General features: G+C 64.6%; 194 protein-coding genes, 9 tRNA genes and 1 other RNA gene (2 of these 204 cut by a window edge). 85 read left to right on the top strand and 119 right to left on the bottom strand.

The window, feature by feature from the left end:
* Positions 1 to 280: the end of a PQQ-dependent sugar dehydrogenase gene (locus tag IHE46_RS06050; RefSeq protein ID WP_225562812.1), read on the top strand. Its footprint begins 977 nt before the window's first position; the window shows 280 of its 1,257 coding nt (coding positions 978-1,257); its start codon lies beyond the left edge, outside the window; its stop codon occupies positions 278 to 280.
* Positions 281 to 1,094: 814 nt separating this feature from the next.
* Here the strand turns inward: IHE46_RS06050 and IHE46_RS06045 are convergent.
* Positions 1,095 to 2,558 carry a helix-turn-helix transcriptional regulator gene (locus tag IHE46_RS06045; protein WP_192163691.1) on the bottom strand — a complete coding sequence of 488 codons (1,464 nt, stop codon included), beginning with the start codon at positions 2,556 to 2,558 and terminating at the stop codon, positions 1,095 to 1,097.
* Between the two features lie 411 nt (positions 2,559 to 2,969).
* Between IHE46_RS06045 and IHE46_RS06040 the strand changes: the two genes are divergently transcribed.
* The 4 genes from IHE46_RS06040 to IHE46_RS06025 all read left to right on the top strand — a co-directional run bounded on the left by IHE46_RS06040 (position 2,970) and on the right by IHE46_RS06025 (position 5,331).
* The gene (locus IHE46_RS06040) at positions 2,970 to 3,317 is read left to right on the top strand and encodes a BON domain-containing protein (protein WP_192163690.1); all 348 of its coding nucleotides are present in this window, start codon (positions 2,970 to 2,972) and stop codon (positions 3,315 to 3,317) included.
* A 69-nt stretch (positions 3,318 to 3,386) separates the two neighbouring features.
* Positions 3,387 to 3,596, top strand: a complete 210-nt coding sequence (locus tag IHE46_RS06035) for a CsbD family protein (protein ID WP_192163689.1) — start codon at positions 3,387 to 3,389, stop codon at positions 3,594 to 3,596.
* Positions 3,597 to 3,786: 190 nt separating this feature from the next.
* Positions 3,787 to 3,948 (top strand): DUF1328 domain-containing protein, encoded by a 162-nt coding sequence (locus IHE46_RS06030; protein ID WP_192163688.1) that lies wholly within the window; start codon positions 3,787 to 3,789, stop codon positions 3,946 to 3,948.
* A 306-nt stretch (positions 3,949 to 4,254) separates the two neighbouring features.
* A complete protein-coding gene (locus tag IHE46_RS06025; protein ID WP_192163687.1) occupies positions 4,255 to 5,331 on the top strand; it encodes an oxidoreductase in 1,077 nt (358 codons plus the stop codon).
* Between the two features lie 188 nt (positions 5,332 to 5,519).
* On the opposite strand, the gene IHE46_RS06020 is transcribed toward IHE46_RS06025, so the two are convergent.
* Positions 5,520 to 7,358, bottom strand: a complete 1,839-nt coding sequence (locus IHE46_RS06020) for an AI-2E family transporter (RefSeq protein ID WP_255430874.1) — start codon at positions 7,356 to 7,358, stop codon at positions 5,520 to 5,522.
* Between IHE46_RS06020 and IHE46_RS06015 the strand changes: the two genes are divergently transcribed.
* Positions 7,357 to 7,746 carry a hypothetical protein gene (locus IHE46_RS06015; protein WP_192163785.1) on the top strand — a complete coding sequence of 130 codons (390 nt, stop codon included), beginning with the start codon at positions 7,357 to 7,359 and terminating at the stop codon, positions 7,744 to 7,746. The two genes, IHE46_RS06020 and IHE46_RS06015, sit on opposite strands and share 2 nt — an antisense overlap.
* 84 nt (positions 7,747 to 7,830) lie before the next feature.
* Here IHE46_RS06015 and IHE46_RS06010 read toward each other — a convergent pair whose 3' ends face one another.
* The 6 genes from IHE46_RS06010 to IHE46_RS05985 all read right to left on the bottom strand — a co-directional run bounded on the left by IHE46_RS06010 (position 7,831) and on the right by IHE46_RS05985 (position 16,498).
* Positions 7,831 to 8,544 (bottom strand): lipocalin-like domain-containing protein, encoded by a 714-nt coding sequence (locus IHE46_RS06010; protein WP_192163686.1) that lies wholly within the window; start codon positions 8,542 to 8,544, stop codon positions 7,831 to 7,833.
* A gap of 233 nt (positions 8,545 to 8,777) precedes the next feature.
* Positions 8,778 to 10,535 carry a DUF885 domain-containing protein gene (locus IHE46_RS06005; protein ID WP_225562811.1) on the bottom strand — a complete coding sequence of 586 codons (1,758 nt, stop codon included), beginning with the start codon at positions 10,533 to 10,535 and terminating at the stop codon, positions 8,778 to 8,780.
* Positions 10,536 to 10,613: 78 nt separating this feature from the next.
* A complete protein-coding gene (locus tag IHE46_RS06000; RefSeq protein WP_192163684.1) occupies positions 10,614 to 13,727 on the bottom strand; it encodes an efflux RND transporter permease subunit in 3,114 nt (1,037 codons plus the stop codon).
* Positions 13,728 to 13,737: 10 nt separating this feature from the next.
* Positions 13,738 to 14,868 carry an efflux RND transporter periplasmic adaptor subunit gene (locus IHE46_RS05995; RefSeq protein ID WP_225562810.1) on the bottom strand — a complete coding sequence of 377 codons (1,131 nt, stop codon included), beginning with the start codon at positions 14,866 to 14,868 and terminating at the stop codon, positions 13,738 to 13,740.
* A 271-nt stretch (positions 14,869 to 15,139) separates the two neighbouring features.
* Positions 15,140 to 15,916 (bottom strand): class I SAM-dependent methyltransferase, encoded by a 777-nt coding sequence (locus tag IHE46_RS05990; protein WP_192163683.1) that lies wholly within the window; start codon positions 15,914 to 15,916, stop codon positions 15,140 to 15,142.
* A 48-nt stretch (positions 15,917 to 15,964) separates the two neighbouring features.
* Positions 15,965 to 16,498, bottom strand: a complete 534-nt coding sequence (locus tag IHE46_RS05985; RefSeq protein WP_192163682.1) for a lipocalin-like domain-containing protein — start codon at positions 16,496 to 16,498, stop codon at positions 15,965 to 15,967.
* 153 nt (positions 16,499 to 16,651) lie between these two features.
* Here IHE46_RS05985 and IHE46_RS05980 point away from each other — a divergent pair, with 153 nt between their 5' ends.
* Positions 16,652 to 17,506: a LysR substrate-binding domain-containing protein gene (locus IHE46_RS05980; RefSeq protein WP_192163681.1), complete on the top strand. Its 855-nt coding sequence runs from the start codon at positions 16,652 to 16,654 to the stop codon at positions 17,504 to 17,506.
* 102 nt (positions 17,507 to 17,608) lie between these two features.
* Here the strand turns inward: IHE46_RS05980 and IHE46_RS05975 are convergent, their stop codons facing one another.
* The 4 genes from IHE46_RS05975 to IHE46_RS05960 all read right to left on the bottom strand — a co-directional run bounded on the left by IHE46_RS05975 (position 17,609) and on the right by IHE46_RS05960 (position 22,231).
* Complete coding sequence (locus IHE46_RS05975) at positions 17,609 to 18,565, bottom strand: spore coat U domain-containing protein (RefSeq protein ID WP_192163680.1); 957 nt, start codon at positions 18,563 to 18,565, stop codon at positions 17,609 to 17,611.
* Positions 18,562 to 20,883 carry a fimbria/pilus outer membrane usher protein gene (locus IHE46_RS05970; protein WP_225562809.1) on the bottom strand — a complete coding sequence of 774 codons (2,322 nt, stop codon included), beginning with the start codon at positions 20,881 to 20,883 and terminating at the stop codon, positions 18,562 to 18,564. Before IHE46_RS05970 ends, IHE46_RS05975 begins: the two co-directional genes overlap by 4 nt.
* 88 nt (positions 20,884 to 20,971) lie before the next feature.
* Positions 20,972 to 21,661 carry a molecular chaperone gene (locus IHE46_RS05965; RefSeq protein WP_225562855.1) on the bottom strand — a complete coding sequence of 230 codons (690 nt, stop codon included), beginning with the start codon at positions 21,659 to 21,661 and terminating at the stop codon, positions 20,972 to 20,974.
* A 45-nt stretch (positions 21,662 to 21,706) separates the two neighbouring features.
* Positions 21,707 to 22,231 carry a spore coat U domain-containing protein gene (locus IHE46_RS05960; RefSeq protein WP_192163678.1) on the bottom strand — a complete coding sequence of 175 codons (525 nt, stop codon included), beginning with the start codon at positions 22,229 to 22,231 and terminating at the stop codon, positions 21,707 to 21,709.
* A gap of 752 nt (positions 22,232 to 22,983) precedes the next feature.
* Between IHE46_RS05960 and IHE46_RS05955 the strand changes: the two genes are divergently transcribed.
* The 3 genes from IHE46_RS05955 to IHE46_RS05945 are packed head-to-tail and all read left to right on the top strand — an operon-like array spanning position 22,984 to position 28,711.
* Positions 22,984 to 24,426: an efflux transporter outer membrane subunit gene (locus tag IHE46_RS05955; protein WP_192163775.1), complete on the top strand. Its 1,443-nt coding sequence runs from the start codon at positions 22,984 to 22,986 to the stop codon at positions 24,424 to 24,426.
* A gap of 2 nt (positions 24,427 to 24,428) precedes the next feature.
* A complete protein-coding gene (locus IHE46_RS05950) occupies positions 24,429 to 25,592 on the top strand; it encodes an efflux RND transporter periplasmic adaptor subunit (RefSeq protein WP_192163677.1) in 1,164 nt (387 codons plus the stop codon).
* Positions 25,589 to 28,711: a CusA/CzcA family heavy metal efflux RND transporter gene (locus tag IHE46_RS05945; protein ID WP_225562808.1), complete on the top strand. Its 3,123-nt coding sequence runs from the start codon at positions 25,589 to 25,591 to the stop codon at positions 28,709 to 28,711. Before IHE46_RS05950 ends, IHE46_RS05945 begins: the two co-directional genes overlap by 4 nt.
* A gap of 281 nt (positions 28,712 to 28,992) precedes the next feature.
* On the opposite strand, the gene IHE46_RS05940 is transcribed toward IHE46_RS05945, so the two are convergent.
* Positions 28,993 to 32,007 carry a TonB-dependent receptor gene (locus IHE46_RS05940; protein ID WP_192163676.1) on the bottom strand — a complete coding sequence of 1,005 codons (3,015 nt, stop codon included), beginning with the start codon at positions 32,005 to 32,007 and terminating at the stop codon, positions 28,993 to 28,995.
* 625 nt (positions 32,008 to 32,632) lie between these two features.
* A complete protein-coding gene (locus tag IHE46_RS05935) occupies positions 32,633 to 33,553 on the bottom strand; it encodes a LysR family transcriptional regulator (protein WP_192163675.1) in 921 nt (306 codons plus the stop codon).
* Positions 33,554 to 33,648: 95 nt separating this feature from the next.
* Here IHE46_RS05935 and IHE46_RS05930 point away from each other — a divergent pair, with 95 nt between their 5' ends.
* The gene (locus IHE46_RS05930; RefSeq protein WP_192163674.1) at positions 33,649 to 34,908 is read left to right on the top strand and encodes a hypothetical protein; all 1,260 of its coding nucleotides are present in this window, start codon (positions 33,649 to 33,651) and stop codon (positions 34,906 to 34,908) included.
* A gap of 168 nt (positions 34,909 to 35,076) precedes the next feature.
* On the opposite strand, the gene zipA is transcribed toward IHE46_RS05930, so the two are convergent.
* The 4 genes from zipA to IHE46_RS05910 all read right to left on the bottom strand — a co-directional run bounded on the left by zipA (position 35,077) and on the right by IHE46_RS05910 (position 40,360).
* Positions 35,077 to 36,087 (bottom strand): cell division protein ZipA, encoded by a 1,011-nt coding sequence (zipA, locus tag IHE46_RS05925; RefSeq protein WP_192163673.1) that lies wholly within the window; start codon positions 36,085 to 36,087, stop codon positions 35,077 to 35,079.
* An 87-nt stretch (positions 36,088 to 36,174) separates the two neighbouring features.
* Complete coding sequence (gene smc, locus IHE46_RS05920) at positions 36,175 to 39,684, bottom strand: chromosome segregation protein SMC (protein WP_192163672.1); 3,510 nt, start codon at positions 39,682 to 39,684, stop codon at positions 36,175 to 36,177.
* Between the two features lie 128 nt (positions 39,685 to 39,812).
* Positions 39,813 to 40,064, bottom strand: coding sequence for a BolA family protein (locus tag IHE46_RS05915; RefSeq protein ID WP_192163671.1), 252 nt, complete (start codon positions 40,062 to 40,064; stop codon positions 39,813 to 39,815).
* Positions 40,061 to 40,360 carry a YciI family protein gene (locus IHE46_RS05910; protein WP_192163670.1) on the bottom strand — a complete coding sequence of 100 codons (300 nt, stop codon included), beginning with the start codon at positions 40,358 to 40,360 and terminating at the stop codon, positions 40,061 to 40,063. Before IHE46_RS05910 ends, IHE46_RS05915 begins: the two co-directional genes overlap by 4 nt.
* Positions 40,361 to 40,598: 238 nt before the next feature.
* Here IHE46_RS05910 and IHE46_RS05905 point away from each other — a divergent pair, with 238 nt between their 5' ends.
* Positions 40,599 to 41,186 carry a cysteine dioxygenase family protein gene (locus IHE46_RS05905; RefSeq protein ID WP_192163669.1) on the top strand — a complete coding sequence of 196 codons (588 nt, stop codon included), beginning with the start codon at positions 40,599 to 40,601 and terminating at the stop codon, positions 41,184 to 41,186.
* A 31-nt stretch (positions 41,187 to 41,217) separates the two neighbouring features.
* Positions 41,218 to 42,621, top strand: coding sequence for an FAD/NAD(P)-binding protein (locus tag IHE46_RS05900; RefSeq protein ID WP_192163668.1), 1,404 nt, complete (start codon positions 41,218 to 41,220; stop codon positions 42,619 to 42,621).
* Positions 42,622 to 42,830: 209 nt separating this feature from the next.
* Here the strand turns inward: IHE46_RS05900 and IHE46_RS05895 are convergent, their stop codons facing one another.
* Entirely contained in the window at positions 42,831 to 45,482 is a 2,652-nt protein-coding gene (locus IHE46_RS05895; RefSeq protein WP_343229994.1) for a M1 family aminopeptidase, read from the bottom strand.
* Positions 45,483 to 46,134: 652 nt separating this feature from the next.
* Here IHE46_RS05895 and IHE46_RS05890 point away from each other — a divergent pair.
* Genes IHE46_RS05890 through IHE46_RS05880 form a run of 3 tightly spaced genes read left to right on the top strand, consistent with a single transcriptional unit; the run spans position 46,135 to position 48,488 of the window.
* The gene (locus tag IHE46_RS05890) at positions 46,135 to 46,560 is read left to right on the top strand and encodes a hypothetical protein (RefSeq protein WP_192163666.1); all 426 of its coding nucleotides are present in this window, start codon (positions 46,135 to 46,137) and stop codon (positions 46,558 to 46,560) included.
* A complete protein-coding gene (locus IHE46_RS05885) occupies positions 46,550 to 46,888 on the top strand; it encodes a hypothetical protein (protein ID WP_192163665.1) in 339 nt (112 codons plus the stop codon). Before IHE46_RS05890 ends, IHE46_RS05885 begins: the two co-directional genes overlap by 11 nt.
* Positions 46,881 to 48,488 (top strand): DUF3987 domain-containing protein, encoded by a 1,608-nt coding sequence (locus IHE46_RS05880; RefSeq protein ID WP_192163664.1) that lies wholly within the window; start codon positions 46,881 to 46,883, stop codon positions 48,486 to 48,488. The genes IHE46_RS05885 and IHE46_RS05880 overlap by 8 nt, the downstream gene beginning before the upstream one ends.
* A gap of 706 nt (positions 48,489 to 49,194) precedes the next feature.
* Here the strand turns inward: IHE46_RS05880 and IHE46_RS05875 are convergent.
* Genes IHE46_RS05875 through IHE46_RS05855 form a run of 5 tightly spaced genes read right to left on the bottom strand, consistent with a single transcriptional unit; the run spans position 49,195 to position 52,902 of the window.
* Positions 49,195 to 50,358, bottom strand: a complete 1,164-nt coding sequence (locus IHE46_RS05875) for a glutathionylspermidine synthase family protein (protein WP_192163663.1) — start codon at positions 50,356 to 50,358, stop codon at positions 49,195 to 49,197.
* 2 nt (positions 50,359 to 50,360) lie between these two features.
* Positions 50,361 to 50,915: a DUF1190 domain-containing protein gene (locus tag IHE46_RS05870; protein WP_192163662.1), complete on the bottom strand. Its 555-nt coding sequence runs from the start codon at positions 50,913 to 50,915 to the stop codon at positions 50,361 to 50,363.
* Positions 50,916 to 50,934: 19 nt separating this feature from the next.
* Positions 50,935 to 51,654 carry a DUF2491 family protein gene (locus IHE46_RS05865; RefSeq protein ID WP_192163661.1) on the bottom strand — a complete coding sequence of 240 codons (720 nt, stop codon included), beginning with the start codon at positions 51,652 to 51,654 and terminating at the stop codon, positions 50,935 to 50,937.
* A complete protein-coding gene (locus IHE46_RS05860) occupies positions 51,654 to 52,346 on the bottom strand; it encodes a PspA/IM30 family protein (protein WP_192163660.1) in 693 nt (230 codons plus the stop codon). The genes IHE46_RS05865 and IHE46_RS05860 overlap by 1 nt, the downstream gene beginning before the upstream one ends.
* 7 nt (positions 52,347 to 52,353) lie before the next feature.
* Positions 52,354 to 52,902, bottom strand: a complete 549-nt coding sequence (locus IHE46_RS05855; RefSeq protein WP_192163659.1) for a DUF2170 family protein — start codon at positions 52,900 to 52,902, stop codon at positions 52,354 to 52,356.
* A gap of 391 nt (positions 52,903 to 53,293) precedes the next feature.
* Here IHE46_RS05855 and IHE46_RS05850 point away from each other — a divergent pair, with 391 nt between their 5' ends.
* Both IHE46_RS05850 and IHE46_RS05845 read left to right on the top strand, forming a co-directional pair.
* On the top strand, positions 53,294 to 53,695 hold the full coding sequence (locus IHE46_RS05850) for a hypothetical protein (protein ID WP_225562806.1): 402 nt from the start codon (positions 53,294 to 53,296) through the stop codon (positions 53,693 to 53,695).
* Positions 53,696 to 53,797: 102 nt separating this feature from the next.
* Positions 53,798 to 54,277: a JAB domain-containing protein gene (locus IHE46_RS05845; RefSeq protein WP_192163658.1), complete on the top strand. Its 480-nt coding sequence runs from the start codon at positions 53,798 to 53,800 to the stop codon at positions 54,275 to 54,277.
* A gap of 166 nt (positions 54,278 to 54,443) precedes the next feature.
* Here the strand turns inward: IHE46_RS05845 and IHE46_RS05840 are convergent, their stop codons facing one another.
* Entirely contained in the window at positions 54,444 to 54,740 is a 297-nt protein-coding gene (locus tag IHE46_RS05840; protein WP_192163657.1) for a helix-turn-helix transcriptional regulator, read from the bottom strand.
* Between the two features lie 179 nt (positions 54,741 to 54,919).
* Between IHE46_RS05840 and IHE46_RS05835 the strand changes: the two genes are divergently transcribed.
* The gene (locus IHE46_RS05835) at positions 54,920 to 55,561 is read left to right on the top strand and encodes a hypothetical protein (RefSeq protein ID WP_192163656.1); all 642 of its coding nucleotides are present in this window, start codon (positions 54,920 to 54,922) and stop codon (positions 55,559 to 55,561) included.
* A 114-nt stretch (positions 55,562 to 55,675) separates the two neighbouring features.
* The gene (locus IHE46_RS05830; RefSeq protein WP_192163655.1) at positions 55,676 to 56,794 is read left to right on the top strand and encodes a hypothetical protein; all 1,119 of its coding nucleotides are present in this window, start codon (positions 55,676 to 55,678) and stop codon (positions 56,792 to 56,794) included.
* 161 nt (positions 56,795 to 56,955) lie between these two features.
* Here the strand turns inward: IHE46_RS05830 and IHE46_RS05825 are convergent, their stop codons facing one another.
* From IHE46_RS05825 to IHE46_RS05795, 7 genes are all read right to left on the bottom strand, one after another.
* Entirely contained in the window at positions 56,956 to 57,363 is a 408-nt protein-coding gene (locus IHE46_RS05825; RefSeq protein ID WP_192163654.1) for a hypothetical protein, read from the bottom strand.
* A gap of 176 nt (positions 57,364 to 57,539) precedes the next feature.
* The gene (locus tag IHE46_RS05820; protein WP_192163653.1) at positions 57,540 to 61,292 is read right to left on the bottom strand and encodes a hypothetical protein; all 3,753 of its coding nucleotides are present in this window, start codon (positions 61,290 to 61,292) and stop codon (positions 57,540 to 57,542) included.
* Between the two features lie 411 nt (positions 61,293 to 61,703).
* A tRNA-Ser gene (locus IHE46_RS05815) sits at positions 61,704 to 61,793 on the bottom strand.
* A 50-nt stretch (positions 61,794 to 61,843) separates the two neighbouring features.
* The gene (locus tag IHE46_RS05810; protein WP_192163652.1) at positions 61,844 to 62,221 is read right to left on the bottom strand and encodes an LrgA; all 378 of its coding nucleotides are present in this window, start codon (positions 62,219 to 62,221) and stop codon (positions 61,844 to 61,846) included.
* Complete coding sequence (serS, locus tag IHE46_RS05805) at positions 62,218 to 63,498, bottom strand: serine--tRNA ligase (protein WP_192163651.1); 1,281 nt, start codon at positions 63,496 to 63,498, stop codon at positions 62,218 to 62,220. Before serS ends, IHE46_RS05810 begins: the two co-directional genes overlap by 4 nt.
* 88 nt (positions 63,499 to 63,586) lie before the next feature.
* On the bottom strand, positions 63,587 to 63,928 hold the full coding sequence (locus tag IHE46_RS16955) for a hypothetical protein (protein ID WP_225562805.1): 342 nt from the start codon (positions 63,926 to 63,928) through the stop codon (positions 63,587 to 63,589).
* Between the two features lie 314 nt (positions 63,929 to 64,242).
* The gene (locus tag IHE46_RS05795) at positions 64,243 to 65,580 is read right to left on the bottom strand and encodes a replication-associated recombination protein A (RefSeq protein WP_192163650.1); all 1,338 of its coding nucleotides are present in this window, start codon (positions 65,578 to 65,580) and stop codon (positions 64,243 to 64,245) included.
* A gap of 73 nt (positions 65,581 to 65,653) precedes the next feature.
* Here IHE46_RS05795 and IHE46_RS05790 point away from each other — a divergent pair, with 73 nt between their 5' ends.
* Positions 65,654 to 68,734, top strand: a complete 3,081-nt coding sequence (locus IHE46_RS05790; protein ID WP_192163649.1) for a ligand-binding sensor domain-containing diguanylate cyclase — start codon at positions 65,654 to 65,656, stop codon at positions 68,732 to 68,734.
* Positions 68,735 to 68,774: 40 nt separating this feature from the next.
* Here the strand turns inward: IHE46_RS05790 and IHE46_RS05785 are convergent, their stop codons facing one another.
* From IHE46_RS05785 to IHE46_RS05770, 4 genes are all read right to left on the bottom strand, one after another.
* Complete coding sequence (locus IHE46_RS05785; RefSeq protein ID WP_192163648.1) at positions 68,775 to 69,464, bottom strand: YoaK family protein; 690 nt, start codon at positions 69,462 to 69,464, stop codon at positions 68,775 to 68,777.
* 9 nt (positions 69,465 to 69,473) lie between these two features.
* A complete protein-coding gene (lolA, locus tag IHE46_RS05780; protein ID WP_192163647.1) occupies positions 69,474 to 70,133 on the bottom strand; it encodes an outer membrane lipoprotein chaperone LolA in 660 nt (219 codons plus the stop codon).
* Positions 70,134 to 70,248: 115 nt separating this feature from the next.
* On the bottom strand, positions 70,249 to 72,060 hold the full coding sequence (locus IHE46_RS05775) for an amidohydrolase (protein ID WP_192163646.1): 1,812 nt from the start codon (positions 72,058 to 72,060) through the stop codon (positions 70,249 to 70,251).
* 165 nt (positions 72,061 to 72,225) lie between these two features.
* Positions 72,226 to 74,553, bottom strand: coding sequence for a DNA translocase FtsK 4TM domain-containing protein (locus IHE46_RS05770; RefSeq protein ID WP_343229992.1), 2,328 nt, complete (start codon positions 74,551 to 74,553; stop codon positions 72,226 to 72,228).
* 195 nt (positions 74,554 to 74,748) lie between these two features.
* Between IHE46_RS05770 and trxB the strand changes: the two genes are divergently transcribed.
* The 4 genes from trxB to aat all read left to right on the top strand — a co-directional run bounded on the left by trxB (position 74,749) and on the right by aat (position 78,395).
* Positions 74,749 to 75,711, top strand: a complete 963-nt coding sequence (gene trxB / locus IHE46_RS05765) for a thioredoxin-disulfide reductase (RefSeq protein WP_192163644.1) — start codon at positions 74,749 to 74,751, stop codon at positions 75,709 to 75,711.
* Positions 75,708 to 76,361 (top strand): DsbA family protein, encoded by a 654-nt coding sequence (locus IHE46_RS05760; RefSeq protein ID WP_192163643.1) that lies wholly within the window; start codon positions 75,708 to 75,710, stop codon positions 76,359 to 76,361. Before trxB ends, IHE46_RS05760 begins: the two co-directional genes overlap by 4 nt.
* Positions 76,362 to 76,545: 184 nt before the next feature.
* Positions 76,546 to 77,667 (top strand): GNAT family N-acetyltransferase, encoded by a 1,122-nt coding sequence (locus IHE46_RS05755; protein WP_192163642.1) that lies wholly within the window; start codon positions 76,546 to 76,548, stop codon positions 77,665 to 77,667.
* On the top strand, positions 77,664 to 78,395 hold the full coding sequence (gene aat, locus IHE46_RS05750; RefSeq protein WP_192163641.1) for a leucyl/phenylalanyl-tRNA--protein transferase: 732 nt from the start codon (positions 77,664 to 77,666) through the stop codon (positions 78,393 to 78,395). The genes IHE46_RS05755 and aat overlap by 4 nt, the downstream gene beginning before the upstream one ends.
* Here the strand turns inward: aat and IHE46_RS05745 are convergent.
* Both IHE46_RS05745 and ispG read right to left on the bottom strand, forming a co-directional pair.
* Positions 78,368 to 79,060: a methyltransferase domain-containing protein gene (locus tag IHE46_RS05745; RefSeq protein WP_192163640.1), complete on the bottom strand. Its 693-nt coding sequence runs from the start codon at positions 79,058 to 79,060 to the stop codon at positions 78,368 to 78,370. The genes aat and IHE46_RS05745 overlap by 28 nt on opposite strands.
* 4 nt (positions 79,061 to 79,064) lie before the next feature.
* On the bottom strand, positions 79,065 to 80,324 hold the full coding sequence (gene ispG, locus IHE46_RS05740; RefSeq protein ID WP_192163639.1) for a flavodoxin-dependent (E)-4-hydroxy-3-methylbut-2-enyl-diphosphate synthase: 1,260 nt from the start codon (positions 80,322 to 80,324) through the stop codon (positions 79,065 to 79,067).
* A gap of 171 nt (positions 80,325 to 80,495) precedes the next feature.
* Between ispG and xseA the strand changes: the two genes are divergently transcribed.
* Positions 80,496 to 81,845, top strand: a complete 1,350-nt coding sequence (gene xseA, locus IHE46_RS05735) for an exodeoxyribonuclease VII large subunit (protein WP_192163638.1) — start codon at positions 80,496 to 80,498, stop codon at positions 81,843 to 81,845.
* 414 nt (positions 81,846 to 82,259) lie between these two features.
* A complete protein-coding gene (gene arr / locus IHE46_RS05730; RefSeq protein ID WP_192163637.1) occupies positions 82,260 to 82,694 on the top strand; it encodes an NAD(+)--rifampin ADP-ribosyltransferase in 435 nt (144 codons plus the stop codon).
* Positions 82,695 to 82,821: 127 nt separating this feature from the next.
* Here arr and IHE46_RS05725 read toward each other — a convergent pair whose 3' ends face one another.
* Positions 82,822 to 83,580 (bottom strand): YdcF family protein, encoded by a 759-nt coding sequence (locus tag IHE46_RS05725; RefSeq protein ID WP_192163636.1) that lies wholly within the window; start codon positions 83,578 to 83,580, stop codon positions 82,822 to 82,824.
* A gap of 71 nt (positions 83,581 to 83,651) precedes the next feature.
* Between IHE46_RS05725 and IHE46_RS05720 the strand changes: the two genes are divergently transcribed.
* From IHE46_RS05720 to IHE46_RS05710, 3 genes are all read left to right on the top strand, one after another.
* The gene (locus IHE46_RS05720) at positions 83,652 to 84,248 is read left to right on the top strand and encodes a YigZ family protein (protein ID WP_192163635.1); all 597 of its coding nucleotides are present in this window, start codon (positions 83,652 to 83,654) and stop codon (positions 84,246 to 84,248) included.
* A gap of 131 nt (positions 84,249 to 84,379) precedes the next feature.
* A complete protein-coding gene (locus IHE46_RS05715; RefSeq protein WP_192163634.1) occupies positions 84,380 to 85,492 on the top strand; it encodes an acyltransferase in 1,113 nt (370 codons plus the stop codon).
* A gap of 65 nt (positions 85,493 to 85,557) precedes the next feature.
* Positions 85,558 to 87,324 carry an ABC transporter transmembrane domain-containing protein gene (locus IHE46_RS05710; RefSeq protein ID WP_192163633.1) on the top strand — a complete coding sequence of 589 codons (1,767 nt, stop codon included), beginning with the start codon at positions 85,558 to 85,560 and terminating at the stop codon, positions 87,322 to 87,324.
* Between the two features lie 82 nt (positions 87,325 to 87,406).
* On the opposite strand, the gene IHE46_RS05705 is transcribed toward IHE46_RS05710, so the two are convergent.
* The 6 genes from IHE46_RS05705 to uvrC all read right to left on the bottom strand — a co-directional run bounded on the left by IHE46_RS05705 (position 87,407) and on the right by uvrC (position 90,490).
* Positions 87,407 to 87,493: transfer RNA gene (locus IHE46_RS05705), tRNA-Leu, on the bottom strand.
* Between the two features lie 80 nt (positions 87,494 to 87,573).
* Positions 87,574 to 87,647: transfer RNA gene (locus IHE46_RS05700), tRNA-Cys, on the bottom strand.
* A 15-nt stretch (positions 87,648 to 87,662) separates the two neighbouring features.
* Positions 87,663 to 87,738: transfer RNA gene (locus IHE46_RS05695), tRNA-Gly, on the bottom strand.
* Between the two features lie 116 nt (positions 87,739 to 87,854).
* Positions 87,855 to 87,930 (bottom strand) — tRNA-Gly (locus tag IHE46_RS05690).
* Positions 87,931 to 87,973: 43 nt separating this feature from the next.
* Positions 87,974 to 88,582 carry a CDP-diacylglycerol--glycerol-3-phosphate 3-phosphatidyltransferase gene (gene pgsA, locus IHE46_RS05685; RefSeq protein ID WP_192163632.1) on the bottom strand — a complete coding sequence of 203 codons (609 nt, stop codon included), beginning with the start codon at positions 88,580 to 88,582 and terminating at the stop codon, positions 87,974 to 87,976.
* 81 nt (positions 88,583 to 88,663) lie between these two features.
* Complete coding sequence (gene uvrC, locus IHE46_RS05680) at positions 88,664 to 90,490, bottom strand: excinuclease ABC subunit UvrC (protein ID WP_192163631.1); 1,827 nt, start codon at positions 90,488 to 90,490, stop codon at positions 88,664 to 88,666.
* A gap of 76 nt (positions 90,491 to 90,566) precedes the next feature.
* Between uvrC and IHE46_RS05675 the strand changes: the two genes are divergently transcribed.
* Complete coding sequence (locus tag IHE46_RS05675; protein ID WP_192163630.1) at positions 90,567 to 90,725, top strand: hypothetical protein; 159 nt, start codon at positions 90,567 to 90,569, stop codon at positions 90,723 to 90,725.
* Between the two features lie 8 nt (positions 90,726 to 90,733).
* Here the strand turns inward: IHE46_RS05675 and IHE46_RS05670 are convergent, their stop codons facing one another.
* The 6 genes from IHE46_RS05670 to IHE46_RS05645 form a co-directional block, all read right to left on the bottom strand.
* Positions 90,734 to 91,210, bottom strand: coding sequence for a low molecular weight protein-tyrosine-phosphatase (locus IHE46_RS05670; protein ID WP_192163629.1), 477 nt, complete (start codon positions 91,208 to 91,210; stop codon positions 90,734 to 90,736).
* Positions 91,207 to 91,980, bottom strand: coding sequence for a 3-deoxy-manno-octulosonate cytidylyltransferase (gene kdsB, locus IHE46_RS05665; protein WP_192163628.1), 774 nt, complete (start codon positions 91,978 to 91,980; stop codon positions 91,207 to 91,209). Before kdsB ends, IHE46_RS05670 begins: the two co-directional genes overlap by 4 nt.
* A gap of 257 nt (positions 91,981 to 92,237) precedes the next feature.
* Positions 92,238 to 93,548: a 3-phosphoshikimate 1-carboxyvinyltransferase gene (gene aroA / locus IHE46_RS05660; protein WP_192163627.1), complete on the bottom strand. Its 1,311-nt coding sequence runs from the start codon at positions 93,546 to 93,548 to the stop codon at positions 92,238 to 92,240.
* Positions 93,545 to 94,633, bottom strand: coding sequence for a prephenate dehydratase (pheA, locus tag IHE46_RS05655; RefSeq protein ID WP_192163626.1), 1,089 nt, complete (start codon positions 94,631 to 94,633; stop codon positions 93,545 to 93,547). Before pheA ends, aroA begins: the two co-directional genes overlap by 4 nt.
* Positions 94,634 to 94,694: 61 nt before the next feature.
* The gene (serC, locus tag IHE46_RS05650; protein ID WP_192163625.1) at positions 94,695 to 95,780 is read right to left on the bottom strand and encodes a 3-phosphoserine/phosphohydroxythreonine transaminase; all 1,086 of its coding nucleotides are present in this window, start codon (positions 95,778 to 95,780) and stop codon (positions 94,695 to 94,697) included.
* 103 nt (positions 95,781 to 95,883) lie between these two features.
* Positions 95,884 to 96,651: an FHA domain-containing protein gene (locus IHE46_RS05645; protein WP_192163624.1), complete on the bottom strand. Its 768-nt coding sequence runs from the start codon at positions 96,649 to 96,651 to the stop codon at positions 95,884 to 95,886.
* Between the two features lie 115 nt (positions 96,652 to 96,766).
* On the opposite strand from IHE46_RS05645, the gene IHE46_RS05640 reads away from it, so the two are divergent.
* A complete protein-coding gene (locus IHE46_RS05640) occupies positions 96,767 to 97,042 on the top strand; it encodes a polyhydroxyalkanoic acid system family protein (RefSeq protein WP_192163623.1) in 276 nt (91 codons plus the stop codon).
* A gap of 97 nt (positions 97,043 to 97,139) precedes the next feature.
* On the top strand, positions 97,140 to 97,358 hold the full coding sequence (gene infA / locus IHE46_RS05635; protein WP_077485337.1) for a translation initiation factor IF-1: 219 nt from the start codon (positions 97,140 to 97,142) through the stop codon (positions 97,356 to 97,358).
* Positions 97,359 to 97,510: 152 nt separating this feature from the next.
* On the opposite strand, the gene clpA is transcribed toward infA, so the two are convergent.
* Both clpA and clpS read right to left on the bottom strand, forming a co-directional pair.
* A complete protein-coding gene (clpA, locus tag IHE46_RS05630) occupies positions 97,511 to 99,784 on the bottom strand; it encodes an ATP-dependent Clp protease ATP-binding subunit ClpA (RefSeq protein ID WP_192163622.1) in 2,274 nt (757 codons plus the stop codon).
* 63 nt (positions 99,785 to 99,847) lie between these two features.
* Complete coding sequence (gene clpS / locus IHE46_RS05625; protein ID WP_192163621.1) at positions 99,848 to 100,174, bottom strand: ATP-dependent Clp protease adapter ClpS; 327 nt, start codon at positions 100,172 to 100,174, stop codon at positions 99,848 to 99,850.
* A gap of 114 nt (positions 100,175 to 100,288) precedes the next feature.
* Between clpS and IHE46_RS05620 the strand changes: the two genes are divergently transcribed.
* Genes IHE46_RS05620 through hflD form a run of 3 tightly spaced genes read left to right on the top strand, consistent with a single transcriptional unit; the run spans position 100,289 to position 102,527 of the window.
* Complete coding sequence (locus tag IHE46_RS05620; protein ID WP_192163620.1) at positions 100,289 to 100,774, top strand: NUDIX hydrolase; 486 nt, start codon at positions 100,289 to 100,291, stop codon at positions 100,772 to 100,774.
* The gene (mnmA, locus tag IHE46_RS05615; protein ID WP_192163619.1) at positions 100,771 to 101,883 is read left to right on the top strand and encodes a tRNA 2-thiouridine(34) synthase MnmA; all 1,113 of its coding nucleotides are present in this window, start codon (positions 100,771 to 100,773) and stop codon (positions 101,881 to 101,883) included. Before IHE46_RS05620 ends, mnmA begins: the two co-directional genes overlap by 4 nt.
* Before the next feature lie 20 nt (positions 101,884 to 101,903).
* The gene (hflD, locus tag IHE46_RS05610; protein WP_192163771.1) at positions 101,904 to 102,527 is read left to right on the top strand and encodes a high frequency lysogenization protein HflD; all 624 of its coding nucleotides are present in this window, start codon (positions 101,904 to 101,906) and stop codon (positions 102,525 to 102,527) included.
* On the opposite strand, the gene IHE46_RS05605 is transcribed toward hflD, so the two are convergent.
* On the bottom strand, positions 102,524 to 103,441 hold the full coding sequence (locus IHE46_RS05605; protein WP_225562804.1) for a LysR family transcriptional regulator: 918 nt from the start codon (positions 103,439 to 103,441) through the stop codon (positions 102,524 to 102,526). The two genes, hflD and IHE46_RS05605, sit on opposite strands and share 4 nt — an antisense overlap.
* Positions 103,442 to 103,524: 83 nt before the next feature.
* On the bottom strand, positions 103,525 to 106,128 hold the full coding sequence (gene acnB / locus IHE46_RS05600) for a bifunctional aconitate hydratase 2/2-methylisocitrate dehydratase (protein WP_192163618.1): 2,604 nt from the start codon (positions 106,126 to 106,128) through the stop codon (positions 103,525 to 103,527).
* 258 nt (positions 106,129 to 106,386) lie between these two features.
* Between acnB and acnA the strand changes: the two genes are divergently transcribed.
* Positions 106,387 to 109,134: an aconitate hydratase AcnA gene (gene acnA, locus IHE46_RS05595; RefSeq protein WP_192163617.1), complete on the top strand. Its 2,748-nt coding sequence runs from the start codon at positions 106,387 to 106,389 to the stop codon at positions 109,132 to 109,134.
* A 203-nt stretch (positions 109,135 to 109,337) separates the two neighbouring features.
* A complete protein-coding gene (locus tag IHE46_RS05590) occupies positions 109,338 to 111,020 on the top strand; it encodes an AMP-binding protein (protein ID WP_192163616.1) in 1,683 nt (560 codons plus the stop codon).
* A 57-nt stretch (positions 111,021 to 111,077) separates the two neighbouring features.
* Here IHE46_RS05590 and IHE46_RS05585 read toward each other — a convergent pair whose 3' ends face one another.
* Positions 111,078 to 111,443, bottom strand: a complete 366-nt coding sequence (locus IHE46_RS05585; RefSeq protein WP_192163615.1) for a PilZ domain-containing protein — start codon at positions 111,441 to 111,443, stop codon at positions 111,078 to 111,080.
* A 542-nt stretch (positions 111,444 to 111,985) separates the two neighbouring features.
* Here IHE46_RS05585 and IHE46_RS05580 point away from each other — a divergent pair.
* Genes IHE46_RS05580 through arsC form a run of 4 tightly spaced genes read left to right on the top strand, consistent with a single transcriptional unit; the run spans position 111,986 to position 115,583 of the window.
* Positions 111,986 to 112,942 (top strand): ScpA family protein, encoded by a 957-nt coding sequence (locus IHE46_RS05580; RefSeq protein WP_192163614.1) that lies wholly within the window; start codon positions 111,986 to 111,988, stop codon positions 112,940 to 112,942.
* Between the two features lie 16 nt (positions 112,943 to 112,958).
* A complete protein-coding gene (gene scpB / locus IHE46_RS05575; protein ID WP_192163613.1) occupies positions 112,959 to 113,750 on the top strand; it encodes an SMC-Scp complex subunit ScpB in 792 nt (263 codons plus the stop codon).
* Positions 113,751 to 113,762: 12 nt separating this feature from the next.
* A complete protein-coding gene (locus IHE46_RS05570; RefSeq protein ID WP_192163612.1) occupies positions 113,763 to 115,235 on the top strand; it encodes a pseudouridine synthase in 1,473 nt (490 codons plus the stop codon).
* A gap of 9 nt (positions 115,236 to 115,244) precedes the next feature.
* Positions 115,245 to 115,583, top strand: coding sequence for an arsenate reductase (glutaredoxin) (gene arsC, locus IHE46_RS05565; RefSeq protein WP_192163611.1), 339 nt, complete (start codon positions 115,245 to 115,247; stop codon positions 115,581 to 115,583).
* An 84-nt stretch (positions 115,584 to 115,667) separates the two neighbouring features.
* Here the strand turns inward: arsC and IHE46_RS05560 are convergent, their stop codons facing one another.
* The 3 genes from IHE46_RS05560 to IHE46_RS05550 are packed head-to-tail and all read right to left on the bottom strand — an operon-like array spanning position 115,668 to position 118,613.
* Positions 115,668 to 116,468 (bottom strand): amidohydrolase, encoded by an 801-nt coding sequence (locus tag IHE46_RS05560; protein ID WP_192163770.1) that lies wholly within the window; start codon positions 116,466 to 116,468, stop codon positions 115,668 to 115,670.
* Positions 116,469 to 116,470: 2 nt separating this feature from the next.
* Entirely contained in the window at positions 116,471 to 117,616 is a 1,146-nt protein-coding gene (locus tag IHE46_RS05555) for a pyridoxal phosphate-dependent aminotransferase (RefSeq protein ID WP_192163610.1), read from the bottom strand.
* 40 nt (positions 117,617 to 117,656) lie between these two features.
* On the bottom strand, positions 117,657 to 118,613 hold the full coding sequence (locus IHE46_RS05550; RefSeq protein ID WP_192163609.1) for a LysR substrate-binding domain-containing protein: 957 nt from the start codon (positions 118,611 to 118,613) through the stop codon (positions 117,657 to 117,659).
* A 214-nt stretch (positions 118,614 to 118,827) separates the two neighbouring features.
* On the opposite strand from IHE46_RS05550, the gene IHE46_RS05545 reads away from it, so the two are divergent.
* From IHE46_RS05545 to IHE46_RS05515, 7 genes are all read left to right on the top strand, one after another.
* Positions 118,828 to 119,190: a hypothetical protein gene (locus IHE46_RS05545; RefSeq protein WP_192163608.1), complete on the top strand. Its 363-nt coding sequence runs from the start codon at positions 118,828 to 118,830 to the stop codon at positions 119,188 to 119,190.
* 3 nt (positions 119,191 to 119,193) lie between these two features.
* Entirely contained in the window at positions 119,194 to 119,568 is a 375-nt protein-coding gene (locus tag IHE46_RS05540) for a GntR family transcriptional regulator (RefSeq protein WP_077485172.1), read from the top strand.
* Complete coding sequence (locus tag IHE46_RS05535) at positions 119,565 to 120,422, top strand: ABC transporter ATP-binding protein (protein WP_192163607.1); 858 nt, start codon at positions 119,565 to 119,567, stop codon at positions 120,420 to 120,422. Before IHE46_RS05540 ends, IHE46_RS05535 begins: the two co-directional genes overlap by 4 nt.
* Complete coding sequence (locus IHE46_RS05530; protein WP_192163606.1) at positions 120,419 to 121,378, top strand: hypothetical protein; 960 nt, start codon at positions 120,419 to 120,421, stop codon at positions 121,376 to 121,378. The genes IHE46_RS05535 and IHE46_RS05530 overlap by 4 nt, the downstream gene beginning before the upstream one ends.
* 33 nt (positions 121,379 to 121,411) lie before the next feature.
* Positions 121,412 to 122,122 (top strand): hypothetical protein, encoded by a 711-nt coding sequence (locus IHE46_RS05525; RefSeq protein WP_192163605.1) that lies wholly within the window; start codon positions 121,412 to 121,414, stop codon positions 122,120 to 122,122.
* 68 nt (positions 122,123 to 122,190) lie between these two features.
* Positions 122,191 to 123,450, top strand: a complete 1,260-nt coding sequence (locus tag IHE46_RS05520) for a serine hydrolase domain-containing protein (RefSeq protein ID WP_192163604.1) — start codon at positions 122,191 to 122,193, stop codon at positions 123,448 to 123,450.
* A gap of 37 nt (positions 123,451 to 123,487) precedes the next feature.
* Complete coding sequence (locus IHE46_RS05515) at positions 123,488 to 124,027, top strand: DUF2884 domain-containing protein (RefSeq protein WP_192163603.1); 540 nt, start codon at positions 123,488 to 123,490, stop codon at positions 124,025 to 124,027.
* 20 nt (positions 124,028 to 124,047) lie between these two features.
* On the opposite strand, the gene IHE46_RS05510 is transcribed toward IHE46_RS05515, so the two are convergent.
* Positions 124,048 to 125,433, bottom strand: a complete 1,386-nt coding sequence (locus IHE46_RS05510; RefSeq protein WP_192163602.1) for a class II fumarate hydratase — start codon at positions 125,431 to 125,433, stop codon at positions 124,048 to 124,050.
* A 100-nt stretch (positions 125,434 to 125,533) separates the two neighbouring features.
* Between IHE46_RS05510 and purB the strand changes: the two genes are divergently transcribed.
* On the top strand, positions 125,534 to 126,901 hold the full coding sequence (gene purB / locus IHE46_RS05505) for an adenylosuccinate lyase (protein WP_192163601.1): 1,368 nt from the start codon (positions 125,534 to 125,536) through the stop codon (positions 126,899 to 126,901).
* Positions 126,902 to 126,970: 69 nt separating this feature from the next.
* Here the strand turns inward: purB and gstA are convergent, their stop codons facing one another.
* The 4 genes from gstA to prfB form a co-directional block, all read right to left on the bottom strand.
* The gene (gene gstA, locus IHE46_RS05500) at positions 126,971 to 127,579 is read right to left on the bottom strand and encodes a glutathione transferase GstA (protein ID WP_192163600.1); all 609 of its coding nucleotides are present in this window, start codon (positions 127,577 to 127,579) and stop codon (positions 126,971 to 126,973) included.
* A 40-nt stretch (positions 127,580 to 127,619) separates the two neighbouring features.
* Positions 127,620 to 129,140 carry a lysine--tRNA ligase gene (lysS, locus tag IHE46_RS05495; protein ID WP_192163599.1) on the bottom strand — a complete coding sequence of 507 codons (1,521 nt, stop codon included), beginning with the start codon at positions 129,138 to 129,140 and terminating at the stop codon, positions 127,620 to 127,622.
* Positions 129,141 to 129,305: 165 nt separating this feature from the next.
* The gene (locus tag IHE46_RS05490) at positions 129,306 to 129,653 is read right to left on the bottom strand and encodes a hypothetical protein (RefSeq protein WP_192163598.1); all 348 of its coding nucleotides are present in this window, start codon (positions 129,651 to 129,653) and stop codon (positions 129,306 to 129,308) included.
* A gap of 86 nt (positions 129,654 to 129,739) precedes the next feature.
* A protein-coding gene (gene prfB, locus IHE46_RS05485) for a peptide chain release factor 2 (RefSeq protein ID WP_192163597.1) occupies positions 129,740 to 130,865 on the bottom strand; the annotation gives its coding sequence in 2 pieces (ribosomal slippage) (positions 129,740 to 130,789 and positions 130,791 to 130,865; 1,125 coding nt in all).
* A 143-nt stretch (positions 130,866 to 131,008) separates the two neighbouring features.
* On the opposite strand from prfB, the gene IHE46_RS05480 reads away from it, so the two are divergent.
* Positions 131,009 to 132,319, top strand: a complete 1,311-nt coding sequence (locus IHE46_RS05480) for a retropepsin-like aspartic protease (RefSeq protein ID WP_192163596.1) — start codon at positions 131,009 to 131,011, stop codon at positions 132,317 to 132,319.
* Between the two features lie 36 nt (positions 132,320 to 132,355).
* Here the strand turns inward: IHE46_RS05480 and asnB are convergent, their stop codons facing one another.
* The 5 genes from asnB to abc-f all read right to left on the bottom strand — a co-directional run bounded on the left by asnB (position 132,356) and on the right by abc-f (position 139,527).
* Complete coding sequence (gene asnB / locus IHE46_RS05475) at positions 132,356 to 134,038, bottom strand: asparagine synthase B (protein ID WP_192163595.1); 1,683 nt, start codon at positions 134,036 to 134,038, stop codon at positions 132,356 to 132,358.
* A 421-nt stretch (positions 134,039 to 134,459) separates the two neighbouring features.
* Positions 134,460 to 134,834, bottom strand: a complete 375-nt coding sequence (locus IHE46_RS05470) for an STAS/SEC14 domain-containing protein (protein ID WP_192163594.1) — start codon at positions 134,832 to 134,834, stop codon at positions 134,460 to 134,462.
* Between the two features lie 84 nt (positions 134,835 to 134,918).
* Positions 134,919 to 136,715, bottom strand: coding sequence for a single-stranded-DNA-specific exonuclease RecJ (gene recJ, locus IHE46_RS05465; protein ID WP_192163593.1), 1,797 nt, complete (start codon positions 136,713 to 136,715; stop codon positions 134,919 to 134,921).
* Positions 136,667 to 137,581, bottom strand: a complete 915-nt coding sequence (locus tag IHE46_RS05460; protein ID WP_192163592.1) for a phosphoglycerate mutase — start codon at positions 137,579 to 137,581, stop codon at positions 136,667 to 136,669. The genes recJ and IHE46_RS05460 overlap by 49 nt, the downstream gene beginning before the upstream one ends.
* Entirely contained in the window at positions 137,581 to 139,527 is a 1,947-nt protein-coding gene (gene abc-f, locus IHE46_RS05455) for a ribosomal protection-like ABC-F family protein (protein WP_192163591.1), read from the bottom strand. The genes IHE46_RS05460 and abc-f overlap by 1 nt, the downstream gene beginning before the upstream one ends.
* A gap of 134 nt (positions 139,528 to 139,661) precedes the next feature.
* On the opposite strand from abc-f, the gene IHE46_RS05450 reads away from it, so the two are divergent.
* The 4 genes from IHE46_RS05450 to IHE46_RS05435 all read left to right on the top strand — a co-directional run bounded on the left by IHE46_RS05450 (position 139,662) and on the right by IHE46_RS05435 (position 142,544).
* Positions 139,662 to 140,009 (top strand): hypothetical protein, encoded by a 348-nt coding sequence (locus tag IHE46_RS05450; protein ID WP_192163590.1) that lies wholly within the window; start codon positions 139,662 to 139,664, stop codon positions 140,007 to 140,009.
* A 125-nt stretch (positions 140,010 to 140,134) separates the two neighbouring features.
* Positions 140,135 to 141,172: an agmatine deiminase family protein gene (locus IHE46_RS05445; protein WP_192163589.1), complete on the top strand. Its 1,038-nt coding sequence runs from the start codon at positions 140,135 to 140,137 to the stop codon at positions 141,170 to 141,172.
* 8 nt (positions 141,173 to 141,180) lie between these two features.
* Complete coding sequence (locus IHE46_RS17200; RefSeq protein ID WP_192163588.1) at positions 141,181 to 141,930, top strand: helix-turn-helix transcriptional regulator; 750 nt, start codon at positions 141,181 to 141,183, stop codon at positions 141,928 to 141,930.
* 89 nt (positions 141,931 to 142,019) lie between these two features.
* Positions 142,020 to 142,544, top strand: coding sequence for a YbhB/YbcL family Raf kinase inhibitor-like protein (locus tag IHE46_RS05435; protein WP_192163587.1), 525 nt, complete (start codon positions 142,020 to 142,022; stop codon positions 142,542 to 142,544).
* 36 nt (positions 142,545 to 142,580) lie between these two features.
* On the opposite strand, the gene IHE46_RS05430 is transcribed toward IHE46_RS05435, so the two are convergent.
* Positions 142,581 to 144,380, bottom strand: coding sequence for a chloride channel protein (locus IHE46_RS05430; RefSeq protein ID WP_192163586.1), 1,800 nt, complete (start codon positions 144,378 to 144,380; stop codon positions 142,581 to 142,583).
* A 175-nt stretch (positions 144,381 to 144,555) separates the two neighbouring features.
* Between IHE46_RS05430 and IHE46_RS05425 the strand changes: the two genes are divergently transcribed.
* From IHE46_RS05425 to IHE46_RS05410, 4 genes are all read left to right on the top strand, one after another.
* Entirely contained in the window at positions 144,556 to 145,446 is an 891-nt protein-coding gene (locus IHE46_RS05425; RefSeq protein WP_192163585.1) for a carbon-nitrogen hydrolase, read from the top strand.
* A 195-nt stretch (positions 145,447 to 145,641) separates the two neighbouring features.
* Positions 145,642 to 146,874, top strand: coding sequence for a TraB/GumN family protein (locus IHE46_RS05420; RefSeq protein WP_192163584.1), 1,233 nt, complete (start codon positions 145,642 to 145,644; stop codon positions 146,872 to 146,874).
* A 103-nt stretch (positions 146,875 to 146,977) separates the two neighbouring features.
* Positions 146,978 to 147,310, top strand: coding sequence for a cytochrome c (locus IHE46_RS05415; RefSeq protein WP_192163583.1), 333 nt, complete (start codon positions 146,978 to 146,980; stop codon positions 147,308 to 147,310).
* A gap of 13 nt (positions 147,311 to 147,323) precedes the next feature.
* Positions 147,324 to 147,674, top strand: coding sequence for a cytochrome c (locus tag IHE46_RS05410; protein WP_192163582.1), 351 nt, complete (start codon positions 147,324 to 147,326; stop codon positions 147,672 to 147,674).
* Positions 147,675 to 147,822: 148 nt separating this feature from the next.
* Here IHE46_RS05410 and IHE46_RS05405 read toward each other — a convergent pair whose 3' ends face one another.
* Positions 147,823 to 148,674 (bottom strand): NAD(P)H-dependent oxidoreductase, encoded by an 852-nt coding sequence (locus IHE46_RS05405; protein WP_192163581.1) that lies wholly within the window; start codon positions 148,672 to 148,674, stop codon positions 147,823 to 147,825.
* Here IHE46_RS05405 and IHE46_RS05400 point away from each other — a divergent pair.
* The gene (locus tag IHE46_RS05400; RefSeq protein WP_343229991.1) at positions 148,636 to 149,679 is read left to right on the top strand and encodes a LysR family transcriptional regulator; all 1,044 of its coding nucleotides are present in this window, start codon (positions 148,636 to 148,638) and stop codon (positions 149,677 to 149,679) included. The two genes, IHE46_RS05405 and IHE46_RS05400, sit on opposite strands and share 39 nt — an antisense overlap.
* Before the next feature lie 122 nt (positions 149,680 to 149,801).
* Here the strand turns inward: IHE46_RS05400 and IHE46_RS05395 are convergent, their stop codons facing one another.
* Positions 149,802 to 150,410, bottom strand: coding sequence for an NfuA family Fe-S biogenesis protein (locus tag IHE46_RS05395; protein WP_192163580.1), 609 nt, complete (start codon positions 150,408 to 150,410; stop codon positions 149,802 to 149,804).
* 155 nt (positions 150,411 to 150,565) lie between these two features.
* On the opposite strand from IHE46_RS05395, the gene IHE46_RS05390 reads away from it, so the two are divergent.
* On the top strand, positions 150,566 to 150,907 hold the full coding sequence (locus tag IHE46_RS05390) for a 4a-hydroxytetrahydrobiopterin dehydratase (RefSeq protein ID WP_192163579.1): 342 nt from the start codon (positions 150,566 to 150,568) through the stop codon (positions 150,905 to 150,907).
* Positions 150,908 to 150,909: 2 nt separating this feature from the next.
* On the top strand, positions 150,910 to 152,409 hold the full coding sequence (locus tag IHE46_RS05385; protein WP_192163578.1) for a CPBP family glutamic-type intramembrane protease: 1,500 nt from the start codon (positions 150,910 to 150,912) through the stop codon (positions 152,407 to 152,409).
* Here IHE46_RS05385 and IHE46_RS05380 read toward each other — a convergent pair.
* On the bottom strand, positions 152,387 to 153,391 hold the full coding sequence (locus tag IHE46_RS05380) for an RluA family pseudouridine synthase (protein WP_192163577.1): 1,005 nt from the start codon (positions 153,389 to 153,391) through the stop codon (positions 152,387 to 152,389). The genes IHE46_RS05385 and IHE46_RS05380 overlap by 23 nt on opposite strands.
* A 344-nt stretch (positions 153,392 to 153,735) precedes the next feature.
* On the opposite strand from IHE46_RS05380, the gene IHE46_RS05375 reads away from it, so the two are divergent.
* On the top strand, positions 153,736 to 156,798 hold the full coding sequence (locus IHE46_RS05375; protein WP_192163576.1) for an Rne/Rng family ribonuclease: 3,063 nt from the start codon (positions 153,736 to 153,738) through the stop codon (positions 156,796 to 156,798).
* Positions 156,799 to 156,883: 85 nt separating this feature from the next.
* On the opposite strand, the gene IHE46_RS05370 is transcribed toward IHE46_RS05375, so the two are convergent.
* Positions 156,884 to 157,537: a response regulator gene (locus IHE46_RS05370; RefSeq protein WP_192163575.1), complete on the bottom strand. Its 654-nt coding sequence runs from the start codon at positions 157,535 to 157,537 to the stop codon at positions 156,884 to 156,886.
* A 769-nt stretch (positions 157,538 to 158,306) separates the two neighbouring features.
* Here IHE46_RS05370 and IHE46_RS05365 point away from each other — a divergent pair.
* The gene (locus IHE46_RS05365) at positions 158,307 to 159,086 is read left to right on the top strand and encodes a hypothetical protein (RefSeq protein ID WP_192163574.1); all 780 of its coding nucleotides are present in this window, start codon (positions 158,307 to 158,309) and stop codon (positions 159,084 to 159,086) included.
* Between the two features lie 399 nt (positions 159,087 to 159,485).
* On the opposite strand, the gene IHE46_RS05360 is transcribed toward IHE46_RS05365, so the two are convergent.
* The gene (locus IHE46_RS05360) at positions 159,486 to 159,860 is read right to left on the bottom strand and encodes a hypothetical protein (RefSeq protein ID WP_192163573.1); all 375 of its coding nucleotides are present in this window, start codon (positions 159,858 to 159,860) and stop codon (positions 159,486 to 159,488) included.
* Positions 159,861 to 160,170: 310 nt separating this feature from the next.
* On the opposite strand from IHE46_RS05360, the gene IHE46_RS17195 reads away from it, so the two are divergent.
* Positions 160,171 to 160,491 carry a DUF3761 domain-containing protein gene (locus IHE46_RS17195; protein ID WP_192163572.1) on the top strand — a complete coding sequence of 107 codons (321 nt, stop codon included), beginning with the start codon at positions 160,171 to 160,173 and terminating at the stop codon, positions 160,489 to 160,491.
* 1,087 nt (positions 160,492 to 161,578) lie between these two features.
* Here the strand turns inward: IHE46_RS17195 and IHE46_RS05350 are convergent.
* Complete coding sequence (locus IHE46_RS05350) at positions 161,579 to 162,631, bottom strand: alpha/beta hydrolase (protein ID WP_192163571.1); 1,053 nt, start codon at positions 162,629 to 162,631, stop codon at positions 161,579 to 161,581.
* 190 nt (positions 162,632 to 162,821) lie between these two features.
* Here IHE46_RS05350 and IHE46_RS05345 point away from each other — a divergent pair, with 190 nt between their 5' ends.
* Together IHE46_RS05345 and IHE46_RS05340 are read left to right on the top strand one after the other, a co-directional pair.
* Positions 162,822 to 163,358 (top strand): hypothetical protein, encoded by a 537-nt coding sequence (locus IHE46_RS05345; protein ID WP_192163570.1) that lies wholly within the window; start codon positions 162,822 to 162,824, stop codon positions 163,356 to 163,358.
* A gap of 66 nt (positions 163,359 to 163,424) precedes the next feature.
* On the top strand, positions 163,425 to 163,874 hold the full coding sequence (locus IHE46_RS05340) for a hypothetical protein (protein WP_192163569.1): 450 nt from the start codon (positions 163,425 to 163,427) through the stop codon (positions 163,872 to 163,874).
* A gap of 169 nt (positions 163,875 to 164,043) precedes the next feature.
* Here the strand turns inward: IHE46_RS05340 and IHE46_RS05335 are convergent, their stop codons facing one another.
* From IHE46_RS05335 to IHE46_RS05300, 8 genes are all read right to left on the bottom strand, one after another.
* Positions 164,044 to 165,969, bottom strand: coding sequence for a hypothetical protein (locus IHE46_RS05335; RefSeq protein ID WP_192163568.1), 1,926 nt, complete (start codon positions 165,967 to 165,969; stop codon positions 164,044 to 164,046).
* A 322-nt stretch (positions 165,970 to 166,291) separates the two neighbouring features.
* Positions 166,292 to 167,659: an AAA family ATPase gene (locus tag IHE46_RS05330; RefSeq protein ID WP_192163567.1), complete on the bottom strand. Its 1,368-nt coding sequence runs from the start codon at positions 167,657 to 167,659 to the stop codon at positions 166,292 to 166,294.
* Complete coding sequence (locus IHE46_RS05325; protein WP_192163566.1) at positions 167,649 to 167,954, bottom strand: hypothetical protein; 306 nt, start codon at positions 167,952 to 167,954, stop codon at positions 167,649 to 167,651. Before IHE46_RS05325 ends, IHE46_RS05330 begins: the two co-directional genes overlap by 11 nt.
* Positions 167,955 to 168,112: 158 nt before the next feature.
* The gene (locus IHE46_RS05320; RefSeq protein WP_192163565.1) at positions 168,113 to 168,424 is read right to left on the bottom strand and encodes a CHC2 zinc finger domain-containing protein; all 312 of its coding nucleotides are present in this window, start codon (positions 168,422 to 168,424) and stop codon (positions 168,113 to 168,115) included.
* Positions 168,421 to 168,732, bottom strand: a complete 312-nt coding sequence (locus tag IHE46_RS05315; protein WP_192163564.1) for a helix-turn-helix domain-containing protein — start codon at positions 168,730 to 168,732, stop codon at positions 168,421 to 168,423. The genes IHE46_RS05320 and IHE46_RS05315 overlap by 4 nt, the downstream gene beginning before the upstream one ends.
* Positions 168,732 to 168,959, bottom strand: coding sequence for a hypothetical protein (locus tag IHE46_RS05310; RefSeq protein WP_225562803.1), 228 nt, complete (start codon positions 168,957 to 168,959; stop codon positions 168,732 to 168,734). Before IHE46_RS05310 ends, IHE46_RS05315 begins: the two co-directional genes overlap by 1 nt.
* 95 nt (positions 168,960 to 169,054) lie before the next feature.
* Positions 169,055 to 169,705: a hypothetical protein gene (locus IHE46_RS05305; protein WP_192163563.1), complete on the bottom strand. Its 651-nt coding sequence runs from the start codon at positions 169,703 to 169,705 to the stop codon at positions 169,055 to 169,057.
* Between the two features lie 191 nt (positions 169,706 to 169,896).
* Positions 169,897 to 170,208 (bottom strand): hypothetical protein, encoded by a 312-nt coding sequence (locus tag IHE46_RS05300; protein ID WP_192163562.1) that lies wholly within the window; start codon positions 170,206 to 170,208, stop codon positions 169,897 to 169,899.
* A gap of 278 nt (positions 170,209 to 170,486) precedes the next feature.
* On the opposite strand from IHE46_RS05300, the gene IHE46_RS05295 reads away from it, so the two are divergent.
* Positions 170,487 to 170,816, top strand: a complete 330-nt coding sequence (locus IHE46_RS05295) for a hypothetical protein (protein WP_192163561.1) — start codon at positions 170,487 to 170,489, stop codon at positions 170,814 to 170,816.
* A gap of 192 nt (positions 170,817 to 171,008) precedes the next feature.
* On the opposite strand, the gene IHE46_RS05290 is transcribed toward IHE46_RS05295, so the two are convergent.
* Positions 171,009 to 171,701 (bottom strand): hypothetical protein, encoded by a 693-nt coding sequence (locus IHE46_RS05290; protein ID WP_192163560.1) that lies wholly within the window; start codon positions 171,699 to 171,701, stop codon positions 171,009 to 171,011.
* Here IHE46_RS05290 and IHE46_RS05285 point away from each other — a divergent pair.
* The 3 genes from IHE46_RS05285 to IHE46_RS05275 all read left to right on the top strand — a co-directional run bounded on the left by IHE46_RS05285 (position 171,700) and on the right by IHE46_RS05275 (position 173,952).
* On the top strand, positions 171,700 to 171,921 hold the full coding sequence (locus IHE46_RS05285) for a hypothetical protein (protein ID WP_192163559.1): 222 nt from the start codon (positions 171,700 to 171,702) through the stop codon (positions 171,919 to 171,921). The genes IHE46_RS05290 and IHE46_RS05285 overlap by 2 nt on opposite strands.
* A gap of 427 nt (positions 171,922 to 172,348) precedes the next feature.
* Positions 172,349 to 173,089: a hypothetical protein gene (locus tag IHE46_RS05280; protein WP_192163558.1), complete on the top strand. Its 741-nt coding sequence runs from the start codon at positions 172,349 to 172,351 to the stop codon at positions 173,087 to 173,089.
* Between the two features lie 101 nt (positions 173,090 to 173,190).
* Positions 173,191 to 173,952, top strand: coding sequence for a hypothetical protein (locus IHE46_RS05275; RefSeq protein WP_192163557.1), 762 nt, complete (start codon positions 173,191 to 173,193; stop codon positions 173,950 to 173,952).
* A gap of 610 nt (positions 173,953 to 174,562) precedes the next feature.
* On the opposite strand, the gene IHE46_RS05270 is transcribed toward IHE46_RS05275, so the two are convergent.
* The 4 genes from IHE46_RS05270 to ssrA form a co-directional block, all read right to left on the bottom strand.
* Entirely contained in the window at positions 174,563 to 175,039 is a 477-nt protein-coding gene (locus tag IHE46_RS05270) for a hypothetical protein (RefSeq protein WP_192163556.1), read from the bottom strand.
* Positions 175,036 to 175,788: a TIGR04255 family protein gene (locus tag IHE46_RS05265; protein ID WP_192163555.1), complete on the bottom strand. Its 753-nt coding sequence runs from the start codon at positions 175,786 to 175,788 to the stop codon at positions 175,036 to 175,038. The genes IHE46_RS05270 and IHE46_RS05265 overlap by 4 nt, the downstream gene beginning before the upstream one ends.
* A 53-nt stretch (positions 175,789 to 175,841) precedes the next feature.
* Positions 175,842 to 177,065, bottom strand: coding sequence for an integrase arm-type DNA-binding domain-containing protein (locus tag IHE46_RS05260; protein ID WP_192163554.1), 1,224 nt, complete (start codon positions 177,063 to 177,065; stop codon positions 175,842 to 175,844).
* Between the two features lie 164 nt (positions 177,066 to 177,229).
* Positions 177,230 to 177,581, bottom strand: a transfer-messenger RNA (tmRNA) gene (gene ssrA / locus IHE46_RS05255).
* 373 nt (positions 177,582 to 177,954) lie between these two features.
* Between ssrA and IHE46_RS05250 the strand changes: the two genes are divergently transcribed.
* Positions 177,955 to 178,470 carry a PepSY domain-containing protein gene (locus IHE46_RS05250; RefSeq protein WP_192163553.1) on the top strand — a complete coding sequence of 172 codons (516 nt, stop codon included), beginning with the start codon at positions 177,955 to 177,957 and terminating at the stop codon, positions 178,468 to 178,470.
* A 97-nt stretch (positions 178,471 to 178,567) separates the two neighbouring features.
* Here the strand turns inward: IHE46_RS05250 and fabV are convergent, their stop codons facing one another.
* The 10 genes from fabV to IHE46_RS05200 form a co-directional block, all read right to left on the bottom strand.
* The gene (fabV, locus tag IHE46_RS05245) at positions 178,568 to 179,770 is read right to left on the bottom strand and encodes an enoyl-ACP reductase FabV (protein WP_192163552.1); all 1,203 of its coding nucleotides are present in this window, start codon (positions 179,768 to 179,770) and stop codon (positions 178,568 to 178,570) included.
* A 109-nt stretch (positions 179,771 to 179,879) separates the two neighbouring features.
* Positions 179,880 to 180,608 (bottom strand): copper homeostasis protein CutC, encoded by a 729-nt coding sequence (locus IHE46_RS05240; protein WP_192163551.1) that lies wholly within the window; start codon positions 180,606 to 180,608, stop codon positions 179,880 to 179,882.
* A gap of 168 nt (positions 180,609 to 180,776) precedes the next feature.
* Complete coding sequence (locus tag IHE46_RS05235) at positions 180,777 to 180,983, bottom strand: cold-shock protein (protein WP_049620931.1); 207 nt, start codon at positions 180,981 to 180,983, stop codon at positions 180,777 to 180,779.
* A gap of 182 nt (positions 180,984 to 181,165) precedes the next feature.
* Positions 181,166 to 181,918 (bottom strand): S-methyl-5'-thioinosine phosphorylase, encoded by a 753-nt coding sequence (locus tag IHE46_RS05230; protein ID WP_192163550.1) that lies wholly within the window; start codon positions 181,916 to 181,918, stop codon positions 181,166 to 181,168.
* On the bottom strand, positions 181,915 to 182,457 hold the full coding sequence (locus IHE46_RS05225; RefSeq protein ID WP_192163549.1) for an NADPH-dependent FMN reductase: 543 nt from the start codon (positions 182,455 to 182,457) through the stop codon (positions 181,915 to 181,917). Before IHE46_RS05225 ends, IHE46_RS05230 begins: the two co-directional genes overlap by 4 nt.
* Before the next feature lie 23 nt (positions 182,458 to 182,480).
* The gene (locus IHE46_RS05220; RefSeq protein ID WP_192163548.1) at positions 182,481 to 183,029 is read right to left on the bottom strand and encodes a hypoxanthine-guanine phosphoribosyltransferase; all 549 of its coding nucleotides are present in this window, start codon (positions 183,027 to 183,029) and stop codon (positions 182,481 to 182,483) included.
* On the bottom strand, positions 183,026 to 184,042 hold the full coding sequence (gene nagZ, locus IHE46_RS05215) for a beta-N-acetylhexosaminidase (protein WP_192163547.1): 1,017 nt from the start codon (positions 184,040 to 184,042) through the stop codon (positions 183,026 to 183,028). Before nagZ ends, IHE46_RS05220 begins: the two co-directional genes overlap by 4 nt.
* Positions 184,042 to 184,566, bottom strand: a complete 525-nt coding sequence (locus IHE46_RS05210; protein WP_192163546.1) for a CYTH domain-containing protein — start codon at positions 184,564 to 184,566, stop codon at positions 184,042 to 184,044. Before IHE46_RS05210 ends, nagZ begins: the two co-directional genes overlap by 1 nt.
* 168 nt (positions 184,567 to 184,734) lie before the next feature.
* Positions 184,735 to 186,078: a 23S rRNA (uracil(1939)-C(5))-methyltransferase RlmD gene (rlmD, locus tag IHE46_RS05205; RefSeq protein ID WP_192163545.1), complete on the bottom strand. Its 1,344-nt coding sequence runs from the start codon at positions 186,076 to 186,078 to the stop codon at positions 184,735 to 184,737.
* Between the two features lie 57 nt (positions 186,079 to 186,135).
* On the bottom strand, positions 186,136 to 188,157 hold the full coding sequence (locus IHE46_RS05200) for a hypothetical protein (protein WP_192163544.1): 2,022 nt from the start codon (positions 188,155 to 188,157) through the stop codon (positions 186,136 to 186,138).
* Positions 188,158 to 188,200: 43 nt separating this feature from the next.
* Between IHE46_RS05200 and IHE46_RS05195 the strand changes: the two genes are divergently transcribed.
* Positions 188,201 to 188,908: a response regulator gene (locus IHE46_RS05195; protein ID WP_192163543.1), complete on the top strand. Its 708-nt coding sequence runs from the start codon at positions 188,201 to 188,203 to the stop codon at positions 188,906 to 188,908.
* A 15-nt stretch (positions 188,909 to 188,923) separates the two neighbouring features.
* Here the strand turns inward: IHE46_RS05195 and recO are convergent, their stop codons facing one another.
* The 11 genes from recO to IHE46_RS05140 all read right to left on the bottom strand — a co-directional run bounded on the left by recO (position 188,924) and on the right by IHE46_RS05140 (position 200,478).
* Entirely contained in the window at positions 188,924 to 189,637 is a 714-nt protein-coding gene (gene recO / locus IHE46_RS05190) for a DNA repair protein RecO (RefSeq protein ID WP_192163542.1), read from the bottom strand.
* A gap of 16 nt (positions 189,638 to 189,653) precedes the next feature.
* Positions 189,654 to 190,589: a GTPase Era gene (gene era / locus IHE46_RS05185; protein ID WP_192163541.1), complete on the bottom strand. Its 936-nt coding sequence runs from the start codon at positions 190,587 to 190,589 to the stop codon at positions 189,654 to 189,656.
* 74 nt (positions 190,590 to 190,663) lie between these two features.
* Positions 190,664 to 191,323 carry a ribonuclease III gene (gene rnc, locus IHE46_RS05180; RefSeq protein WP_192163540.1) on the bottom strand — a complete coding sequence of 220 codons (660 nt, stop codon included), beginning with the start codon at positions 191,321 to 191,323 and terminating at the stop codon, positions 190,664 to 190,666.
* Between the two features lie 24 nt (positions 191,324 to 191,347).
* A complete protein-coding gene (locus tag IHE46_RS05175) occupies positions 191,348 to 191,731 on the bottom strand; it encodes a DUF4845 domain-containing protein (RefSeq protein WP_192163539.1) in 384 nt (127 codons plus the stop codon).
* 109 nt (positions 191,732 to 191,840) lie between these two features.
* Positions 191,841 to 192,791 (bottom strand): signal peptidase I, encoded by a 951-nt coding sequence (gene lepB, locus IHE46_RS05170; protein WP_192163538.1) that lies wholly within the window; start codon positions 192,789 to 192,791, stop codon positions 191,841 to 191,843.
* A gap of 31 nt (positions 192,792 to 192,822) precedes the next feature.
* Positions 192,823 to 194,613, bottom strand: coding sequence for a translation elongation factor 4 (gene lepA, locus IHE46_RS05165; protein ID WP_192163537.1), 1,791 nt, complete (start codon positions 194,611 to 194,613; stop codon positions 192,823 to 192,825).
* Between the two features lie 126 nt (positions 194,614 to 194,739).
* The gene (locus IHE46_RS05160; RefSeq protein ID WP_192163536.1) at positions 194,740 to 196,221 is read right to left on the bottom strand and encodes a DegQ family serine endoprotease; all 1,482 of its coding nucleotides are present in this window, start codon (positions 196,219 to 196,221) and stop codon (positions 194,740 to 194,742) included.
* Positions 196,222 to 196,345: 124 nt separating this feature from the next.
* Positions 196,346 to 197,020: an RseA family anti-sigma factor gene (locus IHE46_RS05155; RefSeq protein ID WP_192163535.1), complete on the bottom strand. Its 675-nt coding sequence runs from the start codon at positions 197,018 to 197,020 to the stop codon at positions 196,346 to 196,348.
* The gene (gene rpoE / locus IHE46_RS05150) at positions 197,017 to 197,631 is read right to left on the bottom strand and encodes an RNA polymerase sigma factor RpoE (protein WP_192163767.1); all 615 of its coding nucleotides are present in this window, start codon (positions 197,629 to 197,631) and stop codon (positions 197,017 to 197,019) included. The genes IHE46_RS05155 and rpoE overlap by 4 nt, the downstream gene beginning before the upstream one ends.
* Positions 197,632 to 197,767: 136 nt before the next feature.
* Positions 197,768 to 199,978, bottom strand: a complete 2,211-nt coding sequence (locus IHE46_RS05145) for a bifunctional diguanylate cyclase/phosphodiesterase (protein ID WP_192163534.1) — start codon at positions 199,976 to 199,978, stop codon at positions 197,768 to 197,770.
* Positions 199,975 to 200,478, bottom strand: coding sequence for a hypothetical protein (locus tag IHE46_RS05140; protein WP_192163533.1), 504 nt, complete (start codon positions 200,476 to 200,478; stop codon positions 199,975 to 199,977). The genes IHE46_RS05145 and IHE46_RS05140 overlap by 4 nt, the downstream gene beginning before the upstream one ends.
* 242 nt (positions 200,479 to 200,720) lie before the next feature.
* Here IHE46_RS05140 and IHE46_RS05135 point away from each other — a divergent pair, with 242 nt between their 5' ends.
* Complete coding sequence (locus tag IHE46_RS05135) at positions 200,721 to 202,784, top strand: 3-hydroxyacyl-CoA dehydrogenase NAD-binding domain-containing protein (protein WP_192163532.1); 2,064 nt, start codon at positions 200,721 to 200,723, stop codon at positions 202,782 to 202,784.
* Positions 202,785 to 202,851: 67 nt separating this feature from the next.
* Here IHE46_RS05135 and IHE46_RS05130 read toward each other — a convergent pair whose 3' ends face one another.
* On the bottom strand, positions 202,852 to 203,406 hold the full coding sequence (locus tag IHE46_RS05130; RefSeq protein WP_192163531.1) for a DUF2058 family protein: 555 nt from the start codon (positions 203,404 to 203,406) through the stop codon (positions 202,852 to 202,854).
* On the opposite strand from IHE46_RS05130, the gene IHE46_RS05125 reads away from it, so the two are divergent.
* On the top strand, positions 203,405 to 203,578 hold the full coding sequence (locus IHE46_RS05125) for a hypothetical protein (protein ID WP_192163530.1): 174 nt from the start codon (positions 203,405 to 203,407) through the stop codon (positions 203,576 to 203,578). The two genes, IHE46_RS05130 and IHE46_RS05125, sit on opposite strands and share 2 nt — an antisense overlap.
* Here IHE46_RS05125 and IHE46_RS05120 read toward each other — a convergent pair.
* The 4 genes from IHE46_RS05120 to IHE46_RS05105 all read right to left on the bottom strand — a co-directional run bounded on the left by IHE46_RS05120 (position 203,572) and on the right by IHE46_RS05105 (position 207,980).
* Positions 203,572 to 203,784, bottom strand: a complete 213-nt coding sequence (locus IHE46_RS05120; protein WP_192163529.1) for a SlyX family protein — start codon at positions 203,782 to 203,784, stop codon at positions 203,572 to 203,574. The two genes, IHE46_RS05125 and IHE46_RS05120, sit on opposite strands and share 7 nt — an antisense overlap.
* Positions 203,784 to 205,127 (bottom strand): UDP-glucose/GDP-mannose dehydrogenase family protein, encoded by a 1,344-nt coding sequence (locus tag IHE46_RS05115; protein WP_192163528.1) that lies wholly within the window; start codon positions 205,125 to 205,127, stop codon positions 203,784 to 203,786. The genes IHE46_RS05120 and IHE46_RS05115 overlap by 1 nt, the downstream gene beginning before the upstream one ends.
* 120 nt (positions 205,128 to 205,247) lie before the next feature.
* Positions 205,248 to 206,045: an FKBP-type peptidyl-prolyl cis-trans isomerase gene (locus tag IHE46_RS05110; protein WP_192163527.1), complete on the bottom strand. Its 798-nt coding sequence runs from the start codon at positions 206,043 to 206,045 to the stop codon at positions 205,248 to 205,250.
* A 174-nt stretch (positions 206,046 to 206,219) separates the two neighbouring features.
* Positions 206,220 to 207,980, bottom strand: coding sequence for a cation:proton antiporter (locus tag IHE46_RS05105; protein ID WP_192163526.1), 1,761 nt, complete (start codon positions 207,978 to 207,980; stop codon positions 206,220 to 206,222).
* Between the two features lie 174 nt (positions 207,981 to 208,154).
* Here IHE46_RS05105 and IHE46_RS05100 point away from each other — a divergent pair.
* The 3 genes from IHE46_RS05100 to IHE46_RS05090 all read left to right on the top strand — a co-directional run bounded on the left by IHE46_RS05100 (position 208,155) and on the right by IHE46_RS05090 (position 208,420).
* Positions 208,155 to 208,230, top strand: a tRNA-Ala gene (locus IHE46_RS05100).
* A gap of 9 nt (positions 208,231 to 208,239) precedes the next feature.
* Positions 208,240 to 208,315 (top strand) — tRNA-Glu (locus tag IHE46_RS05095).
* A 28-nt stretch (positions 208,316 to 208,343) separates the two neighbouring features.
* Positions 208,344 to 208,420 (top strand) — tRNA-Asp (locus tag IHE46_RS05090).
* Between the two features lie 100 nt (positions 208,421 to 208,520).
* Here the strand turns inward: IHE46_RS05090 and IHE46_RS05085 are convergent.
* Entirely contained in the window at positions 208,521 to 209,003 is a 483-nt protein-coding gene (locus IHE46_RS05085) for a DUF1249 domain-containing protein (RefSeq protein ID WP_192163525.1), read from the bottom strand.
* 28 nt (positions 209,004 to 209,031) lie between these two features.
* On the bottom strand, positions 209,032 to 209,847 hold the full coding sequence (locus IHE46_RS05080) for a pyruvate, water dikinase regulatory protein (RefSeq protein ID WP_192163524.1): 816 nt from the start codon (positions 209,845 to 209,847) through the stop codon (positions 209,032 to 209,034).
* A 234-nt stretch (positions 209,848 to 210,081) separates the two neighbouring features.
* On the opposite strand from IHE46_RS05080, the gene ppsA reads away from it, so the two are divergent.
* The 3 genes from ppsA (at position 210,082) to IHE46_RS05065 (ending at position 215,324) form a co-directional block, all read left to right on the top strand.
* A complete protein-coding gene (gene ppsA, locus IHE46_RS05075; protein ID WP_192163523.1) occupies positions 210,082 to 212,454 on the top strand; it encodes a phosphoenolpyruvate synthase in 2,373 nt (790 codons plus the stop codon).
* 96 nt (positions 212,455 to 212,550) lie between these two features.
* Positions 212,551 to 212,640, top strand: a tRNA-Ser gene (locus IHE46_RS05070).
* A 593-nt stretch (positions 212,641 to 213,233) separates the two neighbouring features.
* Positions 213,234 to 215,324 (top strand): M1 family metallopeptidase, encoded by a 2,091-nt coding sequence (locus IHE46_RS05065; RefSeq protein WP_225562801.1) that lies wholly within the window; start codon positions 213,234 to 213,236, stop codon positions 215,322 to 215,324.
* Between the two features lie 362 nt (positions 215,325 to 215,686).
* Here the strand turns inward: IHE46_RS05065 and IHE46_RS05060 are convergent, their stop codons facing one another.
* The gene (locus tag IHE46_RS05060) at positions 215,687 to 216,385 is read right to left on the bottom strand and encodes a hypothetical protein (protein WP_192163522.1); all 699 of its coding nucleotides are present in this window, start codon (positions 216,383 to 216,385) and stop codon (positions 215,687 to 215,689) included.
* A 413-nt stretch (positions 216,386 to 216,798) separates the two neighbouring features.
* Here IHE46_RS05060 and IHE46_RS05055 point away from each other — a divergent pair, with 413 nt between their 5' ends.
* The 3 genes from IHE46_RS05055 to IHE46_RS05045 all read left to right on the top strand — a co-directional run bounded on the left by IHE46_RS05055 (position 216,799) and on the right by IHE46_RS05045 (position 220,401).
* Positions 216,799 to 217,155 carry a hypothetical protein gene (locus IHE46_RS05055; RefSeq protein ID WP_192163521.1) on the top strand — a complete coding sequence of 119 codons (357 nt, stop codon included), beginning with the start codon at positions 216,799 to 216,801 and terminating at the stop codon, positions 217,153 to 217,155.
* A 364-nt stretch (positions 217,156 to 217,519) separates the two neighbouring features.
* Positions 217,520 to 218,881, top strand: a complete 1,362-nt coding sequence (locus IHE46_RS05050; RefSeq protein ID WP_192163520.1) for a glucoamylase family protein — start codon at positions 217,520 to 217,522, stop codon at positions 218,879 to 218,881.
* A complete protein-coding gene (locus IHE46_RS05045; protein WP_192163519.1) occupies positions 218,878 to 220,401 on the top strand; it encodes a mercuric reductase in 1,524 nt (507 codons plus the stop codon). Before IHE46_RS05050 ends, IHE46_RS05045 begins: the two co-directional genes overlap by 4 nt.
* 77 nt (positions 220,402 to 220,478) lie before the next feature.
* Here IHE46_RS05045 and IHE46_RS05040 read toward each other — a convergent pair whose 3' ends face one another.
* Positions 220,479 to 229,085, bottom strand: a complete 8,607-nt coding sequence (locus tag IHE46_RS05040) for a glucoamylase family protein (protein WP_343229990.1) — start codon at positions 229,083 to 229,085, stop codon at positions 220,479 to 220,481.
* A gap of 328 nt (positions 229,086 to 229,413) precedes the next feature.
* Here IHE46_RS05040 and IHE46_RS05035 point away from each other — a divergent pair, with 328 nt between their 5' ends.
* Positions 229,414 to 229,491: the start of a protein phosphatase 2C domain-containing protein gene (locus IHE46_RS05035; RefSeq protein WP_192163517.1), read on the top strand. It continues 624 nt past the right edge of the window; only the first 78 of its 702 coding nucleotides appear in the window; it begins with the start codon at positions 229,414 to 229,416; its stop codon lies beyond the right edge, outside the window.

Here is a 229,491-nt window from a genome sequence, read left to right as displayed (position 1 = left end):
CGCCAAGCCGGTGATCTATTGGGTGCCGGTGATCGCGCCCGGCAATCTCATGTTCTACAAGGGCAACCTGTTCCCGCATTGGAATGGCAGCGCCCTGCTCAGCGGCCTTGTCAGCGAGGCCATCGTTCGCGTCGCGTTCGACGGCAAGGGCGGCGCCACCGCAGTCCAGCGTTGGAGCATCGGCAAGCGCGTCCGCGATATCGAAGAGGCACCGGACGGCTCGCTGTGGATGCTGGAAGACGCCGAATCCGGCGGCCTGTTCCATCTCACGCCGAAATGATTCGACGAATCGGCTTTCGCTTCGGGCAAACAGCCTGACACCGAGTCCAAGGGCATCGACACCGTTGCAGGATGAACCCGGCGGCGAACGTGATCGGAAAGAAACGGGGGAGATGCCTGGCGATAATCTCGCGGCCAGTCACCCTCCCCCGACAACACGTGCTAACCGCCCTTTCTTGGCGTCTGGTTGCAGCCAGAAACTGCCTCTGATGGAAGCCGGAATCCAGATGCGCATGCTTTCACAGCATGCGCATGCTGCAAGCGAGTTTCCGTGAGCAATGACTGCAGGCTGTTATTCAGCGTGATCCTGCTCGATGCTGGATCGAACAAAGCAGCCTAAGCCGCGCAGCATGCTCTTTCCGTCGCCCTTCTGGATCATCCTCGCCGGTCAGTCAGCAAAGCACTGATGACCATGAGGGCCCGGGTGAGTGCCTGGCGGACAGACGAGCCCTGTCCTCGCATCTTCGACGCAGCCGCTCAACGCGGCGAGCGTCAGGACACAAAGAATGAGCAGCATGCCGTGCTTCATAGCTTTCATGGTTAATCCTCCCGATCTCGTTAGTGGCTCACCGCTCAGCGAGCGGTAACCCTGAAAACGCGATTGACCGGTACGCGCTGACCATTCTGGCGATCTCAAGTAGCGGACTGTTCAGGGATCAGGCCGGCATGACTTCACACAATGCGTGGACGACACCCACGGCTTCGGCACCACCTATCGCGGCAGTCCATAGTCGAACGGCCGGCAGCACGCTCACGTGCCCATTAGACCTATTCGCCTCGCGGGAAGGCCATGTCGCACACGTGCCACCGCATGATCAGTAGCTGGCTATGCCGCGCTCACGCCCCCAGACCACCGCGGCACTGCGTCGCTTGACGTTGATCTTGCTGTACAGGTTCGCGACGTGGTTGCGGATAGTGTTGCGCGAAAGCTTCAGGGCACTCGCGATTTCAGCGTCGCCATGTCCCTTGCAGATGAGCTCGAGGATTTCCAGCTCGCGCGGCGTCAACGCCGCCAGTTCACCACCGACACTTCCCGGCTGGCGTATCTGCGCAAGCTTTTCCATCACCGTATGGCTGAACCACGAGGTGTCCTTCATCACCGTTTCGATGGCAAGGATCACGTCGGCTTCCGCGCGCTTGCGTTCGGTGACGTCCTGGACCACGCACAGCACGCAGGCCTCGTCCTGGATCGTCACCGGCCCGGCGGAAAGTAGGCAATCGATGGTAGAGCCATCGCGTGCCACCAGCGGAACTTCCAGGTTGCGCGTTTCCTGTCCGGCATCGAGGCTGATGCGCAGCTCATTGAGGATCTTGGCGCTTTTCCAGAGCCCGATTTCCCGGATGGTCTGACCCTGGATATCGGGATGGCGGTATCCGGTCGCATCGCCAAAGGCGTCATTCGCCGCCAGGATGCGCCAGCCCGATCGCGTGCAGATCAGCATCGGCACAGGTGCGAGACGGAACGCCTTGGCGAATTGCTCCTCGCTGCGGCGCAGTGACATCTCCGCCCGCTTGCGCGCATCGAGATCGGCGAAGGTGAACAGCATGCATGCCTCTTCGTCCATCTCGATGGGCTGGGCGGCGACGATCGTGAATTTTTCGGTGCCATCGTTTACACGCACCAGTGCCTCCTGCTGCGAAATGGAGCGGTGTTCGCGCATGGCTTCGAGCGCGGCCTCCCGGTGCTCGGCTTCCCGGAGCACGTCCAGCTCGTGGAATGGACGGTCTATCACTTCCTCCTGCATGAAGCCCGTCATTTCGAGGAAGCCGCGATTCACTCGCACATAGCGCGAGTCTGCAAGCCGAAGAATCACTGCAGGTGCGGGATTGGCCGCGAACGCACGCTCGAAACGGTCCGAGGCGCTCTTGAGTTCGGTCACATCCTTGATGATCAGCACCAGCGATTCGATGATGTTCAACGTGCTGACGACCGGAAAGCCGCGCAACTCCAGAACGCGGCGGAATTCGTCCTGCGACCGGTGGGTTACTTCCACCGTTACTTCATCGAAGTGCTCCCCGGCAACAAGCCTGGCCAGCGGGTATTGCTTGGCCGTGAGCCGGTGATTGTTGAGATAACGCAACGCGAAACGCTTGCGGTACTCGACCATGCCAGTGCCCAACTGCGCGATTTCAGTACAGCCATGCATTTCCAGGGCGGCGTTGTTTGCCCAGGCAATCGCGCCATCCAGTTCGACGACCAGCACGCCCTGGACCAGGTTCGCGAGGATCTGCTGTAGCTCGCTGCGATCCCTTGGCGCTTTCGGTGCTTTGGCACTCATCGGCAGTCCTGCATGTATTGGGGTAGTGATTATTTCGGGAGCGAACACCGCACATTGCAACCGGTAGAAACCTACCAGACGAACTGGTAGCGATGTCTCTATCACAAAGTGCGCGCAGGCCATAGGTTTTATTCCGGGCCACCAAAGCCCCTTCGATGGAGGAGTCCCCTATGCCATCTGCACGTTCCCCCAATCAAGCCGGCCAACCCGACAAGCGATCCGAACCACCGCCGCAACGCCGCCCGAGGCCAAGCTCGCAGGGCCACGAAGATCTGGATGGCGATCGCCGTTCCGACACGCCCCGTCGTCCTGGCGAGGGCAAGCAGCATGAAGTCCGCAAGCCGACGAATCGCCGCTGAGGCGGAACCATCTCGATCGAACTTGCGCGACCCAACTTGGAGATCAACCCGCATGAAAGCATTTCGCACGATGCCAATACTCGCCCTGGCCGCAGCGCTGGGAGCCGGAATGATTGCCAATGCCGCATACGCGGCGCCACAGGCGTCGTCCAGCGGCGATCGCTCGGCCGACACAGGCCAAGCCGCCAGCGACACGTGGATCACGACCAAGGTGAAAAGCGAACTCGCAACGACCAAGGGCGTGAAGAGCATGGACGTGTCCGTGACGACCACGAACGGCGTGGTGACGCTGACCGGAGTACTCGCGACCCAGACGGATGTCAGGAAAGCAGTCGCCGCGGCCAAAAGCGTGAAAGGTGTCAGGGACGTCGACGCGTCCGGACTGAAGTCAAAGGACTGACATGACAGGGCGAATGCCGCCCCAAGTATTCGAGTGAAGAACGATTCGACACATACCGGAGAACCAGCCATGAATGAAGACAAGATCAAGGGCCAGTGGAAGCAGCTTCACGGCAAGCTCAAGGCACGCTGGGGCAAGTTGACGGACGACGACCTCATGGTCGCCGACGGGAGCACCGAGTACCTGGCGGGCAAGCTGCAGGAACGCTACGGCATCGCCCGCGACGAGGCGAAAAAGCAGATCCGGGATTTCCACCTGGACCAGGACATGGATCTGTAAAAGCCCGGGCGCGGATGTTCCATGTAGTGGATGTCCGCGCCCGGCTCTTTGGGCACGGGGAATACCGCCCCGCGGCAGCTCGCGCTAGTCGATGGTTGGTGCCCTGACCAGCGCTAGTCGGCCCTGCTTTCGCAGCATGCATTGAAAATGCTGCGCACCGCACCACCACGCATCATTCAAGGAGACCACCATGCTCTGGTACGCCGTTGTGTTCCTGATCATTGCAATCGTCGCCGGATTCTTCGGCTTTCTTGGCGTTGCGGGTGTCGCCACGATGATCGCCAAGGTCCTGTTCGTCGTCTTCATCATCCTGTTCATCGCCTCGCTCATCACCGGGCGCCGGCGGGGCTAGCCAGGTGTGGTGTTGCCAGTGAAGTATCCGCACAACGCGCCTTGCGCCCGTTTACAACGGAGAGACTAAACGGGACAAGGCGCACTTCTCAGAAAGCCCACTCCCACGTCCTCTGTGTGATTGCCGTTCTATCTTTCAAACACCCACAAACGCGCACAGGCCAACATGCAACTGCTCTGCATGTGCATACATGAGCCCGCGCGGCGCACCTCCGTAGACCTTGAACGTGCAATGTGGAATCAAGGGCGGCCTGCGGATGTGTTTGGACTATCATGGCAACTTCTCCATCCGCCCCCGGATTACGCCATGCATGATTCCGCGACGCCGTTGCGCGTAGCACTGATCGGTTATGGCTACGCCGGCAAGACTTTCCATGCGCCCTTGATCCGCAGCGTGCCCGGCCTGGTGCTGGGCACGGTGGTCTCGAGCGACGCCGGCAAGGTCCAAGCGGACTTGCCCGATGTGGAAGTGGTCGCCGACGCGGCCGTTGCCTTCGCCGACCCACAACTGGACGTGGTGGTGATCGCGTCGCCCAACCACACGCATGCGCCGCTGGCGCGCGCTGCGCTTGAAGCCGGCAAGCATGTGGTGGTCGACAAGCCCTTTGCGCTCGACCTTGCCCAGGCGCGCGAGCTCACTGCCATCGCAGAGCGGGAGCGGCGCGTGCTGTCGGTGTTCCAGAACCGCCGCTGGGATACCGATTTTCTCGGCGTACGGCACTTGATCGAAACCGGCCGCCTGGGCCGGATCACGCATTTCGAATCGCACATCGACCGCTTCCGCCCGCAAGTACGCGCGCGCTGGCGCGAACAAGCTGGCGCCGGCAACGGGCTTTGGTATGACCTGGGGCCGCATCTGGTGGACCAGGCGTTGTGCCTGTTCGGCGTGCCTGACCGGGTCTGGGCCAACCTCGCCACGCAACGCGACGGTGGCGAAGTCACCGACTGGGCGCATGCGGTACTCGAATACGGCGAACGACGGGTGATCCTGCACGCCAGCATGCTGGTGGCCGGCGGCAGTCCCCGTTTCATCGTGCACGGTACGCAAGGCAGCGCGGTGAAGCCGAAGATCGACACGCAGGAGACACAACTGCTCGCAGGCATGCGGCCGGGGGATGCGGGCTGGGGCGAGGACACGGATGATCTGCTGCTGTACGACGGCAACGGCAACGTCGAGCACCTTGCTTCGCCACGTGGCGACCAGAGCCGGTACTACGCCACGTTCCGCGACGCGGTGAAAGGGCTTGGCCCCAATCCGGTCACACCGCAACAGGCCATCGTTGTAATGGCGGTGATCGAAGCGGCAGTGGTATCAGCCGCGGAAGGCAAAGCCATGGCGCTGGCGTTGAGCGCAGCGGAACGGGATGCATGGCCAGGCAACTGAGCCTGTGCTGTCTAGACATGGCGCAAGGCAGATACCGCTAGCCACTATGAGTGGAAAGCTGTCGCCCTCAACACTGGCGGCTTGGCCGAATCACGCCGCTCTAGACCATTTCGAAGTAAGCGCGAAAAGTGCCTCGCAGATAACTCAAGCTGACGAGCCCGTTTCGACAACCGTGCCTTATCGCTACTTCAAGCCGCCTCCTGGGCATCAGTCTGCCTTGCGACCGGAAGAGCATATTGCGCCGCCTCTTCCAGCAAACCCACCACGGCATCGACATGCCCACATGTCGACAGGTCGGGCGTACTCGGAGCCAGCAGTTCCGGCAGGCATACCGCAATGATGCGCGCCTCGGGTATGCGTTGATGCATATTCGCGGCAAGCACATCCACGCGCTCCCGCATGGCCTCGGCTTCGGTATCGACCAGATAGATCAATGCAACGGCGCCCGGCGTGAGGTCCGGATGCGGCTCGTCATCGAAGTTCTGGAGATCGTCGAGGGCCAGGTGGCGTGCGTCGATATTCAAGCCACGCAGGACGCGGGTCAGCAGCTCCGTGGTCAAATCGTCGTAGGGCGTCCCCATGCTCATGCAGAGCACGATCGAACCGGCCGGCACCGCCAGCGAACCCTGCCAACGTCCCCGAGTTTCCTCGCGGCGTTGCCGAAGCTGGCGCCCGATGTTGGCATCGTTCAAGACGCCCGGGCGGCGCTTCCGCCATGACCGCGTCCGCCCTTCCCCGCTCAGCGTCTCGATCACCGTGACGATGGTTTCCCGGAGAATCCGCAGCTGCTCGGCGCGGATCACACCGCGCTCGAGGTCTGTACGGCCGAACTGCAAAGCCGGCAGCACGATGGCGTCGCAGTAGGCACCGAAGGTCCGGCTTTTGAGATAACGGCGCGCATCGTCCAGAATTTCCTGGGCGTCGCCGGACAGCGCTCTCTGATAGAGCCGCTGCGGCATCGTCAACGCAGGCGCGTCGCCCAGCAGGATAGTCAGCAAGTCCAGGGCCTTCACGTGCCGGCCTGCCGCCACCAGGCACAAGGTCAGCGGCGTGGACATCACCAATCCCACCGGCCCCCACAGCCAGCTCCAGAAGATCGCGGACACCACCACCGCGAGCGGCGACAAGCCGGTGGTGTGGCCGTAGAGCAATGGCTCGATCACCTGGGAAACGATCAGCTCGACCGTGGCGAACAGGATCGCGGTCATCACCACCAGCGACCAGTCGGGCCCCACTGCGGCGGCAAACAGCATCGTCAACCCGGCGATCAGCCAGACGCCCACATAAGGCACGAACCGGAATATCGCCGCCAGCGCACCCCACAGGAGTGCATTCGGCAAGCCGATCAGCCATAGACCGATTCCGATCGCCACGCCGACACCTGCGTTCACCGAAAACGTCGAGATGAAGAACCGCGACAATCGTTCCGCGGCATCGTTGATCGCCATGGTGGTGGCGCGCAGGTCCGTGCCTCCCGCCAGGCGGATGAAACGGTCGCGCAAGGATTCCTGCTCCAGCAAAACGAAGGCCAGGACCACCAGCACGATGCCGCCCGTCTGCAGCGGTACCCATGCCACCGTGAGCAGGTGCGACAGCACGGCCAGTGACGCACTCGAAATTGCCGCAGGTTCATTCGTGGTGGGTACCGCCGGGCCGGTGGCGGTCACCGTGGAAACCGCCTGCTTCGCATTGCCGGGCTCCGCCGCCGGTTCAATGACGCGGCCCAGCACGCCTTGCATGCTTTCGAAGCGGTCCACCGTCAGACCCCGCAGGGTCTGCATCTTGGCGTGGATGGTGGACTGGTACTGGGGCAGGCTTCGGGCCAGATGTGTCGCCTGCGAACCCAGCACGAGGGCCATGCCCAAGGTGATGGCCAGGGTGGCGAGCATGACCAGAAGCACGGAGAAGCCATGCCCAAGCCCGAGCCGCAAATAAAACCGCACCCAGGGATTCAGCAACGCGCCAAGGAACAGGGCCAGCATCACGGGAACCAGCACTTCGCGCCCGAAATACAGCAGGGCCAGCATGGCAGCCGTTGCCAGAATCCCCGTCGCCTGCAGCCGCGGCGGGGCGGTGTCATTCGTCGGCATCTTCGATTTCCCCATCAGGCCCGATGACGAGAGCTTAGTCGTCATTGGCGCCATTTGCCTGCCCGATAACGCGAGCGTGAGGCGAAGGGTCAAATGCAGTGCGGTCGGGATGAAAGCTTGTGCCTTGGGTGGCGCTTGCATCCCGAACCAGCCACCAAGAGCAGCAGCACAAGCCGCTGGTTCTGGACATGGCGTGGCGATCGATGCCCGCCACGCCATGTCCAGGCAGACCAAGACATGGATCGATCCGATGACCGAAACCAGCACATCAAGCGGTCTGGTTGCCCCCTGCCCGATCGCCGGTGGTTACCCGGCGCCCGACTAGGAAAGCGCAAGCTGTTCCCGTATTCCCTGCTCTCGTGCCAGTTCTTCCCGAAGTTTGTGAGCAGACATCCCCGGTATCCGCCGATCAAGGCTCGGCAATATCTGTCCCAGAGCGTCGCGGCAGCAGTCTTTGCGCCAACGCATCTCGTGGCGCTAGAGACGATTGTTCCCTGAATCGGTTCCATATCGATACAGCGGCGGCATCGTCGCCTCGTCGAGATGACAGGTGCTGCCACATGACAACACTCCGAACTCCCGCCGATGAGCCAACGTTTGACTTGGCCATGGAATAGGTCAACAGATTGCCCTGCAACTGGAACGAGCCGGATTCATCTCTATTATCCCATTCCGAATACAAGGCGCGATCGATGTGCGTATACAATTGGGTATCGCGCAGGCGCAACCATCCGTAGTAGGCGTTCGTATCGATTGAGGCCATCTTGTCTTCATCGAACGAGCCGTCGGATTCATCGCCAGCAGATTGCCGCCCACGCTCCCCCCGCACGATTTGCATCGCGTAGCGTCCTTGCGCATCGATGACCCATAGTCCTTGTGGATCCGATCCATACGGCTCTACAAGCCGACCGTCCGGATAGACGTCGTCATAGCGCACCAGTGCCCAGGCTCCGACAAGCCACGTGGGCACCCCATTGGCTGCCTTCATCGGAATTTCGGGCGAAGTTGAAGCCCCCTCGGTATTTATCGGCGCTTTGTCGCCCTCCATCGTTCCGGCATCGATGCCGTGCGAGAAAAACGCCAAGACAGCTAAAAGCGATAAAATTTTAGTGTTTTTTCGCATGGCGCCAATTGGCTATAGAAGGTAGAACTAGAATAACCACTGATAATGCGCAGAAACACCATTCATTGGTATATTTCAGTCATTATGCAACGACATGAATAGAAGATAATTACACGAACACTCCGCCTTCAATTTCCAAAGAAAAATTGTACGCGCGAAATTCTTTCGCATCGCAAAGACGTCGATCAGCCGTCAAACAGCTACGCACAGAGCGGGAGCGCTCTCCGTAAAGGTCAGGCGTCCGCCTGCTTTGTTTTGATCCAAGCATCGACGCGCGCCTCCAGCACATCCAGTGGCAGTGCGCCGGCGCTCAGGATCTCGTCGTGGAAGGCACGGATATCAAAACGGCTTCCTAGCGCCTTGCGCGCCCGTTCGCGCAGCTCAAGTATTTTCAGCTGGCCTACCTTGTAAGCCAGTGCTTGGCCAGGCCAGATAATGTAGCGGTCGACTTCGGACTGAATGTCCGATTCCGTTACGTCGGAATGGGCGTGGAAGAAATCCACCATCTGTTGCCGCGACCAGTGCTTGTAATGCACCCCCGTGTCGAGCACCAAGCGGTCGGCACGCCACAGCTCGCCAGTCAGCCGCCCATAGTCGGACAAAGGATCCCTGTAGAAACCGATGTCTTTGCCCAGGCGCTCCGCATACAGCGCCCAACCTTCGATATAGGCGGTGTAATCGGCCTGCTGCCGGAAGGGAGGCAACCCGGGCAGCGTCTGCGCAATGGAAAGCTGCAGATGGTGCCCGGGAATGCCTTCGTGATACGCGATGGACTCCATGTCCATGGTGGTGCGATGGGCAAAGTCCCCGGTGTTGACGTAGAGCTGCCCCGGCCGTGAACCATCTGGCGTGCCCTGTATGTACGTGGCGATCTGGAAATCTTTTTCACGATACGTTTCGACCGGCACGACTTCGAGTTTGCTCCTGGGCAACAGGCCGAACAGCTTGGGCAGCTCCGGCTCCATCTGCGCGATGAAGCCGCGGTAGCGATTGAGGATGTCCTCGCGCGATACGGGATGTACTTTCGGATCAGCTTTCAGGGCCGCACGAAAGCTGGCCAGATCGGGGTAGCCTTGAGACTTGGCGATGACCGTCATCGCCGCCTCGATCCGCTTGACCTCGGCCAGGCCGAGCGCGTGGATACTTTCCGGAGTTTCCTGGGTCGTGGTCATCTGCGCGACGTCGTAGCGATAAATCTCGTCGCCGTTCGGCAGTTGCCATACGCCCGGCTCGCTGCGTCCGTGCGGTGCATATTCCTTCGCCACGAATTCGCCCAGCTTGCGATAGGCGGGACGCACATCGTTGTCGATGGCGGCGATGATCGCCGCGCGAAGACGTGCCTGATCCGCTTTCGAAACGTCGGCTGGGAAATGTTGCAGCGGTTTGGCAAATGGACTGTCTGCGCCGACGGATCCGGCAATGCCGTTGAGCTGGACCACCACTTTTTCCAGCAGGAATCGCGGCGGCATCATGCCGTCGCGCTCGCCTTGCCGCGCGACCTCTTCCGCTTGCGCCAATACGGCGGGAATGGCCCGCAGGCGCGTGAGGTACTGCTCGTATTCCTTGGTATTGTCGAAAGGAATGGAACTGATCAAGGCAGGCAGCCGCAGATGAACGCCGTGATATTGATCGATCGGCATTTCGTACAGTTTCAGGTCGAACGCGCGCAGGCTTGCCTGCAGCTGCCGCACCATCAACTGCTGATTGAGCTTTTCTTCGTCGGGGAATCCGGCTGTATCGATCGCCGTAAAGCGCCTGAGGAAATTCTCCGTGACCTCATGCTCGCTTCGAACATGCGCCAGTGAACCATCGATCCAGCGGTCGTTGTAGCGCAGGTCGCCGAGGGTCGTGGCGGATTCGGGATCTTCTTGCAGCTCATGCTGCCACTGCTCGTCAAGCAAGGCATGCAGCGCTTTTACGCGTTGCGCCGTATCCGCCGCCCGGTCCTGTGCCGAATACGCGAGGCACCCCAGCAAGGCGATCAGAGCCATCCATTGTCCAGTCTTCATTGGCATTCCACCTCAAGGCCTTGTGATGCTGTGTTCGCCATGCATGCGCAGGGCATCGCTTCAATCGTGACTTTGAATGGCCTGAACGCCATAGCCGACCGCTTCGGCAGCGCCGCCATCAAAGTGCATGCGCAGCCGATCGAGCTGCAGATAGATCACTGGCGTCAGATACAAAGTGAGCAGCTGCGAGAGCAGCAAGCCGCCGACCACGACCAAGCCGAGTGGCCGGCGCACTTCCGAGCCAGCACCCAGGCCGAGAGCGATCGGCAGCGCGCCAGCAAGCGCCGCCATGGTGGTCATCATGATCGGCCGGAATCGCACCTGGCAGGCCTCAAAGATCGCGATGGCCGGCGACATATCCTCGTCACGCTGCCGCGCAAGGGCAAAGTCGATCATCATGATCGCATTCTTCTTGACGATGCCGATCAGCATCACGATGCCGACGAATCCGAACAGATCCAGCGGCAAGTGGCATATCTGCAAAGTAAGCAACGCGCCAACTGCTGCGGCAGGGAGGCCGGACAGGATGGTCATCGGATGGATGAAACTCTCGTAGAGGATGCCCAACACGAGATAGATGACGAACACTGCCAGCAACAGCAGCGTGCCCATTCCCTGCATCGAGGTCTGGAAGGCCTGCGCGGTGCCTTGCAGATTGCCACTGATGGTCGCCGGCAGGCCGATCCTGGCGAGTGCGTTGTGGATATCCGCCAGTGCGTCGCCCAGACTGACGCCGGGAGCAAGCCCGAACGAAACCGTCACCGATGGCAGCTGGCCCTGATGGTTCACGGTCAGCACCTGCGGTTTTCGCACGAAGCTCGCCACCGTATCCAATGGGATCAACTTGCCGGTATTGGAAGTCACGTAGAGCTTCGATAGCACCGTGGGATCGTTCTGCAGGTTGCGCTGCACTTCCATCACGACCCAGTACTGGGTCGCCGAACTATAGATGGTGGAAAGCTGGTTCTGGCTGAAGGAAGCGCCCAGCGCCGATTGCACCTGGGACATGGTCAGGCCCAGCGGCGCCAGCTTGCTGCGATCCACTTCGACGACGATGGATGGGCTGTCGAGGCTCAAATCGTTGGTCACGTCCTGGAAGCCCGGCATCGTCGCGAAAGCCTGGGTTACCTTGCCGGACCAGTCGTACAGGGCGCTCGAATCGGTCGACTGCAGGGTGAACTGGTATTGAGCCTTGGAACGCAAACCGCCGATCTGGATCAGCGGCGGGTTGCGCACATAGGCGCGCATCCCGATCACTTTGGCGAATTTCTTCCGCAGTTCCTGCACGATCTCGTCCACGCTCAGGCTGCGCTGGCTCGCCGGTTTCAGTTTCAGCAGCATCTCGCCATCGTTGATCGTCGAACCGCCCGCTTCGATCGAGGACATCCACGATTCGATGTTGGGATCCTTCGCCACGATTTCCGCCAACTGCTGCTGGCGCGCCACCATGCCACCGTAGGAAACATCCTGGGGGCCTTCGGTAATGACCTGCAGGCGCCCGGTGTCGCCCGCGGGAATGAAGTCCTTCGGCACGGTGTTGAACAGCAGCACCGTCGCTACCAGGCTGGCCGCGAACACGCTCATCACCAGCCCCGAGTGGCCCATGCACCAACTCAGGCTGCGAACATAGCTGCGCTGGGTCGCTTCGAAACCGCGGTTGAAAACGGCGATCGCCCCATTCTTCTTCGGATGCTCGTGCACTTTGACGAAACGGCTGCACAGCATCGGGGTGAGCGTGATGGAAACAAAGCCGGAAACCAAGATCGCGACGCTGAGAGTCACCACGAATTCGTGGAACAGCCGCCCGACGATGCCGCCCATGAACATGACCGGGATGAACACGGCGATCAAGGACAGTGTCATCGAGAGTATCGTGAAGCCGATTTCCCCTGCGCCCTTGAGCGAGGCTTCATGAGGCCCGAGCCCGGTCTCTACATGGCGCATGATGTTTTCCAGCATCACGATCGCGTCGTCCACGACGAAGCCAACCGCCAGAGTCAGCGCCAGCAGCGATAAGTTGTCCAGGCTGTAGTCGAGCAGGGACATCACACCGAACGTCCCGGTCACCGACAACAGGAGCGCCGCCGCCGGGATCAGCGTGGCGGAAAGATTGCCGAGAAACAGGTAAACCACCAACACGACCAGCATGCCTGCCAGCAATAGGCTGAACTGTACGTCCGCTACCGAGGCACGAATCGATTGCGACCGGTCATACAACACGTCGAGCTTCACCGATGGCGGCAGGCCGGCAATGAAGCCGGGCAGCACGGCCTTGATGCGATCGATCAAGGCGACCGTATTGGCGCCGGGCTGGCGCTGAATGGCCAGAAGCACTGAGCGATCATGCTTGTACCAGCTGGCGAGCTGGTCGTTCTGCACACTGTCGTAAGCCCGTCCGACATCGCCCAGCCGCACCGGCGCACCGTTGCGCCAAGCCAACACGATGTCGTTATAGGGAGCAGCGCGTAGCAGTTGACCCTGGTTGCGCACCTGGAACTGCTGGCTGGGGCCGTACAAGGTGCCGGTGGCTTGGTTGACGTTGGCATCGACGACCGCCTTCTGCACCTGATCGATACCGATGCCGGCCACGGCCAGCCGGTCCGGGTCGATGCTGATCCGCACGGCGTATTTGGTCGCTCCATAGGCGTAGACCTGCGCCACGCCGTCGATAGTCGATAGTCGCTGCGCGAGCTGTGTTTCCGCGTATTCGTCCAGTTGCGACACCGGCAACGTAGGCGATGTCATTGCCAGCAGCAGCACGGGAGCATCGGCCGGATTCACTTTGCGAAGAATCGGCGGAGTGGGCATATCGGGAGGGAGTTGGCGCTGCGCGGCAGCGATCGCCGATTGCACGTCCTGCGCCGCAGCGTCGATATTGCGGTTCAGCGCGAAGCTCAGGACGATGCTGGTTCCACCCGGCGAACTCGACGAATTCATCGCATCAATGCCAGGGATGGTGGACAACTGCGCCTCTAGCGGCGCAGCCACTGCCGAGGCCATGACCTCGGGCGAGGCACCCGGCAGGCCGGCGAAGACGCGTATGGTTGGGTAATCCACATTAGGCAGTTCATTCACCGCCAGTCGCGGATACGCCGCCACGCCGAATATCAACAGCGCCAGCATCAACAGCGTCGTCATCACCGGTCGGCGGATGCACAGTGCGGGCAGGTTCATCGCGACAAACTCATACGTCGTGCGCGATACGTACGGGACTGCCATCGCTCAGCAGCAGCTGGCCGTCCGTCACTACACGCTCGTTGGCCTGCAGCCCTTGATTGATCACGATGCGGCCAGCCGTGGTGGGACCGATGTCAACGAAGCGCTGGTGGGCCTTGCCATCGACACCGATCACGAACACGAAGTTTCCCTTGTCCGAACTTTGCAGCGCTTCAGCCGGCATGGTCACGACATCAGTCAGGTGTACCGTCGGCACGCTCACCTGCATGAACTGTCCAGGGGTAAGACGGCCGTCGGCATTTTCCAGGCGGCCTTTGAGCACGATCGTACTGGTGTCGACATCCACCGTGTTATCGATGAAGTCCAACGTTCCTTGCAGAGGCGTGCTGTTCTCGCCGGGCAGCCGTGCCTGTACGGCGACGGCGCCATGCGTCTGTGCAGCACGGACAGCGGCGAGGCTGGCCTCCGGAATGCTGAAGCTGATCCGGATCGGCTCGATCTGATTGAGCACGACGATATCGGTGCTGTCAGCCGTCACCTGTGCTCCCGGCCAGACAAGCGGCAAACCGGCCACGCCATCGAATGGCGCAGTGACTCGCGTATAGCCGAGTTGCAGTTGCGCCAATGCTTGTGCGGCGCGGCTGGTCTGCACGCTGGCGCGAGCCACTTCCACATCGGTCTGATAGGTATCGAAACTGGCGCGCGAGATATAGCCCTTGGCCAGCACTTGGCTATAACGCTGAAGGTCCGTCTGTGCCTTGGCCAGCTGCGCCTGGGCACTGGCGGCGTTGCCGCGCGCTTGGTCGAGCTGCGCCTGGAATGGCAGCGGGTCGAGCCGCGCCAGCAGTTCGCCTTTCTTCACTTTCGCACCTGGCGTGAAACCCAGCGATTCGAGCTGACCCGAGCATCGCGCCCGCAAAGTCACGGTGGACCATGCTTCCGTACGTGCCACGACATTCAGCGAAAGGTCGATATCTCCGCGAGTCGCCAACGCGCTTTTCACCGGCACGGCGACACTGTCTGCGGCGTGTCCCACTGGACTCGCGGCCTGGGATGTATGGGAGAGATACATCGCCCCGGCGAACACGCCAAGGACGACAACGGCAACGGCGATCAGCTTTTTTTGTGGCGCGGTCATGCAGGCACCCTTTTGAATCTACGGATTTCGCGCCTGGAGTGCGGCATCGCCCGATAGCCGTATGGGCATTGGGCTATGGCTGGACACCATGTGAAGGGCTGCAGGGCACATCGGAGTGACATGCGGCGCTCGTCTCGACTCTCGCGGAGAGCACAGCCGCAACATGCCATCTGCGGCGATCAACGGAGAAGCCTTTGCCCACTGCCTGGCTGCGCGCAACCGTTCTCGAACGGTGCGCGCTCATATCCACTTCCGCTTGCCTGCATGCAGATCAGCCAGGCTTGCGGAATTTAAGGATGAACTTGTCCGTGTGCCCCTTGATCTCCGGCGCGAAAATGATCTTGTCGTGGGCATCCTGCGGATTGCTCAAGAGATCGCTCCGCGCCTCCAGCACAAATCCGGCCGCTTGCACTTGCGCAATCACCGTGGCCGGATCGATCCGGTGCAGCGTGCCGGCGTCGCGTCCGCCCGAACCCGGTTCCGCCGCATGGTCGACCACCACGAAGACGCCGCCGGGCTTCAAGGTCTTGAAGGCCGCTGCGTCGAGCTTGGCCGCCTCATCGGGGCCGCTGCTGCCTTTGACCGCGAAGACGCTGACTGCGCCGTAGACATCGTGATAATTCTGCGAGGTCCAGACCACGTCGAGCGACGACGGCGCACCGAGCTGGTCGTAAGGCTGCACCATCAGGGTCGTATTGTTGAACGCCATATCGGCAGCTATCGCCTTGATCGGGTCGAGCGCCTTCGGCCTTGCGTTCGCGATGCTTTCCGGCACCACGGCATAGACATGCCCCTGCGGCCCGACCACCTTGCTGAAGATGCGCGTGAAGTAACCGCCACCCGGCATCACGTCGGCCACTTTGTCGCCGGGCTTGATGCCGGCAAAAGTGACGAGCTCGGCGGGCTTGCGGTCGGGGTCACGCTGCTTGTCCGCAGCCGGACGTGCGCTATCGGAGACAGCGGCTGTCACATACATGGGGAGTGACGTACCGGCATACGCCAATGCCGTGGCGCCGAGCAAGGCAAGGCCGAGCAAAGTCTTTTTCATGAGTCCTGATGCTCCGTAAAGATGAGTTATCGCGATGACCCGGTGTTTTCAGGGCAATCGCTGCCATTCCACTTCGCCATGGGCGCCCTCCTCCGCACCGCTGGACGGCTTGGCCACGGTGTAGGTCAACAAGTCACCTTTCAGGGTGTATGCGGAGCCACCGCTCTTGCCATCCCAGTTCGGAAACGAAGCGTGCTCGATGTGCGTGTGGAAGGTCGTGGCGTCTGCCCGTATCTGGCCATAGTGCGCGTTGCTGTCCAGCGACGCCGCGCGGTATTCCTCGGGCGTGCCTTTCGACTTGTCGTTGGCGACAAAGCCGGTGCGCTGCGCACGCACCATCTGCATCATGTAGCGGCCGTGGGCGTCGATGATCCACAGGCCCTCCGGATGCGGTCCGTACAGCGCCACGCGATGGCCGTCCGGATAAACGTTGTCGACACGAACCAGCGTCCAGGCACCGACCAGCGAGGCTGGCACTTCGCCCGGAGCGGAATCCGAGGCGTTATCGGCGCGCAGTACCGCCTGTTCAAATGCCGAATTGGTCGTGCTGTCGGTGGCGCTGGCCAAAAGTGGACCGAGCAATAAAGCCAACCCGCCAAGCGCGAAAAACCATGGGAAGCGACGCATCGAGCATCCTCCGCTGTTGTGTGCATGGAGTCAGCGTAGTCGGCTACCATGCATTGATAAATCCCATTTTTGGATATTTCAGTCATTTCAAATGGAAATGGATGAATCATGAGAGCCCTCGACCTCGATGCCGTGAAAGCCTTCGTCCTGACCGCCGATCTGCAGAGCTTCACCCGTGCGGCCGAGGCCCTGGACAGCACCCAATCCGCGATCAGCCTCAAGCTGCGTCGACTGGAGGCGCAGCTGGGACGGCGCCTGTTGGAACGCACGCCGCGGCAAGTGCGCTTGTCTGCCGAGGGCGCCCTCTTCCTCGTTTCGGCACGCGATCTGGTGGGTGCGCACGATCGCGCCGTCGCTTCCTTCAGCGTGGAACAGCGCCGCCTGGTCATCGGCATCAGCCACCAGATCGTCGGCAGCGAATTGCCTGCCCTGCTGCGCTATATGAACGAGCACGACCCGCATCTGTTGATCGAACTGCGGGTCGCCGGCTCGCGCGAAGTGATGCAGGCCTATGACGAAGGCCGGCTGGACGCAGCCTTGGTGCTGCAGCCGGAAGATCGGAACTGCCGCGCCGAGAAATTATTCACCGAAAGCTTCGCCTGGATCGCCGCTGCGGATTGGCAGCCCCGCAAGGGTCAACCACTGCCGCTGTCCACCCAGGGCGAGTCCTGCAGCATACGCGCGACTGCCGTGCGTGCGCTTGACCAGGCGGCCATCCCGTGGACCGAAGTGTTTATCGGCAAGGGCGCCGCCGTCGTCGGTGCCGCGGCGGCGGCCGGCATCGCTATTGCCGTGCTGGCGCGGCGCAGCGCGCCTGCCGGTACCGTCGATATCGGCAAGACGTTGGCGCTGCCGGTCCTGCCAACGCAAGAGGTCGTTCTCTATTCCGCGCTGAGTGACCACCGTTCGCGCAACGCGCTGCGCACTCTGGGGGCTGCGTTCAAGGGTTTCGTCAACGCATAAAACTTCGGTGCGGAACAGCTGGCTGTTCGATTCGAAAGTCGAAATGGCGGCCTGGTGATCCGCCATACCAACCGCTACAGATACAGACGCACGGTCCGTAGCTCAAAAGACGATGGTGGCGGTGATGGTGTCGCTGTAGCTGCCGGGCGCCGGGGTCGCCTGTGCGGGCACCTGGCCATAGACGCTGATGGCTTGGGCATTGCCGCTGCCCGTGCCGGTCATCATGCTTGTGCCTGCCGTGCCATCGCCCCATGGAATGCTGCGTGCACTGTCCGTATAGAGCTGATAGCTCACGGTTCCTCCTCCGCCTTGTCGCTGCAGGGTTCGCGCCGCCACGTTGCCGCTGGAACCGCCGTTCAACGAGATACGGAATGCGTCGCCATTCGTGCAGCGCGCGGAAATGGATCCGGTTGCGGACAGGCTGCTTTTTAGTACGCCTGCACTGCCGAAACTGACATTCGTTGCGCTGATCAGGCAGTTGTTCACCACGGTGGCGCTCGCAGTGAATGGAAAAGTGCCGTTCGACGTGGTCAGCGAGGCGCACGTGGGCGCAATAAGCACGTAGAAGCCATAGTTGAGCGAAGTCTGGTTGCCGCCGAAGCCCTGGGTGTAGACGGTGCTGCTGTTGTTTACCGTAGGGACCGTGGGCTGGTTCGCCGCGATCAGTCCGTAATAGCTCACGGTCGTGCTTGCGCTGGTACCGGTCGCAGGCTTGTTGAGCTGCACCGCGATAGGCGTGGTGCCGTTGTAGATCGATCCCCAGACCAGCGAATGCGCTGCGTCCTGGTAAAGGTCGTATTGCAGGTTGCTGGCGCCGTCGCTCATGGAGCGGGGGCTGGTGGCGCCGACATTCAGGCACACCTGCACGGACGGCGTAAGCGTTATGGCCGACCACGTGCAGGTGACGCTTACCGTTCCCGATGCAGCAACCGCCGTGCCCGCAATCGGGCTGACATTGCCAAAACTGACGGACGAGGCGGTAGCCGTGCAGGTCTCCGCATGAACCCGTCCGCCGACCAGCAGCAACATGAAAAGCAGCGCATACGCCAGATACTTCATGGCGAATGCTCCTTCGACGCACGACATGCCACCGGGCCGATGGTCTGCACGTCGTGGTCTTTGGAACGCCGGTAATCGAAACTCGCGATGCAATGCCCTGCCGGGGCATCCACTTCGAGGTGGTTCTCCTTGTGCAGACTCTCGATATAGGTGAGGCCGTCATAGCCGACGACGGTCTCCGACCCGCCTTCCACGTAACGAACGCGCGATCCGGCCGGAATCGGCTTGCCTCCGGCGTCATGCAGGATCACCGATGCCGCGTCGTCGTGCACGAGCGAGAAGCGCGCCAGTACGCCGGATTGCGACTGCGGCACCGCATCGATCGAGGTCTTGTCGATGCGCACATCGGCCGGCAAGCGCATGCTGTCGATGGCGAGCTGGTTGTCTTGGTAGGCGTTCAGATCGGGAACCAGCAGATGGCCGCCTGCGTCGGTCGAACCGATGACGCGGTTGTCGTGCAGCACGGGAATGCCACTCACGCCATCGGTCGACACCATGGCAAAGCCATCGTAGATGCGCCGCGCCATCTGCACGCTGTCGTCCATGAGCACGACCGAGCCCAGCGCCTCCAACGATCCAGTGGTATGCCCCGCGATCGTATCCAGCGTGCCGGTCAGCTGCCCGTCGCTGCCCAGGTACTGCAGCTGTGCCTGGCGATAGTCGATGCCGCCGCTGCCGCCCGCCTGCAGCCCCCAGCCCCAACCGCCGCCGTAGTCTGGCGTGCGCACGGCGTTGGCGTTGTAGTAAAACTGGCCATTCTGCCGGCCCACGGTGGTATCGAGCGAAACGCGATCGCCAAGGCCGATATTCACGCCGATGAAAATACCGCGCGAACGATGCTGGGCGAAATCCTGATAGCCGCTGAAGAACAGCGACAGCAGGTTGCCGAAGCTCAGGTTGTACGACACCGAGCCCAGGCGCGAGACAACTCCACCGCGCACCCTGTAGCCGATATAGCTGACCGCCAGATCCTGCTGCCTGAAGACCGGAAACGATACCGTCAGCTGATCGATCGCCGTGGGTACCGGCGTGCCTTCGCGCGCCGCCAGGTCGCCGTAATCCCCGAAGGTGCGCGTCGTCTGCGCGTTGATGGAGAAATGCGGCTCGATCAGCTGATAACCGAGACTGGCCTGCGTGCCTTGCATCCGGCCGCCGCTGGCCGACAGCGAGCCGCTGACGACGCCCGCCATGCCAAGACGGACGAGCGCGCCGCCCCCCGCATTGAACAGGCCGTCGCCCGCTTCGCCATGCCCCTCGACGGTGACCGTGTCGCTGACGCCGTAGCGCCAGGAACCGCTGCCCGCAGGATGGGGATCGTAGTCGTCCGACACCAGGCCATAGTTCCGACGCACGAAGCCCAGCTCGACCGAATAACTCGAGAGCCCCGCAGCCAGCAGCCGCGGATCCACGTAGAGCGGCAATGACGTGGTCAGGGAACGGCCGAGGGCGTCCTGCGTCACCAGCGTGGCCTGTCCTGCGCCCGTGATGCCCGGCGCGTTGGTCAGTTCGAACGGACCGGCCGGAACATCCGTGTGCAGCTGATGCATGTTGTTGACGTACAGATCCAGCGCAGTGGGGACGGCCGACGAACCCGACAGCAGCGGCAGCGGAAACGTCACCAGGTCGGGCCTCAAGGCGAAGTTGCTGCGCCATTGCCATCCCGCCAGGCGAATCGAACGCGACCATGACAGAGACGAGGAAATGGTGTCGCCCCACTGGACGGTGCTCAGCGTGTCGGGATCGGACTGGCTCCAGGACGTGTCGTAGCGGACATAGCGCTGCGTACCGGCATACAGATAGGCCACGCCGGTATTGCTGAATACGCCACGCGGATCGAAGTAGCGCTCCTCCGACCAGAGCGCGAACCGCGAGCGTGCGTCGCTCTGTGCAATGGCATCGTAGTTCACCAGGAAACCCCGCCCCGAACTGGCTTTCGGCGTTGTCTGCAGCTGCCGCGCATCCAGCAGGTAGGGTTTGCGCAGGCGATCCCCCACCGTGAGCTCAACCGCCTGCGTGGCGGCGTCGTAGCGATAACGAAGCCCATTAACCCGATCCAGTGGCACCTCTTGTGCCTGCGTCGTCCCCAGCTTGTCGCTGGCCAGTCCGATGGCTTCGAGCGTCTGCGCGGTCGCGAACAGCTTGCCGCCGCGCAAGGTGAAATGCTGGAGCGGGCCCTGGCGTTCACCATTCAAGATCACTTCGAGATATACCTCTTGCGGCTGGTTGGCATCGCCCAGGAATGCATTTGGGGGCAGCGTGCTGGCAGGGTTTTCCGTTGCGGCTTGTAGGGGTGACATCATGGCCATCGAGGCGGTCATGCATAGCGCGAGACAAAATCGCCGGGCGCCGCCTTTCGCATGTCCGGCAATGCAATTCATTGCATGGCGCTGCCGGCATCCCATCGCGTCAATGGGGTGCAGCCACCGTCGCGACTGCACCGCTGGACTGCCCGTTGATGTTCGCTTGTATCTTCAGCGGGCCTTGAAGTGCGACACCGGGATCGAGATCGATCTTCCATTGCTGGGTATGGCCGGCGAGTACATAGCCGAGCAGACCTTTGTTGAGGATCAGCGTCCTGCCCGCCGCGAGCAGCTTCACTTCTCCGATCTGCCCATGCCGATCTCCCGCATTGGATACGCGCAGCAACCAGCCTTGCGGACTTCGCAGCAATTGCCACGACAGCTCTGGCTTGCCGATGGCGCCATTCGGATGGATGAAGATGGGTACCGAATAGCGCAGCCTGATGGTTACGCCGTTCGCCGCCGCGGCGTCCGGCAGCGGTATCTCATCGATCAAGACGCGGAAGCTCTGTTCCGTCGACACCGCATCGTGCGATTGGCGCACCAGCCGCACCAGTTGGTCGCTGTGCGGGGCAACCTGGATCAGCGGCGGGCTGGCTGCGATATCCTGCGTGGCATCCAGCGTATCGCCCGTATCGTTCTGTCCCCAGCGGAACACGCGCACCTGCCCGTAAAGCGGCTTGGCGCCAGGGTTGCTCAGCGTGATCCCGACCGCATTCGCATCCGGCGGCATGTCCACCGTCACCGGCGAAATCTGCAGGGATGCAGCCTGCACCACGGCGCACAGGGATGCCATCACCGTTGCGAGAACGGTGTGTCTCAGCTTCGTTGGAAGCATGGCTCAGAAGTAGACTGTGGCAGTGATCGTGGTCTGGTACGTGTCGGGCTTGGGCGTCGTGGCCTGCACTGGCACCTGACCGTAGACGTTGATGGTCTGTGCAGCGCCGCTGCCCGTGCCGGCCACCGTATTAGTGCCCTGGGTATTGCCCCACACGGTGGTGTGCCCCGCGTCCTGATAGAGCTCGAAGGCCACGGTAGTGCCGGTGTTGCCGGTGGCCGTACCCGCCATCAACCGGTTGGCCACCGAAGATCCCGTCACAGTACCGGCATCAAGGCCGACGTTGTACGGCGTGGTGTTCGTGCAGGTGACACTCAGCGTCGATTGCTGGTTAATGGCCGTCGACAGCACGCCTGACGTGCCGAAGTTCAACGGATTGGCGGTGATGCCGCAGTTCGCCTGCAACGTGAGCGTCACGTTGAATGTGGCGGTGCTGGTGCCGTTTGAATAAGTCGCCGCGGAGGCGGATAAGGATGCCATCGCCGAGAGGGCGAATACGAGAGCACGTGCGGACAGGCGTCGCGTCATAGCAATTCTCCAAAGTCGTTAAACCTTAGGCAATGTGCCGTAGGGCCTCAGCGCGATGCCGATGCCCCTGCGATGTCCCCTGTTTCTTTTTTTGTAATGGCGTAGGTCTCGCAGGTCAATCAACTGCATGTGAAAAGACGCCGCCTTTGCCGCTATTAGACGATTGCGTCATGGTTTCAACCATTCGCGCTTCTTGTCTGATGGCGCTAGCCGCAGTGAATCCCTTTGTTCCCGGGAAGCGAAGCCGCGATGGCAACAGCGCAGACAGAAGAGTCAATCGCCGCAGAACGGCAACCACCGACTCGGCCGTATTCAATGGAGTCCTGCCGGGGGACTTCGTATATCTCCAGGGCGCGCAGTGCCCTGCCTGCATATAGGCAATGCCAGGAGCGCCAGGCCCACTGCCCACCCGGCCACGAACGCCCCTCGGCGCAAGAAAATTCATCGTTGCCGCGCCCGTCGGCAAGGAATATCTTGAGCAGCTTGTGCTCGCTTGAGGTGCCTGCCGGGGCCGGGAGTTGCACGACGTGATCCGACCCTGAACTTTCGGCTGCGCAAGACACCCACGAGGTGCCCGCGCGGCATCATTGTCCAGAGCCGAACCACGAGGGGTGGCGCAGGGCTCGTCTCTCGCCAGGTTCTAGCGGCCATGCCGCTGGCTGCACAATGCGTGAGGAGTGTGCGGGTTCGTCATGGTTGCCTTGCCGTATATCCGCGTAGCCGTGGCGCAAGCCTTTCGGTTCACCGCGCCGATGGCCGCCGCGCTGCTGCTTGCGGCTTGCGCGGTGGGTCCGGATTTCAAGCCGCCCGCTCCGCCCGCTGTCAGCGGCTATACACCCAACCCCGTTGCGACGACGGCTGCAACGCCTGGCGTGGCCGGCGGCGAGGCACAGCATCTCGAATCGGGCGCGGACATCCCCGGCGACTGGTGGACGCTGTTCCACTCCGCGCCGCTCGATGCGCTGATCCAGCAGGCATTGACGCGCAACCATGACCTGAAGGCCGCGCAGGCGGCCTTGCGCGTGGCGCACGAAAATATGCTGGCGCAGCGCGGCGCCTTCCTGCCCAGCGTGTCGGCAAACCTGTCGGCCAGCCGCCAACGCCAGCCTGGTTCGCTGGCGCCGGTGCCCGAATCCAACGCCTTCCTGTACAACCTGTACACCCCGCAGCTCACGGTTTCCTACACACCGGACGTATTCGGCGCAAACCGCCGTTCGGTCGAATCGCTCAAGGCACAGGAACAAGCCGCGCGCTTCCAGATGATCGCGACCTGGAACACGCTGGCCTCGAACGTGGCGGTGGCAGCGATCCAGCTGGCATCGCTGCAGGCGCAGGTCGACGCCACGCGGCAACTGGTCGACGCGAACACCCGGATGCTCGACATCCTGCGCTATCAATTCGCCAAGGGCTATGCGAGCCGCATCGACCTGGCCGCGCAGGAATCGCAGCTCGCGCAGACCGAGGCCACGCTGCCGCCGCTGGAAAAGCAGTTGGCTCAGCAACGTGACCAATTGGCGGTACTGGCGGGTCGTTTCCCTTCGCAGGCAACCGGCGACCAGATCACGCTGGACAGTTTGCAGCTGCCGGAAACCCTGCCGCTCTCCCTGCCCTCGGCACTCGTGGCGCAGCGGCCGGACGTGCGCCAGGCACAAGCCAACCTGCATGCTGCCAGCGCCGAGGTCGGCGTCGCCACCGCGGCGCGGCTGCCGAACATCACGCTCACGGCCGATACCGGCAGCACGGCCCTCGAGTTCTCCAAGCTCTTCACCGGTGGTACCGGCTTCTGGGATGTGGCCGCGGGCATCACTGCTCCGATCTTCGAGGGCGGTACCCTCTTGCACCAGCAACGCGCCGCCAAGGCGGCCTATGTCGAGGCCTCTGAGCAATACCGCAGCACCGTGCTTACGGCGTTCCAGAACGTTGCCGACACGCTGGTCGCGCTGGACCAGGATGCGAAAGCGCTGCAGGCCACGGCCAAGACCGAGCAGGCCGCCAAGCTGACGCTGGCGCTCGTGCAACGGCAACTCAAGGATGGCTATGCCGGCGGCCTGCAGCTGCTGAACGCCGAACAGTCCTATCAGCAGGCAAGGATCGCCCTCGTGCAAGCCCAAGCCAACCGCTTCGCCGACTCGGCCGCGCTGTACCAGGCGCTGGGTGGCGGCTGGTGGCACCACTCCGATCTGAGCAAGCAGTGACGATGAACAAGCCCGCCCCACCCCTCCCTGCTTCCATGCGCCATGGCTGTGCGCTCGCGATCCTGCTCGCGACTGCCGCGCTTGGCGCTTGCTCGTCCGATACGGGGACGCCGGAGTCCACGAACACGACGCCGCACAATGTGACCTTGACCGAGGCGCAACAGCAGCGCATCCACCTCTACACCGTCGCATCCTCGTCCTACCAGACGATGACCAACACCACAGGCGTAGTGGATTTCGACCATAACCGCTCGACCGACGTGCTCGCACCGATCTCCGGCCCGGTCGCGAAGCTGACGGTGACGCTGGGACAGACGGTGCAGCAGGGACAGGTACTGGCACTGGTGGATTCGCCCGATTTCGCCGCTGCGGTAGGCACGTACCGCAAGGCGCTCGCCGCGGCCAAGGCCGCCGATCAGCTCGCCGCCACCGACCGCGACCTCTACGCGCACCAGGGCGTGTCGCAGCACGAATACGCACAGGCGCAGTCCGATGCGATCGGCGCCGATTCCGACCGCGACGCCGCGTTGCAGGCGCTGGTCGGACTGCATGTCGATCCGCGGACTATCGCCGATCTCCAGGCAGGCAAGCCGGTCACGGGCAGCCAGGGCGCCATCCGCGCGCCTATCGCCGGCACCGTAGTCGTCAAATCGATCACCCCCGGGCAATTGTTGTCTGCGGGCACCACCGACTGCTTCACCATCGCCGATACCTCGAAGATGTGGGTGATGGGACAGCTGTTCGATAGTGCCTTCGGGGCAGTGAAGGTAGGCGCCCCTGCCGAGGTCGAAACCGCCGATGGCAAGTCCATCTCGGGCAAGGTCACCAATGTCGGCGACGTGGTCGACCCGAATACGCGTTCGGTGACCGCACGCGTCGCGGTCGACAACCCGGATGGCGTGTTGAAGCAGCAGATGTACGTATCGGTACGGATCCGGTCGCTGGACACGCAGACCGGCGTGTTGATTCCCGTGTCCGCGGTGCTGCGCGACGACGAGAACCTGCCGTTCGTGTACACGGTCGCGGCGGACAGCAGCTACGCGCGCACGCCTGTGACACTGGGGGCGCGGATCGATGATCGATATGTGATTCCGCAGGGCCTCCACGCCGGCGACAAGGTGGTGGTGGATGGCGCGATCTTCCTCAATTTCATCCAGACCCAATGACCGCCGCGCTCCCACCCGACGTACCGAAGCGCGATGCTTCCATCATCAACCGCATCGTCGCGTTCGCACTGGAGCAGCGCCTGCTGATCGCTCTGCTTTCGCTCGCGCTCACGGCCGCCGGCATCTGGGCCTACAACGCCCTGCCGATGGATGCGTACCCCGACCTGTCGCCGCCGATGGCCGAAATCATCACCCAGTGGCCCGGCCACTCGGCGGAGGAAGTCGAACGCCTGATCACGGTGCCGGTAGAGCTCGGGATGAACGCGATCCCGGGGCTGGTGACCAAACGCTCGATCTCGCTGTACGGACTGTCGGACGTCACCCTCACTTACGCCAACGGTGTCGACGATTATTTCGCGCAGCAGCAGGTGTACAACCGCCTGCCCGGCATCACCTTGCCCAGCGGCGTCACGCCGTCGTTGTCGCCGATGTCGCCGCCTTCGGGCCTGGTCTATCGCTATGTGCTGCAGAGTTCCGACCGCTCGCCGATGGAGCTGAAGACGCTGGAGGACTGGGTGATCGCGCCGCAGTACCGGTCGGTGCCGGGCGTCGCCGACGACTCTGCCTTCGGCGGCGGCAACATGCAGTACCAGGTGTTGCTCGACCCCGTGAAGGTCGCGGCGCTCGGCCTGAGCGTAACGCAGATCGAAGCTTCGCTGACCGCGAACAACAGCAACGCCGGCGGCGGCTTCTACCAACAGGGCGGCCAGTTCTTCTACGTGCGCGGGCTCGGGCGGATGGTGACGTTGCAGGATATCGGCAACGTGGTGGTGGCCGTGCACAACGGCACGCCGGTGCTGGTGAAGGACGTGGGCAAGATCGAAATCGGCATTGCGCCGCGCCTTGGCGAATTCGGCTACATGAACCAGGACGATGCGGTCGAGGGCGTGATCCTGACGCTGACCGGGGCGAAGACTCAGAACGTGCTGCAGCGTGTCGAGGCCAAGACCCGGGAACTCAACGACGAAGTCCTGCCGAAAGACGTCAGGATCCATCCCTTCTACGACCTTACCGACCTGATCCAGCAGACCAAGGAGGTCGTGCGGCATAACCTGCTGGTCGGCATGTTGCTGGTGATCGCGGTGCTGGTGTTCTTCCTCTACGACCTGCGCGCCGGCCTGATTGTCGCGGTCACCATTCCGCTGGCGTTGATGTTCGCGTTCTGCGGGCTGCACCTGCAGAATGCCTCGGCCAACCTGCTCTCGATCGGTGCGGTGGACTTCGGCATCCTGGTCGATGCCGCGGTGGTGATGGTCGAGAACATCTACCGCCAGCTAGCGCTCCGCCAGGGCGAGCCGCTGGACATCATCGCCGTGGTCCGCGACGCGGCAGCCGAGGTGGATCGCCCGCTCTTCTATGCGGTGGGAGTCATCGTGGCCGGCTTCCTGCCGATCTATGTGCTGAGCGGCCCTTCGGGAACGCTGTTCAAGCCGATGGCCGACACCATGATCTTCGCGATCGTCGGTTCGCTGATTGTGACGCTGACCCTGCTGCCGGTGTTGTGTGCGTGGTTCATGCGCAAGGGCGTGCGCGAACGCCGCAACGCGATCTTCGAGTCCGTCAAGACGCGTTATGCGAAGTGGTTGGACACCTGCCTGGCGCATCCGTGGCGGATCACGATCGCCACGGGTGTGCTGCTCGGCCTGTCGCTGCTGCTGGTACCTTTCATGGGCGCAGAGTTCATGCCGCAACTCGACGAAGGTGCATTGTGGGTACGCGCGACGATGCCCTACACCATCTCGTTCGACGAAGCCGCGAAGATTTCGCCGCAGATCCGCGAGGTCCTGCGCTCCTTCCCGGTCGTCACCACGGTGGCCTCGGAGCTGGCGCGCCCTGACGATGGCACCGACTCCACCGGCTTCTTCAACGACGAATTCTTCGTGGGCCTGAAGCCGTATTCGGAATGGCACGGCGCCTACCGCGACAAGCAGGCGCTAATCGACGCGATCGACGCGAAGCTGCAGAAATTCCCCGGCATCCAGTTCAACTACACCCAGCCCGCCGAGGATGCGGTGGACGAAGCCGAGACGGGCTTGAAGAGTGCGCTGGCCGTGAAGGTATACGGATCGGACCTGCGGACGCTGCAGGAGAAAGGCAAACAGATCAAGGCGGCGATGGAGAAAGTACGCGGCATCACGGACGTGACGCTGGTGCACGAACTGGGCCAACCCAATCTCGCGATCAAGATCGACCGCGCCAAGACCGCCCGCTACGGCATCAACGTCGACGACATCAACAGCCTCATCAATGCCGCGGTCGGCGGCGACGTCGCGACCGAGGTGGTGCAAGGCGAGAAGCAGTTCGACCTGGTGGTGCGCCTGTTGCCGCAGTACCGCAACAACCCGCAGCAGATCGGCGACATCCCGGTTGCCACACCGGGTGGCCAGGAGATTCCATTGAAGGAATTCGCCAGCATCACGGTCGAGAACGGCGCATCCTTCATTTACCGCGAAAACGATTCGCGCTACATCGGCGTGCAGTTCTCGGTGCAAGGTCGCGACCTTGCCGGTGCCGTGGAAGACGCGATGGCGCAAGTCTCGAAGCAAGTGAAGCTGCCGCAAGGCTATCGCCTCGACTGGGGCGGCGAGTACAAGGAATACACGGCTTCGCACAGGCAGCTGAATCTCGTGCTGCCGCTCACGCTGGCGGTTATCTTCCTGCTGCTGTTCGCGCTGTACGGAAACTTCAAATTCCCGCTGATCACCGTGCTGGGCGTCCTGCTGTCGGCGCCGGTCGGCGGCATCGTCGCGCTCTGGGTCACGCATACGCCGTTCTCGGTTTCATCCGGCATCGGGTTCCTCGCGCTGTTCGGCGTGTCAGTGCAGACCGCCGTCGTCTACATCTCCTACGTCAACGAACTGCGATTGAACGGCACGCCGATCGGCGAGGCCATTCGGGAAGGCGCGGTCCTGCGCCTACGTCCGATCATGATGACGGCGCTGGTGGCCGCGCTGGGCCTGCTGCCGGCCGCCATCGCGGTCGGCGTCGGCACCGATACACAGAAGCCGTTCGCACTGGTGATCGTCAGCGGGCTGTTCACGCGGCTGGCGATCAGCATCTTCCTGATGCCCGCGCTGTACAGCCTCGTGGCACGCAAGGACGACCGCCTGCAGGTATGACAACCTGACGAGATCGCGCGAGCAAATGAGCTGGAGGCTCAGCGATGCTTCGTTGCGTGCTTTCGCGAAAACACCTATGCATTGTGCTGCAAAGGCACATGCATAGTTTGCCAAGCTTCCGCGCGCCGACTTTCCGGGGACATCGGCGCCAACGGCTGCTTCGACTGTTGGTCGTTGTGCGAGAGAAAAAAAGCCACCCGCAAGGGGTGGCCGATGGGGAAATTTGCGTCATGCTACGGAAATTCCGTTTCCGTTCGTGCACCGCTCAGCGTCGATTTCGATCAGTAGTCGTAGGTCACACCCAGTTGCACCCAACGCGGGGATTCCAGCCGGTAAGGCATGAGGTACCACGGGTTGGGCACGCCTGGCCCCCAGCTGTATGCGGATTGCATCTGCACGGCCTTCTGCTCGTTGAACACGTTGTGTACCTGCAACTGAAAGTCCAGCTTGTGGTCGGCGAAGGCCGGGCGGTAATCCATTTGTAGGTTCAACTGGTGCGTCCACGGCGTGTTGCCATTGGCTCCCGGCGGCGAAGGAACGCCGTTGCACCAGTGGTAGCTGCTGCCGTAACCGCCCGGATCGTCAGCGGAGGTGCCGTAACCGGAGAGCGGGCCGTAGTAGCCGAGGCAGGTCAGCGGCGTACCGGAGGCAATGTCGTAGGTGCCGCCCGTGCTCCATTCCGGCGTGATCTGGTACGAGCCGTAGATGCGCAAGTGATGACGCTGGCTGTTGGCCTGATCGCCGTTGGCGTATTGCATGATCTGCGAAAAATCCCAAGCAGCGGTGGCCGACTGCGACGATCCGCCTCTGAAAGTCGTGGTCGATGTCGGGCCCTCGTAGTTGCCGTAGCTGCGTGCGAAGGTGTAGTCGATCTTGCCCCACCACTTGCCGTCGAACGGATGCTCCAGGTACATGTCCAGCGCGTAGTAGCGGCGCTTGAGCTGCGGCATCCGGAAATCGGCCCACGGAATCTTCACCTGGCTGTAGCCGCCGCTGCCGTTCGGCACGGTAATCGTGTTGGCAACGCCAGGATTGATCAGAACGGTGCCGACGTAGTCAGCCGGGTTGCTGCTGGCGGCAACACCTTGTGCAGCGGCCGCCTGCAGCACGATAGGCAAATCCTGCACGTTCTGGCCGCTGTCCCAGTCGTCGATGGCGCGGCCCATGCGGTTCACGGTACCGCTCACGCCATACACCCAGCTCTGGTCGAGCATGTGGAACTGCTGCTGTAAGCCCAGCACGAACTGGTCCACATACTCGGCCTTGAGGCTCTGCGCATCGGCCGTTTTGGGGTTGGCCATCTGGCCGTTCCATCCGTTGGGGTAATAGATGCCGCCCGGGAGAGTACTGGGGGTGATTTGCTGGGTTGTCGGCGAGCCATTCCACAGTGGTATGCCGGTGGGGCCGATGCCGTCGTAGAGGTAATACTGTTGCGTCGACAGTGGAGCGCCGCCCATGGTCAGCGCCACCGACGTGGGCATGGCGAGGTAGTAGCGGCCGGCGTTGCCGTACACCTTCATGGTCGAGTCGCCGAACACGTCCCAACTGACACCGAGGCGCGGCGCCCACTGCGGCTTGGTGAGGCGCAGGAACGCCCCGCCAACGGGGTTGTAGTTGGTGAATTGGTCGTTGCGCAGGCCGATGTTCAGCAACAGGTTGGGCGTGACCTGCCAGTTGTCCTGGATGTACTGCGCACGCTGCTTCACGGACACGGTGGAATCCTGCGAGTACGTCCCTTTGACCACGAAGCAGCTGCGCGCCAGGCCCTGGATGGTGCAAGGCGTGCCTGGTCCCACAAAGTAGCCGTTGGCGTTCAGGGCATTCGCGCCGGGCTGATAGGCATAGTAGGTCCACGTGTAGCCGGGACCGCCCGTGATGGAACCGTCCTTCTTGTCGGCATCGTCGTCGTTGTCGATGCCGAACAGGAGTTCGTGGTTGCCCAGCTTCCAGTCGAGGTCGATGCGCAGGTTGCGCACTTCGGAGCTGTGCTTGGGGTTGCTCTGGCTGCCGATGCCGTAGAGGTTTTCGTAAGGCGTGCCGCTGGGCGGCAGGAAGGCCGGGTTTTCCTCGTTGATGCTGTAGATCGCCGGCAAGGTCATCCCATACGACGCCTCCGGCGAAGCCGCCGGAACCTGGTAGTAATACTCGCCAGTCATCTTGCCGAACATGGCGTTCAACGTCAGGTTGTCGGTGATGTAGGAGGTGTACTTCAGGATGCCGACGTCGAACGTGGTCTTGTAGCGCCAGCCCTGATACAGGAATGCGCCATTGGTATGCGTGCCGTAATCGTAGACATAGGTCTGCGACGGATCGTTGGAGGTCTGATTGCGAACGCCCGTGAACGACAGGATGTTGCTGGGGTTGATGTCCCAGTCCAACTTGGCGTAAAGCTTCGGGTCACTGTCCTTCGAGTAGCTCACGGTACTCGGGGTGCCCGGATAACTGAGCGCGCCGACGCCGTGACCTTGTGACTTGTCCGCCTCGTACGAAACGAACATAAACAGCTTGTCCTTGATCAGCGGGCCGCCAATGTAGGCGTCGTACACCGTGTTCCAGTTGCTGTTGCGGCGATAGTACCCGTAGATCTGCCCTGGCTTCTGATAGGGGTAGATGTTGTTCGGGTTGGCGTAATAGAGGTTGTCGATGGAACCCTGAAAGAACTCCGGCTGCCATAACACCTGACCACCGAAGTGCCAGTCATTGGTGCCGCTCTTGCCGATCTGGCTGATCACGCCGCCGGCCGAGCGACCGTACATCGCCCCGTAGCCGCTCGTCAGCGTTTGCTGCTGATCGATGGAGCCATAAGGCAACGTGATGCCGCCGGTGTTGCTGAGCGGATCGGAAGTGTTGAAGCCGTTGATGTAGTACGCGTTCTCGACGATGGACGCGCCGTTGACCGAAATCACCGGCTCACCCGTGGGGCCGCTCCAATACTCCGAGCCTGCGATGGTGCCCGGCGCCAGCAGGGCGATGGCCGCGGAGTTGCGCGCCACTGGCAGTTCGGTCAACTGCTTGGCCGTGATGGTGGTGTTCTGCGTGGTGGAGGTCACGTCGATCGGGGGTAGCGCGTCCGCTGTCACAGACACCGTACTCAGCGTGCTGGTGTCCTTGCCGCTCGCGAAATCGGCCTCGGATGCACCACCGGCAGCCGGGCTGACATTGTCGTGCGACTGAACCACGTTGCCAGCCTGCAACAGGCTGACCGTATAGGTGCCCACTGGCACGGTGACCGAGTAATGTCCCGAACTGTCGACCGGAATGGTGCGGTTGAAACCAGCACCGCCGACGATCTGCACAGCCTCACCAGACGATATCGGCGCAGCGCCGAAAATCGTGCCGGTAGTAGCCTGCGCCAGCACCTGGCTTGTCACGCCTGTAGCGGCAACGACAGCGACAGCCAAGGCTGTGCGACGCCATGCCGAAATGCATGCAGTCCTATTGAATCTCATGGCATTCATAAGTTCTGGAAACTCCCCGGTGAAATGCTGAGTTCTTTCGTATGCGCAACAGGTCGCCCCATGCCACAACGGCATAGGTCAAGGCATCCGAAAGAAACGGATTATTGGATCCAAAGCAAACTAATACGCAGCAACTGCGGTTTCGTTCTCGGCGGCTTTGATCGCCACGGAAAACCAGTTCAACTTCCACTCCCCACGTCGAAAACGATAAGTCACGATTAATTGACTTGTCGCGACGGGATGCTGCATTGAAGATGCGGAATGCAGCACAAAGTGGTTAATCCATATTTTTTGCGCCGAAGTCCGCACAATGATTGATACGCGCTGCCTTATTCCGTGACGCAAAAGTGCGCTCGGGCCAAACGATGTTGTCCATCGATAAATAAAGGAAGCGATCTAATCAATGATCTAATCTGACGAGCAGATCGAGGATCAACTCACTCGACCGGCATGGATCTACCGTCTAGTTTCTTCGCCGCCCGCTCGCTGGCGCCTTGGCGGTCGACAGCAGTTTGTTCAGTACCCACAGACCAGCAGGCCCCAGCGGGTCGCTGCGTCGATAGATGGCAAACAACGGCATGCTCCGGCTGCGCGGTTGCCGCTCTGCCAGATCCAGTTCAACCAATTGCCCGCTACCCAGATCCGCCTCAACGAAGCTGCGCGGCATGAACCCCCAACCGAGCCCGGCAAGCAACATTGCGCGCTTCGAACCCAGATCGGCGGTAAGGATCCTGCGATTCGAAAAGACGGAAAAAGTGCGGCCATCCGTTCGTCCGCTGTGATCGGTCAGCACGATCTGCGTGTGCTCCCGCAACACATCGGTTACGACCTTCGATTGCTGAGCCAACGGATAGATGGACGCCGCGACCGGCACAAGCGGGATCTCCGGCAACGAATGGCCAATCAACTCAGGGGCGATATCCGGCAGAGAACCTTGGACGCCAAGATCGTAACCGCCCGCGATCACTCGTTCCGGCACCCCGCCGAGCACCTCGACGCTTAGGCGAAGGGCCACGCCGGGGAATGCCTGCTGGAAGCTCGTGACCAGTTCCACCAGCTGCGCCGTCGGAAACATCACATCCAAAGCGACCGAAAGCTCGGCCTCCAGTCCTTGCGTCAACCCCAATGCGCGCGCCTTGAACTGATCCGCGCGGGCAAGCACGGCGCGCGCGTCCACCAGGAGCGCGCGCCCATGAGTGGTCATGACGGGTTTCCAGCTCGTGCGGTCGAACAACGTGACGCCCAATGCAGTCTCCAGGTTGGCGATGGCGTTGCTCACCGCCGATTGCGCCCGGTGCAGCTTGCGTGCCGCCGCAGAGAAGCTGCCCTGGTCGGCAATGGCCACAAACATACGTAGCTGGTCCAGGTTTAGGGCATCCAACATGATCCGTTATCCAGATGGAGATAATCGAGATTTTATCTCTTCCTGGCATGGTTTTCCTGTCCTAGGCTGGACATGCCCTATCCCTGGAAAAATCCATGAATACCGAACGGCGCCTGGTTTCCACGAACAGCGAACTGCTTGCCGCCACTGGCGATGCATCGGTGGCGCATATCGTGGTCGCAGCGAAATTGACCGACGTGCCGGCCGTGCGTCTCTCACCCGGCCAGACATTGAGCGGAAGTGATCCGCAAGCGTCGATACAGTTCGCAGCCGATCAGGACGGCGTGCAGCTCTCGGCCGACAACCGGGTGGAGAACATCAAACTGACAACCTCCCCCGATCGGCGCGCCATTTTCATTGACAGCGGCGTCGAGCATCTCGGCCGTCTGGTGCTTTGGAATCTGGGGATCACGGGAGTAGTGCAGTTGCTTGTCCGTGAACGAGTGCGTGGCGGTCACGTCGAGGCCCACAACATTCACATCATGTCCGCGGATGCCCGCGGTTATGCGGATCGCCCCAAAGGCTATGGCGTCGAAGTCATCCAGGGTGCCTTTACGCTCTGGAATCAACAAGCGGATTCCGGGGTAACGATCACCGCCGATCTGACAGGCCTATCGGCAGGCCGCGCCGGTGCTCCGGTCCGCGGCAGCGGCATCTTCGTCAGTGGCGCGGGTGATACGGGAGGTCGGCTGGTGGCGCGCCGGCTCGAGACCGATGCCATCTACAGCGACGGCGGCATACCGCCGGGCACTCCGGATCGCATCTCCGGCGGCGTATTCACTGTCTACGGTGCGTTCGTGGAGAACGTGCACAACCATGGTCCCGTGACCACCTATGGCCCCAATGACATGGTGCTGGACAACTGGGGCACCGTGGATCACTGGATCGCCGAGGATGCGATCACCTCGTACGGCTCAAGCGGCATCGGTTTCGTCAACTTCGGCACGGTCAACCAGCTGCAGGTTAACGCACCCATCGAAACCTTCGGCAAAGGCGCACGCGGGTTCAACGTATACACAGGGACCGTACAATCGGCGGAATTCGAACGCGTGGTCACCCACGCCGATGGTGCCGTCGGCATCCAGATCAGCCAACCGGTGGGCCGGATCGCAGTACGCCGTGGCATCGAAACCTATGGCGGAACCGGCGACTCGCTGGTCAAAGGCGTCGTGGTCACCTTGTCGGCCATCGCACTGAGCGTCAAACCAGGCGGTTCGGCGCGAGAGGTGGAGATCGCAGGCGGCTTAATCACGCATGGCTCCGGCATCAACCCGCTTGAGTTGCATGGAAACGTCGAGTCTCTCCGCATCAGCGGCGGCCTGGTCGCGGCTGGAGGCGGCTTCGACATCCTCTGAGTACGCATCAGCTCATGACAACGCGAGTGGCCCCGGTGACCACCGACTGCAGCCAGGACGACCGCACCGCCCTGATCGCCTGACTCGCGCCGGATCAGCGCGTCGAGATCGTCATGATCGGGTGGAGTTGACCTGCCCTATCGCAATCGGTGCACCAGCCTCCGATGTTCAGCGTCGGAGATGAATTTCCTGACCCTCGTGGTCACGATCCCATCCGCGCAGTTCGTCGCGGATATGGGCAATGCGTTGACGGCCGAGGGCGTTGCGCTCCTCGTCCAGCACCTGCCCATCCAGCAATTCAGCCAAGCGCTGCGCGGTAGGCAGCATGGTGTCCCAGGCATCCAGCGCAGGCAGAGGCGCCGGCAGCGTCATGAAGAAGCTTAGTCCAGGAGTGCGCAAGGCATCGAGCCGGGCGAGGTCGAAACTGCCGGGCTTGAGCATGTTGGCGACGCTGAAGATGGGCCCGAGCTCACGCTTGCCGTCGACGAGGCGATGATAGATGCCCATATCGCCGAACTCGAGCCCGGCCTTCTCGGCAGCCACGATCAGGTCGGAGCCGTGGAAGCTGGCACCTTCGCGCGCCACCACGAATAGGGTGACGATGCGCTCCACCGGCATTTGCGCAGGACGGCGGCCGAGGTCGGAACGCGGTGGCAAGCGGTTCGGCAGCGGCGCAGACGCAGGAGTGGCGGCTGGCGCTGGGGACGGTGCAGGAGCGGCGACCGGCGCAGTCGAGCTTGGCTGATCCGGCGCCGAAGGCGCGCGCAGCGCATCGACAATGGAAGCGGCCTGGCCTGCCAGCTTGCTGCGCGACAGGCTAGCGCTGCGCTCCCCGGAAAGCGTGGCACCAAGACGTTCGAGTTCCTCGCGCAGGCCGACGTCGAGTTCGCCCTGCTTGGGTTGCGCCGTTTCTTCGAAGTGCGCCGCATCACCGGTCGCGCTGAACGAAAGGCCGTCCATGCTGCTGTCGTTTTCGCCCCCTTCCCCACCCAGTGTGGGTTCGCGGCGTTCGCGTTCGCTGCTGACGCCCTGCCCGGCCGGCGCGCGCCGCTTACCCTGCTGCTCCTTCTTCGGCTGGCCGAACAGCCAGATCAGGCCAAGCAGGACTGCGCCTACGATCAGCATCGGGATACCGACCGCCGGATTCCAGGCAAAGGCAAGCACAGGTTGCAGCGTCATCGTCGTTTCCTCATTTGGTTCGTCTGCCGCAGGTCGCGGCCGCGAACGCGCTTCCTCGGTTCAACACGTGGGCATCGCCGGCGATGCTCAGGCCGTGCCCGCCAGTTTAGCCGCTTCGGCGAGGTCCACCTGCACCAGACGCGACACGCCTGGTTCGCGCATGGTTACGCCGCAGAGCTGGCTGGCCGCTTCCATGGTGGCCTTGTTGTGACTGATGAAGATGAACTGCACGCGTTCGCTCATCTCGCGCACCATGCTGGAGAAGCGGCCCACATTGGCTTCGTCCAGCGGCGCATCCACCTCGTCGAGCAGGCAGAAAGGTGCGGGATTGAGGTTGAAGATGGCGAACACCAGCGCCACCGCGGTGAGCGCCTTCTCGCCGCCGGAGAGCAGCGAGATGTTGGACGGGCGCTTGCCGGGCGGCCGCGCCATGATCGCCACGCCGGTGTCGAGCAGGTCGTCGCCGGTGAGTTCGAGGTAGGCATGGCCGCCGCCGAACAGGCGCGGGAACAACTCCTGCACGCCGGCATTGACCTTGTCGAAGGTCTCCTTGAAACGCGCGCGCGTTTCGCGGTCGATTTTCTTGATCGCGCCTTCCAACGTTTCCATCGCGCTGGTGAGGTCGTTGAGCTGGTTGTCGAGATAGGTCTTGCGCTCGCTCTGCTCGGCGTGTTCCTGGATCGCGGCGAGGTTGACCGGCTCCAGCCGCACGATCTTCTGCGCCAGCTCGGCCAGCTGCTGCTTCCACTGTCCCGCATCCACATCCTCGGCCAGTTCGGCGAGCAGGGTTTCCAGTTCGAGACCGGAGGCGGCAATCGCTTCGGCCAACTGTTCAGCACGCAGTTGCAGGGCCTGTGCGGCAAGGCGTTTTTCGGAAAGGCTTTCGCGCAGGCTGGCCAGACCCTGCTCGGCGAGATGGCGGCGCTGCTCTAGCTGGCGGAAGGCGATGTCGCACTCTTCCAGCGCGCGGCGCGCTTCCACCAGTTGCCTGTCCACCAGCAGGCGCTGGTCGAGGTAGGTCTGCCGCTCGGCTTCCAGCTCGGCGATGGGATCGGAGCCGGCGGCAAGCTGCTCGGCAATCTCGCCGCGGCGGGCCTCGATCTGCCGCAACTGGTTTTCCATGCGCGCCAGCGACTGTTCCAGCGAGCTGAGCGAGGAGCGCTTGGATTCCATCGACAACGCCAGGGCGTGTGCCTGGTCAGCGGCCTCGCGTGCGTTCATGCGCGCTTCCTCGCGCGTTTCCAGCAACGCGCGGCGCTCGTTCTCCAGTTCACGGCGCAGGTCTTCGAGGTCGCCCATGTGCCCGACCGATTCGTCCAGGCGGGCACGGGCTTCGCGGGTCTGCGTTTGCAGCTCGTCGAGCTGGTCGACCAGCGTGGAGAGTTCGCCGGCCACCTTTTCGCCGCGGGCGCGGGCGGTTTCCAGCTTGCCGCGATGGCTCTGCAACTGGCCGGCGAGTTCGCTCTGGCGGCGGTGCGCGTTGTAAAGCTCGCGCTGGGTGTCATCGCGGGCGCGTTCGGCCTCGAACTTGCGCGTGCGCAGGTCGTCGAGCTGGGCCGTGCATTCCTCAATGCGCGCTTCCAATGCGGCGACCTGTTCGGCCAGCGTGCGGATCTCGCGCTCGCGCGCCAGTACACCTACCTGGTTGCCCTGCGCGCGACGCACGCGCGCCCAGCCGGGACCCAGCCATTCGCCGCTGCGGGTGATCACCGACTGGTACGGCGCCAGGGCGGACAGCCCGCCGACGCGCTGGCGGGCTTCGTCCAGCGAATCGGCCACCAGCACGTGGCCGAGAATGGCGATGGCCGCAGCCGGGCCGCGCACGTGGGCGGCCAGCGTGCCGGCCGTGTTGGCACCGCCTGCACTGGCGTCGAGCAACGCGACGTCGGCGTTTTCAAGCGCACCGAGATCGGTGGCCAGGGTATGGGCCCCGTCCACCAGCACGCTGTCGATGAAGCCCGAAAGCACGGTTTCCACCGCGCTTTCCCAGCCGTTTTCCACCTGCAGGGCCTCGCCGAGACGCGGCGATTTGTCGAGACCGAGGCGCGCCAGCCACTGGCTGGCGGCGTTTTCTTCCTGGCCCAGCGCGGCATGCTGCAGGGCTTCCAGCGAGGACTGCCGGCCGCGGGCGGTCTGCAGCTGCGAGCGGGCCTCGTTGAGCGTGGACTGCAGCTGGCGCTCTTCGTCCAGCACTTTCTCGTGAGTGGTCTTGTGCTGGTCTAGCAAGCTGCCCAGCGACTCCACCTTCTCGCGCTGGGTATCGTGCTCCAGATGCATCTGTTCGGCCGCGGCATCCAGCGCCGCGAGGTCGGTGGCCTTTTGTTCGGTTTCCAGCGCCTCGCGGCGCTTGGCGAGATCGATGGCCTGACGGTCGAGGTAGTTGAGCTTGGTGCGCTCCACTTCGGCTGCGCGGTTGGATTCGCCGGCGGTACGGGTGTGCGTGTCCCAGCGCTGCTGCCAGTCGGCGAGCTTGGTTTCGGCGCTGCGCTGGGCCTCGGCCGTGTCGTCCTGCATCTGCTGCAGGGCTTCCAGTTTGGGTTCGCCCTCGGCCAGCGCCATGCGCAGCGTTTCGACCTGCGTGCGGTCACCGGCGATGTGTTCGGCCAGTTCGTTGTGTTCGCGTTCGGCGTCGCCCTGCGCGCGCTGCAGACGCTCGGCGGTTTCCTTGTTGTGGCGCACCTGCTGCTCGACGCGCGCGATTTCGGCGCCGACCTTGTAGACCTCTGCCTGCACCGAGCTCAGGTGTTCGCCGGCCCCGGTGTGGCGCTCGCGCATGGCTTCGATCTGCGCCTCGATCTCGCGCTGGCCGGCCAGCTGCTTCTCGATCTCGATCTCGGCGGCGGACAGCCCTGCCCCCTCGCCGTCGTGCTGGCCCTTCAGGGCGCGGTATTCCAGCGCGCGCAGTTCGGCCTGCTTGCGAGTTTCCTCTTCCTTGTACGCCTTCCAGCGCTCGGCAGCACGGGCCTGGCGATTGAGATGCTCGAGCTGCTTGTCCACTTCGTCGCGGACGTCCTTTACGCGGTCGAGGTTTTCGCGGGTGGACTTGATGCGGCTCTCGGTTTCCTTGCGGCGTTCCTTGTACTTGGAGATACCGGCGGCTTCCTCCAGGTGCGTGCGCAGTTCCTCGGGATGCGCCTCGATGATCTGCGAGATCATGCCCTGCTCGATGATCGAGTAGCTGCGCGGGCCGAGGCCGGTGCCGAGGAACAGGTCGGTGATATCGCGCCGGCGGCAGCGCGCGCCGTTGAGGAAATACAGCGACTGCCCGTCGCGCGTCACCTGGCGCTTCACCGAGATCTCGGCGTACTGGCCGTACTCGCCCTGCACCGTGCCGTCGCCGTTGTCGAAGATCAGCTCGACGGTGGCCTGCCCCACCGGCTTGCGCGAGGTGGAACCGGAGAAGATCACGTCGGTGAGCGAATCGCCGCGCAGGCGGCTGGCCGCGCTCTCGCCCATCACCCAGCGGATGGCGTCGATGATGTTGGACTTGCCGCAACCGTTCGGGCCGACCACGCCCGTCATGTTGGCGGGCAAGTGCAGCGTGGTCGGGTCGACGAAGGACTTGAAGCCGGCGAGTTTGATCGTGGTCAGGCGCATGCGGTCATCGCTGGAAAATCAGGAGGCGCCTGTGTCTGCAGGCGATCAGGCACTGTGCCAAAGGCGGCGTGGTGCCGCAACGCATCCTCATGCTGTTTCACATGAGAATTGCATTGCATCTTATTGTTTTATTTAGCTTCTATCGATAAAGCGTGGATGCCATTTCCCATCAGGTCGTCGAGCGCGGCATACACCATGCGATGCCGTTTGATCAGCGGAACACCGGCAAAAGCGGGGCTGGCGATGCGCACGTGGAAATGCCCCTTGCCCTCGCCCGCATGGCCGGCATGCTTGTGGCCCTCGTCGAGCACGTCCAGTTCGCTGGGCGAGAACGCAGCCGAGAGACGCGCACGTATCTGCGCGACCATCGCCTCGCTCATGGCAGGACTTTGCGGAACGGCTTAACGCTGACCTCGGCATAGACGCCGGCGGCCACGTAGGGATCGGCATCCGCCCAGGTCCGTGCGTCCGCCTGCGAATCGAACTCCGCCACGATCATGCTGCCGGTGAAGCCGGCCGGGCCAGGGTTTTCCGACTCGATCGCCGGGAACGGGCCCGCCAGCAGCAGGCGGCCTTCGTCCCGCAGCGTGTTGAGCCGCTCAAGGTGCGCGGGGCGTGCCGCAAGGCGCTTGTCCAGCGAACCGGGGTGATCCTGGGCGATGATCGCGAACCACATGGGCACAGCTCCGTTGCGAGTGGGAACTGCGATTTTAACCGACCCGGCGGACACCCATCGAGCATTCCGGTTTCAGGCTGCCGTCCTGGGAAGGCTGCAGACCGGGTCAGTCCTGCGCAACCATGCTCCTATGTCGCAGAGTGCATAACGATCTGCGATTTGGCCATTCCGCTCTAGCGGATGCTTAACGCCCTCCGTGGTTCGCTGGAACCCGAGCACGCCAACACCGGAGGCACCGATGTACGACGCACTCATGACGCCCGTCCACACGTGGAACAAGCGTGTTCTCACGGCCATCGAGACATGTATGGGCAGGCAGGAGCCATTCGACGTGGGCCATGTCGCCGCCGCGCTTTCGCACGTCGCGACATGGCCGGGCTGTCCGCAGGCCACCCTGCTTTCCCCGGCATCCGGAGCCCCGTCGTACCGGCGGATACCGCTAGGCACGGGCGAGGCGCACCACTATGAAGCGCTGTTGATCGTATGGCCGCCGGGTTATGCAACGCCCATCCACGACCATGACGGTCTATGGGGGATGGAGTTCGTGCTCGATGGCGTGCTGGAGGTGGAATCCTTCCAGCTCCTCGCGCAGCCTCCGATTCACCTGGAACGCGACCACAGCCGGGTCGTGGGCGTCGGCGATCACATCGCGTTTTCCCAGGCCGACTATGCGCACCGTTGCCGCAATCTCTCCAGGAACCGTCAGGCGCTCTCCCTGCACGTGTACGGCGGCGAGCTGAACCGCTATCGCAGCTTCGCCCATGACCAGGGGCAATGGTCCAGCGAGCTGCACCACGCCGTACGCGAGAAAACGGCGTCCGCGTAAACACTTCCCCATTTCCAAGAGGTCTTTCACCATGCCGGACATCGCAATCATCGGCGGCGGCGCGGCGGGAGCGGCACTGTTCGGTGCGCTCCTTTCGCGCGACGCGTCCGACACCGTGCACTGGGTGGCGGGAAACGCCCCCTGTACCGGGCGCGGCGTTGCCTACAGCACGCCGCACGACCATCACCTGCTGAATGTGCGTGCCGGCGGCATGGGCCTGTACCTCGATGCGGACGAGAGCTTCGTCGAATACGGCGCCAGGCACCGTCCCGGCTCCAAGCCCACCGACTTCCTGCCGCGCCGCCTGTTTGGCGAGTACATCGAGTCGCAGCTGGACCAGCGCCTGCGCGATGCGAAACAGCGCAACCGGCGCTTCGACATCGTCACTGCCACCGCTTCGGCCATCAAGGCTGTCGGCGACCGCTACGAGATCGCACTCGACGATGGCGGAACCGTGACCGCCGAACGGATCGTGCTGGCGCTGGGCGCACTCCCTCCGCGTCCATTGCGGACGGTTTCGAAGCGTGCGCTGGTCAGCAGTGCCTATGTTCTCGACCCGTGGAGTCTCATCGCGCGTCCAAGCCACCCGCGTCGCCTCATCGTGATCGGCACCGGGCTGACCGCCGTCGATACGTTGATCTCGGCCTCCATCCGCTGGCCGGATGTCGAGCTGGTTGCTGTCTCGCGGCATGGCCTGCCGCCGTTCGTGCATCCGGCGCTTCCCGTCGACCCGTTCTCGCAACAGGCCGAGCTCAACGCCAGATTGCTGGCATGCGATGGCCCTGCTCTGGTTCTCGCCGAAATCCGCCGCACGTTCCGCGAACACCCGCACGTCGACTGGCGCAGCGTGATCGACGGCATGCGCCCGATCAATGCAAGACTCTGGCAGCTCTTTACACCGCGTCAGCGCAGACAGTTTCTGCGCCATGCGCGATGGCTGTGGGAATCGGCCCGCCACCGTGTGGCGCCCCAGTCGGCGGAGATCATCCAGCAATTGCGCGATGAAGGGCGCCTGCAGATCCACGCTGCCCGCGTGCTCGGCGTGGATGGCGACGGGCCGCTCGACGTCACCGTCCAATCCCGCGAAAACCAGCTGGTGACCACGCTGCAATCGGACATCGTGGTGCAGGCGACCGGCCTAGACACCGCCGTTGCCTTCGCCGAACACCCTCTGGTGTCGGGGCTGCTGCGAGACGGCCTAGCATCGGCCGACCCGTTGCAACTGGGCGTACTGGCCGAACCAGACGGGCACCTGATCAATACCGCCGGGGAAATGCAGCCCGGACTTCATGCCATCGGATCGCTGCTTCGAGGCAATCTTTGGGAATGCACGGCGATGCCGGAAATCCGTATTGCCGCCGACGCACTGGCGACTCGGTTGAATCCGCCGCGCGCCGAGCATGACGACCTGCTTGAATTGCTTGAGTCGGGCTGAGCGCAATTCGTGCCAATTCGCGCTTATGGGGGGAATGGAACCGACGAACCGACTCGCCGAGCGTGTCGGCACGAAGACGCTTCCGTTCGGTAAGTCGACTGCTGTGGCCCGTAAAACCTGGAAACAGGAATGCACTTTGGGCAGGAATCAACCAGAGAGAAATCAGGCGTCCGATCTGATCCATGTTTCGAGACCAATCGGCACAGCCATCATCGGCGCGTGATGGCTGCCGGGTTTTGCGCACGGCTCAAAGCACTGCATAGATGAATCGTCTCGCTCCCCTGCACCACGCCGCGCGCCACGCCGGGCACCTGTTCGCTCTGCCGCTGGAACATCGCCTGTAGGCGTGCCGCATCGGCATCGGTGCAGGCCTCCTTGGCCAGCATCAGCGGCATGTAGGCAGCGGCAGGTCCCGGCAAGCCCTCCAACAGCTCCGGCAGATGCCTATCGAACCACTGCCAGCGCGCATCGCGATCCGTCACGCCGCCATCGGTGGTCATCAAAAAGTTGAGCTTCTCGAATGCTTCGAGCTTGGGGTCCAGTGCCAGTGCGCGCAGCTGCGCAGCGCTGCTGCTGTCGTTGGCGTGCGCCATCGCCAATGCCAGCTGTCGCTGCCAGACCGAATCGTGACTGGCCTGCAGCGCCGTCGCCAGGGTTTGCAGAGCCGGCGCTCCGCGTTCCTGTACGGCAACGCCGAGTGCAGCCACCGCCATCTCGCGATCGACGTGCTGCGCATCGAACGAGCCGTTACGCATGGATGCAAGCAATGCATCGCCTTCATGCAACAAGGCTGTACGCACCGCTGGCAGCTTGAACACGAAGGCCAGCGGCGTCACCAGGGCCTTGCGCCATAGGGCATCGTCGTCTGCTTCGCCTGCACGGGCCCGATACCCCAGTCGTTGCAGGCGCGGCAGGTAAGCTGCAGTTACCCACTGCGTCACTGCGGCGCGCTGCGCATCCGTACGGGCCAAATGGCGATAAATCCATGCAAGCTGATCGAGCGGCGCCGTGGCTACCTCGCGTGTCGGCGCACCGGCCAAGGGACGCAGCGCGGCCAGCACCTCTCCGGCATCGATATCACCATGATGGAAGCTGGCTTCGACCGCATCCGCATACGCCAGTTGTTCCACATCGCTCAAACGATCCATATGCGCCGCAAGCATGGACAGGCTGTGCGAATCCAGACCGTAGCGGTAATAGCCTTGCCCGTCGGCATTGGGCATGACCCAGCTCGCTGCACTCGCGCCCGGCAACGCCAGCGTGGCTCGCGCCGCGTCGAGCAGCGTGCAGACTTCGCGTTTGGCCGCCGCCGTGCCGTAGCGCACGCATACCGGGATGCCCCAGCGGCGTTCGCCATCGCCCTTCGCTCCCAGCGGCAGGTAGCGCGACTGCGACAGTTGCACGGCCACCTGTCCGCGTTGCGACACTACCTCGGCGTACACATAAGGGACACCCGTTTGGTCGAGGAAACTGTAGAAAGCACGCTCAACGGCGGCGGGGTCGTCAGCTTGCCGCGCGATCGCCTCGACCACGGCCCCGGCATCCACGCTCTGCATGGCATGCGCTTGGATATACGTGCGCATACCCCGTTGAAACGCTGCCGCACCGAGATAATGCTCGAACATGCCGAGCACGCCGGCGCCTTTCTGATACGTGATGTCGTCGAAGGCATTCATGATGTCGCCGCTGCCCTCGATTGGCTGGCGGATACTGCGCGCGCTCACCAGGCTGTCGTTCGCCATCGCACGCTGCACCAGCTGCGCCCGATCCAGGTCGGCGCGGTATTCCGGGTGCAACTGCATGCTGATTTTCTGCTGCATCCAGGTGGTGAATGCCTCGCTGAGCCAGGTATCGTTCCACCAGTCCATGGTCACCGTATTGCCGGTCCATTGATGCGCGAGCTCGTGCGCAGTCAGATCGAACGCGCCGCGTACTGCTGCCGGCGATGCCTGCGGGTCGCCCGACCCGAGATCGTCCAGTACGACCAGGCCGGGGTTTTCCATGCCGCCCCCCAGGTTGATCAGGTCCAGCTTGTCCCAGGGATAACCGTATGCGTAGTAGTTCTCCAGCGCCTGGATGATCGATGGCGTAAACGCCGCCACGCGCCGCATGCTGCCGGCTTCGCCGGCATAGCCGACACTGCGCAACGGCAAGGGCGCGCTGCGGTACGCATCCGGCGCAATCGGAGCCGCGGGAAGGATTTCCCATGGCCCCACGCCGAATGCCAGCAGATAGGTCGGCAACGGCTTGCTCGGCGCGAACACCACCGTCTTCCAGCCTTTGCCGGCATCGGTTTGTGCAATCTGCCGGGTGTTGGCGAGCGCAGTGTCGTGCGCGGGAACAGTAAGGCTCAGCGCAAAACTGGCGCGGAACGACGGTTCATCGAAACAGGGGAACACCGTGCGGGCGCTGATCGGTTCCATCTGCGCCACGGCGTAATTGCGCCCTTCCTGCCGTGTCTTGTACAAGCCCTGCACACCATCGGAGAGCGCGGCGCTGTAGTGCAAAGCCAGGTGAAGGGTCTGCGCGGGCAGCGCACGATCCATGTCGATGCGCGCGACGCCTTCGCCCCCCGGCATTTCCCGATAATGCGCCGCATGCGGTATGCCTGCCGCATCGATCACGCTGACCCGATCGACCTGGAAACCTTGCCCATGCAGCCATAGGCGATCGGACGGTTGGCGCAGGGCGATCGTGATATCGACATCGCCGGAGTAGCGCGCCTGATCCGGATCGATGCGCAAGGCCACGCGATACAGCGATGGCTGCGCCCATGTAGGAAGACGCCCAGCGGGTGCCGGTTCGTCATGTGCGGCAGCGAGAGCCTGCGCGCTCAGCAGACAGCAACACGCCAACACCATGACATGTCGCATATGCTCCCCGCCTTCAACCACCATCTTGCGACATCGCTTGCCGGCTTTGACCTGATTACCTGCCCTTGCATTAAACACGGCCTGCTCCAGGATTGCGTCCGCGCATAGTTTCATCGACACGCTGCTGAAGGTTCGTAAGGTGCCCGCCCTGCGCGGCAACTTTCAAGGCCCACCAGCTGCTCCATGGTAGCCGCGACTACAAGCACGGTATGTAACGGTATGTAGATGCGTTCCGGCAGTGAATTCCGTCGGCACCGAATGTACGAGTCGTCGTACGAGACTTGCCAACGCGTGCTTTGGGTTTACATCTGACCGTCACTGATGTATCTGTGATAACAAGGTAGGCAAAGCACCGCTCGCCGATACGAGGGTCATTGACGGCCCTTATCATCACCTGCCACTAGCCAAGAGCAGCCTACCCGAATGGGGCGATAGGCAAGTGCCACGCTAGAGTGCCATTCCCGACAGTCGGTATCCAAGGAATATCCGGCACAGGGAATCTCCTATCTAACTCGGCCCCCATACATTGCCGAGCCAGCACACGCAGCGCATGCCATGCAAGACGCAGCTCTTGCAGCCCCAGCGCCAAATTCCTTTTTCACAATGACCTTGACCGCACTGCGGTTCGAGAAGGAAGCGTATGTGTTCTACAACCTCTGACGCCGGTCGCGTGCATCAGCACGCCAAGACCGTGCTTTCCGCTTCGATCAGCGCTGCTGCCATCCCCGGCGAAGCGACGTCTGACGACATCTACCGTCTGCTTATCCAGAACCGCGGACTCTTGCTCGCGCTCAGCGAAACGGCAATCTCACGCGCTTCTACTGTAGAAGGCGAGCCGAACGACAAACCCTTGCGCACCACTGAGGCCATTGAGCAAGCCGGCCTCAGCAAAACGGCCTTCGATGACCTGCGTAACCCAAAACACGAGAATTTCGACGAGTCGTTCCCAACACCCTTCGACTTAGGCAGTGGCCAACGCTTTTGGAAAAACGAGATAAGAGCATGGGTCAAAGCGAAGGCCGCCCAGTCCCGCAACACGGCCAAGGGGGCGTCGTATGAACTATGAAGCGAACGAGCTCCCCTCCATGGACTCGGACGCCTTGGATATCGCCGAGGCGCTTGATGCACTTACTCCGGACGAACGCACGCTGAAACGCGAGATGTTTCGCAACCAATTCGCCAGGATCGAAGCTGCTCTCGCCCGTAAGGTGCCGAAGGTCAAGATCCTCAAAGTGCTGGCCAAAATTGGTCTGTCGTTGTCGGCCAATACATTCAACAAAATGCTCGACGCAGAACGCACGCGTCGTCAGCAGCTGCATAAAGACAGAGAGAAGCCAGACGACAATCCGGTGGAACCAACCAATGACGACGATCAGGGGGTGCGTCATGATTGACTACGTCACCTCTGGTCCGGGCAACACCATTCATATCGACTGGTCATCAACCCTCCAGTCGCATCTCCCGAGCTTGTGGTTTGATGCTCTTCTGGAATCCCCGGCGCAAGCCGGGATTCCTCTCGCTCTGTGCTTTGCCTCTCAACTCGGTGCCGTTGCATCCGCAGTCGCCCAGCACGCAAGTGTGAAGCACCCGATCAGTGGCGAGGAAACCCCACTGTCTCTTTACATCATGGGTATTGCCGAATCGGGTGTTGGCAAGACACCTGCCTACAACGCCTTCGCGAAGCCGATCATGGAGGTATTCGCTCGTCAGGAATCTCAGAACGGCGCTACCTCTGATCAGTTCAAAAGCAAGTACCGCCTCTGGGAACTCAAGCGCAAAGGTCTCGACAAGGCGATCGTCAAAGCCGCGCAAGCGTGTGAATCTGACGATCACCTCAAGGAAGCTATGCGCGAGCACGAGAACAACATGCCCACGGATGATCGCGTGCTGTATCAGGCAATGTCCTTCTCCGCCTTTGCCAAGGCGGTTTGCACCAATCACAAACGCATCATTATCGCCAGCGACGAGGCACACCCCATTCTGAAATCTGGTGTGATGACTCAACCCGCCGTTCTTTCCAACGCATGGCAAGGCGGAACTCAGACTTTCATGCTGGACGGTGCACATACGACGTGTTCGCTCAACGACTTGGTCCTCACTTTCGTGCTCTTCGTGCAGCCCAAATTCTCGGATCAATTCCTTGCGAAAAACGACGGAGCTGCACGCGAATCGGGACTGATGGCACGCACGCTGATCGTTCGCTGCTCACCGCATCAGAACAATGACCTCACTGACGACGAAGTTACGGATCAGGGGCATCTCCACGCGTTCCTGGCCCGGCTGGAACAACTTGTGATCGAAGCCTTCAGGCACCGTCGCATGGGGGAATACTCTCGTACCACCCTGACCTTTTCTCCCGATGCCGTTGTGCTCTGGAAGAAAGAGCACGACACCATCAACGCGCAGGCGAGACCCGGCGGCAATCTAGAGAACATCAGCGACTTCGTAGCCAAGTACATGGATAACGCCAGTCGAATCGCTGGCATCTTCCACGTCGCCGAAGGGCTCGAGGGCGAGATCAGTAGTACAACACTGTCTCGTGCCATTGCCGTCATGCGCCTGTTCCTTGCTGAATTCAAGCGCATGTTCGACCCAACCGACGACACGCCGAAGTCGATCAAGGATGCGTGGCGCGTAACCCGTTACCTATACGAGTACAACTGGGTGCCCGGCTTCTTGCCAGCGTCGTACAACGACGTACTTCAGGGCCGAGCCGTCCGTGAGGGCGGTCCTGATTTCGAGGCGGCAATCAGTGTGCTTATCAACAACGGATACGTTACGGTGGACAAGTCCGAACGTAAGCAGTTCATCCGCCTTAACCCTACCGCCTTCAGCAAGCTCACCACGAAGTCGTTAGCCGGACCGATCCCCGAAGCGTTCTACCGCGCACCGATTCCGTTGTACGGCAATCCAAATTGCCAGGGCCCATTGCCACTCATGGGGGGGCTGTTCAGCAGTCAGGCACCCCATCAGCGCGGGGAGAACCATCGCTAACTCGCCTGCATGAGTGCCACCGAAATCGGGGGGCACTTTTTTCAGAAATCGCTAAATCTGCGACCTTTTATCGCACATTTCCGTCTTTCCTGAAAAAACTAAATTGATTCATTCGGCCCCAGACCCCGGGGCCGTTTTTTTTGCGTGCGCGTAAGCCACATTCACTGGCGTTCAACCTGACTACCACCGGCCACTTGACGCGATAAGGCAAAGAGTAACTGGCGCTTAGCATGGACTCGACTGGTCGCTGACCACACATACTGATGTGTCATATATATGCCATTCTGTAAATTTTTACCGACGCGCACCATATGTTATGTCGACGTACTCACCCACCGTCGGCCGGGTGCCATAAGGCAGGGGGTCTTTTGCTGTTGATTTACAGAGGGTGTGGAACACAAACCCTCTTATATAGAAAGCGTACGCGAGGCTGAAAGCGAGCCGTACGCCTTGATCAGACCGCCGAAGGCAAGGGCTGACAAATAACCCGAGTCGTCAGCCGAAGAGCTGGCGACGACCGGCTTTTATGCTGGCAGGCAAGAATGCGAAGGGATAGAGGACAGGCATGAGCGATGGCCAGGATCCTGCGTCTTGCTACGAAAGATTGTCGAGGCCTACAGCTGCATCCACCTGATCGAATCACACGACCGATTTCAGCCGGTCGATGCAACGCTTGAGCACACGTCGAACGGTGAAGCCCGACTGATCAGTCCAGAATCACGTGGGGCACGAACCGCGAGGTATCGCGCGTGATGAGTCCGGCGTCTTCGCGTAGGCCCATGCCGGCTGGCGCGTCTCCGACGATCCAACTGCCGATGAGCGGGTATCCGCCCGGGAACTTCGTCAGCGGGTGGTAGGCCTGTCGGATGTGAGACGCACCGACATACGGGCCGTCTGACTCCAGGATGTCGCCTTCGGTTGTCCGGATGCGGATGTTCGCGCCTTCGCGCGAGAAGAGCGGCTTGCGCACCCATCCTTCCGGAAGCGGCGCCGGATTCTCTGCCTCGAAGTAGGCTGGAAGCAGGTTGGGATGTCCCTCATAGCGCTCCCACAACAGCGGCAAAATGCCCTTGTTGCTCAGCACCGATTTCCACGGTGGCTCGATGAGCTGTAAACCGGACCCCGGCAACGCGGAACCATACCGGTCGGCAAACAGGTCTTCGAGGGGGTAAAGCTTGAACAAGGTGCCGATGACGATGTCGTTGAGATCGGTAAACGTACCCGTCGTGGACAGGCCGATGTCCTCGATCGCGATGGAGCCGGCAGCAAGACCTGCCTGCTGGGCGCAGTCGCGCAGATAGTCGACTGTTCCCTGATCTTCAACGCTTCCACGCGCGGCGCTGAAATAGAACGGCCGCGGCAAACCCTTTGCCAGCTCGGCGAACGCCAGCACCACTTTGTCCTGGATGCTGTTGTATTGATCGGCACCTTTCGGCAGCGCGCCGCGCTCGATCTGCTGCTCTAACCAGATCCACTGGAAGAAGGCTGCCTCGTAGAGAGATGTCGGCGTGTCGTAGTTCAGCTCGTAGAGCTTGGCGGGACCGGTGCCATCGTAGGCGAGATCCATGCGTCCATAGAGATGCGGCTGGCCCCTACGCCAACTGTCTGCAATCCAGTCCCAGTGGGATGACGGAATCGCGAGCTTCGTGAGAAGTGCTTCGCTACGCAGGACGTCCCCCACCAGGGACATCGCCATCTGGTGGATTTCGCCGGTCGGATCCTCAATGTTCCGTTCGACCTCCTGCAGGGAGAAGGCGTAGTACGCCGACTCGTCCCAATACATCTCTCCACTGATCGTATGGAAGCGGAAGCCGTAAGCCTCTGCCGTCTGCTGCCAGTCCGTACGGGGCGCAATAGCCATGCGATGCATGATCAGCCACCCCAACCGCCTGCCGCGGCATGTGCCGAACCGAAGCCGCCGCGGCTTGCCGTGATGGCACGGGAGCCTGACCCACTGCTGCCGTCACCGCTGGCCGTCGAACCCCAGCCGCTCGCGCTTGAGCGGTAGCTACCCCCATAGACACCGTTACTGGGTGGCGAGTAATAGCCACCGCTGGCCGAGCGGTAGATCGGCCCCACGGGGACATACGAGGTGTTGTTGGAGCTATCGAACAGACGGGCGATCATGAAACCGCCGAGCATCGGCATCCAGAAGGAGCCATGGTCACCGCCGGATTGCTGGCACATGCCGGCGCCGAACTGGGCGATGCACTGCTCAAGGGTCCCGAAATGCGGACTGTCCTTTTCGGCGTTCGCGATCGCTTGATCGTGCGCCGTCTGGCACGTATCGCGTGGTACGCCGGCTGCGACGCAGTTGTCGACCGTCGCAAAGCTTTGTTGTGTCGGCGCCGGCGGATCGTCGCAAGCGGTCAGCAGCAACGGAGCCAGGCCCATCAGGACCAGCGAAGCGGTAGTGGATCGTTTCACGATGTTCTCCTTCCCTGGCTCAGGTAATCGACAGGTCAGCGTCGCTGACGTCCGTGCCCAGCGAATAGACCACGTCGAAGTTGTTCGGACCGTAGTCTTCGGCCGTCACGAATAGGTACTCGTATCGGCCCGGCAAGCCCTCGACTTCGCGCTGGTAGAGCATCGAGTAGTGGGTCATGGTGAAGTCGGCTGGGCCGCCAGATGGATGAGTGACCGATTCGTCGTAGACGATCGGCGGCGCCCATGCATTCGCTGCGCCGTCTCCCCATACACGCTTGTAGATGCGACCGTTGAACGTCAGCTCGGGCTTGCCAAGATCGGACGTTGGCTCGACCCACTGGCGAAACGCATCGACGGTCGGCGGATTGATGGTATCGGCGAACACGAACAGCTTGATCTCGTCGATCTGACCTGCCGTCGCCTTGACCTGATACCAGGCGTCGTCCTCGACGTACCAGCGGTACAGCAGCGTGCCGCCGCCCAGGTCGACCGTGCCCAACGCCTCGATGGGCTGATCGCCCGCCGGCGGTTCGAAGCCGAATGCGCCGGCGTTCGCCTTGAAGAGCAATGAGTCAACGACGACGGCGCCGCCCAGCCGGAAGCCACCCAGGCCACGCGGCGCAACGGCCGCAGCCGATGCTTCGGCCTTCTTGCCGAACAAATTCCCGAACATGGTGTGTCCTTTCGCCCCTGTTAGTAAGGCCGGCGGCGCGCGATGTGCGCCGCCGGCGTGATGCATCAGCCTACCGGCTTGGTGAAGCGCGCGAGCACGTCCGCCGCCGCCATGTCGGTGGGTACGACCCCCGCTGCCTGCAGGCGTTTCTGGAGGTCACCGTCGCCACTGGCCTCTTCGAGTTGCTTTGCCGCATCCAATTGCGCGTCCTTCAAGCGCTGCTGCTCCTGGATGCGATCCAGCGAATCCATGGCGGTACGCAGCTTGGCGTTCGAGCCCGATGTGCGCGACGAGATTGCTTCCTGCGCGCGCTGCACCGAGGCAGTGGCCTTCACGGTGTCGATCTGGCGAGTGAGGTGCTCGACGGTGGACTCGGCCTGGCGGATCGAACCGCGCAACCGCTCGATGTTGTCGTCCATACCCTTGATGGTTGTGCCATCCGAGGCGATCTCGCTTTCGAGCGCGGCGACTTTGCCGGCAACCTCGAGCGCCAGCGGCTGCTGGTCACCCTTATCCACCAGCTTCTGGATGGTGGCATTGAAGTCCGCGACCTTCGCCTTCTTGGCGTCCAGCTTGTCGCTGGCGATCTTGCGCTCGGCCATGAGCTTAGTCAGGTCGATTTTCGACTGGTCGAGGGCGGCATTCGAATCCCGGATTTCCTGCTCCAGTATCGTGATCGCGTTGCGATCGACGATAGCCTGGCCGGCTTCGGTGGCGGTGCCGCGCACCAGCGTGATGAGTTTCTCGATGATGGCCATGGTTGCCTCAGTGCAGATGGGAATGGAGTTCGTGGGCGGCCTGCGTGGCGCAGTGGCCGAGGGTATGGATCTCCTCGATCACGTTGGCCAGCGGCGACAGCGCCGACAGCTGGCCGAATACGATGTAGGCATCGTCGCCATGCACGGTGCTGAGGCCGATGTTCGATAGCGGGTAGATCGGGTTCAGGCGCAGACAAGCCTCGTTGAAGGTGCCGCGATCCTTCACGCTCGACGCGAGGCAGAGCACGGTGGACACGTGCACTTCCGTGCCGGAGGCCAGCATCTGCATGGGCAGGTCGCCGTGATCGTGCGCCTCGATATGGATCACCGCCTCAGGAGCATGCTCCAGCGTAATCCGTGCACGGCCTTCTTTGATGTAGTCGGAGGCCTGCAGCGCCTCGAACAAGGAACGAGTCGTCCAGTGGTGTGCCATAGCTTGGTTGTCCATGAGATAGACGTAGGAAGGAAGAGTGGGTAACCGCAAGGTCTGCTCGATGCGCGAGAGGGCTTCCTTGTGCTCCTCTCGGATAAAGACTTGATAGGGGGACAGCCCCATGTCTCGCATGCGCTCCCGGAAGCGCCGTTGGGCGATCGCACCGGGCGAAGGGCTGCTTTTCTTTTGTGGCATCGCGTTGCTCCAACTCCATTACAAGTAATCATTACATGTAATGGAGTTGATACACTATCTCACTGGCATGGCCGATTGACGAAATGTGGCAACCATAGTTTGTCGATAGGCTCCACCCCCACTAGTGGTACAGCCTGGCTTGGGTGCGCAATACATCTTTTTGTCAGCAGCTACAGCTAGAGGGAGCTTCAAAGCGCGGCGATGTCTGCGTTCATTCGAAAGTTTTTCAGCCATACATCACCTATACGAGCGGACCATCCGTACCGCTTCATCTATGCAGATCCCTGCACGGGTGCCTCTTTGCTTAGGAGTGTTGGTGATGCATGAACAAACATCGCTTATCCCGCTAGACCGAAACGAACCCATCCCAGCATCTGGCCTGATACCGGGCACTCCCTCTTGTCCAGTGTGCCGTTCGATCCGCATCCAAACCCGCCTGTACGGCAAAAAGGTCGGCGGCACCATCGGTGCAGTGGCCGGCGCGACCAGCGGCGTTGCCCTGGTGCTGTCAGGTGCTGAGGTCGGTGCAGTTGCCGGGGCCGTAGGCGGCCCGATCGGTTCTGCCATCGGCGCATTCACCGGCGGCGTACTAGCGATGCTGATCGGAGGCGCCACAGGCTGTGCAGCTGGCGCCGCGTTCGGCGAGGTTATCGACGACAACGTCCTCGACAAGTACCGCTGTACCGACTGTGGCTACACCTTCGGCACCAAGCCGGGCTGATACCACAGCATTCCGTGTACCTAACCATCCGTGCATACGCCCAGCGCCCGGCTTTGACCGGGCGCTGGGCGTTTATGCCGTCCAAACAAGGGGTCTGTCACCATGAACAAAGCACGATCAGCCATCCTCAAAGCATCAAACGATCCTGCGAAAGATCACGAGATCCTGGCCGCTGCGGAGAACATCCTTCGTGCTCGGCTGCAGCGACTCGGTGTCATTCATAACGCCGCCGATGCTTTCAACTTCCTGCGCGTGCGGCTCGGCGGCCTACTCCATGAAGAGTTCCACGCCCTCTGGCTCGACAACCGGCACCGCATCCTGAACTGCCAGCGGCTGTTCACCGGTACAGCCGACGCCGCCAGCGTCTATCCGCGCGAAGTGGTCCGGGCCGCCCTGAGCCACAACGCATGCGCGGTGATCCTTGTCCACAACCATCCCAGTGGAGTCGCTGAACCCAGCGCATTCGACAGGGCCATCACTAAGGAGCTGAAAGAAGCACTGGCCTTAGTGGGAGTCCGCGTCCTCGATCACGTTGTGGTCGGAGAAACATGCGTCAGCCTGGCCAGTCGCGGCCTCGTCTGACTCCTACGCAGGCACCGGCACCGACAAGGCACTCAGCTCAAGCGGCATGCTTGGGACGAAGCGATGAAATTGGTGACTTGAAGGGAGCGCCAAAAAGCAAAGAGCCCGGTATCACTCGGGCTCTTTCTGCCCTAAGAGGGAACCGATGCCCCATGGCTCGGTGAAGTTATCGCCTTTTCCCCTGGCTCCATTTCCCTTCGAGCGTTTCGACGAAGGCCGCTAACGTGGTGCCACATGCCGCGCACCAATCTCGTAACTGCAGCGCATCGAGACGGATCGCGCCGCGCTCTGCCATCGAGACATATGACTGCGAACGCCCGAGCTTCTTTCCAAGCTCTGACTGCAGCAAATCAGCCTCTTCGCGTAACTCAAGCAGCACCTTGAGCACCGCGGCGTATTCGGGGCGGTGCAAGCTCTTCGGTGCTGGCGGGGCCTTCGGTCGCTGTTTTTTGGGCTTTTGCATCGATCCACCTCGTGTTCGAGGTGAACCTAAATCTCATGTTTAGATACGCCGACATTTGATATCAAAAGATTTGATGTTTGGCAGCAGGACAGCTAGGCTACGGCCGTTTAGAAGCTGCAAGCAGCTCGTGCCTTGAAGTGAGACTAACTCATTGAAATCAAGCAAGAAGGGGAACACAAATGAAGCATGTAGTTCGAGGCGCCAAGTCAGTTCCGCACGCCTTTCTAAAAGTGCTGCCGCTAGCCTGGTGTGCCTGCCTTGCCGCGTGCGGTAACAACGACATCAGCATCGTGAAGAAGCAGACGCTCGATCAGGATCAGTCCTACACCGTAGGGCAGGCCTTCGACAATCGGAAAGTGTGCGACTCCGTCAAGTGGGACGAGATCACCGATGATCGGGGCCGAAAGATCGTCGAGTACCGATGCTTTTTCAATGGTGTTGATGACTACGTAAACACAGCAGAGGCCAACGCGACCAACAAAATCAACTCGATGGCGAAGATGGCAAAGCACGACTACAACCCTGCCGTTTTCGGCGACAAGGACAAATTCTTCGCCAAGGTAAATGCCGATCAGGCGGCTGAGCTACAGCGGATAGCGGATTACAGACCGACCAGTGTTGCGGAACTGTTCCAGTGGAGCATGTCCGAGAACGGCGACCCCGTTCTTATCTTTGCTGGCTCCGATGTCAAATATAAGAACGGCAAAGAGAAGCTAAGGAACTACTACGACGTCGGAACTCAGCATGCCATCCAGGCCATGATTCGCAACGACACGACGACCTACGCGCAGTATGTTGTCGAAACAAACCTCGGCGGCTGACGTCGAAAGATAGGCGCTGCATGGAACGACCGCCCATAGACACGAAGCGCTCCGCAAGGAGCGCTTCGTGCTTGCGTGCTGGCGTGTAACCAACCCAAACCAGTAGGGGGAACAATGGACACTGCAACTTTGATTTTGACGTTGCTGACAGCCTTCAATCTGTCAGTGATGGTGATGAAGGCCTATGGCGATAAATTTCCCCAGCCGACTACGCGCGCAAAGCATGCCGGCTGGCTCCAAGGCTGGCGAAACACGCAGAAGCCGCTGCAGCGCTACTGGATCCAGGTCGCGATCATGTTCGCGATCCTGCTGCTGTTCAACTTTGCGGGCCAGATGTTCGCGGGCTTTCTGGTGTTCGTCCGTTTGATCGTGTTCGTTCTTGGGTACAAGCGAGCCAAGTTGCAGATCGGCCAAGCGGCGGCGCCACAAACCCCTCTCGCGACGGACAGGCCGCAGGTTGCCCAAGCAGAAGTACTCCAGGGCTACATGACGGCCGTAGAGCAGCCACCCGCACCCCAAGCGACCACTTCCCAAACATTGTCTCCCCCAGCAGGGAAGCGCCCTGTGGGCAAGGGAGTTTGGGTGCTCTTGATCGTCATCGTGGCTGTTGCTGCGGTAGGTGGCTTTGGCTACCTATATAGTCGCCCGCACTCGCTCGATAACTACTTCGGAAGCGCGCCAGACAACAGTCCCGCGAGTAGCGGCACTGCTTCGGCACTTTCCAGCGTGCTGGGTGATTCGGGCGATGGGACAAGTAGCTCTGGATCCTCTGCGGCCAGTGCGCTGGCACCGCAGGCAGCTCAGGCCCAACAGCCGGTACAGGCTCCGAACCCCCAGGCGATGCAGCAAGCCGTTCAGCACGATATGGCAGTCCAAGCGCAGGGCAGCAGCTCGAAGGTGACGATGAACACCTATGGCAACGTGGTGGCTTCGTTCTATCCGGGTAAGTCACCGCTAGACGCTATCGATGACGCGCTGGTCTTGATCCACTCAGAGTTGACCGCCATGGACATGGCACCCTCGGGCTACCCCGAATATCAGGTTGAGTGCGAGCCCAACGGGCAGTGTGTCGGTGGCACGGGTACACCGATGGGGACGGTCGCCGATGTCGCCAAGGAGATGTTCCCAGTGAACCCGGCGGACCTGGGCCAAGGCGGCATCACTTGTGGTCAGTACATCTGCAATGACGGCAAGGGAAACGTCATCGGGCGCGCGCCGGCAGCCGCACAATAGGCGACAGGCTGCAATGTCGCGAGATTTTCGCCAGTGCTTAATCGAGGGAGGCACGCAGCTAGTAAAAACTCATGTGCTTTTTTGTCCAATCAAAGATAAATCCTGTCGACAGGCCGATTTGCACTGGTCGTTCATTGCACAACGGGCTTTGAACCTCGCGACTATAGGTTGATAACGAACTCCTGCTCGAACTGCGTCTCATTCAGCCGTTGAGGTTCGCCCACCGGCACGCCGCCTAGCGACAAAATTAATGCATAACCGGCCGCCCCAACCATCCCCTTCGCGGTAAGCGTTTTATCACCTCGTGCTTTACGCAGAGAGCAAAACTGCTTCACGGCAGCCGTAGCGATTCCACGACGATGGAACTTATCCTTAACCTGAATTGAGACACCTTGAACTGCGTGATAGACAATGATGCCTGCGAGTGACGTTCCCGTGTCATCGGTGTAATCAATGGCCAAGACATCGCTACCACTCGCCAGAAGCGCCCTTAACATCCCCGGGGGAAGGAGCGAGTGAGTGAGCTGATCAAGCTGGGTATAGTCGCGAAGAGAAACCGCAGTTGCCATGGTGAATTTCCTGATTCTCCAAGCTTGCTTTATCGCAATAAAGGGGGGGGCGCAATTCAGACAGAACTTTCAGCGATACGTCAGGAGCGTTGAATGACGCTGCTTTCAGTGCGACTTCCAATCCGACTCGGTCAAATTAAACATTGCAAAGATGTCTGTGATGAAGGCCCATGTAACTATGCAACAATTTCACCTGCCCACGCAGTAACACACTGACAACTTGCGCGATGCATGTGCTGGGGATGGGCCTCGGCAAAACGTCTTGCCCAGAGCTGGCGCAGCCTGTTGGGGACCGATCGCGGCAACGATTGAGTGACCAATTCCCTCACATATCGTGAGCTGAGTCCAGAATATCGGCCACGGTCCACCTCTTCGAGCAAATGGAGCAAAGCGGGGATTGCGACGTCAGGATTGGCGTCGCGAAAGCAACCGACCAGCGTGCGAAAGGTGGGCCAGCGATTCTCGTCAGGCAGGCGCGAGGCGGTGTGAAGCATGGATACTGGGAAGCTCACCCATCGCCAGCCCATCCGGATCATAGTGGCCAGCGCGACGGCGGCGCATGATGAGGTGATCCAGGCCCGTGATGCTGCATGTACCAGCAGGCGATGCGGGCTCGCTACGCGCGCATGAAAAATCCCGGTCGCCACCAGCCGTAACTGTGGCTCTTCGGTGAGGTAGATCCAACCACGTTCCCGGGCGAGCGCCATGCCACCCAATGTGGCGTGAGATAGCACGGCCGACAACTGCAACACTTCGGGTTCGCTAACCACCGGCGGGTCGAGAATTTCCACGTGCTCGGAGATCAGGCGCTGCACGCGTCGCCAGAATGCGCGCAGCTCACGGCGGTATGCAGCCGTCGGTGTGGCGATCGCCAAGTTGTCGTCATCGCCAAGGCCGACCTTGGCTGCGAGTCCAGGACGGTGCCGCTCGAAGGCGTACCACCAATCAATGAGCTGCTGCACCGCTTGGTGGGTCATGGCCGGCCTTTGAGGCATTCCGGCAATAACGGCATCGGCGCCGATTTCGACCAATAACAGAACCGCGATGGGATCGAGCACCAAGCGCGCTCCCATCGCTAACACGGCATCGTCGGCATCGATGTCTTGGGATGTTCCCGAGTGACCCGCCGGGCGCCAGGGATCGGAGCGGCGAAGCAGCATGCGCGGAGACGTTCGCAGGATGCCAGCCGTCAAGGCAATCGAAGATTGACCTTGCGTTGCGGTATGGAGGACGCGTTGAGTGTTCTGCTGGCTGGTTTTCAGTCGGGCGGTGAGACTGTCGACTTGTCCCGCGACATCGCCGTGCACCGCCTCGATGCCGGTGGCCTCGGACGGCAAGCGGTGCACCAGTTCCAGAGCTTGAACCACGCTCCAGCGATCTGCCTCGAACACGTCGATAATGGTTGCCGTGCACCCTGCAAACGGTGCCTCGCTGAGGGCGCATTCGTCACCGATGCGCGCACTCAGCAGTTCGCTGATCCATGGATATTGATCGGCGCGAAGCACCTCGACACCAGGCAGGATGAGGTCGCCGGCTTCGGTCAAGCACACGCGCTTGTCGAAGCGAACGTCGCCGTCAGACGTGATACGCAGGTGGACGACATGCCCGTAACCGACACGCGGAGGGCGCGATCGCCGGTGGATCATCCCTGTGTTGAAGACCGTGGCGGCCGTCTCCGCCGTAATGGGTACGCCGGAGGCCAGGAGTTGCTGATCGTTCCCGCGTACTCGCAGCCATGCGCGAGCCTGCAGCACGTGTGCGTAGTCGTCGGCACTCGTCGGCGCAATGACAAGTTCTCTCATCAGGCGGCGTGCGGCGCGACGTCGATTGACGATCACGGCCGCGTGCGCCCAACTGCGCAGGACAGCTCCCGCCCGCTGCCCGCGTTGGATCACACTCGTCAGTAGCTCGTAGGCCGCCGAGCGATCACCGGCCTGTTCCAGCGCTTGCGCGCACGCCAACGCAATCGCCGCGTCGTCCGGCCGCGAAGCGCTCAATTGGGCAATGAGGTCACGGGCTTCGGCGAAGCGATAGCTGCAGACGTACAGCCGCAAGAGCGTCCGTGCGGCCACAGCACTGACGATTTGACCGTTGGCGTCTTGCGCGTCGCTTTTGATAACCGGCAGCCAGACCATCGCGACATCGACGAGATCCGACCGCAGCAGATCGTCGGTGTAGATGAGCCGACGCACCATGTCGATATCGACGGTAATGACCAAACTCATGAGTGCGTCGTGCACGCGACGCCAAAGGGCTGCATCATCCTTCGGGGCGTGGCTGGCCAGCCAGCCCAACATCGGAACAGTGCGATTGCCTGCATCAAAGAGGGCGAGCATCGCACGCACATCATCGCCTGTTGCACGGTCGTCGTCAGCAGTACTCTGCAGTCGCAGACGTTCAATCATGCCGATCGCGCGGTCACTGTCGCTCAGATCTGGGTCGGCGAGCGCTTGCTCAATGAGCGCTTGCGCACGGGCAACCTCGCCCGCGAAACTGCACGCGCTGGCCAACACGAGCCGACTAACAGGCGTCACTGCCCAGCGAGTCGCCAACGCGTCATCGGGCAGTGGCACCCCGGGGTGAGCACACAGCAGGCAGCGTTGTAGCCAGAGGGTTTCATCTACGTAAGGCAGCGTAAGGACACGATCCCACTCTGCCGCCGCCCGCCCGTAGTCTTCCAGGACACGATAGGCGTGACCAAGGTTAATGCGGGGGGCAATTCGTAAGCTGATAGCCTCCAGCGCGTCCGCTTCACTGGCGAGCTCTTCCAACTGCACAGCCACCGCTCTCACCCGATCTTTGATCGCCTCACCATCCACCATCGCTGCTTGAATAAGCGCCCAAAGTTCCGCGCCCAACGCGTTCATATGCGCGCCGACTGGCCACATCGGTCGGTGCTGTTTGGCACGGACATACCAAGCCGTGGCGGCCGCCATGTCACCGAGTTGAAACGCGCTATCGGCTAAGGCCAATGCCACTGGCATGAGATCACCCAAGTGCGTGCGGGCAAACGTTTCGAGCGTGATGAAGTCCTCGCTGTGGCGAAAGGCGTGGACGCGTAGGTAGGTGGCCACTACTTCGGCCTGCGTCGCGCTTTGCATGAGGGACAGGGCCTGCGCAAGCAGCGAGTCGGCCGTCGTGGTGTCACCGTTCAACGCAGCGGCATGGGCACCATACGCAAGGATCGCGGCATGCGGGGTGGCTTCGCGTTGTTCGGCGCGGGCCATGTCGACCACGAGTGCTAAGTCACCGAGCGCAAAGTGGGCGCGCATCTCTAATCGGCGGCGGGTCGCGCGCTCGATGGCACCGGAATAGACCGCCAGGTCGTCGAGCGCCCGCTGAGGGCGACCGGCGTCGATCCAATCGTCAATCGTTTTCAGACGCGGGTCGGGAAGCGTCGCCATTTCCGGCGACATGATCGCGACCGTCTGGCGAAGTTGGTCACCGAAGGCCTGCATGAACGCGAAGACGTCATCCGCCCCCATCGTGCGGCGGAACAAGTCCGCCTTGGCGCGGGGGAGCCGTTCGGTCTGCTCGGCGAGGTCTTCCAGCGACAGCAATTCAACGGTCGGTGCATCATGCATCGTGGCCATCCGCGCGTGTCCCTGCAGGCGTGGATGGCGCGAATTGAGCGAGCACACGATGTAGCGCTGTAGAGCCGGTACGAAATCGTGAGCGTCCGCAATCTCCTTGGCCAGCGCCGTTGTTGTCAGCTTTTTCTTGACATAGGCCTTGGCCTGCACGCCAAGCATGCCGCCGCCTTGCAGGCGCCCGTACAAGTCCACCCCTTGCTGCGCGTGCCCGCTTCCGCCGTGTCGCTGAGGCGGCACGGGAAGGTCGTATGCTTCCTGGATGAAGACACACAGCCAGTCTTCAAAGGCGGTTTCGTCGAGCTCTTTCAGCAACGTCGCGCATCGAGTGGTTGTCATCGTAACGGCGCCGTTTAGCCGTCTATTCCCTTGGAAGCGTGTTTTTTACGTAGTCGTGCCATCGCGCAACGTACGGCCATGGATTGTTCGGTGTAATGGATCACTTGACGTTGGCCTTTCCAGCCGCCGGCATGTTGAATTTCAAGAACCATCGCGCCGCCGCGCGCCAGATCGTTGGCGGACCCTATGTGCATAGAGTGCCCGGAACGTGCAATTAAACAAGGAGGCGCCGCCGAGTGGCTCCCTTGAAAATTCTTGGGGCCGATTCGTGCTCTATGCGACTGAGGATCTAGTTGAAAGAAGCGCAACGACCAGTAGACACAAACAAAAACGACTGGCACACCAGATGGCACACCAGCCGCCCTTTCTTGAAGAAAAGTTATTCAAATCCAATAACTTAAACCATTTCGTTGGCGGAGAGAGTGGGATTCGAACCCACGGAAGGTTTGACCCTTCGCCGGTTTTCAAGACCGGTGCCTTAAACCGCTCGGCCATCTCTCCGTGTGTGTTTCCGCTGGCTGACCACTGTCTTGCAGCCAGCGCGCATCCTATCAGGTCTGGCCCGTTCCCTGCCCCGCGCGGCCCTTGCGCGACAGTGCGACCAGCGCCCAGATCGTGATGGCAACCGGGATCAGCGCACCCAGCAGCGGCAACAGCACAGCGGGGTGGCGCACGCATAGCGGCACCAGTTGGGTAGCTGTGGCGTAAGCCACGATGGCTATGCGCAGGCTGCGGCGACGGCGGGCGATCCAGGGGCTGGCGAGGATCAGCAGCAGCGCGATGCTGCCCAAAACGAGATCGAGCGCGGGTACCGACCAGACGCTGGCGAAACCGAGGCGGGTAAGGATCACCGAACCGAGCACCGCGAGCAGGAAATAGCTGCTCCAGTACTCGACCTTGTCCCAGCCGTGCCCGGCAGGCACGTTCACGCAATGCGCTCCTGCCCGCCCATGTACGGGCGCAGCGCTTCGGGCACGGTGATCGAACCATCGGCGTTCTGGAAGTTTTCCATCACCGCCACCAGGGTGCGGCCCACGGCGAGGCCGGAACCGTTGAGGGTGTTCACCAGTTCGGGCTTGCCGGTTTCCGGGTTGCGCCAGCGCGCCTGCATGCGCCGGGCCTGGAAATCGCCGCAGTTGGAGCAGGAGGAAATCTCGCGATAGGTGTTCTGGCTGGGCAGCCAAACTTCGAGATCGTAGGTCTTGATCGCGGCAAAGCCCATGTCTCCGGTGCACAGCAGCACCTTGCGGTACGGCAAGCCGAGCAGCTGCAGCACCTTCTCGGCGTGGCCGACCATTTCCTCGAGTTGCGCATGCGATTGCCCGGGCGCGGCGATCTGCACCATCTCCACCTTTTCGAACTGGTGTTGGCGGATCATGCCGCGGGTGTCGCGGCCGTAGCTGCCGGCCTCGGCGCGGAAGCACATGGAGTGCGCGGCGAGCCGCATTGGCAGCGCGTCGGCCTCGACGATGCTGTCGGCGACGAGGTTGGTGAGTGCCACCTCGGCAGTGGGAATCAGGTAGCGCTTGCTGTCGCCTACCTGGGTGGCGAACAGGTCTTCCTCGAACTTCGGCAACTGGCTGGTGCCCTGCATGGTCTCCGCGTTGACGATCAACGGCACGTTGCACTCGAGGTAGCCGTGCTCGCCGGTGTGCAGGTTGATCATGAACTGCGCCAGCGCGCGGTGCAGCCGCGCCAGCTGGCCACGCAGCACGGTGAAGCGTGCGCCGGAGAGCTTGGCGCCGGCGTCGGCATCGAGCCAGCCGTGGCGGGCACCGAGGTCGACGTGGTCCTTCACCTCGAAGTCGAACGCGCGCGGCGTGCCCCAGCGCAGCTGCTCGGCGTTCTCGGTCTCATCCTTGCCCAGCGGCACGGACTCGTGCGGGATGTTGGGGATGCCCAGCGCGATGTCGGCGAGTTTGGCCTGCACGTCGGCCAGCGCGGCCTCGTTGGCCTTGAGCTTGTCGCCGATGCCGGCGACCTCGGCCATCAGCGGTGCGGTGTCCTCGCCCTTGGCCTTGGCTTGGCCGATCGCCTTGGAGCGCGTGTTGCGCAGGTTCTGCAGCTCCTGCGTTTCGGTGGCGAGGCGCTTGCGCTCGGTCTCCAGCGACTCCACGGCGGACACGTCGAGCTCGAAGCCGCGGGTTTCCTTGAGGCGCGCCGCGGTTTCGGCGAGACGCGAACGCAGCAGGGCGGGGTCGAGCATGGGTGGATCCATCGAGGGTATGAACGGCCGATTATCGCCGCTCGTCCGCGACAGCCGCAACGCGGCGCGATGCGCCGCATGCCCAGGCTCAAGCTGACGCCTTGCGCTCCTGCCGGCCCAGCCACCATGCCATCGCTGCGCCGGCGAGCAGCCAGCCGAGCAGTTGTTCGACCAGTGCCGCCAAGGTGAAGCTGGCCGGGAAGCGGTACCAGTTCCAGTACGGCACCATCGCGCTGAACCAGGCGAACAACGCGGCGGCAACGGCGATACCCATGCGTCGGCGGAAGCCGAACGCCGCCAGGCCCATCACGAAGGCCAGGGCCAGCGAGGCCAGCGTGTCCGAGGCCCACTGGCGCGGCAATTGCCGGCTCATGTCGGTGGTGTCCTCACCCTGCGGCATATAGACCACCCACGCATACGGCGCCTGCACGGCCTTCTGCTGGTAGGCCTTCTTCGCTGCCGGGTCGTTGAATTGGTTGGGGTCCAGCCAGGGCAGGATGTAGACGCCGGGGCATCGCCCAGGCCCTGATGCAGGCTGCTGAGCACGGCATCCTCATGGACCGGTGCATGCAGACCGGGATTGCCCAGGCCCAGCGCCATGTGCGCCACCGCCCCCCACAAGAACATCACGATGCCACCGATGATGGCTGTCACCAGTACGCGCATGTCTCGCCCTCCCCTGTTGACAGGCGCGAATCTCGCAGTTCGCGCCATGCCCCGCAAGCGGCGCTGCAGCAGCGCGGATCAGCCGCCGCGGGCCTTGCGGCGGGCTTCGCGCAACGCCAGCAGTTTGTCGCGCAATTGCAGCTCCAGCCCGCGCTCCACCGGTTCGTAGAACACGGTGCCTTCGAGTTCGTCCGGCAGGCATTGCTGGTCCAGTGCGATGCCGCCTTCGGCGTCGTGGTCGTACTGGTAGCCCTTGCCGTAGCCCAGGCCCTTCATCAGCTTGGTGGGCGCGTTGCGCAGGTGCATAGGCACGTCCAGCGTGCCTGTCTCGCGCACCGCGGCACGGGCGGCGTTGAAGGCCTGGTAGGCGGCGTTGCTCTTAGGCGCCACCGCCAGCCAGATCGCCAGCTGGGCCAGGCCCAGCTCGCCCTCGGGGCTGCCGAGACGCTCGAAGGTGTCCCAGGCATCCAGCGCCATGCGCCAGGCGCGCGGCTCGGCCAGGCCCACGTCCTCCACCGCCATGCGTGTCATGCGACGCGCGAGGTAGCGCGGATCGCAGCCGCCGTCGAGCATGCGCGTCAGCCAATACACGGCGGCGTCGGGGTCGGAGGAGCGCACGGATTTGTGCAGCGCCGAGATCTGGTCGTAGAACTGCTCGCCCTGCTTGTCGAAGCGGCGCGTGCGATCGGCCAGCACCTGTTCCAGCGTGGGCTGGTCGATGCGATGGTCTTCGGCCAGCTCGGCGGCGATCTCCAGCAGGGTGAGCGCACGGCGCACGTCGCCGTCGGCGGCCTGGGCGATCAACTGCAGCGAGGCATCATCCACCTGCAGCTGCTGCGCGCCGAGGCCACGCTCCGTGTCCGCCAGCGCCCGCCTGAGCGCGGCCACGATGTCGTCCGCCGACACCGCCTCCAGCACGTGCACGCGGCAGCGCGAGAGCAGCGCGGAGTTCAGTTCGAACGAGGGGTTCTCGGTGGTGGCGCCCACGAACAGGATCACGCCGCGCTCGATATGCGGCAGGAAGGCATCCTGCTGGGCCTTGTTGAAGCGGTGCACCTCGTCCACGAACAGCACGGTGCGCCGCCCCTGGGCGAAATTCCCCTCCGCCTCGGCCAGCGCCTTGCGCACCTCGGGCAGGCCGGAGAGCACGGCCGAGATCGCCTTGAAGTCGGCATCGGCGTACTGCGCAACCAGCAGCGCCAGTGTGGTCTTGCCGCAGCCGGGCGGCCCCCACAGCACCATGGAATGCAGCCGGCCCGCCTCCAGGGCACGGCGCAGGGCACGGTCCGGCGCCACCAGACGGCGCTGGCCGACGATTTCGTCCAAGTTGCGCGGGCGCATGCGCTCGGCCAACGGCTTGAGCGCTTCGGGTTCGCCGAACAGGGAGTCCGTCGGCTGGAAGGGATGGTGGGGCATGCCTGCCATGATAACGGCGACCTTGCGCAGCTATGATATTCGGGGGAGCAGCGCATCTGACACGGAGCCGCGCATGTCCGGGGGAAGCCAAAATCATCCTGATCCGCACCGCCATCGCCGAAAGCGAGGCGGCCTGCTGCGCGCGTGCGCAAGCCTGCTGATCGCGCTGACGCTGGGATGGCTATCGCTGCCGGTTCTGCACGCTGCCAGCGCCCCCGATCCCTGGCGCCCGCTGGAACGGCGATGGTTCGACACCCTGGGGATGAACGAGGGCCTGCCACAATCCATCGCCACGGCGCTGGCGATGGATCGCGGCGGCATGCTCTGGATCGGCACCATGGGTGGCCTGGTGCGTTACGACGGCTACCGCGTGCAGGTCTTCGAACTCGCCGATGCCTCGGCCGCCGGCCTGCCCGATACCTACGTGCGCAGCCTGCTCGCGTTGCCGGACGGAGGGTTGCTGGTAGGCACCAACGATGGCGGGCTTGCGCGTTTCGATGCGCAGAGCGGACGCTTCCGCAGCTACCCGACAGGCCCGGGCGGCACCAGCGACCGCAAGATCTACGCCCTGTCGCCGGACGGCGGACACGGCATTTGGATCGCCACCGACCACGGGCTGGATCGCCTGGACCTGGACAGCGACCGCATTGACGCGATAACCACGGGGTCGCAGGCCAGCCCGCGCAATTTCAGCGTGTACCAGGATCGTGTCGGCAACCTGTGGCTGGGCAACAGCGACGGCCTGTTCGTCCGCTACGCGGGAAGCCGGGACTTCGTGCGACCGGATCACCCTGCGGGAGTGATCGACCAGGTGCTGCGCGACGGCATATGGGCCGTGCGCGAGGACGCCGAAGGGCGGCTCTGGGTGGGCAGCGGTCAGATGGGCGCGGTCTACCGCGGCACCGACGGCCAATGGCATGCGGTCCCCGGGTTCAGCGGCCGTGCCGGCATGGCGCGGCAGGCCACCGTGCGCGACCTGCTCGAGGTGAGCCCGAACCGGATGTGGATCGCCACCGACGGCAACGGCATTATCGCCTGGTCGCCCGGGGATGCCGCCACGCACATCATCGGCCACGACACTTCGCTGCCCTCCTCGCTGCCCGGCGATACCGTGCGCGCACTGCTGGGGCACGACGGCAACGTCTGGGCCGCCACCGATCTCGGCGTGGCGCGCAGCAATGCGACCGGCAACGTCGCCTTTTCCATGCTGCCCGCGGCCGATCCCGCACGCGCGCTGGGCAATCCCAATGTGCGCAGCATCCACGTCGACGCGGGCGGCAGGATCTGGCTGGGCATGGCGGCAGGCTGGATCGACGTCATCGACCCGGTCACCGCCACCGTGCGCCACCTGCAATTGACCGGCAAGCAGCTACGGCGCGATGTGCAGAGCCTGGCCGAGGCGCCGGACGGCTCGATATGGGTTGGCACCCAGGGGCTGGCGCGGATCGATCCGGACACGCTGAGCGTGCGCGACATGCTGCTACCCGAGCTGAGCGACAGCCCGGTACTGAGCCTGCTGCGCCAGGGTCCGTACATGCTGATCGGCACCTACAACGGTACCTACCGCTACGACACCCGCAACGGCCAGCTGATCCACTACCACCACGTTGCCGGCCAGACCGACAGTCTTGCCGGCGACACCGTGCGTCAGATCGTACGTGTCGGCACGTCGATCTGGTACGCCACCAGCAACGGCATCAGCATCGCGCACGACCCGCTGCAGACCACGGGCTTCGTGAACCTGACGCAGCGCGCAGGCGACACGACAAGTCTGCCGCAGAACCTGGTGGATTCCATCGCCGTCGATTTGCACGGCCGCGTATGGGTGGGCACGCTGGGAGGCCTCGCCATGCTGCCCCACGGCGATGCCCCGCCCTACCGTTTCCGGCAATTCGGCACGGATGGCGGACTGTCCAGCAACAAGATCAGCGCCGTGCTGCCCGACAACGACGGCAATCTGTGGGTAAGCACCAGCAACGGCATCTTCGTGGTCGACGGCAACGACCTGCACATCCGCAACCTCGGCGTACGCGACGGCCAGCGCATCTCCAGCTACGTCTACGCCGCCGCGGCGCGCATGCCCGACGATACGTTGCTGTTCGGAGGCCTCGGCGGCCTTACCGTGATCCGGCCGTCATGGCACGCGCCCGACGCGCCGCCGGCGCCGCTACGCATCACCAACGCGCTGGTGAACGGGCGCCCGCTGCCGTTCGGCCAACTGCCCGGGGAGCATGGCTCGCTGGCACTGGCAGCGCACGAACGCAGCCTGCGCGTGGACTTTGCCCTGCTCGATTACCAGGCGCCGCAGGAAACCACCTACAGCTACCGCATGGAAGGTTTCGACGACGACTGGATCGAGGTACCCAAGGGCAGCGCGCCCAGCGCGATCTACACCAACCTGCCCCATGGCGATTACGTGCTGCACCTACGCGCCGTGCCGCGCGGCCTGCATTCGCGCACGATCGAAAGCACGCTGGCCATCAGCGTGGCGCCCCTCTGGTACGAGACCGTCTGGGTGCGCCTGCTCGCCATCGTGCTGCTGCTGGCACTGATCGTCCTGCTGGTGCAGCTGCGCACCGTCTACCTTCGCCATCGGGCCGCGCAACTGCAGGCGCAGATCGACGCGCACACCCGCGAGCTGCGCGCCGCCAACCAGCGCCTCGATTTGCTGGCCGGTACCGACGAGCTCACCGGCGTCTGCAACCGCCGCCGTTTCCTCGAACTGGCCGAAGGCGTGCGGCGCAACGCGGGCGCCCTGCCGGCCTGCATCGCCCTGCTGGACCTGGATCGCTTCAAGCAGGTCAACGACCAGCATGGCCACCTCGCCGGCGATGCCGTGCTGCGCTCGGCCGCCGGCGTCATCTGTCAGCAGCTGCGCTCCGGCGACCTGGTCGGCCGCTACGGCGGCGAGGAACTCGTGCTCTGCCTGCCGAACAATGCCGGCGCGCAGGCGATGACGATCACCGAACGCATCCGCACGTCGCTGGGCAACACGCGGGTTCGCCATGAGGGGCGCACCATCACCATCACCGTGAGCATCGGCATCGCCGAATTGAAGCCCGACGAAAACATGACCTCGTGGCTGTCACGCGCCGATACCGCGCTCTACGAATCCAAGCACAACGGCCGCAACCGCTGCACACTGGCCGGCTGAAGCCGATTCGAGATTCCAAGCGGCCCGCGGAGGCCGCACCTTATCCGCCGCCAGTGTCCGGTGTGGCAGACGCGAAATATCGATACACGGCATAGATCAAGCCGCAGACGCCCGTCAGTGTTGCCGGAACCAGCAGGCTGTGGTCCTGCATGCGCCCGAACAGTACCGCGCCGATGGCGCTTCCCAGCATGAAGCATGCGGCCACCAGCACACAGACGCGCAGGCGCAGCATGTCCACCGGCAATCCGCGCAGCAGGTGGCCGAGATAGATGCCCAGATCGGTGAAGATGCCAGTGACATGCGTGGTACGGATCAGCATGCCGCTGTACGCGCTCACCATACCGTTCTGCAAACCCACGGCTGCCGAGGCGAGATAGAGTCCCAGCGAATCGGCTGCATCGAGCAGCGGCACCGCAGCAAACAGCAGTGCGGACTCCAGCAGCAGGGCGATGCCGTAACGGCGTCCCAGCTGCAACGTGCTCTGCTGCACGATCATGCCGCTCAACATCGCACCCAGCACAAAGGCCGCGATGGTCAGCGCCCAATGCAGCGCCTCGCCGGCGTCGCCCCTGCCGAGCGCGATACCCAGCAGACTGGTGTTGCCAGTCATATTGCTGATCGACTGGTGGCGAAAGCCCAGGTAGCCGGCCGCATTGACCAGCCCTGCGATCAGCGCCAGCACGCCCGCCCCAAACCAGGCCCAGCGCGGCAATTGGCGCAGCACCGGCATCGGAGCCTCCTAATTCTGCAGCGGCTGCACCTGCAACACGGGGGCGTCGCCGATCACGTCGGCACCCTTGGGCGGCACAAAGGTGAACACCGAAGCCGGGATGTCCGCGTTGCGCTTCCAGTCCGAGAAGCGGATGTCGGTGGTGGAGCCGAGCTGGTCCTTGAAGGTCATCCGCGCCAGGCCGTTCGCGTCGAAACCGAGGTCGGCGTAGGCGAACTGCGGGTCCTTGGCGGTGGAGGTGAGGCGCAGCCAGGCCAGGCCGTCGTGCTCGCCCTGCTCGGCGACCTTGAACTCCTTGTCCATCTGCTTGAGGTCGGTGAGCACGGTGAGCGGGCTGTGCGCCTCCTCGCTGGACTGGATGCGCACGGTCACCTGCTCCAGCTCGGGGTCGTACATCCACACGCGGCTGCCGTCCGCCACGATGGTCTGCTTGTAGGGCGCGGTGGTTTCCCAGCGGAACTGCCGCGGCGCCTCCAGCGCCAGCGTGCCGCTGCTGGCCTTGCCGGCGTTGCCGTTGGGGTCGTCCAGGGTCTGCGTGAAGCTGCCGGTGAGCGAATGCAGGCCGGTGGCGAACGCGTCCAGCCGCGCGCGGGCCGCGCCGGTGGCGGCCTGGGCCGTACCGACCAGCAGCGACAGCAGCGCGATGGCGGCGAGGGTGAGACGTTTCATGTGGTGATCCATGCGCGGGGCGATGGCGCATTGTAAGCGGCAAGGCTTAACCGCGGACGCCACACGGGGGCGCCCTCTTCCGTCGCCGTTCCGGTGCAAGCCGAAAGGGGCCGCCTCACTCCGCGTGGTCGAACTCCGGCATCGCCTCGAACGACTGGCCGCCCTGCCACTTGTCGGCGCCGGGCCGCTGGTACACGACCTTGCCGCCGATGATCGTGTACAGCACGCGCGTGCGCAGGATGTCCGCCGCGGGAACAGTCAGCAGGTCGCCCGAGAACACGGTGATGTCGGCCAGCTTCCCGGGTGAGAGCGAACCGAGCTGGTTTTCCTGGTAGATGGCGTAGGCGTTGTTCCAGGTGTACGACTGCAATTCCTGTAGGCGCGTCTTGGCCTGGCCGGGAAACAATGTCTTGCGGCCGTGATCGTAGGCGCGGGTGACGCCGCAATAGAAATTCGGGATCGGGTTGGTGTCCTCGACCGGCGTGTCGGTGCCGTCGAGCACGATGGCGCCGCTGTCGATGAGCTTCTTCCAAACGTAGGCGCCCTCTTCCGCCCGCTTCTCACCGATGCGCGACACCACCATCGGCGCGTCCGAGCACATGTGGATGGACTGCATCGACGCGATGACGCCGAGCTCGGCGAAACGGGGAATGTCGGAAGGCGCCAGATGCTGGGCGTGTTCGATGCGCCAGCGCAGCGCACGGGCCGCCGGATCCTCGGTGAAGATCTGCTGGTACATGTCCAGCAGCTCGCGGTTGGCACGGTCGCCGATCGCATGGATCGCCACCTGGAAACCGTCGCGCGCCGCGATCCTCGCGATCTGGTTCAGGTCGCTCATCTTGGTGACATTGAGGCCGGTGAGCGTGGGGGCGTCGCTGTACGGCTCGAGGAACCACGCGCTGTGCGTGCCCAGCGCGCCGTCGGAAACGTCTTCGCCGATGCCGCGCACGGTGAAATGGTCGTCGGCATAGCCGATGGTGCGGTGTTCGGCGAGATGCTGGTCGAGTTCGGCCGGCGAGGTTTCGTCGATGTAGACGTACAGGCGCAGCGGCAGCCCCTTGCCGGCCTGCTGCTTCAGCCAGTCGACCATCGCGAAGCTCTCGCCCTGGTCGACGATGGTGGTGATGCCCTTGCTGATCTCGTTCTGCACCGACAACTGCAGCGCGCGCTCGCGGTGTGCCGCCTGCTCGGCGGGCGGCAGCGTCTTCAGGTAGCGATCGTAGGCCGCGAACACCGCATTGGCCGCATTGTCGCGCAGCATGCCGGTGGCATGGCCCTGCGCATCGCGCAGGATGAGGCCGCCGGCAGGATCGGGCGTCTTGTCGCCGATGCCGGCGAGCTTGAGCGCCAGCGCATTGGCGATGATGCCGTGCCCGCTGGCGTGGTTGAGCAGCACCGGGTTGTTCGGCGAAACGGCATCCAGCGCCGCCGGCAGCGGCAGGCCGTCCACGTTCGGCTGCGGCACCTTGTTCCACTTCGCCTGCTGCCAGCCCTGGCCGACGATCCACTCGCCGGGCTTGGCCTTGGCGACCGCCGCCTTCACCACCGCGACGACCTCGTCCCAGTTCGCGGCCTTGCCCACGTCGACCTGCATCAGGGATTCACCGGTATCCATCAGGTGGCCGTGGTCCTCGATGAAACCGGGCGTCACGAACGCGCCGTGCAGGTCGAGCACCTTCGTCTGCTTGCCGACGTAGTGCCTGATCGCCCCGTCGCTGCCGAGCGCCAGGATCTTCTTGTCGCGGATGGCGAGCGCCTGTGCCTTGGGTACCAGCGGATCGAGCGTCGCGATGTTCGCATCGAGCAGCACGAGGTCAGCCGCTTGAACCTGCGGAGGGAAGCCTTTGATCTGCGCACTGTCGGCATGCACAGCAACCGATACGGCAAGGGCGAGAAGACCCGGGATCAGCACACGAGACGACTTCATCGAACTCCCCTTCAATGCGTGCAAACGTTGAGAGTATGCGTTGGCTGCGATCCGTCACCAATGAAAAGAGCGGCACATGGCATAACCCGGCGTTGTGGATCGCGTGTTCCTAGGGATCAGACCGCTCCCCCAGGCGCCTCCCGCGCCCAGGAAGAGGCATGTCGATCACCCCTTCGGTGGCGGCGGTGCCAGCACTTCGCGATTGCCGTTGTGCTGCGGCGCACTCACCACGCCGTCCTGCTCCATCTGCTCGATCAGGCGCGCGGCGCGGTTGTAGCCGATGCGCAGGTGACGCTGCACGCCGGAGATCGAGGCGCGGCGGGTCTGGGTGACGATGGCCACGGCCTTGTCGTAGAGCTGGGCGTCGGCATCGCCGCCCTCTTCGCCTTCCTGCGGCAGGCCGGAGTCGTTGATGAACTTGCCGTCGGAAGTAGCCTGCACCTCTTCCAGCACGCCCTCGATGTACTGCGGCGCACCCTGCGCCCGCAGCCAGTTCACCACGTTGTGCACCTCGTGGTCGTCCACGAAGGCGCCGTGCACGCGTTCGGGCATGGCGGTGCCAGGCGGCAGGTAGAGCATGTCGCCGTGGCCGAGCAGCGCTTCTGCCCCGGACTGATCAAGAATCGTGCGCGAGTCGATCTTGCTCGACACCTGGAACGCGATGCGGGTGGGGATGTTGGCCTTGATCAGGCCGGTGATCACGTCCACCGACGGGCGCTGCGTGGCCAGCACCAGGTGCACGCCGGCGGCGCGCGCCTTCTGTGCCAGGCGTGCGATCAGTTCTTCCACCTTCTTGCCGACGATCATCATCATGTCGGCGAATTCGTCGATGATGATGACGATGTAGGGCAACGGCTCCAGCGGCTCGGCGGCCAGGTTCGGCATTTCGGGATTCGGACGGAACAGCGGGTCCAGCAGTGGCTGACCCGCGTTCTCGGCGTCCTTCACCTTCTTGTTGAAGCCGCTGAGGTTGCGCACGCCCACCGCGGCCATCAGCTTGTAGCGACGCTCCATCTCGGCCACGCACCAGCGCAGCGCGTTGGCGGCCTCCTTCATGTCCGTCACGACCGGCGCCAGCAGGTGCGGGATGCCCTCGTACACCGAGAGCTCCAGCATCTTCGGGTCGATCATGATCATGCGGACGTCTTTGGCGCTGGCCTTGTACAGCAGGCTCAGCACCATCGCGTTCACCGCCACCGACTTGCCCGAACCGGTGGTGCCAGCCACCAGCAGGTGCGGCATCTTGGCGAGGTCAGCCACCACCGCGCGTCCACCGATGTCCTTGCCCAGCGCCAGCGCCAGCGGCGACTTGGTCTGGTCGTACTTGTCCGAGCGCAGGATCTCCGAGAGGTAGACGATCTGCTTCTTGGTGTTGGGGATCTCCAGGCCGATCACGTTCTTGCCGGGGATCACATCCACCACGCGCACGCTCACCACCGACAGGCCGCGCGCGATGTCCTTGTCCAGGCTGGACACCTGCGAGCCGCGGATGCCGGGCGCCGGCTCCAGCTCGAAACGGGTGATCACCGGCCCGGGGTACACGCCCACCACCTTGGCCTCGATGCGGAAATCCTTGAGCTTCAGCTCGACCTGCCGCGACAGCACTTCCAGCGTTTCTTCGGAATATCCCGGCCCCTGCTCCGGCGCCTCGTCCAGCAGCGACAGCGGCGGCAGCTCGCCCGGCTGCGAGGCGCCGGTGAACAGCGGAATCTGCGTTTCCAGCTTGGCGCGCTCGCTCTTGGCCACCGGCGCCGGCGGCGTTTCGATGCGCACCGGCTCGCGCTTGGCCTGCTTGACGGCCTCGGCCTTCTTCACCACGTCGCGCTCGGCGCGCGCCTGCTGCGCCTTGATCACCTCGGGCGCTTCGCGCAGCTTGCCGCGCAGCCATTCGACTGCGCGCAGCGTAGCCTGCCCGGTCCAGTCCATCACCTTGAACCAGGACAGCCCGGTAGCCAGCGTCACCGCGACGAGGAACAGCGCCAGCAACAGCAGCGGCGCGCCCTTGTTGCCGAACGCGGCCAGCAGGCCACGTCCCACCGCGCGGCCGATCACGCCACCGGCACCTTCCGGCGCCATCGCGCTGTCCGGGAAATTGAGCCAGCAGAGCCCAGGCGCGGTGATGAAGAAGAACACCGCCCCCACGAGCCGCAGCGAGGACTCCCAGGGATGCACCGGCATGACGCCGCGCTGGCGCAGCACTCTTACGCCCAACAGCAGCAGCAGCAGCGGGAAGAAATAAGCGATGCCGCCAAACAGGTAACGCAGCACATCGGCCACATAGGCCCCCACCGTGCCGCCGAGGTTGTGCACATGCTCGAACGTACCGACGTGCGACCAGCTCGGGTCCTGCGCGTCATAGCTGAACAGGCACACCAGCAGGTACAGGGCCAGCGGCAGCAGCACCAGGGCTCCCGCCTCGCGCAGGCGGCGCTTGGCCTCGTCGCTCAGGCCGACCGGTTCCTTCTTCTGTTTGACGTTTGCGCTTGGCGCCACCGGGACGTGCTTCCTTTTCGACAGTCCCGGCAAGTCTACAGTGGCCGCGAAAGCTTCCATAGCCGCCGCCTCTGCCCTTGAATCGGCGGCCTGCCTTCCCCATCCTTGCGAATCGGCATCCTTGCAGGATGCAACCTTTGCGGCCCGCACGGCGAATAGCCAGGCAGGCCACCGATCACCCTGAGGAACCCGCGCATGACCGCCACGCCCAAGCACACCCGCCTGCTGATCCTCGGCTCCGGCCCCGCCGGCTACACCGCCGCGGTGTACGCCGCGCGCGCCAACCTGAAGCCGACGCTGGTCACCGGCCTGCAGCAGGGCGGCCAGTTAATGACCACCACCGACGTGGACAACTGGCCGGGCGACGTGGAAGGCCTGCAGGGTCCCGCGCTGATGCAGCGCATGGCCGAGCATGCCGAGCGCTTCCACACCGAGATGATCTTCGACCACATCCACTCGGTGGACGTGACCAAGCGCCCGTTCCGCCTCACTGGCGATTCCGGCGAATACACCGCCGACGCGCTGATCATCGCCACCGGCGCCACCGCCAAGTACCTTGGCATCGCCAGCGAAGAGAAGTTCAAGGGCAAGGGCGTATCCGCCTGCGCCACCTGCGACGGCTTCTTCTTCCGCGAGCAGGAAGTGGTGGTGATCGGCGGCGGCAACACCGCCGTCGAGGAGGCGCTGTACCTCTCCAACATCGCCAGCAAGGTCTACCTGGTGCATCGCCGCGACAAGCTGCGCGCGGAGAAGATCATGCAGGACAAGCTGTTCGAGAAGGCCGCCGCCGGCAAGATCGAGCTGGTGTGGAACCACACCGTCGACGAAGTGCTGGGCGACGATTCCGGCGTCACCGGCGTGCGCGTGAAGGACGTCCATTCGGGCGCCACCCGCGACATCGCCGCCACCGGCTTCTTCGTCGCCATCGGCCACACGCCCAACACCGGCATCTTCGCCGGCCAGCTGGACATGCACGACGGCTACCTGCGGATCAAGAGCGGCCAGAACGGCATGGCCACCATGACCTCGGTGCCCGGCGTCTTTGCCGCCGGCGATGTGGCCGACCACGTGTACCGCCAGGCGATCACCTCGGCCGGCTTCGGCTGCATGGCCGCGCTGGACGCCGAGCGCTGGCTGGAGCAGCAGAAGTCCGCATGAGCGTCGCTACACTGCATTACATCCACGATCCGCTGTGCGGCTGGTGCTACGCCGCGCAGCCCTTGGTGAGCGCAATGCAGGCACAACTGGGTGACCGCCTCGCGCTACGCCTGCACGGCGGCGGCCTGTTCGGCGAACCGCGCCGCGTGGATGCCGCGCTGGCGCAGCACATCGTGCATTCCGACGAACGCATCGCGCAGCTCAGCGGCCAGCCCTTCGGCGAGGCCTACAAGCAAGGTCTGCTGGCCGACGAAGGCACCGTGCTGTATTCGCTGCCGCCGATCGCGGCCGTGTTGGCCGCCGAATCGCTGGACGCGGCGAAGGCCTACCCGATGCTGGCCGCGATCCAGAACGCGCACTATCAGCGTGGCCTGCGCGTCGTCGAACCGCAGGTATTGACCGAATTGGCCGAAGAAATCGGCCTGGACGGCACGCACTTCGCGCAGGCACTGGCCCGTGCGGACGGCCATACCCTGTTCGAGCACGTGCAAGCCAGCCGCCGGCTGCTGGACGAGGCGGGCGGCCACGGCTTTCCCACCTTGCTGCTGGAAGTCGACGGACGCCGCACGCTGCTGCCACACCACCATTACTACGGTCGTCCTGACGCCTTCGTGCAGATGCTGGCCGGCCAGCTGCCGGCTGTGCATTGACGTTCCATTCGCGCACAGGGTGCGCTCCTGCGTTGGACAGTGTCCTCGCGGCTTCCGGTTCTTCGACGCAGGAATGCGCCCTGCGCGACTTCGCTTCGACCGAAGCCGCGCAAGACTCGACGCCGACCACCGAACATCCCAGCCAGTGCATGCGCAGACATCGGGCAGGCTCTAAGCTTTCCGTGTGATCGAAACACGCTTCCATCCGCGCATCGCCGACATCCCGGCCCCTGACTGGGATGCGCTGCGCCCCGACGGCAATCCCTTCGTCTCGCATGCCTTCCTGCACGCGCTGGAGGACGGCGGCTGCATCCGTCCCGACTGGGGCTGGCAGGCGCATCACCTCGGCCTGTACGAACGCGGGCGACTGCTCGCCGCTGCGCCGCTGTACCTCAAGAGCAACTCGCATGGCGAATTCGTGTTCGACTGGAGCTGGGCCGCGGCCTGGGAACGCGCCGGCGGCGACTACTACCCCAAGCTGCTCTGCGGCGTGCCCTATTCGCCCATCACCGGCCCGCGTCTGCTGACCAGCGGCGATGCCGAACTGCAGAGCGCGCTGGTCGATGCCATGCGCCGCGAGGCAGAACGCCTAGAGTTGTCGTCGATGCATGCCAACTTCCTGCCGGCCGATGAAGCAGACATCTTCGGCGCGGACTGGCTGGTCCGCTCGGATGTGCAGTTCCACTGGCGCAACCGCGGCTGGCGCGATTTCGACGGCTTCCTCGCCGCGCTGAACCACAAGAAGCGCGCGAACATCCGCCACGAACGGAAACACGTCGCCGCCGCCGGCCTGCGCATCGCCTGGCGCGACGGCGGCACGCTGACGGCCACCGAGTGGGACGCGGTGCACGCGCTCTACCTCGCCACCTTCGACGCCAAGGGCAACCATGCCGCGCTGACGCCTGCGTTCTTCCGCCAGTTGGGCGGCATGGCGCAGCTGGCGCTGGCGCACGACGAGGACGGCATCGCCGCGATGGCGTTGTTCCTCGAGGGTGACGGTGTGCTGTACGGACGTTACTGGGGCAGCCGCGTCGACGTGCCGGGGCTGCACTTCGAACTGTGCTACTACCGCGGCATCGAATACGCGATAGCGCGAGGCCTGCGCTGCTTCGAACCCGGCGCTCAGGGCGAGCACAAGTTGGCGCGCGGCTTTCTTCCCGTGCGCACGCACTCGCGGCACCTGCTGGTGCACGAAGGCTTCCGCGCCGCGGTGCGCGCGGCCTTGCGCGACGAAGCACAGGCCATGGATCGCTATGCGGACGAGTGCATGGAACACAGCCCGTATGCACAGGGCGCGCCGCGATGATCCGGCTTCCCCTGCTCGAATCCTCGGCTCCGGATCGTTTCCCCGATCCGCGCAGTGCGTTGCGCGACCCGAACGGACTGCTCGCCTTCGGCGGCGATCTTTCGCCTGCGCGGCTGTTGGCCGCCTACGGCCAGGGCATCTTCCCGTGGTACGGCGAGGGCGAACCTATCCTGTGGTGGTCGCCCGACCCGCGCTGCGTGTTCCGCACCGACGCTCTGCGCGTCAACCGCAGCCTGCGCCGGCAACTGCGTGGCAAGCCATGGCGGATAAGCGTGGACCAGGCATTCGACGCCGTGATCCATGCGTGCGCCGCACCGCGTGAAGAGGGCGGCGGCACCTGGATCGTGCCGGAGATGATGGCCGCCTACTCCGCACTGCACCGGTTGGGCCACGCGCACAGCGTGGAGGTGTGGGACGATGCGCGACTGGTGGGTGGCATTTACGGCGTGGCCGTCGGCCGGCTGTTCTGCGGCGAATCGATGTTCAGCGCTGAAAGCGGCGGCTCCAAACTCGCCCTAATGGCGCTGGCGGGGCTGCTGCGGCAATGGGGCTGGCCGCTGATCGACGCGCAGGTGGCGAATGCGCACACACTGGGCCTGGGCGCCGAGGAAATGCCGCGGGAAGATTACCTGCGCGAAGCGGCACGGCTCATCATCCTGCCCGGCCGCATGGGCAGCTGGGCATCCCACTCATCACCGATTCAACCCGGCGACCGCGGCTGCGCCTGACGCGCGACGGCGACGAAGATTACGGAAGCCGGACGTCCCGTATCTGGATGTAGCGGCTCGACCAGTTGCACGAGATCCATCCCCGCCGCTCCGAAAGCAGCCACCCAGCTGCCCAGCGTCCGGAAATACCAGGGCGCCGCCTGGCCGAAGCCCTCGCCGCACCCCACCCACGATCCTTCGCGCCAGCCATCCGCATAGGGCTCGCCGGCCATTGCGGGATGCAGGGTCTGCACGATCAGCGCACCGCCCGGCTCCAGCAGGCGCGGCGCCGCAACGAGCAGTGCATCGACCGATGCCCCGCCGAGCAGCGAGAAATTGCAGACCACCACGTCGGCCCGTTGATCCAGCGCACCCGAGGCAATGGCTTCATAGGACAAGATGCGAAAGTCGCCGCCCTTGGCGCGGGCTGTCTCGACCAGTGCCGGCACCGCATCCACGCCGAGCACCTGCACGCCCTTTTCGGCCAGCGCCCGCGCAAGCCAGCCTTCGCCGCAGCCCACGTCGATCGCCGTGCGCGGGGAATGCGCAAGCACGGCGTCGAGGATGGCCTGATCGGTCGCCAGCCTGCGGCTTTCGATGCGCCCCTCGCGCACGGCGCGCTCCCATGCCTGCGCGTTCGCGTGCCAGGCGTCGAGGATCCGTGCTTCCTCCGCGCCGGCAGCCACCTGATCAGCCGCCGCGGGCGGCGTACTTGCGCGCCACGTAATCGTCGAGGATGCCCACGAACTCGTTGGCGATGTTGTCGCCGCGCAGGGTCATCGCCTTCTCGCCGTCGATGAACACCGGCGCCGCCGGTGCTTCGCCGTTGCCCGGCAACGAGATGCCGATGTTGGCGTGCTTGGATTCGCCTGGCCCGTTCACCACGCAGCCCATCACCGCCAGGGTGAGGTTCTCCACGCCGTCGTATTTCACGCGCCACGTCGGCATCTGCGCGCGCACGTGTTCCTGCACGGTCTTCGCCAGCTCCTGGAAGAATTCGCTGGTGGTGCGCCCGCAGCCCGGACATGCGGTGACCAGCGGCGTGAACGAACGCAGGCCCATGGTCTGCAGCAGCTCCTGCGCCACGATCACCTCGCCGGTGCGCGACGCGCCCGGTTCCGGCGTGAGCGAGATGCGGATGGTGTCGCCGATGCCCTCCTGCAGCAGCACCGCCAGCGCGGCGCTGGACGCGGTGATGCCCTTGGAACCCATGCCCGCCTCGGTGAGGCCGAGGTGCAGCGCGTAGTCGCAGCGCGCGGCAATGTCGCGGTACACCGCGATCAGCTCCTGCACGCCGGACACCTTGCACGACAGGATGATGCGCTCGCGCGGCAGGCCGATCTTCTCGGCCAGCGCGGCGGAATCCAGCGCCGAACGGATCAGCGCCTCGCGCGCCACATGGCTCGCGTCCCATGGCTCGGCGCGCTGCGCGTTCTCGTCCATCAGCATGGCGACCATGCTCTGGTCCAGCGAACCCCAGTTGGCGCCGATGCGCACCGGCTTGCCGTACTGGATCGCCTTCTCGATGATCGCGCCGAACTGCGCGTCCTTCTTCTTGCCGAAGCCCACGTTGCCGGGATTGATGCGGTACTTCGCCAGCGCCTCGGCACAGGCCGGCTCCTGCTCCAGCAGCTGGTGGCCGTTGTAGTGGAAGTCGCCGATGATCGGCACGTCCACGCCCATCATCGCCAGCCGCTCGGCGATGCGCGGCACCGCCGCCGCAGCAGCCGGGGTGTTCACCGTGATGCGCACCAGCTCGGAGCCGGCACGTGCCAGCTCGGCGATCTGCTTCGCGGTGGACACCGGATCCTCGGTGTCCGTGTTGGTCATCGACTGCACCACGATGGGCGCACCGCCGCCCACGAGCACCTTGCCGATCTGCACACCGACATTGGGGCGTCGTGCCAGCGGCAGGGCTTCGCACGGCTTCGTGTTGTTGGAATCGTTCATGCAGGCAACCATGGATCTGTGGCCGCAAGGGAGGCGGCCCGAGTGCGAAAGTCTAGCGGAACCCTCGTGACAGTCGATCGCTCCATACATCAGGCATTACCTGCACAACTGCCGCCAACCTACTGTTGCGCAAGCGCTGAGAGTGCCAGGACATGCTAGTCTCGTCTGCTCATGCACGCGCCTGACGACCACGCCGCTCCACCCCGCCACATCCTCACGCCCACCACGCTGAACCGGCTGGTGCGCGGCCTGCTGGAAGATGCGTTGCCGCTGGTGTGGATCGAGGGCGAACTGTCCAATGTGGCGCGTCCCGCTTCGGGGCATCTCTATTTCACGCTCAAGGACAGCGGCGCCCAGGTGCGCTGCGCGATGTTCCGCCCGAAAAGCGCCGCGCTGCGCTTCAAGCCCGCTGACGGCATGCAGGTGCTGCTGCGCGCCCGGGTGGGCCTGTACGAACCCCGCGGCGAATTCCAGCTGGTGGCCGAGCACATGGAGCCGGCCGGCGAAGGCGCGCTGCAGCGCGAGTTCGAGCGGCTGAAGGCGCAACTGGATGCCGAAGGCCTGTTCGACTCCGCGCGCAAGCGACCGTTGCCCCGCTACGCGCGGCGCATCGGCGTCATCACCTCCGCCACCGGTGCAGCGGTCCGCGACGTGCTCAGCGTGCTCGCGCGGCGCTGGCCACTGGCCGAAGTGGACGTGCTGCCGGTGCCGGTGCAGGGCCGCGAGGCGCCGCCTGCCATCGTCGCCATGTTGAAGAAGGCTTCGGCCAGCGCGCGCTACGATGTGCTGCTGGTCACCCGCGGCGGCGGCTCGCTGGAAGACCTGTGGGCCTTCAACGACGAAACCGTGGCACGCACCATCCATGCAAGCGCAGTGCCCGTGGTGAGCGCGGTGGGGCACGAGGTGGATTTCAGCATCGCCGATTTCGTGGCCGACCTGCGCGCGCCTACGCCGTCTGCTGCCGCCGAGCTGCTGGTGCCCGACGCACAGACCACTCTGCGTCATCTGCGCCAGCTGCGGCAACGCCTTGCGCTGCTCGAGCAACGCCGCCTGCAGTCGTTGACCCAGCGCGTCGACCATCTGCTTGCCCGCCTGCAGGCGCAGCGCCCGCAGGCACGGCTGTCGCGCGACCGCGAACGCCTCGCGCATCTGCAGCACCGCCTGCTCACCGTGCTGCGCGAACGCCGGCAGCGCGATCGCACCCGGCTGGATCGCCTGCATGCCCGTCTGCTGGCACGCCATCCGCAGCAGCGACTGCCGCTGCTGCAACGGCAGCTGGCCGAACAGTCTCAGCGCCTGCGCCAGGCCATCGCCCGCCAGCTGGAACGCGATCGCCACGCTCTACAGCAGGCCGCTCGCACCCTGCATGCCGTCAGCCCACTGGCCACGCTCGAGCGCGGCTACGCCATCCTGTTCGATGCGGATGGCAAGGTACTGCGATCCGCGCAAGGCGCCGAATCCGGCGATGTCTTGCGTGCGCGGCTGGCGGACGGCGAGTTGACGTTGCGAGTCGACAAGTAAGACCGACAAAGCCATATAGCCAAGCAGGTAGAGAACCATGGCTGCCCATCAGGCATGGGGCGCAGCCGTGGCCGGTACCGTCCGTTACGCCTTCGGCTTCCATTCCATATCCAGACCGCCTTCGAATGCGAGGCTCGGCACGGCAAATATCGCGCAGAGCGGCAGGCGCACAAACGATGCAGATGCTCGGTACTGTGCGGTTCCCTGATACGGAACCTGTATCTAGCTATTGGACGACAGGGGCAAAGCGGCATCCATTACGAGAGATATCGCGGCGTCAAAAATAAAAAGGGAGGCGCACTGCGCCTCCCACTATCAATTTATATCACCCACGGGGACTTGCGGCAATGCGCAAGGCCAGAAATAGAATCGCGGCCCTGTCGATAGGACAGGACACGCAAGGTAACCAGGCCGATGCACCCTGATCATGAGTGGATTCCGGTTTCTCCTGAGAATTGCGATTCGGTGGCCGGCCCGTTCTACCACGGAACAAGGGCAGAGCTATCGGTCGGCGACCTGCTGACTGCGGGCTTCAGATCCAATTACAACGACAGCGTTGTAATGAACCACATCTATTTCACCGCCCTGCCAAAAGGAGCCGGGCTTGCCGCAGAAATAGCCAAAGGCGACGGCAGTCCACGAGTCTACGTCGTGGTGCCGACGGGGAAATTCGAAGACGACCCCAACGTCACAAACAAAAAGTTCCCGGGCAATCCAACGCAGTCATACCGAAGCAGGCATCCGTTGAAAATCGTTGGCGAACTCGAAAGCTGGGAGCCCTACGATTCGGAGTTCATCCGGCAATTGAGAAGCCGCATCGAGATAGGGATGGGCGAAATCATCAACTGAAGAGGGCAATAGATATGTCCTCTAGGTGCAGTTTGTGCCAGGTTGGGGGCGCCTGATTCGGAGATGCTCCGCTACGACGGCATCAGATACCGAATGGCTTCATCGCCTCTCAGGCGGCCAAGCCGGCTCATGCGGCACCCGGCTTGGTCGCAGGCGCATTCCAGCCCATCATGTTGTAGACCTTGTAGCGCCACACGCCGACGTATTCGTGCAGTGCGGCGTCCGCTACCGCAAAGTTCCACGACAGTGGCCACCAGCTCATAAGCGGCTCCACCCAGTCGCCGCGTACCGGCGTGGCCACGATGCCGAAATGCGCGAAATACAGGCTGGCGCGATTCAGGTGCACGGCGGAAGACACCAACACCACGCGCTGCGCACCGTAGCCACGCAGCAGTGGCGCGCTGAACTGGGCGTTCTGCCAGGTGTTCATGCTGCGCGGCTCCAGCAGCAGATCGCCGGCCGGAACGCCCAAGCGCTGCAGCAATGCGCCGTATACCGTAGCCTCCGGCCGACCGATGTGCAGGGCATCGCCGCCGCTCACTTCCAGCTTGCAGTCGTTGCCGCTGGCCTTGCACTCGCGGTACAGCGCCAGCGCTTCGTTGATGCGCCCATGCGCGAACAACGCAGGCTCCACCACGCCGGCCGGCGTGCGCACCGTACCTGCACCCAACAACACGATGGCATTGCGCGGCGCCCATGCCACCGACGGCTGCTGCACGTACGGCCCCTGCAGATTGTGCAGCAGCCACGCCGGCAGCGGGCCGCAACCCGTGGCGAGGAACAACAGCACGGCCAGGCCCCAGGAGACGCCCGCCATGCGCCGCCGCTTCAGCGCATGCAACACTAACCCCAGCAGCACGAGAACGATCAGCACACCCAGCGACATTGCACCATCCCATCCGAGGCGAAGCCCGCAGGGTAATGCAAAGGCATGACGCCTTGCCCTACCCTGCGTGCATGAATGAGCCGCTGTGCACCCTCGCTGCCGCATGCCATCATGCGGAGGAAATCAAGAAGAGCCGATTTCTTGCGCAGGCTGCGCCAGTGGGTACGCCGGAGCAGGCATTGGCCTTCGTTCGCACCGTGTCAGCTGTCGATGCCACGCACAACTGCTGGGCCTACCGCATCGGCCAGGACTATCGCTTCAACGACGACGGCGAGCCCGGCGGCACCGCGGGGCGCCCCATCCTGCAGGCCATCGAAGGCCAAGGCTGCGATCGCGTGGCGGTGGTGGTGACACGCTGGTACGGCGGCATCAAGCTCGGCGCCGGCGGCCTTGCCCGCGCCTACGGGGGCACCGCGGCGGAATGCCTGCGCACCGCCGAACGCGTGGCCATCGTGGCGATGGCGCGGCTGGGCTTCCGCTGCGACTTCGCGGAGCTGGCGCTGTTCAAGGCACGCCTGCGCGAACTGGAAGCCGAAACCGTGCGCGAGGAATTCGGTGCCGATGGCGTGACGCTGGAATGCGAGTTGCCTGCGCAGCGCATTGCCGATGTCCAGGCACGCATCAGCGATCTCAGCCGCGGCCGGATCGCGGCGCGCCGGCTCGACTGAGCGCGATTTCCGCACGCCTCGTCGAATCGCCACAATTTCGGCTTGTGGATGACCCATGGGCTGTTCACACTGCGCGGCCACACCCTACGCCGGCTCGACGGCGAGCACCGCCCATCTCGAAAAGGGAACCCATGCCACGCCTGCCAGGCCTCGATCTGCTGCGCGCCATCGCCATCGTCTGGGTGATGCTGTTCCATTCGTGGATGATCGGCGGCATCGGCGGCCCGCTCCAACCTGTCGCCGACTACGGCTGGATGGGCGTGGATCTGTTCTTCGTGCTCAGCGGCTACCTGATCGGCCAACAGCTGCTGGAACCCTTGAGTCGTGGCGAGCCGCTGCAATTCGGCGCGTTCTACCTGCGGCGCGCCTTCCGCATCCTGCCGGCCTTCTTTGCGGTGCTGGCGGTGTACCTGTTGTTTCCCGGCTGGCGCGAAGCGCCGGGCCTGCAGCCGGCATGGCAGTTCATCACGTTCACGGTGAATCTGTTGATCGATTACGAGCATAACCAGGCGTTCTCGCATGCCTGGTCGCTTTGCGTGGAGGAACATTTCTACCTGCTGTTCCCATTGTTGGCGTGGTGGCTGGCGCGGCGTTCGTCGCGGGCGCTGGTCGTCGCCGGCGGCGTGCTGATCGTGGCGGTCGGCATGCTGTTGCGCGCCGATGCCGTGCTGCAGGGGAAGAACTGGCTGGAAAGCGTCTACTACCCGACCTGGACGCGGTTGGACGGTCTGCTGGACGGCGTGATGCTGGCGACCATCCAGGCGTATCGCCCGCGCTGGTGGGCCGGCATGCAGCAGCGCGCCAACGCGCTTGCCATAGCGGGCCTACTGCTGGCCGCCGCCGCGATCTGGCTGTTCCGCGACAAGTCCGGTTTCGCCGCCAGTGTGTTCGGCTTCCCTCTGCTCTCGCTTGCGCTGGCCTTGCTGGTGGCCGCTGCAGCCGATACCCGCAGCTGGCTGGGGCGCTGGCGCGTGCCAGGCGCAGGCTGGATCGCCGGTATCTCGTACAGCCTCTATCTCAGCCACAAACTGCCCATGCACGCGGTGCACGAAGCGCTGGCGCACTGGCCTGCAATACATGGAATCGCCGTCTTCGCTGCATACGCGGCAGCCATCCTGGCCACCGGCGCACTGCTGCATTACGCCATCGAACGGCCCTTCCTACGGCTGCGCAACCGGCTAGGCATCACCGGCCGCCGCAACACCGCCGACGCGCAGCTCGCGGTCCCGGCGCTGGATGGTTGAATCGCCAGGCAACCTCCCCCATCTGATTCGGGTTGCGGCACACCAGCCGCCCAGCGCGAAATCCCATGAGCGAACCCGCCACGCCACGCGCCACCCGCCGCATCAACTCCCTGCGCGGACTCTGGCCATTCCTCAAGCCGCACCGTGCGCTGGCCGTTGGCTGGCTGCTGTTCCTCGGCCTGTCCTCAGGGGCCTCGCTGGTCTTGCCGATGGCGTTCCGCTACATCATCGACAAGGGTTTCGGGCACTCCAGCCCGGCAGTGATCAACGAGACCTTCATCGCGCTGTTCGGCGTGGCCCTGGTGCTGGCGGTGGCCACCGCGGCGCGCTATTTCTGCATCACCCTGCTCAGCGAGCGCGCGCTGGCCGATCTGCGCAGCACGCTTTATGCGCAGGTGATCCGGCTCGACGTCGGCTTCTTCGAACGCAGCCGTGTCGGCGAACTCCTGTCGCGGTTGAGTGCCGATACCGAAGTCGTGCAGGCACTGGTGGGTTCGGGCGTGTCGGTGGCGCTGCGCAGCGCGGTGATGCTGCTCGGTGCGGCCGTAGCCATGGCGTGGACCGCGCCTTCGCTGGCTGGGCTCACTGCGCTGGTGATCCCGGCCGTGATGCTGCCGATCCTGGTATTCGGCCGACGCGTGCAGAAACTGTCGCGGGCCAGCCAGGACCGCCTTGCCGATGCCGCCGCGATCGCCAACGAAACACTCAATGCCTCCACCGCAGTGAAGGCCTATGCCCGCGAGTCCATCGAAAGCGCGCGCTACGGCGACGCGATCGGTCGCGCCCTGGCCACCGCGCGCCGACGCATCGGCACGCGCGCGCTGCTTACCATGGCAGTGATCGTGTTGGTGTTCGGCGCGATCACCCTGGTGCTGTGGGAAGGCGCGCACCAGGTGCTGGCCGGCACGCTTGATCCCGGCGTGCTGGGGCAGTTCGTGCTCTATGCGGTGTTCGCCGCCGGCTCGGTGGCAGGCCTGTCCGAGGTCTGGGGCGACGTGCTGCGCGCCGCTGGCGCGATGGAGCGCCTGGGCGAACTGCTCGCCGAACGCCCAGGCATTACCGAACCGGCCCAGCCGCTGGTACTGCCCAACCCGGTGCATGGCGCGCTGCGCTTCGAGGGCGTGAACTTCCATTACCCGAGCCGGCCCCAGGCCGCCGCACTGCATGACTTCACACTAGACGTGCGCCCCGGCGAGACCGTCGCCTTGGTCGGCCCCTCCGGCGCCGGCAAGAGCACGGTGTTCTCGCTGCTGCTGCGCTTCTACGACCCGCAATCGGGCCGCATTAGCATCGACGGCGTCGACCTGCGCGCATTGCGGCTCGCCGAGCTGCGCGGCGCCATCGCTCTGGTGCCGCAGGAGACCGTGATCTTCAGCGGCAGCGCCACCGACAACATCCGCTTCGGCCGCTCCGATGCCGCCGACGGCGAAGTGGTCGAAGCCGCGCGCGCTGCCGAAGCCAACGACTTCATCAGCGCCCTGCCCGACGGCTACGCCGCCGAAATGGGCGAACGCGGGGTGCGCCTCTCCGGCGGCCAGCGCCAACGCATCGCCATCGCCCGCGCGATTCTGCGGGATGCCCCCTTGCTGCTGCTCGACGAGGCCACCTCCGCCTTGGATGCCCAGTCCGAAGCCGCGATCCAGCAGGCGCTGGCGCGACTGGAACAAGGCCGCACCACCCTGGTCATCGCCCACCGCCTCGCTACCGTGCAGCGCGCCGACCGCATCGTGGTCATGGACGGCGGCCGCATCGTGGCGCAGGGCACGCACGAGAGCCTGCTGGCCGAAGGCGGCCTGTACGCGGAGCTGGCGCGGCTGCAGTTCGTGGCGTAAAGCCATGCCACGCGAGGGCGCACGCTTTGCGCGGCCGCGCTTCGCGAGGCATTCGTGCGCAGGGCGCGGCACAACGGATGGGTGGTGCCCGAGGCGGGGGTCGAACCCGCATAGCCTTGCGGCCGAGGGATTTTAAGTCCCTTGCGTATACCAGTTTCGCCACTCGGGCAGCGAATGAAGCGCCTGTGCGCAGGCGGCACGGATCGTAAACGAAAAACCCGCCGGGAGGCGGGCTTCGATACGCTGGTTTGGAGGCCTAGGTCGGAATCGAACCGGCGTACGCGGATTTGCAGTCCGCTGCATGACCACTCTGCCACCAGGCCAAACTGCGATGAAACTGGAGCGGGAAACGAGACTCGAACTCGCGACCCCGACCTTGGCAAGGTCGTGCTCTACCAACTGAGCTATTCCCGCTTGGTGAGCCGTCAATGATAGCAGAAGAACGCCGCATGGGAAGCCCCAGCCAGCCAAGCCGACGCCCGGCCCCGAAACGACGAAGCCCCGGCGAACCGGGGCTTCGTGCTTGAAACTGGAGCGGGAAACGAGACTCGAACTCGCGACCCCGACCTTGGCAAGGTCGTGCTCTACCAACTGAGCTATTCCCGCTTGGGAGGGCGCATTCTAATACGCGAACCTGCTACGTCAAGTCTCAATCGCCGTTGCGCGCGCCATGCTGCGGCGGCGCATCGCCACGCAGGCTGGGCCATGCCGCACGCAGGTAATACAGGCCCGACCAGATGGTGAGCACGCCGGCAAGCACCAGCAGCGCCTCGCCGATGTGGTACAGGCGCAGCGCGGTGGCTTCCTTCTCGTGCTGCACGATCAGCACCACCAGCGCCACGATCTGCATCACCGTCTTCAGCTTGCCGATGAAGGCCACTTTCACCGTAGCACTCAGCCCGACTTCGGCCATCCATTCGCGCAGTGCGGAAATGCTGATCTCGCGCCCCACGATCACCGCCGCCGTCACCGCCATCACGATGCTGGACCAGCCTTCCGGGTGCGACTCCACCAGCAGGAACAGAGTCACCGCCACCATCAGTTTGTCGGCCACCGGGTCGAGGAAGGCGCCGAAGGCCGAAGTGAGGTTCATCCGCCGCGCGAGGAAACCGTCCAGCCAGTCGGTGACGGCCGCAAGCAGGAACACGATCGCCGCCGTGATGTTGTGGCCGTGGAACGGCAGGTAGAACACCACCACCATCACCGGCAGCAACAGCACGCGGAACAGGGTCAGCCAGGTGGGAAGGTTGATGTGCATGGGGTCGCCTGCGGATTTGCCACAGTGTCGCATGCCGCCACGTCACGCGCAGCGCGACAGCACTATGCGATGCGGAACAGTTCAGCCATGCAGCGCGTCGTAGATGCGTTCGGCCAGGCCGCGGTCGATGCCTTTCACGCGCATCAATTCCTCCACACCGGCGGCTTCCACGCCGGCCAGGCCGCCGAAGGTCTTGAGCAATGCGGTACGACGTCGCGCCCCCACGCCGGGCACGTCTTCCAGCACGCTGCGCTCGCGTGCCTTCTCGCGACGCTTGCGGTGACCGCTGATCGCGAAGCGGTGCGATTCGTCGCGTACCGCCGCCACGAGATGGAGTGCCGGTGAAGTCGGGCCAGGATGGATCTCGCGCCCTTGATCGACCAGGATCAGGGTCTCCTCGCCCGCGCGGCGCGCCGGGCCCTTGGCCACGCCGACCACGTGGATGCCGATGACGCCGAGTTCCTTCAGCACGTCCAGCGCCTGCGCCACCTGGCCACCACCGCCGTCGATCAGCAGCACATCGGGCCTGACGCCCTCGCCTTCGGCCACCTTGCGGAAGCGCCGGGTCAGCGCCTGGTGCATGGCGGCGTAGTCGTCGCCGGGCGTAATGCCTGCGATGTTGAAGCGGCGGTAGTGCGACTTCTCCGGCCCTTCCGGCCCGAACACCACACAGGACGCCACGGTGAGTTCGCCGCGCGTATGGCTGATGTCGAAGCACTCGAGGCGCAGCGGCGGCTCGGGCAGCTCCAGCAGCTTCTGCAGGTCCTCGAAGCGCGCGCCCAATGTTTGACGGCTGGCGAGACGCTGGGTGAGCGAGGCCTGCGCGTTGCGCTCGGCCATCTGCAGGAAGCGCGCGCGTTCGCCGCGCACGCTGCTCTTCAGCTCCACCGCATGCCCGCTCTGTTCCGTCAGCACTTCGGCGAGCAAGGCCTGTTCGGCGAGCTCATCGCCCAGGATCAATTCGCGCGGCACAGGACGGTCCAGGTAGTACTGCGCCACGAATTGCGCCAGCACGTCGGCCGGTTCGGCATCCAGCGGCAGGCGCGGAAAGAAGTCGCGCGTGCCCAGGCTGATGCCGTCGCGGAAGAACAGCACGCTTACGCAGGCCAGGCCCGACTCGATGCGGCAGGCGATCACATCCATGTCGGCGCTGGCGCCCTGCACATGATGCTGCGCCTGCAGCTGTCGCAGCGCCGCCACCTGGTCGCGCAACCCGGCAGCCCGTTCGAAGTCCAATTTCGCGCTGGACTGTTCCATCGCCACCGCGAGCTCGTCGATCACGGCGCTGCTGCGGCCCCCGAGGAACATCTCGGCATGGCGTACATCGCCGGCATAGTCCTCTTTCGAGACCAGCCCCACGCACGGCGCAGTGCAACGGCCGATCTGGTACTGCAGGCAAGGGCGCGAGCGGTTGCGGAAGTAGCTGTCCTCGCACTGGCGCACCTTGAACAGCTTCTGCATCAGCCCCAGGCTCTCGCGCACCGCGAAGGTGCTGGGATACGGGCCGAAGTAGCGCCCCGGCAAATTCTTCGCGCCGCGGTGGAAGGCCAGCCGCGGATAATCCTCGCCACCGGAAAGGTAGATGTAGGGATAGCTCTTGTCGTCGCGCAACATGATGTTGTAGCGCGGCTTCAGCGACTTGATCAGCTGCGATTCCAGCAGCAGCGCCTCGCCTTCCGTGCGCGTGACGGTGGTTTCGCAGCGCGCGATCTGCGAGATCATCGCAGCGATGCGCGGCTCCAGGCGCGGCTTGAGGAAATAGCTGCCTACGCGCTTCTTCAGGTTGCTGGCCTTGCCCACATACAGCAGCTCGCCATCCGCGTCGAAGTAGCGGTAGACGCCGGGCGAGGTGGTCAAGGTGCGGACGAAGGCCTTGCCGTCGAAGGCCTGCGGCGATGTGGGCTGCATGTGCGGATTCTAGCCGGTTCGGCTACCCACGGCCGGTATCATGGAGACTCTGGTCGATTGCCTGGCGAGGGCGTCCATGGGTTGCCTGCCGATTCCCATCCTGTTCGTGCTCGGCGTGCTGATCGGCAACTGGCTGTGGGGCGACCAGGGCGCGCTGTGGGGTGCGGGCGTCGGTCTGCTGCTCGGCCTGATCCTGTTCGGCATCTTCGTCGCGAAGCTGCGGCAGCGGCGCTGAGCAGCGCTTCAGCGATTGGTGTCGCGCAGACGCTCGACCAGACCGGCAACGCCACGTTCGGCCAGTTTCACCGCCGCCGAGAAACCGGCCGCGTCGCCATACCACGGGTCGGGAAATTCCACCGGCGGCGCCGCGCCCGTCCATTCCAGGAACAATGCGGCCCGCTCCGCTTCTTCCTGCGTGGCGGCAAGCTTGCGCAGCCCGCGCAGGTTGTCGCTATCCATCGCCAGCAGCAAGTCGTAGTCCGCAAAATCGCGCTCGCGCAACTGGCGCGCGCGATGTATCGACAAGTCGTAGCCAGCGGCGCGGGCCGCCGCGATCATGCGCGTATCCGCGCCCTCGCTCGCATGCCAGCCGCCGGTGCCGCAGGAGGCTACAGCCACGTCCAGTCCTGCCTCGGCCAGACGCTTGCGCGCCACGGCTTCCGCCAAGGGCGAGCGGCAGATGTTGCCGAGGCAGACGAGCAGTACGCGCCGCACGCTCACCCTTGCGTCTTCAGCCATTGCTCGGCGCGCGCAAGGTCGGCCTCGGTGTCGATGCCGGGCGGGAACGGTTCGGGCGTGAGCCGCACCGCGATGGCGTGACCGTGCTCCAGCACGCGCAACTGCTCCAGCGACTCGGCCTGCTCCAGCGGCGTGCGCGCCAGGCGTGCGTATTGCGCGAGGAAACCGGCGCGGTAGGCATAGATGCCGATATGGCGAAGGAACGGCACGCCCGGCGGCACCGCTTCGCGGCTCGCAGCGAAGGCATCGCGTGCCCACGGCAGCGGCGCGCGGCTGAAGTACAGCGCGCGACCGTTCGCGCCATGCACCAGCTTCACCACGTTGGGGTCGAACAGTTCGTGGGCATCGGTGAGCAGCGTCGCCAGCGTGGCCATGGGCGCATCATCCTCGGCCAGTGCGCGCGCGACTTCGCGGATGCCCGCGGCCGGCGCGAACGGCTCGTCGCCCTGCAGGTTCACCACGATGGCGTCGTCGGCCCAGCCGCACAGCACGGCGCATTCGGCCAGACGATCGCTGCCGGAGGCATGGTCGGCGCGTGTCATGCACACCTTCACGCCCTGCCCGGCCAGCGCGTCGACGATGCGCGCATCGTCCGTCGCCACCACCACGTCCGCGGCCCCTGCCTGCAAGGCCCGTTGCGCCACGCGCACCACCATCGGCACGCCGGCGATCTCGCGCAACGGCTTGGCCGGCAGGCGGGTGGAGCCGTAACGGGCGGGAATGGCGACGATGAAGGGCGGGACGACGGACATGGCGGACTCGCGATCAGGTTGGCCGCGACTTTAACCGAAGTGCCGTTGGCGGCCGCAGATGCGAGGGCGGCGCAAGACCGAACCCTCACCCCTTTCCCGTAGGGAGAGGGGCAAACTTCGCATGATGAAGCCGCCTCTACTACATCGGGGGAGACACCAAGCATCGCATGGTGAAATCCCTCTCCCACCGGGAGAGGGTGCCGGCAGGCGGGTGAGGGTTCGGCCGCAGCGGGCACCCCAAACCCATTGCCCCGCTGTCAGTCCGCGACTTCCAGCGCAAAGCCGCAGCCGTTCGCCAATGCCATGAACCCTGGGAACGAAGTGGCCACGTGGCGGCAATCGTCGATGCGCACCGGCGCCTGCGCCACCAATCCGGCCACGGCGAAACTCATCGCAATGCGATGGTCGGTGAGGCTTTCCACCGTGCCGCCGGCGAGCGTGCCGCCGTGGATGGTCGCGCCGTCCGGCGTTTCGTCCACCGTGATACCCAGGACACGCAGGCCCGTCGCCATCGCGGCGAGGCGGTCGGATTCCTTGACGCGCAATTCGGCGGCCCCACGGATGACGGTACGGCCTTTGGCCACCGCCGCCGCGACGAACAGCGCCGGGAATTCGTCGATCATGTCAGGCACCAGCGCCTCGGGCAGTTCGACGCCGTGCAGCGGCGTGTGGCGCACCACCAGGTCGCCCACCGGCTCGCCGCCGCTTTCGCGCGGGTTCTCGATGCGGATGTCCGCGCCCATCAGGCGCAGCGCTTCAAGCAGGCCAGTGCGGCGCGGATTGAGTCCCACCGCCGGTAGCCGCAGTTCGGACCCGGGCACGATGCTCCCCGCAACCAGGAAGAACGCGGCGGAAGAGAAATCCGCCGGCACGTCCACGTCGGTGGCACGTAGCGCGTGGCCGCCGGACAGCTTCGCGCGGCCGGGTTCGAACGCGATCGGCCAGCCGAACGCGGCCAGCATGCGCTCGGTGTAGTCGCGCGTGGGATGCGGCTCGATGACTTCGGTTTCGCCTTCGGCATACAGGCCGGCCAGCAGCAGCGCCGACTTCACCTGCGCGCTGGCCACCGGCAATTCGTAGCGGATGCCATGCAGAGGCTGGCCGCCACGCACCTGCAGCGGCGGCAGGCCGTCCTGTGTGTCGATGCGTGCGCCCATCTCGGCCAGCGGGTTGGTCACGCGCCGCATCGGCCGCTTCGACAGCGAAGCGTCGCCGATCAGGGTGCTGTCGAACGCCTGCCCTGCGAGCAGGCCCGCGAGCAGGCGCATGCCGGTGCCGGCGTTGCCGCAATCCAGTGGGTTCGCGCTGGTGCGCAGGCCGTGTAAGCCAACGCCGTGCACCACGCGCTCGCCTTCGGCCGGCGTCTCGATGCGTACGCCGAGTTGCTGCAGCACGGCGGCCGTGGCGCGGGTGTCCTCGCCTTCGAGGAAACCGCGGATGCACGACGTGCCTTCGGCCAGCGCGCCGAACATCAGCGCGCGGTGCGAAACCGATTTGTCGCCTGGCACGCTCACGTCGCCGCGCAGCGGCCCCGCCGGGCGGCTGCTCCAATCCAGCTTTCCGCTCATGGCAAGGCCACCGGGTAGGAGCCGAGCACGCGCAACTGCGCGACCGACTGCTCGATCTCCTTCACTGCCGCCTGCAAGGCTTCGTCCTGGATGTGGCCGGAGACGTCGATGAAGAACGCGTACTGCCACTTGCCGCTGTGCGCGGGGCGCGACTCGATGCGGTTGAGGCTCACGCCGTGCTGCGCAAACGGGCTGAGCACGTGGTACAGCGCGCCCGGCTGGTCGTTTACCGTGATCAGCAGCGAGGTGCGGTCGTTGCCCGACGGCGGGAACAGCGAGCGGCCGATGACGAGGAAGCGCGTGGTGTTGTCGGCGCGGTCCTCGATGCCGGTGGCCAGCGTCTTCAGGCCGTACACCTTGCCCGCCGTCTCGCCGGCGATGGCGCCCGCGTCGTCGGTATGGCGCGCCAGGCGTGCGGCCTCGGCGTTGCTGCTCACCGCCTCGCAGGTCACGTGCGGCAGGTTCATGCGCAGCCACGCCTTGCACTGCTGCAGCGATTGCGCATGCGCGTAGACGCGCTTGATGGATTCCAGGCTGCCCGCCATCGAATGCAGGCACTGGTGCACGCGCAGCTCCACTTCGCCGCAGATGCGCGCATCGGACGTGAGGAACATGTCCAGCGTCACCTGGATCATGCCCTGGCCCGAGTTCTCCACCGGCACCACGCCGAAGTCGGCATGCCCGGCGGCGACCTCCTGGAACACCTCCTCGATGCTGCCCAGCGGCAAACCGTAGGCGGCATGGCCGAAGTGCTTGCGCACGGCCTGCTCGCTGAAGGTGCCCTCGGGGCCGAGGTAGCCGATCTTCAGGGGATCTTCCTGCGCAAGGCAGGAGGACATGATCTCGCGGAACAGCCGCACCATCTCTGTGTCCGACAGCGGACCCTTGTTGCGGTCCACCACCATGCGCAGCACGTGCGCCTCGCGCTCGGGGCGGTAATAGTCGATGGCGGAAAGGCCTTCGCCCTTCACCCGCGCCACTTCCTGCGCCCAGTTGGCGCGCTCGGAGATCAGCTCCTGGATCTGCCGGTCGATGCTGTCGATGCGCTCGCGCACATTGGCCAGCGAGGTTTTGCTTTCGGTCATGATGGATATCTGGACGGATGTCTGGATGGATAGAAGGCCAAATGCATGATGCCTGAAAGGCTCAACCGTGTCGCGCAGCGAAGTCGCGCATGAACGCGACCAGCGCGTCCACCGCCTCCGGCGGCACCGCGTTGTAGAGCGAGGCGCGCATGCCGCCCAACGCCTTGTGCCCTTTCAGCGCGAACAGGCCGGCCGCCTCGGATTCGGCAAGGAACACGGCATCGAGCGCGCCGTCGTGCAGGGTGAACGGCACGTTCATGCGCGAGCGCGCGGCCGGATCGATGGCGTTGCGGTAGTAGCCGCCGGAGCCGTCGATGGCGGCATACAGGCGTTCGGCCTTGCCGCTGTTGCGCTCGCCCATCGCGGCAAGGCCGCCCCGCTTCTTCAGCCACTCGAAGGTGAGCCCGGCGAGATACCAGCCCCAGGTGTTCGGTGTGTTGAGCATGGAATCGTTCGCCGCATGCTCGGCATAGCGGAAGATCTTCGCCATCGGCAGCGTCGCGCGCGCCAGCAGGTCGCGGCGCACGATCATCAGCACCAGGCCGGAAGGACCGATGTTCTTCTGCGCGCCGGCGTAGATCAGGCCGAAGCGGCGCACGTCCAGCGGCGCGGAGAGGATGTCGGACGACATGTCCGCCACCAGCGGCACGTCGCCGGTATCGGGAACGTCATGGAACTGCACGCCGTGGATGGTTTCGTTCGGCGTGTAGTGCACATAGGCGGCGCGGGGATCCAGCCGCCATTCCGCGCGTGGCGGCAGGTGGCGGTAGCCGTCGCCCTTGCTGCTGGCGGCCACGTTCACGCGCACGTAGGGCGCGGCTTCGTTCGCGGCCTTCTCGCCCCAGTGGCCGTTGACGATGTAGTCGGCGCCGGCGCCCTCGGCCGCCAGGTTCATCGGGATCTGCGCGAAGTGCTGGGTGGCGCCGCCCTGCAGGAACAGCACGGCGTAGTCGTCCGGGATCGCGGCCAGTTCGCGCAGATCGGCTTCCGCCTGTGCCGCCATCGCGATGAAGCGCTTGCCGCGGTGCGACTGCTCCATCACCGACATGCCGCTGCCGTTCCAGTCCAGCAGTTCGCGTTGCGCGCGCTCGAGCACCTCGCGCGGCAGCGCCGCCGGACCCGCGCTGAAGTTCCACACCTGGCTCACCGATTGCTCCACGTAGCTGTGTCCACCGCATTATGGCGCGGCGCAGCATGGAAGCGTCAATGGGATTCTATGAAGCGGTGTGGCCGGTGCTGGCTGCAAGAATTCAGAAGCGCAGCCACAGCATTAGCGCGATGCCCAGTGCCAGCACCGCGGCGGTGACGAGCAGCCACCACACTTCGCCGCGCGGACCGGCGCTGTCTTCGGGCAAGGCCGGCGCAGGCGCTTCGGGCGGCGCAGCCACGGGTTCGGCTTCCATGCCAGGGGCGTCGAGCACGAAGCGGTGTGGGCCCAGACTGATCTGGTCTCCGGGCTGCAGCTCCAGGCGCTGCACCACCGCGCCGTTCACGCGCAGCGGGTAAGCCGCCGAAGCCTGTACCACTTCGAGCAGCAGGCGCCCATCCAGCCAGTGCAGCTTGAGGCTGGCGGTTTCACCTTGCGGCAGCTCCAGCGGGTAGCGGCCGTAGGCCCCGAGTTCAAGCCCGTCGCCGACGGAAAGCACGCGCCCCGACAGGGCGCCGGCCAGTGCACGCAACGCCGCCGTATCGCGCGCCTGCACCGGGGCGACCATCGCTTCGCGCTGTTGCGGCGGTACGTCGTCGCACAGCAGCATGCGGCAATCGCCCACGCTCAGCATGTCTCCCGGGCGCAGCAAGGCACGCTCGCGCACCGGCCGCGCGTTCACGTACACGCGCGTGGCCGAAGGCAGCACCGCCAGCACCCAGCCGCGCTGATCCTGTTCGATGCGCAGATGTCGCGGCGCAGCCTGCCCCGCCGACAACACCAGGTCGTTGTCCGCCGCGCTGCCTATCCGCAATTGAGGTGCCGTCCACGGGAAATCCTCGCGGGCGGAATGGAGAAACTCGATGCGCATCGCCGTACCAATCCATTGACCACGGCACTCTAGCATGCGATTCCTGAGCAGCAGCTCACGTTTTCCATGCCTGCGCAGGCGGCTTATGATGCCGGGCCGCCCACGGAAATCACGCATGCCCAGCATCGACATCCAACGCCCCCACCACCTGCCGCTGCCGGAAGCCCGCGCCGTGGTCGAGAAGGTGGCCGCACGCATGCACGAGAAATTCGACATGGCCGGTCGCTGGGAAGGCGACACCCTGCATTTCTCCCGCCCGGGCGTGAACGGCCGGATCGCGGTTGGCGGCGACACGATCCGCGTGCACGCCGAACTGGGCATGCTGCTGTCCCCGCTCAAGGGTATGGTCGAGCAGGAAATCCGGCGGAAACTGGACGAATACTTCGCCTGAGGGCGGGGATCCCCGCAACGGTATTTTGACCAAACGCCTGACCATGGCATAATTGCCGGCTTGTGCGGCCATCACGGCCGCTCGCGACCCGGACCACATGGCCAAAGACGACGTCATCGAAATGGAAGGCACGGTTCTCGAAACCCTGCCCAATACCATGTTCCGTGTGCAACTGGAGAACGGGCACGTTGTCATCGCCCATATCTCCGGCCGCATGCGCAAGCATTACATCCGCATCCTCACGGGCGACAAGGTCAAGATCGAAATGACCCCGTACGACCTGAGCAAGGGGCGGATCACCTACCGCATGAAATAAACCTGGGACGCTCCCGCGCTGAACTCAGTTCACGCGGCAGGCGGAGCCGAAGCACCCCCGTTGCCGTGACAGTCCTCCGACTTCGGGCGCGAATGGTGCGAAAAGCAAAAGGCCGCGTCATGCGCGGCCTTTTGTGTGCCTGAGGCCAGCGATTACTCGACCACGGCCGGCAGCTGCTCCGCCGCCTCGCAGTCCACCGACAGCTCGCCGTCCTTCACGCCCAGCGTGACCTTGCCGCCCTCGGCCAGCTTGCCGAACAGCAGTTCGTCGGCCAGCGCGCGCTTCACCTTCTCCTGGATCACCCGCGCCATCGGGCGTGCGCCCATCTGCGCGTCGAAGCCGTGCTCGGCCAGCCAGCGGCGGGCATCGGCGTCGACGTCCAGGCTGACGTGCTTGTCGGCCAGTTGGGCTTCCAGCTCGATCAGGAACTTGTCCACCACGCGCAGGATGTGCTCGAAGTCCAGCGAGTTGAACTGGATGATCGCATCGAGGCGGTTGCGGAACTCCGGCGTGAAGGCGCGACGGATCGTTTCCATCGAGTCGGTGCGGTGGCTCTGCTCGACGAAGCCGATACTGCGCCGCGCGGCCTGCGCCGCGCCGGCGTTGGTGGTCATCACCAGGATCACGTTCTTGAAGTTCGCCTCGCGTCCGTTGGTGTCGGTGAGCACGCCGCGGTCCATCACCTGCAACAGGATGTTGTAGACGTCGGGGTGCGCCTTCTCGATCTCGTCCAGCAACAGCACCGCGTGCGGATGCTTGGTCACCGCCTCGGTGAGCAAGCCGCCCTGGTCGAAGCCCACGTAGCCCGGGGGGGCGCCGACCAGGCGCGACACCGAATGCGCCTCCATGTACTCGGACATGTCGAAGCGGATCATCTCGATACCCAGCTGCATGGCGAGCTGGCGGGTGACCTCGGTCTTGCCCACGCCGGTGGGGCCGGCCAGCAGGAAGGAACCGATCGGCTTGGCCGGGTCGGCCAGGCCGGAACGCGCCATCTTGATCGAGGCGGCCAGCGCCTCGATCGCCGTGTCCTGCCCGAACACCACCATCTTGAGGTTGCGCTCCAGGTTCTTCAGCACGTCGCGGTCGGAGGCCGACACCTGCTTGGCGGGGATGCGCGCCATCTTGGCGACGATGTATTCCACCTCGGGCACGTCGATCTTGCCGGTGCGCTGCCCCTCGGGCAGCAGGCGCTGACGGGCGCCAGCCTCGTCGATCACGTCGATGGCCTTGTCGGGCAGCAGGCGGTCGGGGATGTGCTTCACCGACAGGTCCACCGCCGCCTTCAGCGACTCGTTGGTGTAGATGACGTTGTGGTGTTCCTCGAAGCGCGAACGCAGGCCCCTGAGGATCTCGATGCTGTCGGCCACCGAGGGCTCGACCACGTCGATCTTCTGGAAACGACGGGCCAGCGCGCGGTCCTTCTCGAACACGCCGCGGTATTCCTGGAACGTGGTCGAACCGATGCAGCGCAACTCGCCGGAGGCCAGCAGCGGCTTGATCAGGTTGCTGGCATCCATGGTTCCGCCCGAGGCGGAACCGGCACCGATGATGGTGTGGATCTCGTCGATGAAGAGGATCGCGCCCGGCTGCTTCTTGAGCTGGGCGATGACGCCCTTGAGGCGCTTCTCGAAATCACCGCGGTACTTGGTGCCGGCCACCAGCGCGCCCAGGTCGAGCGACCAAATCGTGGCGTTCTCCAGCACCTCGGGCACCTCACCGTCGACGATGCGCTTGGCCAGGCCTTCGGCCAAAGCAGTCTTGCCCACGCCGGCGTCGCCCACGTACAGCGGGTTGTTCTTGCGGCGGCGGCACAGCACCTGGATGGTGCGCTCGATCTCGTCGGCACGGCCGATCAGCGGATCGATCTTGCCTTCCAGCGCACGCTCGTTGAGATTGCTGGCGAACTCGGCGAGCGAATTGCCTTTGGCTTCGCCGCCCTCCTCGCCCTCGCGCTCGCCGCCGCCGGGCGCGCCCGAGGCCGGCTCTTCGCCCACCTTGGCGATGCCGTGCGAGATGTAGTTGACCACGTCGAGCCGGGCGATCTCCTGCTGGTGCAGGAAGTACACGGCGTGGGAGTCCTTCTCGCCGAAGATCGCCACCAGCACGTTGGCCCCGGTGACCTCCTTACGGCCCGAGGACTGCACATGGTAGACCGCGCGCTGCAGCACGCGCTGGAAACCCAGCGTCGGCTGGGTGTCCCGCTCGTCGCCGTGCGGCAGCACCGGCACGGTCTCGGCGATGATCTTCTCCAGCTCGCGGGTGAGCCGCGGCAGGTCCACGCCGCAGGCGCGCAACGCCCCCAACGCGGACTGGTTGGCGGTGAGTGCGAGCAGCAGATGTTCCACGGTCATGTACTCGTGGCGCTGTTCGCGGGCCTGCTTGTAGCACTGGCCGATGGTGACTTCGAGATCCTTGCTGAACATCCGGACCGTCTCCGTTGCAATGGCGGGGCGGCAAAGCCGCGATGGCTACGAAATGGGGCCTGCCTACAGTTTTTCCATAGTGCAGAGCAGAGGGTGCTGGTGGGAGCGTGAATATTCGTTGACCTGGGTGACCTTGGTCTCGGCCACCTCGCGGGTGAACACGCCGCACACGCCCTTGCCCCGGGTATGTACGTGCAGCATCACCTGCACGGCGCGTTCCTGGTCCAGCGCGAAGAAGCTGCGCAGCACCTCGACCACGAAATCCATCGGCGTGAAGTCGTCGTTGAGCAGCACCACCTGGAACAACGGCGGCCGTGCCACCTCGGGCTTCGCGGTCTTGAGCGCCAGGCCGTGGTTGTTTTCGTGATCGTTGTCGGGTTCGTGGGCCATGGATGACTGTGTTCGTGGAACGGTTGCGAGTATACGCCGCGCCAACTGCCAGCCTCGCGACGACCGCAGCAGGATGTAGTGGCACAATGGCGTCTTTTCCAGTCCCCGTTCGCCATGCCTTCCGCTTCCGCCACCGACGCCGTCTGGCGCCCGCACGTCACCGTGGCCTGCGTGGTGAGCGACGGCGCGCGTTATCTGATGGTCGAGGAAGCAGTGAACGGCAGGCTGGCGTACAACCAGCCCGCCGGCCACCTCGAGGACCGCGAGCGCCTCGTCGACGCGGCCGTCCGCGAGACCCTGGAAGAAACCGGCTGGACAGTGGAACCCACCCACCTAATCGGCGTGCACCAGTGGCGCAGCACCGAGCATGGCGAAGGCGTGATCCGCTTCAGTTTCGCCGCGCGCCCCATCCGCCACGACCCGACGCAGCCGCTGGACACCGGCATCCGCCGCGCCCTGTGGCTGGACCGCACCGAAATCGCCGCGCTGGGCGAACGCCTGCGCAGCCCGCTGGTGCTGGAGAGCATCGACGCATGGCTGGCCGGCGCCCGCTTCCCGCTGGACATGCTGCACGCGTGGCCGCACGGCGCAGCGCCATGAAGGTGATGCTGGGCATTTCCGGCGGCGTCGATTCCTCGGTGGCGGCGCTGCTGCTGCAACAGGCCGGCCACGAGGTCGAAGGCCTGTTCATGCAGAACTGGGAAGAGGACGAACGCAACGGCCCCTGCACCGCCGACGCCGACCGCAAGGACGCCGTGGCCGTGTGCGGCCGGCTGGGCATCCCGTTCCACGCGCGCAATTTCGCCGCCGAGTACTGGGACGGCGTGTTCGAGCACTTCCTCGCCGAATACCGCGCGGGCCGCACGCCCAACCCCGACGTGCTGTGCAACCGCGAGATCAAGTTCAAGACCTTCCTGGACGAAGCACACGCGCTGGGCGCGGAGAAGATCGCCACCGGCCACTATGCCCGCGTGGGTCAGGCGGACGGCGAATACCGCCTGCTGCGCGCGGTGGACGCAGCCAAGGACCAGACCTATTTCCTGCACGCGCTGGGCCAGGCGCAGCTCGCCGCCACGCTGTTCCCGGTCGGCGAGATCGAGAAATCGCGCGTGCGCGGACTGGCGCTCGCCGCCGAACTGCCCACCCACGCGAAGAAGGATTCCACCGGCATCTGCTTCATCGGCGAACGCGACTTCCGCAGCTTCCTCGCGCAATACATCCCTGCCCGCTCCGGCGAGATGCGCACGCCCGAAGGCGAGCTGGTCGGCGAGCATCAGGGCGCGATGTACTACACGCTGGGCCAGCGCAACGGCTTGGGTATCGGCGGCCGCCACGGCGCCAGCGGCGAGCCGTGGTACGTGGTGGGCAAGGACGTGGCGGCCAACGTGCTCTACGTGGCGCAGGGCAACGCGAACCGCTGGCTGGATTCGCACACCCTGCGCAGCGAGGCGCCGACCTGGGTGGCTGGCCGCGCACCGGCCGCGCACTTCCGCTGCACCGCCAAGACCCGTTACCGCCAGGTCGACCAGGCCTGCGAGGTCCGCGTGCGGGACGATGGCCTTGAAGTCCGCTTCGACACCCCGCAACGTGCGGTAACGCCCGGCCAGTCCGTGGTGCTCTACGACGGCGAGGCCTGCCTCGGCGGCGCGGTGATCGCCGCCACCGACGCGCCCTTCGGCGGCCTACCCCACCTACAGAACGAGAATTGACGGTGCTTGACGCTTTTGCGATGAACGAGGAACGCGTACTGGCGCTGGCCGGTCTCTACCAGGCCTGCGCGCTGGTACAGCAGCTCGCCAACCAGGGCCGCTGCGACGAGACCGCGATGGACGCCGGCATCGCCAGCGTGTTCCGCATCGACGCGCCATCGGTGGTGGGCGTGTACGGCAACATCGCCAGCGTGCGGCTGGGTCTGCGCACCCTGGTGTCCCAGCTCGACGAAACCAGCGACGACATGGCGGTGACGCGCATGGCGATGACCGTGATGCGACTGGAGCGCGGCCTGTCCGGCCGGCCGGAACTGCTGGCCCGCCTGCAACAGGGCATCCGCGCCGCGCAGCGTCAGGCCGAGCACTTCGGCCAGGGCTCCAACCAGGTCACGGCGCGGCTGGCCGAGCTCTACGCGTCCACGCTGTCTACCCTGCGTCCGCGGGTGATGGTCAACGGCAATCCGCAACACCTGCAGCAGCCCGCCACCGTCGAGAAGGTGCGCAGCAACCTGCTCGCGGCGGTGCGCTCCGCGGTGCTGTGGCGCCAGCTCGGTGGCCGCCAGTGGCAGCTGCTGCTGTTCCGCAAGCAGTGCAGCATGCTGGCGCGCGGCCTGCTCACCGGCGCCACGCTGGACGGCCGCTAACCGGCCAGCTTCAGCCCCGGCAGCTGTTTCGCCAGGGCGCGCAGCAGCTTGGCGAAGGCGGCAAGGTCGGCACCCCATGGCGTGGCCTCGCGCCAGTACAGCGCGATTTCGCGCCCCTGCGCCTGACCCTTGATCTTCGCCAGCACGATGTCGGGCTTGGAGGCCAGCCGTTCGTGCGCCAGCGCAGGCACCAGCGCATGGCCGCCGCGCAGGCTGACCAGGGCGGCCAGGCTTTCAAGGCTCACGTCCTGCACGTGGCCGTCGCCATCGGCATGGCTCTCGGCCATCAGGATCGCATCCGCCTTTTCCAGCTGCTCCAGTGCCACGCTGCGGCGGCCGGCCAGTGGATGGTCGGCGCGCAGCATCGCTTCCCACGGTTCGAAGAACAGCGGCTGCATCGCGATGCCGCTGGCCAGCGGCGCTAGCGGAGCCAGCACGGCGTCGAGTTCGGCCTCGTGCAGGCGGCGCAGCAGGCCGCGCGGCTTGCCTTCGGAAATGCCCAGACGCACGCCCGGGAAATGCTGCGGGAACGGCGCGATCAGGTGCGGCAACAGATAGGGCCCCAGCGAAGCCGGCACGCCCAGCCGCAGTTCGCCGCCGAAGGCCACGGCGCCGGCGCGGGCGGTCTGCTGCAGCAATTCCGCCGCGGCGATCAGGGCATCGATGCGTTCCAGCAGGCGCCAGCCGCCGGCAGTCGGCACCACCTTGCGGCCGCCGCGTTCGAACAGCGGCGCGCCCAGCGCCTGCTCCACCTTCTGCACCTGGTGCGACAGCCCGGACGGGCTGATGTGCATGGCCCGCGCCGCGCTGTTGAAGCTGCCGTGGCGATGCACCGCCTGCACCATCATCAGGTCGCGCAGCGAGACTGCCGAAATGTGCGAAGAGATCATCCGTGCGCCCGTGGTTGCCGCCATGGGCGAAGCATAAACGACGAAGCCCGGCGCGCGGCCGGGCTTCGCTTGCTGCAACCTCTCCCGTTCGCCGGAAGAGGTATGGTTCACGCCGCGACGGTATCCGCGACTTCCTTGTAGTCCTGGATCTTGTCGAAGTTCATGTAGCGGTAGATCTTCTCGCCGTTGGCGTTGATGACGCCGATATCGGCCATGTACTCGTCCTTGGTCGGGATGCGGCCGAGGCGCGAGCAGATCGCGGCGAGTTCGGCTGATCCCAGATACACGTTGGAGTTCTTGCCCAGGCGGTTCGGGAAGTTGCGGGTGGAGGTGGAGAACACCGTGGCGCCCTCGCGCACCTGCGCCTGGTTGCCCATGCACAGCGAGCAGCCTGGCATTTCCATGCGCGCGCCGGCGGTGCCGAAGGTGCCGTAGACGCCCTCGTTGGTCAGCTCGGTGGCGTCCATCTTGGTCGGCGGGGCCACCCACAGCTTGGTCGGGATGTCGCGCTTGCCTTCCAGCAGCTTGGCGGCTGCCCGGAAGTGACCAATATTCGTCATGCACGAACCGATGAACACTTCGTCGATGGTGGCGCCGGCCACGTCGCTCAGCGTCTTCACGTCGTCCGGATCGTTCGGGCAGGCCACGATGGGCTCATGCACGTCGGCCAGGTCGATCTCGATCACGGCGGCGTATTCGGCGTCCGCATCGCGCTCCAGCAGCTGCGGGTTGGCCAGCCACGCTTCCATCGCCTTGATGCGGCGCTCCAGGCTGCGCGGGTCCTTGTAGCCCTGGGCGATCATCACCTTCAGCAGGGTGATGTTGCTGTTGATGTATTCGATGATCGGTGCCTTGTCGAGGTGCACCGTGCAGCCGGCGGCCGAACGCTCGGCCGAGGCGTCGGACAGCTCGAACGCCTGCTCCACCTTCAGGTTCGGCAGACCTTCGATTTCCAGGATGCGGCCGGAGAAGATGTTCTTCTTGCCCTGCTTGGCCACGGTCAGCAGGCCCTGCTTGATGGCGTACAGCGGGATGGCGTTGACCAGGTCACGCAGGGTGACGCCCGGCTGCAGCTCGCCCTTGAAGCGCACCAGCACGGATTCGGGCATGTCCAGCGGCATCACGCCCGTGGCGGCGGCGAAGGCCACCAGGCCGGAGCCGGCCGGGAACGAAATGCCGATCGGGAAGCGCGTGTGGCTGTCGCCGCCGGTGCCGACGGTGTCGGGCAGCAGCATGCGGTTGAGCCAGGAATGGATCACGCCGTCGCCCGGACGCAGCGAGATACCGCCGCGTGTGCTGATGAATTCCGGCAGCGTGTGGTGGGTCTTCACGTCCACCGGCTTCGGGTAGGCAGCGGTGTGGCAGAACGACTGCATGACGAGGTCGGCCGAGAAGCCCAGGCAGGCCAGGTCCTTCAGCTCGTCGCGGGTCATCGGGCCGGTGGTGTCCTGCGAACCCACCGAGGTCATCTTCGGCTCGCAGTAGGTGCCCGGGCGCACGCCCTGACCTTCCGGCAGGCCGACGGCGCGACCGACCATCTTCTGCGCCAGCGTGTAGCCCTTGCCGGTATCGGCCGGCTGCTGTGGCAGGCGGAACAGGGTGGACACCGGCAGGCCCAGCGCTTCGCGCGCCTTGCCGGTGAGGCCGCGGCCGATGATCAGCGGAATGCGGCCGCCGGCGCGCACTTCGTCGAACAGCACGTCGGACTTCACCTGGAACTCGGCAATCACTTCGCCGTTCTTCAGGGCCTTGCCCTCGTACGGACGCAGCTCGACGACGTCGCCCATTTCCATCTTGGAGACGTCGAGTTCGATCGGCAGCGCGCCGGCGTCTTCCATCGTGTTGTAGAAGATCGGGGCGATCTTGCTGCCCAGGCACACGCCGCCGAAGCGCTTGTTCGGGATGAAGGGGATGTCTTCGCCGGTGAACCACAGCACCGAGTTAGTGGCGGACTTGCGGCTGGAGCCGGTGCCGACCACGTCACCCACGTAGGCCACCAGATGACCCTGCTTGGTCAGGTCCTGGATCAGCTGGATCGGGCCGCGCTTGCCGTCTTCTTCCGGCTGGAACGGCGCGCCGTCGCGCTTGTTCTTCAGCATGGCCAGCGCGTGCAGCGGGATGTCCGGGCGCGTGGTGGCATCCGGGGCCGGCGACAGGTCGTCGGTGTTGGTTTCGCCCGGCACCTTGAACACGGTGACGGTCAGACTCTGCGGCACTTCCGGCTTGCTGGTGAACCACTCGGCGTCGGCCCAGCTCTGCAGCACGGCCTTGGCGTTGGCGTTGCCCGGCGCGCTGTTTGATTGGGCCTTTTCCTTGACGTCGTGGAAGGCGTCGAACATCAGCAGGGTGTGCTTGAGCGCGTTGGCGGCGACGGTGCCGATCTGCGCGTCGTCGAGCAGCTCGATCAGCGGGTGGATGTTGTAGCCGCCCAGCATGGTGCCGAGCAGTTCGGTGGCCTTCTCGCGCGAGATCAGCGCGCACTTCTCGGTGCCGAACGCCACCGCCGCCAGATAGGAAGCCTTGACCTTGGCCGCATCGTCCACGCCGGCCGGCACGCGGTTGGAGATCAGATCGACGAGGAAAGCCTCTTCGCCAGCCGGCGGGTTCTTCAGCAGTTCGACCAGCTCGGCGGTCTGCTGAGCGGACAGCGGCAGCGGCGGAATGCCCAGCGCGGCGCGCTCGGCAGCATGTTGGCGATAGGCGGTAAGCATGTGGCTCGTCCTGTGGCGGGGATGGCTGCTCTCCTGCACGCAGGGGAGCGAAGGGTGGCGAGGATCGCCGGTGCCGGCGCGATCAACCGCTTCTTTCAGCCGCCAATTTTGCCAGCCGGCCTGTACCCCCAGCAACGGAAACCTGTTTCCGGCTGCGTTCGAAATCGTGCAAGGCCGCCTTGCGATACCGCTCACGTTCGGTGGCGTAGCATTCGTGAGGATCGCCAACCGCCAGATTTCGCCCTACGGAGTCAAGCCATGCAGGATTCATTCGCCACCCGCGACACCCTCGCCGTCAACGGCAAGCAGTACCAGATCGCCAGCCTCGCCAAGCTGGGCCAGCGCTTCGACCTCAAGCGCCTGCCCTACTCGATGAAGATCCTGCTGGAGAACCTGCTGCGCCACGAGGACGGCGTCAACGTCACCGCGAAGGAAATCGAGGCGGTGGCGAACTGGGACGCGAAAAAGGAGCCGGACACCGAGATCTCCTTCATGCCCGCGCGCGTGGTGCTGCAGGATTTCACCGGCGTGCCCTGCGTGGTCGACCTGGCCGCGATGCGCGATGCGGTGGTGAAGCTGGGCGGCGATGCGAAGCAGATCAACCCGCTGGCTCCGGCGGAGCTGGTGATCGACCACTCGGTGCAGGTGGACGTGTTCGGTTCGGAATCCGCGCTGGAGAAGAACGTCGAGATCGAATTCCACCGCAACCAGGAGCGCTACAGCTTCCTGCGCTGGGGCCAGAAAGCCTTCGACAACTTCAAGGTGGTGCCGCCGCGCACCGGCATCGTGCATCAGGTGAACCTGGAGCACCTGGCGCGCGTGGTGTTCACGGGCGAGGACAACGGCGAGTCCTGGGCCTACCCGGATACCGTGTTCGGCACCGACAGCCACACCACGATGATCAACGGCATCGGCGTGCTGGGCTGGGGCGTGGGCGGCATCGAGGCCGAGGCCGCGATGCTGGGCCAGCCTTCGTCCATGCTGATCCCGCAGGTGGTGGGCTTCAAGCTGACGGGCAAGCTGAGCGAAGGCGTCACCGCCACCGACCTCGTGCTCACCGTCACCCAGATGCTGCGCAAGCTGGGCGTGGTGGGCAAGTTCGTGGAATTCTTCGGCGACGGCCTCAAGCACCTGGCGCTGGCCGACCGCGCCACCATCGGCAACATGGCGCCGGAGTACGGCGCGACTTGCGGCATCTTCCCCGTCGACCAGGAAGCGCTGAACTACCTGCATCTGTCCGGCCGCACCGAAGAGCAGATTGCGCTGGTGGAAGCCTATGCAAAGGCGCAGGGCCTGTGGCACGACGAGCACACGCCGCACGCCGAGTTCACCACCACGCTGGAGCTGGACCTCGCTGACGTGAAGCCCTCCATGGCTGGCCCGAAGCGTCCGCAGGACCGCGTGCTGCTGGGCGACGTGCGCAAGAGCTTCAAGGATGCCGTGGTCGGTCTCACCGCCTCGCGCAAACCGCTGGCCACCACGATCGAACGCTTCGCCGGCGAAGGCGGCGACACCGCGGTGGGCCACGAGGAGAGCGCCTTCGGCAAGGGTGAGCATGTCGAGTTGAACGGCGACAAGTTCAAGCTGGGCGACGGCGCCGTGGTGATCGCCGCGATCACCTCCTGCACCAACACCTCCAATCCGGCGGTGATGCTGGGCGCCGGGTTGCTGGCGAAGAAGGCCGCGGCGAAGGGCCTGAAGGCCAAGCCGTGGGTGAAGACCTCGATCGGGCCGGGTTCGCTGGTGGTCTCCGATTACCTGGAGAAGACCGGCCTGCTGAAGGAGCTCGAAAAGATCGGCTTCTACATCGTCGGCTACGGCTGCACCACCTGCATCGGCAACTCCGGCCCGCTGCCGGTCGAGATCAGCAAGGGCATCGCCGACGGCGACCTCGCGGTGGCCTCGGTGCTCTCCGGCAACCGCAACTTCGAAGGCCGCGTGCATCCGGAAGTGAAGATGAACTACCTGGCTTCGCCGCCGCTGGTCGTCGCCTACGCGCTGGCCGGCACGCTGGACATCGACCTCACCAAGGACCCGATCGGCAACGGCAGCGACGGCCAGCCGGTCTACCTCAAGGACATCTGGCCGTCCAACAAGGAGATCTCCGACACCATCGCCGGAGCGATCAATCCGGCCATGTTCGAGAAGAACTACGCCGACGTGTTCAAGGGCGACAGCCGCTGGAACCACATCGCTTCGCCGGACGGTTCCGTCTACCAGTGGAACGACTCCACCTATATCAAGAACCCGCCCTATTTCGACGGCATGACCATGGAGACGGGCAAGATCGAAGACATCCACGGCGCGCGCGTGCTCGGCCTGTTCGGCGACTCGATCACCACCGACCACATCTCCCCCGCCGGCTCGATCAAGAAGGACAGCCCGGCGGGCCGCTTCCTGATTTCCAAGGGCGTGGAGCCCAAGGACTTCAACTCCTACGGCTCGCGCCGCGGCAACGACGACGTGATGGTGCGCGGCACCTTCGCCAACATCCGCATCAAGAACCTGATGCTGGACGGCGTCGAGGGCGGCTACACCCAGTACGTGCCGTCGGGCGAGCAGATGGCGATCTACGACGCCGCGATGAAATACAAGGCCGACAAGACGCCGCTGGTCGTGCTCGCCGGCAAGGAATACGGCACCGGCTCCTCGCGCGACTGGGCTGCCAAGGGCACCCTGCTGCTGGGTGTGAAGGCGGTGATCGCCGAGAGCTTCGAGCGCATCCACCGTTCCAACCTGGTGGGCATGGGCGTGCTGCCGCTGCAGTTCGAAGACGGCCAGAACGCGCAATCGCTGGGCCTGACCGGCAAGGAGACCTTCGACGTCGCCGGCCTGCAGGACGGCAAGTCGAAGACGGCCAAGGTCACCGCCACCGATGCCGACGGCAAGAAGAAGGAGTTCACCGTGAAGGTGCTGCTGCTCACGCCGAAGGAGCGCGAATTCTTCCGCCACGGCGGCATCCTGCAATACGTGTTGCGTCAGCTGGCAGGCAAGAAGGCCGCCTGAGTGCAGCCGCGGCACCCTTGAATCACGGCAGGCGTACTTGCTGAGCACTGCGGCCATGGATGGCCGCACGTCCGATCCTCGCGAACACGGACGATCGCAGAGAGAACATGCCGCGCGCCTTGCCCCCGTACGCGCGCGCATGCTCCAATGCGGCGAGGGGTGTCGCCATCTCGGGCGATCGCGATCAGGAGTCGAGCAAGCACATGAGCAACGAGCGTCCGTGGCTGGATCATTATCCGCAAGGCGTGCCTGCCGAGATCGACCTCACCGCCTACGCTTCGGTGGCCGCCGTACTCGAAGAGGCCTTCAAGCGCTTCCACGACCGCCCGGCCTTCGCCAATTTCGGCAAGCGGCTCAGCTACGGCCAGATCGATGAACTCAGCCGCCAGTTCGCGGGCTACCTGACCGGCGTGCTCGGACTGGTCAAGGGCGATCGCATCGCGATCATGATGCCCAACGTGCTGCAGTACCCCATCGCGCTGTTCGGCGCGCTGCGCGCGGGACTCGTGGTGGTCAACACCAACCCGATGTACACCGCGCGCGAACTGAAGCACCAGCTCGCGGACGCCGGCGCCAAGGCCATCGTGGTGCTGGACAATTTCGCCGCCACGCTGCAGCAGGTGGTGGCCGACACGCCGGTGCAGCACATCGTCACCACCGGCATCGGCGACCTGCTCGGCTTCCCCAAAGGTGCGCTGGTCAACTTCGTGCTCAAGCACGTCAAGAAGATGGTGCCCGACTACCGGCTGCCGAACGCGGTGCGCTTCAAGGATGCCTTGGCGCAGGGCGCCGCCCACCCGCTGCCGCAGGTGGCATTGGGCCATGGCGACATCGCCTTCCTGCAATACACCGGCGGCACCACCGGCGTGGCCAAGGGCGCCATGCTCAGCCACGGCAACATGGTCGCCAACATGCTGCAGGCCGGTGCATGGATCGGCACCAACATGCGCGACGGCCAGGAAACCATCATCACGGCACTGCCGCTGTATCACATCTTCTCGCTCACCGCGAACGGACTGGTGTTCATGCGTCTGGGCGGCCTCAATTGGCTGATCACCAACCCGCGCGACATGCCGGGTTTCGTCAAGGAACTGAAGGCCTCGGGCTTCACCGCGCTCACCGGCGTCAACACGCTGTTCAACGGCCTGCTCAACACGCCGGGCTTTGCCGAGCTGGACTTTTCGCGTCTGCATCTGACGCTGGGCGGCGGCATGGCCGTGCAGCGCGCCGTGGCCGAACGCTGGAAGAAGGTCACCGGCTGTCCGCTGGTGGAAGCCTACGGCCTCACCGAGACTTCGCCGGCAGCCTGCATCAACCCGCTCGACCTGAAGGATTACAACGGCTCGATCGGCCTGCCGGTCCCCTCCACCGACGTGGCCATCTGGTCCGAAGACAACCAGCCGCTGCCGGTCGGCGGGGTGGGGGAGCTGATGGTGAAGGGACCGCAGGTGATGCAGGGCTACTGGAACCGCCCCGACGAGACCGCCAAGGTGCTGGGTGCCGACGGCTGGCTGCACACCGGCGACATCGCGAAGATGGACGAGAGCGGCTACTTCTACATCGTCGACCGCAAGAAGGACATGATCCTGGTGTCCGGCTTCAACGTGTACCCGAACGAAGTGGAAGACGCGGTGATGCAGCACCCCGGCGTGGCCGAGGTGGCCGCGGTGGGCGTGCCGGACGAGCACTCGGGCGAAGTGGTGAAGCTGTTCGTGGTGCGCAGGGACCCGAGCCTCACCGAAGAGGCGCTCAAGCAGTTCTGCCGCGACAACCTCACCGGCTACAAGCGGCCCAAATACATCGAGTTCCGCGACGCGTTGCCCAAGACCAACGTGGGCAAGATCCTCCGCCGCGAGCTGCGCGACGAAGTCAAGAAGAGCGCCTGAAAAACCGAGGCCCCGCTTTGGGCGGGGCCTTCGATCGGCTCGGCGTGGCGGGAACCTTCAGTCCTTCCAAGATTCCAGGATGTCGGCGTAGCCGCCCAGCAGGTTCCACAGCGGTACCTGCTTGTCCTCGGGAATGCATACGTAGGAAAAGCCCACGTGGCCATCGGCGATGCGCGCCACCTGCGCCTCGAGGTGGATATGCAGGTCGTTGCCGAAGATCATGTCCAGCAGCCAGCTCTGCCCTACTTCGCCGGTCCAGCCCAGCGGGCGACGCAACAGGGCACCGGTCGCGGAAATGTCCACCAGCTCGGTGGGATGCGATTCGAGGCCCCGGCTCATCAGCACGGTCGTCTCGATCTGCATGCGCGCCGGGCGCAGATGCGCCGCTCGGCTGCTGGATCCTTCGTTGCCATCCTTCACCATGCCGACTCCTCGACTGTTGCACCCGGCCGCCACTGCAGGCTCTCTGCGGATCGACTCAAGTTTGTGACCGCCTCGACATTCAAGCAAACCTTGTGCCACCGTCCAAAGGGCCGCACGGCGCGACCGGCAAGGCTTTCACCCGCGACGGCCAACGCTTTCCGGCCACGCGGGACCCTCGACGTCACCAGTGCAACTTGACGCCTGTGATCGTAGCGTCATGGACGAATCACTATCCCGACCCGTCGCTGTACGTCCTCCAACGTCCTCTTGGCCACGGATATTCCTGTGCTGGACTTGCCGCCAACCACTCGTTACTCTGTAGGCCACGCGTGGCGCCACGGCCAGACGCCGACCGGTTGTTCCGGCAGCATGGCGCCCACCTGATGCCCCAGACAGACTGTCCGACTCGTTGGCGACGTTTTCCGACGTCGTCGCATTGCCTTGTTCCTGCCTGACGCGCTCCGCATCGCCGTCATCCGAAAACAGGGCGACCTAATCCAAGACGCATTGCCGGCCGCCTGGCGGCCCAACGACACGCATCGATGAGCACCGAGCCAGTCGGGCCGCAGAGCCCGGTCGCATCGCAGGACAATTCCGCGGCCCATCCCCAGCAGCAGGAAATGCCGCTGGCGATCGTTCGCGGCGAGCCGGTGCTGCAGATGCCGCAGGATCTGTACATCCCGCCGGATGCATTGGAGGTTTTCCTCGAGGCGTTCGAGGGTCCGCTGGACCTGCTGCTGTACCTGATCCGCCGGCAGAACCTGGACATCCTGGACATCCCGATTGCCGAGATCACCCGGCAATACATGGAATACATCGACATGATGCGGGAAACGATGCGGCTGGAGCTGGCCGCGGAGTACCTGCTGATGGCGGCGATCCTGGGCGAGATCAAGTCGCGGCTGCTGCTGCCGCGGCCGCCCGCCGAGGAAGGCCTGGAGGACGACCCGCGCGCCGAACTGGTGCGCCGCCTGCAGGAGTACGAACGCTTCAAGAAGGCGGCCGAGGACATCGAGTCCCTGCCCCGCATGGAGCGCGATACGGCCATCGCGCAGGCCGACACCGGCGAACGCAACGTGATCAAGCTGCCGCCGCCGCTGGACCTCAAGGAAATGCTGCTGGCGCTCAAGGACGTGCTGCACCGCGCCGAGCTGTTCGGCCACCACGCGATCAAGCGCGAGGCGCTCAGCGTCCGCCAGCGCATGGGCGAGCTGCTGGGCAGGTTGGAAGGCGCGGTCTTCCATCGCTTCGAGACGCTGTTCGACGTCAGCGAAGGCCGCCTCGGCGTGGTGGTCACCTTCCTTGCCATGTTGGAGCTGGCCAAGGAAATGCTGATCGAGATTGTGCAAGAGGCGCCACTGGCGCCGATCTATGTGAAGGCGCGCGTGGATGCCGAGTCGGCCCTCGCCGACGCGATGGAGCTGGACGACGCGAACGATACGGACGCCGCGGAATCGGCGTTCGAGGCACCGGATACCGCCGGCAACGGCACGCACTGAATCGGCATCGGGAACCATGCAGATCGAGCAACTCAAACCCATCGTCGAGGCGGCCCTGCTCGCCGCCAGCCAGCCGATGACGGTCGCCCAGCTGGGCGACCTGTTCAGCGAAACCGACGAAGTCGGCCACGAGCAGATCGCCCGCGCGCTGGAAGCACTGGCCGCCGACTGCGAAGGCCGCGGCGTGGAGCTGAAGGAGGTCGCCTCCGGCTTCCGCTACCAGGTGCGTCAGGACGTGCACCCATGGATCTCGCGCATGTGGACCGAGAAGCCCAGCCGCTACTCGCGCGCTCTGCTGGAGACGCTGGCGCTGATCGCCTACCGCCAGCCGATCACCCGCCCGGAGATCGAACAAATCCGTGGCGTGGTGGTCTCCAGCAACATCGTCAAGACACTGGAAGAACGCGAATGGATCCGCGTGGTGGGCTACCGCGACGTGCCCGGCAGGCCGGCGCTGTTCGGCACCACCCGCGCCTTCCTCGACTACTTCAACCTGAAATCGCTGGACCAGTTGCCGCCGCTGTCCGAAATCCGCGACATGGAAGATCCGCAGATGGGCTTCGAGCAGACCCCGCTGCCCGCCCGCGTCATCAAGGACCTGCCGATCGATCCGGATGAAGTGGAAGACGCGGAAGCGGAAGCCGACGAACACGAAAACATCCATGCCGAAACGGACGAGGCGCCTGCCGAATCCGCCGCGGAAACCACCGAACACACCGCCGAATCCGGCGAAACCGAACCCTCCACTGCCGACGAGGCAGCGGCCCCCGCGGACGCCGAAGACGGCGAAACCGCACAGAATTCCTGAGGAGCAACGCGCATGACTGCGCCGAAAAAATCCACCCTATCCCTCAAGCGCGCGCCGCTCACCGAGAGCGCGCCGCTGGAAGAGCGCCTGCACAAGGTGCTCGCCAACGCCGGCCTCGGCTCGCGCCGCATGCTGGAACAGCGCATCCAGGCCGGCGAAATCGAACTCAATGGCCAGGCCGCCACCATCGGCACCAGCGTGCACGCGGGCGACCGCGTGGTGATCGACGGCAAGCAGTTCGTGGTCGCCACCGACAATCGCGGCGACACCGAAGTGCTGATCTACCACAAGCCCGAAGGCGTGCTCACCACGCGCGAAGACCCCGAGGGCCGCCCCACCGTGTTCGAGCAGCTGCCGCGCCTCAAGGGCGCGCGCTGGGTCGCCGTGGGCCGCCTCGACATCAACACCACCGGCCTGCTGCTGCTCACCACCGACGGCGAGCTCGCCAACGCATTGATGCATCCCCGTAGCGGCATCGAGCGCGAATACCTCTGCCGCGTGCACGGCGAAGTGCCCGACGAGGTGATCGAGAAGCTCAAGGCCGGCGTGGAGCTGGAAGACGGCCCCGCCCGCTTCGACGAAATCGCCGTCATCAGCCGCGGCGGTAGCCACAGCTGGTTCCGCGTGGTGATCCGCGAAGGCCGCAACCGCGAGGTTCGCCGCCTGTGGGACTCGCAGGGTTTCCTGGTCAGCCGCCTCAAGCGCATCCGCTACGGCACCATCGAACTGCCGCGCACCCTGCGCCGCGACGACAGCGCCACGCTGGACGAAGAAGCCGTAAAGCAGCTGCGCCAGACTGCCGGCCTCGGCTCGCCGCAACCCGTGCTCACCCTAAGCCCGGTGCTGCACCAGCGCCGCGCCAACCGCAACGTCACCGAATACCGTCCCGAGAGCGGTTCCAGCAGCGGCTGGAGCAGCGGCCACCAGGACGAGGCACGCGAGTTGCGCGCCTACGACCGTATCCGCGAAGAACCCGCGCGCGGCCGGCAGCAGCGCCGCCGTCCGGGCAAGGAAGTGAACGGCAACGTCGCCCGCCCGGAACGCCCAGCGAGCAACGGTTTCCAGCGCAAGAACAAGCGTGGCATCGCGCCCGGCCAGGAGCTGCCTTCGGTGCGCACCTGGTTCGCCGGCGACAGCCGCGATGGCGGCGCCCGTCCAGCCAGCGGCGGCCAAGGCAACAGGCGCCGGGGTGGCAAGCCCGGCGGCGCTGCCGGCGGTGCGCGCGGCGGCGCCGGTCAGGGCGGTTTCGGCAACGCCAATCCCTATGGCGGCTCCGGTGGCGGTCACGGTGGTGGCCATGCCGGACACGGCGGCTTCGGCAACAGCCAGGGTGGCGAAGGCCGCTCCGCCGGCAACCGTCCGGGCGGCCGTGGCCGTCCGCAGGGCCAGGGCGGCAATCGTCCGCCGCACGGCGGCGGCCGTCCCGGCGGCAATCGTCCGCATGGACGTGGCGGCAACGGCGGTGGCCGTTCCGGCAACCGCTGATCCCGATTGATGGTACGCATCTACCACAACAGCCGCTGCAGCAAGTCGCGCGCCACGCTGGCGCTGCTGGAAGGCCACGACGTCGAGGTGGTGAACTACCTCGACACGCCGCCCGACGCCGCCGAGTTGCGGCGGCTGCTCAAGCTGCTGGGCATCTCTGCGCGCCAGCTGCTGCGCAGCGGCGAGGCCATCTACAAGGAACTCGGCCTCGCCGAGGCCAGGCTGGACGATGAGGCGCTGATCGCCGCGATGGCCGCCCACCCCATCCTGATCGAGCGTCCCATCGTGGTCGCCAACGGCAAGGCCGTGGTTGGCCGGCCGCCGGAAAGCGTCCTCGCCATCCTGTAGGAAGCGCATCGCATACACGAATGCGCCTGACCCGGTCCGTCGCAGAAGCACTCGCGTGCAGCGCGTGCTTCTGCGACGAAAGTTTCAGCGGATGTCGAGCGTGAACTCGTCGGCGTCCATCCACACCGGAAAGCGCTCGCGGTGCGCCAGCAGCGGCGCAGGGTCGAGGGTAAGCGTGGCGACCTGTTCCAGTGCGCCGCATTCCACCAGCGTCTCACCCACCGGATCGATCACGGCACTGTCGCCGGCGTAAGGCAGCTCGTTGCCGTCCACGCCCACGCGGTTCACGCCGATCACGCAGGCAAGGTTTTCGATGGCGCGGGCACGCAGCAGGGTGCGCCACGGCTGGCGGCGCGGTGCAGGCCAATTGGCCACAAAAAGGGCAAGATCGTAATCCATGCCGCCCGCGGCGCTTTCCAGCCGGCGGTTGCGCAGCCATACCGGGAAGCGCAAGTCGTAGCAGACCTGCGGCAGGATGCGCCAACCTTTCAGCTCCACGATCAGCCGTTCGCTGCCGCCGCCATAGCGCGTGTGTTCGCCGGCCATGCGGAACAGATGGCGCTTGTCGTATTGCTCGTGGCTGCCGTCGGGACGCATCCACAGCAGGCGGTTGTAGACGGTATCGCCTTCGCGGATCGCCAGGCTGCCGCAGATCACCGCACCGACCTCGGCGGCCAGCGCGCGCAGCCATGCCACGCCTTCGCCATCCATCGTCCCCGCGCTGGCGCGAGTGTCGTTGCTGAAACCCGAGAGGAAGGTTTCCGGCAGCACGATCAGATCGCTGCCGCGCGCACGGCGCACCAGGGCGCCGTAATAGTCGCGGTTGGCCGGCGCGTCGTGCCAGCGCGTGGCGCCCTGCACCAGCGAAACGGTGAAGGGTTGCAGACTCACAGCTTGCACAGCCGTTCGGCAGCCGCCTCCATCGTGGCGTCGCTCTTGGCGAAACACAGGCGCAGCAGGCGCGTGCCCGGCGCGGTTTCGCAGAACGGCGTCAACGGAATCGCCGCCACCCCGCCCTGCTCCACCAGCCAGCGGCTGAAGGCGAGATCGTCTTCGTCGCGGATCGCCGAGTAGTCCACCAACTGGAAGTAGCCGCCCGGCACGTCCAGCAGCTTGAAGCGCGACGGCGCCAGCAGCGCGCGGAATCGGTCACGCTTGGCCTGGTAGAACGCAGGCAGTTCCAGGTAGTGCTGCGGATCGCTGGCGAGGAATTCGGCGAAGGCCTGCTGCGCGGGATGGAAGCTGCAGAACGTGAGGTACTGGTGCACCTTGCGGAACTCCGCCGTGAGCGCACGCGGCGCCACCGCGTAGCCCAGCTTCCAGCCGGTGCAGTGGTAGGTCTTGCCGAAGGAGGAAACCACGATGCTGCGCGCCGCCAGTTCGGCATGGCGCAGCACGCTCTGGTGTTCGCGGCCGTCGTAGACGATGTGCTCGTACACCTCGTCGGACAGCACCACGATGTCGGTGTCGCGCACGATCGCCGCCAGTTCGTCGAGATCCGCTGCCGACAGCACCGCGCCGGACGGATTGTGCGGGCTGTTGACGAGGATCATGCGGGTCCGGGGCGTCACCGCATCGCGCACACGCTGCCAGTCCACCGCGAAGCTCGGCGCGATCAGCGGGATGTGCACCGCATTCGCGCCCTGCAGTTCGATCGCCGGCTCGTAGCTGTCGTAGGCGGGATCGAACACGATCACTTCCTCGCCCGCGCGCACGACGGCGGCGATCGCGGCAAACAGCGCCTCGGTGGCGCCGGAAGTGACGGTGATCTCGGCGTCCACGTCGGGACGATGGCCGTACATGCGCTCGGTCTTCAGCGCGATCTGCTCGCGCAGCGGCGCGGTGCCGTGCATCGGCGCGTACTGGTTCCGGCCTTCGTTCATCGCACGCGCCAGCGCGTCGCGCAGGCCCTGCGGCGGTTCGAAATCGGGAAAGCCCTGCCCCAGGTTCACCGCCTTGTGCTCCAGCGCGAGCTGGCTCATGACGCTGAAAATGGTGGTGCCGACCTTGGGGAGCTTGGTGTCGATCTTCATCGCATTACCGTATGGAAGTCCAAACGAAAGCGTAGCATGGTCACACCGGCCGCTTCCTGCACTCTTCGTGCTTGCTCAAGGTGGTGGCGGGCAAACGCTCGGCTAGGAAATCCACCAGCGCGCGCACGCCAGGCAGCATGCCGCGGCGGCTGGGGTAGATGAAGTGCATGGTGCCTTCCGGAGCGCTCCACTCGGGCAGCAGCACTTCCAGGTCGCCGCTGGTCACGGCCGGGGCGCAGACGAATTCCGGCAGCAGGGTCACGCCGAGGCCGCGTCGCGCCGCTTCCAGCAACACGGCGAAATCGCCGCAGATCAGGCGCGCATTCACTTCCACGTTCACGCGCTCGCCCGCCGCGTCGATCAGCTCCCAGGTCTGCGGCCCCTCGTGCTCCTGCATCGACAGCGCGGGAAATTTCGCCAGCTCACCGGGATGCTCAGGGCGCCCCAGCGTGTCGAGCAATTTGGGACTGGCCACCGGCAGCACGCGCGACTGGCCGAAGCTGCGCACCACCATGTTGGCGTCGGTATCGAGCTTGCTGCGCACGCGGATGGCGAGGTCGTATCCCTCGCCGAGCAGATCCACGCGGCGGTTGCTGGACAGCACACGCACCTGCAGGCGCGGGTACTGCGCCATGAAGTCCGGCAGCACATGGGCAAGCACGGTCTGGGTGAGCGACACCGGACAGCTCAGCCGCACCACGCCGCGCGGCTCGGCGCGCAATTCGTCCACCGCCGCCTGGGCTGCGCGCGCTTCCTCGAGCACCGCGCGGCAATGCGCATAGAAGCGTTCGCCGACCTCGGTCACCACGAAGCGGCGCGTGGTCCGCTGCAGCAGGCGCACGCCAAGCCGGTCCTCCAACTGGGCCACCCGCTTGCTGAGCCGCGACTTGGGCATGCCCAGCGCCCGTCCCGCTGCGGAAAAACCGCCGTGCTCGACTACTGCAGCGAAGAAATAGAGATCGTTGAGGTCCTGCAGCGCGCCTACCAATTGCGTCATGGTCGTTTCCTGTTCCGAACAACAGATTCGATCCAGCCAGCTTATTGCCGGATTGTTTCGGATTCATCCCCGTTCCGGTACGGGTCCGGTGCCGATCTGGGCACCCCTGCCATCAGTCATGTTGCCAAAGCTGCAGATTTCGCTTGACGGGTCAAAAGTCGGTGTTATAGTTCACTACAACACCACACAACGAGTTCACCAGAGGAGCAATGCCATGAACGCGAAGCTCAGCACCCATAACCCGGCCGCCGCTACCAGCGACGTATTCGCCACCACCCTGGTCCCCGCCCGCCGCTGGATCGCCTCCGCCGCCGCCGTGGTCATGACCAGCCTGACCCTGGCCGCAGTCACCCTGCCGACGACCCACGCCGCCCCGGTTGCCTGGATCAACGGCATCCACGTGACCAACCTGGCTCCCGTCGAAGTCACCCCCTCGAGCGCCGACATGAAGGCCGCCTCCATGCTGGAAAACGCCGCGGTGGGTATCGCCAACGGCGCCGGCGCGCAGATCGGGGCGCAACTGGCCATGCCCTACTATTCCTTTGGCACCACCACGAGCACCAGCAGCAAGGAATAATCCATGACCATCACCTGGAACGACAGCATCCCGATCTATCGCCAACTCCACCAACGCGTGGTGGCGATGATCCTGGATGGCGCCTTGAACGAGGGCGACCCGCTGCCGTCGGTGCGCCAGGTGGCCGCGGATTTCCAGATCAATCCGCTGACCGTGTCGAAGGCGTACCAGGAGCTGGTCGATGAACGATTGGTTGAAAAAAGGAGGGGGTTGGGCATGTTTGTCATCGAGGGTGCACGTGAAGAACTCTTGAAGTCCGAACGCGAGCGTTTCCTGCGCGAGGAATGGCCTGCGCTTTACGCCCGCCTGCAGCGGCTGGGCCTGGACCTGAAGACCCTGCTGCGTGAAGCGCCGTCCGAACCGGAGAAGCACGCATGAACGCCGTCGTCTCCGCCCGTGGCTTGAGCAAGCGCTACAAGAACGCCGCCGCGCTGGATAGTGCGAGTTTCGAGATCCAGCCCGGCCGCATCGTGGGCCTGATCGGCCCGAACGGCGCCGGCAAGACCACTGCACTGAAGGCCATTCTGGGCCTCACCGATTTCCAGGGCGAGTTGAACGTGCTCGGCCTCGACCCGCGCAAGCAGCGCGGCAAGCTGATGGAGCAGGTCTGCTTCATCGCCGACGTCGCCGTGCTGCCGCGTTGGATCCGCGTGAGCGAGGCGGTCGACTTCGTCGCCAACACGCATCCGCGCTTCGACCGCAAGAAGTGCGAAGCCTTTCTCGCCCGCACCAAGCTCACGCCCAACCTGCGCGTGAAGCAGATGTCCAAGGGCATGATCGTGCAGCTGCACCTGGCGCTGGTGATGGCCATCGACGCACGCCTGCTGGTGCTGGACGAGCCCACGCTGGGCCTGGACATCCTCTATCGCAAGCAGTTCTACCAGAGCCTGCTGGAAGACTACTTCGACGAGAACAAGACCATCATCGTCACCACGCACCAGGTGGAGGAAGTCGAGCACATCCTCACCGACCTGATGTTCATCCGCGACGGCAAGATCGTGCTGGATGCCGACATGGACGCCGTGGGCGAACGCTTCACCGAGGTGATGGTGAGCGCCGAGCGCGCCGCCGAGGTCCGCGCACTGAAGCCTATGGACGAGCGCCAGGTGTTCGGCAAGAGCATCTTCCTGTTCGACGGCGCGGCACGCGCGCAGCTGGAGGCGCTGGGCGAAGTGCGCCGGCCCTCCGTCAGCGACCTGTTCGTCGCCACCATGAAAGGAACCTACGCATGAAAACCTTCTACTGGTTGGTGAAACGCGAGTTCTGGGAACACCGCGGCGGCTTCCTGTGGGCGCCGGTGATCACCGGCGGCGTGTTCCTGCTGCTGAACCTGATGGGCATCGTCGCCGGCGAAGTCCTGGGCAACTTCAATGCCCACAGCGATTTCATCGGCAACAACATGGGCCTGCTCAACCGCGCGCTGAGCGACAACGACGCGACCAGGATCGGTGTCGGGCTGGATTTCGTGATGCTGTCCACCAGCATGTTCACGAGCATCGTGCTGGGCTTCGTGGTGTTCTTCTATTTCCTCGGCGCGCTCTACGATGACCGACGCGACCGCAGCCTGCTGTTCTGGAAATCGCTGCCGCTGTCCGACACGGCCACCGTGCTGTCCAAGGTCGTCGCCGGCACCGTGCTGGCACCGGCGATCGCGGTGGTCTGTGGCGTGCTCACCGGCATCGGCATGCTGCTGCTGTTCGCCATCACCCTGTCGTTCCATGGCGTCAGCCTGTGGCACCTGCTGACCTATGCGCACCCGTTCCGGGTTACCGCCAACCTGATCGGCGCCATCCCGCTGTACGCACTGTGGGCGCTGCCCAGCGCCGGCTGGCTGCTGCTCTGTTCCGCCTGGGCCCGCAGCAAGCCGTTCCTGTGGGCAGCCGTGCTGCCGGTGGCAGTCGGCATGGTGCTGGCCTGGTTCAAGCTGATGAGCGGACGCATCTTCGACGGCGGCTGGTACTGGCACGATGTATTTGCCCGTGCCCTGCTCAGCGTGTTCCCGGGGACCTGGCTGGGTCAGCGGAACTTCGTGGAAGCGGGCGGCGGTCCCGAGCACACGCTGGACTTCCTCAACCTGGGCAATGCCTACAGCGTGATGGCCACGCCCAGCTTCTGGATCGGCGCCGTCGCGGGCCTCGCCCTGCTGGCTGCTGCGATCTGGTTGCGCCGCTGGCGCGATGACACCTGATATCCCATCGAATCCATACGGGGAAACCTACTCATGAAAAGCAACACGATCACCGGCAGCTTCCTTGCACTGGCCCTGCTGCTGCCGCTGACGGCATGCAGCCAGTCATCCAGCAACGGCGCCAACGACAATGCGGCGCAAGCCGTGAAGGACGCGCAGCAGCAGATTTCCTCATCGGCCATCCACACGGAAGTCCAGAAGGGCATCGACCAGGCCAAGCAGGAGCTGTTGACCCAGGACATCAGCGTCGGCAGCGTGCACTTCCGTGACAAGGGGCAGCAGCACGACGATGGCGACGACGACAGCAAGCTGCCCAAAGCGGTCATCACCCCGCAGGGCACCCTGGTAATCGCCGGCAAGCCGATCGACGCCACGCCCGAGCAGCACGCCATGCTGCTGGAATACCGCCAGCAGATCATCGGCATCGCCGATGCCGGCATGGACATCGGTGCTAGCGGGGCAGACATCGGCGTAGCTGCGGCCAAGCAGGCGATCCTGGGGGCGTTCCTCGGCAAGAGCGACAAGGACATCGAGGCCAGCATCAAGCCGCAGACCGACCAGATCCAGGCCGCCGCGCTGCGCCTGTGCAAGCGGCTGCCCGACATGCTGGTCTCGCAGCAGAAGCTGGCCGCCGCGATGCCCGCCTTCCAACCCTACGCCACGATGACGCAGAAAGACGTCGACGACTGCGGCAAGGACATGGATCAGAACGGCAAGAAGGGCACCGTCGTGTTCTCCGACTGACTACGCCACCCGCCAGCCGCGGGGCATCTCCGCCCTGCGGACCGCCCACCATGCACCACGGAGGCATCATGAGTACGGCCGGCGGGTTTTCGTTCGCTTCAAAAGCGTTCCTGGGTGGCTGCCTGCTCTTCGCCACCACAATCCATGCCGAGAACACCGCCCCTGCCCGATTGCGTGGGGCTGCGCTGGACAAGGAAGTCACCCGCCTGATGCAGGCCGCGCACGTGCCCGGCGTGGCCCTTGCGGTGATCGAGAACGGCAAGATCGTGCACCTGCAAGCCTACGGGCAGCGCGATGTCGAAAAGCAGCTGCCGCTCACCGTCGACACCGTGATGTACGCGGCTTCGATCACCAAGGCCGCCTTCACCTACGCCACGCTGCGCCTGCTCGATCAGGACAGGCTCGATCTCGATGTCTCGATCGCCAAGCTGCTGCCCAAGCCCCTGCCCGACTACGACAAGTACGCCGACCTCGCCGATGACCCGCGCTGGCGCGCGATCACCCCGCGCATGCTGCTGACCCATCGCGCCGGCTTTCCCAATTTCCGCTACTTCCCGCCGGGCGCCACCGCCTACGACCCGAACGGCAAGCTGAAGATCTACGTCGAACCCGGCAGCCGCTACGCCTATTCCGGCGAAGGCATCAACCTGATGCAGTTCGTGCTGGAAAACGGCCAGCACATCGACGTTGCGGCCTTGATGCAGAAGCAACTGTTCGACCGCTTCGGCATGCGCCGCACCTCGATGACCTGGCGCGACGATTTCGCCGACAACCTGGCCATTGGCTACGACGAGAACGGCAAGCCGCTGGGCCACAAGCGGCGCGGCAGCGTGCGTGCGGCCGGCTCGATGGACACGACCCCGCGCGACTATGCGCAGCTGCTGGCCGGCATGGTGCGCGGCGATGGGCTCGGCGCGAAAGCGCGCGCCGAGTGGCTGAAGCCGGTGCAGCGCATCGATTCGGTGCAGCAGTTCCCCACGCTGGACAGCGACACCACTCACGACAATGACGGCATCCGTCTCTCGACTGCGCTGGGCGTGACGGTGTTCCAGTCCGCGCAAGGGCCAGCCTGGTTCAAGACCGGCCACGACGACGGCACCAACAATCTGGCGCTGTGCCTGCAGGAGTCGCGCAACTGCGTGCTGATCATGAGCAACAGCTCCAATGCCGAAGGCCTGTATCGCTATCTGCTCGATGCCACGCTGGGACCGACCTGCTATCCGTGGTTCTGGGAAAACGATATTCCCTACGACCATCCGGAATGGCGCTCGCCGGATGCGCGCAAGCAGCCGCACCCACCGTGCGCGCCCGTGCAGCACGCGGCGTAAACCCCTTCACCCAAGCTCCACAAGCAAGGAAATCCGCATGTTCAAGCGACACCTTTTCCCGCTGCTCACCCTGTGCGCCCTGCTCGCCGGCTGCAATGGCGACAGCAACACCAGCCACGACCACATCACCATGCGCGGCGATCTGGTCGTGCTAAGCGCCAATAGCGGCCCCGAGGCCACCATTGACAAGAGCGGCAGCTTGAGCGTCGACGGCAAGGAGGTCGCCGTCGACGAGCATCAGCGCGAACTGCTGCTCAGCTACTACGCCAATGCCACCGCGATCCGCCAGCACGGCATCGCGACCGGAAGGGCCGGCGCGGGGATGGCGGCCGAAGTGATCAAGGGCGTGGCCGAAACCGCCAACGGTGACGAGGACGCGGTGGACAAGCGCGTCGAAGCGCAGACCCAGAAGATCACTGACCAGGCAATGAAGATCTGCGACGACTTGGCCGGTATCAAGAACGCCCAGGACCAGCTCGCCACCAGCCTGCCGGCATTCCAGCCTTATGCGGCGCTGATGGATGCGACCTCAGTGAGCAGTTGCAGGGACGACAACAAGACCGAGCGCAAGGATTGACGCATGGCCCGGTGGCGGCATCAGCCACCGCCATGGATGCCGCCCTTGGTCAGCGCCAGCGGATCTAGCAGTTTCTGCAGCTCGGCCTTCGATAGACCGGTAGTCTCCAGTGCCACGTCGATGATCGGCCGGTGCTGCTTGTACGCCTGCTTGGCGGTGGCAGCCCCCTTCTCGTAGCCGATCACCGGGTTGAGCGCGGTGACCAGGATCGGGTTCATCGCCAGCGCCTGGTTCACCCTGGCCTTGTTGACGTTGAACCCGGCGATGGCCTTGTCGGCAAGCAGGCGCGAGACGTTGGCCAGGATGCCCAGCGATTCGAGCAGGTTGTAAGCGATCAGCGGTAGCATCACGTTGAGCTGGAAGTTGCCGGACTGCCCTGCAATGGTGATGGTCGCGTCGTTGCCGATCACCTGCGCGGCCACCATCGCGGTGGCCTCCGGGATCACCGGGTTCACCTTGCCGGGCATGATCGAGGAGCCCGGCTGCAACGCAGGCAACTCGATCTCGCCCAACCCGGCCAAAGGTCCCGAATTCATCCAGCGCAGGTCGTTGGAAATCTTCATCAGCGCCACGGCCAGCGCTTTCAGCGCGCCGGACAGCTCCACCGCGTCATCCTGTGCGGCCATGCCTTCGAAGGGGTTTTCCATCGCCTCGAAACGCACGCCAGTGAGCTTCTTGAGCTCCTTCGCCACCGCCGCGCCGAACTTCGGATCGGCATTGATGCCGGTGCCCACCGCCGTGCCGCCTTGCGGCAGGCGGCGCATGCGCTTCAGCGCGTCCTCGATGCGCGCGATGGCCGAGCCGACCTGGGCGGCCCAGCCGGACAGCTCCTGGCCGAAGGTCACCGGCATCGCATCCATCAGGTGGGTGCGGCCGGTCTTGGCCACGTGGCGCAACTGGCGCGCGCGCTGGTCGATGGTCTTCTTCAGGTGTTTCAGCGCGGGCAGCAGCCGTTCGTGCGCGACCAGGGTGGCACTGACGTGGATCGCGGTGGGGATCACGTCGTTCGAGCTTTGCCCGTAGTTGACGTGGTCGTTCGGGTGCACTTTGGCGCCGGCGCGCGCGGCGAGGTGGGCGATCACCTCGTTCGCATTCATGTTGGTGCTGGTGCCCGAGCCGGTCTGGAACACGTCGATGGGGAACTGCGCGTCGTGCTCGCCCTGCGCCACCGCCAGCGCGGCCTTGCGGATGGCCGCGACCTGGCCCTTCTTCAGGTACCCCAGCGCCAGGTTCGCCTCGGCGGCGGCGGCCTTGATCAGCCCCAGCGCACGGATGAATTCGCGCGGCAGGCGCAGCCCCGAAATCGGGAAATTGTCGATCGCGCGCTGGGTCTGCGCGCCGTACAGCGCATCGGCCGGCACCTTCAATTCGCCCATGCTGTCGTGTTCGATGCGGAAGCCGCTCATGGTTCGATCCTTCAGGGGATGGATGCCGTCAACTATAGGCCGGCGGCCATGGCGGCGCCGTCAATGTAAAATGCGCGTTTCCCTTCGCCGGAACGCCCCGATGTCCAACCACGCCCTCACCGCCCTGTCGCCGCTGGACGGCCGTTATGCCGGCAAGGTCGAGCCGTTGCGCCCGATCTTCAGCGAGTTCGGCCTGATGCACCGCCGCGTGCACGTGGAGATCGAGTGGCTGCTGGCGCTGGCCAGCGAACCCGGCATTGCCGAACTGTCGCCCTTCACGCCGGCACAGGTGCAGCAGCTGCGCGCCATCGCCAGCGGCTTCGCCGTCGAGGACGGCGCGCGCATCAAGGCGATCGAAGCCACCACCAACCACGACGTGAAAGCCGTGGAGTACTTCATCAAGGAGCGCATCGGCAACGACGCCGCCCTGGCCCAGGCCAAGGAGTTCGTGCACTTCGCCTGCACCAGCGAGGACATCAACAACCTGTCCTACGCACTGATGCTGCGCGACGCGCGCCAGCAGGTGCTGCTGCCGGCCTTCGACGGCATCATCGCCAGGCTGCGCGAGCTGGCGCACGCCAACGCCGCGCTGCCGATGCTCTCGCGCACCCACGGCCAGACCGCCTCGCCCAGCACGCTGGGCAAGGAACTGGCGAACGTGGTGGCGCGTCTGGAGCGCCAGCGCAAGCAGCTCGCCGCGCTGGAAGTCCCCGGCAAGATCAACGGCGCGGTGGGCAACTACAACGCTCACGCCATCACCTATCCGGAGATCGACTGGCGCGCGTTCTCGCAGCGCTTCGTGGAAAGCCTGGGCCTGGACTACAACCCGTACACCACGCAGATCGAGCCGCACGACGGCGTGGCCGAGTACTGCGACGCGGTGCGCCGCGCCAACACCATCCTGATCGACTTGGCGCGCGACGTGTGGGGCTATATCTCGCTGGGCTACTTCAAGCAGAAGCTCAAGGAGGGCGAGGTCGGCTCGTCCACCATGCCGCACAAGGTCAACCCGATCGACTTCGAGAACGCCGAGGGCAACTTCGGCCTCGCGAACGCCTTGCTCGGCCACTTCGCCGAAAAGCTGCCGATCAGCCGCTGGCAGCGCGACCTCACCGACTCCACCGTGCTGCGCGCACTGGGCACCGCCTTCGGTCACACGCTGGTAGCGCTGGAATCGCTGCAGAAGGGCCTGGGCAAGCTCACCGTAAACGCCGACCGCCTCGCCGCCGACCTCGATGCGAGCTGGGAAGTGCTGGCCGAAGCCGTGCAGACCGTGATGCGCCGCTACGGCCTGCCGCAGCCCTACGAGCAGCTCAAGGCGCTGACCCGCGGCCAGGGCATCACCCGGGAATCCATGCGCGACTTCATCGCCAAGCTGGAGCTGCCCGCGGATGCCAAGCAGCGCCTGCTGGACCTCACCCCGGGTGGCTACATCGGCCTGGCCGAGGGCTTGGCGAAGGACATCTGACCCGTCTACGCCAGACATGCAAAGGGCCGCGCCATACGGGCGCGGCCCTTTGCGTTTGCGGCACGGGTTTTACTTCACCAACCCTTCCGACTTCATCGCAGCGTGTACCGCCGGGCGCTCGCCCACGCGCTTCTGGAAAGCCTGCAATGCCGGGAAGCCTGACAGGTCCAGCTCCACATGGCGGGCCCAATTGGTCACGGTGAACAGATAGGCATCGGCCACGGTGAACTGCTCGCCGAGCAGGAACGGCTGCTTCGCCAGCACGTTTTCGAGGAGCTGGTAGCGGCGCTTCAGATACTCCTTGCGCTCGGTGCGGGTCGCCTCGGGCGTGTCCGGCTTGAACAACGGGCTGTAGGTCTTGTGCAGCTCGGAGTTGATGTAGCCCAGGAATTCCTGCAGGTGGTAGCGCGGCAGCGTGCCGTTGGCCGGCGCGAGCCCGCTGGCGGGCATCTGGTCGGCGAGGTACTGCGAGATCACCGGGCCTTCGGTCAGTATCTCGCCGCTGTCCAGCTCCAGCGTCGGCACATAGCCCTTGGGGTTGATCTGCCAGAAATCCGCGCCGCTCTCGGTGCGCTTGGCCTTGCCATCGACTTTTTCCAGCTGCAGCGGAATGCCGGCTTCCAGCGCAACGATGTGCGGAGCAAGCGAACAAGCGCCAGGTGAGTAGTAAAGCTTCATGCAATCACTCCTTGTGGGCGGGGGAAACGGACTGGCCGGCTCAGGCCTCCGGCCGCATGTACGGGAACAGCAGCACGTCGCGGATCGACGCGGCATTGGTGAGCAGCATCACCAGGCGGTCGATGCCGATGCCGAGGCCGCCGGTGGGCGGCAGGCCCACCTCCAGCGCGCGGATGTAGTCGGCGTCGAAGTGCATGGCTTCGTCGTCGCCGGCGTCCTTGGCGTCCACCTGCGCCTGGAAGCGCGCGGCCTGGTCTTCCGAGTCGTTCAACTCGGAAAAGCCATTGGCGAGTTCCTTGCCGTTGACGAACAGCTCGAAACGGTCGGTGATGCCCTTGTCCGCATCGTTCTCGCGCGCCAGCGGCGACACCTCGACCGGATGCTGGGTGATGAAGGTGGGCTGGATCAGGGTGTGCTCCACCGTCTTCTCGAAGATCTCCAGCAGCAGCTTGCCCCAGCCGTAGCCGTCCTTGACCTGCACGCCCAGACGCTTCGCATGCGCGGCCATCGCCGCGCGGTCGCGCAACTCGTCGCGCTTGATCTCGGGGTTGTGCTCCAGCACCGCGTCTTCCATCGTCCAGCGGCGGAAGGCCGGTCCGACGTCGATCTGCGCGCCGTCCCATTCCAGCTGCGTGGTGCCCAGCACGTGCTGTGCAGCGTCGCGGATCACCGACTCGGTGAGGTCCATGATCTCGTTGTAGGTGGCGTAGGCCTGGTACAACTCCAGCATGGTGAACTCGGGGTTGTGCCGGGTGGACACGCCCTCGTTGCGGAAGTTGCGGTTGATCTCGTATACGCGGTCGAAGCCGCCGACCACGAGGCGCTTCAGGTACAGCTCCGGCGCCACGCGCAGGTAGAGGTCCATGTCCAGCGCGTTGTGGTGGGTGACGAAGGGACGCGCGGTGGCGCCGCCGGGGATGACGTGCATCATCGGCGTCTCCACTTCCATGAAGCGGCGCGGCGCGGCCTCCAGCCACTGGCGGATGAAACCGATGATGCGCGAGCGCTTCTGGAAGGTGTCGCGCGCTTCCTGCGTGACGATGAGGTCCACGTAGCGCTGGCGGTAGCGCTGCTCCACGTCGGCCATGCCGTGGTGCTTGTCGGGCAGCGGGCGCAGGCTCTTGGTGAGCAGGCGCAGCGCATCCACCTTCACCGACAGCTCGCCGGTCTTGGTGCGCATCAGCACGCCTTCGGCGCCCACGATGTCGCCCATGTCCCAGCCCTTGAACGCCTCGTAGACCTCGCCCACGGTGCCGGAATGGATGAACAGCTGGATGCGGCCGGTCATGTCCTGGATCTGCGCGAAGCTGACCTTGCCCTGCACGCGCTTGAGCACGATGCGGCCGGCCACCTTCACGCGGCGCTGCGCCGCCTCGATGGCCTCGGCGGTGAGCGCGTCCTTGTCGGCGTACTCGTCCTGCAGGTCGCCGGCGAAGCTGTCCACCTTGAAGTCGTTGGGAAACGCGATGCCCTGCCCGCGCAGCGCCGCGAGTTTCTCGCGACGCTCGGCGATCAACTTGTTCTCGTCGACAACGGGCTGGGTATCGGTGGTCTCGCTCATGGGGCTTCCGTGGTGGCCGGTGCTGGCACCGGCGGCTGCATGTCTAAAGTAGAACCGTTCGCCTCGGGCGCGGACTCGCTAAGCCAGCGCCGAAGAAGCATCGCAATGCGCTTCGGCCTCGCCGGCTTGCACCGGCACGCTCGATGCGAACGGACCCGAAGGCGATCAATTGCCCTTGCCGAACACTTTCTTGGTCGCGTCCTTGGTGGCGTCCCAGCCTTCCTTCGCGCCGTGGCCGATGGCGGTGCCGACGTTCTTGGCACCGTGACCGACCGCGACACCGGCCTTCTTGGCGCCGTGGCCAATGCCGGTGCCGGCATCCCTGGCGCCGTGGCCGACCTTGGTGGCGACGTGCTTGGTGGTATGGCCTACCGCGCGTGCGCCGGTGGCGACGCCGTGGCCCACGTCCTTCGCGCCCTGCTTGATGTCCTGGCCGGCGCTCTGCGCGCTCGCGCCGAACGCCGCCACGGCGGCACAGGCAAACAGGATGCTGCAGATCTTCTTGGCATTCATGCTGGCTACCTCAGTCTGTGTTGGGAACCGGAAAGGTCTATACAGGCGCATTTCCATATCGCGGCTGAAGCCGCGACATGGGTACCTCAGGCATCGACGCGCTTGGCGCCCGCGTCCAGGCCGGATTTCAGGCTGGCCTCGATGAATTCGTCGAGGTCGCCGTCCAGCACCTTCTGCGTATCGGAACGCTCCACGCCGGTGCGCAGATCCTTGATGCGGCTCTGGTCGAGCACGTAGTTGCGGATCTGGCTGCCCCAGCCGATGTCGGACTTGGTCGCTTCCAGCGCATCCTTCTCGGCATTGCGCTTCTGCACCTCGAGTTCGTACAGCTTCGCGGCCAGCATCTTCATCGCGCGGTCGCGGTTGGCGTGCTGGCTGCGCTCGGTCTGGCAGGCCACCACCACGCCGCTGGGGACGTGGGTGATGCGCACCGCGGACTCGGTCTTGTTCACGTGCTGGCCGCCGGCGCCGGACGAGCGGTACACGTCGGTCTTGAGGTCGGCCGGGTTGATCTCGATGTCGATGTTGTCGTCGACTTCGGGCGACACGAACACGCTGGTGAAGCTGGTGTGGCGGCGGTTGTCCGAGTCGAACGGGCTCTTGCGCACCAGGCGGTGCACGCCGATCTCGGTCTTCAGCCAGCCGTAGGCGTAGTCGCCTTCCACGCGGAAGGTGGCCGACTTGATGCCCGCCACTTCGCCGCCGGAGGCTTCCAGCAGTTCGGTCTTCCAGCCGCGCGACTCGGCCCAGCGCAGGTACATGCGCAGCAGCATTTCGGCCCAGTCCTGCGCCTCGGTACCGCCGGCGCCGGCCTGGATGTCGACGAAGGCGTTCGCCGAATCCATCTTGCCGGAGAACATGCGCTGGAATTCCAGCTTGCCGACGCGGGCCTCGAGCTTGTCCACGTCGTCGGCGACCGAGGCGACGGTTTCCTCGTCGCCGTCGGCGGCGGCCATTTCCAGCAGCTCTTTCGCATCGGACAGCCCGGCGGTGAGTTCGTCGATGCCGGTGACCACGGTGTCGAGGCGCGCGCGTTCGCGGCCCAGTTCCTGCGCGCGCGGCGGATCGTCCCAGACGTTGGGGCTTTCCAGCTCGCGGCTTACTTCTTCGAGGCGCTCACGCTTGGTGGCGTAGTCAAAGATACCCCCTAAGCGACTCGACGCGGGCCGTGAGGTCCGCGATCTGCGCGAGGATCGGATTGGTCTCGATCATGGATGTGTTCGTAAGGGTTTTGCGGCCCGCAAGCTTAGCATGCCGGCCGAAATGGACGGCCACGGGCTTGTACGAGCACCGGCTTTGCCCGATGCTGCGCACCGCTGGCCAAGGCGACGATCGAACCGGGTAAGGACGTATCCATGCGCAACCGCTCTTTCCTCAGGCCAGCCGCGAAACTCGCCTGCATCGCCCTGCTTGCCGCGCCGATCGCCGGCCTGGCGCAGGACGCCGCACAGGCCCCTGCCGATACCGCAGAACCCGCCGCCACCATCCGCACCCTGGTCGCGGCCATGCAGCAGGGCGACGAGGCCACTGCCACGCGCATCTACGGCTCCGCCACCGATCCCGTGGCGCATGTCTGGGCGGCCATGGTGCTCGAACGCATCCACTTCCACCTGGACGCGGCAAGCGCGGACGCCCAGCTCTGCGAGAACGACCTGATCGACAGCAAGCCGGGCGTCGCATTGCTCTGCGGGCAATTCCGCAGCGGCGACTTGCGCCTGGCGGGCAAGCGCGGCGACGCCGACGCGGTGGAGCGCGAACTCGTCAAGCGTTTCCAGGGGCGTGGCGTGGACAAGGCCCTGGCCAACGTAGAGTCCTACCTGGCCGGCGACGAGGCCGCCTCCCCGCCTTTGACCTACGACGCCCCTGCCGATGGCGTTTCCATTCCGCTCAAGGACGACGCATGGATCCCGACCTTCAAGGCGGCGGCGAACGGCCACGACTTCGACCTAATGCTGGATACCGGTGCCAACGATCTCGTGCTGGGCGCCGCGCAGGCGCAGACCTTCGGCGTCCGGCCGCTGGACCGGAAAGTGCGCGTCGGCGGCTGGCTGAGCACCAATGTCCATGCGGAGCACGGCCTGCTCGATGAGCTGAAGATCGGCGGCGTCACCTTGCATCACGTGCCTGTGATGGTAGTACCGCGTTCGATCGCGCTGATCGGCGGCAACCTCCTAGCGCCGCTCGGCACGCTGCGCATCAGCCACAAGGATGCGGCGCTGACCGTCTACGGCGGAACCGCCCGCGCGCCGGCCTGCGGCACGCCGATGGTGGCGGCCACCAATGTGTGGGGCACCAGCCTCAGGCTCTTGCCTTCCCTGCTGGTCAACGACAAGCCGCAGGCGGTGCTGCTCGACACGGGCGACTACCAATACCTGTCCGGCACGAAGCAGGCACTGGAGGAAGTCACCCCGCTGCATCGCGGCAAGACCGCCGTGAACGACATCGGCGGATCGCATCCCTTCGCCAATGCCGAGCTCGCCAAGGTGAAGCTCACCATCGGCGGCCAGCCCATCGAAATGTATTTCGCGGTGCTCCCCGATTCCTCCGTGGCGCAAGGGCTCGCGCACGGCATCACGCTGGGTGCAGGCGCCCTGCGCGACATGGATTTCCTGCTCGATTTCCGCCACGGCACGCAGTGCTTCATGCTGCATCCCGACCTGCACTGAAGCCGCTTCCGGCCCGCGCGACCGGAAGCACGAGCCTCACGCCAACGCCTTCTCGTGCACTCCGCGCACGGCACGGCCCGACGGGTCGGCCATCGCCGCGAAGGCCGGGTCCCAGGCCAGCGCCGCAGGCGAGGAACAGGCGATGGACTTGCCGCCCGGCACGGTGGCCGCACTGGCTTCGCCCGGGTAGTGCTGCTCGAAGATGCGGCGATAGAAATACGCTTCCTTGGTGGCCGGCGTGTTGAACGGAAAGCGTGCGGCGGCCGCGGCGAATTCGCGGTCGCTCACCATCTGTTCGGCATGCGCCTTCAGCCCGTCGATCCAGCCGTAGCCGACGCCGTCGCTGAACTGCTCTTTCTGGCGCCACAGGATTTCCTTCGGCAAGGCACCGTCGAAGGCTGCGCGCAGCACGTGCTTCTCGATCTTGCCGTGGCCGGCCATCTTGTGCGCGGCGTCCATGCCCATCGCCACATCGATGAATTCGAGGTCGAGGAAAGGCACGCGCGCCTCCACGCCCCAGGCCATCATCGCCTTGTTGGCGCGCAGACAGTCGTAGCTGTGCAGCGCGTCGAGCTTGCGCACGGTCTCTTCGTGGAAGGCTTCCGCCGAAGGCGCCTTGTGGAAGTACAGGTAGCCGCCGAAGATCTCGTCCGAGCCTTCGCCCGACAGCACCATCTTCACGCCCATCGCCTTGATGCGGCGGGCCAGCAGGTACATCGGCGTGGCGGCGCGGATGGTGGTGACGTCGTAGGTTTCCAGGTGCCGAATCACCTCGGGCACCGCATCCAGCCCTTCCCAGAAGGTGTAGACGAAACCGTGGTGCACCGTGCCCAGCGCATCGGCGGCGATCTGCGCGGCGGCGAGATCGGGCGATCCTTCCAGGCCGATGGCGAAGGAATGCAGGCGCGGCCACCACGCCTCACTCCTGTCGTTGTCCTCGATACGCTCGCGGGCGAACTTCGCGGCGCAGGCGGCCACCAGCGAAGAATCCAGACCGCCGGAGAGCAGCACGCCGTACGGCACGTCGGTCATCAGCTGGCGATGCACGGCCTGCTCGAAAGCCGCGCGCAGTTCGGCCGGCGGCACGTCGTGCCCGCGCGTGGCGGCATGGTCGCGCCAGTCCTTGCGGTAATAACGGTGCAGCTCGCCCGTGGCGCTGTCGTACACGTGACCGGGCGGGAACGTAGCCACGTCGGCGCATAGGCCGGCCAGCGCCTTCATTTCCGAAGCCACGCACAGGCGGCCTTGTTCGTCGTGTCCCCAGTAAAGCGGGCACACGCCGATGGGATCGCGTGCGATCAGGTAGCGCTGCGTCGCGCCGTCCCACAAGGCGAAGGCGAAGATGCCGTTGAGCTTGGACACGCCGTGCTCGATGAACCCGGCTGCGCCATGCTCACGGTACAACGCGTTGATCACCTCGCAGTCCGAACCCGTGGTGAAGTCGTAGCCGCTGGCATCGCGCAGCGCGCGGTGGTTGTAGATCTCGCCGTTCACCGCCAGCGCCAGCGCGCCGTCGCGCGAACGCAGCGGCTGTGCGCCCGATGCCGGGTCGACGATGGCGAGGCGTTCGTGCACCAGGATCACGCCCGCGTCCACGAATACGCCGCTCCAGTCCGGGCCGCGATGGCGCTGGCGCTGCGACAGTTCCAGCGCCTGCCGGCGCAAGGCGGCGAGGTCGTCGCCCGGCTGCAGGTCGAACATTCCGAAAATCGAACACATGTTGGGCGTTCCTCGTCTGCTGGTGATGAAAGCTCTGTTTGAAAGTCGGCCATGGAGGGCCGGTTTTGCTTTGCATGGATGAAGCCACGCAATGGTTGATGCACGGCCGCGGATGACCGGTTTTGCTTTTGCACGGACGGACCCGCGCACGAATCAAGCACACAAAAAAACCAAGGCCCGCACTGGGCGGGCCTTGGTCGCGTGTCTGGTGGTGTTGCTTTCAGCTACGCGCGGGCCCGCCAACGGTTGGCGTTGTTATTGTTCGCGCGATTGTTGTTGACGGCCGCCACGAAACCCCGCGCGGCAGGCGCGGTGGCGTTCGGGAACATGGCAGTCGTGAAGGTCATGGGTCGACTAGAACAGAAGGCGGTCGCCAGCGCAAGTGATGATTGCGCATGACGGCATTCGGCCGTCCATCCGCTCAATCCACCACGGGCTCGGCGATCCAGCGCGTTGCCTCTTCCAGCGCCGCCAGCGCGAACAGACGGAAATCGGCCGGCACCAGGAATCGCGACACCTTGGCCGCGGTGCGCAGCCAAGGCACGTCGGTCACCAGCGCCACGCGGTCCCAGCCGCTGATGTGCCGCATGCCGAGCATGGCGTCGTCCCACATCGCTCCCGCGTCGAACCCGGTGAAGTCCGGCGCCACCACGAACAGCATGCGCAGCTTGCGGTTGAGCGCGAACACCGCTTCCACGTCGGGCACCAACACCTGCTCGTAATCGGCTGCAGTCACTTGGCCATGCGCGCGAAAGCCCAGCGTGCCGGGCGGCAATCCATCGATCTGTTCCAGCATGACGGTCTCCGTGGCGGACGGGCGAGCAGTGTGGAATGCGGGCTGTGAATGCCGCGCGAGGCACCCGCCGATCGTAGGCAGCCTCTAGGCCGGCTCGACGTGGCGCAGCAGCAGGCGCGGCGATTCGCGGCCCTGCCAGTCGTTGACCACCAGCTCGTAGACGGCGCGCAGGCGTGATGGCGGCGAGGCGGCACCGACGTTGAACATCACCGCATCGTGCATGCTGCCGTCGCGCGGATCGCGCAGGCCCAGCCGCCAATGGCCCTCGCCCATCGGCTTCCAGTTCGCGCATTCGAAGACGTTGTCGAACAGCGGCTCGGGGAAGGCCTGTCCCCACGGTCCGGCGCTGCGCAGTTGCAAGGCCAGTTCCAGCGACAAGTTGCCTGCGGGAAGTTCGCCGTCGGTGTAGAGCGCGGCCTGCAGGCGTTCCGGTGCGATCAACTCGCGCGCGACCGCGTCGAAGGCAGCGGCGAAGCGCGGAAAATCCGCCGTGCGCAGGCTCAGGCCAGCCGCCATCGCATGGCCGCCGAAGCGTTCGATCAGGCCGGGCTGGCGCGCATCGATCGTCGCCAGCGCATCACGCAGATGGAAACCGGGAATCGAGCGTCCGGAGCCGCGCAAGTGTTCTGCATCGTCTTCGCTAGCGGGTGCGAAAGCGATCACGGGGCGATGCAGGCGTTCCTTCAATTTGGAAGCCACCAACCCCACCACGCCCGCATGCCACGATGGCTCGTACAGCGCCACGCCCACCGCATCGATGTCGCGCAGGCCGGCCGTCATCACTTCGGCTTCGGCCACCATGGATGCCTGCAGGTCGCGGCGCTCGCGATTGATCGCGTCGAGTTCGCCGGCATAGCGGCGCGCCTGCACCGCGTCGTCGGTGAGCAGGCATTCCACGCCGAGCTGCATGTCCTCCAACCGCCCTGCCGCGTTGAGGCGAGGCCCCACGGCAAAGCCCAGGTCGCTGGCACACAGCGTGGCAGCGCTGCGCTTGCCGCATTCGATGAGCGCGGCAATGCCGACGCAGGCGCGACCGCTGCGGATGCGCCGCAGGCCCGCTTCCACCAGCACGCGGTTGTTGAAATCCAGCGGCACCAGGTCGGCCACCGTGCCCAGCGCCACCAGATCGAGCAAGGTGGAGAGGTCGGGCCTGCTCTTTTGAGGAATGCGTCCATGGATGGCCGCTTCTTGATCGTCGCGATCAGGACGGTCGCTCGGATAAAGCTTCGCGCGCAATGCGAGCAGCAGATAGAACATGACTCCGACACCTGCGAGCGCCTTGCTCGGGAACCCGTCGCCCACAAGATTCGGGTTCACCATCGCGTCGCAATCCGGCAGTTGTTCGCCGGGCAGATGATGGTCGGTGACGATCACGCGCATGCCGAGTTCGCGCGCACGCGCCACGCCGGCCACGCTGGCCACACCGTTGTCCACGGTCACGATCAGCTGCGGGCGCGGCTGCAGCGAATCGACCAGTGCCGGCGTGAGGCCGTAGCCATGCACGAAGCGGTTGGGCACGGCGTAGCCCACGCGCCTGGCGCCCAGCATGCGCAGGCCGCGCACGGCCACGGCGGTGCCGGTGGCGCCGTCGCAGTCGTAATCGCCGGCGATCAGGATGGCCCAGTCGCCGCGGATCGCTTCGGCCAGCAGTTCGGTGGCGGCATCCAGGCCGCCTAACGCCTGCGGCTGCAGCAGGTGCTGCAAGCGGTGCTCCACGCCGTCCGGTCGAAGCACGCCACGTGCAGCGTAGATGCGCTGCAGGACCGGATGCACGGCGGCGTCCCAGCCGGACGGCTCGCCCTGCGGTTCGCGCCGCCGCAGCTCCAGCACGTTCAACGCGGCGCCCCGCGCCAGAAGCGCCAGCGATGCAGCGGCCGCCATGACCAGCGTTCGCCGCTGGCGAACACCATGTGCAGAGGCTGCCGTCGTGCCAACGCCTCAATAGCCGCGCACCATGCATCGCCAAGCTCGGCCGCAGACAGATCCTGCAAGTCGAGCAGCCAGCCGGCTGGCGCCAATGCCACGGCATCCTGCGTACAAGCCCGGGATGGGATGCCCGCGCACGCAGCCAGCGCCAGCAGCAATGTGTCGCTGCCGACCACGCCGGCAAACCGGCTGTGCAGCGATGCAGGCAGCCGCCCTGCCCCCCACAGCCAGACGCTGTTGACCGGTGGCAGCCCACGCGACTGACGGGCGGCGTTCAAGGGATGCTGGTGCAGCAGCACTTGCGCTTCATTGAGCAGCATGCGCCACGGACGACCCTCGGCCCCCTGCGGCAAATGCTGATACAGATCCTCGCCCAGCGCCTGTTCGGGCGTGGCGAAATCCGGCAGCTGCATGCCGGGCGCAAGGCGCGACTGCCAGTGGTTCGGCGCACTGATCTCCAGTTGCAGGCCGGCCTCGGCGAACGCCGGTTGCAACAGTTCTGCGAAGGCCTGCGCCTCGTCCAGGGCCAAAGACATCGAGCCGCAGGCCAGCAGGCGCACGCCCGCCATATCCGGCTGCACCCAGGCGGGGTCGGCATTGAGCCAGATTGCCTCGCCAGCATCGCCTAACAGATGTTCGCGGATCAGCGCGGCGGCCGGCAGCGTCGCCGCATCCGTACCGAAGGCATGGGCGAGCCCCCCCAGCCGGCCGCACGGTTCGTCGGGCAGTCGATCCGCCTGCACCAGCAGGCGACGCAGCGGATGCGCGCGGTCGAACCGGTCCAGCGCAGGCAGCCACAACTGCGTCGCTTGCGCGCTCATCAGGCTTCCAGTTCCTCGTACAGGGCCATCCATTCCACCTCCAGCGTTTCCTTCTCGCGGCGCAGTTCGGCCTGCTGCTGGCCGAGTTTCATCAGGGTGGCGGTGGGACCGTTGTAGGTTTCCGGTTCGGTCAGCTTCGCCTCCAGCGCCGTCAGTTCGGCGTCGATGGCGGCCACGCGCGCCTCGATTTTCTTCACGCGCTGGCGCGTGGCCTTTTCGTTCTCGCGTTGCTGGGCGGCATTGCGGCGGCGCTCTTCCGGCGATTCGACGGGCGCTGCGGGCTTCGCCTCGGCTTTGGCGGATTTCTTGTTCGCCGAACCGCGCGCGCGCAGCCAGCGTGCGTAGTCGTCGAGGTCTCCATCGAATGGCTCCACCACGCCATCGGCCACGCGCCAGAAGCTGTCGCTGACCATGCCGAGCAGGTGGCGGTCGTGCGACACCAACACCAGCGCGCCGTCGAAATCCGCCAGCGCATCGGCCAGCGCTTCGCGCATGTCGAGGTCGAGGTGATTGGTGGGTTCGTCCAGCAGCAGCAGGTTGGGCTTGTCCCAAGCGATCAGCGCCAGCGCGAGGCGCGCGCGTTCGCCGCCGGAGAAACCGTCCACCGATTCGAAGGCGCGGTCGCCGGCGAAGTTCCAGGTACCGAGGAAGTCGCGCAGCGCCTGTGCGGCCACGCCGGGCGCCTTGTCCTGCAGGTGGTCGAACGGGCTGGCGCCCTCGCGCAGGCTTTCCACCGTGTGCTGGGCGAAATAGCCGATCTTCAGGTCCTTGTGCGCCTTGCGCTCGCCTCCCAGTGGCGTAAGTTCACCCACCAGCGTCTTCACCAGCGTGGACTTGCCCGCGCCGTTGGGGCCGAGCAGGCCAATGCGCTCGCCGGCCTCGAGGCGGAAACGCACGTCGCGCAGGATGATCGTGGCCTCGCGGCTGGGCGCGTCGTGGCCGGGCAGATGGTCGTCGCCCTCCTCGCGCGAGCCGGCCGGATAGCCGGCGGTCACCTCTTCCAGCTGCAGCATGGAGTCGGGCACGCGATCGGGCTTGGCGAATTGGAAATGGAACGCGCGCTCGGCGCGCACCGCCTCGGTGCCGGCCATCTTCTCCAGCCGCTTCATGCGCGACTGCGCCTGTTTGGCCTTGCTGGCCTTGGCCTTGAAGCGGTCGATGAAGCTCTGCAGGTGCGCGCGTTCGGCCTGCTCGCGCTCGTGCGCGATCTGCTGCTGCCGCAACTGCTCGGCGCGCAGGCGCTCGAAGGCACTGTAGTTGCCGGTGTAGAGGCGTGCGCCGCCATCGACCAGGTGCAAGGTGTGGTCGATCACGCCGTCGAGGAATTCGCGGTCGTGCGAAATGATCAGCAAGGTGCCCTGGTAGCGCCGCAGCCACTCTTCCAGCCACAGCACCGCATCGAGGTCGAGATGGTTGGTGGGCTCGTCGAGCAGCAGCAGGTCGGAGGGCGCCATCAGCGCGCGTGCCAGGTTCAGGCGCACACGCCAGCCGCCGGAGAACTCCTTCACCGCGCGCTCGTGCGTTTCCGGCGCGAAACCCAGGCCGTGCAGCAGGCGGCCGGCACGGGCACGGGCGTCGTAGCCGTGCAGCTCTTCGATGCGGTGATGCGCGTGCGCCATTGCCTCGCTGTCGCCGCGCGCCTGCGCGTCGGCTTCGTCGCGCAGCGCAGTGGCCAATTCGACGTCGCCGCCCAGCACGTAGTCGATCGCCGGATCGGGCAGCGCGGGCGTTTCCTGCGCCACCGAGGCCAGGCGCAGCTTCGCCGGCAGGTCGATGTCGCCGGCATCGGCTTCCACCTGTCCCTGCAGCGCGGCAAAGAGACTGGACTTGCCGCAGCCGTTGCGCCCGATGACGCCCAGCCGCCAGCCGCTCTGGATCACCAGGTCGATGTCGGACAGCAGCAGGCGGCTGCCGCGGCGGAGGGCGAAATGGCGGAACGAGATCATCAGAAGACTTCAGGCGGGACGGGGTGGTCGCACATGATAACGGCTGAGCCAATCACATCTGCCACGGTTGCCCGTGGATAGTCGCCGGAAGTTCTGCTACAACGGCGCGGCAACACCACGCGTGGAGGGGGATCATGTTCAAGCATCGTCACAGCCTGCCCTTGCTGGCAGCCGTCGCCATCGGTTTCGGCAGCCTGGTCGCACCGCAGACGGCCCGTGCCGACAATCTGCTTATTCACCGCGTGCAGCAGGAACAGGGCATGAACCTGCCCACCCGCGGCATGAGCATGGCCCAGGTCGAACAGCGCTACGGCGCACCGCAGCGCAAGCTGTCGCCGCGCGGCGGCGACAGCAGCAAGCACCCGGTGATCAACCGCTGGGAGTATTCGAGCTTCATCGTGTACTTCCAGGGCAATCGCGTGATCCATTCCGTGCTCAACACCCCGGCGGGCAACAACACCCATCCCAGCTCGGCGAATTGATCGCCCGGATTTCGACGCGGCCCGCGGCAGCGCGGGCCGCGTCGTCGTGTTCGCGTGCCTGATCGCTTAAAATGCGCGGCCCGGCGCCGACGCAGGCGCCACCTCACACGCACGAGTATCCCGTCATGACCGAACCCCGCTGGCGCCTGCCCGCCGAATGGGAGCCGCAAGCCGCGGTGCTGATCGCCTGGCCGCACGCGGGCACCGACTGGGCCGAGCGCCTCGCCGAGGTGGAAACCACCTACGTGGCGCTGGCCGCGGCAGTCACGCGCTTCCAGCGCCTGATCGTGGTGGTGGCCGATGCCGAAGTGCGCACGCACGCCGAGTCGCTGCTGCGCAAGGCCGGTGTCGATTTCGGCCGCATCCGCTTCGTCGAGCTGCCCTACGACGACACCTGGCTGCGCGATTCCGGCCCGATCACGCTGACGGCCGGCGACGGTGCCTTCCGGCTCGCCGATTTCCGCTTCACCGGCTGGGGCGGCAAGTTCGGCGCCGAGCAGGACGACGCGCTGATCGCGGGCCTGGTCGAGGCCGGCGTGTTCGGCAACGCCGGACACCGGCGCATCGACTGGGCGCTGGAAGGCGGCGGCATCGAGAGCGACGGCGACGGCACCGTGCTCACCACCTGGAAGTGCCTGCACCAGCGCCACCCGGAGCAGAGTCGCGAGGCGATGGACGCGATCCTCGAAGACAGCCTGCACGCCGACCGCATCCTGTGGCTGGACCACGGCTATCTCGAAGGCGACGACACCGACGCGCACATCGATACCCTCGCCCGCTTCGCGCCCGGCGAACACATCGTGTACCAGGCCTGCGACGACGCGGCCGACAAGCACCATGGCGAACTAGCGCGCATGGGCGAGGAACTGGCCGCGCTGCGCACCCTCGACGGTCGCCCATACCAGTTGCACCCGCTGCCCTGGGCGCAACCCATCATCGACGAAGGCCGCCGACTCGCCGCCTCGTACGCGAACTACCTGATCGTCAATGGTGCGGTGCTGGTGCCGGCTTACGGCGATGCCGCCGATGACGAGGCCGCGCGCATCATCGGCAGCGCGCATCCGGGCCGCGTCGTGGTGCAGGTGCCGTGCCGTCCGCTGATCTGGCAGAACGGCAGCCTGCACTGCATCACCATGCAGCTGCCCGCCGGGCTGGTCGACTAAGCCCGCGCGTGGCCATCGCACGCCTAGAGATTTTCGCCAGGCGGCGGCAACGCATCGCCGCCGCGCCCTTCAGCGAATTCTCGATCTTCCAGGTACGTGCAGGCCGCAAGCGCATGGGCGACGGGCGACGCCAGGACGAAATCCCCACCGGCGGCTTTGCCGCGGTGGCGCCCGGGCAATTGCTGCACGTGGAAAACCTGCCGCCGGACGACGGCGCATACCGCGCCGTCTGCCTGTGCCTGCCGCAGGCGATGCTGGACCCTGCCGACCTGGCGCCCGCCGACGCATCGCCATGGGCGGCGTTGCCCGCGCTGCGCGCCCTGGAACAGGCCTTTGCCCACGTCGAGCAAGGCGTCTCCGAACAGCTCCCGGAAAACCTGCTGCGCCACCGTGTCGCCGAACTGGTGGCCGCCGTGGCGCTGGCCGGTTATCGGCCACCGATGCAGCGCGACCGCGGACTGGGCGAGCGCATTCGCCTGTTGCTCAACACGCAGCCCGCCCGCGAGTGGCGCGCGGAAGAAGTGGCCGGACAACTGGCGCTCAGCACCGCCACGCTGCGCCGACGCCTGGCCGAGGAGACGACCAGTTTCCGGGGCATCCTCGAAGAAGTACGGCTCACCCACGGGCTGGCCCTGGTACAGGGTTCGCACAAGCCGCTCAAGCAAGTGGCCGCCGAATGCGGCTATGCCTCGCCTTCGCGCTTCGCCGCGCGTTTTCGCGAACGCTTCGGCACCTTGCCTTCCGAACTGCGCGACTGAGCGGATCGAGCGAGCGCTTGCGCGTTTGAAGCCACTGCGGCCATGCGGCGGCGCGCACCATGCGCGCACTCCCTTCCCGCGAGGTTCCCATGCGCCGCCTGATTGCCACACTGTTTGCATCCGCCTTCGCGCTGGGTGTCCACGCCGCCGACTTCCAGGTACAGGTCGACGGCGAACACGGGCGCCTGCCCCCGAGCAGCAGCTTCCATGGCTTTGGCTGCACCGGCGACAACCGCGCGCCTGCCGTGCATTGGCAGCATGCCCCGACCGGCACGCGCAGCTATGCGCTCACCGTTTACGACCCGGACGCGCCCACGGGTAGCGGCTGGTGGCACTGGGTAGTGGTCAACCTGCCCGCCTCAAGCGCGGCGCTGCCGGCTGGCGGCCACCTGCCGGCTGGCGCGCTTGCGGTGCGCAACGACTATGGCCAGGCGGCGTGGGGCGGCCCGTGCCCGCCCAAGGGCGATGCGCCGCACCGCTACATCTTCACCGTATACGCGCTGGACGTGCCCTCCATGGAGCTTCCTGAGGGCGCTTCGCCAGCCCTGGCCGGCTTCATGATCCATGGCCACACGCTCGGCGCGGCGCGGGTCACCTTGACCTATGGGCGTTGAATTGGCCGCCAGATTCCCTGCACCTTGCGTGCGCCTTCATGTCTTGCCGTTGCGGAAGAAGCGTTCGCGCACCCTTTCCTCGTCGTGGTAGTGCGTGTACGGCTTGAGCAGGTCGTAGCGTGTGACCATGCCGAGCAGGGTGCGGCGATCCGGACCGACCACCGGAATGCGGTCGAGCTTTTCCACTGCGGCGCGCACGGCCACGCTCTGGCAGCTCTCGTCGGGCAACGCGATCACCGGCTCCTTACCCACCACGTCGGCCAGCCGCGCGCTGCCCGCGGGATCTTCCTTCAGCCAGCGCTGCACGTCCTGCCGGTTGACCACGTTGAGCAGGCCGCCATCGGCATCCACTACCGGAAAGGCGCGGTACTGCTGGTCGGCGCCGAAATAACGCCCGGCCAGTTCGCGCACGCTGAGGTCACCGGGCACGGTGATCATCGCCGTGGTCATCACCTCGCGCACCGGAATGTGCTCTAGCCGGTCCACCGTGTACTCGCGAAAGATGTCCAGGCCGCGCCGCGCGATCTTCTCGGTAAGTATCGAGCGCTTCATCAGAAACACGCTCACACCGTAGGCCGTGGTGCAGGCCACCAGCAGCACGGGCAGCGCGCTGGCGTTGTGGGTGAGTTCCAGCGCGAACATGATCGAGGTGAACGGCAATCGCATCACGCCGGCCAGCATCGCCCCCATGCTGAGCAGCGGCCACAGCAGCGGATCCGTGCCGGGAAACACCATCGACTCCAGGCCACCCAGCCCCGCACCCAGCGACAGCAGCGGCGCCAGCACACCACCGGACGTCCCTGAGCCGAGATAGATCACCCACATCGCGGACTTCACCAGCATGAAGATCAGGATCGCCATGCCCACCAGCTGGCCCGTCAGCAGCTTGTCGATCACGTCGTAGCCCACGCCCAGCGCCTGCGGTTCGATCACGCCACCGATGCTCACCGCCACCGCGCCGATCAGCGGCCACCACATCCAGTGCACCGGCAGGCGATGGAACATGTCCTCGGCGCGGTACACCAACGCAGTCAGCGCCGTCGCCAACAGGCCGGCGAGGAAGCCGCACACCGCAGCCAGACCGAAGGTCGGCAGGCTCACCACGAATACCGTCGCCAGCGGAAACAGCGCGCCGGGACCGAGCAGCCACATGCGCAGCGCATCGGCCACGAAGCAGGCGATCGCCACCGGGATGGTGCTGCGCGGGCGCAGCTCGAACAGCAGCAGTTCCACCGCCAGCAGGGTCGCCGCGATCGGCGTGCCGAAGGTGGCCGCCATGCCGGCGCAGGCGCCGGCTACCAGCAGGGTGCGGCGCTCCATCGAGGTGAGATAGAACATCTGGCCGAACAGCGAACCCACCGCGCCGCCGGTCATGATGATCGGCCCTTCCGCACCGAACGGGCCGCCGGTGCCGATCGCGATCGCCGCCGACAGCGGTTTCAGGATCGCCACCTTCGCCATCATCTTGCTGCGGCGAAACAGGATCGCCTCCAGCGCCTCCGGGATGCCGTGCCCGCGGATGCGGTCGCTGCCGTAGCGCGCCATCAGCCCCACCAGCAGGCCGCCCACCAGCGGCGCCAGCACGATCGCCCATACCGGGGCATGCAGGGCCGGCGCGACGAAGTCGAAGGAGAACTGCTGGCGGAACGCCAGGTTGGTGACCAGACCGATCATCCGGTACAGCACGTACGCGACGAACGCCGCGGCGATGCCCACGAACACGGCCATCAGCGAAAGCTTGAGGATGCTGACACTGGGGCGGAAATCGCTCTGGCTCAGCGTGTCCTGCTTCCAGCGTTCGTACTTGCGCAGCAGCCAGGCAGCGACGACGTTCATGCATTGCCTCGCCTGCCGGTGCCGCAGCACCGGATCGCGCATCCGTCGGCAACGACCATCGGCCACCTCCGTCAGGAAAGCATCGCCCTGATCCAGAGTAGCCCAAGCGCGTTGCCACGGTCACGGCGATGGGCCTTGTTACACTATGCAGCGCAGACCCTCACGCCGAATCGCCATGACCCGCAAGATCCTGAAAGCCGCCCTGTTGCAGGAAACCGACCGCGGCAGCCGCGACGCCAACCTCGATGCCATCGAGGCCGGCCTGCGCGAGGCCGCCAAGGCCGGCGCCGAACTGGTGCTGCTGCAGGAGCTGCACAACGGCCCGTATTTCTGCCAGCACGAATCGGTCGACCTGTTCGACCTGGCCGAGAGCATCCCCGGCCCCAGCACCGCGCGCATCGGCAAACTGGCCGAGGAGCTGAAGCTGGTGGTGGTGGCCTCGCTGTTCGAGAAGCGGGCGGCCGGGCTGTACCACAACACCGCGGTGGTGTTCGACCGCTCGGCGGCGATCGCGGGCAAGTACCGCAAGATGCACATCCCCGACGATCCGGCGTTCTACGAGAAGTTCTACTTCACGCCGGGCGACCTCGGCTTCGAGCCGGTCCAGACCTCGGTGGGCAAGCTGGGCGTGCTGGTGTGCTGGGACCAGTGGTATCCCGAAGCCGCACGCCTGATGGCGCTGGCCGGCGCGGAACTGCTGCTCTACCCCACGGCGATCGGCTGGGATCCCAACGACGCGCAGGGCGAGAAGGATCGCCAGCGCGAAGCGTGGGTGACCGTGCAGCGCGGCCATGCGGTGGCGAACGGCCTGCCGCTGCTCTCCTGCAACCGCACCGGCCACGAGGCCGACCCCAGCGGCGTCGGCGCGGGCATCCGGTTCTGGGGCACCAGTTTCGTGGCCGGCCCGCAGGGCGAATTCCTCGCGCAGGCCGGTACCGACCAGCGCGAACTGCTGATCGCCGAGATCGACATGCAGCGCAGCGAGCACGTGCGCCGCATCTGGCCGTTCCTGCGCGACCGCCGCATCGACGCTTACGGCGACTTGCTCAAGCGTTTCCGGGACTGATTTTAGTTTGCGATCATCCCTGATCGCGAAAGTCACGCGGGCGGCCATCCATGGCCGCACTCTTCAAATACCTCTGCGAGCATCTTTGAGTCGCGGAAATTGTGTGGCTGGCTGCCCCTGGCCGCACTTTCGACTTGCTTCGCGCAAGGCACGTCCCCATGCTTGTGGTCTCCCAGTGACCGATACGCCTTGCGCATGAGTGCTCCCGAATCCACTTCTCCCCTGCCCGCCGTGCTGAAGGACCAGCCCATCGAACGTGTGACGCGCGACGGGGTGGAGTACGTGGTGCTGGGCACGGCGCACGTCTCGCGCACCAGCATGGAGGCGGTGCAGGCGCTGCTGGACCATGAGCATTTCGACGCCATCGCCGTGGAGCTGTGCGAAAGCCGCGCGCAGGGCATGCGCGACCCCGATGCGTTCAAGCGCATGGATCTGTTCCAGGTGATACGCCAGGGCAAGGCCGGCATGGTGGCCGCCAGCCTGGTGCTTTCCACTTTCCAGAAGCGCCTCGCCGAACAGTCCGGCATCCAGCCGGGCGCCGAAATGAAGGCCGCGATGGACGGCGCCGCCGCGCGCAACCTGCCGCTGTGGCTGGTCGACCGCGACGTGGGCACCACGCTCAAGCGCGCCTGGCACAACGTGGGCTTCTGGCAGCGTTTCGGCCTGCTTGGCGGCCTGCTCGCCAGCGTGTTCGAGCGCGAGGAGATCGACGCCAGCGAAATCGAGAAGCTCAAGCAAGGCGACATGCTGGAAAGCGCCTTCAGCGAGTTCGCCAGCGAATCCCAGCCGCTGTACCAGAGCCTGATCGGCGAGCGCGACGCCTACATGGCCGCACGCCTGCGCGAGGAAGCCGCGCGCACGCCGTCCGCCGAACCGCGCCGCGTGCTGGTGGTCATCGGCGCCGGCCACCTGAAAGGCATGTGCCAATGCCTGCGCGAACAACAGGGCGACCCGGCAGCGACCGCCGCCGACCTGGCGCAATCGCCGCCGAAAGCGCGCTGGCCGAAATGGCTGGCCGTGGGTCTGGTGCTGGCCGTGTTCGCGGCCATCGCATTCGCCTTCCATCGCAACGCGGCGCTAGGTACACAGGTGCTCACCGCCTGGGTGCTGTTCACCGGCGGTTTCGCTGCGCTGGGCGCGATTGCCGCCGGCGCGCATCCGCTCAGCATCCTCGCCGCCTTCATCGCGGCGCCGATCAAGCCATTCCGCCCCGGCATTCCCGCCGGCGGCATCAGCGCCATGGCCGAGGCCTGGGTGCGCCGTCCGCGCGTGGCCGACTTCGACACGCTGCGCGACGACATCGTGCACTGGAGCGGCTGGTGGAAGAACCGCGTGGCGCGCACCCTGCTGAACTTTTTCCTGGTCAGCCTGGGCACCATCGTGGGCGAATACAGCGCGGGCATCCACATCGTCCGCAGCCTGTTCTGAGCGGCGGAGGCACGGCAGGTTGTCCGTGCCGGGAGCTGCTGTCTATACTGCGGCGGTTGCTGCATTCAATCGCATCTGCCGCCGCACCTGGGGAACGATCTCGATGATTCGACTGCAATTGCTTGGCCTGGCTGTGACTGCCGCCTTGCTGGCCTCCACCAGCGCGCATGCCCAAACCGGCGACAAGGCCGCGGGACGCACGCTGGTCTACACCTGCGCCGGCTGCCACGGCGTGCCGGGCTACTCCAACGCCTATCCGGATTACCCCGTGCCGAAGATCGCCGGGCAGAACGAGCAGTACATCATCACTGCGTTGAACGGCTACAAGAGCGGCGATCGTGGGTATCCGACGATGCAGGCACAGGCGCAGAGCCTGTCCGAGCAGAACATCAAGGACATCGCCGCCTACCTGTCCAGCATCACGCCGACCAAGTAACCAAGGACTCCGCATGCAACGCGCACTTGCCCTGCTCTCGTTCGGCGCCGTCCTGGCGTTCGCTTCCACTTCGCTGCTGGCCAGCGGCGATCCCGCCGCCGGCAAGACCAAGGCCGCCGCCTGCTTCGCCTGCCACGGCGCCGACGGCAACGCGGTCGACCCACAGTACCCGCGCCTCGCCGGCCAGTACAACGAATACCTGCAGCAGGTGCTGCACGAGTACAAGGACGGCCGCCGCAGCAACCCGATCATGAAAGGCATGGTGGCCACGCTGTCCGACCAGGACATCGAGGACATCTCCGCCTATTTCTCCAGCCTGCCGACCAAGCTGGACACGCTGAAGGGTCACGTGCAGGGCGATTGATCGCTGCGCCGTGCGCTTCACGACACAAAAGCCCGCCATTCGGCGGGCTTTTTCGTTAGAGATTGCGCTGGACACCGTGCCACCCGCTGGGCAGGACTGCCAGCGATCCTACGAACGCCCCTCCATGAAGCTTCCGCTTTCGCGGCTCTCAGGTCTCCAGCGCGGATACGGAGGACGCAAGCGCCTCGTTTCTCTCGTACAGAGCTACGCGGCAGGTATCGGCGACATGAGCCATCAGACCCGTCTGATCCGGTGCGACATGACTGGCCAGCACATGACGATCCGGATAGTCGCCGCCGTTCTGCGGACGGAAGGCGATCGGCGCATCGTCGAACAGCCGCTCCACCCGGCCACGCCAGGCACCGGCTGCATCCGCCATGCCTTTGGCGTCGATCCGGACCGCTCCGTACACCGCGAAAGTGGGCAGCACCTGCATGCCGGGAAAGAACAGCGTGCCATGCGTGATGGGAAAGAGCAGCTGTTCCAGCGGCCCGTTGATACCGCGGGGAGAATAGTCCTCCGCCGGTCCGCCGACTGAAACCGCCAGCAATGCGCGCTTTCCCGCGAACCCGCCTTCGCCATAACGATAGGTGTTGCCGGCTCCCTGGTAGCCATAGGCCAGACCAAAAGCCCACACCCGGTCCACCCATCCTTTCATGATCGCCGGCATGCCGAACCACCACAGCGGAAACAGCAGAATCACCGCATCGGCCGCCGACAGTTTGCGCTGTTCTTCTTCGACATCCGGAGTTTGGCAGCCGCTGGAAAACGCATGCCCCGATTCCTCGATGAAGGACAAACGGGCCCGATTGGCACGGACAGGGAAATCCCGATCATCGAACACTGCCTTCCATCCCATCGCATACAGATCGGACTCCATGACTTCGTGGCCTTGGGCCTTCAGCGCCTCGGAAGAGATTCCGGCGAGCTGGGACGTCACGGATGTCCGTTCGGGGTGGGCGTGGACGATCAGGATTTTTTTCTTGTCGATTCGTTGCATGGCATGACCTTCGCGGGACTCGAGAGCAGGACCTCGCGCAGTCTCGATGTCACCGTGACATTTGTGAAATCAAATAAATTTCCGCCTATCATCCATTCAATGGATACCAAAAAGCGCCTGGACCTCAATCTTCTGGTCACGCTGGAAACTCTGCTGGTGGAGCAGAACGTGACGCGCGCGGCAGAGCGCCTGCATCTCAGCCAGCCTGCAGTCAGTGCGCAATTGAGTCGCCTGCGCGAGCTGTTCGATGACCCGCTTCTGATACCGGTACAGCGCGGGATGACGCCCACGGCGAAGGCCCTCGACCTGCTGGGTCCGCTCCGCCACGCACTAGACCAGGTGCGTGCCACGCTGGCCGAACATCGCCATTTTGACCCACTGCGTGCCCGGCTCACGGTTGCCATCGCCTGCACCGATTACCTGCAGAAGACGGTGGTCCAGCCGTTGGCGATTGCCCTGCGAAAACGGGCGCCCGGCGTGCGTATCGCCTTGCGCCATCTCGATCCGTCGCAGCTGGAAACACAGATGGCCACTGGAGAAGTGGATCTGGCGTTGATGACACCCGAGCATGGACCGATCAGCCTGCGCAGCCGGCATCTGTTCGACGAGCGCTACGTGCTGATCGGCAGACATCGGCACCCCGGACTGCGGCGGGGGCTCTCGGTGGAGCAGTTCGCGCGGCTGGATCAGGTCATCGTCTCGCTGCATGGCGGCGATTTCGCAACTCCCGTGGACGATGGGCTCGCCGCTCTGGGCTACAAGCGCAACGTGGCGCTTTCCGCAGCGTCGTTCCTGTTCGTGCCTGAAATCGTCGCCCAATCCGACTTCGTCGCCCTGGTGCCGGAACGGCTGGTGCGCGATCGCGGCGAGACGCTCAAGGTGGTCGAATGCCCGTTCCCCGTGCCGGGCTTCGCCGTGAGCATGCTGTGGCATGAACGCAACCATGGCCACAGCGGGCAACGCTGGATACGCGAAGCCATCATGGAACTGGCACGCCAGCAGTAGCCAAGCCGGGGCCGCAGCTTACGCCGATCTCGCCGGGTTGCCTGCGCACGGGATGACGCACGTCACCGGCTTTCCGGTGCACACGCGGTTTGCAACAAGCTCTGTCGAGCTGGATAAACGGCTCAACCCAGCGCCGACTTGCCCTCATGCTTGCTGTAGTACGGCTGCTTGCCGCCGCTGTGGTCGGTGGCGTCGCGCACCGCGGTGATCTCGGGCACGCGCTCGCGCAGGGTCTTTTCCACGCCCTGCTTCAACGTGACGTCCACCATGCCGCAGCCGTGGCAGCCGCCGCCGAACTGCAGCAGCACCACGCCTTCGGCATCCACCTCCAGCAGGGTGACGCGGCCGCCATGCGAAGCCAGCTGCGGATTGATCTCGGCATCGAGCACGTAGCGCACGCGCTCGATCACGCCGGCTTCCAGTCCCGGCACATCGCCCTTGATCTTCGGCGCGCGGATGTTGAGCAGGCCGCCTGTAACGTTGGGCTCGAAGTCGATGCTGGCACCGTCCAGCCACGGGGCGCTGTCGCCCGCGACATGGAAGTCGAACCCGGCGCATTCGATCGTCCATTCGTTGCCTGCCAGTTCGGCCGGCTCGCAGAACTCCAGCTCGCAATTGGCCGCGGGCGTACCCGGCGCGGTCACGTGCAGGCGGATGCCCATGCCTTCGTTGCCCTGTTGCGCCAGCAAACGGCGGAAATGCTGCTGCGCGCGTTCGGAAATCTCGATCATGCTTCACCTGTGACGGATATCGTGGCGACCGCGCCAGCGCGGCTCGCCGAATCAGCACCATTTTAGTACTGTTTTGCCGCCGTTGCGGGTTTTGACATTTGCGCGCGCAACTTCGACGCTGCGCAGCCTCGCCTTTGCTTACCGATGGAGCTGCCATGAACATTCACGACTTCGCCAGCCAGCATTGCCAGCCGCGCAAGGGCAAAGAGCATGCGCTGAGCGCGGACAAGATCACCCAGCTGCTGCAGCTGCTGCCCGGCTGGAAGCTCGCCGCGGACGGTCACGCCATCGTCAAGGATTTCCGCTTCCCCGATTTCCGCCACACGCTGGGCTTCATCAATGCGGTGGGCTTCATGGCCAATCACGAGGATCACCACCCGGACATCGAGGCCGGCTACGGCCATTGCCAGCTGCTGTGGTCCACCCATGACGTGGGCGGTCTGTCGCTCAACGACATCATCTGCGCGGCCAAGGTCGAGGCATTGCTGGCGCATTGAGCATGCGTGCCGCTGCGCACCGATGGTTCGCCGCCGCCGGTTTCGCGCTGCTGGTGGTGTTGCTGTTGTTCGGCCTACGCATGCTGGCCGCGCGCATCGTCGCCCTGCACCTGCACGCGGAAGCGAACCGCGAGCTTGCGTTGATCGAACACGGCCAGCCGCTCTGGCATTGGTCGCTGCGCCGGCCGCATGATCTCGTTGCCTCGCGCGCTTTCGGTGCCGCCGATGTGCACGCCGGCAACGGTCTGCGCATCGGCAGCCGCGACGGGACACCTTTCGAGATCGGCCTCCCGGTGCGCGGCATGCTCGATCCGGAGCACTGGCCGCTGCTCACGCTGCATGGCGCGGCGGATGCCCCGTTCCAACTGGGCGTGGCATGGCAACCGCGACTGGGCGAACCTGGCTGCTCCGGCTGGCGTGAAATACCCGTTCCCGCTGGCCCGCTGCAACTGGCGCTGGATCTGCGCCAATTGCATTGGCAGGCTGCCGACGGAAACGCCTGCCCCGCGCCAACACGAATCGAAACGCTGCGGCTGAAACTGGCGCTGCCCGCGCACACCTCGTTGCGACTGGACGAGGTGTCGCTGCGCAGCGACATCCCTCTGCCCGTGCCCACACAACCAGCATTGCAGCTGTCGATGGATCCATCCGTGGCTGCGCGTCGGCTTGCCGATCCTTCGCTGCCGGCCGCTCCCTGGATTGCCTTGCCCGGAAACGCATCGGCGGAAGCGCAGCTGGCATTGCGCAGCGAGGTCTGGCGATGGCGACCCGGGGCGCTGATCCTGCCGCAGGGCGACATGCCCACGACCGCCCATGAAGCCATGGAGTCCAACTGGATTCCATGGGCCGGCGCCTTCGGCTATCTGCTGGCTCTGCTCGCCTTGGCCCTGCACCCTCCACGCCGGCAGTGGCGCCTTTGGCTGGAGTTGCTGGCCTGCCTCGCTGGCCCGTTGTGGCTGATCGTTGGCCTGCAAATAGGATTGCGCCTGAGCGTGCCCAGCGGATTGGTGTTCGCCGGCGCATTGCTGTTCGCGGCCCAGGCCGAGTGGCGGCAGCGCCCGGTGAGCTGGCACTGGCTGGGCAGCCGGCGCGCGTGGCTGATGCCGCTCGCCCCGCTGGTTCTGGCACTTGGTCTGATCACCCGTTTCGGCGGCCCATGGGTGACGCCGCCGCTGGGGCATGCGCTGATGTATCTGTCGTGGGCCGTGTTGCAGCAATGGCTGATGCTGGCCGTGCTGTTGCGCCGCCTCGAAGACAGCCGGGTGCCCGCCGCCCTCGCCGTGCTGCTCACGGCGCTGGCGTTCGCGCTGATGCACACGCCGAATGAGATGTTGATGCAGCTCTGCCTGCTGGGCGAACTGTGGTGGGCATGGTGCTTCCGGCGTTCGCGCGCATTGCTGCCAGTGGCCATCGCGCACGCCGCCTGCGCTCTGCTGGTGGAAGCCGGCCTGGTAGGCAGCCTGCTGCGTTCGCTGGAAGTCAGCGCCCGTTTCTTTCTTTAGCGGCCGCCTGGATGTACGGCAGGTGCTTGCCCTTGACGGCCAGCACGTCGAGGAACGTCTTCAAATCGTCGGGCAAGGGCGCGGAAAAACTGTAGAGGCGCCCGTCCAGATCGAAACTGAGATGCGAGGCATGCAGGAACAGCCGCTGCAGCCCCATTTCGCGGAAACGCCTGTTCATCTCCCGGTCGCCGTACTTCGGGTCGCCTGCCAGCGGGTAGCCGACATGGGCGGCATGCACGCGGATCTGATGGGTGCGACCGGTTCCCAACGTAGCCTGCATCAGGCGGGCACCCGGGTACTGCTCCATCTCGCGGAAAAAGGTGAGCGAAGGTTTGCCGTCATCGCTGACCCGCACCATGCGCTCGCCGCCCTGCAAGACGGACTTGCGCAAGGGCGCGTTGACGTCGAACTTGGCCTTGGGCGGGTGGCCGACCATCAGGCACAGGTACTGCTTGGTGACCTCGCCGGCCCGGATCGCCGCCTGCAGCCCGGTCAGCCCGGCGCGGGACTTGGCCAGCACCAGCACGCCGCTGGTGTCGCGGTCCAGTCGGTGCACCAGCTCCAGCGACTCGTTCGGGCGCGCCGCACGCAGCAGCTCGATGGCGCCATGGCTGACCCCGCTGCCGCCGTGGCTGGCGATACCCGAAGGCTTGTCGATCACCAGGAAGTGCTTGTCCTCGAAGATCACTGCCTCGGCCACCGACGCGATCATCGCATCGGGCGCCGCCTGCGCTTCGTGGCGTTCAGCCTGCCGGATCGGCGGAATTCGCAACATATCGCCGTCACTTAGGCGCGTATCCGGCTTGGCGCGCTTGCCGTTCACCCGTACCTGACCGGTGCGCAGCAAGCGGTAGATCATGCTTTTCGGCACGCCTTTGAGCAGGGTCGCAAGCGCATTGTCGATGCGCTGGCCGTCCCGCTCGGGGCCAATTGCGACTTGACGCACACCTTGAGGTACGTCGCGGGAAGTTGCCGTCTGCATTGAAAAAAACCTGTCGAAATAGGATACTCGGCGGGCGCCATTCCCTGCCCGCCGAGACCGGTTCGGGCCGGGGCCCCGCCCGTCACGCCGGCGAGGATTGCGCCGACTGCCCAAGGATCATTCCCAAGCAGCGGTCGCGACTCCCTTTCATCGTAACGGTTCGGGCCGTCGTTTGCCCGAAACCTTCTGGTTTGGGCGCGTCTGGTGCAGCAACCCGAACATCCGGGCGCCCGGTAAAGGCGCCGTCACATGAGCCGCTCTACCGCAGCGGCGCGATCCCCGGCAGGCCGCCACCTCGGCGCCACCGTGGCACGCGACGCGCGGACGAGCCGAGGAAAATTACAATGAAGCGCATGTTGATCAACGCAACTCAGCGTGAAGAGTTGCGCGTGGCCATCGTCGATGGCCAGAACCTCTACGATCTCGATATCGAAATCCCCTCCCGCGAACAGAAAAAGGCCAACATCTACAAGGGCCGCATCACCCGCGTGGAGCAGTCCCTCGAAGCCTGCTTCGTCGACTACGGCGCCGAACGCCACGGCTTCCTGCCGCTGAAGGAAATCGCCGACCAGTACTTCACCCCCGGCCTGAACCCGCACAAGTCGGGCATCCGCGAGCTGCTGAAGGAAGGCCAGGAAGTCGTCGTCCAGGTCGAGAAGGAAGAGCGTGGCAACAAGGGCGCCGCCCTGACCACCTTCATCTCGCTGGCCGGCCGCTACATGGTGTTGATGCCGAACAACCCGAAGGCCGGCGGCGTCTCGCGCCGGATCGAGGGCGAGGACCGGCAGGCCCTGAAGGAAGCGCTGGAGCACGTCACCGTCCCCGACGACGTGGGCCTGATCGTGCGTACCGCCGGCCTGGGCCGCGACGCCGAAGAGCTGCAGTGGGACCTGGACTACCTGTTGACGCTGTGGCGCTCGATCTCCAAGGCCGCCAGCGACCGCAAGGCGCCGTTCCTGATCTACCAGGAATCCAAGCTGTTCATCCGCGCCCTGCGCGACTACCTGCGCAGCGACATCGGCGAGATCCTGATCGACGAGGAATCGCTGTACGAGGACGCCCGCGAGTTCATGCAGCAGGTGATGCCCACCTCGCTGCGCAAGCTCAAGCTGTACAAGGACGACACCCCGCTGTTCAGCCGCTACCAGATCGAGACGCAGATCGAGAGCGCGTTCGACCGCCAGGTGCGCCTGCCCTCCGGCGGCTCGATCGTGATCGACCAGACCGAAGCGCTCACCGCGATCGACATCAACTCGGCCAAGGCCACCAAGGGCTCGGACATCGAGGAAACGGCGTTCAACACCAATCTCGAGGCCGCGGTGGAGATCGCCCGCCAGTGCCGCATCCGCGACGCCGGCGGCCTGATCGTGATCGACTTCATCGACATGGACAGCCCGCGCCACCAGCGCGAGGTGGAAGAAAAGCTCAAGGACGCGCTCAAGCTCGACCGCGCCCGCGTGCAGGTGGGCCGCATCTCGCGCTTCGGCCTGCTGGAGCTTTCCCGCCAGCGCCTGCGCCCCAGCCTCGGCGAAGCCACCCAGATCGTCTGCCCGCGCTGCGAAGGCCACGGCCACATCCGCAGCGTGGAATCGCTGGCGCTGTCCACCCTGCGCCTGATCGAAGAGCACGCGATGAAGGACAACACCGGCCAGGTGCTGGTGCAGGCGCCGCCCACGGTCGCCAACTTCCTGCTCAACGAGAAGCGTGCCAGCGTGGTCGAGATCGAGCTGCGCCACAAGGCGCACGTGGTGATCGTGGCCGACGACAAACTCGAAACGCCGCACATCGCGATCCAGCGGATCAAGGAAGCGGACATGGGCGAGCACAGCAAGCCCAGCTACGAGCGCATCACCGCGGTCGAAGCCGCGCCCCTGCCCAAGATGGGCCAGGCGCTGGGCAGCAACGAGCAGCCCGCCGTCAGCGGCATCGTGCCCGCGACGCCGGCGCCCGTGCGCGAAGAAGCTCCCGCATCCGCGCAAGCACAACAGCAGTCGGCACCTCGTCGCCAGGCCGCGCCTGCGCCGGCCGCCGCGACCCCGAGCAGCGGCGGCATCATCTCCCGCCTGTTCGGCTGGTTCCGCAGCGGCGCCGCCGCGACCGACACCGCCGCACCTGCCGCGCCGGCTAGCGGCAACGACCGCAACAACGCACGCGGCAACAACCGCCAGCAGCAGCCGCGCCGCGACGAACGCAACCGCAACGCGCAGGGCAACAACAGCAATCGCCAGCAGCAACAGCGCCGCGACGAACGCCGCGACGGCAATGCGCAGCAGTCCAAGCCGAACCAGCCGCAGAACGCGCAGCAGCAGGGCGGCCGCAACAAGGGCGAAGGTTCGCAACGCCAGCAGCAGGCCAACCAGGCGCCGAAGCAAGAGCGTCAACAGGATCGTCAGCAACAGCGCAACGGCAATGCGGACAACGCCAAGGCCGCCCAGCCCGAACGCAAGCCCGCGGCCACGCCTGCCGCTGCAGCTGCCGCTCCGGCAACGCCGAAGTCGGAAGCCCCGGCGCCCCGCCCTGCAGCCGTGCCGGCCGAAGCGCTCGATGAGACCAAGCTGATCGCCGCCCCCGTGGCCGATGACCAGGAAGTAGCCGCCGATGCGGCCAGCGGCGACGCCGAAGGCCCGTCGCGCCGCCGCCGTGGCCGCCGCGGTGGCCGCCGCCGCCGCCGTCACGACGAGGCAGCCGCAGGGACGACGCAAGACGCCGAGCAGGCCGGCGAGCTGGACGACGAGGATCGTGACGAGGCCGAGACCGACGACACCCAGGCCAAGCCCACCGCAGCAGCTGCGCCAGCCGAAGTGCAGGCCTCGGCCGTTGCCGCGCCCGCTCCTGCCGCAACCGAACCCAGCACGCCGGCCGAGACCGCTCCCGTAGCACCACGACCGGCACCTGCGCCGCGCGCACCAGTGGCACGGACCGAGCCTCGCCCCGAACCTGTCCGCACGGTGTTGACCGAGGCGCCGCTGGCCGCTGCCGTCGCTACCGCTTTCAGCCTGCCGTCGCTGCCGCCGATCCCGGAAAAGCCTGCCGCACCGAACGTGCCCGCGGCGGAAGCGGCACACCCGGCCGAGGCGATTGCCCCTGCCGTCGAAGCGGATCGTCCGCGCGAGCCCGCGCCGCAGCCTACCGCGAACGAAGAGAAAGCGACCCCGGCAGCGGCGCCGACACCCTTCGTCGACACGGAGCCGCATGCGGCGCCCGCACACGCAGGCGTCAACGGACATGTCGCACCGGCACCCACACAGGTACCCGCGCATCCGCAGCAGGGCGACCTGCTGGGTCACGCCATCGGAACTGGCAATGCCCCTGCCCCTGCGGCACCTGCCGAGCCCGAGGCCAAGCCTGACGATGCCGCGACGGAATCGGAATCCACGGAAGAACCGAGGCACGACGCCGCCCCCTGAGCGACGTCCCGCCCATCAACAAAAAAGCCGAACCCGCGGGTTCGGCTTTTTTTATTGGCGGCGTGGCTAACCCGGTACCGGAAATTCAGGTCCCCACCTGGTGGTTCGGCGCATCGATCAGGCCATGTTCCGTCATCAGATAGGCCAGCCCCAGCACATGCTCCACCTGCAGCTTCTCCATCAGGCGCTGCTTGTAGGTGGATACCGTCTTGGGGCTGAGGTTGAGCTGCTCGCCGATCATCGTGAGCGGTTTGCCGCGCACCAGCATCATGGCCACTTCCAGCTCACGGCTGGAAAGCACGTCGAAAGGCGAGCTGCTTCCGTCCAATGTAGCCAGCGCCAATTGCTGGGCCACCACTGGAGCGAGGTAACGCCTCCCTCCGGCTACCTGACGTACCGCCGCCACCAACTCGTCGGCATTGCAGCCCTTGGTCAGATACCCCGAGGCGCCGGCATCCAGCAGCCGCTTGGGAAAGCGGCCATCGTCCACCACGGTAACCACCACGATGCGCGTGGGTAACTCGGCCCGGCACACCCGTTCGGTCAGTTCGATGCCGCTCATGCCAGGCATGTGCACATCGACCAGGGCGACGTCGGGCTTGAGGCTGCGGATCAGGCGCAGCCCTTCCTCCGCACTGCCCGCCTCGCCACAGATCTGCATGTCCGGCTGCTGCTGAAGGATCATGCGGAAACCCGTGCGTACGAGTTCGTGGTCGTCGATCATAACGATCTGGATCATGCCCTTCTCTCCTTAGATGAATACACCCGGCTGCCGATGGCTGGTGCCCCTATCCATCCCATGCGCCTGGCCAAAGAATACAAGCCAGCACGCCCATGCGCTGGCCACGAACCGCGGCACCGTACCCAAATGCGACGCCTGTCTCACGATGCGTGACAAACGGCGCATAGGCAATGCCTCACTCACTCTGCCATCTCATGCTCGGATGCATTGTCAGCCGACGCCTACATACCGTGCCAGTATTCGTCTACTCCGCATAGTCGCGATGTGAATAACACAAGACAGATGCATCCACGCATGCGGCATTCCGCCTTCTGTCGATATACGGCGAGACTGCCTCGATGAAAGGGCCACGAGTGCGGTGTCGGCTAGTCAACACATCGGCACCACTTTCGATATCCATTGCAACCATCGAGCAATCTTCATGGCATCGCCGGCAAGAAAAAACCGACAGCCTCGATTCCTCGAGGCTGTCGGTTCTTGAGATCCCTTAGCGGTGGCGTCTATCCAACAACCACCGGGAGCCCTTGTTCTGTAATGATCGCTGGAGTTACAGACAAAAAGTTACCCCCAAAGTTACCCCCAGCGCGTCGGGGTGACTGTCCAAGTCAGGCCGCGGCAGCCTCGTCAGACTCGATACCGGGGTAAGGGTAATGTCGGCTTCGGGCAAGGCGGCATCACACCTTCCCTCTCGACCTATGCAACATGACGACGCAATCGGCCGGTGATAACCGATTGAAGTTCAATCAGCCCAAGGAGAATGACGGCCGTGCCCAAACAGGAAAAGCTCGATGCGCTGTTCCAGCTTTTGCAAGAGATGACACTCTGCGTCAGAAAATCCACTGCATCCACAAGCATGCGATGGATGGAGCACATCGAGAAAGCGCTAATGCTCGCGTTCATCACCACCATGATCAGTCTGGCCATCGTTGCCGTCTGGTATAGGTTCGCATCGAACCAGCCTCTTCACGGGGTACCTGAGCCTGTCGAGATCATCTACCTCATCGGAATGCTGCTGGCTGCGCTGTACATGGTCACGACCATCATCAACATCGCAAGCATGTTCTGGGGGCACCGTCATGAGCGTTTTGCCACCATTTTGAGACCACTCAAAAAGGATCTCGTAGCGGATGCCGATTTCCTCGCCCGCCTCAAGGATTTCGACAAACCAACGCTGGCGTATGGACTGGTCCAGTATCGCCACCACCATGAAGTCTCAGACGGAAGGGTTGCCATGCTTGCTGGAGACATCCGCAAGATTGGCCTGTTCCCTGCATTGATGGCGGTCGCTGTAGCAGCCGCAACCCTCCTCAAGCAAGGCGGCAGCAATCCCTTCTTGTGGGCTCCGGTGATTCTCGCCTGTTGTTTCTATCTGGTGGGTGTCGTGGTCATCGGGCAGCGCGAACGCGCTAGCCAGGTGATCGCATTGCTGGAGTATGCCGTTGGCCAAGTCGATGAATTGGAAACAAACCGCTCGTCACCCGATAGCGGCCACGTGCAGCGCGCACCAACAACGGAGACTCGGAAGGAAAGGAAACATGCAACATGATCGTGCACTTGTTACTCGGGCAGCATTGCCCAGCACCGGCGCAAGCATGACGCCGATTCAAGCCAGTTCACGAACCGGATGATGTCCGCTATGGGTCAGAAGCGAACCTAACCAGGTTGCTGGCAACGCCGCCCGATAGCAACGTCCGTAGACGACTGCCAGATCCGCCCAAAAGAAAGGCCCCCATTTCGGGGGCCAGTGAACCGCGCAGGGGGGACAGCAACGGTTCGGGCGCACGGTGCATCGGTAGAGGAACCAGACTTCCCGGGCCATGACAATTTGCAGCAACGGCACCTGGCTGGACAGCGGGGAATGGCGTACGGCGATGTAGGCGAAGCCTGATGCGATGTCCGTGCAGGGCTACATAAGCGGCGTCGGAGCTCCGTCTTGAACGAATTGTTAGCTAGCTTGCCGCTGTACTACCAATGGCAAAACTCCTAAACCAGCAGGGCCGATTGCTATAGGGAAGTGCAAGACCTTGCCACAGGACGCGATTTCGACCACGAGCTCTTGTACGGCCATGTTTGGCGACGACAAGAACGAGGAAAGGTTTTCGATAACGTAATTATCTGACAGATGGATTTCCCGAAGCTCTTCAGAGTGTAGACGCTCCTCGTCCGATTTCTGGTTTGAGTCGACCGGTCGTAGATTGAAGCTGAGAATCACAGCATGGTTGCGAACAGTTACCACGAAGTTATCGGCGCCGATCGAGTCGCCTACATCGTCGTACTGTAGGTACACGCTTGAAGCGCCTTTACGAAGTACACGTTGCATAGATCCTCCTTGATAGCTGACTACTGAATATACGAGCCCCGACATCCGGTTATACATGTTGCGACACGCAATATGGACCGCAACGCCCCCTGCTCTCGACTTCGCGGAAACCCACCCAGGCAGACCCGGTTAACGCGCCCGAGTATAGCCAGGCGCTGCAGGCGGGTTGATCCGCTAGATCTGTCTGATCGGAAGGAGCGCCTCGACGACAATATCGCCCTGAAGCAAACGCGCTGAAAAGGACTATATTGCCCAGGCGTACCAGGGGGTGCGTGCTTGCCGGAGCTTACCGGCAACCAGGGGAAAGCTCATGCATCGGCAACGCTTCCTGGCGGTTGTGCTTGGTCTGGCCTGCGCATTTGCTACGGGCACACCTGCCTACCAAGTCGCACCACCCCAGCCAACGCCACAGACGCAACAGCAACCGACACCGCCAGCACACGATGATCGGCTGATCGAGTCAGGAAGCTACGTCAACAAAACTGGCAATGCCGTCCACCGACCTGCGCATACCATCTCTGGCAATGTCCCTACGGGTGCGACCGCTCAATGCAGGGACAGCAGTTACAGCTTCAGCCAGAGCCATCGAGGGACGTGTTCACATCATGGCGGCGTATCGCGTTGGCTCTGACTCGCCAGCATCAGTACGCCTTACTGCATCTTACAAGGAGGGCCCATGGCTTTGATCGAATGCCCGGAGTGCGGCCACACGGATGCGCATGGGGTAGATGATATGGCCAGGAGGTCGATGCCTGTGCCAGAGGTCAGATAAATGCGCGTCCTAACATACAAACAAACTCATAGAGGCGACCCTGATGAGCGAGGCGTCTTCGGATCATCCGACTGCATGGGCTCCATCAGGAACAGGGCGTTTGATGCTGTAGTTGGAATTGGTTCAAAACATCCTTGGGCCGGCCATGAAGCTATCGCGGGCAAAATCACGTGGATTGGCGTTGGCCCGATTCGCACATCTTTAGGCGATAGAGGCGATCAAGTCTCATTCGAAAAATTCTTATTGCTAGATGGGGAGGGCCTCGATTTCGAGTCGGTGGCGCCGATGCTCGCCAAGCGATTCTATGAGACAAAAGCTCGCTCTATCTCCCGGAGCTATTCAGATGAAGAAAAGCGAGAGATTACTACCCTGCTCGCTAAACTCCTGGCTGACCCTCGCTGTAAGCGGAGCGTGCAAAATCCCCCCTTAAACAAGGGTGAGTCGCGGAGAAAAAAATGTGTTCGCATCTGTAGTCGCGACTGCGATACCGACTGCTAGCGCGGTGTTCTATCTGACAATCCTCTGCAGCCTTGTCCTGCAACGATCACTGAAACATCAGTCGGCAAGCCCAAGAAGAATTGCCTCCAGAGCGTCGCGATATCTATAAACACGACACGCGAATCGAGGAACCGCGCAACGCTTCTTCGTGCCCCAGCTCCTCGGCGCAGTCTGTGGCCTCGCCGTCCAGGTCGCAGGGAAAGAGCGTGTCATAGTTGGGATCTGCGTGTTCCGAATCGACGCTTTCTGCGACGAGGGGTGCTGGCATGGACTTACATTGCTGAGCTCACTGCTGCTGTGCCGAGGTATGAAGCTGCCAATGGCTAATGGCTGGAATCTTGTCGCGGGCTAAGAACGACCTTAGCTCTGGGGCTGAGCTACCTGTTCTCGACCTCAAAGCAGCTCCTTGATGGACAATGCAGCCCGCGAACTGGACGACTCGTTCGCTCTAGTCGTGAATCAGCGGGACGATCTGCGTCTTCAGCACTTTGAACTGCGCGTCGATCATGAGCGGGTTGGGATCATGACCTACTTTGTCGAGCACAATGTATTTCTTGGTCGGCGCCTGGATGCGATCGAAATACGCCTTGGTAACAGCCGGCATGGTGAGGAGATCTTCTTTGCCTTGGATGATGAAGACCGGCATGAGAAAGCTCGTGCCAAGCGCGGGCAAGTCGATGCGCGAGAGCATGCCATCGCCCCTCATGCCCACGAACTGCATGTACGAATAATCTTCGCCGGCGGTGTATGCAGCCTGGTAGGCCGTAGTCTCGTACTGCAACGGGTACTGCCACCACGAGTCCGGCGCGGGTTGAGTGGCTTTTGCCTCGTACCGGCGGGTGATCCGGCGGACGATGCCGAAGGCACGCGGGTTTTCCCACGGTGGTGCACCGAGAGCCTCGAGCGAAGCAACTGCCTTGCTATCGCCGGCAGCGCGCGTCAATTCCAGGATGCGCTCATAGGTGGCGCTCTGGTTCGAACGGTATTCGACCAACTGCGATGAGCCTTGGTAGGCAGAGAACAACTCGGGCTTGAGCTTGAGCATGTTGACTGCCAGCGCCGAACCCCAGGAGCCACCCAAAAGGATCACCTGTCGCTTCCCCAGGCGACGCGTCGCATAGCTAGCCACATCCACACCATCCCTCGCCAGCAGCGCCATCGTGAGCGCACGGTTGGCCGTATCGGGATTTTGCGCGAATGTCTTGCCGCTGCCGCGCTGGTCCCATTGGACGAGGGTGAAGTCCTTTTCCCACGGACCATAGACATTCTCTGCAAAGGGTGTTGACGGATTACCCGGGCCGCCATGCACGATCAACACAACCGGGTTGGCGCAGTCCGCACCGTGGATGGTCACCCACTGCTCGATCCCGTCGATGGGCACGAAGCCCTCTTCCGAGAGCTTCGTGCCTGGCTTACATGCCGCGGACGCGTGAGCTACTGACGAAAGCAGAGGCGCCAACAGTCCAGCTAACAAGCCGGCCGCAATCAACCATTTGTTCATACGCTCCCCCGCAGGCATGGGCTGCTCTCAGTAGGCACACATTAGGAGGAGTTCTCGACAAGGCGCGTGGGTAACAAGTCATGCGACAACACATTGTCCGCCTTGGGTAGAAAGCGGACCTAAGCAGAGCGCAGGCCCACTTGAGCGCATAGTGGCAACACTGAACCCGCCCGTGGTATGGGGCGGTTTTATGCCTGCGCGTCTCGGTCAGGCGACATTGTCACCACCCCTTATTGGCAGGAAGATGGTCAGATCTGCTTTCGATAAGGGGGGCGAGAACATGTTCCATCGGATAACTGGAGCACTACTGATCGTCGCGGGTATCAGCATGGGTGCCATCGGGGTGATGGGATGGATGCGTACCGATGCAATGGTGCGAATTTTTACCGAGTTATCAGCAGCGGGCGCCTTGCACGGCGCGACTTTTAACTCGGAACTTTGGTCAAGTCATTGGCGCCTGGAGAACCTCATTCTTACTGCCATTGGGAGTTTGACGGCGTCAGCTGGTGTGGTTGTCCTACGAAAGAAGCGAATGGGCTATTTAGTCGCGTTCGGTATCTTTATGTTTGCTGGGACATATCCCCTCGTTCTTCGCATCTGCGGCTATGCCCGATACAAGTGGGAGGGTGGGAGCATCCATAGCGGACTTCCCTTTTTCGCGGTGGCTCTCGCGGCGCTCTTGGTCTACATGGGTATGGTACGCAGCCAACGAACAAAGCGTGTTTAACGCTCGAGCGCGTGAAGCCGAATCATTCGACGTAACCAAATCGAGTATGTCACTGGAGATGAACCTATGAAGCTTGCTGGCACAGTGCTTCTGATGGGCCTACTTGCTGCTGGTGTCCTGCCGACCCGGGCAGCGCAACACTCAACCGGCCTCAACGACCTTGTTTCTGTTCTCCGGATATCACTCACAGACTCGGAGTACAAACGCAAGGAGAGCATCATCGTTTTGCCCGATGCGGCCGATCCAAACCTTGTCGAAGCTCTTTCGGTGCTTCATCGAACGACGATAGATAAAAAGGATATTCCCTACTCATCGACGCTGGAACTTCCATCCGGGTACATGCAGCTAGTCAGCGTAAGCGTCGTTGAGGATAAGGCTGAATTTAAGGCCACACTTGGGCCTGTAGAAAAATCAACCGGGTCAACGATGGGGTCTTGTGGCACTACGGTTCTGATCCCCTTGACGAAAGTGCAAGGTGTCTGGGTGGCGGGGCAAGAAGAAGCCGCAGTGTGCTGATAGATCAGGGAAGATCGACAATATTGACCCACCACCCAACCGGCTCACATCGCGCGCGCCTAGCGCATAGGCCTGGAACATATCACTTGCACACCGATCTGCCGGTTGCTCCGTAGCAGCACGTCGACCAACTGCCCGGCAGTGGCCAGCTCGAGCATCGAGAGGATGCTCATACGACCGGCACCGCGAAGTCACGGAACAAGCGCTGGTTCACGCTGTTCTGCTGTCCAGCGACCGCCTGCGCCGTGGCAAGAGGGTTGCTATTGCCCGTCACATGAATGTTGGTCGTGGCAGTGATCGAGCCTGGGCGCCCGCGCGTCTGCGCCGTGTTGCCAGCTGCGGCGCGGAACATCTCAGCGCTGTACGGGTTCATGCCGTTCTCGTGCTGCACGATGCCGCGCATCAAGGCCTGGAGCTGCGTCGGGTCGCGCAGGTTGAGCTGCTGATCAGGGGACACGCTCAGCTTCTTGGCCAAGTCGGTGATGTACGCGGCCGTGTTGTTCTCGCTGCTCGGAGCGTAGGTGCTGATGATGTCGCGCAAGGTAGTCAAGGGATGACGTGCCGCCCGCGATTGACCCGAGTAGTACAACATCAACTGGTTGGCCAAAGCATTCAGGCCAGCTTGTGGTGTTGCGTAGGCACCAATTGCACCTCCGGCGCCGGTGCGGAGATTCCCCGGATTGTTGTTTCGAATGCCCAACGGGTCGCTATGACCAGGCATATCCGACGCGGACACTTTGCCCGCCAGAATCGCCGCAGCCTGTTTTTGCAGGTCGGTCTGCGAAGGTTGGTCACCTGCCGCGTAGTAGCGATTTGCCAGCAAGAGTGCAGCTTGATAGCTCGAGCCCAGATAGGCGGACTTCTGTCCACGTACCTTGGCCCATAGCGAATTCGTGTCCGTTCCGGGAATTGAGGTCGGTCGCGGAAGTTCATCCTCATAACTTCCATCAGCTCGACGCTTTCCACCAAGGGCCGGCGAATATGCCAAACCAGCCGCGCCAAGCACTGCCGCCAAGGCGCCCATATTGATGCCGGCCAATGCGGCGCCGAACATGCGAATGGAACCGGTTGCACCTCCTGCTCCGAGCATCGGGATCAACCTACCCAATCCATCGATAACTGAGGTGATGCTGCGCAGAACGCCGAGCGTGAGCGCTCCTGCGAGAGCGAACGCAGCAACCTTGAGTATCTCCATCGAACTCGACAATCCATCCAGGCCATCAAGGAATTTCTTGACCCCATTGTCGACCTTGTTCCAGTCCAGGCTGTCGAGCCAGTTCAGCACGCGCTCGAACAGGTTGTTGAAGACATTGCCGATGTTCCGGGCGATGCGCGTGATCTGTTCGGAATGGCTGAGCAGCAGATGCCGAAAGCGATCGAGCGCCCCCCCTCCGCCTTGGTCGCCCATCAGGCCCGCGGCAACGCTAAGGCCGAGGATGTGGAAGGCGCCGCCGAGGCCACGCACCTGCACCATGAAGTCGTGCGACCGCTTCGCAGCCTTGTCCGAATCCATGCCGGCTTCGGCCAGCATCTTGCGGTAGTCCTCGATGTACCCGCCCATGCCCTGCTGCAGAGCGAGGCGCAGATTCAGCGGAATACCCAGGAGCTGGGCGTATTTGTTCTGCAGCGCAGTCGGCATGGTCGCCAGCTTCTTGCCGAAGTCCTGTAGCAGATCCGTTGCGTCGCGCAGCTTGCCATTGCTATCGCGTGTTCCAATTCCAAGTTGATGCAGCCACATCTCGCTTCCCGGCATATTGAGCATCCATTGATGGAAGCCCTGGACGGTGGCCTGTGCTTCTTGCACAGAACTGCCCATTTGCGAGGCGGCATAGCCGAAGGCCTGCAGGTTCTTCGCGGAAGCGCCGGCGCGCTGGCTGGAGTAGTACAGGCCTTCCATGGAGGAGGCCATCTTGCCCATCCAGGCCATGACACCCGCCGCCGCGCCGCCAGCGGCGATCACCTTGAGGGCATTTCCGAGGTCATTGACCATCTTGGTCGCGTTGTTCACACCATCGATGAACTTGCGCTCGCCCGTCGCGTCGACCTTGTAGCCAAGGCGAACCAGGAATTCCTTGATCGTGCTGGTGCTGCTCATCGGTTGTTCTCCTCAGTGTGGCTCGCGCGCGCGTACGCGCGATGCCGGTGGCTTGGGCGGCGCTTCCTCGCGCGCACGCGCGGGCGCGATGTCTGCGGGTTCGACGGCGCACTCGACTGGGCAGGCAGATCCCCCTCACCCCTATGTGCATCTGCTCTGCCTAGTCGGCTGACGGTGCGGAGGGAACGGACAGCAAGCGCCCATGAAGGCGCGCTTTTGCTGCCTCGTTCCTTCCCGTAGCAGTGGGCAGAAATGAATCTGCCCAGTCGCTTGCCCAGTCGAAGCGGCGTGGTTGTGCGATTCGTGAAGGCAGTGGGCAGATTCATTCCGTTTCGCCTTCTGCCCAGTCGATTGCGTGATAGATCGTCACTTCCCTTGGCGCCTGCTTGAGTCGCTCGACACTGGTGGTCAGAAGGCCTTGCTCGACTGCGCGTTGCAGATAGGGAAGCGCCCATTCCTTGGTTCGGCCGCATGCCACGGAGACAGCCTTCGCGCTGGCCGGCGTGTTGCTCGCCTGAAGCTTCCTGACAGCCTCTACGACGCCCGTGACCTTGACCGCTGTCTCGGTAGCCTTGGCGTCATCGCGAGCCTCAGCGCGCTTACCGTGAAGCATGGCGAGCACTTTCCGCCACCGCTGCCCGGCGATCGACGACGGCGGCGTGATTTCCTCCAACGCAGGGCCGAAGCTCGGCGTGGAGCGCCAGCGCAGGAAGATCGGAGCCGGATCGCGTGCCTTGGAGCTGTCCAGGCAGATCAGTGCCGAGATCCTGGCTGTGTCGTTGGGCGCCGCCAGCTTGCGCAGTAGAGTGCGAGCATCAGTCTCAGCGAACGGATCGTCATCGCTACCCAGGTTGATCAGCATGAAGCATTGGCGGGCGTTGTAGACCAACGCCGTGCCGCCGCGGATGTCGCTCACGCCGATGCTCAGCGTGCTGAGTTCTTTGGTGCCGGCCTGGCTCGTGTGGTGAACCAGGACGACGGCAACCCCTAGTTCGCGGGCGATCTGCTTCAGTGCGCCAACCAGAGTCCTCAGTCCGGCGTTGTCCTCCTCGGCATCACTCAGCGTGCTCGCTGTCTCGAAGATCAGCAGACCAGGCGGCACCGGATCGGTCATTCGCGGCGTCAAAGCGTCGATTAAGGCATTCACCATCGGGGCCTTGATCGGGCGTCGGTCGATCACCTTCACCAACTCGCGCCACTCAGCCACGTCGGGCGCGTCCAGATCCGGGACGATGAGCCGATCACACCAGGTGGCAGAGCTGCTCGTATCGCCATGGAGCCAACGGAGAGCCGCCACCTTGCGTGCGTACTGCTTCCGGTCGTCCTCGGCGCTGTAGATGACCGCATGCCGATCCTTGGCCGGCAAGAGGCCGCCCAGGCGCTTGCCGCGGACGTAGCCGGCAGCGATCGCCACCAGGCTGTAGGTCTTACCTTCGCGCCCCTGCGCGGCGACGATCGATACCTCACCGATGGGAAACAAGCCGGTTTCACCGTCTTCGAATGCGTGGGGATGCGATTCAGCAGCGGCGTTAAGCTCCTCCGTAGTGAACGGCTGCATGGCGGCCCCGACGCGACTGGCCAGCGGCAGCCTGGGCGGTTCCGCGTCGTCACCAGGCAGGATGGTCTCCGCCGGCGCTGGCGCATAGCTATCAACGTAGGTGTCGAAGTCATCCCTCGGATCAGCGTGCATGCAGCACCTCCCTGGCGTCGAAGATGCGCAGAGCGGCAATGCGGAGGCGGTTGAGATCGTCCGGATGAAGCGACCTGCCCTCATCCAGTTGAGCAGCTGCCAGCAGCATGACGTTGGCCTCCATGGCCAGCACGTCGAGAGCGCCGGCCCACTTCGGGATAGCAGCCGCTCGGCGCACCTCACGACGCTGCTCCGGCGTGAGCGAACCCAGGTCGCGTGTCGGGAAGAGATCGCCGACGGTGAGGCCGACTGCGCCGAGGACGTCATGGATCTGGCAGCCAGCGAAGCAATGCACCAGGGCTGCACCGTTGTCTCCCGCCACTATCGAGAGCGAGCGCGATCTACCTCCGTGTGCTGGGCATCGAGCACGCCAGCCTTTACCCGCTGCCATCACACCATCAAGGCGCGAGAGCAGTAGCCCTACGGGATCAGTCACGATTGAGCGCACGGCACTCATCCGCGCCCCCTAAGCCCGATCAGATCCCGCACCGCTTCCTTGAACGGCAGTTCGGTGCGGGCCATGTGGAAGGCCACCATGTCGCCGTGGTTACCGCAGGTGTCACAGCGATAGGCGCCCTTGATGCCGATCAACTTCACGCTCAGGGATGACTCGTAGTCATCGTGGAATGGACACAACGCCATCGCCCAGCCGTTGGCTGCGACGTCACCCAGCTTGTCCAGGTGCTGCGTGTAGTAGGCAGCCGGATCGGGCAAACGACTGTGCCAGTCCTTGGGCAGGTAGGTATTGGAGGTGCGCCCCATCATCGCGAGCCTCCCGACATCAGTGTGTACAGCGCGACGTTATGGTGCTGGCGCCCTTCCGTATCGGCGCGACTGATGCGCACGGTGACGATGGGGTGGCCGGCTTCGCGAAGTTCCTTCACGCGCATGGCTGGATGCATGACATTCAGATCACGGCGTGCCGTGATGGTGTCGATGGCCTTGCACTTCAGGTGGGCCAGGAGACGATGCCGCTGAGCGCCGGTGGTGGTATTGTTGAGGCTCGAAAGTTTTTTGGTTTTGCCCTGACGCCCGGTCCGACCCGGGCGTTGGCGTTTCTGGGGGCGGCTCATTACACCGCCGCCTTCGCCAGCGACTCAGCGAACATCAATACGTCAGCTTCGCGCCAGACGGTGCAACCCGGAGAAAGCTTGATTGGTGCCGGCGCTTTGCCGGCCTTCACCCAGTTCCACCAGGTCGAAGTGGTCACCGGCAACAGGCCAGGGGCACCGGTGCGGCGATTGCGATTGATATCGGAGACGCGCAGGTAAGCACGCGTTGCTACTGCTTCGGTTGCCATGTGACCGCCCTCGTTTGGTTTGGACGGTCGAAGGATCGTGTTTTAGAAGCAGGGCATCTAAGTAGAAAACCCTACTTGTTTTTGCAAATGGTCATTCAACCCTTTCCTTTTGCACGCCTGATAGGCGGCACGGCTATGCGCGCAGCAGCAAGGGCATTTGCCTCAATGCCAGCAATCTCGAACACGCCGCTCACCAAGTCGACAAAGGCGCCATAGGTGTCATTGAAGGGGTCATGCACGATCTTGGGGGACTTCCCGGTGATCGCATGAAAATGGAACGCCAGCACCTTAGCGACCCCTTGGACGTACAAGTTGGCGGGTCTGCCATACGTGACATTGGGCACCTTCGATAAGTCCACGCTGGAAGCGTGCGCTGTGATCATCGCCGGATCGATGGGCCCGTATCGGAGCACACCACGCGATGCCAGAACATCGATTGTTGGACCGTGGATTTTGGTCAGATATGTGGCCAGCTTAACTACAGGGTCAACCTGCCCTTTGCGGATGGGGCGTGTAGCCCGTTTTGCATAGTTGATGATGCGATCAACTTCCGCCTGTACCCGTGTCTTGCCGATGCGGTGAAAAGCCGGTGATGGAGTACCTTTTTGATTCGCCGGCACATTGCACACCAGCACCATGACCACACTGGCGGCGGTGTCCAGCTCATGCGTGATGCCTTCTTTTGCTGGCAGTTTCTTGAACTCCGCCAAGACCTGCACGCGCAAGTCATCGTGCTGTACTGCCATGCGCACACCTCTGCGCCCTTCAAAAGGTGCCGCGCCAGCCGGGGAAGGTGCCCGGTTTTCGGATGGCCGTCCTAGGCGCAGCGTGAACTGTCAGGCGTGACCGATCAGGTCGTGCGCCTCATCGAGCATTTGTACTACCGCTTCGGCTATCGCAGATACCTCCCCGCCATTACCCCCTGCGGAGCGCATCATCAAAGCGACAATTCGGTTGCTTTGGCAACGTGTTCACGCAAGTGATCGCTCAAGCTCTCGCATTGGCAGTCTGCAAGGTTGGCAAAATCCATAGCGATGTACCGCGCGGCACTCAGCATGTCTGCTGCATCAGAATGCGGCCCCTGCATTTCTTGTTTGGATGCTACGTTCAAAATCGCACCGATCCAGCGAAGTGCGTTGGACGCAGTCTCAAGGCTCGCGATCACATCTTCAGGCCACTCTCCCAGCACTTGGTGGACAGTGGCGACACTGTTGTCTTCGGGGACGACAGCAACGTTTTTCGGCTTCATGGTCATGCTCCACCTCTGCAGTTGATGCTGAAGGAGCCACCTGACCGTTGCGGCAAGGTGGCGGACGTGCAGGGTTGGCGAACCGGGGATATAGGAACCCGGCCAGCCCGAAGGCTGCCCTGCACGCCCACCGTAAAGCGGGCATGACACAACGGACACAAAAAAAGCGCCATCGGCGCCGTTGCGCCTATATCTACTCAGGTCGCCAAACCTGGCCCCCGAATTGGCGGGGGCGGTGGCAATATGCGCCTAATTCAACGGGACTGCAAGGGGCAGGTATGCAAGACAAAAACGCAGGCGCAATGCTCCTTGCATGGAGGAAAGATGTACTTGATTACGCAAAGAACATCGTGTTCGTGATTGGCTTGCAAGCCGTGGCCATGAAACTTGTTGAACAGCATGGCGGGTTAGGTATCGAGTGGTGGCAGTATGTGTACGCAGCCCTCATCGTTCTAGTGACAGGGCCGCTCTCTTCCTTCGCTACGACATACTTCTTAGATTGCATGAATGTCAGTAGCAGGCGCCTGTACTTGCTGGCAAATGTCCTTGCGATTATTAGCGTGTTTGCCGCCGGACAAGTGACGAAGACTCATCTTTTAGGCGGTTAGATCGCCTTCTGCTCGATCGCCACTTCACGGATAGATACAAGTGAATTCACCCGGAAACTATCTCACCGCGAGAAGCCGATCGAACCGTGGATGCTCAACAAAATGAAAGACCTCACCAGGCGCAGCTCATAGCCGCAATGTGGCTGTGGACACCTAGCGCTGGTGGTTCGCCCAGGGAAAGCCAGGATAGCGTCAGCAGGGTGGCGTGGTGCACGGCGAACAATTTCTCTGCAAATCTTCCACAGTAGGCTCTCCAGCAATCGTCAATGGTCTCGCGTAGGGGCTAAGCGCGTGGTGCGCACGCCAAATCGAAAGCAAAACGACGGGAACTCTTTCAATGATCTTGGAGGCGAACTCGCGATCGTCAGCGTTGGAATTTACTGTTGTCGATTGCCCAAGGGCGATTCGCGCCGTTCGGAGAATGACGCCATAGGCCTCTATTACGTACGGAGCAACCCCTGCCCCAAGTTTCGGCAGCGACTCACGATATGCCTCGAAGGACGGCATGTTGAGCCATTGCACACGTCTAAGCACGTTGTGCAATTCCTGATCGCTGAGATGGCTACCGTCATGCCCCCATTGCAGGTGGCTGGCTGTCAACAAGCTACGAATGGTTAGTAGGTCCACAATGAGGGCGTTCGCAATCGAAGAGCGAAGCTCAGCCATAGCCAAATCATCCTTTCGGCGCTGGGAGAATCCAGCCGAAAGCGCCACTACAACAGCAGCGATTGTGCCGATGGCAGAAAACCACGTAGCCACATCGCCTAGATGAAGTCCTTCGTTCCATTTCGCATGCGGTGGATAGAACAAGAAGCATGTCACGAACACACCCAAGAACGCCCATCCACATGCCCATATCGCTTTCCGCGCGAGGTTCGTCTCCATGCGTGAACTCCCCCTCCTGCTCAATGGCGCGATGGTGCGCGCGATCCTCGACGATCGCAAGGCGCAGACACAGCGAGTGATGCAGCCTCAACTAGCGGATGACATCACGCCGGCAGCATTTCCGAACGAAGCCGTCCACGGGCTGACCTCCTCAATCGTTCACTGTCATGCTCCCGGGTTGTTTGTGGCGTGGATGCTTGCCTTCCTCATTGCCTCGTGAATCGCTTGCTCAAGTGTTGCTTCCGTTGCAGTCACATCGAGAGCGCCGCGGCGTCCCCGGTGGCTAGTCAGCACAACCCGCCACAGAGAATCCTCGTGATCTACCAGAGTGCAGAACGCCTCAAGTTCTCCACCCCACTCATCCAAGACCTTGATCATCAATTCCATGGTTTCCCCCTTGTGAGTCGCCCCATGGTCTATACCCTCCTAGAAGGGCGCAAGTAGGTGCACCGATGAGAGCGGACCGGCGCCACCTTAACTAGCAAATAGCCCGGGAAGCAGGAGATCCCGCATCTGGCGAGGGTGCCTCTTGGGTGCTACCTTCCGCCCAGAAGTGCAAGGGGCGGCAGCATCGCCATGTCGGCGTGCGTGCCTGATGGAGCGTAGGGAACCGGCGCACTTGATGCGTCACCGGGGGAAAGGACAGCATGAGCATCGGATGGGCAACCATTGTGCCTGGCACTGAGATGCCAGCAGGCGACGGTGTAACAGGAGCGATACGGTGCATCTTGGCATCGTCCGGACGTTCAAATTTCGCCGCCATCGTCAAGCGTGACGCCATTCAACAGGTAGTTGCCGAAGCGTTTTGCGCATTGCTTTTACGTGGCTGGGGCGCTCCTGTCCCCGACCCATACTTAGTCGCCGAAGCCAACAACAACGTTGCCTTTGGGAGCGCAGACGCAACCTATCCAAACCTCAACCAACGGCTAGGAATCGCAGGATTTGCGATAGGGAGCGCAGAGCATAAGGCAGCCTTAGAGATCGCTACGCGCCTCGCGAGTCAGCTCCCCTCTGCGCCTCTTGTAGCCGCTGCTGACGAAGCAATCGACAACCGCGACCGAAATCTAGGAAATATTCTGTGGGATGGCACAAACGAAGCCTGGATTGATCACGCGTTCGCCCTAGGGAATGGTGCGCAGCATCTTGATGACGTGAACAAGCTATGCCAAATGGCCATCTACAGTGGACTGTCTGAGGAAATGCGTTCAGCCAGTACTGCACAATGGTTGCTCATGGATCGAGACAGGCCGGAAAATGCGAAAAAGGAACTTGATGTCTTCACCGATACAAGCATCCAAGTGCGCTTTGTTACTGACCGCTTGAACCAGTTAGGCATGCGCCTCCTGGCTCGATTTCCCACTCCCCAAGACCTACTATCCGGTCAATGAACGCAATCATCCAGCCGCCCATAGCAAGCGTCATTGAGGCAGCGCGCTCACCCTGGCGCCCTCTTTTTTGGGAGCCCGTCAATGGAACGGGCGAGCGACTTATGGCTGGCGCCATCTACATGCACGATGGACGCTTTGGCAGCACGCGCATCATTCGTGACGACGTTCTGGACAGCCTCTATGGGAAACAATCTGCTGGCGCCAGAAAGCTCATTGAACATGGCCTCGCCATCTTCCGCGAAGCAGCAGGAGCAGCGAACTCACTGGATGGTCTGAGCGCACCCATCATGGGATTGGTTCCGGGAGAATTACGCAGCACAGCTGCCCGATCCTTGCCGGAGCTATTACGAACGATCGCCCTTTTACATTCCAGCTTGGCCAATCTCGACAAACTGGAAGAGCTTGAAGAGTCGGACGCACCGATGCAGGAAGAGGTCAATCGCCGCTTCAGCACCGAGATTCGTGAGTTGACCGTCAAGGAGCGGCCCGATCTATTGAAGTACTTCGGGCGAGAAGCCCAACTCGTAGACGGCGGCCAAAACGTGCGCTTTGGTTTCTGTTCACCTCGTGTCGTCGCGCACTTCAACGTGCTTCACCCCATCCGGGTCAGTGCAAGCTTGCGTGATGCACGCGCACGCCTCTTCGAACTTCAGCGCGTCAAGTCGATGATTCATTTGCCAAAAGCCGCGCTTATCGGTGCAGTTACGCGCGATGACGATGCCACTCTGGGAGCAAAGCAGCTCAATAACCTGCATGAAGCACGCCGTGAAGTCACTGAGGAAGCATCCGCTGCGGGTATAGAGTACTTTCCCGTTACGAATGCATCGGATGGCGCTCAGCGTGTTCTAGAGCTAGCTGGCTGAGCGCGCGGCCAGCCTTGCGCTTGAACGACACCACGTCGTTATCAAGCTCCACGGTGCCAGGTAGTCGGAACCCTGCCCGTCTCCTCGCCAAACAAATCGAGTGCGCTCTACAGATGCAGCAAATCGTGTTCAAGGACAAGACAAGTAGCCTGTAATGTCGTCCGCCAGGAAACAGATTGCAATCTTAGAATGGTCACGACGTCGGCTCGATCACCCAGTCTTCCTGCTCAGCTAACCTAGCCAATGCTTCTTTGAGCTTCTCAAATCGAGATCCGGTCATGCTTGGAAGCGGCTCAATTTGTGCATGAGCCACGTTTTCCGGCAACTCCCTTGCCCACACGTCTACTTCAAAGTTATCTGGAGCCGGCGCGCCGATAGGAATGCCTATACTGCGTACAGATGCCGTGAGAAGACGTACAACACCGTCGGTCGCTTCTGCCTTAGTCTCCTCAGCTGATCGTAACGCAGCACGATCAACAGACGGCTTCCTACTTTTGTCGTTAAAAGCCGTACTGGACAGACGCCTGGTTGGTCGGATGCTGTGGCATTCCCTCGACCGTACACGTCGATGGAGCCACTCCTGATCCGATACATCCCCCATTTTGACTCTTTACGCCTCGCTCAACCAAGTCCATAAAGGGCTAAACCCAGAGTTGGTTACGCGACCATCCTCCATCTCCGTATCGATATTCATGCCCCACACCTTGATGAAGGTGACGTTCGCGGCACGGATGTAAATGGTTAGCTTCTTCTCACCTTGCCACCACTCGAAGACTACATTTCCATCCTCATTAGCTGACACATGAGGCTGAGCCCACCGGTGCCCGGAAGTAACAATAGACCTATGGAACACGCGAATAGCTTCGAGAGAGGACTGCACAGATTCAGCTCTGGGCGCGGGGCTGCCATGCCCGTCCCAATCGTTGCCATAACTGGAAAGCCGCCGTATCGATTGAAGAGTCGAATGCAGGGGCAAGTCAGCCACTGTTTGACCATCGGATGCCTGGGGAGCATAGGCCCGCCCTATCGGCATATCGGACACCGACGCTGTCTCTGATGGAATCGGGTACGCCTCGGCAAAGTTCATGCGATTAGCCCCCTGGTGTGATCTGTGATGCATGCTTCAAATACTTCATTCTTTCGGACACGAAAAGCATCAAGATGCTGCCACACCTCATCTGAATCTGTGTCAAGCTCCGTTGGCGCAAACAGATCAAAATCCAGCATTAAAGCGGCTCCACCTAGCTGATTGCCTTCGGCAAGAGTGCTGTTGATGATGAGCTGCGCATTTCGAGCCACCTGCGACTGAGGGAGCGACAGCTGCATGAAGTAGCGATCTAGCGGATCACCCAAAGCTTGCGGCACACAGGGATAAAGCGACGTAAACAGACTGCAGTCACTCCAACCGTTGGGAACGGAAATGCGATTTATAAATCTCACAGCGTATCGAACGACGGCCGTCGGTTTGAATAAGCGCTTGTAGATACCCCAGCATTCAAGTGCCTCTGCGCGAAAGGTTGCCCAGTCCGTATATGGGGCCAAATGACTGTAGGCAAAGCCACCCTGCTGAAACTGAAGTACACGACTATTGTCGCCCGTGTGGAGGCGAACGCCGATGCGACGTTGCCCAAGATTGCTACTTGCTTTCTTCTTGGCGACTTCGCCTAGCTTCAAGGCCAGTTGAACTTGGGCAAGGTCTTCTTGGATCGGAAAGCGCTGCTTAAGCGTTGCAGCGGCCCTTTTCAGGGCATCGAACGTAGGCTCGGCGCCAAAGCGCACTCGCAGATCTATCACGGCCTCAACGATAGGTGCGTTGCGATAGTGGACGTCGGTCATGGCCTAACTTTTGTCCCTTGGGCTTTGCAGAGTGTACGAACTATTAACGGGCATCACCACCGTACTCCCCTGGCTCTAGCCTTGATTGCTATCACCTTTCCATCCACACGTAGGCTGTCTAAGTAGTCAGCCCACCCCTGCATCATCTTCCGCCGCTCCGGTAGGTGCGCCGTGCGGTTGTAGGCGCGCCCGTTCGGGTCTTTCACGGCATGCGCCAGCTGGTGCTCGATGTAGTCGACGCGATAGCCCAACACCTCGTCTAGGATCGTGCGGGCCGTGGCGCGGAAGCCGTGAGCGGTCATGACATCTGTGCCGTAGCCCATACGGCGTAGCGCGGCGTTGATCGCGTTGTTGCTCATGGGCCGACGCGGCGAGCGGCCACCGGGAAACACGTACTGTCCTCTCCCTGTCAGCGACTGTAGTTCACGCAGGGTCGCTACCGCCTGATCGCACAGCGGTACCAGGTGCGGCTGGCGCATCTTCATCTTGCCGGCGGGGATGTTCCACTCGCCCGCGTCCAGGTCGAACTCTGTCCATTCCGCATGCCGGAGCTCGCCGGGGCGGACGAACAGCAGCGCAGACAGCTTAAGCGCCGCGCGCGTGGTGGCATCGCCCGTATAGCCCTCGATCGCGCGCAGCAAGCCGCCCAGCACCAAGGGATCGACAATCGCGGCATGGTGGCGCTCTGCCGGCGAGGCGATCGCTCCCTTGAGGTCTGCCACGGGGTTACGGTCGGCCCGCCCTGTGGCGATGGCGTAGCGCATAACCTGGCCGCAGGTCTGCAGGACACGGTGAGCGGACTCGATGGCACCACGCTCCTCCATCCGGCGCCCTACCCGCAGGAACTCCGGGGCGCTCAGCTCAGCCACGGGTCGACCACCAATGTACGGATAGACGTCGTTCGCCATCCAGGCCTCGACCTTGACCCGGTAGTGCTCCACCCACGTCTGCTTGCCCAGCCACTCGCGAGCGACCACCTCGAAGCTGTTGGCTGCACGCTCCTCGCCTGCCGCTTTCTCGGCCTTGCGGTGCTCACCGGGGTCGATGCCTGCCGCCAGCAGCTTGCGGGCCGCGTCGCGCTTCTCACGAGCATCAGCCAAGCCGGTGTCGGGGTAAGTGCCCAGCGACAGCAGCTTCTCCTTACCCCCAAAGCGGTACTTGAGGCGCCACCACTTGGAGCCGTTCGGGCTGTGCAGCAGGAACAGTCCGCCACCGTCTGCCAGCTTGCGGGGCTTCTCGGGGGCGGGTGCTTTCCGGATCGCGGTATCGGTCAGCATTGGGGGTAACACTCTATGGGGGTAGGCCTGTTACCCCTGAAGTTACCCCCACCTACCCCCGGATTGCAATGCATGCCCCCGGACGGCATTGGACAAGAAAAAGGCCGGAACCGTTGCTATTGCTAGGGTTTCCGGCCTTTATTGGATGCCGTTGGACGGCTTATTGGTGGAGGTGGCGGGAGTCGAACCCGCGTCCGAAGGCGCTTGACGCCCAGTACTACATGCTTAGCTCACCGTTGAATCTCGTCCCGCGACAGCACGATGTGCGAAGCGCATCGAAGGACCAGCCTGCTTGATTTAGCCCTGACCGACAGGCGGCAGCTTCGGGCGATCCCGTGATAATGACCCTACACCGACGAGCACGAGCACAAGTGGGTTCGGGGCTAGGCCTTAAGCGGCCAGAGCGTAGTTGTCGTCGTTGGCAACTATAAGTTTGCTGCTGGATTAACGAGGAAAGCTGCCCCCTCGGCATGCACCAAGCCATCTCACTACCCCCGTCGAAGCCAGTACACCCCCGGGGAAACGGTATGGCCAAGCAAGTATATGGGGTCGCTACGCACGGCATCAATCGTGTCGCGCCATTGAGCACGCAGCCAGACACGGCATGCCGCTTCTGATCGGTGGATGCGCAACCACCCCGCCTGCCCTTGCTCCGTTCACCTCTCGTCTGCATTCGAAGCACCATCGGATCTACGCGACCCCATTGGCAGGCAACTGAACCGAAGCCTGACCTTCACCCTGCGTCCACGCTTTTTTTCACGCAACCATTCCGAACGCGATGCTCTCATCGATGTCGCCAGTGTCACCCCGGTGACCTGTGCCATCGCGACTGTCGCGCCGTGAACCTCTCCTGCCGGCACGATCCGTACCCATCATCAAGGAGCGCATCATGAGCAAACGCCTGCTTTCCCTCTTGGTTGGACTGTCGATTGGCGGCGTCGCCTTCGCGCAAACGCAGCCCTCGCCGCCTGCGCCGATGGCCGCGTCGTCCATGACCCACACCACCACGACCACCACTACGAGTACGTGGTCGGCGCAACCGCCCAACGGCGCAATGAGCGAAACCGCGATCAAGACCGCGATCGCCAATGCCGGCTACAAGGAAGTGAAAGGCCTGGAGTTCAAGGACGGCGTATGGCGCGGCAAGGCCCGCGGCGGCAACAAGAAGTGGGTCAAGCTGGCCGTCGGCCCCGTTTCCGGCAGGGTCTACCCGACCGATGCGCCGTCCAAGCTCGACGAGGACGAGGTCAGCGCCAAGCTGACTGCGGCCGGCTACCAGAACGTCAAGGACACGAAATTCGACCACGGTTTGTGGAGCGCCAAGGCGAAGTCCAGCGACGGGCACAACGTCGAGTTGCTGGCCGATCCGAACGACGGCAGCGTGGTCGCCCAGTCGCATGGCTGATGCGCTTCCGGATAACGGATGCATCCGGCATCGCACGATTTCCTGCGCATAAAAAAAGCCCCGCGATGCGGGGCTTTTTTTGGATCGGGTCAGGCGCTCACATCTCCACGCAGTCGAAACGGCGATCCGTGTCCACCTCGGCGCCGTAGTCCACGTCGCTGCGGTCGAAACCGAACAGCTTGAGGAACTCGTGCTTGTAGCCGTCATAGTCGGTGACCTGGCGCAGCGTCTCGGTGGTGACGGTGGGCCAGAGCGCCTTGCAGGCATCCTGCACGTCGTCGCGCAGCTCCCAGTCGTCCAGGCGTACGCGGCCTTCGCCGTCGGTGGGCAACGCCGCACCGTCGGCACGGTAGAGGCGGTCGTGGAACAGGCGGTTGATCTGCTCGATGCAGCCTTCGTGGATGCCCTTGTCCTTCATCACACGGAACGCGATGGAGACGTACAGCGGAATCACCGGGATCGCGGCACTCGCCTGGGTGACCACCGACTTCATCACACCCACGCGGGCATCGAGCCCGGCGTGGCGCTCGCGCAGCGCCTTGGCGGTGTTGTCCAGGTGCTGTTTGGCCTGGCCCAGCGTGCCATGCCAGTACATCGGCCAGGTGATTTCGGTACCGATGTAGCTGTAGGCGATGGTCTTGGCCTCCGGCGCCAGCACGCCGGCCTTGCCCAGCGCGTCGATCCACAGTGCCCAGTCCTCGCCGCCCATCACGGTGACGGTGTCCTTGATCTCCTGCTCGGTGGCCGGCTCCACGCTGGCCTGGATCACCGTGTCCTTGTTGGTGTCTACGGAGCTCGCGGTGAAGGTCTCGCCGATGGTCTTGAGCGCCGAGCGCACCACCTCGCCGCTGCCCGGCAGCTTGCGCACGGGCGAAGCCAGCGAATAGACGACGAGGTCGATCGGGCCGCCCATCTCGTTCTTGATGATCTCGATGGCGCGTGCGCGGGTCTCGTCGGCGAACGCATCGCCGTTGATGGACTTCGCGTACAGGCCGGCCTGCTTGGCCAGCTTGTCGAACGCGGCGGCGTTGTACCAGCCGGCGGTGCCGGTCTTGTCCTCGCTGCTGGGCTTTTCGAAGAACACGCCCAGGGTGGCGGCGCCGTAACCGAACGCGGCGGTGATGCGCGAAGCCAGGCCATAGCCGGTGGAGGCCCCGATCACCAGCACGCGCTTCGGGCCCTTGTCATCGTGGTGGATAGCGGCCTGGGTGGTGGCGATCTGCTCGGCCACGTTGTGCTCGCAACCGACCGGATGGGCCGTGACACAGATGAAGCCGCGCACTTTGGGTTTGATGATCACTGGGCTCGCTCCGCAAGGGAATGGCAAAGCGGCATTTTAGCGAAGGTGGGGGAACATGCGCTGCGGTAGGGAAGACGGCCCCTCCTGCCCCGCCTTCCCAGCGCAGGAACTAGGGTTGCCAGGCCTTAACCAGTGCACGCACCTGCTCCACGTCGCTGCGCAGCTCGCCGCCTTGCATGTCGGTGAGCAGCGAGGGCCGATGGCGCATGCCCGAAGGCAGCTGCCGTTTGGCCGAGGCGTGGATTTCCTCTGCGCCGGTGGCTGCCGCCAGCGCGGCGATATTGCGGTCGGTGACGCCGGCGCCGGGCATGATGCCGATGCGGCCGTTGGCTTGCGCGATCAGTCCGCGGATCAGCGCAGCGCCGTCCATCGCGCTGGCCTGTCCGCCCGAGGTGAGCACGCGCTCGCAGCCCAGTGCGATCACGTCGTCCAACGCGCGATGCGGATCGCGCACGAGGTCGAAGGCGCGATGGAAGGTGACGCCGAGGTGCCCTGCCGCGGCGATCAGGCCATAGCAGCGCTCCATGTCCACGTCGCCATCCGCATCGAGCACACCCAGCACCACGCCGTCGCACTCCAGGGCCACGCAGGTTTCGATGTCGCGGCGCATGGCCTCGCATTCGTCGTCGTCGTAGAGGAAATCGCCGGCGCGCGGACGGATCAGTACGTACAGAGGAATGCGCAACTGTTCGCGCACCATTGCGATGACGGCATGGGAAGGCGTGAGACCACCCAGCTCCAACCCACTGCACAGTTCCACCCGCCCCGCCCCGCCGGTCTGCGCGGCCAGTGCGGAAGCCACCGAGTTGGCGGCGATTTCAAGCAAGCGGGTGCTCATGTCTGCGGGATGCTCTTCAATGTTTGGAGGGGTGGATCGTTGCGACTCCCATCATCGCGGGAATCGGACGGGCAGCCAACCGCGGCTGCATGCCCCAACAAAAAGCCCCGCGCCGTGGCGCGGGGCTCGATTTGCTGCATGGCCGGCACGCAGACCGGCCACCGTAACTCAACCCGCGATTTCGACGCCCGAAGCCTGGGCGCCCTTCGGGCCTTGGGTGACTTCGAACTTCACGCGCTGACCTTCCTGCAGGCTGCGGAAGCCCTTGGAATTGATGGCCGAGAAGTGGACGAACACATCTTCCCCACCATCCTCGGGTGCGATGAAACCGAAACCCTTGGCATCGTTGAACCACTTGACCGTACCGAAACGCATTGCTGGAACCTCTGGAAGCCTGGACAGGATGCACGCGGTCGAGCTCGAACCATTCCCCTGATTAACCTCCCCGGTGCCCGGAAAGTATCAACATGTTTCAAGGCAAAGCGCAATACGCCAGTGCCGCCACTCGGCACGCCGTCGCATTTGATGCGGTGCATGCGCACTGCGGCAACGCACCGTCACATGCGCAGCATGGCTTCCAGCAGGCGCGGCACTTCAGCGGTGGCGGCAGCGAGGTGGGCGAAGATTTCCTCGATGCTGATCTCGGCCTCGTCGCCGCAACCGGCAGCGAAATTCGCCACCAGGGCAAGGCAGGCGTATTGCAGACCCAGCTCGCGCGCCAGCGCCGCTTCGGGCATGCCGGTCATGCCGACCAGGTCGCAGCCGTCGCGGCGCATGCGCGCGATCTCCGCGCGGGTTTCCAGCCGCGGCCCCTGCGTTGCGCCATAACAGCCGCCGTCGATCACCGCGATGCCGGCCTTGCGCGCGGCCTGCAGCAGGCGATGGCGCACGGCGGCCGTGTACGGCTCGCTGAAGTCGATGTGGTTCACCTCGGCGCCCTCGATGTCGCAGAAGCTGGTGTAGCGGCCGTGGGTGTAGTCGATCAACTGGTCGGGCACCACGATGGCGCGCGGCCCCATATCGCCGCGGATGCCGCCCACCGCGTTGACACCGATGACCGTGCGCGCGCCGAGCTGATGCAGCGCCCACAGGTTGGCGCGGTAATTCACCCGGTGCGGCGGCAGGCTGTGGCTCTCGCCGTGGCGCGCGAGAAAGGACACGCGCCTGCCCGCGAAATCGCCCACCACGATCTCGCCCGAGGCTGCGCCGAACGGCGTCTCCACCGCATGGCGGCTGGTGTTTTCCAGCCCCGGAAATTTGTACAGGCCGCTGCCGCCGATGACGGCAAGATCGATCGGATGGTTGCTCATGGAAAGGTTCCGAGGAAATTGTGGAGATGGCGCGCCAGCAGCTCGCGGGTGCGCTCGTCGGTCAGCCGGCCGTCGGCGATCTTGGTGTGCGCCTGGAACACCAGCACTTCGCCCTGCGGCTCGACCAGCGCACCGGCACGGCGCAGCACCAGTCGCAGCTGATCCTGCGCGCGCACCGTGCCGGTGATGCCCGGGCTGGCGCCGACGATGCAGGCGCGCTTGCCGGCCAGCGGCGCGGCTTCCCGGGCGATACCGGGGCGCGAGATCCAGTCGATGGCGTTCTTCAGCACGCCGGTGATGCCGCCGTTGTATTCGGGACAGGCCAGCAACAGGGCATCGGCCTGCGCCACGGCATCCTTCAGTGCGGCCACCGGCGCGGGATCGCCTTCCTGCTCCACGTCTTGGTCGAACAGCGGCAGGCCGTGCAGGTCATGGATGGCGAGGGTCGCGCCCGCCGGCAGCAGTTCCTGCGCGGCGTGCAGCAGCGCGGTGTTGAAGGAAGCCCGGCGGAGACTGCCGGAAATGCCGAGTATGTTCATGCGTGCCCCCGTGGATGCCCCGTTCAACGCAACGCGTAGATGGCCGCCAGGTTGCGGCCCTGCTCGTGGTAGTCCATGCCGTAGCCGAACACATAGCGGTCGGGCAGCACCACGCCGTTGAAGTCGGCAGCGATGCCTTCGACCAGGCGATCGTGCTTCTTGCAGCACAGGCTGGCGATCAGCACGCGCTTCGCGCCGCGGCGCAGGCAGTCGTCGCGCACGGCCTTCAGCGTGTGGCCCTCGTCGAGGATGTCGTCCACCAGCAGCACGGTACGGCCGGCGAGGTCCACCGCAGGCTCGCGCAGCCAGTGCAGTTCGCTGCCGCTGGTCGCGCCGCGGTAGCGGGTGGCGTGCACGTAGTCGAATTCGAGGTCGGTGCGGATCGAGAGAGCCAGTTGCCCGGCGAACATCAGCGCGCCGTTCATCACGGTGAGGAACACCGCTCGTTCGCCATCCAGCGCGGTGTCGATGCGGCGACCGAGGTCGGCGATCACGGTTTCCAGTTCGGCGCGCTCGAACAGCACGTCGGCATTCGCCAGTGCGTCGCGAAGCGAGGGAGTTTTGTCGTTCATGCGTTGCCCTGTGCGGCGTCCAGCGCCGTGATGCGCGCGACGAAGCGGTCACGCTGGGGATTGTCGGTAAGGCTGTCCCAACTGGCGCCGATGGCGCCGCGCAGCGCAGCCAGCCGCTCGGGATGCAAGGACGGGCGGCCCACCATGGCGGCGATGGCTTCGTCCACCACGTCGGGGAAGCAGGCCAGCACCAGGTCGCAACCCGCGTCCAGGTGGCCGTGCACACGCTCCGCCACGCCGCCGGCCACACCCGCGGCGGCCATGCTGATGTCGTCGCTGATCGCTGCGCCGGCGAAGCCCAGTTCGCCGCGCAGGATCTCGGTCGTCCACTTGCGCGAGTAGCCCGCCGGCAGCGCGTCCACCGCGGGATAGACCACGTGCGCCATCATCACCGCCTCCACCCGCGCGGCGATGCATTCGACGAACGGGCGCAGATCGTCGCGGCGGATCAACTCCAGTGGCCGTGCGTCGACCGCTTGCGCCTTGTGCGTATCCACCGCGATCGACCCGTGGCCGGGGAAATGCTTGAGCACCGCGGCCATGCCGGCGAGATGCATGCCGCGCACGTAGGCGGCGGCGAGTTCGGCCGTCACGGCCGGATCGGCATGGAAGGCACGCGTGCCGATGGCCGCATTGCCGCGCGCCAGATCCACCACCGGCGCAAAGCTGAAATCGACGCCGCAGGCGCGCAGCTCGCTGGCCATCACCCATGCATGCTCTTCGGCGAGGCGCACGGCTTCGTCGGGGTCGCGGTCGTAGACGTCGCCGATACGCGCCAGCGCCGGCAGGCGCGTGAAACCTTCGCGGAAGCGCTGCACCGGACCGCCTTCCTGGTCCACTGCAATCAGCAAGTGTTCGCCGCCGATGTCGCGGATGGATTCGCACAGCGCCATCAATTGCGTGCGGTCGGCGTAATTGCGTGCAAACAGGATCACGCCCGCCACGCCAGGGGCGGCGAGCCATGCGCGTTCGCGCTCGGCGACTTCGAGTCCGGCCAGGCCGATCAGCAGCATCAGGCATTCGCTCCATCGTTGGCGTCGCGCTCGGCCTGCGTCCAGCGGGCATACGGGTGCGCGACCAGGTTGACGTTGTAGTAGCGTGCCAGCGCGCTCACTTCGCGCCCCAGCCACGATGGCCGCGGAAATGCCGCGTCCACCTGCGGCAGCTCGACTTCGGCTACCACCAGGCCGGCATTGTCGCCCAGAAATTCGTCGATCTCGAACAACACACCCTCCACGGTGACGTGGTGGCGCCGCTTGCTCAGCACGCCGTCGCACAAGGTCGCGAGCAAGGCATCGGCATCGTCCGGCGGGATCGCGTAATCGTACTCGGCGCGCTCGATGCCCAGCCGCGCGGCCTTGATGTTGATCCACGCCTCGTCTCCCGCGTGACGCACGCGTACCGAAGCGCGCGCATGCCCCGCCGCCAGCGCCGCTGCGCCGATCAGGTAACCCTGTGCAAGGTGTTCGCTGCGCTCGACCTGCGCTCGCCAGCTGTCGTCGCGCAGAAGGAATTTGCGTTCGATCTCGATGCCCATCGGCAAATGCACCTTGTTAGCGACGATGTTCCCACGGGAACGCGGTGTTGGTGAGAAGTGCTGCCATGGATAGCCGCCCTTTGACTTTCGCATGCCGCGGTTGGATGCACGAGCTACCTCGCGGGTGGTCGCTCCATGCATCCCTGCACTCCGGGAGGAACGCTCGAATCATCTCTCGAATACGGCAATCGACTCGACATGAGCCGTATGCGGGAACATGTCCATGACACCCGCCGCACTGAGCCTGAAACCGTGCTGGTGGACCAGGATGCCCGCATCGCGCGCCAGCGAAGCGGGGTGGCAGGAAACATAGACGATGCGGCGCGTGGCCTTGTGCGGCAGGTAGGCCAGCACCTGGTCGGCGCCGGCGCGCGGCGGGTCGAGCAGCAGCTTGTCCCAGGGCTGGCGCGCCCAGTCGGCGCCGCTCTGATTCTCGAACAGGTTGGCGACGTGGAAGCTCGCATTGGCAATGCCGTTGCGCCGCGCGTTCTCGCCCGCGCGCTCGACCAGGCCGTGTTCGCCCTCCACGCCCGCCACCTCGGCCACGCGACGCGCGATGGGCAGGGTGAAGTTGCCCAGGCCGCAAAACAGGTCGAGCACGCGGTCGGTGGGCTGCGGGTCGAGCAGTTCCATCGCACGCGCCATCATGCGCTGGTTCATGCCTGCATTGACCTGCACGAAATCCAGCGGCCGGAATTCCAGTTCCACGTCCTCTGCGCCGCCGCCCGGCGACAGCTTGAACGCCAGCCGCGGCGCTTCCGGCCACAGCGGATGCACGCTGCTCAAGCCGCCGGGCTGCAGGTAGATCGCGAAGCCGTGCTGCTGGCCGAAGGCGGTCAGCGCAGCGCGGTCGCCTTCGCTCAGGGGCTGCAGATGGCGGAACACCAGCGCGACGGTATCGTCGCCGGCGGCGAACTCGATCTGCGCGATGTCGGCCGCCGCATCCAGCGAGCCCACCAGCTCGCCCAGGAGTTCGATCTTCTCGCCCAGCGCGGGATGCACTACGTCGCAATGACGGATGTCGGCCACGTAGCGCGGATTGGCGTCCTCGCGGAATCCCACCAGCACGCGGCCCTTCTTCGCTACCGCTCGCACCGAAAGGCGGCCCTTGCGACGGTATCCCCAGGGCTCGTCCACCAGCGGCGGCAGCCAGCTGGCCGGTTCCACCTTGCCGATGCGCGCGAAATTGTCGGCCAGCACGCGCTGCTTGGCGGCGATCTGCGCCTCCGCGTCGAGGTGCTGCAGCGAGCAGCCGCCGCATACGTCGAAGTGCGCGCATCGCGGCGTGACACGATGCGGCGAGGCGGTGAGAACCTCGACCACCTCGCCCTCGTCGAAATGCCGATGGCGCTTGCGCAGGCGCAGACGCACCCGTTCGCCCTCGAGCGCGCCGGCGACGAACACCGCCTTGCCGTCGATGCGGGCCACGCCGCGGCCATCATGGGCAAGGTCGGTGATATCGGCTTCGAGTTCGGCGGCAGGTGCGCGGGAACGGGAGTTGGATCGGGACATGGTCTGCAGGCATCGGCACGGCAAGGGCAGACCGGACATTATCGCCGATTCGGCTGCTCAGTGAGGCGCCGCCGCATGGCCGCTCGTGGCTTCGCGCAGGCGCCGCTGCAGCGTGGGCCAATCCAGCTTGGCCTGGTGGCCGAGTACCTGCAGGTGCGGCAGGCCGCTGCCCTCGACGATGGTGAAGCCTTCTTCGCCGGTCGACAGGCCGCCCAACTGGCAGATCCCGTCCTGCAAAGTGCCATCCAAGCCGATGCGCTTGTAGCTGAAAGTCTTGAAGAGTTTCAGCATGGCGCCCTGCAGGCCGCTGGCCACGCCGCCGCCGCCGATCGCGGCAAGATTGTTCACCGCGCGCTGGCTGATGCGGCCGCCGCCGTCGGCCAGCAACGAAGCCTTGAACCCGGTGGGACTCCAGTCCACCAGGTGCAGGTCGTCGACAAAGCCATGCAGCTTTCCGGTGATATTGCCGATGTCGAAGACGCCGGTCACCGCCGACAGATCGAGCTGGTCGAGCTTGAAACTGGCGACCAGCACCGGCGCCTCCCCGAACGGTTGCTGTAGGGAGAGACGGCTGATGCCCACGGTGCCGCCGAACACGCCCGCCGAGAGGCCACCGCCCAGTTCGAGGCTATCGTCGGCCCAATGCACGGAAGGAATCGTCCCGCTTAGTGTGCCGGGGATGACCGGCCAGTTCAGCGCACGCGTAAGGCTGGCCATATCCACCCCGGCGACGGTGAGGCTGGCGGCCAGGCGCTGCCCCTTGGCCGCCTCTGGGTGAAATTCCAGGTCGGTCAGCCGCACTTGCCCCTGCAGCACCGGCAAGGCGGCCGGTTGCGACAAGGACAAGCTGCCGTCGCGGCTCTGCCAATGCGATTGCCCAGCCTCGACCGGGATGCGGTAGTACTGCATGCCCTGCCAGGCCAAGGTGGTGACGGGTCGATTCCCCTGCGCCGCCCAGTCCAGACTGCCGCGCAGGCCGCTCACCGCGAAGTGCCCGTCGCCGTCGGCCAGGTCCAGGCCATCGGTATCGAACGCGAAGGCATGCAAGCCGTCGCTGCGCAGATCCAGCCGGCCATTTACGCGGCCGGCAAGGCGCGCATCGCGCAGGCCCAGCGCAGCCTGCCAGACCTGGCCGTAGCGCTGGCCGGCCAGCGGGAAACTGGCGTGGAAGTGATCCAGCTGCAGCTTCTGCAGATTGCCTTTTGCATCGAACGCCAGAGCACCATCCAGCTGCAGCGCATCGGCATCGTCCACGCGCAGCCGGTCAAGCGACAGCGCGCCTTGCCGGGAGCTCGCGTTCACGTCCACTTGCACGGGATGCTCGGGCAATTTCGCGTGCAGCGCGCCGAGCGAAAGCTCGCCGCCCGTCAGGCTGCCCTGCAGGGTGACCCGGCTGGCATCGCCGCCGCTGTCGAAACCGAAACGCCCCTTGCCGCTGACGCCCTGCCCTGCTGCCGTGCCGTCGGACTTGTCGAAGCCGAGCCCATCCAGCGTGAACTGGCCTGACGACTGTACGTCCGCGCTCTCCGCATCCAGGGCGAGGTCGGCATCCACCCGGCCGGCAATCAGCCGCCCCGACCACAGCTTGCCCAGCACACCCTGCAGCCAGCCAACCGGCAGCTGGCGGAGTTTGATCTCGGCGTGGCTGGGCTGGTCCAGCGGCAGCCACGCACTGGCCATGGCTCTGTCCTGCCGCAGCTCGACCTGCATGGTGTTGGCGTCCGGGCTCACCGTCCAGGTCATCTGCGCATTGCCCAGCGCACCGCCCGGCGCTCCGCGCAGCTGCACGCGGCCGTCGAACGTCCAGCGCAGCTGTGCATCCCGCTGCAGGCGGCCATCGAGGCGCAGGCCCACATGGCGCCAACCCATCGCGGCAACATCCGCCTGGCTGGCCTGCAGATGCAGGTGCAGGCCACCGGCCGGGTCCTCGCTGATCACGGCGCTCATGTCCTGCAGACGCAGTCCCGGCAGGCTGACCTGCTTCGCCGCGACCGTGACGTCCGCACGCGCCGGCAACGCCAGGACGATGCCCATCAGCAGGAGCAGGCAAAGCAGCGGGTGGCTTGATGTCGGGCGCATGTACGGCCATTCTGCCAAAACCAGCTGAACCAAGGACTCGGTCATGCCCTCCGCCCCTGTTGCCCCCTGGCCGCCGCACGTGCTGGTGGCCGACGACGACCCGGCCAGCCGCCGCTTTCTTTGCGATGGCCTCCGCTCGCTGGGCGCCCAGGTGCAGAGCTGTGCCGACGGCATCCAGGCCCTGCAGCTCGCCCGCGATCAGGCTTTCGGGCTGCTGTTGCTGGACTGCCGCATGCCCGGCGCCGGCGCGCGCGAAGTGCTGGCGGCCTTGCGCGCGAACGGCGGCGCCTCTTCCGACAGCCTGGCGGTCGCCAGCTCTGCCGAGCTGGACATGCCCAGGCAACGCGAGCTGCTGGCTTTCGGCTTCCACCATGTGCTGCGCAAACCCTGCGGCATCGCGGAGCTGCAACGCGTGCTGGCCTTGCTGCCCGGCGCCGTGCCCGTGCTGGACGACGAGGCGGCCCTGCGCGCCAGCGGCGATACCTCCACCATGCAGGCACTGCGCCAGCTGCTGCGCCACGAACTGACCCAGTTGCATCAGGACCTGGGTGCGCCGGAATACGACGGCACGGCGCTCGATGGCCGGCTGCACCGGCTGCGCTCGTCCTGTGGCTTCTGTGGCGCCCCTGCGCTGGCCGGCGAAGCGGCCTACCTGCAGCAGCGGCTGCGCGAAGACCCGCGCGATAGCGTCCCCGCCATTGCGCGATTCCGCGATGCGCTCGCGGCCACGCTGCGGGCACTGGGCGACTGAAAGCCGTCAACGGGATCAGCGCTGCGGCTGCATGCCTGCCAGAACGCGCCAGGCGCGCAGCTCGCCGCCACCAAGGTGGTAACGGATCACTTCGCGCATCAGCCGGCGCAGCGCCGCCATGCCCGTGCGGTCTTCAGGCATGCGGTCGTCGGCCAGCGCCAGCAGGTCGCTGCCGCTCAGCGCGTGCGGCGCCCCCGGAACGCAGCGGAGCGCGCCCTCCTCCACGTCGTAGCGGTAATGCGCCTGAGGCTGCAAAGGTTCATCGCTGCCGGCCTCGTGCGTCAGCTGCAAGCCGTAGCCGATCGCCGCCAGCAGATCGCGTTCGAACCGGCGCAGCGTCCAGCCTGGCGGCTCGTTGGCGGCCAGCCGCGCCAGGGTCTGTGCATAGGCATCGAACAATGTGGGCTGCGCGTCCTGCCTCGCGGTAAGGCGCACCACCAGCTCGTTGAGGTAGAGCCCGGCCAGGCCGTGTTCACCGGCCAGCCTCAGCGGCATGCCTACCACCTCGGCGCCGGCCAGCGTGGCCAGCTCGCCGCGCAACAGCAGGTCGAGCGCCAGGGATTGGAAGGGTTCCAGTTGCGAGCGTCGCAGGCGCGCCCGCTCTCCGCGCACCCCGCGCGCAACCACGCCCAAGCGGCCGTGGTCGCGCGTCAGGCATTCCAGCAACAGCGATGTCTCGCGGTAGGGCCGCGCATGCAGCACATAGGCGGGTTGCTGGTCGAGGCGCATCGCGGCCCGGCAGGCGTCAGTCGGTGTAGCCGAACTTCTTCAGCATCGCCTCGTCGTCCACCCAGCCCTCGCGCACCTTCACCCACAGCTTGAGGAAGACCTTGCGCTCGAACAGGTGCTCCATGTGGCGGCGTGCGGCGGTGCCGATGGCCTTGAGCTGGGCGCCGCCCTGGCCGATGACGATGGCCTTCTGGCCATCGCGCTCCACCCAGATCACCGCGTGGATCTCGGCCACGCCGTCAGGACGATCGTTGAACTGCTCGATCTCCACCGTGGTGGCGTAAGGCAGCTCCTGGTCGAGCCGCAGCATCAATTGTTCGCGCACCATCTCGGCGGCGAGGAAACGCTCGCTGCGATCGGTGATCTCGTCTTCGCCATAGACCGGTGCACGCACCGGCAGTCGGGCGAGGATGGCGCGTTCCAGCTCGGCCAGGCCCTTTTTCTTCAGCGCGCTGACGTAGTGAATCTCGTCGTAGGTATGCTTCTCGCTGAGCGAGGCCACGAACGGCAGCAACGCGCCCTTGTCCTTGCTCAGGTCCACCTTGTTGATGACCAGGATGCGCGGCGCCTTCTGCTCCGTGAGCGCGGCGTACAGCGCCTCGTCCTCGTCGGTCCAGCGGCCGGCCTCGATCACCTGCACCACCAGATCGACATCGCTGATCGCGGCACGCGCGGCACGGTTGAGGCTGCGGTTCATCGCCCGCTTGGCGCCGCGGTGCAGGCCGGGCGTATCGACGTAGAGGATCTGCCCCGCCTCGCTGCTGGCGATGCCGAGAATGCGATGGCGCGTGGTCTGCGGCCGCGGGCTGACGATGGAGAGGCGGAAGCCGATCAGCGCATTGAGCAGGGTCGACTTGCCCACGTTCGGCCGGCCGGCCAGCGCGACCAGGCCGCAACGGTAGTCGCCGTGCGGCAGCGCGGGGCCGGCATCGATTTCGATGGTGTGGTCCATGGGGTGACGAATGCTCGGTGGAGTACGGCCATTGTAGTGCGCGCGACGACGGCCATGCGCCGCGCGACGTGTTTTCAGCTGCCTTGTGCCTGCGCGGCCAGCGTGGCCAGCACGATTTCGGCAGCGTCCTGTTCGGCGTGGCGGCGGCTGAGGCCGCTGGCTTCGGCGCTGTACGCCTGCGGTTCGGTCACCGTGCAGCGCACGTCGAAGATCTTGGCGTGATCCTCGCCGCGGCTGTCGATCAGCTCATACAGCGGCAGCGCGTGGCCGCGTCCCTGCAGCCATTCCTGCAGGCGGGTCTTAGCGTCCTTGGAGGAGCGCTGCAGCGTGGCGATACGCTCGCCGAACAGCTCGCGCACCACCTGCCGGCAGGCGTCGAGGCCGCCATCGAGGAAAACCGCCGCCAGCGAAGCCTCGAACGCATCGGCGAGAATGGAGTCGCGGCGAAAACCGCCGCTCTTCAACTCGCCGGGGCCGAGCTTGAGTGCGTCGCCCAGTTCCAGCCCGCGAGCGATCTCCGCCAGCACTTGGCCGTTGACGAGTTGCGCACGCAGCCGCGACAGCTCGCCCTCGGTGGCCTTGGGATGCGCCTCGTACAGCATTTCGGCCACGAAAGCGCCCAGCAGCGCATCGCCGAGAAATTCCAGGCGCTCGTTGTTCGGCTTGCCGACGCTGCGATGGGTCAGCGCCAGCGCAGCGAGCTCGGGATCACGGAAACGGTAGTTCAGGGCCAAGCGTATCGGCTCACTTGTTGCGACTCACTGGCTCACGTTGCCTTGCAGCTGCACGCTCTTGCTGAAATGCAGCAGGAAGTCGATGTTGTACATGAACGGCACGTCCTTGTCGTAATTCACGTTCAGCATGCTGGTGCCGCCGGCGTCGCGGGTGATCGTGATGTCGGTGGGCGCGACGGTGGAATCACTCACGTATTGGAAATCCATCTGGCGCAGCAGTGCGCGGCGGATCTCGTCCAGCGACTTGCCTTCGGTACCGGAAGTGGCGACACCGTTCATCGCCTTCACCACCCCACCGTACTCGGTATAGGCGGGCACCAGCTTCATCGCCATGAAACCGAAGAAGCCGACTACCAGCAGGATCACCAGAAAGCCGATCAGGGTCACGCCAGACTGTTTAGTTTTCATAGTCCCCTCGCCATGCTGCCGGCACGCCCGGCTGTGCTTGTGTGTTACCGACCCACGGCCGGCACGGGTTAATTATGCCAGCAGCCGTGTCGCGACAATGGTCAGCACGTCAATGGATGATGTTGCCGATACGGTGGAAATCCACGCCGCCGGTACCCCAGCCCTTCCAGCTCATCCAGATCATGAAAGCCTTGCCCGCCAGATTCTTCTCCGGCAGGCAGCCCCACCAGCGGCTGTCCTGGCTGTTGTTGCGGTTGTCGCCCATCACCAGATAGCAACCTGGCGGCACCTTGGAGGGCACCACCGTGTTCGGAATCGAGTTGGGCGTGGTGTAGGCCGGCATGCGCGCGATGGTGTGGTTGACCACCTTGCCGTCCTCGCGCACCAGGTGCTCGACCCAGATGGTGGCTCCCATGTCCAGCATCAGTCGATCCTCGTCGCGCTGCGGGTTGCCCACGAAGGGACCAACCTCGTCGGCGGGCACCGGCTTGCCGTTGATGAGCAGGTCGGAACCCTGGATTTCCACCGTGTCGCCCGGCAGGCCGATCACGCGCTTGATCCAGTTCTGGTTCTGCACCGGCAGCAGCGGGCTCGGGCAGGTCTGCTCGGGACCGATCGCCGGCGAACCGTTGCCTTCGTCACCGCCTACGCGGGCCAGCGAGCCATCCGGCTGGTGGCACAAATAACCCGGGAAACGGAACACCACCACGTCGCCGCGCTTCGGCTCGCCGATGTCGAGGAACTTGGTGTTGAACGCCGGCATGCGCAGGCCGTAGGCGAACTTGTTCACCAGGATGAAATCGCCCACGTCCAGCGTCGGCATCATCGAACCGGAAGGAATGCGGAACGGCTCGGCCACGAAGGAGCGCAGCACCAGCACCACCAGCACCACCGGGAACAGCGAACGGGCCCAGTCCACCGCCACGGGATCGACGTATTCGCCGCCCGCCGCATCCAGCCGCGCCTTGCGCTTCTTGTAGAAAAACAGCCGGTCCAGTCCCCACACCACGCCGAACAGCACGGTGAGGGCCAGCAGGATGGCGGAAAAATCGAATTCCATGCTTACTCCCTGAGAAGAAGAGTGCCGCTTCTTATTTGTCTGTCCGCAGCACGGCGAGGAAGGCTTCCTGCGGAATCTCCACCCGGCCGACCTGCTTCATGCGCTTCTTGCCTTCTTTCTGCTTTTCCAGAAGCTTCTTCTTGCGGCTGACGTCGCCGCCGTAGCACTTCGCCAGAACATTCTTGCGCAAGGCTTTCACGGTGGAGCGCGCGATGATCTGCGCGCCGATCGCCGCCTGGATCGCCACGTCGAACTGCTGGCGCGGGATCAGGTCCTTCATGCGCTCCACCAGCTCGCGGCCGCGGCGATCCGCATGCGTACGGTGCACGATCAGCGACAGCGCATCCACGCGGTCGCCGTTGATCAGCACGTCCACGCGCACGAACGGGCCGGCGTCGAAGCGCTCGAAGTGGTAGTCCATCGAGGCATAGCCGCGCGACACCGACTTCAGGCGGTCGAAGAAATCCAGCACCACCTCGGCCAGCGGCAGCTCGTAGGTGATCTGCACCTGGGTCGCCAGGTACTGGATCGAGCGCTGCACGCCGCGCTTTTCCTGGCACAGCGTGACGATGTTGCCGATGTAGGCTTCCGGCGTGAGGATGCTGGCCACGATGATGGGCTCGCGGATCTCGTCGATCTGCGGCACCGGCGGCAGCTTGGCCGGGTTGTCCAGCGCCAGCACCGTACCGTCGGTCCTCAGCACTTCGTACACCACGGTGGGCGCCGTGGTGATGAGGTTGAGGTCGTACTCGCGCTCCAGGCGTTCCTGCACGATCTCCATGTGCAGCATGCCGAGGAAGCCGCAGCGGAAACCGAAGCCCATCGCCTCGGAGCTTTCCGGCTCGAAGAACAGCGCAGCATCGTTGAGACGCAGCTTGTCCAGTGCTTCGCGCATCGCCGGGAAATCGTCGGCCGAGACCGGGAACAGGCCGGCGAACACGCGCGGCTGCATGGTCTGGAAGCCGGGCAGCGGTTCGGAGGCAGGCTTGCCGGCATGCGTGAGCGTGTCGCCCACCGGCGCGCCGTGCACGTCCTTGATCGAGGCGTTGATCCAGCCCACCTCGCCTGCCGCGAGCCTGTCCAGCTTCTTGCGCTTGGGCGTGAACACGCCGACGTCGTCCACCTCGTGCACGCGGCCGGTGGACATCACCAGCAGCTTGTCGCCCGGCTTGATCTCGCCCTGCATCACGCGCACCAGCGACACCACGCCGAGGTAGTTGTCGAACCAGGAGTCGATGATCAACGCCTGCAGCTTGTCGGTGTCACGCGGCTTCGGCGGTGGGATGCGCGCCACGATGGCTTCCAGCACCTCGGTCACGTTGAGGCCGGTCTTGGCGCTGATCGCCACCACGTCGGTGGCGTCGATGCCGATCACCGCCTCGATCTCGCCCTTCACCTTGTCGATGTCGGCGGTGGGCAGGTCGATCTTGTTGAGCACGGGCACCACTTCCAGCCCCATCTCCACTGCGGTGTAGCAGTTGGCGACGGACTGCGCCTCGACTCCTTGCGCGGCGTCCACCACCAGCAGCGCGCCCTCGCACGCGGCCAGCGAACGGCTGACTTCGTACGAGAAGTCCACGTGGCCGGGCGTGTCGATGAAGTTGAGCTGGTAGGTCTTGCCGTCGCGCGCCTTGTACGGCAGCGACACCGACTGCGCCTTGATCGTGATGCCACGCTCGCGCTCGATCGGGTTGTTGTCCAGTACTTGCGCTTCCATCTCGCGCTCGGCCAAGCCTCCGCAGATCTGGATGATGCGATCCGCCAGCGTGGACTTGCCGTGGTCGATGTGAGCGATGATGGAGAAGTTGCGGATCAGTTCCATGGAGCGCGGACAGCCAGCCTTGCCTTGGGGGAAGCCGCCAGAGCGGCGACATGAACCCCATATTGTCGCATGGAACCGCGGCGGCGCGCGGCGCGGCAGCCGGTCAGGCCGCCGCGCCCGCCGTCATCACTTTCCGCTGGGCACAGTCAGGCCGATGAAGGCGCTCTGGCCATTGCGGCGCACCAGCAGCAGCACCGTGGAACCGGCCTTCACGCCCTTGGTGGCGGCGCGGAACGCTTCCACGCTGCCCACCGGCTGCTGGTTCACCATCAGGATCACGTCGCCCGGCTGCAGGCCGGCCTGGGCTGCGGCATCGCCGGTGACGTCGCCCACCAGCACGCCCTGCCCCGGCTTCAGGTTCATCTGCTGGCGGGTGGCGCTGTCCAGCGGCTTGATAGTGAGCCCCAGCGCCGCAGCACCACCATTGTCCGCACTCGGAGCCGCACTGCTGCTGTCCACCGCATCCTGGTCGCGCGGCATCGTGCCGACGGTGACCTGCACGGTCTGCTTGCTGCCCTTGCGCAAAATCCCCAGCGGCACCCGGGTGCCCGGCTGGGTCATGGCTACCAGCGGCGGCAGATCCGGGGGACTGCTGATGGCATGCCCGTCGTAGCTGAGAATGATGTCTCCGGCCTGGATGCCAGCCTTGTCGGCCGCACTGCCAGAGGACACGTCCGTCACGGCCGCTCCGGAAGCATCCGGCAGGTGGTAGGCCTTCTCCATGTCATCGGTGACCGCCTGCACATGCACGCCGAGCTGGCCGCGCGTCACGTAGCCCTTGGTCTTGAGCTGGTTCACCGCGTTCATCGCCATGTCGATCGGGATCGAGAACGACACGCCCTGGTAGCCACCCGTACCGGAATAGATCTGCGAGTTGATGCCCACCACCTGGCCTTGCAGGTTGAACAGCGGGCCACCGGAATTGCCACGGTTGATCGGCACGTCGGTCTGGATGAACGAGGTGTAGGGCTGGTCGTCGCTACCCAGATTGCGGCCCACGGCGCTCACGATGCCCTGGGTCACGGTGTAGTCGAAACCGAACGGCGAGCCGATGGCCAGCACCCACTGGCCGGGTTTGAGGCTGTGCGAATCGCCGATGCTCACCGTGGGCAGGTTGGCGCCCGCGCTCACCTTGAGCAGGGCGATGTCGTAGGTGGGATCGGTACCCACCACCTTGGCGTCGAGGATGCGCCGGTCCTGCAGCCGCACGATCACCCTGTCCGCATGATCGACCACGTGGTTGTTGGTGAGGATGTAGCCGTCACCGGAAATGATGAAGCCCGAACCCAGCGAGGTATGCGCCTGCTCCTCCGGCGAAGGCATCGCCGGCATGCCGAAGAAACGGCGGAACAATTCGGCCTGCGGATCGTCCGGCATGCCGCCCTGCCCTTGCTTGCCACGGACACTGGGCTTGTCGCCGCCGTCGTACTTGGCTTCCACCTGCACCACGGCAGGCGCATTCCGCTGCACGATGCCGGTGAAATCCGGCAACGAAGCCATGGCCGGCGCGGATTGGGCATGCACGCCGGGCCCGGCGAAAGCCGTACCGACCAGGGCACAGCACACCAACAGGCTCAGGCGGGAGCTGCGCAGGATGGGGGAATTCATGACGCCTCCTTCAGGGCTTCAATCGGGGAAACAGGCACGCACCATCCACGGCCCGGGTGGGCCGTGAGGGGGTAGGCGAAAATTAAGGGAGACGACGACCGCGGAACGGGCACGCGGCTCAGCCTCACTGTGCGTTGACGGCGCTCTGGCGCGGCGCGTCCGGCACCTGCTGCTGGGCGGGGTCAAGCAGGATCAGGTAACTGCCGTCGTGGTTGTCCAGCGTGCGGAGGCGCTGCGTCCGGAACGGCGACGTGCCGCGGCCATAGGATGAGAAATCCGCATTGGCCGGCGCACCCAGCGTGGCCGACGCCTGCTGGCTGAGCAGGCCCGGCGTCTTGCCGCTCAACCACGGCGGCGCCACGGCTACTTTCGACTGCAATGCGACCGTCGGCGTGCTGGAGATCGGCTTGCCCGACGACGGGACCTGCGCCGTCAGCGGGGCCACCGAGCGACCGGAATGGTTGCCGGCGGGTTGGGAAACCATCAGTGCCGCGGCGGCCACGCTGGCGGCGATGGCGCCTCCGGCCGACCAGCGCAGCCAGCGGTGCTGGCGTGGCGCGGCGACCACCACGGTTTCCTGTTCGATCGCCAGCATCACCTGCGACACGAAACCGGAGCCGGCCAGCGGCGGCAGTTGCCGGCGCAAGCCATCGCGTGCCACGTGGTAGCTCGCCCAGGCGTGCCGCAACTCGGCATCGTGGTCGAGCCGCCGAAGCAGGAAGCGCAGTTCCTCGTGCGACAACTCGCCGTCGATGCCGGCTGAAAGATGCTCGCGTGCGTGCTGGTCTGGCTGGTTCATGTCGTTTCCTCGCGCCCCGACAAGAGTGGGCGCAATTTTTCGTCGATCGCCTCGCGGGCCCGGAAGATGCGCGAACGCACCGTACCGATCGGACAACCCATCTGCTCGGCGATTTCCTCGTAACTCAGGCCATCTACTTCGCGCAGCGTGATGGCCACGCGAAGTTCTTCAGGCAAGGCTTGGACAGTGGAAAATACGGAATGTTCAATTTCCTGGCGCATCAATTCGCGTTCGGGGGTGGCGCTGTCGTGCATGCGCTCGGCCCCGGACATGAATACGGCATCCTCGGCGTCGATGTCGTCGGTAGGCGGCCGCCGCCCCATCGCCACTAGGTGGTTCTTGGCGGTATTCACCGCGATCTTGTAGAGCCAGGTATAGAACGCGCTGTCGCCGCGGAACGAGCCGATCGCCCGCCAGGCGCGGATGAAGGACTCCTGCGCGATGTCCTCGGATTCGGCATGGCTCTTCACATAGCGCGACACCAGCGCGATCACCTTGTGCTGGTACTTGCGCACCAGCAGGTCGAAGGCACGCTTGTCGCCACCCTGGACGCGTTCGACCAGTGCCCGGTCCAGTTCGTTTTCGCCCGTTCGGGCCGTTTCCGTCGTCAATGCCGTGTTCCGATGCGGAGCCTGTGCCAGACCGAGCGCGCAGTCAGACAGGAATCCGGCGCGCAAGTTCAGTGCGTCGCCAGTGTAGCGATTCCATCCTGACGCTTGACCAGCATGGGGACGATGGGCGGCCCGCTCAAGCCGTCACCGCAGCCGACAGCCCCAGCAGCTGCTGGCGCTCGGCCAGCAGGCGTTCGAAGGAGGCCACCGGCAGCGGGCGGCAGAACAGGTAGCCCTGCAGCTCGTTGCAATCGTGGGCACGCAGGAAGGCAAGGTGCTGCTCCGTTTCCACGCCCTCGGCGACCACCGTGCGGTTGAGCCGGTGCGCCATTTCGATGGTGGCACGCACGATGGCCTCGTCGTCGGGATCCACGCCGATGTTGCGCACGAAGCTCTGGTCCACCTTGATGCGGTTCGCCGGCAGCTTGCGCAGGTAATCCAGCGACGCCGCGCCGGTGCCGAAATCGTCGATAGCGATGCCGCAGCCAAGACGGTGCAGGGCCTGCAGGTTCTCCACCAGGTTCGGCGCGGCCTTGATGCTGATGCTTTCGGTGACCTCCAGCTCCAGCAAGGCCGGATCGAGCCCGGTTTCCTGCAGCGCGCGGGCCACCGTGGCCGGAAACTTCGCTTCCATCAATTGCAGCGCCGACAGGTTCACCCCCAGGCGCAGGCGCAGTCCGTAGCGCTGCTCCCATTCCCGCGCCTGCCGGCAGGCCGTGCGCAGCACCCATTCGCCGATGGGCACGATCAGTCCGGTCTCTTCGGCCAGCGGCACGAATACCGCAGGGCTGATCGGCCCCAGTTCGGGGTGCTCCCAGCGCAGCAGCGCCTCCATGCCAACGATGTCTTCGCTGTCGGTGCCGACCTGCGGCTGGTAGACCAGCCGCAACTCGCCGTTGCCCAGCGCATGACGCAGCCGCGAACGCAAGGCCATGCCGTGCTGGCGCGCATATTCGGGGCTCACCTCGTAGATGCGGCAGGTATTGCGCCCCTGGCGCTTGGCTGCGTACATCGCCTCGTCGGCGTGTTTGAGCAGGGTTTCCGCATCGGCCGCGTCATCGGGGAAGAAGCTCACGCCGATCGACACGCCGACCTGCAGGTAGGTGCCGTTATCCAGTTGCAGCGGCTCGCCGATCACCTGCAGGATCTTCTCGGCAATGCGGTGCACGTCCTCGTTCTTCACGATATGGCGCAGCACCACGGTGAACTCGTCGCCGGCATAGCGCGCCACCGTGTCGGAGGCGCGCACGCTTCCGCGCAGGCGGCGGGTCACCTCCTGCAGCACGTGGTCGCCGACGGCATGGCCGTGAGTGTCGTTGATCGCCTTGAAGTGGTCGATGTCCACGAACAGCACGGCGAAACATTCGCCGTTGCGCACCGCCTCGCGCAGGATCGACTCCAGCCGGTCGCCGAACAGCAGCCGGTTCGGCAGGCCGGTGAGCGCGTCGAGCAAACCTTCGGCGCGCCCCTGCTCGCGGGTGAGCCCCAGCTCCAGCCCCTGCGCGAAACGGGTCGCCGCGCAGCGCAGCAGCGGCTCCACGATGGCCATGTCGCCGAAGCCGGCGCGGGTGCCGGCCAGCATCGCGCCCAGTACCACGCGGCGCTCGTCGAGCAAAGGCAAGCCGACGAAGCCGGAAAGCTCGAGCGTCGACAGCAGCGGATCGTCCGGCACCCGCTGACGGGCATCGCTGCGATACAGCACCGGCTCGCCGCCCAGCACGTGACGCAGCAGCACTTGCGAATCGCCCTGCGGCCACGCCGGCTCTTCGCCGTTCCACAGTTGCAACAGCGGCGCCTGGAGTTCATGGCTGTCGTTGTGCACCGGCCATACCGCGAAATAATCCAGCGCCAGCTCGTCGAACAGGAGCCGCGCAGTGGCATCGCGCGTGACATCGCCACTGGTGGCGAAGATGCGTGCCAGCAGCGCAAGCGCGCTTTCCGCCGCCCCGGAAGCTTGCGCTGACACCGCCGCCTGGGCCGCAGGCGGCAGATGCTTCCAGCGCGCCAGCAACTCGGTTTCGATCTGTGCGGCGTGCAGCCAGCCGACGACATAATCGGGCAGCTGCGCAGACTGCAGCGGCACTTCCTCGTCGAGGATCGCCAGCAATGGCACGTTGCCGCCGGCGCCCAGGGTACGCAGCTGCTCGCAGCACTGGCGTGCCTGCGCGGCATCGCTGCCGAGCATGGCCACCATCAGCTCCAGCGGCGGGCGCCCTTCCATCAGGATCGCCGCATGCTGCGCATCGCGCGCGCTGTGGATGTGGCGGTAGCCTGCCTGATCGAACACGTCGAACAGGCGGCGACGCAAATCGCGCCGCTCGGCCAGGACAAGAATGCCCTCGCTCATACCGGCCCGCTCAGCCAGCGGCCATCGCGCAGGCGCAGGCGCTGCTGCATTTCGGATCCGCCATCGATGCGCGTGATGAGGTCGCCCAACTGCTCGACCAGAGCCAGCGGCGCATTGAGCAGCACGACGCGGCGCAGCTGCCCGGTGGTAGCCCGGGCCAATTGGCGCAGCGTGGCGAGGTCGGCCGCGGACAGCGGCACTTCCAGTTCCTGCAGCAGATAGATGCCGAAATGCATGCTCTGCTGCATGTAGCGCAACGCCTGGCCCAGGCGCAGCGCGTCGGGCACGCGCGCCTGCGCATCGCGCAGGCTGGACATGCCCTGGTCCGGACGCCACAGGTACACCGCCTGGCCGCTGTGGCGGGCAATGCTGCGGAACTGGTCCAGCAAGGCCTCGCCGTCCTCGCTGCGCACAGCCACCACACCAGCCGATGCGGCCAGTATCCGTTCGAAGACGTCATGGCCGGAAGACGGCAAGCGCATGCCCATCATCGATGTCATCGCGACTCCCTGAGTCGACCGGCGGCGGGATGGTTTGCTGGCCGCCGATCGCCGTACACATTTTCCACGGTTTGCATCCGTTCTGCTGGTCCGCGACCGCTGCGGACGGCGAACCGGTTCACATTCGATCGATCGAAAGCCGCAAATCCCTGCGGCGCCGTCCGCCCGCATGCTTCCCGCATCTCGCATTCGTCCAGACGGAACGGTATGGTTTGGGCTTCTTCCGCCACCGTTCCCCGCCCATGTTCGAAGGACTGCGCTTCAACCACTGGAAGACGAGCCTGGACGAACGCGGCATCGTCACCCTCAGCCTCGACCGCGCCGGCAGCGGCGTCAACGCGATCAACCGCGCCGTGCTGGACGAGCTGGGCCAGATCGTCGAACGCCTGGCGATCGAGCGACCCGCCGGCGTGATCGTCCATTCCGCCAAACCCGCCGGGTTTGCGGTGGGTGCCGACATCAAGGAATTCGTGGAATACGCCAAGCAGGGCAGCGTGCTGGAAAACATCGAGAACGGCCAGCGCGTCTACGAGGCGCTGGCCCGGCTGCCCTGCCCCACGGTGGCTGCGATCCACGGCGCCTGTATGGGCGGCGGCACGGAATTGGCGCTGGCCTGCCGCCAGCGCATCGCGGCGGACGACGATAAAACGAGGATTGCCCTGCCCGAAGTGATGCTGGGCATCCATCCCGGCTGGGGCGGCACGGCACGCCTGCCGCGGCTGATCGGCGCGCCCGAGGCGCTGCCGTTGCTGCTCACTGGCAGGACGCTGTCGGCGAAGCGCGCGCTGGCGCTTGGCGTGGTTGATCGCCTGGCGCCGCCCGAGGAGCTGCTGGCCGAGGCGCGAGCCCTGCTGCGCCGCCCACAGGCACGCCCCTTTGTCCGGCGTGCCAAAGCGTGGCTCACCAACTGCTGGCCGGCGCGGCAGATCCTCGCGCCCATGGTACTGAAGCAAACCGCCGCCAAGGTACGCAAGGAACACTACCCCGCGCCCTTCGCGACGATCGACGTGTGGCAACGTGGCGGCGGCGACATCAGGCAGCGTCTGAAGCTGGAAGCCCGGTCGGTGGCCAAGCTGGCCGAGACGTCTACCGCGCACAACCTGATCCGGCTGTTCTTCCTGCAGGAACGGTTGAAGAACCAGGGCGCCGGTACCGAGCACGGCATCAAGCACGTGCATGTGGTGGGGGCCGGCGTGATGGGCGGGGACATCGCCGCATGGGTCGCCCTGAAGGGTTTCGACGTGACCCTGCAGGATCGCGAGATGAAGTTCATCCAGCCCGCGCTGGATCGCGCCCGCAAGCTCTACGAGAAAAAGCTCAAGACGCCGGAGAAGATCGAAGCCGCCACCCGCCGCCTGCGCGCCGACGTGGAAGGCGCCGGTGTGAAGAACGCCGACCTCGCCATCGAGGCGATCTACGAAAACGCCGAGGCCAAGGAGGCGCTGTACGCCGCCATCGAGCCGCAATTCCAAGGCGACGAGATCCTTGCCAGCAACACCTCGAGCATCCCGCTGGACGAACTGCGCAAGAACCTCAAGGCACCACAGCGTTTCCTCGGCCTGCATTTCTTCAACCCGGTGGCACAGATGCCACTGGTGGAAGTGGTGCGCCACGATGCACTCGACCCGGCCATCGAGAAGCGCGCGCTGGCCTTCTGCAAGGCCATCGGCAAATTGCCGGTGGCGGTGAAGGGCACGCCGGGCTTTCTGGTCAACCGCATCCTGATGCCCTACCTGCTGGAAGCGTTGCGCCTGTACAACGAAGGCGTGCCCGGCCCGGTGCTGGACAAGGTCGCCAAACAGTTCGGCATGCCGATGGGGCCGATCGAACTCGCCGACACCGTGGGCCTGGACGTGTGCGCCTCGGTGGGCAAGGAACTGGCGCCCTTCCTGGGCCTGGAATTGCCGCCCGGCCTGGAGGAAAAACTCGACGCCGGCAAGCGCGGCAAGAAGGACGGACAGGGCCTGTACGTGTGGCAGGACGGCAAGCCGATCAAGCCGGAAGTCGACCCCGATTACCAGCCCGCGCCCGACCTTGTCGACCGCATGATCCTCGCCATGGTGAACGAAGCCGTGGCCTGCCTCGCCGACGGCGTGGTGGACGATGCCGATCTGCTCGACGCCGGCGTGATCTTCGGCACCGGTTTCGCGCCTTTCCGCGGCGGCCCGATTCAGTACCTGCGCAGCGAAGGCGCTGGCGCGGTGAAGGCAAAGCTTGAACAGCTGGCACAGCGCCATGGCGCCCGCTTCACGCCCAAGGAAGGATGGGATCATCCGGCGCTGGCGGCGACAGCCGACTTCGCCTGAAATCACCCAGCCAACCATGACAAAACGCCCGGCACATGGCCGGGCGTTTTGTCATGGTGGTGACGGATTACCAGACCAGGTCGTCGGGTACGCCGTCATCGTCGCCGGCAGCACTCGGATCGACCAGCAAGGCGAGTTGGTGTCCGTCGATCGCGCGCACCTGTTCGGCGATTTCGCGCGTGACCAGCAGGTAACGCCCCGCCTGCTGCACCACGCCCAGTTCGCCGGCGTTGAGCGCGGCCAACTGGCCCGCGTCGACATGGATGCGACGGATCTTGCCGCCATATTCGAAATTGCGCACCTGGTCGGTTTCGGCCTTGTTCAAGGTCCTGCCGTCCAGCAGCTGCTGGATCTTCTGCTTGCGCTCGCGACGCAGGCGCGCTTGTTCCTCGGCCTCCTGCTGGGCGCGTTTGCGCTCGTTCGCGTCGCTCTGTGCGCGGATCGCATAGGCCTTGGCGAGGTCGATCTCTTCCTGGCTGCGGCGTGGCGGCGCCGACGACTTGCCGCCATGGCCCTGGGGCTTGCCGGACGGCCTGCCCTTGCCTTCGTTGCCGCGCTTTTCCTCGCGGATTTGCTTGACGAGGCCGCTCTTCAGCAGCTGGTCGCGCAGGGATTCGCTCATGCTCGTGATTCCGGTGGTGCCTGATGTCTATTATTTGCGATCGATCGTTGATCGGGAGATCGCGGAAATCAAACGGACGGCCATCCATGACCGCACTTTTCGATACCTTTTGCGATCATCCATGATCGCGAAGATCAAACGGGCGGCCATCCATGGCCGCACTTTTCAGTAATGCGGCGGAGGCGGTTCACTGTGCGGATCGGACGCGGAGCCTAGGCGCACGCTCTGCAGCTCCTGCCGCAGCAGGTGCAGCACGCGCTCCAGTTCGACGATGCGCATGGCCTGCTCGGCGTCCGCCGCAGCCAGCGCCTGCACGGTGTCGTCGATAAAGGTCAGCCGCACTTCCAGGTCGGCAAGGCGCTGCTCGATCGCATCCATCAGCGGGTCACCTGCAGGCTGCGGCCACGCCCGATGCCGTAGTACGCCAGGCCCGCTTCTTCGACCGTGGCCGGATCGTAAAGGTTGCGGCCGTCGAAGATCGCCGGCGTCTTCAGCGCGGCACAGATGCGCGCGAAGTCCGGGCTGCGGAAAGCCTTCCATTCGGTGACGATGGCCAGCACATCGGCGCCTGCCAGCGCATCCCACGCGTGTTCGCACAACGCGAGGTCGTCGCGCTCGCCGTAGATACGCCGGGTTTCCTCGCGCGCCTCGGGGTCGAAGGCACGCACGCGCGCTCCTGCCGACCACAACGCCTCCATCAGGCGGCGGCTGGAGGCTTCGCGCATGTCATCGGTGTTCGGCTTGAAGGACAGACCCCACAGCGCAACAGTCTTGCCGCGCAGGTCGCCTTCGAAGTGGCGCGAGATCAGGTCGAACAGCTTGGTCTTCTGGTCATGGTTGACCGCCTCGACCGCGCCGAGCAGGCGCGCCTCGTAGCCCACGCCACGCGCGGTGCGCTCCAGCGCCTGCACGTCCTTGGGGAAGCAGGAGCCGCCGTAACCCGCGCCGGGATAGATGAAGTGGTAGCCGATGCGCGGATCGGCGCCGATGCCCTGGCGCACCAGCTCCACGTCGGCACCCACATGTTCGGCGATGTTGGCGATCTCGTTCATGAAACTGATCTTGGTCGCCAGCATTGCGTTGGCGGCGTATTTGGTCAGTTCGGCGGAACGTTCGTCCATCACCACGATGCGCTCGTGGTTGCGGTTGAACGGCGCATACAGCTTGCGCAGCACCGTCACCGCGCGCGCGCTGCCGCTGCCGATCACGATGCGGTCGGGACGTAGGCAATCCTCCACCGCGTCGCCTTCCTTGAGGAATTCGGGATTGGAAACCACGTCGAATTCGACGCCGGCGCCGCGCGCCGCCAGTTCTGGCGCGATCGCCGCGCGCACGCGGTCGGCGGTGCCCACCGGCACGGTGGATTTGTTCACCACCACGGTGTAGCGGTCCATGTGCCGGCCGATGGTCTTCGCCACGCTCAACACGTACTGCAGGTCGGCGCTGCCGTCCTCGTCGGGCGGGGTGCCCACCGCGATGAAGATCACGTCGCCATGCGCAATGCCGGCAGCCGCATCGGTGGTGAAATCGAGCTGGCCGTCGGCATGGTTGCGCTTGACGATGGGCTCCAGCCCCGGCTCGTAGATCGGAATCTCGCCGCGCTTCAGGCGCTCGACCTTGCCTGCGTCGATGTCCACGCACACCACGTGGTTGCCCATCTCGGCGAGGCAGGCGCCGGTGACCAGGCCGACATAGCCGGTACCGAAAATCGTGACTTTCATCGTGCGATCGATTCCAGGAAAACGCGAACGCGCATTCTAGCGCGCGGCGGTTGCGACAACGGAAAAACAAGAGGGCGCGAATCGCTTCGCGCCCTCTCGTCGTGGATCGGACAACAGCGCTTACTGGCCGCTGTCGCCACCGCCCGCACCACCATTGCCGGCGCCGGCGGCCGAAGCCGGGGTCGCCTTGGTGCTGACCAGCGTCACGTCGAAGATCAGCGTGGCGTTCGGCGGCATCGGCGGCTGCGGCTGCGAGCCGTAAGCCAGGTTCGCCGGGATGAACAGCTTGTAGTGGCCGCCCACCTGCATCAGCTGCAGACCCTCGCGGAAACCGGGGATCACGCCAGCCAGCGGGATGTCGGCCGGGCCACCGCCAGGATGCTTGGCCGAGGCGTCGAACACCGTGCCGTCGACGAAGGTGCCAGTGTAGTTGATCTTCACCGTGTCGCCCGGACCCGGGCGAGCGCCGGTACCCTGGCTGATGACCTGATACTGCAGGCCCGAGGCGGTGACCTTCACGCCAGGCTGGCTGCGGTTCTTGGCGAGGAAGGCGTCGCCCTCGGTCTTGTTCTTGGCGGCTTCCTTGGCCATTTCGGCTTCGTACTTGGCCTTGATCTTGGCCATGAAGGCGTCATGCACCTGCTTGGCCTCGGCCTCGCTCATGGTCGGCTTTTCGCCGGAGAGCGCAGCCTTCACCGCGTTCGCCACGGTGGTCGGGTCCAGCTCCTCGCGCATGATCGGCGGAACCTGGGAAGCAATCTCCCAGCCCACCACGTAGCTGGCCTTGGTCTTGTCGACCGTGCCGCTGGCACTGCTGGAGGCCTTGGTGGTTGTCTGGGCGGCGAACGCACCCGCCGTCAGGCCCAGCGCCGCGGTCATCGCCACCGCTGTCAGCGTGGGGCGCAGAAAATGCTTCATTCGGAACTCCCTCGTTTTGGATATGCCGGTACCGCCGGCCGGGCCCCCGCCATGGAGGCATGTTCGCCCATTGTGAGTCGCATGCGGCTAGCTTGCAATCGGACCTGTCTGGGACAGTCAAGCTGCGGAAAGGTTCAGCCGAAGCGGCCGGCGGTTTCCGGGGCATTCGCCCGATCAGGCGGAATTGCCCTGCTCCGGCTTGTCCAGCGTCTCCCGCAGGGCCGCCTGCAGGCGCGCATGCAGCTTCACCAACGTACGCCACAGGATCACCGCCAGGGCCACGCCCGCCACCAGCAGCGACAGCAGCACGCCCCGGGGCGGCAGGATCGCCGAGCCCAGTGCACCGACCAGCAGCGCCAGCGCGAACAGGGTGGCCAGCGGAATCACCCGCGCCAGCACGTTGCGGATCGCCTGCGTATAGGCCCCGGCGAAGCGCTCGCGGATGCCCAGCTCGGCCAGCAGCATGCCCAGCGCCTCGGCCTTGCGGTACACCGCGATCAACATCGGCAGCGAGAGAAACAGCGCGCAGGCCCAGATCAGCGTATGGCGGAGATCGCGGTGGATGCCGAACTGCGAGAACCAATCCCAGCCATGCGCGTTCACGTAGGCGCCGATCATGAACAAGGTGACCACCAGCAGGATGTTGATCGCGATGTGCCACAGCAGGCGCCGCAGCATCGCCGCCAGCACGGCGTTGTCGTCCACCGGCTTCAGGTTTTCCAGCCAGCCGCTGTAGTTGTCCGCCAGCACGCGCAACGACCGCGGCACGACGTACGCCAGGCCATCCGCCAAATGCTCGGCCGAACGGTTGAGGTAAGGCGAGGCCGCCATGCAGAGCACCGATACGGCCACCGCGATGGGATAGAGGAAGTCGCTGATCGCCCCCAGCGACAGACCCAGCGTGGCGATCACGAACGAGAACTCGCCGATCTGCGCCATGCCCAACCCCGAGCGCAGCGCCGTGCGCGCATCGTGCCCGAGGACGAGGATGCCCGTGGCGCAGGCCAGTGTCTTACCCACGATCACCACACCGGCGATCAGCAGCGCCGGCAGCGCGAATTGCCACAGCATCGTGGGATCGATCTTCAAGCCGATAGCCACGAAGAACAGCGCCGCGAACATGTCGCGCAACGGCTCCACCAGGTGCAGCACGCGCCCCACGCTGCGCGCCTCCGCCACCACCGCACCCGCGAGAAAAGCCCCCAGGGCCACGCTGAAACCCATCTGCACGGCCAGCAGGCTGGCGCCGAAGCAGATGCCGAGCACGCTCACCAGCAAGGTTTCATCGCGGCCGAAACCGGCCACGTAATCCACCAGCCGCGGCAGCAGCAGCAGCCCCAGGATCATGCCCACCACCACGAACAGTCCGAGGTGCCCGATCAGCGCGAGCGCGGCATCCGCATGCACGGTGCCGCCGATCGCCACGGCAGTGAGCAGGGTCAGCATCACGATGGCCAGCACGTCTTCGGCCACCAGCAGCCCGACCACCAGTTTCGCGAACGGCTGCGCCTGCTTGCCGCTCTCTTTCAACGTACGGGTGGCGACCATGGTCGAGGACAGCGCGATGATCGCCCCCAGGAACAGCGCGTCGATCCCCTTCCAGCCGAACGACTGCCCCAGGCCCGTGCCCACCCACAGCATCAGCCCGACTTCCAGCACCGCCACGAGCAGCACGCCGATACCGACTTCGCGCAGCTTGCGCACGCTGAACTCCAGGCCCAGCGTGAACATCAGCAACACCACGCCGAGATTCGAGATGTCGTCGATGGCCTGCGCATCCGCCACCAGCATGCCCGGCGTATGCGGACCGATCAGCACGCCGGCCAGGATGTAGCCCAGCAGCACCGGCTGGCGCAGGCGATGGAACAGGATCGTGGTGGCGCCCGCGACCAGCATCACCAGGGCGAGGTCGCGGATGAAGCCGATCTCGTGCATGCCTTCCTCCGTGTAGCACTCGTGAGCGAAGAGCTTAATCGCGATGTGCTTCACGCGTGATGCGCGTCGACGCGCGATGCGGTCGAGCCGCGCTTCGGCGATCGTGTGAAAATTTCTTGAAAAAAAGCTTGACGGATGTCCGGCCCCTGCCTATTCTTTGCGGCTTCCAGCGGCGGGGCCATAGCTCAGCTGGGAGAGCGCCTGCATGGCATGCAGGAGGTCGGCGGTTCGATCCCGCCTGGCTCCACCAACCTAACACGTCCCCATCGTCTAGAGGCCTAGGACATCACCCTTTCACGGTGGCGACCGGGGTTCGAATCCCCGTGGGGACGCCAAGGTTGGTACATCGCTGGTAAACAAAGTGGAGCGGTAGTTCAGTCGGTTAGAATGCTGGCCTGTCACGCCGGAGGTCGCGGGTTCGAGTCCCGTCCGCTCCGCCACATCAATAAAAAAGCCGCCGTTGGCGGCTTTTTTATTGGCCTCTTCCGAGTCCATGCTCAAGAAGCGTCCGGCCATGGCCGCGCTCATCAAGAAAAGCTGCTACGCCCCGCTTCCTTCGCGCGGCTCATACGGCACCAGCGTACCCATCGAGTGCCCCTGCTCCGCCAGGTATTCCAGCCAGCGCGCGAGGAAGCCGTTCATCTGCAAGCGATGCTGGAACACCGTATGCGCCGGCGCGAACGGGCCGAGCACCTGCCAGAGGTGACGCCCGGGATGGCAATGCAACGCCTCGGCCACGTGCGCATCGGTGTACACGCGCAACTGCGCGGACGGCGCGCGCTGGCCGGTATGCGCATCGACGAAACCGTAGGTGAGTTCGAGCTCCAGCGTGTAGGGGTGGCATTCCTGCACATGCAGGTGCACATCGAGCCCGTCGTCCACATTGGAGACATAGCGGCCGGGCGACAGCTGCTGCGGCGCGAACAATCGCGTCAGCCGATGGTAGTTCTCCGCGTACAGACCCATCAGGAACTCGAAGCGTCCCGGCAGAAGGCTGTGGCGGTCGTCGAGTACGGCACTCATAAGGGTACGGTCAGACTCCGATGCGGTTTCAGTACATGGTGCGCTCGATGCCGAGTCTCGCGAAGATCTTGCTCGCGATCTCCTCGATCGACACATGCGTGGTGTTGAGGAACGGGATGCCGGACTGACGCATCAGCCGGTCCGCCTGCTCCAGCTCCCACTTGCATTGCTTGAGCGTGGCATAGCGGCTGCCCGCTTTGCGCTGTTCGCGGATCTGCGCCAACCGCTCCGGTTCGATGGTCAGGCCGAACAGGCGGTCGCGGTAGGGCCGCAGGCGCGCCGGCAGTTCCAGCTTCTCCAGATCATCGTCGGTCAACGGGTAATTGGCGGCGCTGACGCCGTAATGCAAGGCCATGTACAGGCAGGTCGGCGTCTTGCCCGAGCGCGACACGCCCACCAGGATCAGATCGGCCTGCGCGTAATCCACGTCCATGCCGTCGTCATGCGACAGCGCATAGTTGGTGGCGTTGATGCGCGCCTCGTACTTGTCGAAATCCACCAGGCCGTGCGAACGGTTCACCGCGCCGGAGCGCTTGGCGCCCAGCTCCTCTTCCAGCGGACCGATGAAGGGCGCGAACACGTCCAGCATCAACGCACCGCTGGTGGCCACGATCTCGCACAACGCGCGGTCGGCCATGGTATTGACCACGATGGGCCGCTCGCCGCTCTTGGCGTAGTGCGTCTTGATGCGCAGCGCCGCCGCCTCGGCCTTGCCCGTATCGTCGATGAAGGGCAAGCGGTGTTTGTCGAAGTTCACGCCCTCGAACTGCGCGAGGATACTGTTGCCTATCGTCTCCGCGGTGATGCCGGTGGAGTCGGATATGAAGAAAACCGTGCGCTGCATGGGAGGTCCAAAGGCCGTGTCATCTGTCTGTCGCGCACCATATCGCAAGGCCCGGAAGCTGTCGCCGCTTGACCGCCGCCTGACTGGTATGCAGTTGGCGCGCCGACGGCTGGCATTGGTCTTCTTGTGCCACGCACCATCGACAGCGGACAATACCAATCCTTTGCAGCCCGCTCCGGGCCTTCGCTGCGCGTGCATTCCACTCTTTACCGCCCTTCCCTCTAGGAGATTGCCTTGAACCACCTGGTGCTTTGGCTCGACCAACTGCGCATGACCGACCTCGCCAAGGTCGGTGGCAAGAACGCATCGCTCGGCGAAATGATCGGCAACCTCGCCAAGCTCGGCGTGTCCGTGCCGGGTGGCTTCGCCACCACCGCCGACGCGTTCCAGCAGTACCTGGAAAAGAGCGGTGTGGCCAAGCGCATCCAGGCGCGCCTGGACGGCCTGAACGTCGACGACGTCGATGCCCTGGTCAAGGCCGGCAAGGAAATCCGCGAATGGGTCACCGAGACCCCGCTGCCGGACGACCTCGACCAGGCCATCCGCGACGCCTACGCCAAGCTGTGCAAGGACGCCGGCGCCGACGACATCGCCGTGGCCGTGCGCTCCTCCGCCACCGCCGAAGACCTGCCCGACGCCAGCTTCGCCGGCCAACAGGAGACCTTCCTCAACGTGGTCGGCATCGAGGACGTGCTGCACAAAGTGAAGGAAGTCTTCGCCTCGCTGTACAACGACCGCGCCATCGCCTACCGCGTGCACCAGGGCTTCGCCCACGAGAACGTGTTCCTCTCCGCCGGCGTGCAGCTGATGGTGCGCTCGGACGTGGGCGCCTCCGGCGTGCTGTTCACGCTGGACACCGAGTCGGGCTTCCGCGACGTGGTGTTCGTCACCGGCAGCTACGGCCTCGGCGAGATGGTCGTGCAGGGCGCGGTGAACCCCGACGAGTTCTACGTGTTCAAGCCCACGCTGAAGGCCGGCAAGCCGGCGGTTCTCCGCCGCAACCTCGGCGCCAAGCAGCTGCGCATGGTCTATTCGAACCAGCCCGGCGAGCGCGTGAAGACCGAGGACACACCCGCCGAACTGCGCCACAAGTTCTGCATCAACGACGCCGACGTGGAATCGCTGGCGAAGCAGGCGCTGATCATCGAGCAGCACTACGGCCGCCCGATGGACATCGAATGGGCGAAGGACGGCAACACCGGCAAGCTCTACATCGTGCAGGCGCGCCCGGAGACAGTGAAGTCGCGCGCGCACGCCACCCAGCTCGAACGCTTCCATCTCAACGAAAAGGGCAAGGTGCTGGCCGAAGGCCGCGCCATCGGCCAGAAGATCGGCGCCGGCAAGGCGCGTGTGATCCGCTCGCTGGCCGACATGAACAAGGTGCAGCCCGGCGACGTGCTGGTGGCCGACATGACCGACCCCGACTGGGAGCCGGTGATGAAGCGCGCCAGCGCCATCGTCACCAACCGCGGCGGCCGCACTTGCCACGCGGCGATCATCGCGCGCGAACTGGGCGTGCCGGCCGTGGTGGGCACGCACAACGCGCTGGACACCATCCCCGACGGCGCCGACGTCACCGTGTCCTGCGCCGAGGGCGACACCGGCACGATCTACGCGGGCCAGCTGAAGTTCGAACGCGTCACCGCCGACCTCGGCGCGATGCCCGAGGCGCCGCTGAAGATCATGATGAACGTGGCCAACCCCGAGCGCGCCTTCGACTTCGGCATGCTGCCGAACGCCGGCATCGGCCTGGCCCGCCTGGAGATGATCATCGCCAGCCACATCGGCGTGCATCCCAAGGCGCTGCTGGAATACGGCAAGCAGGACGCCGAGACCCGCGCGAAGATCGACGAACGCATCGCCGGTTACCCGGGCCCGGTGGAGTTCTACGTCGATCGCCTCGCCGAAGGCATCGCCACCATCGCCGCCTCGGTGTACCCGAAGCCGGTGATCGTGCGCATGAGCGACTTCAAGTCCAACGAGTACGCCAATCTGCTCGGCGGTTCGCGCTACGAGCCGCACGAAGAGAACCCGATGATCGGCTTCCGCGGCGCCAGCCGCTACGTCGACCCCAGCTTCGCCGAAGCCTTCGGGCTGGAGTGCAAGGCGGTCAAGCGCGTGCGCGAGACGATGGGCCTGGACAACGTGTGGGTGATGATCCCGTTCGTGCGCACCCTGGAAGAAGGCCGCAAGGTGGTCGAGGTGCTGGCGAAGAACCACCTCAAGCAAGGCGAGCACGACCTCAAGATCATCATGATGTGCGAGGTGCCCTCCAACGCCCTGCTCGCCGAGGAGTTCCTGGAGATCTTCGACGGCTTCTCGATCGGCTCCAACGACCTCACCCAGCTCACCCTGGGCCTGGACCGCGATTCCTCCATCGTCGCCAACCTGTTCGACGAGCGGAACCCCGCGGTGAAGAAGCTGCTGTCGATGGCAATCAAGACCGCGCGCGCCAAGGGCAAGTACGTGGGCATCTGCGGCCAGGGCCCCAGCGACCACCCCGACCTGGCCGAGTGGTTGATGGATCAGGGCATCGAATCCGTGTCGCTCAACCCCGACACCGTGGTCGATACCTGGTTGCGACTGGCGAAGAAGAAGGCCGGCTAAGCCTCACGGCAGCCGTGGCAAGCCGACTCTCGCGCTTGCCACGGCCCCGGCCAGCACGTAAAATCGCCGGCTCGCGCAGACCACGCGACACTTTTTGGAGAGGTGGCAGAGTGGTCGAATGTACCTGACTCGAAATCAGGCGTACGTGTAAGCGTACCGTGGGTTCGAATCCCACCCTCTCCGCCAATGAAATCAAAGGGCTGTGCCGAAAGGTGCGGCCCTTTTTCTTTGCCTGACAGCCAGTCCATTTTCGGCCGTGTACGGCTGGTATATGAATTTCGTACGGGCTCGCACGCGGTGCGACGCGCCCAGGTCTGCAGCGATTCGCCTACGCGCAATCAGCATTGATTGCGCTGTGCAACGTGTGCCCGCAGCCCTGCAACCCACAAGCCGGTGATCGGTCGGTAGAACCGATGCTGTTTCTATCTCCCTTCCTGATGCACCAGTTCAACTCATCACCAGTCGTACTTGACTCTCGACTTCGAGCACGCCCGGTTGTGCTGATTTCCGCACCCCGCGTCCCCATAAATCACAAGACACCCCCTGGATAGCGGTACAACACTGCTGGGAATTCCATGGGGCGTTATGAACCTCCGCCTGGTACCAGGCCTTCATTCCGTCGAACTTTGGCCCCTTTCCAGTTGCGAGGAATACGCGAACAGTGTTCGTAGCGGGGCCTGCAGCGTTCTGCCAAGTTGGTATCGAGCCGGCAAGCATGAGCGCCGAGCCAGCCAACGGTCTACACACCCGATACGATCAGGGCGAACAAAGACTTCGACATGCCGATCCTGCCGAATCAAACCCATGGCTGCGGCAGTGGTACGCCATACGTGACGCGCCGGCACCGGGTTGCTTTGTCAGGTATCTGGCTGGCAATACGCCGCCGCATGAGTCCGAAATGCCAGCCCGGAGCGGAAGATATCGACCGCGGGATATCTGGTCAGCACGGCGAGGACGCCATCACGATTTTCAGTATCGAACGGGGTGAAAACTTCATGAGTCAGAAAGCTGTTGCGATTCGCACCCGGCACGGGCAGCCCGCGAGCCGTTGCGCGAGCGCGCTCGGGTTGCGGCGCCTGGCCGTCTTGGGCGGAATGGTGGGTGCGTTGATCCTGGCGATTCCGTCCGCCGCCTTCGCCAATCACCAGGCCCCCATCGATGCTACGGGCGCACAAACACAGGGACAGGCGCAAGACGGGAGCACTACCCCACCCTCCTCCGCCTCTGCCTCGCCCCCCGCCACCTCTGCGCGGGAACAGCAGCGCATGCAGCTGCAGCAGAAACGGCAGCAGATGGAAAAGCAGCTGGGGATCGTGACTCCCCCCGCCACGCGGGACGAGATGCTACGAGGGGCCAACGGCCCGTATCGGGTGAACAACGACTTGCTGTATTACCACCTGAACATACGCGTTGATCCCCAGGCGAAGACCGTCAGTGGCTTGAACACGATCCGTTTCCGCATGCTGGAAGACGGCAACCGTATTCAGATCGATCTGCAGCAACCGCTGGCCGTGGACAAGATCGTTTTCGAAAACACGACCCTGAAGTACGACCGTCTGGACCGCGCGGTATTCATCGATTTCCCACAGACACTGCACAAGGGGGAAACGTATTCGATCGATTTTTACTACTCCGGGCATCCCGTGCACCACGGGAGGTTCGGCGACTTTACGTTCGGCAAGGACCCGGCTGGGAACGCCTGGGTCTACACCGCCGACGAGGGCGGCGACGGCGGCGCCAGCACCTGGTGGCCGAGCAAGGAGGAGTGGCGCGACAAGCCTCAGGACGGCATGGAAATCAGCGTGGCCGTGCCGAATGGGCTGACCGACGTCTCCAACGGAAAGTTCGCGGGCAAGGTTGACCTGCACGACGGCTACACGCAATGGAACTGGAAGGTCCGCAACCCGATCAACAGTTACGACGTATCGGTGAATGTGGCGAACTACGTGCACTTCTCGGACAAATGGGGCAACTACTACGTCCTGCCGCAGGATCTCGCAAAAGCCAAGGAACAGTTCAAGCAGGTGGGAGGCATGATCGAGGCCTACCAACACTACTTTGGCCCATACCCGTTCGCGGACGATGGCTACAAGCTCGTCCAGGTGCCCTATGCCGGCATGGAACACCAGAGCGCCGTCACGTACGGGAACGGGTTCAAGAACGGCTATCTGGGGATGGACTGGGGCGGTACGCCTTATGCGCTGAAGTTCGACTTCATCATCATCCACGAGAGCGGCCATGAGTGGTTCGCCAATGGCGTCACGGCATCGGATACCGCCGACATGTGGATCCATGAAGGCTTTACCACCTACCTGGAAAGCCTTTACGTCGAATACCACTGGGGCAAGGCCGCCGCGCTCGAGTACGTCAACGGCTATCAATCCAAGGTCGAGAACCTGCGACCGATCATTGCGGAATACGGGGTCGCCGCGGAGCCACCCGAAGACCAGTACTTCAAGGGTGCATTGATGCTCAACACGCTCCGCAGCGTGGTCGACAACGACCAGCGCTGGTGGGAAGTGCTGCATGGGCTGTTCCAGCACTTCAAGTACCAGAGCATCTCCACCGACGACGTGATCACCTATTTCAACCAGCACACCGGCATGGATCTGACGCCGATCTTCGACCAGTATCTTCGGCACTCGCACATCCCCACGCTGGATCTCCTGTTCGGAGAAAGCCCGGGGCTGGTGATGTACAAGTGGGATGCCAATGTCGACAATTTCGCCATGCCTGTGCGCGTCGGCGATCCGGCCCACTGGCAAATTATTCACCCCACCACACACTGGCAGTGGATGAAAACGCCACTGACGAAAGATCAGTTCAAAGTGGCCACTGATCTGTATTACGTGAATGTCGACAAGCAGTAGTCGTGGCAGGAGATCGGTTCGAAACCCGGGTCAGAGTGGAATTTTCAAAGCATCAACATCAACGAAAGGGCACTCTGACCCTGTTTTTACTCTCACGCTCGCCGTTTTCGTTTCGACCGCCAAGCGATGGCCCAAGCCAATGTCTAACCTATCCATGTCAGCCCAGCCAGCGGGCAGTCTAGCCGGGGGCTAGACTTTGGGCGCACGTCCTGCGCGCCTGGCCGCTACTGCGGCGAGTCATCGGAGAGAAAAGAGAACAGCGGGGACGTGCGCTCCCACCGCTTTCGCTTACAAGAATGGGAAGGCCCCAGGCGTAATCGACACCCAACACGAAGGCAAGGCAGCAAAACGGAAGCAATCTTTCATGATTTTGGCTTCGCACCCTTCGCAAGTTTCGATCTTTGCCGCCTAAAGATGATTTGAACCTCCAGAGCCAGATCTGGGTCGGCTCCAAGCTCCATCAGCGCCGCGCGCGCTTTGGGGTCAGAGGATCGCGCAAGCGCACTCAGCAGCAGCAAACGGCTGCTTCCCTGTTCACGATCTTTGGCTAGCGCAATTAGCTCGTTCAGTACGCTCTGATCGGCAGCTGCAGCAATCGCCACGGCAAGACCATCTTTCGCGCTATCAGCCTCTTCGTGACGGTAAAAGCGCACTAGATCGTGCCATGCAAACCGTGACTGCGGGACAGCCAACGCGCGGGCAATACCTTCGCGTACCGCCGGCGGATAAGCGCGGCCCAAATGCCGCAGCAAAATTGGCAAGGCTTCAAGGTACGGGCGAACGCGCTCTTTCTTGTTCCAAACCTGCTTCCGGTTGAACAGATCCGACGCGCTTTCGACATCAAAGCCCGCCGCACGAAGATCCTCAACCAGCGGTTGCTCCGCTTGACGCAACTCGGCTGCCTTGCGATCAATCTCTAACCAGCGCCTTTCGTTAATTGCCCGCAGCCTTGATTTCTCATCGTCTGTGAGCTTCAGCTTCGCGAACTCATATGGAGTCAGTCGTCCCAACTCCTCATCTGTAAAGGGCAATCGATCTGAAACGTTTTTGCGAGTAGTCATTGTGCTATGTCAGTCCCGGATCACTAGCTGCGGGATATCCACCCGGCGGATAACTCCAGAGTCTACGGCCTCCTGCAGTGGTCTGCTTAACTTCGTATCCGGCCTTGCTAAATTCGGATCAGCGTGGATTTTCAAAACCTCAAAATAAAGCACCCGTCGAGTCTCCTTTTTATCCCACCCAAAAACGAATAACTACCCCATTAATCACCGAGTGGAAGATGACAAAATAAAGTCCCATTCCTACATATTTATTCCATTACCTGACAGATTTTCTTTTTCTCTCCACTTATTATGAAATCGCCAAGGCGCCATCGCCTCGGCCGGAGAAAAATCACACCTCCAAACCAACGCGGGCCGCATGGGCTGTCACCCATACGACCCGCTGACCACCACCAACTTACGAGGAGTTGATCATGGCTAAGCCCGATCATACGGCAGCTGCACACGCCGCTGCGTCCATCCCCACCAACCCGCTCTCGCGCCCCTACTGGACCCGCGCCGAGGCCAGCCCCGACGAACACGACGCCGCCACCCTGGCCGGCCTCGCCATCGCCATCCACGCCCTCGCCCGTGTGCTGACCAACAGCGAAGCCTTCCGCGACCAGCACGCCAACAGCCAAAGCGACACCCTCAACCCCGGCTGCAACCCCCTCGACGCCCCCACCACCGAAGGCCTCTTCGCTGCCCTGTACTTCCTCAGCGAACAAACCGAACAGCTCAGCCAGCCACCGCTGCCCGCGCCACCCCATCCGGGTGACCTGCCGTACTGACCGGCGGAGCTCACAGCTCCACCAGCCAGCCTCCGAACTCGGGCTGCCGAGCAAAAAGCTCGGCAGCCCGAGAAAAAAGCTCGACGTGCCGAGTTCAGTAGCCCGGACGGTCGAGAAAAAAGCTCGGGCCGCCGAGCTTTTTGCTCCACCGGCCGAGCTCAAAGCTCGGCGGCTGCAGCTCGGAACTCGGCACGCCGGGTTATGCGGGTGCCGCAGGCACAAAAAAGCCCTGCTGATGCGGGGGTTTGCCTGCATGCGCAGGTCGACGTGGCCTACGTGTCAGGGATACCACCCAACTCGTACACACACACCATGCAATCACTCCGGCATCCTGCGAAGACAACCTCATGTCTGCCCGCATTGCATGCCCGAGGAATACTCCACCACGTCCGCCGCCATAGATCGCCAGCCATCCCTTGACTCGCTGGACGACGAGGCCCTGCTCGACCATCTGCAACGCGCCGCCTGCGACTATTTCGTCCAAGCAGGCAATCCGCGCAACGGTCTGGTGGCGGATACCTCACGCGAAGGCTCGCCATCAAGCATCGCGGTGACGGGCTTTGCGCTGTCGTGCTACCCGATAGCCGTGGAGCGCGGCTGGATGTCGCGCGCCGAGGCATTGCAACGCAGCCTGACAGTGCTGCGTTTCTTTCACGGCAGCGAGCAGGGCGATCATCCGGACGCCACCGGCTACAAGGGCTTCTACTACCACTTCCTCGACATGCACACGGGCCGTCGTACCTGGTCGTGCGAGCTGTCGATGATCGATACCGCCCTGCTCGTCGCCGGCATGCTGGTCGCGCGCGAGTATTTCGACACGGACGCGGATGACGAACGCGAGCTGCGCGAACTGGTCGACGCGTTGTACCTGCGCGTGGACTGGCGCTGGGCGCAGGACGGCGAGCCAACGATGCGGCAGGGCTGGAAACCCGAGAGCGGTTTCCTGCACTACGACTGGGACGGCTACAACGAGGCGATCGTGCTGTATGCGCTGGCTGCCGGTTCGCCCGTCCATGCCGCCTCCGACGCGTGCTACCGCGCGTGGACGCTCACCTACCAGTGGGAAAACCTGTACGGCCACGACTTCCTCTACGCCGGGCCGCTGTTCGTGCATCACTACTCGCATGCATGGATCGATTTCCGCGGCATCCGCGACCGCTTCATGCACGAGAAAGGCTGCGACTATTTCGAGAACAGCCGCCGCGCGGCCCTGGTCCAGCGCGAGTACGCCCGGCGCAATCCGAACGGCTTCGCCGGCTACGGCGAATCGTGCTGGGGGCTGTCGGCCTGCGACGGCCCCGAGGGCGATAGGCTGGATGCCTCCGGCGAAACGCGGCGCCTGTTCGGCTACTCGGCGCGCGGCGTGCCCTACGGGCCGGACGACGGCACCGTGTCGGCACCGTCCGCGCTGGCCTCGCTGCCGTTCGTGCCGGAGCTGGCATGTCAGGCGCTGCGCCACATGCTGGCGCGGTATCCCGGGATGCTGCGCGAAGGTCGCTTGGCTGCCAGCTTCAATCCCTCGCTGACCGACGCCCAGGGCCGCCCCTGGGTATCGGACGGACACTACGGGCTGGACCAGGGCATCGTGGCGATGATGATCGAGAACCACCGCAGCGGCCTGCCCTGGCGGCTGATGCGCCGCAGCCCCTGGCTGGTGCGTGGACTGCGCCGCGCCGGCTTTCGCGGCGGCTGGCTGGAGGAAGCCGCGCCGGAGACCGCCCCATGACGCAGCCCGGCACCACCCCTTCTCTGCCACAGGACGAGATCGAGTGCTGTCGCGTCGAGCACCTCCACCCGACGGACTGGCGCAACCCCGAACCCGCCGCTCGCTATCACCTGGTAGTGATCGGCGCCGGTCCAGCCGGCGTGGCCGCCGCACGCACGGCCGCCGCGGCAGGTGCGCGGGTCGCGCTGCTGGAGCGCGCACAGCTCGGCGGCACCAGCCTCAACACCGGCTGCGCGCCATCAAAGGCGCTGATCCGCACCGCACGCCTGTGCGCGGACCTGCGCGACGCCGCGCACTACGGTGCACGCATCGATGACACGGGGCCGCCCGACTTCGCACGCGCGATGGCGCGCATGCGGCGCATCCGCGCCCGCCTCGCCGACGACACCAGCGCGCAACGGCTGGCCGCCGCCGGCATCGATCTGTTCTTTGGCGAAGCGCGTTTCGCGGGCACGGATTGCGTGCGCGTCGGCGACACGCTGCTGCACTTTGGCAAGGCGCTGATCGCCACCGGCGCGCGACCGAGCATCCCTGCAATTCCCGGCCTGGCCGAAGCGGGCTACCTCACCCATGAAAATGTGTTCGATCTCACCGCGTTGCCAGCGCGCCTGCTGGTGATCGGCGGCGGACCGCTGGGCTGCGAGATGGCGCAGGCCTTCTGCCGGCTGGGTGCGAGGGTCACCCTGGTGCAGGACCGTCCCTTGTTCCTGCCGCGCGAGGAACGTGACGCCGCGCAGTTGCTCTCCGATGCGCTGGCCCGCGACGGCATCGCCATCCGCCTGAACACCCGGATCACCGCCGTACATGCCCAGGGCGATGTGCGGCGCGTCGAGATGATCAGCGACAACTACCACACCATCGTCGAGGTGGACGCGATCCTCACCGGCATCGGCCACGTCGCCCGTGCGGAAGGGCTGGATCTGGAACGCGCGGAAGTCGACTTCAACCGAACCTCCGGCGTGCTGGTGGACGATTTCCTGCGCACCAGCAACCCGCGCATCTATGCCGCCGGCGACGTGTGCATGGAACACAAGTACACGCACGCCGCCGTGGCTGCCGCACGCATCGCGGTGTGCAACGCGCTGTTCCGCGGGCACGAGCGCCTCAGCCGGCTGGTGATCCCTTGGTGCACTTTCACCGATCCGGAAATCGCCCACGTCGGCCTGTACGTGCGCGAGGCCAACCGCCGCGGCATTCCGGTGAAGACCTATACCGTGCCCATGCACGAGATCGATCGCGCGGTCATGGACAGCGAGCAGGAAGGCTTCGCCAAGATCCACGTGCAAGACGGCACCGATCACATCCTCGGCGCCACCGTGGTGGCCCGCCATGCCGGCGAAATGATCAACGGCATCACCCTGGCGATGGAGTCCGGCTTGGGCCTGCGCGGGCTGGAGCGCGTGATCCACGCCTACCCTACCCAGGCCGAAGCGATCCACGCAGCCACCGATGCCTACCGCGCCTCACGCCTCACCGCACGGGTGCGAGCGCGGCTGGCTCGGTGGCTGGACAACGCCTGATCCAGCATCGCTGATGGTTGCCGGTACATGCCTTCCGGCGAGCGCTGCGCAACGGCACGCCCGTGCCGATACCACGCTTACCGACGAAACACCTCGACGCGATGGTCGCGGCCGTCGTCCACCAGCGCGATGGCGTCGTCGTCTTGCTCGTGACCGTCAAGCACGCAGCGCTCGGCTTCGCCCTCCTGCACGCGATGCACCTCGATGCGGTAATCGGTCTCGCGGAAACGGTAGTCCATCGTGAACGTGTCCCAGCCTTGCGGCAGCAAGGGCAGCAGCCGCAGGCGCTCGCCTTCCACGCGCAGGCCAAGCAGCGAGTCCACGATCAGCCGGTACAGCCAGCCCGCCGAGCCGGTGTACCAGCTCCAGCCACCACGCCCCACGTGCGGGGGCCTGCCGTAGACGTCCGCGGTCACCACGTAGGGTTCCACCTTGTAGGTGGCGATGCCTTCGTCCTTGCCGTGATTGACCGGATTGATGAGGCCGAGCAACTCCCACGCGCGCGCGCTGTCGCCCAGTTCCGCGAAAGCCATCGCCGCCCATACCGCCGCATGCGTGTACTGGCCGCCGTTCTCGCGCACGCCAGGCAGGTAACCCTTGATGTAGCCCGGGTCGAGGTCGGACTTGTCGAACGGCGGGTCGAGCAGTTGTATCAGGCCGGCGTCGCGGCGCACCAGGTGCTCATCCAGCGCATCCATCGCCTGGTGCCTGCGTTCGGCATCGCCCGCACCGGACAAGACCGACCAGCTCTGCGCGATGGAGTCGATGCGGCACTCGGGATCGGTGGCCGAGCCCAGCGGCGTGCCGTCGTCGAACCAGGCGCGGCGGTACCAGTCGCCATCCCAGGCGTGCTTGTCGAGGTTCTCGCGCAACGCCGCGGCCTCGTCCACACATTGCTGCGCGAAAGCCTCGTCGCCGCGCTGGCGCGCCAGCGGCACGAAGCGCTGCAACACGTGATACAGGAAGAAACCCAGCCACACGCTTTCGCCACGACCGCCTTCGCCGACCTTGTTCATGCCATCGTTCCAGTCGCCGCTGCCCATCAGCGGCAGGCCGTGCGGACCGCGTGCGGCGGCACGGCCGATCGCGCGCTTGCAGTGCTCGTAGAGCGACTCCCGCAGCTCCGCATGCGTAGGCAGGTCGTAGTAGGACTCTTCGCCCTGCCCCAGCGGCCGCCCTTCGATGTAACCCACCTGCTCGTCGAGCACGCCGGTGTCTGCCGTGACTTCCACGAAGCGGCTGGCGGCCAGCGGCAGCCACAGGAAATCGTCGGAGCAGCGCGTGCGCACGCCACGATCCAGCGGCGGGTGCCACCAGTGCTGCACGTCGCCTTCGGGAAACTGGTGCGCGGCGCACAGCAGCAAATGCTGGCGCACGGCATAGGGCGAGGCGTAGACCATCGCCATCGCGTCCTGCAACTGGTCGCGGAAACCGATCGCGCCACCGGACTGGTAGTAGCCGCTGCGCGCCAGGAAACGGCACGCGATGACCTGATACATCAGCCAGCCGTTGGCCAGCACGTCCACGGCCGGATCCGGCGTGTGCACCTGCACCTTGCCCAGCGTCCAGTGCCAGTGCATGCGCACCGCCTCCAGCGCGGCAGCGGCGGTGCCGCGCCGGCGGAAGCGCTGCACCAGGTCGCTAGCCGCCTTGGCATCGGTTGCTGCGCCAAGGCGGAAGATCACTTCGTATTCGTCGTCATCGTCCAGGTCGAAGACGACTTGGACCGCACCGCAGGGATCCAGGCCGGCGCCGACCTGGCCGGACAACCGCGCGTTCGCCATCGCCGCAGGCTGGCGCAGGCTGCCGTTGCGGCCGAGGAACTCCACGCGGTCGCCGCTGATGCTGCGCGCAGGATGGTCCACGTCGATGAAGGCCACGCGGCCGACGAACTCCTCGTTCCAGGCGTTGCGCGCCATCAGCGCGCCGGTGGCGGGATCGGAGCTGGTGACCACGTGCATCGCCGCCTTGTCGCGCAGGTCGCCCAGCACCCACTCCACGTAACCGGTAGCGCTGAGCCGGCGCGTGCGGCCGCTGGTGTTGCGCACGCGCAGCACCGAGAACTTCACCGGTGCGTCCTGCGCCACGTACACCCACAACTCGCTGCGGATGCCGTCCTGCTCGTGTTCGAACACGCTGTAGCCGAAACCGTGGCGGGTGCGGTAATCACCCAGGCCGCGGCATGGCAGCGGCGTGGGCGACCAGAATTCGCCGGTCTGTTCGTCGCGCAGGTAGATGGCCTCGCCGCCCGTGTCGGTGACCGGGTCGTTGCTCCACGGCGTGAGCCGGAACTCGTGCGCGTTCTCGCTCCAGGTGTAGGCGTTGCCGCTTTCGGAAATGACGGTGCCGAACTGCGCATTGGCCAGCACGTTCGCCCAGGGCGCCGGCGTGGCCTGGCCGGGTGACAGCGTCACCACGTACTCGCTGCCGTCCGGTGCGAAGCCGCCATAGCGGTTGCGCAGTGCCAGCTCTTCGTGCGCCGCCGTTTCCGCCGGTGCGAGCAAGGCGGCGGGTCGCACCTCGGCGGCCCGGAACGGCGCAGGCTGCGATTGCACCCGGCGGCGCCCGATCTGCTCGGCCAGACCACCGAGCTGGTCGCTCAGCACCAGCCGCGCGGACGCCTGCATCAGCAGGCGTTCTTCACCCGACAACTGCTGCGCGGAACGCACGAAGATGCCGCCGGGGCGGTCGATCAGGTTCGCCTCCACGCCCGAGGCGATCAGGCCCATGATCTGGTCGCGCAGCTGCTGGTGGTAGCCGGCGTGGTCCTCGTTCCAGATCACCAGGTCCACCGCGAGGCCTTTCAGGCGCCAGTACGCATGGGCCTGCACGAGCTGTCGCACCAGCTCGATGTGCGCGGGATCGGCGATGTGCAGCAGCACGATCGGCAGGTCGCCGGAGACCGCCTGCCCCCACAGCCCGGACTGCCCGCGCCGGTTGGCGCGCAGGATGCCGGGATCGGCGCGCAGCGAAGGGTTGGCGTACACGATGGACGTGGCCATGTGCTCGTACAGCTGCGCATCGGCAAGGCTGGCATTGAGCTGGCGCAGCAGCACCTGGCTGTGCGTCCAGGCCAGGTCGAACACGCGGTCGGCCAGGTGGCGGTCGCGGTATTTCTCGATCAGGCGCAGGCAGGCGTCGCGGCTCTCGCCCATGCCGGTGACCAGGTCCACCCGGGCCGACTGTTCCGGTTCCAGCGTGATGCGGCAGCGTATCGCCACCACGGGGTCGAGCACCGGTCCCTCGCTGTCGCTGAGCTTGCGGTGCGCCTCGCCCGGCGCCAGCGCCTGCGGCGCCGCCAGGTTGCGGTTGCGGCCGATGAAGCGTGCACGGTCGGTCTCGTAGGAGATCTCGTCGATGTCGGCACCGTGCACCGCGAGCAGGTGGCACATCCACGGCACGTGATCGTCGGCCGAGCGCGGCCGGCGCGTGCAGACGATGGCCTGCAGCGCGCGCACCAGCTCGGTCTGCACGAACAGCTTGCTGAAGGCCGGATGCATCGCGTCGTCTTGCGGCTTCGCCAGCACCACTTCGGCATAGCTGGTGATCTCGACGGTGCGCCGCGTGCGCGAGCAGTTGGTGACACGCATGCGGCGCAGCTCGATGTCGTCCTCCGGCGAAACCACGATCTCGGTATGCGTATCGAAGTCGCGTTCGCGCACGCGGAACTCGGCGCGGGCGTCGGAGAAGATCGCTTCGTGGAAATCGACGCGGCGCCGCACGGGCTGATGCGCGGCGGACCAGAACACGCCGCTCTCCACGTCGCGCAGATAGCAGAACTGTCCCCAGTCGTCGCGGCTGATGTCCTCGTGCCAGCGCGTCACGGCCAGCTCGCGGCAACGGCTGTAACCGCCGCCGGCGCTGCTCACCATGACGTGGTAGTGGCCGTTGGAAAGCAATTGCACGGCAGGCCGCGGGCGATCCGGGTCGGCGAACACGCGCAACCTCGTCCCCGCCCCGCGCACCAGCGCCTCTGGCGCGGGCGCCGATGCGGTGTGCCGGTATTCGGCCGCGCTGCGCGGGACGCGCTCCTGCAGCAGCAGCAGGGCTGACTGCAGTGCGGGATCGGCGGCGAAGCGGCGCTGCATGGGCTGGTCGCACAGCAGGTGGTCCAGCGCCAGCAGGCTCATGCCCTGGTGGTGCGCCATGTATGAGCGGATGACCGCGGCTTGTTGGCCGTGCGGCAGCCGCGCCGGCGTGTAGTCCACCGCTTCGTGCAGGCCATAGCGGCCTTCCAGGCCTTCTTCCGCCAGCCGTTGCAGGTTGGCGCAGGCGGCTTTCGGCGCCACCATCAGCGCCAGCGCCGTGGCATACGGCGCCACCACCACCTCTTCGCCCAGGCCGCGCTTCAGGCCCAGCCCTGGCACGCCGAAGGCGCGGTACTGGTAATTGAAATGGACGTCCATCGTGTTGTAGCCGGACTCGGACACGCCCCACGGCAGGCCGAGCTGGCGGCCGTACTCGATCTGCCGCGCCACCGCGGCGCGACAGGTCTGGTCGAGCAGCGTGCCTCCGTAGCTGGGCATCACCAGCATCGGCATCAGGTACTCGAACATCGAACCGGACCAGGACAGCAGCACCGGCTCGCCGCCCGTGACGGTGAGCAGGCGGCCGAGCGCAAACCAGCTGTCCTGTGACAGCTGGCCCTGCGCGATGGCCACGAAACTGGTGAGCCGCGCCTCGGAGGCGAGCAGGTCGTAAAAGCCCGCGTCCAGCCGGCGCTCGTCCACGTTGTAGCCGATCGACAGCAGCTCGCGCTTGGCATCGTGCAGGAAGCCGTAATCCATCACCGCCAGCGCGCCGCTCTGGCCGGCCAGCCGCTCGATCACGGTGAGCAGCCCTGCAGCGCGGCGGCGCGCCTCCAGCAACGGGATCGAAGCTTCCGCCTCGTCGATATGTGCCAGCTGGCGCAGCGACGGTATCGCCAGGTCGCCCTCCTCCGCTGGCCAACCGATGAAGGGGCGAAGGTAGTCGCGGGCGTCGATGCATTGTTCGCGCAACGCCTGCAGCCACACCTCCGCATCGCCGTTGGGGGCCACCTCGATGCCGGCTCCGGCGAGATCGGCCAGACGCTCCATGCAGGCAACGGCGTCCTTCACGTTGGCCGGCGGCTGGGCCAACGTGGCGTCCAGTTCGCGACGCAAGTCAGCCAGTACATCGATGCTTCGATTCTCCGCAGTCAGCGCGCGTTCGAGCAGCTCCAGCGTGTCGGCCAAACCGTCGAGCTGGCGGCGTTCGAACAGCGGCGCATCGGCCAGCTCCAGCAGACCGGTACGCAGAGTGATCAGATGGCCGGCAAGGTTGCCGCTGTCCACGGTGGACACGTAGCGCGGCGGCAGCGGCTGCAACGACAGCGTGTCGTACCAGTTGTAGAAATGGCCGCGATAGCGCGGCAGGTTCTGCATGGTGCGCAGGCTGCCGTCGGTACGCTGCAGCAACCGGTCGACGCTCACGTAGCCGAGGTCCCACGCCGAAAGATTCGCCAGCAGCGCCATGCCCATGTTCGTGGGCGAGGTGCGATGAGCGATCATCACCTCCGGCTGCTCCTGCCGGTTGTCCGGCGGCAGCCAGTTTTCCTGCGCACCGACGTGGCTCTCGAAGAATGCCCAGGTCTTGCGCGCCAGCCGGCGCAGGAAGCGGACATCGGTGGGCGTCGCATCGAAGTGCTGCGCTGGCTGCGGCCGGCTGATCCGCCAGGCCACCGCGGGCGCCAGCAGCCACAGCAGCAGGAACGGCGCGGCCACGCCCAATGCAGCCGGCCGTGTCCACAGCAAGGCCGCGCCAACCAAGATGCCCAGCAAGGGTGCGATCCACATCGCGCGCCACAGCACCCCCGGTTCGTCGCGCCCGGCGCGCGTGGCCTGGCGCGAGGGTGCCCACTGCAGCAGGTTCCGGCGGCTGACGAAGAGCCGCCACAAGGTGCGCAGCGCCGCATCGAGGCTGTACAGGGCTTCGTGCGGCAGCCATACCAGCCCCAGCGCGGCACGCGCCGCGTGCTGTCCCACGTCGCGCATGGCGGCACGCAGGTGCTGGTCGAGCACCGCATCGCGCGGCTTCTGGAACAGCTCCAGCAGCGAAGCCAGCAGCAACGGCACCAGCACCACCATCAGCACGGCGATGGTCCACGACGGCTGCACCGCATGCGACAGCCAGCCGAACAACAGCAGCACCAGCAGCGAAGGCGGCACCAGGCTGCGCCGCAGGTTGTCCAGGATCTTCCAGCGCGACAGCGCGGTGAGCGGATTGCGACGCCAGCCGCCTCCGCGCGCCGGCGCCCACGGCAGCAGCCACGGCAGCAGTTGCCAGTCGCCGCGGATCCAGCGGTGCCGCCGCCTGGCGTCGTCGATATAGCGCGCGGGGTATTCCTCGTAGAGCTGCACGTCGCTGATCAACCCGCTTCGTGCATAGCAGCCTTCGACCAGATCGTGGCTGAGGATGTGGTTGTCCGGAAAGCGGTCGCCGAGCACCTTCTCGAAGGCATCCAGGTCGTAGATGCCCTTGCCGATGAAGGACCCTTCGTCGAACAGATCCTGGTAGACGTCCGACACCACGCGCGTGTACGGATCGATGCCCGCGTCGCTGCCGAACAGCCGCGCATACGCCGAGCGCATCGCGCTGGAGAGGCTGATGCCCACCCGCGGCTGCAGGATGGCGTGACCCGCGACGACGCGGACGCCTGCGGAATCGAACACCAGGGTGTTGAGCGGATGCGCCATCGCGCCCACGAGCCTGCGCGCCGAATCGCGCGGCAGCTGGGTATCCGCATCCAGCGTGATCACGTAGCGCACGTCCGCCAATACTTCGGTGCGGCCCACCACCAGCGCGAAGGCGTCGCGCGCGCCGCCGCGCAGCCATGCGTTGAGGTCGGCCAGCTTGCCGCGCTTGCGTTCGCGCCCTCCCCAGCTGCGCTCGGAGGGATTCCACAGGCGGGGACGGTGAAACAGGAAGAAGCGATCCGTCTCGGCATCCGCGTAGGTTGCGTTCAACGCCTCGATGCGCTCGCGCATCATCTCCAGCAGCCCTTCGTCCTGTGGCTGGCTTTCGGCTGCGGCATCGGCGAAATCCGTGAGCAGCGCGAAATGCAGGTGGCGATCGCGATTGGCCAGGTAGCGCACCAGCAGGCCTTCGGCCAGTTCGTCGACGTCGTCCGCATCCGTCAGCATGGCCGGCACCGCCACCACGCTGCGCTTGTCGGATGGCAGGCCGCCGTCGTAATCCATCCGCGGCAGCGCGCGCGGATCGGTGACCACCGTGGCCAGCCAGTTCACCAGGCTGATGGCCAGCTGGCTGCTTACCAGCACCACCGGTATCGCCAGCAGCAGCCAGGGCCAGCGGCGCCCCGAATCCAACGGCAGGTTCTGCACCAGCGGCCACGCCAGCAGCACTGTGAGCAGCGCGATCAATCCCAGGTAGAGCACCAGCGGCCGGCGCCCGCGCAGTACCAGCCGCCGCCACACACGTGCAGGAGTCGCACGCGCACCGACGCGCGCTTCCAACGCCTCCAGCCCGCTGTCCACCAGATAGAAGCCGACATGGCCGCGCGCTTCGGGCCGTTCGCCGCTGCCGCCTTCGCGCGCCAGGGTCACCGCGGCCTCGGCCACTTCCAGCTCGGACAGCGCGGAGTTCCGCGCCAGCTGCTCCACCGCGCGGCGGTATTGATCGCGCGTGGCGAAATCCATCTGCGCATAGGCGCCTGCAGGCTCTTCGCGCAGCGCGCCTTCCACCAGGCTGGTGCTCTCCACGAAACCGCGCCAATCCATCGCCGATAGCGTGCGCAGGCTGCCGATGCTGTTGCCGATGGAAACCTGGTCGGCTGCCTGCTGCTGCGCCTCCATCCGCACCAGGTGTTCGATGCTTTGCCCCGACTCGGTCAGGCGCTGCTCCACCCAGGTCAACGGCAGCACCAATGCGGGACTCTGCCCCTGCAACCGGCGCGCGAGCTCGGCCACGAAGGGGCTGACCATCGGCGGATTCGAGCGCGCCATGTCGGCCACCGCCAGCACGACGCTCTTGGGATCGCGTTCGGCCACCTCGCTCATGCGGTTGGCCCAGTGCACGGCGAGGCGGCGGTCGCCCCAGTCGGTCATCACGCTGGCGGCCACGCGGCGCAGGTTCTCGATCAGCGCCAACCGCAGCATGATCGGGATGGCCCACAGCTCGCCCAGGGTCAGCGGCGCCACGGTCTGGTACGAAGCGACGAAGCGGCGCAGGCTTTCGACCTCCACGTGGCCGTCGCCATGCGCGATAGTTTCCTGGGCGATTTCATAGACCCGCGGCAGGCCCGCGCACGGCCCGTTCAACAGCACCGGCAACTCGCGGCTGTAGCCCTTGGGCAGGTGGCGCTGCGCAGTGCGGACCTGTTCCTCGATCAGGTAGTAGTTGTCCAGCAGCCACTCGGCTGCGGGAGTGATGCGGCGACCATCGCGCATGGTCTGCGTGAACAGGTCGCTGGCCTCGCCCAGCAACGCGTGATTGCTGGACAGGCGCGCCAGCAGCGCATCGGTGCGCGTGTGCGCGCTGGTGCGATGCCGGCTGGCCAGCTCGGCGCCGTACTGTCCCATCTGGTCGGCGCTGAACAGTTCCGCGCGCAGCGCCGATTCCGGTTCGGCCGCCCTGCGCCGGCGATAACGCAGACGCGCACGCAGACGATGCAGCAGGGGAATGGACAGCAGGCCGTTCTTCAAGAGCGGGCGTTCCTTCGGCTGGAGCGCGCGGCGGTACCGCATCGCACGGATGCGCCTCGCCCACACGGAGCGGCCATGGATTCGACCCTGCACCTCCTTAGATAGCGGGCGGCACGAATGCATCGCGTGAAGGAACCCGCGATCGCGCGTTCACAGCATGAGCGACGAGCGGCCTCTATCGCGCGCGGTGCATGCCGAATCCCGACCGGCCACTTTCGACCATCCTGCTCCCGCCGCAGACCTGTACGCCGATTTCACAGCCCAGAGATTCTTTGCACCTCCTCTCGACATCCGTCATGCTCCGCGCATCAGCCCTACCCTGCCTCTCATGATCGAATTCGGACACGGCACCCACGTTGGCCTGCGCCGCACGCGCAACGAGGACACTTATTACGCGGATGCGACG

Source organism: Rhodanobacter sp. DHG33 (genome assembly GCF_014843005.1).
Classification (GTDB): domain Bacteria; phylum Pseudomonadota; class Gammaproteobacteria; order Xanthomonadales; family Rhodanobacteraceae; genus Rhodanobacter_A.
This window is presented reverse-complemented; position numbering and strand designations above follow the sequence as displayed.

Bases quoted from the DNA above. Each gene is read 5' to 3' on its own strand.
- IHE46_RS05640 (WP_192163623.1), top strand. From the start codon at position 96,767: ATGCCCAGCATCGACATCCAACGCCCCCACCACCTGCCGCTGCCGGAA.
- IHE46_RS05865 (WP_192163661.1), bottom strand. From the start codon at position 51,654: ATGCATCACGCCGGCGGCGCACATCGCGCGCCGCCGGCCTTACTAACA.
- IHE46_RS05970 (WP_225562809.1), bottom strand. From the start codon at position 20,883: ATGACCGCCTCGATGGCCATGATGTCACCCCTACAAGCCGCAACGGAA.
- IHE46_RS05535 (WP_192163607.1), top strand. From the start codon at position 119,565: ATGAACGCCGTCGTCTCCGCCCGTGGCTTGAGCAAGCGCTACAAGAAC.
- IHE46_RS05120 (WP_192163529.1), bottom strand. From the start codon at position 203,784: ATGGATGCGATCGAGCAGCGCCTTGCCGACCTGGAAGTGCGGCTGACC.
- IHE46_RS05345 (WP_192163570.1), top strand. From the start codon at position 162,822: ATGCCTGCGCGTCTCGGTCAGGCGACATTGTCACCACCCCTTATTGGC.
- IHE46_RS06045 (WP_192163691.1), bottom strand. From the start codon at position 2,558: ATGAGTGCCAAAGCACCGAAAGCGCCAAGGGATCGCAGCGAGCTACAG.
- IHE46_RS05335 (WP_192163568.1), bottom strand. From the start codon at position 165,969: ATGAGCAGCACCAGCACGATCAAGGAATTCCTGGTTCGCCTTGGCTAC.
- IHE46_RS05470 (WP_192163594.1), bottom strand. From the start codon at position 134,834: ATGCTGGAACAGATCGATGGATTGCCGCCCGGCACGCTGGGCTTTCGC.
- IHE46_RS05115 (WP_192163528.1), bottom strand. From the start codon at position 205,127: ATGAAAGTCACGATTTTCGGTACCGGCTATGTCGGCCTGGTCACCGGC.
- IHE46_RS05840 (WP_192163657.1), bottom strand. From the start codon at position 54,740: ATGCAAAAGCCCAAAAAACAGCGACCGAAGGCCCCGCCAGCACCGAAG.
- IHE46_RS05830 (WP_192163655.1), top strand. From the start codon at position 55,676: ATGGACACTGCAACTTTGATTTTGACGTTGCTGACAGCCTTCAATCTG.
- IHE46_RS05585 (WP_192163615.1), bottom strand. From the start codon at position 111,443: ATGGTGAAGGATGGCAACGAAGGATCCAGCAGCCGAGCGGCGCATCTG.
- IHE46_RS05305 (WP_192163563.1), bottom strand. From the start codon at position 169,705: ATGGCAGTACAGCACGATGACTTGCGCGTGCAGGTCTTGGCGGAGTTC.
- IHE46_RS05570 (WP_192163612.1), top strand. From the start codon at position 113,763: ATGACTGCGCCGAAAAAATCCACCCTATCCCTCAAGCGCGCGCCGCTC.
- IHE46_RS05945 (WP_225562808.1), top strand. From the start codon at position 25,589: ATGACCGCCGCGCTCCCACCCGACGTACCGAAGCGCGATGCTTCCATC.
- IHE46_RS05260 (WP_192163554.1), bottom strand. From the start codon at position 177,065: ATGCTGACCGATACCGCGATCCGGAAAGCACCCGCCCCCGAGAAGCCC.
- pgsA (WP_192163632.1), bottom strand. From the start codon at position 88,582: ATGCACATCAACCTTCCCACCTGGCTGACCCTGTTCCGCGTGCTGTTG.
- mnmA (WP_192163619.1), top strand. From the start codon at position 100,771: ATGAAGGTGATGCTGGGCATTTCCGGCGGCGTCGATTCCTCGGTGGCG.
- IHE46_RS05235 (WP_049620931.1), bottom strand. From the start codon at position 180,983: ATGCGTTTCGGTACGGTCAAGTGGTTCAACGATGCCAAGGGTTTCGGT.
- IHE46_RS05135 (WP_192163532.1), top strand. From the start codon at position 200,721: ATGTTCGAAGGACTGCGCTTCAACCACTGGAAGACGAGCCTGGACGAA.
- IHE46_RS05795 (WP_192163650.1), bottom strand. From the start codon at position 65,580: ATGCCCCACCATCCCTTCCAGCCGACGGACTCCCTGTTCGGCGAACCC.
- era (WP_192163541.1), bottom strand. From the start codon at position 190,589: ATGGACCACACCATCGAAATCGATGCCGGCCCCGCGCTGCCGCACGGC.
- zipA (WP_192163673.1), bottom strand. From the start codon at position 36,087: ATGACGCTGCAACCTGTGCTTGCCTTTGCCTGGAATCCGGCGGTCGGT.
- IHE46_RS05240 (WP_192163551.1), bottom strand. From the start codon at position 180,608: ATGAGCACCCGCTTGCTTGAAATCGCCGCCAACTCGGTGGCTTCCGCA.
- IHE46_RS06015 (WP_192163785.1), top strand. From the start codon at position 7,357: ATGGCAGCCGTTGCCAGAATCCCCGTCGCCTGCAGCCGCGGCGGGGCG.
- IHE46_RS05880 (WP_192163664.1), top strand. From the start codon at position 46,881: ATGATTGACTACGTCACCTCTGGTCCGGGCAACACCATTCATATCGAC.
- hflD (WP_192163771.1), top strand. From the start codon at position 101,904: ATGAACGAGGAACGCGTACTGGCGCTGGCCGGTCTCTACCAGGCCTGC.
- IHE46_RS05995 (WP_225562810.1), bottom strand. From the start codon at position 14,868: ATGACCGCGCCACAAAAAAAGCTGATCGCCGTTGCCGTTGTCGTCCTT.
- aat (WP_192163641.1), top strand. From the start codon at position 77,664: ATGATCCGGCTTCCCCTGCTCGAATCCTCGGCTCCGGATCGTTTCCCC.
- IHE46_RS05280 (WP_192163558.1), top strand. From the start codon at position 172,349: ATGAGCATCGGATGGGCAACCATTGTGCCTGGCACTGAGATGCCAGCA.
- IHE46_RS05715 (WP_192163634.1), top strand. From the start codon at position 84,380: ATGCCACGCCTGCCAGGCCTCGATCTGCTGCGCGCCATCGCCATCGTC.
- IHE46_RS05790 (WP_192163649.1), top strand. From the start codon at position 65,654: ATGTCCGGGGGAAGCCAAAATCATCCTGATCCGCACCGCCATCGCCGA.
- IHE46_RS05935 (WP_192163675.1), bottom strand. From the start codon at position 33,553: ATGTTGGATGCCCTAAACCTGGACCAGCTACGTATGTTTGTGGCCATT.
- serS (WP_192163651.1), bottom strand. From the start codon at position 63,498: ATGCTCGACCCCGCCCTGCTGCGTTCGCGTCTCGCCGAAACCGCGGCG.
- lolA (WP_192163647.1), bottom strand. From the start codon at position 70,133: ATGAAACGTCTCACCCTCGCCGCCATCGCGCTGCTGTCGCTGCTGGTC.
- IHE46_RS05550 (WP_192163609.1), bottom strand. From the start codon at position 118,613: ATGACGCAATTGGTAGGCGCGCTGCAGGACCTCAACGATCTCTATTTC.
- IHE46_RS05290 (WP_192163560.1), bottom strand. From the start codon at position 171,701: ATGGAGACGAACCTCGCGCGGAAAGCGATATGGGCATGTGGATGGGCG.
- IHE46_RS05140 (WP_192163533.1), bottom strand. From the start codon at position 200,478: ATGACATCGATGATGGGCATGCGCTTGCCGTCTTCCGGCCATGACGTC.
- IHE46_RS05055 (WP_192163521.1), top strand. From the start codon at position 216,799: ATGGCTAAGCCCGATCATACGGCAGCTGCACACGCCGCTGCGTCCATC.
- IHE46_RS05710 (WP_192163633.1), top strand. From the start codon at position 85,558: ATGAGCGAACCCGCCACGCCACGCGCCACCCGCCGCATCAACTCCCTG.
- IHE46_RS06000 (WP_192163684.1), bottom strand. From the start codon at position 13,727: ATGAACCTGCCCGCACTGTGCATCCGCCGACCGGTGATGACGACGCTG.
- nagZ (WP_192163547.1), bottom strand. From the start codon at position 184,042: ATGCTGCTGATCGGCCTGGCCGGACTCGAAGTCGCCGAGCGCGAACGC.
- IHE46_RS17195 (WP_192163572.1), top strand. From the start codon at position 160,171: ATGCATCGGCAACGCTTCCTGGCGGTTGTGCTTGGTCTGGCCTGCGCA.
- IHE46_RS05845 (WP_192163658.1), top strand. From the start codon at position 53,798: ATGAACAAAGCACGATCAGCCATCCTCAAAGCATCAAACGATCCTGCG.
- IHE46_RS05175 (WP_192163539.1), bottom strand. From the start codon at position 191,731: ATGAAAACTAAACAGTCTGGCGTGACCCTGATCGGCTTTCTGGTGATC.
- IHE46_RS05850 (WP_225562806.1), top strand. From the start codon at position 53,294: ATGCATGAACAAACATCGCTTATCCCGCTAGACCGAAACGAACCCATC.
- IHE46_RS05200 (WP_192163544.1), bottom strand. From the start codon at position 188,157: ATGCGCCCGACATCAAGCCACCCGCTGCTTTGCCTGCTCCTGCTGATG.
- IHE46_RS05340 (WP_192163569.1), top strand. From the start codon at position 163,425: ATGAAGCTTGCTGGCACAGTGCTTCTGATGGGCCTACTTGCTGCTGGT.
- infA (WP_077485337.1), top strand. From the start codon at position 97,140: ATGGCCAAAGACGACGTCATCGAAATGGAAGGCACGGTTCTCGAAACC.
- IHE46_RS05775 (WP_192163646.1), bottom strand. From the start codon at position 72,060: ATGAAGTCGTCTCGTGTGCTGATCCCGGGTCTTCTCGCCCTTGCCGTA.
- IHE46_RS05415 (WP_192163583.1), top strand. From the start codon at position 146,978: ATGATTCGACTGCAATTGCTTGGCCTGGCTGTGACTGCCGCCTTGCTG.
- IHE46_RS05130 (WP_192163531.1), bottom strand. From the start codon at position 203,406: ATGAGCGAATCCCTGCGCGACCAGCTGCTGAAGAGCGGCCTCGTCAAG.
- IHE46_RS05315 (WP_192163564.1), bottom strand. From the start codon at position 168,732: ATGAGCCGCCCCCAGAAACGCCAACGCCCGGGTCGGACCGGGCGTCAG.
- IHE46_RS05360 (WP_192163573.1), bottom strand. From the start codon at position 159,860: ATGCAACGTGTACTTCGTAAAGGCGCTTCAAGCGTGTACCTACAGTAC.
- IHE46_RS05210 (WP_192163546.1), bottom strand. From the start codon at position 184,566: ATGGGCATCGAGATCGAACGCAAATTCCTTCTGCGCGACGACAGCTGG.
- IHE46_RS06010 (WP_192163686.1), bottom strand. From the start codon at position 8,544: ATGCGAAAAAACACTAAAATTTTATCGCTTTTAGCTGTCTTGGCGTTT.
- recJ (WP_192163593.1), bottom strand. From the start codon at position 136,715: ATGGCGGCCGCTGCATCGCTGGCGCTTCTGGCGCGGGGCGCCGCGTTG.
- IHE46_RS05270 (WP_192163556.1), bottom strand. From the start codon at position 175,039: ATGAACTTTGCCGAGGCGTACCCGATTCCATCAGAGACAGCGTCGGTG.
- IHE46_RS05295 (WP_192163561.1), top strand. From the start codon at position 170,487: ATGCAAGACAAAAACGCAGGCGCAATGCTCCTTGCATGGAGGAAAGAT.
- IHE46_RS05530 (WP_192163606.1), top strand. From the start codon at position 120,419: ATGAAAACCTTCTACTGGTTGGTGAAACGCGAGTTCTGGGAACACCGC.
- IHE46_RS05620 (WP_192163620.1), top strand. From the start codon at position 100,289: ATGCCTTCCGCTTCCGCCACCGACGCCGTCTGGCGCCCGCACGTCACC.
- IHE46_RS05050 (WP_192163520.1), top strand. From the start codon at position 217,520: ATGCCCGAGGAATACTCCACCACGTCCGCCGCCATAGATCGCCAGCCA.
- IHE46_RS05350 (WP_192163571.1), bottom strand. From the start codon at position 162,631: ATGAACAAATGGTTGATTGCGGCCGGCTTGTTAGCTGGACTGTTGGCG.
- clpS (WP_192163621.1), bottom strand. From the start codon at position 100,174: ATGGCCCACGAACCCGACAACGATCACGAAAACAACCACGGCCTGGCG.
- uvrC (WP_192163631.1), bottom strand. From the start codon at position 90,490: ATGCAGCCCACATCGCCGCAGGCCTTCGACGGCAAGGCCTTCGTCCGC.
- IHE46_RS05445 (WP_192163589.1), top strand. From the start codon at position 140,135: ATGACCGAACCCCGCTGGCGCCTGCCCGCCGAATGGGAGCCGCAAGCC.
- purB (WP_192163601.1), top strand. From the start codon at position 125,534: ATGTCCAACCACGCCCTCACCGCCCTGTCGCCGCTGGACGGCCGTTAT.
- acnB (WP_192163618.1), bottom strand. From the start codon at position 106,128: ATGCTTACCGCCTATCGCCAACATGCTGCCGAGCGCGCCGCGCTGGGC.
- IHE46_RS05520 (WP_192163604.1), top strand. From the start codon at position 122,191: ATGAGTACGGCCGGCGGGTTTTCGTTCGCTTCAAAAGCGTTCCTGGGT.
- IHE46_RS05265 (WP_192163555.1), bottom strand. From the start codon at position 175,788: ATGACCGACGTCCACTATCGCAACGCACCTATCGTTGAGGCCGTGATA.
- IHE46_RS05390 (WP_192163579.1), top strand. From the start codon at position 150,566: ATGAACATTCACGACTTCGCCAGCCAGCATTGCCAGCCGCGCAAGGGC.
- ispG (WP_192163639.1), bottom strand. From the start codon at position 80,324: ATGAACGATTCCAACAACACGAAGCCGTGCGAAGCCCTGCCGCTGGCA.
- IHE46_RS05080 (WP_192163524.1), bottom strand. From the start codon at position 209,847: ATGCAGCGCACGGTTTTCTTCATATCCGACTCCACCGGCATCACCGCG.
- IHE46_RS05955 (WP_192163775.1), top strand. From the start codon at position 22,984: ATGGCCGCCGCGCTGCTGCTTGCGGCTTGCGCGGTGGGTCCGGATTTC.
- IHE46_RS05820 (WP_192163653.1), bottom strand. From the start codon at position 61,292: ATGACAACCACTCGATGCGCGACGTTGCTGAAAGAGCTCGACGAAACC.
- IHE46_RS05785 (WP_192163648.1), bottom strand. From the start codon at position 69,464: ATGCCGGTGCTGCGCCAATTGCCGCGCTGGGCCTGGTTTGGGGCGGGC.
- IHE46_RS05895 (WP_343229994.1), bottom strand. From the start codon at position 45,482: ATGGTGTTGGCGTGTTGCTGTCTGCTGAGCGCGCAGGCTCTCGCTGCC.
- IHE46_RS05375 (WP_192163576.1), top strand. From the start codon at position 153,736: ATGAAGCGCATGTTGATCAACGCAACTCAGCGTGAAGAGTTGCGCGTG.
- IHE46_RS05480 (WP_192163596.1), top strand. From the start codon at position 131,009: ATGCGCAACCGCTCTTTCCTCAGGCCAGCCGCGAAACTCGCCTGCATC.
- lepB (WP_192163538.1), bottom strand. From the start codon at position 192,791: ATGGAATTCGATTTTTCCGCCATCCTGCTGGCCCTCACCGTGCTGTTC.
- IHE46_RS05855 (WP_192163659.1), bottom strand. From the start codon at position 52,902: ATGGGGCTGTCCCCCTATCAAGTCTTTATCCGAGAGGAGCACAAGGAA.
- IHE46_RS05285 (WP_192163559.1), top strand. From the start codon at position 171,700: ATGCGTGAACTCCCCCTCCTGCTCAATGGCGCGATGGTGCGCGCGATC.
- IHE46_RS05435 (WP_192163587.1), top strand. From the start codon at position 142,020: ATGCGCCGCCTGATTGCCACACTGTTTGCATCCGCCTTCGCGCTGGGT.
- rlmD (WP_192163545.1), bottom strand. From the start codon at position 186,078: ATGTCCCGATCCAACTCCCGTTCCCGCGCACCTGCCGCCGAACTCGAA.
- IHE46_RS05330 (WP_192163567.1), bottom strand. From the start codon at position 167,659: ATGCACGCTGATCCGAGGGATGACTTCGACACCTACGTTGATAGCTAT.
- IHE46_RS05675 (WP_192163630.1), top strand. From the start codon at position 90,567: ATGGGTTGCCTGCCGATTCCCATCCTGTTCGTGCTCGGCGTGCTGATC.
- IHE46_RS05835 (WP_192163656.1), top strand. From the start codon at position 54,920: ATGAAGCATGTAGTTCGAGGCGCCAAGTCAGTTCCGCACGCCTTTCTA.
- aroA (WP_192163627.1), bottom strand. From the start codon at position 93,548: ATGAGCGGAAAGCTGGATTGGAGCAGCCGCCCGGCGGGGCCGCTGCGC.
- IHE46_RS05060 (WP_192163522.1), bottom strand. From the start codon at position 216,385: ATGACTACTCGCAAAAACGTTTCAGATCGATTGCCCTTTACAGATGAG.
- IHE46_RS05980 (WP_192163681.1), top strand. From the start codon at position 16,652: ATGAGAGCCCTCGACCTCGATGCCGTGAAAGCCTTCGTCCTGACCGCC.
- IHE46_RS05760 (WP_192163643.1), top strand. From the start codon at position 75,708: ATGAGCGTCGCTACACTGCATTACATCCACGATCCGCTGTGCGGCTGG.
- IHE46_RS05885 (WP_192163665.1), top strand. From the start codon at position 46,550: ATGAACTATGAAGCGAACGAGCTCCCCTCCATGGACTCGGACGCCTTG.
- IHE46_RS06020 (WP_255430874.1), bottom strand. From the start codon at position 7,358: ATGCTGGCCCTGCTGTATTTCGGGCGCGAAGTGCTGGTTCCCGTGATG.
- IHE46_RS05420 (WP_192163584.1), top strand. From the start codon at position 145,642: ATGAGTGCTCCCGAATCCACTTCTCCCCTGCCCGCCGTGCTGAAGGAC.
- IHE46_RS05160 (WP_192163536.1), bottom strand. From the start codon at position 196,221: ATGAATTCCCCCATCCTGCGCAGCTCCCGCCTGAGCCTGTTGGTGTGC.
- IHE46_RS05915 (WP_192163671.1), bottom strand. From the start codon at position 40,064: ATGAGCGAGGCGATGGTCGCGCAGATACGTGCGCGTCTCTCGGCTGCG.
- IHE46_RS05250 (WP_192163553.1), top strand. From the start codon at position 177,955: ATGAGCAAACGCCTGCTTTCCCTCTTGGTTGGACTGTCGATTGGCGGC.
- IHE46_RS05725 (WP_192163636.1), bottom strand. From the start codon at position 83,580: ATGTCGCTGGGTGTGCTGATCGTTCTCGTGCTGCTGGGGTTAGTGTTG.
- IHE46_RS05410 (WP_192163582.1), top strand. From the start codon at position 147,324: ATGCAACGCGCACTTGCCCTGCTCTCGTTCGGCGCCGTCCTGGCGTTC.
- IHE46_RS05430 (WP_192163586.1), bottom strand. From the start codon at position 144,380: ATGAACGTCGTCGCTGCCTGGCTGCTGCGCAAGTACGAACGCTGGAAG.
- IHE46_RS05930 (WP_192163674.1), top strand. From the start codon at position 33,649: ATGAATACCGAACGGCGCCTGGTTTCCACGAACAGCGAACTGCTTGCC.
- IHE46_RS05645 (WP_192163624.1), bottom strand. From the start codon at position 96,651: ATGCGCATCGAGTTTCTCCATTCCGCCCGCGAGGATTTCCCGTGGACG.
- clpA (WP_192163622.1), bottom strand. From the start codon at position 99,784: ATGTTCAGCAAGGATCTCGAAGTCACCATCGGCCAGTGCTACAAGCAG.
- IHE46_RS05320 (WP_192163565.1), bottom strand. From the start codon at position 168,424: ATGATGGGGCGCACCTCCAATACCTACCTGCCCAAGGACTGGCACAGT.
- IHE46_RS05460 (WP_192163592.1), bottom strand. From the start codon at position 137,581: ATGAGCGCGCAAGCGACGCAGTTGTGGCTGCCTGCGCTGGACCGGTTC.
- asnB (WP_192163595.1), bottom strand. From the start codon at position 134,038: ATGTGTTCGATTTTCGGAATGTTCGACCTGCAGCCGGGCGACGACCTC.
- IHE46_RS05300 (WP_192163562.1), bottom strand. From the start codon at position 170,208: ATGAAGCCGAAAAACGTTGCTGTCGTCCCCGAAGACAACAGTGTCGCC.
- IHE46_RS05825 (WP_192163654.1), bottom strand. From the start codon at position 57,363: ATGGCAACTGCGGTTTCTCTTCGCGACTATACCCAGCTTGATCAGCTC.
- IHE46_RS05960 (WP_192163678.1), bottom strand. From the start codon at position 22,231: ATGACGCGACGCCTGTCCGCACGTGCTCTCGTATTCGCCCTCTCGGCG.
- IHE46_RS05910 (WP_192163670.1), bottom strand. From the start codon at position 40,360: ATGTGGTTCGCGATCATCGCCCAGGATCACCCCGGTTCGCTGGACAAG.
- IHE46_RS06040 (WP_192163690.1), top strand. From the start codon at position 2,970: ATGAAAGCATTTCGCACGATGCCAATACTCGCCCTGGCCGCAGCGCTG.
- IHE46_RS05605 (WP_225562804.1), bottom strand. From the start codon at position 103,441: ATGGCGGCAACCACGGGCGCACGGATGATCTCTTCGCACATTTCGGCA.
- IHE46_RS05515 (WP_192163603.1), top strand. From the start codon at position 123,488: ATGTTCAAGCGACACCTTTTCCCGCTGCTCACCCTGTGCGCCCTGCTC.
- IHE46_RS05380 (WP_192163577.1), bottom strand. From the start codon at position 153,391: ATGCAGACGGCAACTTCCCGCGACGTACCTCAAGGTGTGCGTCAAGTC.
- IHE46_RS05045 (WP_192163519.1), top strand. From the start codon at position 218,878: ATGACGCAGCCCGGCACCACCCCTTCTCTGCCACAGGACGAGATCGAG.
- recO (WP_192163542.1), bottom strand. From the start codon at position 189,637: ATGCGCCTCGACCAGCAACCCGCCTATGTGCTGCATGCGCGGCCCTAC.
- IHE46_RS05490 (WP_192163598.1), bottom strand. From the start codon at position 129,653: ATGAATGCCAAGAAGATCTGCAGCATCCTGTTTGCCTGTGCCGCCGTG.
- IHE46_RS05225 (WP_192163549.1), bottom strand. From the start codon at position 182,457: ATGAACATACTCGGCATTTCCGGCAGTCTCCGCCGGGCTTCCTTCAAC.
- IHE46_RS06035 (WP_192163689.1), top strand. From the start codon at position 3,387: ATGAATGAAGACAAGATCAAGGGCCAGTGGAAGCAGCTTCACGGCAAG.
- abc-f (WP_192163591.1), bottom strand. From the start codon at position 139,527: ATGATCTCGTTCCGCCATTTCGCCCTCCGCCGCGGCAGCCGCCTGCTG.
- IHE46_RS05905 (WP_192163669.1), top strand. From the start codon at position 40,599: ATGTACGACGCACTCATGACGCCCGTCCACACGTGGAACAAGCGTGTT.
- IHE46_RS05990 (WP_192163683.1), bottom strand. From the start codon at position 15,916: ATGAAAAAGACTTTGCTCGGCCTTGCCTTGCTCGGCGCCACGGCATTG.
- IHE46_RS05230 (WP_192163550.1), bottom strand. From the start codon at position 181,918: ATGAGCAACCATCCGATCGATCTTGCCGTCATCGGCGGCAGCGGCCTG.
- IHE46_RS05975 (WP_192163680.1), bottom strand. From the start codon at position 18,565: ATGAAGTATCTGGCGTATGCGCTGCTTTTCATGTTGCTGCTGGTCGGC.
- IHE46_RS05900 (WP_192163668.1), top strand. From the start codon at position 41,218: ATGCCGGACATCGCAATCATCGGCGGCGGCGCGGCGGGAGCGGCACTG.
- IHE46_RS05065 (WP_225562801.1), top strand. From the start codon at position 213,234: ATGCCGATCCTGCCGAATCAAACCCATGGCTGCGGCAGTGGTACGCCA.
- IHE46_RS06030 (WP_192163688.1), top strand. From the start codon at position 3,787: ATGCTCTGGTACGCCGTTGTGTTCCTGATCATTGCAATCGTCGCCGGA.
- IHE46_RS05540 (WP_077485172.1), top strand. From the start codon at position 119,194: ATGACCATCACCTGGAACGACAGCATCCCGATCTATCGCCAACTCCAC.
- gstA (WP_192163600.1), bottom strand. From the start codon at position 127,579: ATGAAGCTTTACTACTCACCTGGCGCTTGTTCGCTTGCTCCGCACATC.
- IHE46_RS06005 (WP_225562811.1), bottom strand. From the start codon at position 10,535: ATGGCTCTGATCGCCTTGCTGGGGTGCCTCGCGTATTCGGCACAGGAC.
- scpB (WP_192163613.1), top strand. From the start codon at position 112,959: ATGCAGATCGAGCAACTCAAACCCATCGTCGAGGCGGCCCTGCTCGCC.
- IHE46_RS05425 (WP_192163585.1), top strand. From the start codon at position 144,556: ATGACCCGCAAGATCCTGAAAGCCGCCCTGTTGCAGGAAACCGACCGC.
- IHE46_RS05590 (WP_192163616.1), top strand. From the start codon at position 109,338: ATGAGCAACGAGCGTCCGTGGCTGGATCATTATCCGCAAGGCGTGCCT.
- IHE46_RS05580 (WP_192163614.1), top strand. From the start codon at position 111,986: ATGAGCACCGAGCCAGTCGGGCCGCAGAGCCCGGTCGCATCGCAGGAC.
- trxB (WP_192163644.1), top strand. From the start codon at position 74,749: ATGACCGCCACGCCCAAGCACACCCGCCTGCTGATCCTCGGCTCCGGC.
- IHE46_RS05105 (WP_192163526.1), bottom strand. From the start codon at position 207,980: ATGCACGAGATCGGCTTCATCCGCGACCTCGCCCTGGTGATGCTGGTC.
- IHE46_RS05195 (WP_192163543.1), top strand. From the start codon at position 188,201: ATGCCCTCCGCCCCTGTTGCCCCCTGGCCGCCGCACGTGCTGGTGGCC.
- IHE46_RS05965 (WP_225562855.1), bottom strand. From the start codon at position 21,661: ATGGCATCCCTGTGCGCCGTGGTGCAGGCTGCATCCCTGCAGATTTCG.
- pheA (WP_192163626.1), bottom strand. From the start codon at position 94,633: ATGACCGAAAGCAAAACCTCGCTGGCCAATGTGCGCGAGCGCATCGAC.
- IHE46_RS05370 (WP_192163575.1), bottom strand. From the start codon at position 157,537: ATGATCCAGATCGTTATGATCGACGACCACGAACTCGTACGCACGGGT.
- lysS (WP_192163599.1), bottom strand. From the start codon at position 129,140: ATGAGCGAGACCACCGATACCCAGCCCGTTGTCGACGAGAACAAGTTG.
- IHE46_RS06025 (WP_192163687.1), top strand. From the start codon at position 4,255: ATGCATGATTCCGCGACGCCGTTGCGCGTAGCACTGATCGGTTATGGC.
- IHE46_RS05405 (WP_192163581.1), bottom strand. From the start codon at position 148,674: ATGCAACGAATCGACAAGAAAAAAATCCTGATCGTCCACGCCCACCCC.
- IHE46_RS05450 (WP_192163590.1), top strand. From the start codon at position 139,662: ATGTTCAAGCATCGTCACAGCCTGCCCTTGCTGGCAGCCGTCGCCATC.
- IHE46_RS05310 (WP_225562803.1), bottom strand. From the start codon at position 168,959: ATGGCAACCGAAGCAGTAGCAACGCGTGCTTACCTGCGCGTCTCCGAT.
- kdsB (WP_192163628.1), bottom strand. From the start codon at position 91,980: ATGTCCGTCGTCCCGCCCTTCATCGTCGCCATTCCCGCCCGTTACGGC.
- smc (WP_192163672.1), bottom strand. From the start codon at position 39,684: ATGCGCCTGACCACGATCAAACTCGCCGGCTTCAAGTCCTTCGTCGAC.
- IHE46_RS05110 (WP_192163527.1), bottom strand. From the start codon at position 206,045: ATGAAGCATTTTCTGCGCCCCACGCTGACAGCGGTGGCGATGACCGCG.
- IHE46_RS05510 (WP_192163602.1), bottom strand. From the start codon at position 125,433: ATGAGCGGCTTCCGCATCGAACACGACAGCATGGGCGAATTGAAGGTG.
- IHE46_RS05385 (WP_192163578.1), top strand. From the start codon at position 150,910: ATGCGTGCCGCTGCGCACCGATGGTTCGCCGCCGCCGGTTTCGCGCTG.
- arsC (WP_192163611.1), top strand. From the start codon at position 115,245: ATGGTACGCATCTACCACAACAGCCGCTGCAGCAAGTCGCGCGCCACG.
- lepA (WP_192163537.1), bottom strand. From the start codon at position 194,613: ATGGAACTGATCCGCAACTTCTCCATCATCGCTCACATCGACCACGGC.
- IHE46_RS05155 (WP_192163535.1), bottom strand. From the start codon at position 197,020: ATGAACCAGCCAGACCAGCACGCACGCGAGCATCTTTCAGCCGGCATC.
- IHE46_RS05395 (WP_192163580.1), bottom strand. From the start codon at position 150,410: ATGATCGAGATTTCCGAACGCGCGCAGCAGCATTTCCGCCGTTTGCTG.
- IHE46_RS05275 (WP_192163557.1), top strand. From the start codon at position 173,191: ATGGCTGGCGCCATCTACATGCACGATGGACGCTTTGGCAGCACGCGC.
- IHE46_RS05525 (WP_192163605.1), top strand. From the start codon at position 121,412: ATGAAAAGCAACACGATCACCGGCAGCTTCCTTGCACTGGCCCTGCTG.
- IHE46_RS05545 (WP_192163608.1), top strand. From the start codon at position 118,828: ATGAACGCGAAGCTCAGCACCCATAACCCGGCCGCCGCTACCAGCGAC.
- IHE46_RS05860 (WP_192163660.1), bottom strand. From the start codon at position 52,346: ATGGCCATCATCGAGAAACTCATCACGCTGGTGCGCGGCACCGCCACC.
- IHE46_RS05220 (WP_192163548.1), bottom strand. From the start codon at position 183,029: ATGAACGACAAAACTCCCTCGCTTCGCGACGCACTGGCGAATGCCGAC.
- IHE46_RS05950 (WP_192163677.1), top strand. From the start codon at position 24,429: ATGAACAAGCCCGCCCCACCCCTCCCTGCTTCCATGCGCCATGGCTGT.
- IHE46_RS05875 (WP_192163663.1), bottom strand. From the start codon at position 50,358: ATGCATCGCATGGCTATTGCGCCCCGTACGGACTGGCAGCAGACGGCA.
- arr (WP_192163637.1), top strand. From the start codon at position 82,260: ATGCACCCTGATCATGAGTGGATTCCGGTTTCTCCTGAGAATTGCGAT.
- IHE46_RS05890 (WP_192163666.1), top strand. From the start codon at position 46,135: ATGTGTTCTACAACCTCTGACGCCGGTCGCGTGCATCAGCACGCCAAG.
- acnA (WP_192163617.1), top strand. From the start codon at position 106,387: ATGCAGGATTCATTCGCCACCCGCGACACCCTCGCCGTCAACGGCAAG.
- IHE46_RS05085 (WP_192163525.1), bottom strand. From the start codon at position 209,003: ATGAGTGCCGTACTCGACGACCGCCACAGCCTTCTGCCGGGACGCTTC.
- IHE46_RS05555 (WP_192163610.1), bottom strand. From the start codon at position 117,616: ATGAAGATCGACACCAAGCTCCCCAAGGTCGGCACCACCATTTTCAGC.
- xseA (WP_192163638.1), top strand. From the start codon at position 80,496: ATGCACGCGCCTGACGACCACGCCGCTCCACCCCGCCACATCCTCACG.
- IHE46_RS05125 (WP_192163530.1), top strand. From the start codon at position 203,405: ATGCTCGTGATTCCGGTGGTGCCTGATGTCTATTATTTGCGATCGATC.
- IHE46_RS05720 (WP_192163635.1), top strand. From the start codon at position 83,652: ATGAATGAGCCGCTGTGCACCCTCGCTGCCGCATGCCATCATGCGGAG.
- IHE46_RS05145 (WP_192163534.1), bottom strand. From the start codon at position 199,978: ATGAGCGAGGGCATTCTTGTCCTGGCCGAGCGGCGCGATTTGCGTCGC.